Here is a 195,927-nt window from a genome sequence, read left to right as displayed (position 1 = left end):
GTACGGCCTGGGCCCGCTCTATTCCGAGAAGGCCGTGCAGTCCGGCATGACCACGGCCAAGGCCGACCTGATCTTCGCCTCCCTGCCCTACCGGATCCTTCATCGGTTCCAGAAGCCGATCTACGACAAGATCCGCGAGGTCGACGCCGACTTCTACCGCGACCTCGAGAAGGCGGGCTTCAGGCTCGACTTCGGCGCCGACGAATCCGGCCTGTTCATGAAGTACCTGCGCCGGGGGTCCGGCTACTACATCGACATCGGCGCCTCGCAGCTGATCATCGACGGCAAGATCAAGCTGGAGTCCGGCCAGGTCGAGGAGATCACCGAGACCGGGGTCGTGCTGGACAGCGGAAAGGAGATCCCGGCCGAGGTGATCGTCTATGCGACGGGCTACGGCTCCATGAACGGTTGGGTCGCCGACCTCGTGAGCCAGGAGGTCGCGGACAAGGTCGGCAAGTGCTGGGGCCTGGGCTCCGACACGCCCAAGGACCCCGGCCCCTGGGAGGGCGAGCAGCGCAACATGTGGAAGCCGACCCAGCAGGAGGCGCTGTGGTTCCACGGCGGGAACCTGCACCAGTCCCGCCACTACTCCCAGTTCCTGGCGCTGCAGCTCAAGGCGCGCATGGAGGGCATCCCGACGCCGGTCTACGGGCTCCAGCCCGTGCACCACAGGGCCTGAGAAATCCTGGGCCTTAGAAATCCTGGGCCTGAGTCACGCTGCGGGGGAGCTGGCGCTTCCCCGCAGCCGGCCCCCATCTCCTAGGCCAGCCAGCCGAGGGCCAGCACCACCAGGACGAGGATCGCCGCGGCGAGCGCCAGCAGCGGCATCAGCAGGGAACGGCTGCGGTGCTCGGCCGCGGGTGGCGCGGACGACTGCATGGCGGCGCGGGGCATCGGGCGGGCGGCCCCCGACGCGTGGCGCGACGCGCCCGCGCCCATGGGCGGGATCTCGGTCTCGTCCGGCGGTAGGACGTCGGCGGGCGGGGAAGCTGCCGCATCGGGAGCGCGGCGGCTCTCGACCCACTCGTCGTCCAGCTCGACCGCAATGCCGGACTGCTCCAGCCGCTCGATCGCGCGCGCGATGTCGGCCTCCGACATGCTGGCGACCGGCAGCGTCTCGGTGATTTGGTCGACGGTTACGTATCCCTGGCGCCGACCCATCTCCAGGAGACGGTCGAGCGCCGGTTGCTGGTCCGCCATGGCCGGCCTCCCGCTGCCTTTCGCCGAGGTCAACACCGCACCGCAACGTGCCGTTCCCACGGTACCGGCGCGCCTCTGCGCCGCGATCCGCAAATCCGGCGCTGTGATCTTTTGCACACATGTGATGCCGACAGACCACGCCTGGCGCATCCCTGGCGCGTGAAAAGCGCACGGCGCGGCCTGGCCGGCGCGTTGTATTATCTCGCATCTGCGAAACCTTTTTCGATTGTTCCCGCCATGCTTGGGGAGTTGTTCGGCGCCGCCGGCGTGATCGCCGGTTCTTCCTGGGGCCTTCTGCGCAATCGCTACGCGATGCTGATGGTCCAGGGGCTCGGCACCGCCTTTTTCGGCCTGCACTACCTCGTGCTCGGCGCCCATAGCGGCGCGGCCATGTGCCTCACGACGCTGATGCAGAACGCCACGGCGATCCCGCGCGAGCGCACCCCGCTGCTGAAGGTCCTGTTCTGGCTGACGGTCCCGGTCATGGCGGCCCTGACGGCGCTGACCTGGAACGGCCTCGCCTCCGCCGGGGCGGCCCTGGGCCTGTCCATGGCGACGCTGGGCCGCTGGCAGACCGACGTCGTGCGGCTGCGCGTCTTCTTCATCTTCTGCGCCTTCGGATGGGCGCTGCACAACATCACCGTGGGCTCGCCCTTCGGCCTCGCCTCGGACACGATGACGCTGACCACGAATCTGTGGCGCCTGTGGCAGCTCCGCGCCAAGCCCCTTTCGGCTTCGGCTGCGCCGGTCCCCGCCGCGCCGGCCCCCGCCGCCGGCTGAGCCCCGCCACGGCGGCGTGCCGCCGTGGCCCGCTTCCCTTCATCCCCGCCACGGCGGCGTGCCGCCGTGGCCCGCTTCCCTTCATCCCCGCCACGGCGGCGTGCCGCCGTGGCCCGTTTCCCTTCATCCCCGCCACGGCGGCGTGCCGCCGTGGCCCGTTTCCCTTCATCCCCGCCACGGCGACGTGCCGCCGTGGCCCTGACCTCGCGGCGCCTACCGGAAGCGGACCGAGACCTGCGGGGTCCCCGGCAGCCCTTCGTAGCGGACGGTCACCGCCTGCCCGGCCTTCGGCGGCATCATGGGCGAGAAGGACCCGACGCTGACCATGTCGCCGGCCTTCAGCCGGCGCCCCTCGGCCGCCAGGCTGCGCGCGACCCACAGCACAGCGTTCAGCGGGTTGCCGAGCACAGCCTCGCCTTTGCCCTCGGCCAGCCTGGCGCCCGTTCCGTCGGTCACCACCACGGTCATGGCGGCGAGGTCCCGCACCGCCTCGGGCGTAGGCGCGAGCGGCATCTCGGGGCCCATCACCCCCGCCCGCGCCCCGACGTTGATGGCGGTCAGCACCGCCCCGTCCATGGGCTCGCCCTCGCGCAGCGCCAAATCGGGCAGCTCGATGAAGGGCCGGATGGCCGAGACGTGCCGGATCGCCTCCTCGGCCGTAGTCGCCTGGTTGATGCCCTCGTCCGCGACGATCACCAGCAGGTCGGCCTCGTAGAGCGGGCGAGCGCCGAAACCCGCGGGCACCTCGGCCCCGTCCTTGAGCAGCATGCCCGCCAGAAGCTGGCCGCGCACGGGCTCGGACACGCCGAAGCGCTGCTGCACGGCCTTGTTGGTCAGCCCCGCCTTGTAGCCCACGACCTCGCCGAGCCCGGGCCTCAGGCGCCGGACGAGCCCGTCCTGGGCGCACAGCGCATCCTGCAGGCCGGCGCCCGCGGCGAGGGCGCGGGTCGGCGTCCCGGCCTTCCAGTCCCGCACCAGACCGTCGATCTGCTCGTCCGTGGGGCATGCGGCCCGCGCCGCCCCGGCCCCCAGCAGCCCCGCCGCCGACAGGACCGCCAGTGCGGCCGCAAGCCCGGGCAACCCAGGAAATCTCATGGCATCCTCCCCGCCGCACCGGGGCGGCGCCCGGTTCCGTCAAGGCAGGGTGGCCCGGCTGCGGCCGCTTGGCAACGTCCCGGGCGATCAGGGCGGGGCGGGAGGCCGGGATCCCTTCAGGCCTCGGCGACGCGCTCGTCGACGATCTCGAAGGCGTGGGTGATCTCGGCCGTGGCGCCGAGCATCACCGAGGCCGAGCAGTACTTCTCGGCCGAGAGCTTGATGGCGCGCTCGACCTTCGCGGGGTCGAGGCCGAGCCCCGAGACGACATAGCGGACATGGATGCGGGTGAAGACCTTGGGATCGGTCTCGGCCCGCTCTGCGTCGAGCTCGACCACGCAATCGGTCACGGGCTCGCGCCCCTTCCTCAGGATCAGGACCACGTCGAAGGCGGTGCAGCCGCCCATGCCGAGCAGCAGCATCTCCATGGGCCGCACGCCCAGGTTCCGGCCGCCGAACTCCGGCGACCCGTCCATCACCACGGCATGGCCGCTGCCGCTTTCGCCGACGAACGCCATACCCTCGACCCACTTCACGCGCGCCTTCATCGAATCCTCCAGTCATCGCGGCAGCGAACGGTAGACACCGTGCCCCGGCGCCGGCAAGGGCCGGGAGCGGACAGGGCCAGGAGCAGACAGGGCCAGGAGCAGACAGGGCCAGGAGCAGACAGGGCCAGGAGCAGACAGGGCCAGGAGCAGATACGGAAAGGGGCGCGGGACGGCCTGCGCCCCGCGCCTCTGTTCGGCGGACGCCGCTCAGGCGGCCCGCCGAGTGCCTCACCAGGCGGTGACGACGGCGCCCTTGAACTTCTCGGCGACGAACTGCTTCACCGGGGCGCTGTGGTAGCTCTCGACCAGCGCCTTGACCCAGGGCTTGCCGGCATCGGCGCCGCGCACGGCGATCAGGTTGGCATAGGGGCTCTCGGCGCTCTCGCGGGCGATGGCGTCCTTGTTGGGGTCGAGGCCCGATTCCATCGCGTAGTTGGTGTTGACCACCGCCGCGTCGACGTCGTCCAGCGAGCGCGGGAGCTGGGCCGCGTCCAGCTCGACGATGCGCAGCTTCTTCGGGTTCTTCGCGATGTCGATGGGGGTCGCCTTCAGCCCGGCGTCCTTGCGCAGCTCCAGCAGCCCCTGGGCCTGGAGCAGCAGCAGCGCGCGCCCGCCGTTGGTGGGGTCGTTGGGGACCGCGACGCGGGCGCCCTCGGGCAGCTCGCCGAGGCTCTTCACCTTCTTCGAGTAGACGCCCATGGGGAAGATCACGGTCTTGGCGACCGAGACGATGTCGTATCCGCGATCGGCCTTCTGGTTGTCCAGGTACGGCTCGTGCTGGAACGAGTTCGCCTGGATGTCGCCCGAGGCCAGCGCCGCGTTCGGCACCACGTAGTCGCTGAACTCGACGATCTCGAGCTCGACGCCGTTCCGGGCGGCGATCGGCTTCACCTGCTCCATGATCTGGGCGTGCGGGCCGGGGGTGACGCCGATCTTCACGCGCTCGGCGGCGTGGAGCGGCCCCGCCAGGGCCAGGGTGGCGGCAAGGGTGGCGGCGGCGAGGGCGGGAAGCTTGCGCTGGAGCGACATGGAACTTTCCTTCTTGCTCTTCAGGTCTTGAGGTTGCGCTTGTTCACCCGGCGGGCGAGCGCCTCGCCCCCGGTCTGGATCAGCTGGACGAGGACGATCAGCACCAGCACGACCGCCGCCATCACCTCGGGCAGAAAGCGCTGGTAACCGTAGCGGATGCCGAGATCGCCGAGCCCGCCGCCGCCGACCGCCCCGACCATGGCCGAGTAGCCGATCAGGCTGACCGCGGCGAGCGTCAGGCCCAGCAGGATGCCGGACAGCGCCTCGGGCAGGAGGACCTTGGCGACGATCTGCCAGGGCGTCGCGCCCATGGCCTCGGCCGCCTCGATCAGGCCGCGGTCGACCTCGCGCACGGCGCCTTCGACGATGCGCGCGATGAAGGGCACGGCGGCGACGGTCAGCGGCACGATGGCCGCCGTGGTGCCGATCGAGGTGCCGGTGACCAGCCGCGTGAAGGGGATGATCGCCACCACCAGGATGATGAAGGGCGTGGAGCGCGCGGCGTTGACCACCACGCCCGCCACCCGGTTAAAGATCGGGTGCGGCAGCAGGTCGCCGCGCCCCGTGACGGCCAGGAGGACGCCCAGCGGAAGGCCGCCCAGCGTGCCGAGCAGGCCGGCCGCGCCCACCATCCAGAGCGTCTGGAGGGTGGCGTCAGCCAGCAGCGACAAGAGTTGCGGGGACATGGCCCAGGACCTCGACACCGAGTTCGTTTGAGGACAGGAAGGAGAGCGCGGAGCGGACCGCCTCGGCGGGGCCGCCGGCCTCGACCACCAGCGTGCCGTAGGGCGCGCCGCGGATCTGGTCGATGCGCCCGTGCAGGATGTTCAGATCCAGCCCGTAGCTCCGCGAGAGATGGCTGATCACCGGCGTGTTGGCATTGGCGCCGCGGAAGGTGATGCGCAGCACGGGCGAGCCCTGCCCCTCCCAGCCTGGGGCGATGCGCGCGGAGACCGTCTCGGGCAGGTCGCCGCCGGTGACCCCGGCGACGAAGCGGCGCGTCGTCTCGTGGCGGGGATGGACGAAGACGTCGAAGACGTCGCCCTCCTCGACCATCCGGCCGCCCTCCAGCACCGCGACGCGGTGGCAGATCTCCTTGATCACGGCCATCTCGTGGGTGATCAGGACGATTGTCAGTCCCAGCCGCTCGTTGATGTCGGCGAGAAGGCGCAGGATCGAGCCCGTGGTCTCGGGATCGAGCGCCGAGGTCGCCTCGTCGCACAGCAGCACCTTGGGCTCGGCGGCGAGCGCCCGTGCGATGCCGACGCGCTGCTTCTGACCGCCCGAGAGCTCGGCCGGGTAGCGGTCCCGCTTGTCGGAAAGCCCAACCAGGTCGAGCAGCGGATCGACCGCGGCGCGGATGCGTGCCTTGTCCCAGCCCGCGAGCTCCAGCGGGAAGGCCACGTTGCCGTAGACCGTGCGCGAGGACAGCAGGTTGAAGTGCTGGAAGATCATGCCGACCTTGCGGCGCGCCTCGCGCAGGGCGGCGGCATCCAGCGCGCCCATGTCGGTGCCGTCCAGCAGCACCCGGCCGCCGGTCGGCCGCTCCAGCATGTTGATGGTGCGCAGCAGCGTGCTCTTGCCGGCGCCGCTGCGCCCGATGACGCCGAAGATCTCGCCGCGGCGGACCTCCGCGGTGATGCCGTCGAGCGCCCTGACCGGGGCCCCGCCCCGCCCGGGATACTGCTTCTCGACGCCCTCGAACCGGATCATGTCCCTGTGCCTTCGAAAACAAAGAACCCGCCACGGCGGGGCGGCCGGGCGGGTTGTGGACCCTTCCGCTTTAGCCGCATTTGTTACGCGCCCGCAAGCTGGTGCTCAAATCGGCGCGGTGTGGTTCTTTTATATTCAACCCTGGTGCGGTGCACAATAGGTCATTTTTGACGGGTCTGCCATGTTCTTCGCCGATGGCGCGCCGGGTGGACCAGCTCCCGCCCGACGCGGCGCCGATCGCCATGGATCGGCGGGACGCCCCGCAGTCCCTGTCAACAGCCCGCCGGACCCAACGGCGCGCGCCGTTGGGTCCGGCTGAATCAGCAGCCCGTCAGGCGCGGCGTGCGCTCGACTGCCAGACCGAAGGCCGGGCGCAGGCCGGTGCCGATCCAGTTGCCGGCCAGGGCCGCGACGATCCAGACCCAGCCGTGCAGGCTGCCCGAGGCGATGCCGCTGAAATAGGCCCCGATGTTGCAGCCGAAGGCGAGGCGCGAGCCATAGCCCAGCAGCAGACCGCCGACAATGGCCGCGGCAAGGGACCGCAGGGGCAGCCGCCAGCCCGGGGCGAACCGGCCGGCCAGGCCGGCGGCCAGCAGGGCGCCGAGGATAATCCCGAAATCCATGACCGAGGTCACGTCCTCGAGCACGCCGGCCTGCAGCGCCTTGGCATTGGCGGGCGCCTGCCAGAACGGCCAGGACGCGACGTCCACCCCCGTCGCCATCAGGGCCTTGCTGCCCCAGAGCGCGAAGGCCGAGGTGATGCCCCAGGGCCGGCCGGCCAGGGCCAGCGTCGCGAAGTTCAGCAGCGCCAGCGCGACGGCGCCCCAGACCAGCGGCCAGGGCCCGCGCAGCAGCCGGCTGGCCAGCCCGCCGGACCGCGCCCCGGCTCCACCTGCGGCCCCACCCGCGGCTCCATCGGTCACCAGGCGGCCGTGGTAGCGCTTCTCGATCAGGACGCTGAGCCCGGCGACGGCGGCGAAGACGGCGAGGTTCAGGGCGAGCGCCGCCGGCCAGCCGAGCCCGTCGATCAGCGACACGGGGCCCAGCGAGGGCAGCGCCTGCCACCACGGCAGGTGGAAGGCGCCGAGCACCGAGCCCACGATGAAGGCGGCGAGCGTCACCAGCATGCGCGTGTTGCCGCCGCCCACGGTGAACAGGGTGCCCGAGGCGCAGCCGCCGCCGAGCTGCATGCCGATGCCGAACAGGAAGGCGCCGGCCACCACAGACACGCCGGCCGGCGAGACCAGCCCCTTGACCGGCACGCCGAACAGGGTGCCGGCGGCCAGTACCGGGAAGAACAGGACCGAGGCGACGGCCAGCATCACCATCTGGGCCCGCAGCCCCGCGCCGCGCCGGTCGGCGATCAGCACCCGGAAGGCCGAGGTGAAGCCGAAGGACGCGTGGTAGAGCACCAGCCCCAGCGCGCCGCCGACCAGGAACAGCGCGGCCTGCCGGCCGGTCACCGTGTCGGCCAGCCACAGCGCGCCGAGCGCCAGCAGCAACGCGGCGATCCCCGCCGCGCCGAGGTTCCGCCCGCGCGCCAGCCCGGCCCCGGGCTGCGAGAGTGCGATGTCGGTCATGTCCTGCCCCCGAATTCACATGGTCGCGGAAATATCACCACTCGTTCCGCCATTCCAAGATGTGAATTCAGCGAAAACCCCGATGTCGTGGCGGATCAGCCATGCATTTCCGATCCCATCAGGCAGATCATCATGTGATTTCCACACCACGGGCACCAGCGGCCCTGCACCGAATCCGGCCGCGCACTTGGTTGCGCACCGGAACGCCCATGCCACCGCACCTTCCCCGAACGGACCATTTGCCTCGCCCGGATCCATGCGCTATGGTCCGCCTCCTCCGGCGAGGACCCGTAGCTCAGCTGGATAGAGCGCTGCCCTCCGAAGGCAGAGGTCGATGGTTCGAATCCATTCGGGTCCGCCAGTTTTCAGGTACTGAGCGATAACCTCATGTGCGAGCCCATGCTTCGCGGAAGCACGGTGCATCGCATTGGCCTGCCGGATCGGATACCCCACCTCCGCAGGTAAATGATCGGCACGTCAGGGATGGTCCCCGATGCGCCCGTCGCTTCCTTGAGACCATTTCCGCCGGCCGTGCGGTCCCCTCGCCCGCTTGGGCATCAAAGCTCCGTGCCGCCGAGCGGCCTCCCGGATCTTCTGCCCGCCGGCGTCCTGCGATGCCAGCGGCCATCCCCGAGAAGTCAGCTCATCCGCCGACAAGCACCGTTGGGTGCCCCATGACGATCGTCCCGCCATGGAGGGTCAGGTCGCCGATGCGGGCCTGGGGCATTCCCGCGACGATCACCGTCGTGCTGCCCTGAACGATCATGTCCGGCGGACCGACGCAGATGCAGGCGTCGCCGATGCGGGCGGCGGGCAGCGCCCCGATCAGGACGGTCGGCGCGCAGGGCCCCGTGACGGGCCCGCCGACATGCGGGACCGGAACCGGCGCGGGCGTCGCCATGGGGCAGACATGCATGTCCGTGATGCGCGCGGCAGGGCGGGTCATGGCAGCCTCCTATGGTCTCCTCATGCGGGCTCGGACTCGCGCTCAGGCCCTGGCGCGAGCTCAGGCCCGGCCTCGGCCAGGATGACGGTCACGTTGTCGGGGGCGCCGGCCTCCAGCGCCGCCGCGACGAGCCGGCCGGGCACCTCGGCGACGGGAAGCTCCGCCGCCAGGGCCAGGATCGCCTCGGGCGCCAAGGCCTTCGTCAGCCCGTCGCTGCACAGCAGGAAGCGATCGCCGGGCGCGACCGCCCCCTGGATCACGTCCAGCATCAGGTCCTCGCCCGCGCCCAGGGCCCGCGTCACCACGTTGGACCGCGGGTGCGAGGCCGCCTCGGCCGCGGCGAGGATCCCTTCATCGACCATGTCCTGGACCTCGCTGTGGTCGCGGCTGAGCTGCTCCAGCCGCCCGCCGCGAAGCCGGTAGAGGCGGCTGTCTCCGGCCCAGAGGCAGGCGAAGTGCCGGCCGAAGGCCAGCAGCACCACGGCCGTCGTGGCCATGGTTCGGCCCTCGCCGGCCGCCCCGCGCAGGCACGCGTCGGCATCGCGCAGCAGGCGGGTGACCTCGGCCAGGAAGGCCTGCGCGCTCCGCTGCGGCTCCAGCGCGCCCAGCCGCTCCATGGTCAGCCGGCTCGCGACGTCCCCGGCATCGAGGCCGCCCAGCCCGTCGGCCACGGCCCAGAGGCCGAGATCCGGCCGCTCGAGGAAGGCGTCCTCGTTGACGCCGCGCACCGTTCCCGCATGGCTGGCGGCGGCCGAGGACCAGCGCATGCCGCCCTCGCGCGGCCGCCCGCGCACGAGATCGGCGAGCTCGGGCCCCACGGGCATGCCGCGCCGGCACAGGATCCGCTCGCACCCCACCCTCCACCAGGCCGACCAGCCCGCGGCCGGGATCAGCCCCCGTTCCGGCGCGAAGCCCGGCGGCGGCGCCTGCCAGCCCTCCGCCGCGACCGGCAGGGGCGGCGGGGCTGGGCGGGACAGGGCCGCGAGCGCCACGAGGACCTCGTCGGGGCCGGCGCCGGCGTCGAGCGCCGCCAGCACCGCGGCCTCCGCCCGGCCGAACCATCCCTCCGGCCCGTCGGGGGACGGGTCCGGGCCTGAGCCTGCTTCTGGGTCCGGGCCCGGCTCCGCCGGGCAGATCACGGCCAGGGGGAACTGGCGGCCGACCCGGTCCACGCTGGGGATCAGCAGCCCGCCGATGGCGCCGTCGGTGAGCAGCCCGGGGCCCAGGGCGAAGCGCCAGACCGGCGCGTCGGCGAAGGCATCGGGCCAGCCCGGGCCGACGAGGCCGCTCGCCTCGACGAGGAGCGGCCCGATCCAGCCATCCCAGGCCTCCACCAGGTCCGGCGGGAGCCCGCGCGCGACGAAGTCGCCGAGCAGCGGCATCTTGCCGTGGAAGCCCGCGCCGTCCGGCGGCCGCAGCCCCGGCGGAAAGGTCACAGGGACGGTGGGCACCGGAAGGCCTCGAGCTCGGTCAGGGCGAAGGGGTTCACGATGCCGGAGGCGCGCAGCTCGAACTTCGCCTCAAGCCCGCCGGGCCGGAAGGTGGCGAGCACCCGCTCGCCATCCGGCCGGCGCTCGATCCGCGCCGCGCGCAGCAGCTTGAACGGGGACCAGGCGCCCTCGGCCTGCAGGACGACCGGCTGGCCGCCGGCGGGCTGGACCATGAGGCTGGAGCGGTTGGTCGCCGCCGGCGACGGCCATTGCAGGATCGCCGGCCGGTTCGCCCCGGGGCCGAAGCTGGCGAGCTGGCCGTCGATCTCGAGCTCCGCCCTTTCGATCCGCGGATCCAGCTGGACCGCGGCGACGCTGAAGCGGATGTCGGGCCTGCGCTGGCCCGTCGGGAAGAAGGCCTCGCGGATCGTCGCGGCGTTCTGGAAAGGCGCGAGCGCCGCATCGGGGATGCCGATGTCGAGCCCGCCGGCGCGCTGCCAGCGCCAGGCCTCCTGGCTGGTGTCGACATAGGCCTTCAGACGCTCGACGAAGAAGCTGTCGAGCAGCCCGCCCGGCGCGAAGAGGCGCGAGAAGTCGTCCACGGCCATGTCGGCGCGGGCGGTCCCCTGCACGGGAAACCGCCCCGGCAGCGCACGCTCGCAGGACGGCAGCACGGCGCTCCGCCATTCCGCGTTCACGCGCGTGCGCAGCCCGTCCAGCGCCGCCGCCGAGGCCTGGTCGCCCAGCCCGCCGATCCAGCCCTTCACGGGGTCCGGCAGGCGCGCGGCCGTCGCCGCGAGCTGCTGGGCCAGCCGCGCGGCGCCGGCATCGTCCGGGCCGCCCTGGCCGGGAAGCCCCGCGGCCCGGCCGACCTGCTGGTACAGGGCATCGAGGCTTGCCACCGTTTGGTCGATGCCCGCCGGCCCGCCGGCGCGGCCGAGCGCGAAGGCGCGGAACTCGGCGTAGCGGTCGCTGACAGGCTGGCCGGGCGGAGGACCCGTCCGGCCGGCCAGCAGCCCGGCCACCTGTTCGATCCGCCGGGCGGCCGCCGCGAGGGCCGGCGCTCCGGATGTGGCGGATGCGGCGGATGCCGCGGCGGGGGCCACCGTCTCCGCGGCCGGTGTCGGCGGGCGGGCGAGGTCGGTCTCCCGGGCCGCGGCCTGCACGAGCAGGCGGAGCGGCGAGAGCGGGCCCGACGCCGCGTTCAGCACGGCGGCCGCCTCCTCGACCGTCCGGAACCGGACCAGCGTCAGGTCGCCGAGCAGCCCGTCCCACCGGCGCGAGAAGTCGTTGTAGTAGAGCGCCAGGATTTCCTGCTGCAGGCGCGCGGGATCGCCCGCGGCGGCGCCGGTGACCCAGCTCTCGGCCGCGGCGGCCCGCGCGATCCCGGGGAGCGCCGGCAGGATCGCCCCGTGGAACCCGGCATGCGTGAAGAGCCCCGGCAGCCCGGCGCCGAGCGGCTGGCCCGAGCGGCGCGCGAAGACCTGGCCCGCCGCCGGGCCCGCATGGTCCTGGATGCGCCATTCCGGCGGCGCGGCCTCCCCCGCCGCTTCGAGCAGCAGGACATAGGCCCGCTCGGCCGGGCTGTGCCGGGACAGCGTGGCGCGCGCCTGCCGCACCAGCCCCTCGTCCGCGGGGACGGGCGCAAGGGGCCGCTCCAGCAGCGAGTCCAGATGCGCCTCCAGGCTGCGGCGGATCCCCTCGCCCTCGGCCCCGGGAAGCGCCGAGGCCCAGTCGGCCTGCATCCAGCGGCGCACAGCCGCCTGGTCCAGCGGCCCGGCGCCGGTCAGCATCAGGTAGACCTTGAACCCCTCGTACAGCAGGTCAGGCCGGGTCGCGACCGCGCGGAGCTGGGCTTCGAGCCGGAGCACGAGCTGCGGCAGCAGCAGGTGGGACAGCCCGCGCCGGTACGCCGATTCCGCCGCGGGGGCGAGCTTGTCGCCCTGGTAGAGGCCGAGGCCCATGCCGACCGGCACCGGCGCGTCCCGCTCTCCCACCCCGGTGGGCAGCGCCCGCAGCCGGTCCAGCAGGAGAAGGGCGGGGCCGAGATCCCCGTTCGTGCGCGGGCTCGCCGGCGTCGCGGCGGCGAGCGCCCTGTAGTCGTCGGCTGCCGCCTCGGCCCGCTCGATCAGGGCGGCGTTGCCGGTATAGCCGAGCCACCAGGCGCCGGTCCCGAACACCACGACGAGCGCCGCGGCGGCCCAGGCGGCGCGGCGCGTCCAGGCGGTCCTGCGCTCCAGGCGGGGATCGCGGCCGACCAGCCCCGCCTCCGCGAAGACGACCTCTCTCAGCAGCCGCGCGAGGAAATAGCTGCGGCCGCCGCCGGGCTCCTCCTGGACCGGGACCTTCGGGACGCCGAAGAGCTGACCCAGCCCCATGACGAGGCGGTCGATGGGCGATCCCTGCTGCGTCGCGCTGGTGAGATAGACGCCGCGCAGGAGCAGCGGCTGCTCGAAGCTGGAGGGCTGGAAGACCGTGCCGACGAAATCGGCCATGGTGTCGCGCAGCGATGCGACCTGGGCCGGGAAGCCGAAGATGCGCGCCCTCCGGTCGGCCGAGGTCTCGGCCTCCAGCCGGCCGAGCAGCCTCTCGTGCAGGCGCGCCAGCAGCGCGTCGAACTCCCGGCGCAGCCGGTCCTCGACGGGCTCGCCGGGCTCGCCGGGCTCGTGGGACTCGCCGGGCTCACCGGATCCGGACAGGGGCAGCGTGACGCCCCAGACCTGCTCTCGCTGCTCCTTGCCGAGATCGGCGAAGAACTCGGAGAAGCCCGCCACCAGGTCGGCCTTGGTGAAGACCACGTAGATCGGAAGGCGGAGGCCCAGACGCTCGTTGAGCTGGGCGAGGCGCGCGCGGATCGCCGCCGCATGGGCGTCGATGGTGGCCGCGTCCTGCCCGGCGAGCTCGGCGAGGCTGATCGCGACGATCGCCCCGTTCAGCGGCTGGCGCGGCCGCACGCGCTTGAGCATGTCGAGGAAGCCCAGCCAGGCGCCGGCATCCACCGCCGCGTTGCTGTCCTGGGTCGTGTACCGGCCGGCGGTGTCCAGGAGCACGGCCTCGTCCGTGAACCACCAGTCGCAGTTGCGGGTGCCGCCGACGCCGCGCAGCGAGGCCCTGCCCGTCTTCTCGGCCAGGGGGAAGCGCAGGCCCGCATTGAGCAGCGCCGTGGTCTTGCCCGACCCCGGCGGCCCGATCAGCACGTACCAGGGCAGGTCGTAGGGCGCGCCGCGCCTGCGGCGCGCGAGCTTCTGCAGGGCGGCGTCCATGTCGCGGCGCAGGACCGCGATCTCGGCCGCGCTGGCGGCAGCGTCCCCCGCACCATCCGCGAGCCTGGGCGCTTCGTCGGCGGCCGTCATCCCGGCCGCAAGCGCGCGCGCGTTCCGGCGGCGGCGCAGCCGGGACAGCACCAGCGCCGCCACCCAGGCGCCCAGGATCGCGGCCGCCGCGGCGCTGCGGGCAACGACGCTCTCGAGCGGCCTGACATCGGCCACCGCCACCAGCGGCCCCACGAGCCAGAGCACCACCGCCAGGAGGACGCAGCCCAGCAGGGAGGCTGCCCACCGCACGCCCGGGACCTGAAGCCGGCGCATCACGGCGCCCTCCCGGCTACCGGGCCCGGGCCCGGGCCCGCGCGCAGGACGATCTCGGTGCGCCTGTTCAGCTCGCGCCCCAGGGGATCGCCGTTGGAGGCGACGGGATCCATCTCGCCGCGTCCCTCGGCCGAAAGCCGGCCGCCATCCGACAGGATCCGCGCGAGCTGGTCGCGCACGGTCTCGGCGCGCGCCTTGGAAAGGTGCCAGTTGGACGGGAAGCGCACGGTCCGGATCGGGGTCGCGTCCGTATAGCCGATGACCCGCACCTGCCCGGGCTCGTCCTCCAGCGCCCTGCCGACCCGGTCCAGCACGGGGCGGTAGCGCGGGTCCAGGCTGGCGCTGCCGGACCCGAACATGCCGCGGGCGCGCAGGCGCACCGTCGTGCCCTCGGGCGTCTCCAGCACGTCGACCAGCCCTTCGGCGATCTCGGCTTCGAGGAAACGGCGCAGGCGCTGCTCGCGCAGGGCCTCGGGCCGCGGCGGCGCCGGAACGGTGGCGGCGGGCAAGGCCGCCGGAAGCGGCGGGTCCCGCTCGATCCCCGGGGCGGAGAGGGGGGGCAGCGCGGCCATCAGGGCGAGCGTCCCGTCCGAGCGGACGTTGAGCCGGTAGGAGAAAGCCATGAAGACGGCCAGCAGCAGGAACGCCGCCAGAGCCCCCGCGACCCAGGCGGGCACGCCGGCCCTGCCGGTGCGGAACGGCGCCGGCACGCCGCGCCAGGACACGGAGATCTCCGGTTCCGGCGGGCCCCTGAGCCCGGCGATCGCCTGATGCACCTGCTCGCGCAGGCGCGCGAGCTCGGCGGGGCCGCGCCGCATCGGCCGGTAGCGGCCCTCGAAGCCCAGGGCGAGGCACAGATACATCAGCTCCAGCACCTCGCGGTTTGGTGCCGGGTTGCGCAGCAGCCGGTCGAGCAGCTCGAAGAATCGCTCGCCGCCGGTGACCTCGTTGTGGAAGCGGCTGGTCATGGTCCCGGCCGCCCAGGCGCTGCCATTCCCCCAGGGGGTGTTGAGGACGATGTCGTCGACGGTCGCACACAGCGCGTAATGGGCCGCCCGCACCGCATCGCGCGACAGCCCCAGGTTCGACGCCCTGTCCTCGAAATCCCGGAGAAACTCGATCACCTGCTCGCGCAGCGCCTCGACGGGAACGCTCGGGCTTGCCGTCCGCAGCCGGGCCGCGAGGGTCAGGAGCGGCGCCGCGGCGGCAGCCACCGGATTGACGCCGACCCGCGGGACCGACACGCCGGGCCCCTGCGGCGCCGGACGCCGCCCGGCCGAGGCGCGAAGCGCGTCGCGCAGGCCGGTCCACCGCGGCGCGGCCGCGTGGGAGCCAGACGCGCCGGGGACCGGCGTTTCGGGCATGCCCGCGCCCTGGGCGGCGACGGGGCGGGGCGTCACGGGCTTGATCACGGTCCTGTCGGCGTCACCGATCCCGAAGGGGTCGTCCTCGTTCATGGCGCGCTAGCTCCTGATGGCCCACAGCTCGAGCACGGCCTGCGGGAAATCGCCGCCGACATGGATCGCAATGCCGCCCGACTGCGCGAGCTGCTTCCAGTGGGACCCGCCCCGGTCCAGGCGGAAATAGACGGTGCCGGCCGTGAAGGGGATCTGCCGCGGGGCGACGGGCAGGGGATCGAGCGTGATGCCGGGCAGGGCGCTCATGACGAGGTCCCGGATCAGCTCGACGGGGCCGATCTTCACCTGGGCGGGGAAGCTGCGGCGAAGCTGCTCCGCCGGCAGGTCGGCGCGCACGGTGAGGACGAAGGACGCCGTGTCCACCAGCGTGCGGTCGGGGATCACGCCGACCCGCACGCCGTAGCGCCGCTCCTGGAGCGGGATCGCGATGGCGTTCTTCTCGAGGACCGCGCTCAGGGCCATCCGCAGGGCCCGCATCACGGGCGCGAAGGTGAGCTCCAGGTCGTGGTGTCGGTAGGGCTCGAAACGGCCTGGGCGGCGGTCCTGGGCGGTGAAGGTCGCGAGCTCGCCCGCGATCTGCAGGAAGAGGCCGAACAGCTCCTCGGGATGCAGCAGCGCCCGCTCGGCGTGGTGGGCGAGCAGCGGCTGGTAGCGGTTGCAGAGCTGCAGCAGGAGGAAGTCGGCGATCTCGGCCGCGCCGCCGGTCCCCGCGCCTGCCAGGCGTGGAGCCAGGGCGCCGGCCCGCTGGCTCACGAGCCCCAGGATCTCGTCGATGAAGCCGCGCAGCCGGGCCGAGGCCGCGCAGCCGAGGCTGGGCGGGATGAAGTCCGGGTCCAGCACGATCTGGGGGCCGGGCTTCACCTCGGCGATGCGCGCCAGCCCCAGGCAGGAATAGCCCGCCCTGTCCTCGCCCTCCAGCATCAGCCGCAATCTCAGGCGCCCGACCTGCACCGTGTTCACGGTGTCGGACCCGGCGACCGCGTCCGGAGCCTCGTAGGCGGCGGCCGCGTAGCGCGTCGTCGCATCGCCGGTCCCGTGCAGCGTGAAGCCTGCGCGCCCGGGCTGCTGCAGCGGGACGGCGAGGTAGACCAGCGTGTCGCGCGTCCCCTCCGGCGGATCCAGGGGCGGGGGATGGTCGGCTTCGCCCGGAAGGGAGAAGGGCGTGCCGTCCTGGAACACGCCGCTGGCGGAGGCGAGCGCGAACTTGCCGGTGCCGAGCAGGTCACGGCCGAGTTGCAGCTCGGACAGGCCCCAGCCATGGGGACGCAGGCCTTCCGTCCTGGCCCTGACGAGCCGCTCCACGTAGCGGTCCTGCTGCTGGAGATGCTGGGCGCGGAGGAACATGCCCTCCGACCAGACGACCTTGTTGTCCCATGCCATCTGCCCTGGCTCCTCCCTGTACGCTCCGCCCGGACCGCTTCCGGGCCGATTGCGTCCGGCGCTCGGGCGGCCTGCCGGGCGACCCCGTGCGGGGTCCGGATGCGCGGCGGATCCCGCGCCTCAGCGCTTGCGGGACCGTCGGGTCTGCGCCTCGTAGGCGGTGCCGAAGGCGCGTCCGAAGCGCCCCATCAGGTCCTCTTCCAGCTCGGCGGCGATCTGCTGGTAATGCTCCTCGTAGAGCTCCCAGGTGCGCGCCTTGCGCGCGGCGGGCAGCAGGCTCGCCAGGGGCCCGCCACCCTCGAGCCGGCGGGCCAGCCGTTCGGGATCGAACTCCTGCAGCAGGGCGCCGACCGCCTCGCGCATGGCGGCGAGGACCGCCATCTCGTGCGCCTTCACGTCCTCGAAGCCCTCCCGGACCGCCCGGTCGGCCGGCAGGAAGCCGGCCCGGGCCGGCAGCGTCATGGCGCGCACGGCCTCGTCCGGGTCGGGGGTGAACTTCAGCGGGTTGTTGTCCAGGGCCTGGACATGGGTCTGGTCCAGCCGGAAGGCCGCCTTCGTCGCGGCCCGGCTGCGCAGCACCTGGGTCAGCCCCAGCACGGCGGCCCGGTAGGCGGCGCCGACCATCCGCATGCTCGCCGCCCGGCGCTCCGGCGGCAGGTCTTCCAGCCCCGAGAGGCCGGCCCCGGCGACGAAGGCGTCCCAGACGGCATCGGTCCCCGCGGCATCCGCACCCATTACGTCCGCCCTGGCCGGCTCCATCCGCCCTGGCGCCGTGGCGCCGCGACCCCGGGCCTGGGCGCGGGCGACAGCCTGGGCGGGAGCGGGAGGCACGGGCGGCACCGGCGTCCCAGCGGGCTCCAGCCAATCCTCTGGCCAGTCCTCCCGCCAGTTCTCGGGTCCGGCGCCGGCGAGGCCCGGCGGCCGGAAGCTCTCCGTCTCCGGGGGCGCATGGTCCGGCATCGTCCAGCGATCCTCGGCATCGGCCGCCGGCGGCCCGGGGCCGTGCTCGAGCACGGCCCGCGGCCCGGGTGCGAAGGGGTCGTCGAGGAAGCCCGGCAGACCGTCCCCGATCCCGCCCGCCTCGCCGGCGAGCGCGCCGCCCGCTTCGACGGAGACGCGGATCTCGTAGCGGCCGAGGCCCAGGACGTCGCCGTCCGTCAGCAACTGGGTCCTGTTCGCCCCGAGCGGCCGGCTCGACTGGTTGATGTAGAGCCCGTTGGTGCTGGTGTCGGTGACCACCCAGCCGCCGCCGGACCGCTCGATGACGCAGTGGCATTTGGAGAGATGGCGGTCGGGGTCCGGAAGCACCCAGGTGCAGGCGGCCGAGCGGCCGATGCTGAGCGCGCCCGTGTCGTGCCGCAGGACCGCCGGCAGGTCGGCGCCCGAGGGCGGGTGCCCGATGATCCGGAGCGTCAGAGCCGTCATCGCGCCGGTTCCCGTATCGGTTCGGCGGCCCGCAGCTTTCCGTTGCCGCCGCGGGCGATGTCGAGCCCGCTCTCGAGGAAGAGGGCGAGCCGCTCTTCGGCCCGCTCCGGCGCCCGCGCGACGGCCGCGAGGATGACCGCCGACGCGATCGCCATCCCGGCCAGGCCGGCCCTGGGCTCGACCGCGGGAAGTCCCGGCGGGGCCATGCTGCCGCCGGACCAGAACGCCGCCATGGCCGCCCAGCTCGCGGGCGAGCGGAAATCCGTCGCCTGGGCGCGCTCGAGGCCGGCGCGGCGGTTGGACTCGACGGGTTGGTAGACCCAGGCCTGGGCCGCCTCCAGGGCCGCGCGGTCCTGGGCCGGCGCGTCCTCGGGCAGGGCGGCGCGGGCGCACACGCAGGCCCACCAGACGCCTTCGCGCATGGGCAGGACCTGGGCGAGGAACTGCACGGCGTCCCGGACCAGGCCCCGCGCCTTAAGGGCGTGGAGGAACTCTGCCGAGGATGCATGGGTTTCAAGAAGTGCGCGCGCCTCGCTGCCGAGATCGCATAGCGCAGCCGCCTGGACGGCGCCGGCATGCGCGGCTTTCCTGAGATCCTCGGCTGGCGCGGGCATTGCCTCGGCTCCGGCATCCTGTCGCGCCAGTATTCATAATCCATCCAGTACTTGCCATTGCCGCACAGAATTACGCCGGCCGAACCTTTCCACCCGAAATATTAGGTTAACACCTCGCGGAACTTTCCGTCGGGTGATGGCGCGGCTTAGGATCTCAGGAAGCAAACAAAGAAAACTGGGACGGTATTGGCGAAAAACCTAGTTTTCCCCAATACATGATCTCATCGAGGCGGGCGGTATTTCGACAAATCGGATGCCGGAGGGAGGACTTCATGGAGAGCGTCCACGACAAGCTCGCGCGCGTCCGCAAACCGCGGGTTCACATCACCTACCAAGTCGAGACGGAAGGCGCCGAGATCGAACGCGAGCTGCCCTTCGTCGTCGGCGTCCTCGGCGATTTCTCCGGCGATCCCACCCAGCCGCTCAAGCCCCTGAGCGAGAGGAAGTTCACGCTGATCGACCGCGACAACTTCGACGAGGTGATGGGGCGCATGGCGCCGGGCCTCGCCATGCGGGTCGAGAACGCGCTCCGGGACGACGGCACCGAGCTGCCGGTCCAGCTCGCCTTCCGGTCGATGCAGGATTTCGAGCCGGCCAGGGTCGCCGACCAGGTCCCGGCGCTGAAATCGCTCCTGGAAACCCGGGACAAGCTGCGCGACCTGCTGTCCAAGGCGGACCGGTCCGAGAACCTCGAAGGGCTGCTGGAGCAGATCCTGCGCGACGGAGACGAGCTGAAGCGCCTGGCCTCGGAGCTCGGCGCCCAGCCTTCCGAGCAGCCCCAGCCAGAAGGCGACCGGCCATGACCGCGACCCAGCCGACGACGGGCGGCGCCCCCGATGCGGCGCGCACCGGGACGCTCGAAGGCCCGAGCCTGCTGGAGCAGGCGATCAGCGCGACGAAGCAGACCGAGCGGAACCGGGCGGAGGAGCTTCTCCGGACCCTGACGGAGGAGGCGCTGAGCGGCACCGTCGTCTACGACCGCAATCTCACCGCGACGCTGAACAAGGCCATCGCGGCCATCGACGCCAAGGTCTCGCGGCAGCTCGCCGCCATCATGCACCACCCCTCCTTCACGAAGCTGGAGGGCAGCTGGCGCGGCCTCCATCATCTGGTGATGAACAGCGAGACCGGGACGACGCTCAGGATCAAGGTCCTGAACGTTTCCAAGCGCGATCTCTTCAAGGACCTCGACCGCGCCGTCGAGTTCGACCAGAGCCAAGTCTACAAGAAGATCTACGAGAACGAGTTCGGCCTCTCCGGAGGCGAGCCCTACGGGGCGCTGATCGGGGACTACGAGTTCACCAACCACCCCGAGGACATCCAGCTCCTCTCCAACATGTCGAGCGTCGCGGCCTCGGCCTTCGCGCCCTTCATCACCGCGGCAGCGCCGGGCATGCTGGGGCTCGACGACTATCGCGAACTCGCCAAGCCGCGCGACCTCGCCAAGATCTTCGACACCGTCGAATACGCGAAGTGGCGGAGCTTCCGCGAGAGCGAGGACTCCCGCTTCGTGGTCCTGACGATGCCGCGCGTCCTGGCCCGCCTTCCCTATGGCGCCGCCACCAAGCCGGTCGAGGAGTTCGCCTACGAGGAGGCGCCGTCCGATGCCGACGGACGTCCCCTGCCCATGGAGCACGCGGACTACTGCTGGATGAACGCGGCCTACGTCATGGGGTCGCGGCTCACCGCCGCCTTCGCCAAAAGTGGCTTCTGCACCGCGATCCGGGGCAGGGACAATGGCGGTAAGGTCGAGGGCCTGCCCGGGCATATCTTCGTCAGCGACGACGGGGACATGGACCAGAAGTGCCCGACCGAGATCGCGATCACCGACCGCCGCGAGGCCGAGCTGTCCAAGCTCGGCTTCCTGCCGCTGTGCCACTACAAGAACAACGACTACGCCGTGTTCTTCGGGGCGCAGAGCGTTCAGAAGCCGAAGCAGTATGACCGCCCCGAGGCGACCGCCAACGCCGAGATCTCGGCCCGCCTGCCCTACGTGATGGCAACCTCGCGCTTCGCGCATTACCTGAAGGTGATGGCGCGGGACAAGATCGGGTCCTTCATGGAAGCCTCGGAGTGCGAGGACTGGCTGAACCGCTGGATCATGAACTACGTGAACAGCGCCGAGGGGGCCAGCGCCGAGTCCAAGATGAAGTATCCGCTCCGCGACGCCCGGGTCGAGGTCCGGGAGATCCCCGGAAAGCCCGGCTCCTACAACGCCGTCGCGTGGCTGCGCCCCTGGCTCCAGATGGAGGAGCTCAACGCGTCCCTCCGGCTCGTGGCCCGGGTGCCCGAGCGCGGCTGAGCCGCCGATGGACGGGCTGTCGCAGGCGGCGGCGCTCCCGGGCGGCGGTGCCGGACCGTCCTCGAACGCGGATCCCGGCGCCGGCGCGCCGGATCCGCGTCGGCGCGCGGCCCTGGAGGCCGAGATCGACCGGCTGATCGCGGCCATCGACCGGGCGGTGTCGGACCAGGTCGACGCGATCCTGCGCCATCCGCGGTTCCGGCGGATGGAGGCGAGCTGGCGCAGCCTGCGCCTGCTGGTCGAGGCGGCCGACGGCATCTCCAACGTCAGGGTCCGCGTGCTCCATGCGACCTGGGGGGAGATCTGCCGCGATTTCGAGCGCGCGTCCGACTTCGACCAGAGCGCCCTGTTCGCCCGGGTCTATTCGGACGAGTTCGGCATGCCGGGCGGCGAACCCTTCGGCATGCTGGTCGGCGACTACGAGATCCGCCACCTGCGCGGCGCCGACGACCGGACGGACGTGGCCGCCCTGGCCGGCCTCGCTGCGGTGGCGGCCGCAGCCTTCGCCCCGGTGGTCATGGGATGCGCGCCGGAGCTTCTGGAGCTCGAGCGCTTCTCGGCGGTCACGCCGACCCTCGACTTCTCGACGGCCTTCCAGGGCGAGCGCCACCGGCGCTGGCGCGCCCTGCAGGAGCAGGAAGACTCGCGCTTTCTCGGGCTCGCGCTGCCCCGGGTCCTCGTCCGCCCACCCTACGCCGACGACGGGAGCCGCCGAGATGGCTTCCGCTTCCGCGACGAGGAGGGCGGACCCGAGGGGCGCGGGGGCGTCTGGGGAAACCCCGGCTACGCCCTCGCCGCCGTCGTCCTGCGCGCCTTCGCGAACCATGGCTGGCTCGCCGACATCCGCGGCGCGCGGGCCGATGCCGCCTCGGGGGGCGTGGTCACCCATCTTCCCCGCGCGGACTTCCCGACCGACCGGCCCGGTGTCGCGCCCCGCGTCCCGGTCGAGGTGGCCCTGACCGAACGGCAGGAGCACGCCCTCTGCGAGCTGGGCCTGATCCCGCTGGTGCGGGCACGCGAGACTCCCTACTGCGTCTTCAACACGGTCCAGTCCGTGCAGCGCCCGCGCAGCTACGTCAGCCCCGCGGCCAGCACCAATGCCCGGCTCTCGGCCATGCTGTCGGCGATCCTCTGCGTCAGCCGCTTCGCCCATTACGTCAAGGTGCTCGCCCGGGACCGCGTCGGCTCGTTCTCGACCGCCGAGGAGTGCCGGGCCTGGCTCGAGGACTGGCTGCGCGGCTACGTCGTCGGGAACGACGAGGCCTCGGTCGAGACGAAGGCCCGCTATCCCCTGCGGGCTGCGGCCGTCGAGGTCACCGAGCCGCCCGGACGGCCCGGCGTCTTCGACTGCGCGATCCACCTGCAGCCGCACTTCCAGTTCGAGCACGCCGTCTCGTCCTTCAGGCTCACAACCAGGATCGCATCGAGGGCATCGCGATGACCGGAGCCCCACACCCCGACACCGACGCGTCCGCCCTGTTCCGGGCCGGGCGCCTGCACGACGCCGTCGAGGTGCAGACCACCCTCGTCAGGCGGCATCCCGGCGACGTGGCGGCCCGCCTGCTGCTGGCCGAGCTGCTGTGCTTCACCGGCGCCCTTGAGCGCGCCGATGCGCTGCTCGACCTAATCGGGCATCAGGACCCGTCGCAGGCGCTCGGCCTCGCCCCGTTCCGCCAGGCCCTCCGGGGCGAGACGGCGCGGCGCCAGCACCATGGCGAGGGGCGCCTTCCGGGCTTCCCGGTCCCGCCGACCCCGTCCATGCGCCACCTGCTGGAGGCCGGGGTGGAGCTGCGCCGCGGCGCGCTGCCGGAGGCGGCGGCCGCGGCATCCGCGGCCGAGGCGGCGCGGCCCGCAGCAAGGGGCAGCGCCGACGGCGCGGCCTTCGACGATTTCCGGGACCTCGACGATCTCTGCGGCGGCACCCTCGAGGCGATCACGGGCGCCGGCGAATTCGTCTGGATTCCCGTGGAGGCGATCCGGCGCATCGCGTTCCGCCCACCCCGGTCGCTCCGCGACCTCTGCTGGAGGCGCGCCCAGGTCAGCCTCGTCGATGGAGAGGAGGGCGAGGTGTTCCTGCCGGTTCTCTATGCCGGCGAGCGCCCCGACGACGAGGCGCTGGCGATCGGCCACCGTTCCGACTGGCGCGAGCTGGCGCCGGGACTGGTGCGCGGCGTCGGCCAGCGCTGCTTCCTCGCGGGCGAGGAGGTGCGCCCGATCATGTCCCTCTCCGAGGTCGCCTTTGGGGGCGGGACGTGAGCGACGGCCTCCGCCCTCTCCAGGGGACGGTGCTGGACCGGCTCCTGGATCCCGTCCCGGAGCGCGAGCGCAGCCGGAAGGAGAGCCTCGCCAGGCTCCGGGCGGCGGTCCGGCGCGACCTGGAGGCGCTGCTGAACACACGCCGGCGGTGCCTGGACTGGCCCGCCGACGCCGCCGAGCTGGACTCCTCGCTGCTGGCCTACGGGGTGCCCGAATTCACGGGGACGGGCCTTGCCGCCCGCGAGGCCCAGGAGGCCTATTGCCGGATGCTGGAGCGCACGATCCGGCGCCTGGAGCCGCGGCTCCTGCAGGTGGAGGTGCGGCGCACCGAAAGCGCCGACCCGCTGGACCCGACGCTGCGCTTCAGGATCTCGGCCCTGATGCACGCCGAGCCCGCGCCCGAGCCGCTCGTCCTGGATTCGGCGCTGGATCCCGCCACGCAGAGCCTGGCCGTCCGGAGCCGCGATGACTGACCGGCTCGTCGCCTTCTACGACCAGGAGCTCGTGCATCTGCGCCGCGCGGCGGCGGAGTTCGCGAAGGCGCACCCGGCCCAGGCGGGGCGGCTCCGCCTGACCGGCGACGCCGTCGAGGACCCGCACGTGGCCCGCCTGATGGAGGCCTTCGCCTATCTCACGGCACGCGTGCGGCTGAAGCTCGACGACGACTTCCCCGAGCTGACCGAGGCGCTGCTGGGCATCCTGTACCCCCATTACCTCGCGCCGCTTCCCTCGGTGACCGTTGTCCAGTTCTCGCCCAGGCCCGGGCTGCCGGGGCCCGTCGAGCTGCCGGCCGGAACGGAGCTCGACAGCGAGGCCCTGGACGAGGGGCGCTGCCGCTTCCGCACCTGCTATCCCGTGATGCTCCTGCCGGTCGCGCTGGCCTCCGCCACCCTCAGAGCGCGGCCGGTCGCGGCACCCGCCAACCCGTCGGCGCAGGGTGTGGCGGCCGTCCTGCGCCTGGTGTTCGAGACCGCTGCGCCGGGCGGCTTCGCGGCGCTGGCACCCGGGACCCTGCGTCTTTTCCTGCGCGGCGCCCCGCAGCAGGCCCATGGGCTCTACGACCTGCTGGCGGGGCATGTCGTGTCCGTCGCGGCCGCCGCCTCGGCAACCGACCGCGATCCGGTGATCCTCGGGCCGGAGGCCGTGCGGCCGGTCGGCTTCGAGCCAGGCGAGGCGGTGCTCCCCGCGGACCCGCGCGTGGCGCCGGGCTACCGGCTGCTGACGGAGTATTTCGCCTGGCCCGAGAAGTTCCTGTTCTTCGACCTGGCGGGCCTGGAGCGCGCCTGCGCGGGCCGAGCGGGGCGGCTGGAGCTGTTCCTCTATCTCGACCGCACGTCCCAGCAGCTCGAGCGCGAGGTCGGCACGGAGAGCTTCGCGCTCGGCTGCACGCCGGCGGTCAACCTGTTCCGGCTGCGCGCGGAACCCATCGCGCTCGACCACCGGCAGCGCGAATACCGCGTGGTGCCCGATGCCCGGCGCCCGCGTGGCCTTGAGATCCACGCCATCGACCGCGTCGCGGCCTCATCCCCGGACGGGCGGCAGGCGGAGTACGCGCCCTTCTACGGGCGCCGCGGCAGCGCCGGGGAGCAGCCGCGCTACTGGCACGCCGTGCGCCGCCCGGGCCCGCCCACCAATCCCGGGACGGAGGTGTTCCTGTCCGTCGTGGATCCCGGCTTCGATCCCGACGCTCCCGCGGGGCATGTGCTGTCGGTGGAGGTCACCTGCCTGAACCGCGACCTGCCGGCGCGCCTGCCCTTCGGCGGCGGGCATCCGCGGCTGAGCCCGGTGCTCGGCGCGGCCGCGGTCGCCACAGTGTCCTGCCTGACGCCGCCGAGCCGCACGCTGCGGCCCGCGACCTTCGGGCAGGACCGCTGGCGCCTGATCTCCCATCTGAGCCTGAACCACCTGTCGCTGCTGGACGGACAGGACGGGCCCGAGCCGCTGCGCCGGCTGCTCCGGCTCTACGACCTGCGCGACGCGCCCGAGACGCGCATGCTGATCGACGGGCTGACCGGCGTCCAGGTCCGGCCCGGCACCGCCCGCGCGCCCCAGCCGGGCACCGGCGCGCTGTGCCGCGGGCTGGACGTGACGCTGGAACTGGACCCGCAGCGGTTCGCCGGCACCTCCATGCTGCTCTTCGCCGGCGTGCTGGAGCGCTTCCTGGCGCTCCACGCCGGGATCAACGCCTTCACGCGGCTTGCGGTGCGCGCAAGGGGCCGCACGGAGATCATGAAGCGATGGCCGGCACGCGCGGGCGAACGGATCCTCCTGTAGGCGCGCTCCTGGACGAGGAGCCCTGGCGCTTCGACTTCGCCCAGGCGCTCCGCCTCCTGGAGGCGCGGGCACGCCGCAGGCATGCGGCCGCGGGCGGGGCTTCGAATGAGGCCGGCGCCGTGGATCCCCCCGTGCGCCTGCGCGCCGCCGACACGCTGGCCTATCCCGCCACGGAGGTGGTGGCGCTGGAGCACGACGGTGCTGGCCGGGGAGCGGGACCGCCGGCGGCGCTGGTCACCTCGCTGTTCGGCCTGACGGGACCGCTGGGCGTGCTGCCGCAACACTACACCGAGCTTCTCCACGCCGCGCGGCGCGAGCAGAACCCCGCCTTTCGCGACTTCCTGGACATCTTCAACCACCGCCTGCTGACGCTCTTCGCCCAGGCGGCGGCCAAGTACCGCCTGGACCTCTCCTTCGAGCGGAGCGCCGCCGGCGCGCCCGACCCCGTCACCGCGGCGCTGCAGGCGCTGGTCGGCATCCATGGCGCCGGCCTGCCCCCCACCTTGCCCCCTGCCCTGCCAGCGCCGCTGCCCCCAAACCTGCCCGCGGCCGTAGGCCAGGCCCCCGCCCTCGATGCCGCGACGCTGGTCCACTATGCCGGCCACCTGTCCCAGCGGCGCCCCTCGGCGGCGGCGCTGCAGGCGATCCTTTCCGACGACCTCGGCGTGCCGGTGCGCATCGAGCCGTTCCGCACCGCCTGGCTGGCCGTTCCGCCGGATGAGCAGTCGCGCCTGGGCACCGCGTTCTGCACCTTCGACGACGACCTCCTCCTGGGCGAGCGCTCGCAGTCCGTGCAGGGCAGCTTCCGCATCGTCCTGGGGCCGCTGGACTACGCGGCCTTCCGGGACTTCCTGCCCGGCGGTCCGGGCATGGCGCGGCTGGCCGCGCTGGCCCGCTTCCAGGTGGGCCCGGACCTCGATTTCGACGTGCAGCTCGTGCTCCGCCGAGCCGAGGTGCCGGAGTGCGAACTGGCAGCCGGCGGCGCGGCGGAGCCCCGGCTGGGCTGGAACGCCTGGCTCGGGCCCCAGGGTGCGCCGGGGGATGCGGCGGACGCGGTCTTCGGTTCCGCCCTGTAACGGCACATCGGGGTGACAGCGCGTTGGGCGAGATGCGGGATCCCACAGGCAATCAGGGAGCACGGCCATGGGCAATGACGACGTCATCGACCGGATCGACGATGCCTTGAAGACGATGCCGGCGGTCGGCAACGGATCGCCGGCCTACGCACCCCTTCTCGACCGCTACGCGCGCACCCTCCGGAGGAAGGGCCATGCCGAGGCGCTCGACGAGCTGCGGGCTGGCGTGGTCGACCTCGCCAGCTGGGAGTACGGGGCGGTGGTCGCGAACTGCGAACTCATGGAGTTCGAAGACCGCGGGGTCTGGTTCCTGTTCGATGGCCGGAAGGAGCGCACCGTGCTCATCCACGGCATCACCCAGGCCGTGGCCCCGAACACCCGCGACAGCTCCTACCACGCGGGCTATCCCCGCCGGGAAGGCTACGACAAGGGGCATGGCTGGTCGCACGCCCAGGGTGGCTTCGAGGGCGGCCCCAACTACTTCTACCAGCGGGCGGCCGTCAACCGGCGCCTGTCCGCCGTCGGCCACCTGTGGCGCGACATCGAAACCCACCTGGCGAGCAACGCCGGGATGTTCGCCTTCGTCCGGCTGATCTATCGCCGCAGCGACAAGGACACCCCCAGCAGTGTCGAATACGGGATCCTGAACGGTCCGCAGCAGTTCCGGGCAGTCATCTTCCCAAACCGGTAATGCCGCGCGCCCATGCATCGGCGCGCGGACTGGAATGCACCCTCAAGCCGCACGCATCTCACGGCGTTTCATCACGCGATGGTTCCGTTAGGCGCTTTAAGCCCCCACGAGGCCTAACGCCTCTTGCGTCCCGGGCTTCGCAGGCCCCTGGGGCCAGCTGCTCACGGCACCGAGCCCTGCTCACTCGCCTAGCCATCCGCTCAGCCATCCGGGTGGTTAATTAGCTCTTAATTTCGGGTGGATATGCGGCCGGAATCGGACTATCCCAAATCGCATCGCCGAACGAGGGGGCCCCACATGACGATTGTTCCGACCGTGCTCATCGACCCGAACAAGCTGTTCCGCGAGGGCTTGAAGGCTCTGTTCAGAGAGGGAGGCTTCGAGATCGTCGCCGAGGTCGCCCGCCTGAACGATGCCGCCGGATTGCATGGCATGATCGAGATCGGGATGGTCCTGTGCGATCCGCTGGGCAGCCCATTGGGAGTCGGCGAGACCGTGATTGAATTGCGGCGCCTGTTCCCGGATGCGCGTGTCGTCATGTTGATGCCGACCCAGGATCCGCAGCCCATGGTGGCCGCCATCCAGGCTGGTGTCGACGGCTGCCTCCTCAAGGACATCTCGCCGGAGGCGCTCCAGGAGTCGTTGAGGCTGGTGCGGATGGGCGAAACCGTTTTCCCGAGCCATCTGGCGGCCATGCTGGTAGCCGGGCGCTTCAATGCAGAGCCCACGGTCCGACGCAACGGGCTGTCGCCCCGCGAAGCCGAGATCCTGCGTCATCTCGTCGAGGGCGAGAGCAACAAGGTCATCGCGAACCGGATCGGGATCACCGAGGCGACGGTGAAGGTCCACCTCAAGAGCCTGCTGCGCAAGATCGGCGCATCCAATCGGACACAGGCCGCCATATGGGCGCACAACAACGGCCTGGCCGAGGAAATGCCCAAGGCTGCTCTCGGCTGATCGCCAGAGGCCCCTCGGGGGCTTGACCGGTCGCGTTCGCGGTGACTTCGTCGGCGCGACCGGTCAGCCGGGGCACAAGGCCGATCCCCATGGCCGCGAGCACCGCGTCGCGTGTCTGAAACGGCCGATACACACATTCGCGCGCGTAAACCCTCATCCGCGGCGCAGCGCCTTCCAGTAGCTATCGAGCGACTCATTAACGGCCGATTCGTGGAAAATCGGAGTGCCGGCAATCTGGAGATCGGTGTACACCCATGGCTCGATCCCCGAGAGCAGCGCTTTCAGATGAAGGGCCGCGAGTGCCTTGATGGTGGGGCCCTGCGGGTCGATCCGGCCGTCCACGACCTTCGTCTTGGCTTTCTGAAAGGCGAGGATTGCAGCTTCGGTCTTCGGGCCCGCGATGCCATCGACCTTGAGAAGCGTCTTGTGTTCGCCTCCAAGCCAGTCGTTCAGGAGCAGTTGCACGACGCGCACGTCACCCTTGCTGTTGCTGCCTTCCTTCCCGACCGATTTCTCGATTACGTCCATCGGAGTTCCCCAGAGTTCAGGCGATTGCGGGCACCGGAGCGGGCCCCGGCAGCGGGATTCGTCCGCGGCCTATTATGATGAGGATAATCGCTGCAATGATGGCCGCGATCACGGCCAGGTCATCGAGCAACTCCCCTTCCAGACAGATCTCGTAAACGATCAGCCCGGGCCGCAGGCGGAAGAAGTGGAAATACGCCTCAACTTTCCGGCCGAAGACGGAGCCCGAGAAAATGCGGAAGCGTTCGTTCGGATTCCAGGTCGTGCCCAGGTCGTAGGGCAGCCCGAAGATCCCGTAGAAAGCCTCCAGAGCGACGATCTTTGTGAAACCCGCGCCCACGCCTGAAATCGAGAACGGCTTGATCTCATAGAATTCCGTCGCGACGGCATCATGCCGCATCAAGTCGGGGATCTTGAGCAACGCATCTGCCTGGATCGCAACAAGCTGTGCGAAGGTCAGCTTCGGGTTGTGCAGCTTGATGAATGCCATGTAAAGCCGCACATTTCCGAATCCCAGGGATATGTCCTGGAAATCCTCGATGCTGGCGGGGAAGAAGCTCGCTCGTTTCACGAAGCGCAGATACTGCTTTCCGATGAAATTCTCCGCGATCAGGCCGAAAGTCGAGGCCACCTGGGGCAGAACGATCTCGCTTGGCGCTACGCAGGGCATATCGCAGCTCCGAATCATTATGTGCCGCGGCAAGCGACATTCGCCGCCCAGGGTCGGATCGGATAGGACCGGGCGGAACCTGACGTTTTTATCCGGCCTTCTTTATCCGGCCTTCGTGGTCGCGAGGTCGTAGGAGCTGACCACGGGCGCCTGCGGCTTGTGGTTGGCGTCGTGGGGCGTGTACTTCAGCTCGATCTTCGAGAAGTTCAGGCTGATGGATTCCTGGGGCTGTCCCGAGCCGTTGGCCGAGACGCTGTAGCTGCTGACCAGCGCGTCGGTCAGCGTATAGGTCATGTAGGTGTCGCCGGGATCGCCCGTGGTCACCAGGTCGATCTGCACGGTCTTGCCGCTCTTGCCGGACACCGCCTCCTTGAAGAATAGGGGCGAGGACTTGTCCATCTCGCGGGTCATGGTGATCTCGCTGACAGACGGTTCCGAGGCCTCGCGGTTCGCCGCCCGTCCGGTCGGCGTGCTGATGGCGCGGCCGACGCCGAACTGCATGCTCGATACATCCACCCAGTTCTTGTGGTTCTGCTGGGTCGCGTCGCCCTGGATGCCGTCGAACTTCACGTAGATGGCCATGGACGTTGTCTCCCTTCACCGATGTCGCGTCGCAGTCCGGCCTCCGGCCGGTCCTTCGGGGCCGTTCGGGCAGGCCCCGAACCGGCGTTCACTGGATCTCGAAGGCGAAGCGCCCGTCCGCATCCAGCGCCGCATGCACCCGTCCGACCGGCTCGTCGCGGGCGAGCCGCTCCAGAAGCCGCGCCGAGAGGTCCGGCAGCATGCCGCGCGTCAGGATGTGCTCGACATTGCGCGCGCCGGTGCTGACCTCGCGGCACCGGGCGCCGACCGCCGCCACCAGCTCGGGCGTCCAGCTCAACTCGGCGCGGTAGCCCTCCCGCAGGCGCCGCCGGATGCGCTCCAGGTTCAGCTCGACGATGCGGCCGAGCGTCCCGGGCGCAAGCGGCAGGTAGGGCACGATGGTGCAGCGCCCGAGAAAGGCCGGCTTGAAGTGGCGCAGCAGCTCGGGCTGCAGGGCCTCGGCCAGGGCGTCCCCCTCCGGCATGGTCTCGGGATCGGCGGCCAGCCGGGTCAGCGTCTCCGTGCCGGCGTTCGAGGTCATGATGACCAGCGTGTTCCGGAAATCGATGTCCCGGCCCTCGCCGTCGCGCAGCATGCCCTTGTCGAAGACCTGGTAGAAGACGTCCTGCACCCCGGGATGGGCCTTCTCCATCTCGTCCAGCAGGAGCACGCTGTAGGGCCGCCGGCGGATCGCCTCGGTCAGGACGCCGCCCTCGCCGTAGCCGACATAGCCCGGGGGCGAGCCGACCAGCATCGAGACCTTATGCTCCTCCTTGAACTCCGACATGTTGATGACGGTCATGGTCTGCTCGCCGCCGTACAGCGCGTCGGCGAGCGCCAGCGCCGTCTCGGTCTTGCCGACCCCGCTGGTACCGCACATCAGGAACACCCCGATGGGCTTGCGCGGGTCCGTCAGCTTCGCCCGCGAGGTCCGCACCGCCTGGGCCACCGCCTCCAGGGCGTGGTCCTGTCCGATGACGCGCTCGGCCAGCCGCTCGCGCAGGGCCAGGACGGCGTCGATCTCGCGGGTGACCATGCGGCCCAGCGGGATCCCGGTCCAGGCCGAGACCACAGCCGCCACGGCCTGCGCGTCCACGAAGACGCTGGCGAGCGGCGCCTCGCCCTGGATCTCGGCCAGCGCGTCGAGCCGGCGCGAGAGGTCCCGGCGCGCCTCCTCGGCCTCCTCGGCGGCGGGATCGAGGCCCTCGATCCGTTCGCGCAGGCGCGAGATCTCGGCGATGGCGCCCAGCTCGTCGCGCCAGCGCGCCTCGATCGCCGCCAGATCCTCCACGGCCGCAACGCGCCTTTCCTCCAGCAGCGCCAGCGCCTCGGCATGGTCGGTGCCCAGGGCGGCCTCGCGCTTCAGCGTCGTGATCCGGGTCTCCAGCGCCGCGATCTCGCGCCGCGTGTCCTCCACCGCCGCCGGCGTGGCGCTCTGGCTCATTGCAACGCGGGCACAGGCTGTGTCCAGCAGGCTGACCCCCTTGTCCGGCAGCTGCCGGCCGGGGATGTAGCGGTGCGAGAGGCGCACGGCCTCGGTCACCGCCTCGTCCAGGATGCGCACGCCGTGATGGCGCTCCAGCGTCGCGACGAGGCCGTGCAGCATCTGGGCTGCGGCCTCCTCGGAGGGCTCCTCCACCTTGACGACCTGGAAGCGCCGGGTCAGCGCCGCGTCCCGCTCGAAATACTTCTTGTACTCGGCCCAGGTGGTGGCGGCGATCGTGCGCAACTCGCCCCGGGCGAGGGCGGGCTTCAGCAGGTTGGCCGCGTCGTTCTGCCCGGCCTGCCCGCCGGCGCCGACCAGTGTGTGGGCCTCGTCGATGAACAGTATGATCGGCTTCGGCGAGGCTTTCACCTCGTCGATCACTCCGCGCAGCCGGTTCTCGAACTCGCCGCGCACGCTGGCGCCGGCCTGGAGCAGGCCGAGGTCCAGGTTCAGCACCGACACCTCGCGCAGGGCCGGCGGCACGTCCCCGCGGGCGACCCGCAGGGCGAAGCCCTCGACAACCGCGGTCTTGCCGACGCCGGCCTCGCCGGTGAGGATCGGGTTGTTCTGGCGCCGGCGCGTCAGCACGTCGATGATCTGCCGGATCTCGGGATCGCGGCCGAGGACCGGGTCGATGGCGCCGGCCCGCGCCCGCTCGGTCAGGTCGATGGTGAACTGGGCCAGCGCCTTCTGCGTGCCGGGGCCGGCGGCCGCGGTGGCCATTTCGGCAGCTCCGTCCGCCCCGGGTGCGCCGGAGGGGGGCGCCTCCCGCGTGCCGGCGACGAGCCGCGGCCATTCGCGGGCGAGCTGGTCGGCCGGGATCGAGGACAGCGGCCCCAGCGCTGCGCGGGCCAGCTGGGCCAGGGTCTCGCCGCCCAGCAGCGCGACGAGCAGATGGGCCGAGCGGACCCGCCCGGCGCCGTCGTTGATCGAGGCGATCAGCCACGCCTCGCGCGCGAGGTCGACGAGATGCGGCGAGAGCGTCGGCGCGCGCGTGTTCCCGGCGCGCAGGCCGGTCAGGCTGCCCGCCAGCGCTTCCTGCACCCGCGCGAGGTCGACGCCGTAATGGCGCGCCAGCGCGTGCAGGTCTGTGTCGGGCTGGTCAATCAGGCGCGAGAGCCAGTGCTCGATCTCGACGGCATAGTGACCGCGGGACAGCGCGAATCCCGGAGCCGCCTCGAGCGCTGAACGGCAGGGATCGTTCAGCTTGCCAACAAGGGCAGCCAGGTTTATGGCGGCCATGGCGCAAAGCCTCCCATGTGCGCCGCGGCGAATTTACTTTCGCTCTGTAAGCGCTTTGCGAATGCTCACACCGTTTCCACGCAGCACGCAACGGCTCGATTGCTCATGATCGGCAGGGTTAACTCCCTTGTGATTTCACCGCGACTGTGACCGGAATCGTTTTGATAAAAGGAGGTGCGCGCGGCCCGCCGCCTGACTGCCGCCGGGATTCAATTGATCATCACGAGCCCGCCCCGGACGGTGAGCATGGCATCGCCCTTCACCTGGGTCATGGGAGCCTTCATCTCGGCCATGGCCGTCCCCTCGACCTTGATGACCATGCCTTTGATCGTCACGCCGGTCTGGTCGATGGTGATGGAGCTCTGCCCCACCCGGAGCTCGATGGACTGCATGGCCTCGCAGGAGTCCTTGCCGAGGTCGAGCTTCGTGGTCCGGTTCCCCGTGGCGATGGTGAGCGCGTCGTTCCCCATCTCGATCTCGACCCTCCGGTTCCCCGTCTTCAGCGTCTCGGTGAGGTCGCGCTCGATCACGACCGTCCGGTCGCGGCCGACCTCCAGGGAATCGTCGTTCTCGACGAGGCGGCGGAAGTCCTTCTGGGCGTGGAAATAAACCTCCTCCTCGCCCATCCGGTCCTCGAAGCGCAGTTCGTTGAAATCTTCCGTGCCGCCGCCCTTGGTGCTGCGGGTCCTGATGCCGCTTCGGGTCTTCTCGTCGGGAACCGGAAACGGCGGCGTCTCGTCGGCGTTGTAGACCGTGCCCGTGATCAGCGGCCGGTCCGGATCGCCGTCCAGGAAGTCGACCACCACCTCGGTGCCGATGCGCGGGATGAACTGGTGGCCCCAGCCCCTGCCCGCCGAAGGCTGGGCGACGCGGATCCAGCACGAGCTGTTCTCGTCGTTCCGGCCGCGGCGGTCCCAGTGGAACTGGACCCGCACCCTGCCGTGGTGGTCGCAGTCGATCTCCTCGCCGGCGGCTCCGACCACCATGGCGGTCTGCGGGCCGCGCATCACGGGGCGAGGGGTATGCCGCGGCGGCCGGAACAGCCCCGCGGCGGGGATGCAGGCGAAGCTGTTCGAATAGCGCGGCGGCCCTCCGGCGACCGAGCGAAGCTTGTGGTCCGCGGCCATGTGGGCGACCTGCGTGACCACGTATTTCAGGCCGTTCTCCTCGGGTGCAGGGTGATGGCCCAGCGCGAAGCGGCCGCAGGGCGCCATGTGGCGGCATCCGCCCGTGCCCACCGCGGTGGCGAAGCCGGCCTCGATCTCCTCGGTCCGGATGCGCGCGCGCTCCTCGCCGGCGGCGCGGTCGGCGTGGCCGCCGGGATACTCGAAGATCTCCCGGGCGCCGCCGCCGGTCTCCGGAAGGCGCGCCTGAGATTCCGCGATCAGATCGGTCCGGGGCGTCTCGAAGTTGTAGTCCTGCTGAACCCAGCGCGAAGGCCGGAACCCGAAGCTCCGGGCCCAGTCGGCGATCCCGCCCGACTGGCCCGGGCCATCGAGCTCGACCGTCGGCTCCGCCAGGTCGAAATAGGCCGAGGTCGCATCGGCCATGACGAGGACGTGCCGTCCGGCCTCGTGGCGGAAATGGTAGAAGACGCCCTCGTCCTCGGCCAGGCGCGACACGAAATCCCAGTCGCTTTCGCCGTACTGCACGCAGTATTCCCGCTCGGCTGCCGCGCCCGACAGGTGCGAGAGGTCGAAATGCACCCAGGGCGTCCGGTTCTCCTCGAGCACGGCCTGGATCACGTCGCGCGCCGACATCCGCTGGAAGATGCGGCAGTCCGTCGTCTGGGTCAGGAACCAGGCCCAGGGCACGACCTCCAGGCGGTAGGCGCGCATCCCGTCTTCCAGCGGCGCGCCCAGGGAGAAGCCGCGGACGATGCCGTGGAAGTTCCGCGGCGCCCCTTCATCCTGAGCCACGGTCCAGGAGATCGGCGTGCCGATCAGGTCCTCCGCGCCGACCGTCCCGCGCGGGCTGACCACGTCCAGTGTGAAGCGGAAGAGCTGGGAGATCGCCTCCTCGCCCTCGAACCCGGTCAGCAGCATGGCCCCCTTTCCGAGCGCACTCTCGACCTTCAGCAGGCGCCTCTCCGATGCCGCCGCGATGGCCCCCGTCCGGTCCATGTCCCTTCCCTCCCGCTGGTTCTGCCTTGCTGCCGGGTCCTTCCCGCCCAGTCCGGGCTCCTCTCCCCCGTGTGAGCGTGAAGCATCGGCTTCCCGGGCGCAAAGCGGTGAAATGGAAGGGCAAGGACCCGGGAATTACTCCGTAAGGCGCGGCATCTTCCAATTATTCAGGGAGTTCTCCTGACATAAGAGAGTATGGCCCCGGCCCCATGACAGGTCCATGCTCGCCGGATCGGCCTTGCCGTCTCCTCCTCGCCGGACCGTGGCGCATGGACAGCTCGATCGATCTCTCCGTTCTTTTGGCACCGGCCGCGGGGGAGCGGAGCTGCGGCCCGGATCTCCGGCTCGACTACGCACCCACGGCGCTCTACGGACGCCTCAAGGATCTGCGCATGGCGGCGCGCGCCGCCGAGCGACGGCAGGAGACCGACGGGGAGACGGACAAGCTTCTGCCGGAATGGTCGCAGATCCTGGTGCTGGCCCCCGAGGCGCTGTCGCTGAGCAAGGACCTGGAGATCGGCTGCTGGCTGGCGGAGGCCCTGCTGCGCGCGCGCGGGATCGACGGGCTGGGCGAGGGGTTCGAGCTCCTGGCCGGACTGGTGGAGACCTACTGGCCCGCGCTGTATCCGGCGCCGGACGAGGAGGGTTTGCGCACGACGCTGGCGCCCATCGCGGGGCTCAACGGCATCGGCGGCGAGGGAACGCTGCTCGCGCCGCTGCGCCGGGTGCGGGTGACGCGTGGCCGAGACGGGACCTCCTTCGCCTACTGGCAGGTGGAGCAGTCGGCCGCTCTGTCCTCCATCGCGGATCCCGAGCGGCGGCAGAGGCGGATCGATGCCGGCGTCCCGGCGCCGGAGGCGCTGCAGGCCAGCGCCCGCGCGACGCCCGATGCGTTCTTCGCCTCGCTCCTGGCGGCGCTCGACCGCTGTGCCGACGCCTTCGGCCGCCTGCATGCCGCGCTGGACCAGCGGGCGCGGGACGATGCGCCGCCCGCCTCCGCCGTCCGCGACCTGCTCTCGGCCATGCGCGCCGCGGTCCTGGGCCTCGGCGGGCCGGCGCTTGCCGCGGCGGAGGCGGACGACGCGCCCGGCGATCCTGGCGATGCCGGCGATCCTGATGGGGCCGGCGATCCCGGCGGGGCCGCCCGGCCCGCCGCGGCGGAGCGGAGGCGGGCAGGCCCCGGCGGCTTCGCATCGCGCGAGGAGGCGCTCCAGGCGCTCGACCAGGTCGCGCGCTATTTCCGGCAGGCCGAACCCCACTCGCCGATCTCATACACGCTCGACGAGCTGGTCCGGCGTGCCCGCATGCCCTTCCCCGACTTGCTTGCCGAGCTGGTGCCGGACGAGGGGACCCGGCGTGCGCTCCTGATCACGGCCGGGATCAACGGCGCCCTCGCCGAAAGACCGCTCGAATGACCCGGCCGCACAGCCGGTCTCGTCAAGAATCGTATATCGTCCGGCGCAGAATCATGGTTAACATCAAGTAAAGACTAAAGAACCGGGCAGCGCATCGGCGTGAACGCTCCGTCCAGCGGGAGGATCTGCAGTGGTCGGGAAGTCTGCCCTGGGTAATGGTCGGCGCCCGGACCCTGACGACGAGGGCACCGTATTCTTTCCGCACTCCAGCCGGGACGACGCCGCGCCAGACCTCCCGAACGCGGCCGGTCCCGGCGTCGCGGGCGGGCGGACCGCGCAGTCCGGGGCGGGGGCCGGGGACGACGACACGATCCGGATCGGGGACACGCTGAAGGACCGGTTCGTGATCGAGAGCCTGCTGGGCAGCGGCGGCATGGGCAAGGTGTTCATGGCCGTGGACCTGCGCAAGAAGGAGGCCTCGGACCGGAACCCTTATGTCGCGATCAAGATCCTGAAGGAGAACCTGAAGGAGCATCCGAGCAGCGCCATTGCCCTACAGCGCGAGGCGCGCAAGGCGCAGGACCTGTCCCATCCTAACATCATCAAGGTCTACGACTTCGACCGGGACGGCGAGCGCTTCTTCATCACCATGGAGTACCTGACCGGCCGCTCGCTGGACAAGATCATCCGCGCTCCGAACTTCCGGCAGATGCCCCAGGCGGAGGCCGGGCGCATCGTGAACGCGGTCGGCGCGGCGCTGTCCTTCGCCCACGCCAACGGCATCGTCCACTCCGACCTCAAGCCCGGCAACATCTTCATCACCGATGCCGGAAAGGTGAAGGTGATCGATTTCGGTCTGGCGCGGGTGATCAAGCACAACATGCAGGCCGAGGAGGATGCGACGGCCTTCGACGTCCGCAGCCTGGGGGCGATGACCCCGGCCTATGCCAGCCCGGAGATGCTGGAGCTCCAACCCACGCAACCCCGCGACGACGTCTACGCGCTCGCCTGCATCACCTACGAGCTGCTGGCGGGCCGCCATCCCTTCGGGCGCATGCCGGCGACACATGCCCGCGACGCTGGCATGCGGCCCGCACGCATCAAATCCCTGCGCTCGGACCAGTGGCACGCGCTGGAGCGCGCCCTCGATTTCGACGCCGACCGGCGCTTGGCGACGGTCGATGCCCTGATCGAGGGCCTGGCGCTCGGGGCCCCGCGGAAGCGCAGCGCCGCGCGGGCGATCAGCGTTGGCGCCGGCTTCCTCGGCCTGGCCGCCGCCGCGGCATTGGCGGTCTGGACCCTGACGGGGGGCAGCCCCGCGGACGACGCGGCGGAGCAGCCCATGGCGCAGTCCGGGGCGCAGTCCGGGGCGCAGCCCGTGCCGCAGCGCCCAGGCCCGCCGCAGGCAGCCGAGGTCCCGGCGCAGCCCCCGCGGAGCCCGCCGACGCCGGCGCCCCGGGCTGCCGCCCCCACTCCCGGCTCCGCCCCGGTGGGCGCCCCAACCGGCGTCCCAACCGGCGCCCCCACCGGCGGCGCGGCCAGCGTCCAGGGCGCCGCGCCGCCGCCCGCGCCCCGGCCCACCCAGCCGGAGGCGCGCAGGACCCAGGAGGCGGCGCTTCCTCCGCCACCGCCGGCGCCGCAGGGGACGGCGCAGGGGGCGACAGCCCTCCCTCCATCGCTGTCGGTTCCGGTGCCCCCGGCGCTGCCGGCGGCCGCACCGGTGCCCAGGGGCGTGGAACGCGTGCCCGCGGCCGTCTTCCGCTCGTGGTGCGGGGCGCCTTTCCGCCTCGACGCGCGACCGGACCGCTGGTCCTTCGCCCTGCCGGGCGGGGAGCAGCAGGTCTTCGCCGTCGAGCGCTACGAGTTCGCCGAAGGCCGCCTGGCGGTCCATGCCATGGGCCCCCGCGGGCGCCGCACCGTCACCGAGTTCGGCGGCTTCTCCCCGGACTTCGCCTCGATGGTGCATCTGCGCATGCGGACCGAAGGCGAGGCCGGATGGCGCGACTACAACCGTCCGTTCCGAACCTGCTGACGGAGAGCGGCATGAGCGATCTTGGCCTTCTCGACGATCGCAGCCCGACCCGGGTCTTCTGGTTCCGGACCGCGGCCGCCAGCCACCCCGGCACCGTGCGGCGGGTCAACGAGGACGCCTGGCTCGACCGCGGCGATGTCGGCCTGTGGGCGGTCGCGGACGGGATGGGCGGGCACGACGCCGGCGACGTGGCCAGCCGCAGGGTCGTCGCCGCGGTCGAGGCCGCGCTGGACGCCGAGGCGGGATCCGCGACGCTGGCCGGGATCCGCCGCGCGCTGGAGGCGTGCAACGCCGAGCTCCAGGACTATGCGGCGGCGCGGAGCCTTCCGATCGTCGGCAGCACCGTCGTGGTGCTGGTCGTGGACGGCCGGCGCTTCGAATGCGCCTGGGCCGGCGACAGCCGGCTCTACCTTCTGCGCGCCGGGCAGCTCGCCCAGGTCACGCGGGATCACAGCCGCGTCCAGGAGCTGGTCGATCGCGGCGAGCTCGACCCGCGCCAGGCCGAGAACCATGCCCATGCCAACGTGATCACCCGGGCGGTCGGTGCCCTGCCGCAGCTCGAGCTGGACGCCGTCGCGGGCGAGATCGAGGGCGGCGACGTCTTCCTTCTGTGCAGCGACGGGCTGACGCGGGCGGTGGGTGATACGGCGCTGCAGGAGGTGCTGGCCGGCTGCGATCCGGGGAGCGCGGCGGAGCGCCTGCTCGCGCTGGCCCTCGCGCAGGGGGCCCGCGACAACGTCACGCTCGTGATCGTCGGCTGCGAACCTGTGGCACGCCGGACCTGAGGACGGGCCGAGGAAGGACGGGGATCGAGCATGGAACGGGGACGGCTTCCTGGCGCGTGCTTCGCGGTGATCCTGCTCTGCTGTCTCGTCCCGGGGGCGCAGGCCGCCGAGCGGCGCGCCGCCCTCGTCGTGGCCAATTCCACCTATGCCGGTGCCCCGGCGGCCGCGGCCGAGGCCAACGGCGCGGCCGTGGCGGCGGCTCTGACCGCCTCGGGGTTCGGCGTCACCGTGGCCCGCAACCTCGGCTTCCGGGAGCTGTCCTCGACCCTGCAGGGGTTCCAGAACCGCCTGGCGGCCGCGGATGTCGGGCTCGTCTACTTCACGGGCTACACGGTCGCGATCGGCAGCAACAGTTTCCTCGTCCCCGTGGATGCTGACATCGCCACCGATTTCGACGCCCTGTTCGGAATGGTGGAGCTGGAGCGCATGCTGCGCCTCGTCCAGGACGCCTCGCACCGCGCCATCGTGATCGTGGACTCCGTCATCCCGAACCCGCCCGCGGAGAAGCTGGCCGCGGCGCTGGGCGCGGGAGCGGCAGTGAAGCCCGCCGCCGAGACGCCCCCGTCCATGCCGGGCCTCCTGGTGGCCTACAGCCACCAGCCCGGCGTCGCAGCCGGCCCCTCCACAGCCGGCCAGCCCGGCGGCGCGGGGCCGGGGCCCTATGCCGAAGCCCTGGCCCGCGAGATCGTCAGGCCCGGGATCGAGCTGCGCAAGGCGCTCGATGCCGTGGAACGCACCGTCGCGGCGCGCACGGGCAATGCGCAGCGCCCGTGGTTCCGGGACCAGATGACCGGCGACTTCGTCGCCGTGACGCCGCCGCCGGCGCCGCCCGTGGTCGCGGCCGCTCCCCCTCCGCCGGCCCCGCCGTCACAGGCGGTCGGCGTGGCACCGCACACACCGCCGGCAACGCCGCCCTTGGCCTCCGACCCTGCCGGCGCGCCGCGCACGGAGCCTCCGGTGGAGGTGACGGCGCTGGACGAGGCCATGGTCGTCGAGAGCGACGTGAATTTCCGCCGGTCGCCCGGCACGGATGCCGCCGTGATCCGCGTGCTGCCCGCCAAGCGGAAGGTGACCGCCACCGGGCGGGTGAAGGGCGGCGACTGGTTGCGGGTCCGGGACGGCGCGGAGGAGGGTTTCGTCTCGGCCCGCTTCCTGCGCCCCGCATCGGAGGTCGAGGCGGAGATCGCGCTGGCGGCGCCGGCAGGGCCGCCGGACAGGCGGCAGGCCGCAGTGGGCGACGGGCTGCAGGCCCAGGGCCTTCGCCCGGGAAGCTATGCCGTCCGGACCGCGCAGACGGTATTCGCGCAGCCCCAGATCGGGGCGGCCGGCATCGGCAGGGTCGTGCCCGGAGACCAGGTACAGGTGCTGGACCAGGCCTCGCCATCCAGCTTCGCGCGGATCCGCCTCGGCGCGTCCGAGGGCTACGTTCCGGCAAGCGTGCTGGAGACGGCGGAGGCCAGGGCGCCGGAACCGCAGGCGATCAAGGCCTCGGCTCCCGGACCTGCGGGTCCTGCCGTGGGGACGAGCGGATCTTCGGGCGCAGCGAAGGAAGGCTCCGGAAGTGCCGCGGGCCAGCAGCTGGCGATGCGTCCCTCTGCCGCCCCGGAGGAGGCCGACGGCGCGGACGGGCTGGCGCCCGAGGTGCGGAACGCCGTCGCTTCCGCGCGGGGCGCGGCGGGCCGTGCCGCTCAGGAGGTCGGCAAGGCGCAGGAGGCCGCCAGGCGGGCGAACGAGGCGCGCGAGCGGGCCCTGGCCGCATCGGACGCGGCAAGAAGGCAGCGGACCGTCATGATTCTCCCGAACGGCGACGAGTATGCGGGCGATCTGCAGAATGGAAAGCGCCACGGCTACGGCGTCTACCGCTACGGGAACGGCGACCGCTACGAGGGCGAATGGGGCCAGGACGCCATCGTCGGCCATGGCGTGATGTCCTTCGCCAAGGCGCTCCGCTACGAGGGCAGCTTCATGAACCAGCGGCAGAACGGCTACGGCATCGTCACCTTCGCCAACGGCGATCGCTACACCGGCGCAGTCCGGGATGGCCGGGGCGAGGGGCTGGGCGAGATGCGCTTCGCCAACGGGGACCGGTACCGTGGCCCCTTCGTCCGGGGACGTCCGCAGGGTCATGGCGAACTCGTCTATGCGGATGGCGGGCAGCATCTGGGCCTGTTCCAGGATGGCCGGCAGGACGGGGCCGGAATCCAGATCTATCCCGACGGCCGCCAGCGATCGGGGATCTGGAACGGCAGCAACATGGCGCGGAACTGACGGAGAAGGACCGCACATCCGGAGCTGCCACGGGCAGAAGGCCGAGGACGCATCTTAGCCGCAGCCTCCCGCCGCCGCTGCACCGCCTTATCGCGTCACCACGCGCACCAGGGCCGTCACCGGCTTGCCGTCGACGAGCACGGGGCGGTGCTGGTCATCGGCCAGCAGGATTCCGATCACGTGGGGACCCGTCGCGGTGCCGCAATGACCGAAGCGAGCCTTGATCACCTCGCCGCCGAGGTCGCTGTTCATGCTGTTGTACGGCCGGCCGGGGATGTTGCAGCTGTCGCCCTGCGGGTCGATCTTCAGGTGCAGGTGCCCGCACTGCAGGTCGGTCCCGCATTGCCCCGCGGGCTTGAGCGCGAAGCTGCTCTTCACCACGACGCCGATTGCGCGCTCCGGATCGTCGCCGAGGATCACCTCCGTTCCGTCCTTCGGCCAGGAGACCGTGAGGCTTGGCAGGTCCCCGGCCCGGGCGGGACTGATGGCGAGCAGGGCAGGCAAGGCGAGCGCGAGGGGCAATCTGATGTCCATGATCCAGTCTCCCAGAGCGAAGTAAGCAATGCTTACATCACCCTGGGGCACCCCGGCCAGCGAAATGTAATCGGCGATTACATATGGTGCCGGCCGGTGGTATGATCGGTCCCATGCGATCCCGACCAGATCCCGCGGCCGGCGACCCGAACGCCCGCTATCACCACGGCAATCTGCGCGACGCGCTGATCGCGGCGACGATTGCCATCATCGAGGAGCGCGGCGTGGAGCATGTCTCCATCCGCGAAGCCGCCAAACGGGCCGGAGTCTCGCCCGGGGCGCCGTTCAGGCATTTCCCGACCAAGGCGGCTCTCATGACGGCCGTTGCCGAACAGGCGATGGCACGGCTCAGCGGCATGGTCGCCGCCGCCGTGGCGGCCGCTCCCGATGATCCCATGGCACGCTTCTCGGCACTGGGGCATGCCTACCTGGACTGGGCGCTGGGCAACCCGACCCACTTCCAGATCATCAGCTCGCGCACCCTGATCGATTTCCCCGCGTCCGGAGCCCTGCGCGAGCAGAACGACGCGATCCGCGTCCTGATGGAGGACCTGCTGGCCGAAGCCGCACGGCGTGGAATGCTGTCCTCGCCGGCAGAGGTGCCGCAGCTCGTCCTTTCCGCGCGCGCCTTCGGCTATGGGTTGGCCCGCATGGCCGTCGACGGGCATTTCCCGGAATGGAACGTCACCGGCGAAGCCCCCCCTGTCGCGGTGCATAGGGCCCTGGACCTCTTCATCGGGCGCCTGATCCGGGGTGCCTGATCCGGCGTGGAAGTGTCGATGTCGATGGCGTACCGTCGGCGAGGCTTGCCTTCGGCACCTCTACAGGCATCAGGCGGACTGGGCCGGGCGGCTGGGTCACGCGAACACCCGCCGCGATCACCCGGGATCGGTCAGCATCGCCCGGACGGCATGCCTGAAGGGCGTCATGCTCTGCGCGGCCCTGAGGGCGACCCGCCGGGCGATGCGCGCGGCCGGCCCCTCGTCGGTGAAGAGGCGCGCCACGATGTTGGTGCCGAGATAGAGCGGAAGGGCATCGCGGCGATGTCCCGCCTCATAGCCCGCCAGAAGCGCGTAGGCGCCGATCCCCCGCCCCAAGGCGGCGGCCTGGCGGATCAGGCCGGCCAGCCGGTCCTGCCCCTTCAGGCCCAGGTTGAAGCCGTGGGCCGTGACCGGGTTCATGCCCACCGCGGCATCGCCGATCAGGGCGAAGCCCTCGCCGGCGAAGCGGCGGCTCCAGGTGACGGCCAGGGGATAGAGATGGCGCGACCCGGCCAGGCGCACCGTGCCGAGCCGGCCCTTCATGCGCCGGTCAAGCTCGCGCTCGAACTCCGCGTCCGGCAGGGCCGCCAGTTCCTCCGCCTGGCGCGTGGGCAGGGTCAGGACCGCCGACGAGGTCCGCGCGTCCCGCTCCATCCCGTTCAGGGGCAACAGCGCCAGCGTCTGCCCGTAGTCGAACCACTCGGTCGCGACGTGGTCATGGACGTGATCGTGACGCACGCGGCAGAGGATCATCGACCGGCCCAGGCGATTGATGTCGGCGCCGACGCCGAGCTGGTTCCGCACGGAGGAGAAGCGCGAATCCGCCGCCACCAGCAGCCGCGCGGCGATCTCCGTGCCGTCGTCGAGCTCGAGGCGCCCCCGGAAAGGGGCATGGCCGCTCCGTGCCACCCGCGCGCGAACGATCCGGCGCCCCGGCACGAAGTCCACGCCCTGCTGCGCGCCGACGAGATGGAAAAGGGCCTCGCGTATGCGGTGGTTCGGAATCAGCACGCCCAGGCGCCCTGCCTCGTCGGCAACGAAGCTGAGAGCGTAGGGATCGCCGCCGTCCATCACGCGCGCGGCCCGCAGGTCGGACACATCCTCGGGATCGATGCAGTCCCAGACCCCCATCCGCTTCAAAAGGGACATGGAGCGGTGGGTCAGGGCAATCTCGCGCCCGTCGAAGGCAGGCCTCTCCAACGCATCCCAATGCTGGCCGTCGACGACCGCGATCCGCAGCCCCGTACCGGCGAGCGACCGGACGAAGGCGAGGCCTGCCGGTCCGCCGCCCGCGACGGCGATGTCATACTGGGGGTGCTGACCCATGCGGATCTCCCGGGAGGCCGTCGGCGGCCAGGATCAAGGGCAAGGACGTTCAGGGACATGTAAATCTAGCGCCCGCCATGCAGGTGCCAAGCCGGCGCTTGACACCCGCGACGACATGAAGCTGCCCGGGGGCGGGTACGGCCCGTCAGGCGGCCGGGCGGCCGATCTCCCGCTGCAACCCTTCGGCCAGCACGACCAGCGAGATGCCGAGCAGGGCGACGTCCTTGATCAGGAACGCGCCCAGGGCGTTCAGCCAGGGAAAGCCGCCGGACGCCTCCTCCCAGACGGGAAGCGCGAAGAGGATCGAGGTCGTCAGCGTGAAGGTCACGGTCCCGAGCGCACCGGCCAGGATGCCCGACCGGGCCGACCAGGGAGACGCGAGCAGCAGCAGCGCCGTCGCGATCTCGACGACGCCGAGGAAGTAGGAGGCGCCGGCCTCCCCGAAGACGGCATACAGCCAGGCCAGCCAAGGCGTGCCGCCGACCAGCGGCTTCAGCGCGTCGATCTCCACCTGCGTGAACTTCAGCACGCCGATCATGAGCAGCGGCAGGACCACCCCCGCAAGCGCGATTGCGCGCCCGGCCCTCAGGACGGCGGGAGTTCTGCCCGCGAGGACGGCATGGCCTGCAAACCGATGGACGGCCGGGCCGGAAAGGAACGAGAGCTGCATTGCAACCTCCATCTAATATATGCGTGACGCATACAATAGGCCGTTCCAGCCTTGATGTCCATGCGTCGCGCATATATCTTTGGGGGATGAGGGATCCCAGAATCGAGAACATCGCCGGCGCCCTGTCGCTGGCCATCGCCGACGAGCTTCTGCGCGCAGCGGAGAGCCGGGCCCCGGAGGCGGGATCGGCCGCGGCCGCGCTGACGCTGCTCGGGCATGTGCCCGGCCTGCCGATCGAGCGGCTCAGGCGCGCGCTCGGCCTGTCCCATCCCGGCGCGGTACGGCTGGTCGACCGGCTGCAGGCCGACGGGCTCGTCGCGCGCCAACCGTCCGAGCGCGACCGCCGGGCCGTCGCCCTGGTCCTGACACCCGAGGGAGAGAAGGCCTGCGCCGCGATCCTCGCCGCGCGGCAGGGCACGCTTGCGCGGGCGCTGGCCGCCCTGTCGCCGGAGGAGCGGGCGGTCTTCGGACGGCTTGCCGAGAAGATGCTGCGGGCGGCCCTGCAGAGCGAGGAGCACGCCTACACGGTGTGCCGGCTCTGCGATCCCGGCGCCTGCACGGACTGCCCCGTGGATGCGGAGCTGGAGGCCCGCGGCTGACGCCCCGGCGGACAGCCGGGGCGCGCCAAGGACCGCCCGGATCGGCCGCGGGACGCCCCCGCGGCGCTCAGCCGATCGGGGGCCTGGCGAGGAAGCCCTGGAGCTGGCCGGTCACCTCCTCCGGTGCCTCCAGGGTCGGGATGTGGGCGGCGCCCGGGATCTCCGCGAAGGCGCATCCCATGACTTCAGCCATCGCCCGTCCCTCGGCCACGGGGCGGGAGAGGTCGTGCTGGCCGGTCATCACGAGGGTCGGCACCCGGATCGTCCTGAGGTCCTGCAGCGCATCGCGCCGTCCGAAGATCATCCGGCCGAGCGGGACAATGGTGTCCACCAGCCTGTCGGGCGCCACGCCGGCCAGCGCGCTCTGGAAGAGGCCGACGATCTCTGGACGGTTCTCGATGGTCGCGGGGGCCAGGAACATCGGCAGGATGGCCTGCCCGATGGCCTCCGGGATGGCGCCCGCGGCCTCCACGGCCGAAAGCATCCCGAAATACCTCGCCCGCGTCTCCGGGGGCTCCTCGCCCAGGAAGGTGTCCATCAGGACCAGCGCCCTCACCCGCTCGGGGACCGCCAGCGCCATCTCGGCCGCCCACATGCCGCCGACGGACAGCCCCACCAGCGCGAAGCGCTCCACCCCGAGCTTGTCGAGAAGCGCCAGATGGTGGCGCGCGACGTCCTGCAGGCCGGTCGTGCCCTCCGGCAGCCGGCCGCTCCGCCCATGGCCCCAGAGCTCGGGCACGATGACCCGGTGCGTCCGGGAAAGCGCCTCGACCTGCGGCAGCCACATCCGGGAATCCCAGAGATAGCTGTGGCCGAGCACCACGGGCTCGCCGGAGCCGATGTCGAGATAGCTCATCTCGGACCCTGCGACTTCGGTCGTGAGGGTCGTTGGGGCTGCAGTGGTCATGCCTGCCTTGCTCCAGTGTCGTTCTCGTCGTCCCGCCACCCGCGGGTGGCGAGACCGGCGTTATCGCCTCCGCGTGTTACGCGACGATTTCAGGATCGCGGAGGACGGCGGCATCCTCAGTGGATCTCGACGGCAACGGCCATCATGTAGCCGACGCCGCGCTCGGTCCGGATGATCCTGGGCTCGCACGGGTCGGCCTCGAGCTTCCGGCGCAGGCGCAGGATCAGCACGTCGATGCTGCGGTCGTAGACCTCGTCCGGGTGCACGCGGCTGGCGGCGATCAGCTGCTCGCGCGTCAGCACCCGCTGGGGGGCGCGCAGGAGCGCGACCAGCAGGTTGAACTCCGCGGCCGTGAGCTTGATGACCTGCTGGTCGGGCGCGACGAGGGTGCGGGCATGGCTGTCCAGCTCCCATCCCGCGAACCGGTAGCGCAGGCGCCTCTCCCGCGCGCGGGACGACCGCTCCGCCGCCTCGACGCGGCGCAGCACCGTGCGGACCCTGGCCAGGAGCTCGCGCAGGCTCAGCGGCTTGGTCATGTAGTCGTCGGCCCCGAGCTCGAGCCCCAGGACCCTGTCCGCCTCGCAGACCCGCCGCCCGGTGATGATGATGACCGGGGCGCTGGAGCGTGCGACGACACTGCGCATCAGGTCGAGCCCGTCCTCGCGCCCGAGCTGGAGGTCCAGCACCACCAGGTCGACGGGCTTCGCCTCCAGGATCCGGGCCATGGCGGTGCCGTCGGCGGCGGAGCTGACCTCGAAGCTGTGGCTGGAGAGGAAATCGGCGATCAGATCCCGCATCGCGTGATCGTCGTCGACGACAAGGACATGCTTCTGGTTCATGCGTTCACTCGGGGATCGCTCATGGCCGGCCCTGGTCGGGGCCGTCATGGCTGGGTACGAGGGTGCCCCGGCACGGCGCAGGGGACGGGCGGCGGCAATGCGCATCACCCCGCCCGCCGGCCGCCCCGCGGGCCGCCGCGGCGATCGGTTCAGAAGCCGTGCTCCGCCCGGATGGCGCGGGCCGCCTTCTCTCCAATTACGACGCAGGGGGCCATGGTGTTACCCGTGGCGATCCGCGGCATCACCGAACCGTCGGCGATGCGGAGCCGATCGATGCCGTAGACCCGGAGCTTGCCGTCGACGACGGACATCTCGTCGCGTCCCATCCTGGCCGTGCCGGTCGGGTGCCAGTAGGTCACCGCGGCGTCGCGAACGAACTGCTCCATCTCGGCCGGGCCGAGCTCGCCTGGCAGCGATTCCCGCACGACCAGCGGGTCGAAGGCGCGGGTGCTGCCGAGCCTGCGGCAGAGATCGACGGCTGCGATGGCCGCGCGCACGTCCTCGGGGTCCGAAAGGGCGCTGTGCTCGATCCGGGGCGCAGCCAGGGGGTCGGCGCTTCTGAGCCTCACGCGGCCGCGGCTCTTCGGCTGCGCGAGTCCCGCGAACATGGTCCAGCCATGCGCCGGCACGCCCCGGAGCGCCGTCTCGGGGCTCGGCACCGGGAACTCGACCTGGCAGAAGAGCAGGTCGGGGCTCGGCAGCGAGGGATCCGTCTTCCAGTACAGCGTCGCCGCGCTGCCGGTGTTCCGCGGCGCGATGGGCTCGCGGTACTCCCAGATGCAGCAGAAGGCGACGTGGTCCTGCAGGTTCGCGCCCACACCGGGCAGGGGCAGGATCGCGGGGATTTCATGCTGGCGGAGCTCCCCCTCGTCGCCGATGCCGGACCGCATCAGCAGCGCGGGCGTCTGGATCGCCCCCAGGGAGAGCACGACCTCCCTGTCGGCTGCGAACCGCAGCCTGCGCCCTTCGCGCACCGCCTCGACGCCGACGGCCTTTCCGCGCTCCACGATGACGCGGGTCACCTGCGTGCCGGTCAGCAGCGTGATGTTGGGCTGGTCGAGGACCGGGTAGGTGAAGGCCCGGAAGATCGAATTGCGCCTGCCGTTGCGGATCAGGACATCCTCGAAGGCGCAGCCACCGTCGCCTTCCATCATCTCACCGTTCGCGCTCGCAAAGGTCGGAATCCCGATCTCCCGCGCCGCATCGACCATCGCCACTGCTGCGGGCCCGGGATCGGGCACCGGCTGCACGTAGAGGGGCCCGCCCGTGCCGCGGCGGCGGGGATCGGGCCGGCCCTGCCAGTCCTCGATGTCGCGATAGATCCCCAGGACCGAGTCATAGCCCCAGGATTCGTCGCCGGTTTCCTTGGCGAAATGGTCCCAGTCGCTGCGGTGCCCGCGCGCCCAGACCATCACGTTGATGCTCGACCCGCCGCCCACGACCTTGCCCGCGTTCAGGGGGAGGGCACGGCCGTTCAGGTGGGGGTTGGGCTCGGTCACGTAGCCCCAGTCGTTGGCGCTGCCCAGGTTGGCGGCCCAGGCCATGGGGTCCATGACGGTCGGCATGTCGTCGCTGCCGCCGGCCTCGATCAGCAGGACCCGGACCGAGGGGTTCTCCGCCAAGCGGCGCGCGACCACCGAGCCCGAGCTGCCGGCCCCGCAGACGATGAAGTCGTAGCTGCCGTGGAGATCCGCGGTCAGCCGGCGCTGGTTGGCGGCGACCCGATCCGCGAACTCAGGACGGTCGAAGGGAAGAATGTCGCTCATGGGATGCTCCTGAAAAAATTGTGGGCGCCTGGGCTGCGCTCCCGGCGATGTCGGACTGAGTTATCAAATTTATCAGATCCATCAAAAAAATCATTTTGCGCCCCTTGTCAAGTGGGCAAACTGGGACGAACTTCATCGGCGCGGTGGGCGGCATGGCGGCCTGGACGAGGATGCGATGTACGGTTCGGACAAGGAGATCCTGACGACGACGGATGCGGCCAGGATCCTGGGTGTCTCGGTGCGGACGGCTCAGCTTCTGATCGAGAGCGGCTCCGTCCCGTCGTGGAAGACGCCGGGCGGTCATCGCCGGGTGTACCGCCGGGACGTCCTGGCGCTGGTGCCGGGTGCGGATGGGGAGACGGAGTCCGCCCCGGAACGGGTCGCGCCGGCTTTCGCCTCGGCACGGGTCGTCCTGATCGCCCGGCCGGAACGCATCGCCGATTATGAAAGAGCGCTGGTCAAGGCGGGCTGTGGCGCCCTCGATAGCTATTCGGACACCCATGCGGCGCTGCTCGCGATCGGCTACCGGCTGCCGGCCGTCGTGGTGATCGAGGCCGAGCAGCCGGACAGCGGCCGGCAGGCGATCCTGGACAGCCTGCGGTCCAACCCGGCGCTCGGCCACACCCGCGTGCTGGTCGTCGGCCGCGCGGCCGCCCGGAACGGCACAGGCGGTCATGATACGGGGTCCACGCGGTTCATCGATGGGCTGCCCACCCTGCCCGAGGCGCTGGAAGCCACCCTTCGCGGCACCGGCGGGCCAATCGTTCCATTCGAGGGGACGCCGCCCTTTCCCGTTCCCGGGAACGAGGGCCAGCGGCTTCTCGCGGTCGAGCGCCTGGGGCTCGTCGACACGCCGCCCGAGGACTGCTTCGACCGCCTGACCTGGCTGGCGACGCGCACCCTCGATGTGCCTGTCGCCCTGCTCACACTGCTCACCCCGACGCGGCAGTGGTTCAAGTCGCGCCAGGGGCTCGACATGATCGAGACGCCGCGAAGCTGGGCCTTCTGCAATCACACGATCCTGCAGGAGGGGGTCTTCGTCGCCGAAGACCTCACGGCGGACGAGCGCTTCGCGGACAATCCCGCCGTCATAGGCGGGCCGGGCTTCCGGTTCTATGCCGGGTGCCCGGTGATCGATGCCGACGGCTTCGCCGTCGCCTCGCTCTGCGTGATCGACGTACGGCCGCGCAGCTTCGACGAGACGCAGAAGCAGATCCTTGCGAATCTCGCGGCCCTGACCGCGGACGAGATCAAGCTGCGCGCCGCCGACCGGCAGCTGCGATGGGCTCTCGAGGCGCTCGACCACAAGGGCCGTTAGCCCTCCGGGCCCGCGGCGTCAGGGGAACATCGCCGCGAGCCCGCCGTGATGCCCTGCGCCCTCCACGCGGAGCAGCGTGAGCTCCACCGTCGGCGGGAATCCGCGCTCGCGGCGCCAGGTCCGCATGAGCGTCTCCGCGCGCCCGACGCTGGCAAGCCTGACGGCGATGATCGTCCTGCCGCCCGCATCGCCGTCCGGCCCGCGGCCGACGAAGCCGAGCGTGCCGGCGCCCTCGGTCTCCAGCAGGGTCACGCAGTCGAGGATCATCTTCTGGATCCCCGCCTCGGCGGCGGGAACCCCGCAAAGAATGACGGCTTCCATCGCATCACCCGTTCCGGAAGGTGTAGCCGTAGCCGTTCAACGCGGGCGCGCCGCCGAGATGGGCGTAGAGAACCCGGGAGCCGGCAGGAAAGTAGCCCTTTTGCACGAGGTCGATCAGGCCCTGCATGGATTTCCCCTCGTAGACCGGGTCCGTGATCATTCCTTCAAGGCGCGCGCACAGGCGGATCGCGTTCTTCGTTTCCTCCGAAGGCACGCCGTAGACGGGGTAGGCGTAGTCTTCGAGAAGGACCACGTCCTCCTCCGACAGGTCTCGCCCGAGATTGACCAGGGCGGCCGTGCTGCACGCGATCTCCAGGACCTGGGCCCTGGTCCGCGCCGGCGTGGCGGACGCGTCGATCCCGATCACCCGGCGCTGGCGTCCGTCGGCGGCGAAGCCGACGGTCATCCCCGCATGGGTCGACCCCGTGACGGTGCAGACGACGATGTAGTCGAAGGCGAAGCCGAGATCGCGCTCCTGGGCGCGGACCTCCTCCGCGAAGCCGACATAGCCGAGGCCGCCGTATTTGTGCACCGAGGCCCCGGCCGGGATGGCATAGGGCCGGCCGCCCGTGGCCCTGACCTCGTCGATGGCATTCTGCCAGCTCCCGCGGATGCCGATGTCGAAGCCCTCCTCGACAAGCCTGACATCGGCACCCATGATGCGGCTGAGCATGATGTTGCCGACCCGGTCGTAGACGGCGTCCTCGTGCGGCACCCAGGCCTCCTGCACGAGCCGGCATTTCATGCCGATCTTCGCTGCGACCGCCGCCACCATCCGCGTGTGGTTGGACTGCACGCCGCCGATCGAGACCAGCGTGTCGGCCCCCAAGGCGATGGCATCGGGAATGATGTATTCGAGCTTGCGCAGCTTGTTGCCGCCATAGGCAAGTCCCGAATTGCAGTCCTCCCGCTTCGCGTATACTTCTACGCTGCCGCCGAGATATGCGGAAAGCCGCCCGAGCCTTTCGATGGGCGTGGGCCCGAACGTGAGGGGATAGCGTTCGAAGCTTTCCAGCATCCTTCCATCTCCTTGGCAGCGAGGTGATGGGGAAAGACTAGCTCCTGCCCTGGGAAAGGTGCTCTCTGATTGCGCTGCATATTTGAGCAGTCATCTGAGAGAATGACCTGACGACTGCCCATGGCTTCCGTCAGGGCTGACCTTTTCGGAAGGAGCTTCCATGGACGATGGGCTGGACCGCATCGATCTGAAAATGCTGCGCCTGCTCCAGCAGGACGGGCGCCTGACAAACGCCGAGCTCGCGCAGCGCGTCAGCGTCAGTGCCGCCACGGGCCACAGGCGCCTGCAGCGGCTGTTCCGCGACGGCTTCGTCGCTGGCGTGCGGGCGATCATCGCGCCGCAAAAGGTCGAGCGGGGCACGCTGGTGATGGTCGGAATCGTCCTCGACCGGTCGACGCCCGAGAGCTTCGGCGCCTTCGAAGCGGCCGTCGCGAAGCTTGCCTTCGTCCTGGACTGCCACCTGGTGGCAGGGGACTTCGACTACTTCCTGAAGATCCGGGTCGCGGGCATCGCCGACTTCAACCGCCTCCACGGCGAAAAGCTGATCGCCCTTCCCGGCGTGCGGCAGACACGCTCCTTCTTCGTGATGAAGGAGGTCGTCGACAACGCGCCGCTGGACTTCTAGGCGCCCTGGCCACCGCGAGCCCTGCCGGACCGGCCTCTCTCCGGCGCGCCGGGCTCTGTTCGAGATGTAGCCGGGTTCACGCCCGCTGAAATCGTCGCGCAACCTGCGCCCGAGATCCTCGCAGCCTCGGCTCGCGGGACCCGATGGTCCCGCCGCACGCACCGGGGCGTCGGGGCACCCGCCGTCCCTCGGGGCCTCCCTTTGGGGCCCTGGCGCGCGCGCCGGCATCAACCGGCTCCACTGCAGCGCAGGGCGAAAATGAGATCCTTGCCGTCGCGACAGACATCGGATCCCCATGACACCACCGGGCGCCGGCCCGGCGCGCATGGGACCGTCACCCATGGCATAGGGGCCATCGGGACGGGAGCCGTCGGGACCGGAGCCATCGGGACAGGAGTCATCGAGACGGAGGCCGGGCTCCCCGGCCGGCTCGCGGCCCTGACCCGGATCCCGTCGGCGCTGATCCGCGCAATGCGGATCCGCCGCACGGTGCCGGCGGCGGAGGTGCCGCCGTTCCCGATCTGGCCGTACTGACGCGGACCGGACGGGCCCGGCCCGCCCCGACCTGGCGCCGCGAACCGAAGCCGCGGCCATCGCCGCAACACGGCAAGCAGCCTGAGCGGACTGCCGGCGTGACCGCGCGGCGCCCGATACGCAACGCCACAGCAATCCTCGAAAGGTGTCCATCATGAAGACCATCGCCTATGCCCTTGCCCTATCCGCCGTGCTGGCGACGGGCGCCGCCCTCGCCGGGGAGGGATCTCCGAACCCGCTGTTCCCCGGCAGCGCGGCCGAGATGCCGCGGCACCCCGGGCACGCGGCTTCCGGAAACGCGGAAATGGGGCATGCCGCCGCCAGGCCGTTCGGGACCGGCGCCCTGTCGGCAGCGCCGGAGCCGGGGTCGGGACCGACGCGCCTCGATCCCCGAACGGCCACAGATGCGCCCGCGGCGGCACAGCATCGGCCGGATTTCGACCAGTCGGTGGGCGGGCCCTACTCGCGCATGTGAGGTCCGCCGAGGGCTGGCGTGAGAGCGCCAGCCCTCGCTCTTCGGCTCAGTCGCGCCCCAGAGCCTTGAGATAGGCGCAGAACATGTCAGCCATGGCGTCAGCATAGGCATCGATCTCCGCCGCGGTCCGGGGAGACTCCGAGAAACTCTTCGCCACCCGGCTCATGGTCGTCATGATCAGGTCCACCGCCAGTTCGCGGGTCTCCTGCGCGGATCCGGGCAGAGCCTCATGGATGAAAAGGCGAAGGATGCGGTAGCCCGCGGCTTGTGCCTCCCGCGTCTCGGGCGCGTCCCGATAGAGCGGGGCGGTGTCGTTGAGCGCCACGCGCATCTCGGCCTCCTCGCACTCGGAGCGGACGAAGGCATGGACCAGAGCACGCAGCCTTTCCAGGGGCGGCCTGCCGGCATCCTCGAGAATGGTGCGTAGAAGGACGGCCATCCGCTGCCATTCATCGCTTTGGAGGCGGAAGAGGATCGCGGCCTTGTTCGGGAAGTACTGATAGAGCGACCCGATGCTGACGCCGGCCTTCTCGGCGACCCGCGCCGTGGTGAAGCGCTGCGCGCCTTCCTTCGCGAGAACCTGAACGGCAGCCTCAAGGATCGCGGCGACGAGCTCGGTCGAGCGGGCCTGCTGCGGCTGCTTCTTCAAGGATATCCGGACGCTTCGCCCCTTGGTCACAGCGCCTCGCGCAAACGCGAACGGGCAACGTGAACGATTAGTCGCATTTTAAGCCTCATGCAACGACCCGATTTTTGCGGGACCGAATGTTCGGAGGTGCCGCAACCTCGTTCATAGACGACAGGGACCCGCGGGCTGCATTGCGCACACGCTCGATGGCGCGCTCCGGATCCGGCCGCCGGCTGCCAGCACAGCCGCGCCGCCCGCGAAAGCTAAACCCCCGAAACCGCCCCCCGAAACCTGAACAGTGGCTGGAAAACGACCGGCCCCGCCCGGCCCCCGGGCGCCTCGCCCCGAACTCCTTTAGCGAGGAGAATCAACAACTTGTGCGGGAGGCCTCGGAGCTGCGGGCCAACGCGATTAGCGAACGCGAATGAATAGTCGTATCCAAGACAGGGGCGAGGACGCATTCACCAACGCATTGGAGCGACATATGAGCACGCTGACGACCGGGCCGCTTGCGCCCCTGCTGGACCGGTTGCTCGGGCAGACCGATGTGGATCCCGACCCCGCCATGGCTTTGAAGTCGGGCGGGAACGGAGCACGCCTGTTGCAGAGCAAGACCGGATACTGCGACCTTTACGGGCGCCTGAAGGACCACTGGCTTGCCGTCTCGCGGGAGACCGGCATGCTGGTTTACATGCTGGCGCGGACCACAAGGGCGCGGTCGATCGTGGAGTTCGGGACCTCGTTCGGCATCTCGACCCTGCATCTCGCCGCGGCGCTGCGCGACAATGGCGGGGGCCACCTCATCACCACCGAGTTCGAGCCCTCGAAGGCGGCGCGGGCGCGCGAGAATATCGCGGCGGGCGGTCTCGCCGACCTGGTCGAGATCCGCGAGGGCGATGCCCTCAAGACGCTTCGCGCCGACCTGCCCGAGACGATCGATCTGCTCCTGCTCGACGGAACCAAGGCGCTCTATCTCGAGATCCTGAGCTTGGTGGAAAGCCGCCTCAGGCCGGGCGCGATCATCGTCGCGGACGACGCCAATTTCTGCCCCGAGTATCTCGAGCGCGTGCGCTCGCCGATGGCGGGATATCTGTCGATCCCCTTCACCGACGACGTCGAGCTGACCGTGCGCATCGGCTGAAGCCGGGAACGGCGCCTGCGCCCTCGCCGGCGGCCCGAGGGTGGATGCTCGCGATCCCCGACAAAGGCCGCTGCATCCCGCCCTCGGATAGACCGGCGGGATGCAGCGCTGCCCATCCGCCTCAGGCGATCGGACTGTAGTCGGCTTGGGAAACAGGGAGCGTCAACAGAGCGGCCATATGCTCCGGGAGCTCCGAGATGCTCAGCAGGACGTCACCGCGATCACCGCCATTGTCCGCCAGGGCCTCGCTCCAACGGGCGAGATCCGATGCCTCCGGCGGCGCATCGAACGTGTTCTCCAGCACGGTGGACAGGAAATCGGCATCGTCCAGCCCTGCCCACAGGCCCGCAAAGCGGTCGGCCAAGCCGTCCAGCCCGCCCTCCGGGAGCTGCGCCACCAGGTTGCGCACCGTGTTCACTGCCGGGATGCTGCCGAAGACGCTGTCGAACAGGCTGGTGACCGCGATGCGGTCGGCACCGCCATCCTGCTGGTCTGGGGGCAGCGGCAGACCCAAGGCATCGGCGACGTGCTGCCCGACGCTCGAATTCGCCTGCACGCCGGCGAACAGCTCGGCACCCGGGCCGATGGCGTAGATCGGAACGTCGACGCCGGTGTGGCCGGTGGTGGTGAACGCCACGCCGCCCTTTGCGCTCAGCAGCTCCGCTAGGCCAAGCGCGACATCCTCGCTGCCCTGCAGGGCCGCGATCTCCTCGTCGCTCAGCGTCAGCGCGGTATGCTCGGCGACGGTAGCGCGGATGGAGTCGGCGTCGGCGGGATCGAACCGCTCCGCCATCTCGGCCGCCGCCGTTGCGGTGAAGTCGCGGAACACCGCGGGCGTCGCCCCTGGGCCCGGCTGCACCGACATCCCGCCGGTGTCATGATCGGCGACCATGACGACCAGCGTGTCCGGGTTTTCTTTCTGGAAATCCAGCACCTTCTGCATGCTGGCCTCGAAGGACGCCATGGCGTGCATCGCCGTGGCGGCGTCATGGGCATGGCCGAAGGTGTCGGTGTTCTCCTCCTCGAGGAACAGCACGAAGCCGTCCTCGTCCCTGGACAGCGTGTCGAGCGCGACCTCGGTCATCTGCGCCAGGGACGGCTGCCCGGCCGGACGCTCGCCGATGGGGTCGAGATACTCCTCGTCGCTGAACAGGCCGAGGACCCGGCCGCCATCGAAGTCGGCCAGGTCTCGGGCGCTGTCGACATAGGCCATGCCCTGCCGTTCGGCGAGGCCGATCAGATCGGTGCCGTCGGGCTGAACTCCGCCTTCCCCTTCGTCGGTGAACTGAGCGCGGCCGGCTCCGAGGATCACGTCGAGCTCGTTGTCGCCGACGTACTGCTGGGCTATGTCGGCCTGATCGCCGCGCTGCGGATTGCTGGCGGCGAACGCCGCGGGCGAGGCGTCGGTGATGGCCGCGGTGGAGACGATCCCGGTCGCCTTGCCGGCATCGGAGGCGAGGTCCATGACCGAGGTCAGCTCGTTCCCGAAGAAGTCGACGCCGACCGAGCCGTTGCGGGTTCCGACACCGGTGGCATAGGCGGTGGCGCCGGCCGCCGAGTCAGTCACGGGGTTGTTGAACGATCCCGTCTGCACCATCCCCTTCAGCAGGGGTTCCCAGACCGGGGCACCGGCCCCTTCCTTGAAATAGTGGTAGTTCGCCATGTAGGACGCAGAAGCGCCGTCTGGCAGCATGAAGATGACGTTCTTCGCCGAGACGGGGGTCTGTACGTCGGCCATGAGCTCACTCCTTCCGGGCGACAGCGTGCTGCTGACGCGCGGGAAGCTATGGGCACCATGCGGCAGTCCCGTGATGCCTAGGTTAAATAAATATTGTAGCCTGTTTCACGTTATTGGATTATTGTTCTCCAGTTTACGGCAATAAATCTCCAGAAATAGTTCACTGCGAACCTCAACACTCGGATGTTGATCGGCGCGCTCCATCAGGCACCGTCTTTCATTCCAACGCACGAGGCGTGGGAGCGGCTGTGCGTCCCGGCTTCTACCGTCCGGGCATCTCGCCCGTGGCGGACCGATCGCCCATCATCCGCGCCGTGACAGCCGCACTGGCCGGAGGCCGCCCATGCCGAACCTGCCCCCGACACATGAAGCCGTCAGGCTGACCTTCCTGGAGGCCGTGACCCGCGGCGCAGACCGCGAGGACGCGCTCGGCGGCGCGGTCTCGCAGTTCCGGCGCCTCCATCCCGACATTCCCGATGGCGAAGCCCGCCTCGCGGTCTCCGCGCTGGTCGCCCAGCCGGTCCGGTCCGAGGCGGCGCCCGGAGGCTGAGGCCATGGCGCCCGACACCGCCGAAACGGCCAAGCGGATCCTGGACGCTTACCGGCACGGCCTCGACGGCTGCGATGATCCCGACCTGGCCTTCTCCCGGGCGCTGGCGACCTACCAGCGCATGCATCCGGGGGCGTCCTGCCTGGAGGCCATGGGCCGCGTGCGCGCGACCCTCAGCAACGCGGCCTACAGCAACAGGCCCCGCAAGGCCGGCCCGTCCGCCCGCACGGCCCGCCCGGAAGGGCGTGGTCCGGAAAGACCGCCGCTGCTGTGGCGCTGACGCGGTGCTGGCGTGGTGCCGGCTAGCGGCGCGGCTCCGCGCCCATGAGGCCGGCCAGCAGTTCCTCCGCCCGGCGAAGGGTCTCGGCATCGCCTGTGAACAGCGTCTCCTGCACGGCCGCGCCGCGAGGCCCGCGGAACCGCACATGGCAGTGGTGGTCCGCCAGGGTCGGCGTCCCGTCTATGGCGCAGCGTATGGTGACCTGCCCTTCCTTCCGCTTCCAGGACGGGCATTCTGCGCAGGTAGGACGGCTGCGGGGCATGACGTTCCGGCTCGAGGGGGGGCCGCGGCGCGGCTGGGGATCGGCAAGCTAGCGCCCGATCCTTACCGCAAGCTTGATGAAAGCGCGAGCCGATGGCTGCGCCCTTCTCCCGAGGGGCATGCCGCGCGCCGGGCCGGGCTAGGCCGGGCGACGCGCGGCGCCTCACTTGGCGGCGCGCCGGCGCCCGCCCGCGGCGCCGCGCTGTCCGCCCGAGCGCGGCCGGCGGCCGAGCCCGCTGGACTTGGCCAGGGCCGACCGGCTCTCCGAGTAGTTCGGCGCCGTCATGGGATAGTTGGGCGGCAGGTTCCACTTCGCACGGTAGGTCTGCGGATCAAGGTCGTGCTCCGCCGCGAGGTGCCGGCGCAGCATCTTCTGTCGCTTGCCGCATTCCAGGCAGGCGATGCTGTCGGGCTGGACCGAGCGCTTGATGGGCACAGCGGGTTCCTGCACCGTCTCGACCGTCTCGGTCCGGCCCAGGCTCCTGAGGGAATCGAACACGGTGCCAATCACGCCCGGCAGCTCCTCGACCGGGAGGGGGTTTCCGCGCAGATAGGCGGCCGTGATCTCCGCCGTGATGGCGACAAGATCGTGCCGGGTCTCAGAAGTATCGTCGATGGTCATCGGACGAACGTCTCCAACTGGCTGTTCCCTGCGAAGGTGAAACCATGTTTCCGGCTGCGCAAGGACTTTTGCCCCGCACGGCCCGCCTTGCGCTGCACCAAAGCCGGGGGCAGCGACGCGCATGAAGGGGACTACCCCCTTTCCCCAATTCGGATTCCTTTACAGTCGGGAACCGGTGCGGCGAAGCGAACGAGGCGCAGGGCGGCATCTCGACAATGGCATGGAGCTTGCTTTTCGACCCTCCGGGCAGTGGAGGGGGCTCCCATGCACATGGCGCAACTGACGCCGGCGAAAGCCGGGTTCGCACCGCTCAAGGCGGCGGCTTACTACGCGCAACGCTGCGTCTGCCATCCGGCGCGTCGGCGCCGGATCGGCAGTCTGATCGGCCGGCTCGCCGGCGCCGCCCTGAGGGGCGATACGCCAAACGATGTGCCGGCAGGATCGCCTGTCGGCGCCGAGGCGGCGGTGCTGTCCGCGCTCCGCCGTGACGGCGTGCGGGAACTCGGCCGCGTCCTCGACGACGGCCAGGTCGGGGCGATCCGCGCCCATTTCGAGAGCCGCGAGCCGGAAACCCGGAGCCGGGACGGCTCGGTCGAGGAGTTCGCGACGGGCGACGTGCTCGGCTGCCCGCACCTCCTGGCCCTGGCGGCCTCGCCCGCGATGCTGCGCATCGCCGCGGCCTATCTGGGATGCCGGCCGACGATCTCGAGTATCGGAGTGCGGCGCTCGCATCCCGGGCGGGAAGACCCGAGCTGGGGCCAGACCTTCCACCGCGACGTCGACGACTGGATCTCGCTGAAGCTGTTCGTGTATCTCGGCGCCGTCGAGGAGGGCGGCGGGCCCCATGTCTACGTGGAGGGCTCGCACAGGACGCCGGGCGGCATCCGCCTGCGCGACCTGAGCGCAGACGAGGCCGCAGCGCATGGCCGGCCAAGGATGCTGCTGGGCCCCGCGGGCACAGCCTTCCTCGCGGACACCTTCGGCCTGCATCGCGGCGAGCCTCCGCGGCGCGCCAGCCGCCTGATGATGCAGGTCCAGTATTCGGTGCTGCCGGTCGGCCTGTACCGCTATGACGTGAAGCTGCCGGCCGAGGCGCTGCCCCCCGGCCTGGCGGCGAGCCTGGATGCGCGCGCCTGCCGCCTGTTCGTCGCCCCGCCCGGGCGGACGAAGGGCTAGGAGCCGCGCAAAAGGTCCCGCGGGCCCCCTTGGGCCCGCGGGGTCAGTTCCGTACGATCAGGGAGTCTCTTCTACAACCGCCGCGAAGCCATGGCGTTCCCGCGGCCCCGTGCCGCGCGATCACGGGCGGGCACGTGCCAGCATCGCGGCATAGGCCTCCTCGAGGCTGCGCGTGAAGGCGGCGGCATCGCACAGGCGCGAAGCCGCCATGCGCGGCCGCAGACCGGCGCGCAACGCCTGCAGGGCCGGCAGGTCGCAGGCCAGCGACACCGCAAGGCCGCGGTAGGCGGCGGCATCCGGCGCCACCAGCCGCTCCAGCCCCAGAGCCGCGTTCAGGCTGGCGCCGACCCGGGCGACATGCGTCCCGCCCAGCAGCGTCACGGTCGGGACACCCATCCAGGCGGCCTCACAGGTCGTGGTGGTGCCGTTGTAGGGAAAGGGATCGAGCGCCACGTCCACCGCGCCGTAAAGGCCCAGATGCTCGCGGGCGGAAGCGATGGTCGTCAGCAGGTCCACCCGATCCGCTGCGATGCCGCGCACCGCGAGCCAGCCGAGCACGCGCGCCCGCGTCCCGGCATTCGCCAGCGCCGCGGCCTTCAGCAGCAGGCGCGATTCCGGGACGGCGTGGAGGATCTCCGCCCAGGTCGCCGCCACATTCTCGTTCAGCTTGGCGAGATTGTTGAAACTGCCAAAGGTCACGAAGCCGCGCTCCAGGGAAGGCAGCGGCGCCACGGCCGGCGCATCGGCGGGCGGGCCGAAGCACAGGAAGCAGCCGGGCATGCGCCACAGCGTCTCGGCGTGCCGGGCATCTGCCAGGCCGGGCGGGTCGGCCACCGCGTCCGTCAGGCGGTAGTCCATGGCGCGCAGGCCCGTGGTGTCGGGATAGCCCAGCCAGTTCACCTGAACCGGCGCCGGGCGGCGGGCGAAGACCGGCAGCCGGTTGCCGCCGGTATGGCCGGCGAGGTCCACCAGGACGTCGATCCCGTCCTCCGCGATGCGCTGCGCGACCTCCGCGTCCGGGAGGTCGCGGATCTCGCGCCAGACATCCGCCCGCCCGCGCAGCCTTTCGGTCACGGCATCGTCCCGCGCCCCGGTGCTGTAGCAGAACACCTGGAACCGGCCGCGGTCGTGATGGGCCAGCACGGGCTCGAGGAAGGCGACCACGGGATGGGCGTAGAAATCGGGCGACAGATAGCCGACGCGCAGGCGCCCGCCGCGATCCCGCGCGCGGCGCGCGGGCCGCTCGGGGATCTCCGGGGCGCCGTGCCTGCGCCCCCATTCCATGTGCAGCGCGGCCTTCTCGTCCGGCGCGATGGCGGCCGAATACTGCAGCGTGAGCAGCAGGTTGCTGTGCACCTGCGGGTCCGAGGGATCGGCCCGAACCGCGCGCCGCAGCGCGGTGACGGCCCGCTCGGCCTCGCAGGTCAGAGAGCGGCCGAGGCCGATCGCGTTCAACGCCAGCGCATTGGCGGGGTCGCGGATCAGCGCCGCCTCCAGCGCCGCCCGCGCGCCGTCGTGATCCCCGATGGCGCGGACCGTCCCGAGCAGCACCAGCAGGCGCGGCTCCTCCGGCAAGGCCGCGATGCCCGTCAGCGCCACCGCCGTGGCCAGTTCGGGCTTGCCGGCCCGGCGCAGCGTCTCGCCGAGGACCACGCAGAGCCGGGACGACAGCGCTCCTGGCGCCAGACGCGCCAGCCGCAGGAAATGCCGCGCGGCCTGTTCCGGCTCCCCACGCCGCAGGGCGAGCTGGACGAGCTGGAAGAACGCGGCCGGCAGGGCGGGATCGCAAACCAGCGCGCCGCGCGCCGCAGCCGCCGCGGCATCCGCCTGTCCCCCGGAATCCAGCACGAAGGACAGGCGCAGCCGCGCCGGGGCGCTATCGGGGTCGATCAGCACCGCGCGCCGGCAGTAGGCCAGCGCCCGGCTCTGATCGGCCGCCGCCGGCAGGCCGCCGAGGGCACCCCACAGCTCGGGATCCGCCGGGCTGAAGGCCAGGGCCTCCCGGCCGGCCTGCTGCGCGCCGGCCATGTCGCCGAGCCCCTCGAGCGCGTCCATCAGCGCCCTGGCCGCCGTCCCGTGGCCGGGATCGAGCCTCAGCGCTTGGCGCAGCATCGGGACAGCCGCATCGGCGGCGCCGCTCTCCTTCAGCAGCACGCCGCCCAGGGCCAGGGTCTCGGCGGCGCGCGGCGCGCGGCGGCGCAGCTCGGCCCAGATGGCCATGGCGCCGTCCCCGTCACCGCGCGCGAGAGCCTGCCATGCCTGAAGCGGCAGCGTTCCCGTTCCCGCTTCAGTCCCTTGCCCCGTCATGACATCCCGGAAATAGGCACCGGCCCTCCTGCGGCCCTTCGGTCTGCGCCTGGCGATCTTGCGGCCTCCGCGGGCCCGCGTCGACCATCGGAGCTGCCGGCCGCGCCATGTCGCGGGCAGCGGTCCCGGCATGCCCACGAACGGGCCACAACATACCCCTTCTGAGAGGATTACGGCCAGGGAACCGGAAGGGCCCGCGTCCGTTCCTGTCCCGTGTCTTCGATGGCACGCCTCCCTGTTCAACTCGGGCCGCCCTCGGGCGGCCCCTTTTTTCGGGAAGCCATGACCGTTCCAGCCTCCCTTCCGCCCAACGCTACCGTCAGCAGGATGATCGCCGTCTGGGGCCGCGCTGCCGGCGCCGTCGCGGCCTACAAAGCCCGCACGGCCGCGGCCGAGGGCAATGCCGACGCCGCGGCGCGCTGGGATGCCGTGCGGGCCGCCGTCGCGCCCTTGGGCACCACACCAGCCTGAGCATCACCCGCGCTTGAGCACCGCAGCCGCCTGAACCCTGCGCCCGGCTGCCCTCGGCCCTTGCGCCTGGGTTTCTTCCGCCGCCTGTTTCGGCCTTGGGCGAAAGCCGTCGCGACCGCGATTTGGCGCAGATGCGCCTCCTCCTATCTGATAGAAAGGAACGTCCCGCGAGTGCGGGACAAGGACCGATTGCAGGAGTTCGATCGATGACGGGTCTTCGGCGGCAGGCGATGGCGTCCCTGCTGAGGAGCGTCGTGATGGCTGGCGGGCTGACCTTGGCTGCGGCAACGCCGGCCGCGGCCCAGGAGGCCAGCAAGGCCGACATCCAGTGGGCCCAGACCGTGCTGAAGGAGCGCGGCCTTTATTCCGGGCGCGAGAACGGCGATCTGAACGACCCGACGCGGGCGGCGTTGCGCGAGTTCCAGCGCAAGGCCGGCATCCCGGTCACCGGTCGCCTGGACCCCGCGACCACTGCCAAGCTGATGGAAGGCCGCCAAGCCCAGGGCACCGTGGGCAATCTGGCCGCACCCAAGAATTCCGGTACCCGCCCGCGCAGCCAGGCCGAGACGGCGCCGTCCCGTCCCAGCGCGGCCCCGACGACGCGCATCGACGGGCAGGAGGGCGGCGAGACCGGCGGCGGCTTCTTGAGCCGCGGCGGGGCCGTCGGCAGCGCCGGAGCCCAGGGCAGCGACGCCGGCGCCGCACCCCAGGCCGCCCCGCGCAGCGCCGTCTCGGGCGAGAGCCTGCCGGGCGCCGGCACGGCGGCGGTCCCCGATGCCCCTCCCCCTGGCCTCTTCGTGCCCGAATGGGTGCGCACGGGCATCGCCGCGCTGCTGGTCCTCGTCTTCGCGGTCGCAGCCTATCTCTGGTGGGCCAGCGGACGGCGCAAGCCGCAGCGCCCCCTGCGCGAGGCGCCCGCCGAGGAGCGGCGCGAGCCGACGCTTGGCTCCGCGCGCAGCGAGCTGCGCGCCGATCCGCCGCTCAGGGTCGTGGGCGACCGGCGGCGCTGAGCGCCGCCGGCATCCGCGCAGCCACCCGAAGCATCGAGCGGCCGCCGCGGGTCAGCCCCGCCGGATCGTGAAGGTGAAGTGCTCGGGCCCGCGCTCGAAGGCCAGCAGCTCGTGCTCGGTGGTGTTGCAGAAGTGCCTGAAGTCGATCTCTGATGCGGGATCGGTCGTCAGCACCACCAGCTCGGCGCCAGGCGCCAGCGCGTCCAGCCGGCGCCGCGTGCGTAGGATCGGCAGCGGGCAGGCAAGCCCACGCGCGTCGAGAATCTCGGCTGTCATGGCCGTCATCCGCTCCCGCTCACTCCTCGGGGAGCATGTGGTCCATGGAGAGCGCCGGGGCGCCCGGACAGCACCGCGAGACCACCTGGGCCGGCACGCCCACCACGGTGCAATGGGCCGGCACGTCGTGCAGCACGACGCTGCCGGCACCGACCTTGGCCGCCTCGCCGATCACGATATTGCCGAGGATCTTGGCGCCGGCGCCGATCAGCACGCCGTCCCGCACCTTGGGGTGGCGGTCTCCACGCACCTTGCCCGTGCCGCCGAGCGTGACCTCCTGAAGCATCGAGACGTTGTCGCCGACCACCGCCGTCTCGCCGATCACGACGCCGGTCCCGTGGTCGATCATTACGCCGCGCCCGATGCGGGCCGCAGGATGGATGTCCATGCCGAAGCGCTCGTTCACGCGGCTCTGCAGGTAGAGCGCCGCATGGACCCGTCCGTGGGCCCAGAGCCAGTTTGCGACGCGCTGCGTCTGCAGGCCCTGGTAGCCCTTGTAATAGAGGAAGGGCGTGATCAGGCATCCGGCGGCGGGATCGCGCTCGAGCACCGCGCGCAGGTCGGCCAGGGCCGCCTCGACGATCTCGGGCCGGTCCGCCGCGGCCTCGCGGACGAGGTCGCGCAGCGCCCCTTCCTCGAGCGTGTCATCGAACAGCTTGTGCGCGACCAGCCCCGCCAGCGCCTCGTCGAAGGTGGCGTGGCCGAGCAGGACCACGTCCAGGTGCCGCGCCAGGAAGGGCTCGCGCCGGGCGATGGTCTCGGCCTCGCGCCTGAGGTCGAGCCAGGTCTCCAGCGTCCGGGAGGTCGTGTCGAGCGTGTCCATTCCTGATTCCTCCCCGCGGGGCCGGTGCGAAGACTTTCCGCGAATTCCGCCAGCGGGACAATTGAAGTTTTGACAGCCGTGCCCGGCTGCGCCCGGGCTCCTCCCGGCAGTCCGCCCTCAGCCGTAGCGCAGCTTGAACACCAAGATGGTGCCTGCGATCGCCAAGGTCACCAGGTTGGAAACGATCACCGGCACTGCGCCGATCATCAGCCCGTAGGCGAGCCACAGGGCGACGCCCACGCACAGGCACAGGAACATCACGAGCGAGATGTCCTTCGCCGACCGCGTGCGCCAGGTCTTGAGCGCCTGCGGCAGGAAGGACAGCGTCGTGAGCGTGCCGGCCACGAGCCCGGTCAGCTCCGATACCGGAATTCCGAAGAGGGCAAGGTCCTGCATGATCGTCCCTGCTGGGGGCGGGCCGGGTTGGGGGCGGGCCGGCGACCCTAACGCCGCCGCGCAGGCGCCGCCACCGGATTCGCGCTTGCCACTTGCCTCGCGATCGTTCATGGAATGTACTCATGACCGACACGACCATCGCGCGGCCCGAGGCGACCGCGCGCATCACCCGCGGCGTCCGGCGCGCGCTCGTCGGGCTCGGCTATGCCAGTGTGGTCGAGTTCCCGCTGGCCTGCGGTCGGCGAGCCGACGTGCTGGCGGTGAACGACGGCGGCGAGATCCTGATCGTCGAGGTGAAGTCCTCGATCGAGGATTTCCGCGCCGATCAGAAATGGCCGGAATACCAAGCCTGGTGCGACGCCTTCTGGTTTGCGGTCGGCCCCGACTTCCCGGCCGAGCTGATCCCCGAGGATTGCGGGCTGCTGGTGGCAGACGCCTACGGCGCGGTGGTGCGGCGCGACGCGCCGGTCAGCCGGCTGAATGCCGCCCGACGCAAGAGCCTGCTGACCGCGCTGGCCCTGTGCGCGGCGGGACGCCTGCACCGCATCGAGGATCCCTCGGCTGCGCTGGACGGCCCGGGCGCGGGCGGACTGTAGCGGCGGCGCACGGGCCGCGCACCGGCCGCGCATCGGCGCATAGGCCGCGCATCGGGAGCCGACCCGCACGGCCGTACGCCCCGTGGCAGGCGGCGAACGGGCTTGACGGCATCGGCCGGACTGGCGCAACTGTGCCCCCATGGTCAAGGGGCGGTCAGCGGACGGGATGGAGGCGGGCACGACATCCCGGGGTTCGGGCGCCACGGCCGGGGGCGAGACGATCGCCGTCCTCCTGCCCTATGCCGAGGCCTTCGCCCGAGGCAAGGCGGGGGCGGTTGCGCTGTCGGTGAACGACGAGCTCGGTCACAGCCGCTACCGCGACGCGATCGCGGTCTACGGGCGCCCCGTCGAGCAGCCCCTGCAATCCCGGCACTTCCACGCGATCGAGCCGCTGGGCCGCTGGTTCCGGGGCCGCAACATCGGCCTCGCCGAGGCGTTCCGGCGCGCGGCGCAACGGTCCCGCCCCGCCCTGGTCGAGCTGCACAACCGCCCGCTGGTGTTCCGACACCTGGCCCGGCGGCTCGGCCAGACGATCGTGACCCTGCACCTTCACAACGATCCGCAGGACATGAAGGGCGCCCGGTCGGCCGCCGAGCGCCGGGCCATCCTGGACCGGGCCGGAGCCGTCTACTGCGTCAGCGACTTCGTCCGCCGCCGCTTCCTGGAAGGGCTGTCGGGGGGCGAGGACAAGGTCCACGTCCTCTACTACGGGATCCCGCGCCCCTGGCCCGCGCCTCCGGCCAAGGAGGACCTGATCCTCTTCGTCGGCCGGATCATCCCCGACAAGGGCGTGCTGGAGCTGGTCCGGGCGCTTGCCCGCGTGCTGCCCGGCCACCCCGGATGGCGCGCCGCCTTCGTCGGCGGCCTCAAGGCCGGCCAGGAGAGCGGCGCGGATCTCTATGGCGCGGCTGTCCGCCGCGAAATCGAGGCCATCGGCCCCGCCGCGCGGTTCCTGGGCGTACGCCCCCACGAGGAGGTGATGGAGCTGTTCGCCCGGGCCGCCATCGTCGCCGTCCCCTCCGTCTGGGAGGAGCCCTTCGGCCGTACGGCGGCCGAGGCGGTGGCCGCGGGCTGCGCGCTGGTCTGCTCCGGACGGGGCGGCCTGCCCGAGATCGCCTCGGGCCGAGGCATGGTCGCCGAGCCGACCGTCGAGGACCTGTCCAGGGCGCTGTCCGAGCTGGTCTCCGACGCGCCGCGGCGCCAGGCGCTGCAGGACAGCGCCTGGCGCGGCTTTCCATTCGACGGCGCGGCCATGACCGCGCGCCACGACGACATCCGCGCCGCCCTCCTGGGCGCCGGCTAGGTCCGCCCGACCCCGAGGAAGAAAGCGATGCCGACCGCCGCCGAAGGCATGCCCAGGAGATCGCTCGAGAACGCGCTGCACCACGGCGCGCTGGGCCTTACGGCCCTGCTGCCCTGGCTGCTGATCCTGGGCCGGGCCGCCGCCGATGCGGGGCTCAGCGCGGCCGCGCTGCTGTTCCTGCTGCGCAGCGCCGCCACCGGGGACTGGTCGTGGACGGCGCGCCCCTGGGTGCGCGTGGCCGCGGCGGCATGGCTCTACCTGCTCGCCGCCAGCCTCTTCACCGAGGAGCCGGGGGCGGGCTTCCTGCGCGCCCTGCCCTGGGCGAGATTCTGGATCTTCGCCGCGGCCGTCCAGCACTGGGTCCTTGCCGACGCCGGGGCGCGGCGGACGGCCTTGGCCTCCCTGGCGGCGGCCGTGGCCTTCGTCGCCGTCAACGTCCTCATGCAGTGGAGCGTCGGCTTCGACATGCTGGGGCGCCCGCCGGTCCAGAGCGACCGGTTCAACGGGCCCTTCTCCTCCCTGGTCAGCGGATCCTATCTCGCGATCTTCGGGATCCCCTGCCTGGCGGCGCTCCTGGGCTGGGCGGTGACGTCCCGGCGGCCCGGGAGGCTGGCCCTGGCGGTGCTCGCCATCGCGCTCTACGCCGGGCTCGTCGTCGTGGTCGGCTCGCGCATGCCCATGCTGCTGTTCGCGCTGGGCCTCGTCCTGCTGGTGCTGGCCGCGCCGGGCATTCGCGGGATCATGGCGGCGGGTGTCGTGGCCGGCGCCGTCGTGGTGCTCGCGGTGCTGGCATACGACCCCAGCGTCACCTACCGCATGGTGAGCTTCTTCTGGTACCAGCTCTCGAATTTCGGCGAGAGCGACTGGGGCAAGCTGTTCCGCAGCGGCCTTGCCGTGTGGACGGACCATCCCTGGACAGGGGTCGGGCTGCGGAACTTCCGGATCGAGTGCCAGGACGAGGCCTACGCCTACATCGGCACCATCGCCCAGCGCTGCAACCTGCATCCCCACAACTTCTACATCGAGTGGCTGGCCGAGGCCGGCGTCCTGGGCCTGACGGCGTTCCTGGCCCTGCTCGGCGCGCTCGGCCGCGAGGTGGCGCGGTTCCGCAGGCAGACCGGCCCCGCGCGGTTCGTCGCGGCGGGCGCGGTCGTCTCGCTCGTGATGTTCGTCTGGCCGGCCGCGTCGACGTCGAGTTTCTTCAGCAACTTCAACGCCGCGTTCTTCTGGTTCGTGACGGGCTTCGCGCTGGCCTGGGCCGCGCCGGGCCCGCTCGGGGCGGAGCGCCGCCCCGCCCGCGATGCCGGCGCGGCTCAGCGCGAGGGCGCTGCGACGGTCTCGTAGATCGCCCGAAGCCGCGACAGCGCGACATCCAGGGTGAACTCGGCGGCATAGCGCGCCCGGGCGGTGGCGACCAGCCGCTCGCGCAGGGCGGCATCGCCGAGCACGCGGCGGATCGCCCCTTCCAGCGCGTCCGCGTCGTCGATCGGCACCAGGATGCCGTCCTCGCCGTCGCGCACCGTCTCGGCCGGTCCGGCGGCGGTGGCGGCGACCAGCGGCACGCCCGCCTCCCAGGCCTCGATGATCACGGTGCCGAAGGGCTCGTAGCGGGAGGGCAGCAGGCACAGGTCCGCGGCGCGCAGCAGGGCGCCGCGGTCGTTCCGCCAGCCGAGAAAGCGCACGCGGTCCGCGACGCCGAGCCGGGCCGCCTGCGCCGCGAGCTCGCCCTGCAGGGGGCCGTCGCCGGCGATCCAGAGATGGCAGTCCGGGATCCGCGCCGCCGCCGCGATGGCGACGTCCAGCCCCTTCTTGGGATGCAGGCGGGACAGGGTCAGCAGCACGGGCGCGCCCGCGGGCGTGCCGAACTCCGCGCGGGGGACGGGCTCCGTTCCCGTCGCCGTCGAGTAGGTGTTCACGTAGAAGGCGCGGTCCGCTGGAACGCCCCGGGCCACCATGTGCTTCACGATGCCCGGCGTCACGCCGATGAACCAGCCGCAGGAGCGGAAGCGGTCGGGGTCGTAGTAGCCCCCGAACCAGCCGATCGTGGGCACCCCGGTCCGCGGCACGACCGTCGCGGCGCGGCGCATCCAGCACTGGACGATGTCGGGGCGCTCGGCCCGGATCAGGCGCCCCATGCGCCAGCGCGCCAGGACCGTCATGCGCTGGGCCCAGGGGCCCATGGGAACGAGCTTCAGCCCCGCCCGCTCGAGGTCGCGGTAGCGGGCCGAGGCGGGGTTCGCGACCACGACCTGGTCCAGCCCGGCGCGGTGCAGCGCCGTCACCGTGTCCGCGAACTGCAGCTCGGCGCCGCCGTTCCCGCGGCTGAGCATGATCTGCATCACCTTCATGGGGCCGGCTTTCGCTTCCACCGGTGCGGGATGCCCTGCCGGGCGGCCTGCATTAGCCCGCGCGCTCCGGCCAAGTCAAGCGCATGGCCCCCGCAGGTGCCGCGCTGCCATAGGCGCGGGCTCAGGGCCGTCCGCCCCGCGCCAGGAGCGCCCGGGCCGCCTCGAAGACCGTGTCGACCCCGACCCGCTCGATGACGCCGGTCTCGCCCGGGGCGCCCACCCCGACCGATGCGACGCGGGGGCCGAAGGGGCCGTAGACCTGCGAGTCAGTGGGCCCGAAGATGCCCAGCGTCGGCACGCCCAGCGATGCCGCCACGTGCATGTGTCCGGAATCGTTGCCGACGTAGAAGTCCGCGCGCGCGATGCAGGCCGCCTGGAATTCGATGCGCGGCGCGATCGCGGGCAGGTCGATGCGCCGGTTCTCGGGGACGCTGGCCAGGAAGGCGCGGGACATCTCGGCTTCGGCGGCGCTGCCCACCGTCATGAACCAGGGATCGCCGCCCAGCAGCGGCCGCAGGCGTGACGCCAGCTCGACGTACCGATCCACGGGCCAGAACTTGATGGGCTTGGACGCACCCAGACCGACCGTCACGATGGGGTGCTTGCCGTCCAGCAGCTCGGCCGCGCGGCGCTCCTCGGCCGGGTCCAGCCAGACCTGGGGCCAGGGCAGGTCGGTTCCCGCGATCTCGCCGAGCTCCCGCAGGATCGGGCCGGGAACCCTGGCCCGGTGCTTGATCATCTTCCGGGGGGCGCGGACGATCCGGCTCAGCAGCGTGTCCCTGAGATCGACCACGAGGTCCCAGCGCGTGCCCGCGAATTCGCGCAGGAGCGAGAGCCAGTGCCGCTTCATGGGCTGCTTGACCACGACGATGCCACGCTCGAGGTTTGGCGTCGGCTGCAGGATCGGCCAGGCGACGGGGCCGGACAGCAGCGTGATCCGCGCGTCGGGATGCTCGTCGAGGATATGGCGGAGCAGGGCGGTCGACATCACCGCGTCGCCGAGCCGGTTCCAGCCGATGAACAGCACCTTCATGCGCGGGGTCTCTCGGGCGTTGCGGGCCGTTCGTGCGGGTCGAATAGGGGAAGGTCCCGTGCGCGTCAAGCCGAGGGCCCGTTCGCCCGACCGACCGGCGGTGCCGGGCTCACGCGACGTGGCGGATCACGCGGTCGGCCGGCAGGCGTACGATCGCCACCGTTCCCCTGCCGAGCTCGCTGTCGAGCTGCAGGGTGCCGCCATGCAGGCCGACCAGCGCCTTGACCAGCGGCAGGCCGAGCCCCGTTCCCTGGGTCTTGCCCGAAAGCGAGCTCTCGATCTGTCCGAAGGGCGCCATGGCCTTCTCCATGTCGCCGGGCGCGATGCCGATCCCGGTGTCCTCCACCGTGATCGCCAGCGAGCCGTCGCCCTCGAGCTCGGCCGAGAGCACGACCTTGCCGCCCTCGGCGGTGAACTTCACGGCATTGGACAGCAGGTTCACCAGGATCTGCTTCAGCGCCCGCTCCTCGGCCCGCACGAAGGGCAGGTCGGCCGGCACCCGCGTGCCCAGCTCCAGCCCGCCCTCCTCGGCGCGCGGCTTGATCAGCCGGTGGCAGCTCAGCAGGACGCGGCCGAGATCGACGACGGAATCGCGCAGCTCCATCTTGCCGGCCTCGATCTTGGACATGTCCAGGATGTCGTTGATCAGGGCCAGCAGCAGCCTGCCGCTCTCGTTGATGTCGCGGGCGTATTCCACGTATTCCGGGCGGCCGGCATCGCCGAACATCTGGTCCGCGATGATCTCCGAGAAGCCGATGATCGCGTTCAGCGGCGTGCGCAGCTCGTGGCTCATATTCGCCAGGAATTCCGTCTTGGCGCGGCTCGCCATGTCGGACTGCTCCTTGGCGTCACGCAGGACCGCCTCGGCGCGCTTGCGCTCGGTGATGTCCTCGACCCGCCCCTCGTAGTAGAGGATGCCGCCGACCTCGTCGCGAACGGCCCGGGCGCTCTCGCTGATCCAGATCACCTCGCCGTCCCTGCGGCGGACCTGGGATTCGAAGCCGTGGACCTCCTCGCGCTCGATCAGCTGCACGAACTCGCCGCGCCGCCGCGGCTCCACATAGAGCTGGCGGGCGACGTCCCGCAGCTCGTCGATCATCTGGAAGGGATCGGAATAGCCGTAGATCCTGGCCAGCGCCGGGTTGGCGCTGAGCATCCGCCCGTCGGGGGAGGTCTGGAAGATGCCCTCGACCGCGTTCTCGTAGATCTCGCGGTACTTGGCCTCGCTCGTCCGCAGCTCGGTATTGGCGCCCTCCAGCGAACGGGCCAGCGCCGCGACCTCGCGCGCCCGATGCCGGGCGAGCACGAGATAGGCCGTGATGGCAGAGGTCACCACCAGCCCGAAGGCGAGGGTGAGCAGCGGGGAGAGCGCCAGCGCCAGGGGAAGCCGGATCCGGGGCTCCGGCCAGTGCAGGCGCCAGACTGCTCCGGCGATCACCACGCCGCCCTCGGCGCTGCGGCTGGCGGCCAGCACGGGCAGCCCCTCGCTCTGGCCCATGCGGACCAGCACCTTTCCGGCCGTGTCGGTCACGACCACCGGCCCGAGCGCCACCATGCCGTCTCCGCCATGGTCGTCGAACAGCAGGGTGCTCGGCGCGAGCCCGACCGCGACGCCGGCGGTCGGAGGGTCGGATTCCTGGGCGGCCGGGATCGCGATGGCGATCAGCGGGCTGCCGGGCAGGCCCAGCGCCGCCCCGTCGACCACGCCGGCGCGGGAGCCTTGCTTCGCCTCCTGCGCGAGGCCGTCGATCGTGCTGTCGGCGGCATCGGACCTGACCAGGCCGGGCACGCCCGAAAAGTGGAAGGCGAAGCGCCCGCCGTCCCTGCCGATCCAGTCGATCCGCTCGACCGCCTCGTCGAAGGGGGCAAGGCGGGCCGCGAAGCGCCCGAACTCCTCGCGCGAGACTTCGGACGAGGCCACGAAGAAGGCGGCGACGGCGCCGGTCGCCTGCTCGACCGCGGCCAGCCGACGCTGCACGGCCTCGGTGATGCGCGCCGCGCGCCAGGCGAGCTGGTCGCCAATCTGCCGGTCGACCTGCTCGCGCACGAACAGGAACAGCAGGAGCGAGAGCAGCACGCCGATCATGGCCGTCGCGCCCGCGGCGCCGCGGCTGACCGCGGCTTGCCACGTCTCCTTGCCGCCATCGGGATCGCGAACGACCATGTCTTCTCGAAGGAGTTAACCAGGTCGTATAAGCATACTCGCCGCGCCCGGTGATTCCGAAGGGAAAATCACGGACTTGCCGTGCGTTTGCGGCGCCCTATCTCAGCGCGGGCGGCATGGGAGGACATCTGCGAATGGCGGGCTCGGCGGCTGCATCGGGCGGTTCCGTGGCGGTGGTCGGCGCCGGCATCGCGGGCTTGGCCTGTGCGGGGCTCCTGGCCGGAGCCGGCCACCATGTCGTCGTCTTCGACAAGGGCCGCGGCCCCGGCGGCCGCATGGCGACCCGGCGCATGGGCGAGGTGCGCTTCGACCACGGCGCCCAGTACTTCACGGCGCGCGACCCGCGCTTTGCCGCGGCGGTCCAGGAATGGATCCGGGAAGGAGCCGCGGCGCCGTGGCAGGGACGCGTGGTGCGCCTGGCTGCCCGGCCGGGGCCGGCGGGAGAACCGGGCGTCGCGCCGGCCGAGGAGCCCGGCGAGCACTTCGCCGGCGTGCCCGGCGAGCACTTCGCCGGCGTGCCCGGCGAGCACTTCGCCGGCGTGCCCGGCGAACGCTTCGTAGGGGTACCCGGCATGACCGCCCCTGCGCGCCGCATGGCCGAGGGACTGGACCTGCGATCCGGCGTGCGTGTCAAGGCCGCGCGGCACGGGGCCGGAGGCTGGACTCTGCTGGGCGAACACGGCCCGCTCGGCGCCTTCGCGGCGCTCGTCGTCGCCGTGCCCGCGCCGCAGGCGGTGCCGCTGCTGGCGGATTCGCCGCGCCTGCGGGAGGCTGCGGCAGGGGTCGCCATGGCTCCCTGCTGGTCGGCCATGGTCCGGCTGGACCGCCGCCTCGCACCGGGTTTCGATGCGGCGCTCATTGAGAGCCCGGACCCGGCCTTCCCCCTGTCCTGGGTGGCGCGCGACGGATCGAAGCCGGGGCGGCCGGAGGACGGTGGGGGCGATGCCTGGGTCCTCCACGCCACGCCGGCCTGGTCGGAAGCCAATCTGGAGCGCGAGGCGGGCGAGGTGTTGCCGCTGCTGGCCGAGGCGTTCCGCACCCTGCTCGGCACCGGTGGCGCCGGCTTCGCCGTCGTCGAGGGCCAGGCGCATCGCTGGCGCTATGCGAGACCCGTGGCGCCACACGGTCCCGGCCTGCTGCTGGATGGGGAACTCGGCCTGGGCGCCTGCGGGGACTGGTGCGCCGAGGCCCGCGTGGAAGCGGCCTGGCTGTCGGGCCGCGCCCTGGCCGAGGCGATGCTGCGATGAGCGCCCCCCTCTTGCCGCCGGATCCGGAGAATGCCTACGTCCCCTCTCCCTGCACCCGCGTCTGCACCATCGACCGGGTGACGGGACTGTGCCGGGGTTGCAAACGCTCGATCGAGGAGATCAGGGCCTGGGGCGGCCTTCCGGCGGAGCGCAAGCGCGCGCTGCTTGCCGCCCTGCGCGAGCGCTGACAGCCCCCCGGGGGCCGCCGGCCGCGTCAGCGCTCGGGCGGGATATCGAAGGCCGCGTTCGGATCCGCCTCGACCAGCTCGGCCACGACCTCGTAGGCCTTGGCATTGCTGTTCATCTGCTCGCGGATAGGGTCGTTCTGCTCGGCGACGTGACGAAAGAAGCTTGCGGCATCGCGCAGCAGCTTGGCTGCGATTTCGGCGTTGGTCGCCATGGCGACTGTCCTTCCCGGTGAACCGTACCGGGGACCAACAGGGTGCCGGCGGATTGCTCTCGCCGGTCCCTGTCGGTCGGCCCCGGCGTCAGCGGGCCTGCAGAGCGATGCCCTGCTCGGCCAGGCTGGCCGCGATATCCTGGAACTTGCGGATGTAGCGGCTGCGGTAGGACTCGAAGTCGCGCAGGATCAGGGTGTCGGCATCCTCGTCCTTGCGGAACTCGGCGATCCGGTGCCCCTGCTCCGCCCGGTACAGCGCGAATGCGCCCGCGCTCACAAGCTGGTCTCGGCTCATCGTCGCAACTCCCGTTCTTCTGAAGGCCTACGGCCCTGGAGGGAACCACGAAGCCGCCGCCATGCTGCACTGCAACATGGTGGTACTCCCAATCCCGGGAGGCCGCGCGGGAGAACGGCGCTCAGCCCTCGTCGACGGGCTGCACGACCAGCAGCATGTCGCGGGTCCCGACGACGCGGATCGCCGTCCCCGCCGGACGGTCCGGCCCCGTGACCTGCCACAGCGTGTCGCCGAAGAAGACGCGCCCGCGCCCGTTCACGATGGGCTCGGCGAGCGTGGCCCGGCGGCCGACGAGCTGGGCGGCGCGGTCGTTGATCTCGGCGGCGCGCGCCGAATCGTCATGGCGGCGTAGGCCCTGGCGGTAGATCGTCATCCCGATCAGCGCGCCGGAGACGAGGACGAAGACGCCGATCTCCCCGGTCAGGCCGATGCCGCCCAGGATCGAGGTGGCAAGCGCCGCGGCCACCGCGCCGATGCCGAACCAGACCAGGAAGAGGCCGGGCACCAGCATCTCGACCCCGAGCAGGGCAAGCCCCGCCGCGGCCCAGATCCAGGGCGTCATGGTCAGCCCTCCCCGTGGCCGGGCGGCGACCAGGGCCCGCGCCGGGCCGTTTCCCCACTTGGTCCGGTCCCGGCCGCGGCGCCCGGCGGCGTGCCCAGGGTGCCCGGCACCGCCGCGCGCAGCACCTCGCCCAGCCCTGCCAGCGTCCCGGCGAGCCCGGAGAGCTCGACCGGCAGCAGCATGGTCTTCTGATTGGGGGAATCCGCGAAGGCCTTCAGCGCCTCCACGTATTTCTGGCCGAGGAAATACCCCAGCGCCTGGGCCGACCCCTGGGCGACCGCCTCCGAGACCATGCGGGTCGCCTGCGCCTCGGCCTGGGCCAGGCGCTCGCGCGCCTCAGCCTCCAGCTTCGCGGCCTCGAGCCGGCCCTGGGCGATCCGGATCTGGCTCTCCTTGTCGGCGTCGGCCTCCAGGATCTGCGCGCGCCTGTCCCGCTCGGCCTTGAGCTGGCGCGCCATGGCCTGGATGATGTCGTCGGGCGGGGTGATGTCCCGCAGCTCGATCCGGGTGACGCGCACGCCCCAGGCGGAAGTCGCGTCGTCGACCGCGCGCAGCAGCGCCGCGCTGATCGCCTCGCGCTGGCTCAGAAGCTCGTCCAGGTCCATGGAGCCCATGACCGTGCGCAGCGTGGTCATGGACAGCGTCCGGATCGCGAGGTGCAGGTCCGTGACCTCGTATGTGGCGCGCCGGGGATCGATGACCTGGTAGAACAGGACGCCGTCGGCGGTCACGGCCGCGTTGTCCTTGGTGATCACGCTCTGCGACGGGACGTCCACAACCGTCTCGCGCATGTCGACCCGGGCGCGCACCGTGCTGATGACCGGGACGATCACGTTCAGCCCCGGCGCCAGCGTCTCCTGGTAGCGGCCCAGCCGCTCGACGATGAAGGTGAAGCCCTGCGGCACGATGCGCACGCTGGTGAGCGCCGCCAGGACAACCAGGATCAGGCCCGCGCCGACCACGTACTCCATGTCCGCTCCCCGAGGCCGGATCCAGCCCGGGCGGGGCCCGGACCGCCCCGATGCTACCAGGGGCCCAGGCGCTCCACCACCCTGGCGAGCAGCCGCGCGGCCTGGTCCAGCCGGGCCGGCGGGAAGCCGCTGTAGCCGAGGATCAGGCCGTTGTGCCGGGGCGGCCCGACATGGCAGGCGGACAGACCCAGGGTCGAGATGTTCGCCGCCGCCGCCGCCTCCACCACCCGCGCATCGGCAAGGCGCTCGGGCAGCCGGGCGACGGTCTGCATTCCCGCGGGCGCCTGCTGGGCCGACAGCACCCCGCCGAGATGGCGCCCCAGCGAGTCCAGCAGCGCATCCTGCCGCTCCGCATAGAGCAGGCGCGTGCGGCGCAGATGGGCGGCGAAATGCCCTTCGTCCAGGAAGTCGTGAAGCACCATCTGGGCCGGAAGCGGCGAGAAATCGTCGACCGTGCGCCGGAGCACCACGAGCGGCTCGACCAGTTCGGGCGGCAGCACCGCATAGGCCAGCCGCAGCCCCGGGAACAGGACCTTGCTGAAGGTGCCGAGATAGATCACGCGCTCGGCCCCGGGCACGTCGAGCCCCTGGAGGGCTGCCAGCGGACGCCCGGCATAGCGGTACTCGCTGTCGTAGTCGTCCTCGACGATCCAGGCCCCGGCCTCGCGTGCCCAGGCGAGCAGCGCCAAGCGCCGCGGCAGGGACAGGGTGACGTTCAGCGGGTACTGGCAGCTCGGCGTCACGTAGGCGACCCGCGCGTCGGGCGCAGTCGCGCGCCCTGCCGCGACGTCCAGCCCCTCGGCATCGACGGGGACCGGCACGACCATGCCGCCGGCCCGGGCGAAGGCCTTGCGCGCGCCGCCGTAGCCGGGCTCCTCCATCCAGAAGCGGTCGCCGGGCAGGAGCAGCAGCCGCGCCAGCATGTCGAAGGCGGCCTGCGTCGAGGACAGCACGACCACCTGGTCGGGCTCGCAGCGCACGCCGCGCGCGGTCCGCAGATAGGCCGCAAGCACGCGGCGCAGCGGGCCCCATCCGGCTGCGGGTCCGTAATGCAGCTCGGCCGCCCCGATGGTGCGCCAGCGCCGCGCCTGTAACCGGCGCCACAGCGCGAAGGGGAAGACGTCGTAGGCCGGCACGCCGTGGCGGAAGGGCACGACCGGTGGCAGCATGTCCGGCACGGCCCCGCGGGCCACCGCGCGCGGGGCCGCGGGTCCGGCAGGATGCGCGGCCGCGGGCCGGCCGGCGTTCCGGCCGGCGCTCAGCAGCTCCTCCGGCAGGGCGGAGGCCACGAAGGTGCCGGCGCCGACCCGCGCCTCCACATAGCCCTCGGCCGCCAGCTCCTCGATGGCGGCCACCACCGTGTTGCGCGAGACGCCGAGCTCCTGCGCGAGGGTGCGGGTAGACGGCAGGCGCGCCCCGGGCGCAAGCGCCCCGCTCAGCACGGCATCGCGCAGGCGGCGGTAGATCTGGCGGAACAGCGGCGCATCGCCGCCCTCCGCCTCGGCGAAGATCGGGAGCAGTGCGCCTTCGGGCTTCTTGGACATCGTCGTCGGGGGACTGTTGGTCTCGGCGTGCTGGCGGCACGATACGGCGCGGTCCCGCGCGCGGACAGCCCCCCGTGCGAAGGCGCCGCCCCGGTGGCCCGAGGGGCACTTTGGTGATGGGCGCGTGTTTCACCTGACACCTGCGCATCCTTTCATCTTCGCACCCCCCTGGAGCCCTGGATGGCCGCCTACGTCAACCGCATCGGGACGGCGGTACCGCCTTTCGACGTGCATCGGAGATTTGTCGCCTACGCCCCTTCCCTGCTGCCGGATCCGCGGGTCCGCAAGCTCTTTGGGCGGATGGCGGATCGCTGCCAGATCGAGCACCGCTACTCGTTCTTCCGTCCCGCCGAGGCGGGCGAGGCCGTGGACGCGGACGGCTTCTTCCGGCCCGGCGCCTTCCCGGGAACCGCCGAGCGCATGGCCTTCTACGAACGCCACGCCCCGGGCCTCGCCTTCTCCGCGATCGAGGCGCTTGGCCTCGGCGACGATGCACGGCGGATCACCCATGTGATCGTGACCACCTGCACGGGCTTCTACGCCCCTGGCCTGGACATGCAGATCGTCGACCGCTTCGGGCTGGATACCACGGTGGAGCGGACGATCATCGGCTTCATGGGCTGCTTCGCAGCCATCAACGGGCTGAAGCTCGCGCACCACATCGTCCGCTCGGAGCCCCGCGCCAAGGTGCTGATGGTGAACCTGGAGCTCTGCACCGCGCATCTGCAGGAATCCGCCGACCTCGAGACCGTGCTGAGCTTCCTGATCTTCGCCGACGGCTGCGCCGCCTGCCTGGTCAGCGCGGAGCCGCAGGGCATCGCGCTCGACGGGTTCAGGGCCGTCGTGATCCCCGACAGTGCTGGCCACATCACCTGGCACATCGGGCAGAGCGGCTTCGACATGCATCTCTCGGGAGCGGTTCCCAGCGTGCTCGCGGCCGGTCTGCCAGCTGCCCTGCCCGAGATCCTGGGCGGGCGCAGCCGGGACGAGGTGCCGCTCTGGGCGGTCCATCCGGGCGGGCGCAGCGTGCTCGACGCGGTCGAGCAGGCGGCGGGGCTCGAGCCGGAGCGGCTCTCCGACAGCCGGGCCGTGCTGCGCGACTTCGGCAACATGTCCTCGGCGACGGTGATGTTCGTGCTGGAGCGCATGCTGCGGCGGTTCCGCGCCAGCGGGATGGGCGGGAACGCTCCCGGATGCGCCATGGCCTTCGGCCCCGGCATGACGGCCGAGACCATGAACTTCCGGCTCGCCGCCTGAGTCGCGCCATGGGCCCGCTCGACCTGTCGCGCCGCGCGCACACGCCCGAGCTGATGGACACCCAGGCGGTGGACTACGCTGCGTTCCGCCGGTGCCTGCGGCATCTCTCGGCGCTGAACCTGACGACCTTCGCCTATCATCCGACGCTCGCCTGGCTGGACCGACTGGCCGAGCGGCGGAGTGCCGCCGGGCAGCATGCGCCGCTGCACATCGTCGACGCCGGCTGCGGCTACGGCGACGGGCTCCGGCGCATCGCCGCCTGGGCCCGGCGGCGCGGCGTCGCCGTCCACCTGACCGGCGTCGACCTGAACCCCTGGTCGGCCCGCGCTGCGGCCGAGGCGACGCCGCCCGGGATGGGAATCCGGTGGGAGACCGCCGACATCTTCGCCTTCCGGCCGGACCGCCCCATCGACGTGGTGGTCAGCGCGCTCTTCGCCCATCACCTGGACGAGGCGCGCCTGCCCCGCTTCCTGCGCTGGATGGAGGAGACGGCGCGGGCCGGCTGGTTCGTGAACGACCTGCACCGCCACGCGGTGCCGCTGGCCTTCACCCGCGCCGTCGGCCTGCTTCCGGGCATCGACCCGATGGTCGCCCATGACGGGCCGGTCTCGGTGACGCGCGCCTTCACCCGCGCCGACTGGGCGGCCGTCCTGGCCGAGGCCGGCATCCCACCCGACGCCGTGACCGTCCGCTGGTTCCTGTTCCGCTGGGGCGTGGGGCGCCTGCGGTGACGGGGACGAATCCATCCTGGGCCGATGCCGAGATCGCCGTCGTGGGCGGAGGGCCGGCCGGCGCCGCGGCCGCGGCCTGGCTGGCGGAAGCCGGCCGCCGCGTCCTGGTGATCGAGCGGACGACGGGCCCCCACGAGACTGTTTGCGGCGAGTTCGTGAGCGTCGAGGCGGTCGCGCTGCTGCGCCGGCTGGGCCTGGACCTCGGGGCGCTGGGCGCCGTGCCCGTGGAGCGCACCCGCATCGTGGCCGGCCGCCAGGACGCCGCGGTCGCCCTGCCCTTCCCGGCGCTGAGCCTGCCGCGCCGCGTGATGGACGAGGCGCTGCTGGCCGCCGCCGCCGCCCGTGGGGCCGCCGTGCTGCGTGGGGCGACCGTCCGCAGCCTGGAGCCGGGGACGGAAGGCGTGGTGCTGCGCCTCTCGGGGGGGCGGGAGATCGGCGCGGCCGCGGCCATGCTGGCGACCGGCAAGCACGACCTCGGCGGACGCCGCCGCCTGGCGCCCGGCGGCGGGCGGCTCATCGGCCTCAAGCAGCACTGGCGGCTCGCCCCGTCGCAGGCACGCAACCTCGAGGGCCATGTGGAGGTCCATCTGTTCCCCGGGGGCTATGCGGGGCTGCAGCCCTCGACCGGGGGACGTGCCAACCTGTGCCTGGTCGTGGAGCGGGGCGTCTACCTGGCGCTCGGCCGTTCCTGGCCGGGGCTGCTGGCCGGGATCGGACGGGCCGTGCCGCTCTTCGCGGAGCGGCTGGCGGGCGCCGAGCCCTGCACGGAGCGGCCGGCCGCCATCGCCGAGATCCCCTACGGATTCGTGCAGCGGGGCCCGGCCTTCGAAAGAACCGCCTGCCTGGGCGACCAGCTCGCCGTGATCCCGAGCCTCAGCGGCGACGGCATGGCCATTGCGCTCGATTCCGCCTGGCGGGCGGCGGGTGCCCACCTGGCCGGGCTCGCCCCGCCCGATGGAGCGCGCTATCGCGGCCAGGTCGCCCGCGCGCGGCTGGCCGCGGCGGCCCTGCGGAATCCCTGGACGGCCATGGCGGTGCTCGGCCTCTCGCGCCGGATGCCGGGCCTGATCCGGGCGGCCGCCCGCGGCACGCGCGTGCCCGGCGCCGCCGGCACGCCGACGCCCGGGGCGGCAGGCACGCCGGCGCCTGCCGCCTGAGCGGCACGCGCCGGGACCCCTCACGCCGCGGATGCGGCGCCCCAGCCCGGAGCCGCGCCCATGGACGGCCTATCGAAAGAGGCTGATCAGGGACCTACAACAACATCACGCTCATCGGGAGCGGCGCCTCCAACCTTAAGGGGTGGCGTGCCGCATCGTCCTCCAAGCCGAGACCGCGGCATACCACAGTGATCCCGCGACCCAGGCGGCCAGGGCCCATCCCGACCGCTCGGGATGGGTCAGCACCAGCGCGGTGCTGCCCAGCAGCCACAGCGCCGCTGCCGCGATGTTCAGGGTCATCAGCCGCCGCACCCGGAAGGGATGCAGGAACTTCACGTCCGTGAAGGTCAGCACGCCGAGCACCAGCGCGATCGCCGCATTGGCCCAGGGATCCCAGCCCAGCAGCCATAGATGCAGCGCGACCACGTTCCAGATCGCCGGGAAGCCCACGAAGAAGGCGTCGCCGCTCTTCATGTCGGTGCGCGAGAAGCAGTAGAGCGAGGTCAGCAGCACCCAGGCGGCACCCACCAGGCCGAAACCCTCGGGAAAGAGGCCGAAGCGGTAGAGGAAGACCGCCGGCACGACCACGTAGTTCAGATAGTCGATCACGAGGTCGAGCGTCGCGCCGTCGACCTGTGGCAGCACGTCGCCGACCGAAGCCTTGCGCGCCAGGGTTCCGTCGATGCCGTCGACCACCAGCGCAAGCCCGAGCCAGCCCAGGCAGGCCGCCGCATAGCCGTCGATCGCCGCGAACAGCGCCAGGAAGCCGAGCACCGCGCCGCTGCCGGTGAAGGCATGCACGGCCCAGGCCGATACCCGCCGCCCGATGCCGTAGCCGATCTCCACGCCGTCTCCTTCCGCAAGCCGTCCATCGGCCGCGCCGCAGCCTAGAGCAGGGCCACGCCCGATGGAATCATCCGAAGCGGGAATTCCGTCCGAATTCCGTCTTCGCCCCGGGCAGCCCGGCCGTCGCCGCACGCAGCGCGGCCACGAAGGCCCCGACCTCCTCCCAAGGGCGAATGTCCCAGTGGTTGCGTGCCCGGCCCGAGGGCGAGGGCAGCACGTAGAGGCGCGTCGGCCCGATGCGCTCGGGCTGCAGGCCGTACTCGACCCTGCGGCCGAGGACGGCGCGCGCCGCGTTCTTGCTGTCCAGCGCCAGCGCAGCCGGTTGAAAGACCTCGATCTTGCGCACGAGCCCGGCGGGGTCGTAGCCGGCAGCGCTCAGCTCGGCATCCGAGCCCCATTCCGTCTTGTTCACGTCCGTCAGCCCGATTCCCCATTCCAGCACGCGGGGATACTCGGCCGGGCGCAGCAGAACGGGCGTCAGCCCGACGCGATGCAGCGTCGGCCAGAACAGGTTGCCGGGACGGGCATAGTAGGCGCCGGCCTCTTTGGAGGTGCGGCTGGGCGCGGTGCCGCAGAGCACCAGATGCAGGCCGGGCGTGAGCACGTCGGGAAGGATCATCGCAGGCTCAACCGGTCGTTAACCATATCGGGGCATCCTTGGGGCGGAAAAGAGACCGAAGGACCCACTCATGGACACCCGTCCCGCCTCGAAGCCCTTCAACCAGCCCTCGGCCGACATGGCGCCGGTGCCCGCGATCGACGGCCGCGCGCTTTTGGGGATCGCCATCGGCCCGGCCGTGATCGCCGTGTTGATGTCGGCCCTGGCACAGTCGGCCGGCGCCTGGTTCGGCCGGGACGTCGTCACCGAATCCGGCGGGCCGGTCACGCTGCTGCTGGGCACGGGCGTCCTCCTCTACGCGGTCTTCGCGCTGATGCACGGGCTGCATGCCCTGGGCGACGCGCTGCTGAGCGAGCGCACGCCGCTGTGGTGGCAGCCCGACCTCGTGACCGAGGAATCGGACGTGCTGCTGGCCCCGCCCGCCTTCCCCACCCATGTCGACGGCGCGGTCCTGTCGGGCGGCCTGGCGCTGGCCTCGTGGCTGGTGCTCTGCCTGGTCGCGTGAGCGCGTTCACGCGACCCGTGAACGAAGCCGCGGGATCCGCTCACACGATCCCCGCAAACCAGGCGGCGGCATAGAGCGAGGCTGCGGCAAGCGCACCGCCGACCAGCCATCCGGCGGCCCGCTCGACGCCCCGCCGCCCCTCTGCGGAGAGGGGCAGAACGGCCGGCAGCAGGAACAGCAGCAGCGCCAGGCTGGCGACAAGCCCGAAGAGACGGTCCAGGTCCATGAACCCCAGATGGGGTCGCGCGGTGCGGGCATCCATGTCCCGTCCCGACGCCGCGAGGAATCCGCCTGCGAGATAAATCGCGCGCGTCTCTGTTCCGTCCAGCATGCGCACCGAAATCCTCGACACCCAGGCATCGCCGTGGCCGACCGTCGCCCTGGTGGTCTCGCGCTTCGCCGACGGGACCATGGCGGCCGGAAGCGGGGTGGTCGCCGGACCCAACGACGTCCTGACCGCCGCCCATCTCGTCTACAGCGGCACGCTGGGCCCTGCCGTCGCCGTGACGGTGATGCCGGGCTATTCCGAGGGCGCCGCGCCATTCGGCATGCATGCCGCAGCCTCCCTGGACCTCTTCGCCATCGATCCCGACGGAGATCGCCGCATCGACGCCCAGGAATCCGCCCACGACGTGGCGGTGCTCGGTTTCGACGCGCCGATCGCCGCGACGACCGGGGCCATGGGGCTCGATCCGGGCTTTCAGGGCGGACCCGCGGCCGCGGCCGGCTATCCCGTCAATGCGGATGGCGCGCTGATCCTCACCGACGGGGTCACGGGCGATCTCGGCGTGGGCGCGCTCGGGATCTCCGGCTTCGACCTGTCCCCGGGCTTCAGCGGCGGGCCCATCTGGCACGACCAGGGCCTGGGTCCCCAGGTGGTCGGGCTGGTCTCCACGGGCGGGACCGCCTTCGATCTCGGCAATGCCGCCTACGCCCAGGTGGAAGGCTGGATGGCCGCCAACGACGCGCTGATGGCTCCGCAGGTGGCCGCAGTGATGGCCGCAGAGGTCCCCATGGTGGCGCCCCTGGAGACCCCCTTGGAGACCCCCTTGGAGACCACGGTGCCGGCCGAGGACACGGCTTGGCCGGACGGGACCGTCTCCGTCGCCCTCGGCGACGGCTTCGGATGGGCCTGACGCGCGGGAACCGGGACGCAGCGCTAAAGAGAGCCTCGGGCTCAGCCCTCCGCCTCCCAGGGCGGCGTCTGCAGCCGCATGCCGTGCCGGCCGCCATAGGCCGCCACGGGCGGCGGCGTCCAGCCCTTCAGCAGCGCGGGATCGACCTTGTGAACCTCGACGCCCAGGGGGCGGCAGACATCGATGGGATCGCGCGCCTCGGGACCCCAGAGCGGCACGCTGAGATCGCCGCCCGGGCATGTGGACAGCGCGCAGAGCAGGTCGATCTCGGCGAAGAACTCCAGGAAGTCGCCCTTCTTCGCGGGACAGGCCTTCATGAAATACCTGTCCTCGGCGTTCAGCCCCGTGACCTGGAAGACGTTCAGCACGTCGTGCACGTCGAACTCGGTCAGGCCGTAGGGCGCCACGGCCCGCACCAGGTTCGAGTGGCAGTGGAAGTCGAAGTCCTCGCCGGTCAGCAGCCGGTTCACGTAGGGATCGCAGCGCGTGCCCAGCAGGTCGTGGACCCGGCCGCCATGCTCGTCGATGCCGTAATCGGCCAGGCTGTCCGCGGTGATGGTGACCAGCGGGCGCAGGAAGGGCAGGTTCGACCACAGCCGGTCGAAGGTGCTGACATGGGCCTGCTGGAGCTGCCGGGTCCGCGAGGCCCACATCCGCTCGCGCGGGTTGTGGCGGTTCCAGATGTTCAGGTCCGCCACCTGCGGCCCCTCGATGGTGACGATCCGGAAGACATGCCCCGCCGGCACCGTCCAGGCCCGCCCGGAGCGGATCGGGACCGTCAGGGACTCGACGGGCTCGCGCGGGCCCTCGGCGATCCGGCGGTAGAAGTCCCGGTCCACGTCCAGGGCGGATCCCTGGGTGGCCTGGTAGGCGGCGGGATAGCTCGGCATGGATAGGCTCCGGCTGCATCGGCTGGGACCAGCACCCTGCCCCGGCCCCGGCGGTCTCGTCCAGCCCCAGCGGACCCGGACTTGTAGCGCCGCCGCAACGTGGATTTGTCTTGAATCAAGGAAGGCCCCCTTCGAACGCCGGTAGGGTCGCGCCCGGGGGGTGCGCCATGGCAGGGCGGCTGCGGTCACGGATTCGGAAGGTGCTGGTCAGGTGGTGTTCGCGTATGGCGATTCGACGGCCGGCAGCCGCGGGAACTCGACCGGCAGCATGGCGCTGGACTGCCTGCGCATGGCGGTTCGCGCCCGCGACCCGCTGACGCCGGGCCGCGGCCTCGCCGCCCACGAGGAGGGCGTCGCGCGTCTTTCCATGCTGCTGGCCGAGGCCCGCGGGCTGCCCTCTGAGCGGGTCGAGCTGATCGGCCGGGCGGCCGGAGTCCACGACATCGGCAAGCTGGCGATCCCGGACGCCGTGCTTCTGAACCCCGGCGAGCCGACGCGGGGCGAATGGGGCGTGCTCCGCGCCCACACGATCCTGGGGGCGCGGATCCTCGGCGGATCCGGCGACGCGACGCTGGACCTCGCCGCCCGGATCGCGGCCGAGCACCACGAGGCCTTCGACGGCAGCGGCTATCCGCGCGGGCTGCGCGGCGACGGGATCTCGCCGGAAGCCCGCCTCGTCGCGCTCTGCGACGTATACGACGCACTGCGCCACGTCCGTCCCTACAAGCGGGCGCTGTCCCATGCGGAGGCGATGGATGTCATGCGCGACGGCGACCACAGGATGTCGCCCGCCCGGTTCGATCCCGGCATGCTCCGCTCGTTCCTGGATCTCGACCGCCACGTCGAGGCGACCTGGGAGGAGGGCGAGGCCGCCGCGCGGTCGGGCGCGATCCAGGCCAGTCCCTGAGCCGCCGCGCCGCCCCGTCAGGCCCCCGTCACGCGGTCCGGCCGGTGGCGCCGCGCGGCGCGCTCAGCCGGACGGCCAGCGCGAAGCAGCCCGCGAAGACCACCGGCGCCAGCAGGCTTCCCTCCTCGACCAGGAGATACCAGCCGGCGAGGGCGGCAATGCCGAGATGGAACGCGCGGCCCATCGCCGCGCCCGGAAGCGCGGTCCGCAGCCAGGCCACGCCCAGCACGGTCGCCAGCACCGCATTCCCCAGGATCCACCAGGGCGAGAACGCGTCCAGCGAGCCCGCCAGCGGCACCTGGACCAGCGCGAAGCCCGTCCATTCCTCGGGGAACAGGTCGGCCGAGAGGTGGATGCCCGTGCCGACGCCGAGCCCGCCGGCCGCTGGCCTGCCACCGAGGCGCGCCAGCACGAGCGCGGGCAGAATGCTGTGGGTCAGGATGCTGCGGTGGTCCAGGGGCAGCAGAAGGTCGAGATCGGGGAAGTAGACCCCTGCGGCCGTCCACAGCGCCGCGACCACCGGGGCGCCGGCCACGCCCAGGGCGGGATGGACGCGCCGCAGCGCCGCGACCGCGGCCAAAGCCATGACCGCCCGGACGACCAGCGCTGAAAGCCCCATTCCCGCGGCCCCGAGACCGTTGTGCCGGCTGTCCCTTCCGGCGGCCCGCCCCTCGCGGCGCCGGCGCGCCCGACGCGGCGAAGGATAGCCCGAAGGCGTGCCGCCGTGAAAGGGCGGGCCGGCGCCGGAATCCGGCCCTTCCCGTCCGTGGACGCTCCGTGCAAAAGTGCGCAGGGATTGGAGTTCCGGGGCCGAGCATGAGCGTCACGATGCCCGAAGGGGACCTCGCGTTCCTGTCGGGCGGCGGATCGATGGGCGAGCGGATCCGCGCGCATGACTGGTCGGCGAGCGCGCTCGGCCCGCCCGGGAAGTGGCCAGCCGCCCTGCGCACTGCCATCGGGCTGATGCTCGGGTCGCGCTTTCCGATGTTCGTGACTTGGCTTCCCGACCTGCCCTATCTCTACAACGACGCCTGCGTGCCCATCGTCGGCGCCAAGCACCCCGGGGCCCTTGGCCGGCCGATCCGCGAGGTCTGGCCCGAGATCTGGGACCAGCTCTCCCCGCTGATCGGCCGTACCCTCGAGGGCGAGACCATCTACCACGAGAACCTGCCTTTCCGGCTCGAGCGCAACGGCCGGCCCGAGGAGGCGTGGTTCACCTTCTCCTACTCGCCGCTGCGCGACGAGGCCGGACAGATCCGCGGCATGCTCTCCGTCGCGGTCGAGACGACCGGCGCCGTGACCGCCGAGCAGTGGCAACGGTTCCGCCTGGAACTCGCCGAGCGCCTGGGCGACCTGGTGGAGCCGCGCGCCGTGATGGCTGCCGCCGCGGAAATGCTGGGGCGGCACCTGAGGGCCGCGCAGGTCGCCTATGTCGAGGTGGACCCCGCCGGTACCGGGACGGCTGGCGGGAACGACGAGTTCGTCACCATCGAGGGGGACTGGAACGACGGGTCGATCCCGAGCAATGCCGGGCGGCACCGCCTCCACGATTTCGGGGGCCCGCTGATCGGCGCGCTGAGGGTGGGATCGCCGGTCGTCATCGACGACGTGACGGACGACCCGCGAACGGCGGGCGCCGGGGTCCTGGCGAGCTTCCAGCGCGTGTCCGTGCGGGCGCTCCTGACCCTGCCCCTGGTGAAGGCCGGACGGCTGGCGGCGATCCTGGCGGTCCATGACCGCCGGCCGCGGGCCTGGTCGGAGGCCGAGGTGGAACTGGCCGCCGACGTCGCCGAGCGGACCTGGTCGGCGGTCCTCCGGGCTCGGGCCGAACGGGGTCTGCGCGAAAGCGAGGAGCGGCTGCGCCTCGCCGCCCAGGCCGCGGAGATCGGCACCTGGGACCTGGACCTCGTGGCCGGCCGAGGCCATTGGGACGCCGCAGCCCTGCGGATCGGCGGGATGGAGTCCTTCGGCGCCACCTATACGCGCGATGACTGGATCGAGCTGGTCCACCCCGAGGACCGCCTCCGTGTCCGCGCGGCCTTCGAGGCGTCGCTGGCACCCGGCGGGCCGCCCTACGAAGTCGAGTTCCGCGGCGCCCGGCCGGCGTCTGACGGCGGCGAGCGCTGGCTGGTCTCCCATGGCGCGGTCCATCGCGACGGTCGCGACGGACGGCCGGTGCGTGCCACCGGGATCGTGCGCGACGTGACGCGCGCCAAGCGCGACGAGGCCGCCCTGCGCACCAGCGAGGCGCGGCTGGCAACGTTGATCCGCAGCGCGCCGGTCGGCATCGTCGTGGCCGAGGCGCCGTCGGGCCGCATCACCCTGTCCAACGACAGGGTCGCACAGGTCTGGGGGCGCACGCCGCCGCCGACGGAATCCATTGCGGACTACGACGACTACAAGGGCTTCCATCCCGACGACGGCCGGCCGTACAGGCCTGAGGAATGGCCGCTCGCCCGCGCCATCGCCGCCGGCGAGACCGTCGAGGCCGAGGAGATCGCCTTCGAGCGCGCGGACGGCAGCCGCGGGATCATGTCGGTGAACGCGGCGCCCATCCGCGACGGCGAGGGCCGGATCACCTCGGCCGTGGTGGTCTTCGAGGACATCACCGCCCAGAAGCGGACCGAAGCGGCCCTGCGCGATCTGAACGCGACGCTGGAGCGCCGGGTCGAGGAGCGCACGCGCGAGCGGGACCGCGTCTGGCACGCAGCGCGGGACCTGATGTGCGTGGCGCGTGGCGACAGCACGCTGCTGAGCGTGAACCCAGCCTGGGAAAGGCTGCTGGGTTGGCGTGCCGAGGACCTGGTCGGGCGGCGGGCCGTCGAGTTCAAGCATCCCGACGACGACCTGCGCACCAGGGCCGAGCTGGAGCACCTGGCCGCGGGCCACCCGACCCTGAACTTCGAGGACCGCTACCGCCACAGGGACGGAAGCTGGCGCTGGATCTCCTGGGCCTGCGAGCCCGAGGGCGACCTGCTCTACTGCGTCGGGCGCGACGTCACCGCCGAGAAGGCGGCGGCCGAGGCGCTGCGCGCCAGCGAGGAGCAGCTGCGCCAGGCCCAGAAGATGGAGGCGGTCGGCCAGCTCACCGGCGGGGTCGCCCACGACTTCAACAACCTCCTGCAGGCGCTGGCGGGCTGCCTGCGGATGATCGAGCGGCGCGCGCCGGCACCCGAGGTCCGCTCGCTGGTGGATGCCGGGCGGCAGGCCGTGGACCGCGGCGCCAAGCTGGTCCAGCAGCTCATGGCCTTCGCCCGGCGCCAGGCCCTGCGGCCGGAACCCGTGGACCTGCGCGATCGCGTGCTCGGCATGTCGGAGCTGCTGTCCCGGGCCCTGCGCGGCAACATCGAGGTCGAGACCGAGTTCGCCCCGGGCCTGTGGCCAGTGCTGGTGGACCCGACGCAGTTCGAGCTGGCGGTGATCAACCTGGCGGTGAATGCGCGCGACGCCATGCCCAAGGGCGGCCGCCTGCGCGTCGAGGCCGCGAACCGCCCGGCAGCACCGGACGCGGCGGGCGGGCCGGAGCGGGCCGGCGAAATGGGGGCGAGCGAAATGGGGGCGGGCGACATGGTGGCGGTCACCGTCTCCGACACCGGCATCGGCATGACGCCAGAGGTGCTGGCCCGCGCCTTCGAGCCCTTCTTCACGACCAAGGGCGTCGGCGAGGGTTCGGGGCTGGGCCTCGCCCAGGTCTACGGCTTCGCCCGGCAGGCCGGCGGCTCGGTGATCCTCGACAGCGTGCCGGGGGCCGGGACGCGGGTGACCCTGCTGCTGCCGCGCAGCCTCGAGGCCGTGACCAGCCCGGCGCCGGACGGGCCGCCCTTGCCGGACCGCACGAGCCCCGGGGCACGCGTGCTGCTGGTGGAGGACGACCCGGTCGTGGCGAGCACCGTGGCCGCGGCGCTCGAGGATGCCGGCTACGAGGTCGCCCGGGTGGCCACGGCCGACGAGGCGGTGCCGCTACTGTCCAGCCGGGCGCGCATCGACGTGCTGTTCAGCGACGTGGTGATGCCGGGCCGGCTGAGCGGCGTCGATCTCATGCGCGAGGCCCGGCGCCTGCGCCCGGGGCTGCCGACGGTGCTGACCACCGGCTACAGCGAGGAGGTCGCGAAGGCCACCGGCGTGCGCGTGCTGACCAAGCCCTACCGCGTCGGCGACCTGATCCGCACGCTCGAGGCCGCGATGGCGGCGGCGCGGGCCGCGGCCGAGGGGCCGCGCTGACATCCGCGGCGAGGTCCGGAGCCGAACCCCGAAAAGCGAAAGGGCGCCCAAGGGGCGCCCGTCATCGCATTCAGGTCTGCTTTTAGGAAGGTGGCGCGCCCGAAGAGATTCGAACTCCTGACCCCCAGATTCGTAGTCTGGTGCTCTATCCAGCTGAGCTACGGGCGCTTCGCCTTGGTCCCGCCGGCGACCGGCGAGGACCGGGAAACTAGCGGCTGCGACAGCGGCGCGCAACCCCCAAAATCGGCCCCGCATTGCCGGGCCGGGCGGCGCGTGGTAAATGCGCGCCCAGGCTCGCAGTTTGGCTCTCCAGAGGGTTAGGGACCATGGTCGAAGGCATGTCGCCGAAGCATTTCCCCGTGTCGTGGGAGGAGTTGCACCGCAACGCCAAGGCGCTGGCCTGGCGGCTGGCCGATACCGGCCCCTGGAAGGGCATCGTCGCGGTCACCCGCGGCGGGCTGGTGCCGGCGGCGATCATCGCCCGCGAGCTGGAGATCCGGCTGATCGACACCGCCTGCGTCAGCAGCTACGACCACATGAACCAGCGCCAGGCGCGCGTGCTGAAGGACGTCTCGCCCGAGGTCGGCGAGGGCGAGGGCTGGCTGGTCATCGACGACCTCGTCGATACCGGGAAGACCGCCGTGATCCTGCGCAAGATGATGCCCAAGGCCCATTTCGCGACGATCTACGCCAAGCCCGCCGGGCGCCCGCTGGTCGACACCTTCATCACCGAGGTCAGCCAGGACACCTGGATCTTCTTCCCCTGGGACATCGAGCTGCAATACGCCCAGCCGATCTCGGAGCGCCGGAAGAGCTGAACTTCGGCTGCGCGAGCGGCGCCCCCGGCGTCAGCGCGAGCGGCGCAGCCGGGGGTCCAGCAGGTCGCGCAGGCCGTCGCCGAGCAGGTTCAGCCCCAGCACGGCCAGCGCGATGGCAAGGCCGGGGATGATGGCGAGGCTGGGGCGCAGCAGCATGAAGGTCTGCGCGTCGTGCAGCATCTTGCCCCAGCTCGGCGCGGGCGGCTGTATGCCGAGGCCGAGATAGCTCAGGCTCGCCTCGGCCAGGATGGCGGCCGCGAACGAGATCGTCGCCTGCACCGTCAGCACCCCCAGCACGTTGGGCAGCACATGCACCAGGGTCACCGCCACCGGGCCGCGGCCCAGCGCCAGGGCCGCGCGCACGAACTCGCGCCGCCACACGGCCTGGGCGGCGCCGCGGGTCACGCGGGCGAAGACGCCCATGTTGAAGATCCCGATGGCGAGAATCGCGTTCACGACCCCCGGCCCCAGCAGCGCCGTGATCAGGAAGGCCGAGAGGATCGCCGGGAAGGCGAAGACCAGGTCGGTCGCGCGGCTCAGCCATTCGTCGGCCCAGCCGCCGCGCGCCGCTGCGGCCAGCCCCACCGGCACGCCCACCAGCATGCCGAGCCCGATCACCACCGCCCCCACCGCGATGGAATTGCGCGCGCCCACCATCAGCAGCGAGACGATGTCGCGCCCGAAATGATCGGTCCCCAGCCAGTTCGCCCCACCCGGCGGGCGGAAGCGGGCGGCGATCCGCACCTCGTCCACGGGAAACGGCGTCCAGAAGAACGAGACCAGCGCCATCGCCGCCAGCAGCCCCGTCAGGCAAAGCCCCAGGATCAGGCCCGCATTGCGCATCAGCCACCCGTCCCTGCCCGCGGGCGCGGGTCGATCGCGGCGTAGAGCAGGTCGACTGCCAGGTTCACCAGCAGCACCACGCCCACCAGCATCATCACCACGTCGCGCACCACGATCAGGTCGCGCTGGGTGATCGCCTGGTAGAGCAGCCGCCCCATGCCCGGCAGGTAGAAGACGTTCTCGATGACCAGGGTCCCGGCCGCCCAGAGGAAGGAGAACTGCAGGCCGAGGATCGTGACCACCGGCGCCAGCGCGTTGCGCAGCACGTGCCGCCACAGCACCGCCCGCCAGCCCAGCCCCTTGGCCCGGGCCGTGCGCACGTAGTCCTCGCGCAGCGTGTCCAGCACGGCCGAGCGCGTGACCCTGGCGAAGATCGCGGCCTCGTAAAAGGCCAGCGAGACCGCGGGCAGCACCAGCGCGGCGAAGGCGGCGCCAGGGTTTCCCCAGCCGGGGAAGCCGCCCGAGGGCAGCCAGCCGAGCTGCCCCGAGAACAGCAGGACCAGCAGCATGCCTGTCCAGAAGCCCGGCACCGAGATGCCGAGCTGTGAGAACACCATCACGCCCCAGTCCCCGGCGCCGCCGTGCCGGGCCGCGGCGAGGATGCCGAGCGGCAGCGCCACCGCCACCGAGAGCACCAGCGCCATCAGTGCGAGCGGCACCGTCACCGCCAGCCGCTCGGCCACCAGCTCGCCCACCGGCCGGCCATAGGTGTAGGAGACGCCGAATTGGCCCGAGGCCATGTCGCCGAGCCAGGCCGCGTAGCGCAGCGGCGCCGGCTGGTCGAGGCCCATCTGCCCGCGCAGGGCCGCCAGCGTGTCCGGCCGCGCCTCGGTCCCGAGCATCAGCAGGGCGGGGTCGCCCGGCAGCACCTCGAGCACGAGGAAGACGACGACCGAGGCCGCCAGCAGCGTCGCCAGCGTCGCGACGAGGCGGCGGGCCAGGAAGGCGATCATGGGGGATGCCGCGCGCCGGCGGGTCCGCTCAGCGGGTCCAGAACGCCGCCGTCACGTCGTTGGCGGGCACCGGCGCGTTCTTCCAGAGCCCCGCGACCCCCGCCTTGCGGATGCCGATCTTGGGAAGCTGGAACAGGAAGCCGGCCGCGGCATCCTCGGTCAGGATACGCTGGGCGCGCTCGTAGAGCGCCTTGCGCCCGGCCGGGTCCACGGTCCCGTTCAGCTCGGCCATCACGGCGGCGAACTGCGGGTTCCTGTAGCCGAGATAGTAGGGGTCGCGGTCGAAGATGCCGATGTCCAGCGGCTCCACATGCGAGACGATGGTCAGGTCGAAGTCGTTACCGCGGAACACCTGCTCCAGCCACTGCGCCCATTCCATGGGAATGATCTCGACCTGGATGCCGACCTTGGCAAGCTGGGCCGCCACGATCTCGCCGCCGCGGCGGGCATAGGGCGGCGGCGGCAGCTTCAGCGTCAGGCGCAGCCCCGAGGCGTGCCCGGCCTCGGCCAGCAGGGCCTTGGCCTTGGCGACGTCGTGGGGATAGACGCCGGTCAGGTCCACATAGCCCTCGCGGTGGGGCGGGAAGAAGCTGCCGATGGGCACGCCGTAGCCGAACTGGGCGCCCTCGATGATCTCCCGCCGGTCGAGCGCGTGGCTGATCGCCCGGCGCACCCGGAGATCGTCCAGCGGCTTGCGCCGGTGGTTGAAGGACAGGATCGTCTCGCCCTCGGTCGAGCCCTCGTCCACCGCGAACTGGGAATCCGCCTGGAACAGCGGCACGCTCTCATAGGCGCCGAACAGGGGGAAGGCGTCGATGTCGCCGCCGCGCAGGGCGTTCATCTGGGCCGCCGGGTCCGCGATGAAGCGGAAGGTCACCTTGTCCAGCTTCGGCGTCGACGCGTCCCGGAACTCCGGGTTGCGCACGAGCTCGATCCGGTCGCCCGGCGTCCAGCGCGAGAACCGGAAGGGCCCGGTGCCCACGGGCGCCTGCCGGTTGCCGCCGGCGCTCTCGGGCGCGACGATCACCGCATCGCCCGATCCCATGTTGGACAGGAACTGCCCGTCGACCTTGGAAAGCCGGATCACCACCGTCGCCGGGTCGGGCGTCTCGATGCTCTCGATCGGCGTGAAGTATCCCTTCTGGGCGTTCACCGAATCGGCCCCGCGGGCGCGGTCGAAGGCGAACTTCACGTCGGCGCTGTCGAAGCCGGTGCCGTCGTGGAACTTCACGCCCTTGCGCAGGTGGAAGGTGTAGGTCCTGCCGTCCTCCGAGACGTCCCAGCGCTCGGCGAGGCCGGGAACGATCTGACCCTCCCCGTCGATGCGGGTCAGCCCCTCGAAGACGTTCTGGTAGGTGATCTCGTCGATGGCCGCCGCCGCCCCGGCGGTCGGGTCCAGGTGCGGCGGCTCCAGAGCCATGCCGATCACGAGGTCCCTGCGCTGAGCCTGCGCGGGCCCTGCGAGGGACAGGGCCGCGACCGCCGCGCCGGCGACCAAAAGCGAGATCTTTCGCATCCCCATGCCCCCGCTGTTCCTTCGAAACAGCCGGCATGATGCGTGCGGGGTGCCCGGGGATCAAGGCTCCGGCAGGGGGGCCCGTCCCGGCGCGGCCCCGAAGGCGCCGGCATGCCGCTCGCGATAGGCCGGCCAGGGGCCCAGCGTCCCGGCCGCGAAGACGCCGCGCGCCACGGCGCGGGCCGCGCAGTCGGCCGCCAGCGTACCCAATCGGTAGAGGGCCGCCGCACGGTCCCCGGTCGGCTCCGTGGGCAGCTCCGCGGTGCCGGTCGCGAGCGCGAAGATCGTGTCGCCGTCGAACGGCGTGTGCACCGGCCGGATCGCCCGGGCCAGCCCGTCCTGCGCCATGATGGCGAGGCGCTGCGCCTCGGCCTTGCTCAGCCGGGCGTTGGTGGCGACGACGCCGATCGTCGTGTTGCCGCCGAGGCGGGCGCCCTGCGGCCGCTCGATCCCGGCCGCCATGGGGATCGGCCCCGCGGGCGGGCGCTGGAAGCCCATCTCGCCGTCCTGCTCCAGCATCCAGGCCCAGAAGGTCCCGGTCCCCGGCACCACGACCGAGCCCACGGGGTTCGCCGCGATCAGGGCGCCCACCTGCAGCCCGTCCGGGCAGACGGCCGAGGCGCTGCCGAGGCCCCCCTTCAGCGCGCCCGCCTTCGCGCCCAGCCCCGCGCCCTGGTTGCCGAGGTCGAAGGCGGGCCCCGCCGCCTCGCAGGCACGGCGCGCCAGCGCATCGTAGGGCCGTGCGTCGCCCCAGTCCTTGTCGCCGCCGTTCAGGAGGTCGAAGAGGATCGCCGCCGGCACGATGGGCACCCGGACGCTGCCCACCGGAAAGCCGCGCCCGCGGGCGGCGAGCCAGGCCATGGCGCCCTGGGCCGCGTCGAGCCCGAAGGCCGAGCCGCCCGAGAGCACCAGCGCGTCCACGCGATCGACCCAGCAGGCCGGGTCCAGCGCATCGGTCTCGCGCGTGCCGGGCGCCCCGCCCCGCACGTCCACCGCGGCCACGCAGGGACGCTCGGGCAGCACGACGGTGACGCCCGAGCGCAGGGCCGCGTCGCCGGCATTGCCGACCAGGAGCCCGTCGACATCGGTCAGCAGGTTGCGCGCGCCGGGTGCTGTCATGCCTGGTCCGAAGGAAGGGAAAGGCCGAAGGCCTCAGCTTCCTTCGGCGATGGCGGAAAGGCCGTCCGGGTCCGCGATGCGGATCCGGCTGCCCGGCTCGATCCGTATGGTGCCCGAGGTCTTGAGCTGGGTGAAGGTCCGGCTGACGGTCTCGATGGTCAGGCCGAGATAGTCCGCGATGTCGCCGCGGCCCATGGGCAGGTGGACGGGATTGGGCCCCAGCCCCTGCAGCACGGCCCGGCGCGACAGCGACAGCAGGAACGAGCAGATCTTCTCGCGCGCGGTCTTGCGGCCCAGCAGCAGCATCTGGTCCTGGGCCGCGGCCAGCTCGTTGGACGCCATGGAGAACAGGCGCCGCTGCATTTTCGGGAACTCGTCCAGCAGCGCCTCGAGCTTGCGGCGCGGGAAGCGGCACAGCAGCGTCGGCGTCACCGCCTCGGCCGTGTAGGCATAGCTCTCGTTCAGCGCGAGGCCGATGAAGTCGCCGGTCACCAGGAAGCCGGTGATCTGGCGCCGCCCGTCGGGCAGCAGCTTGTAGAGCTTCACCGTGCCGCCGGTCACGTTGAACAGCGCGTCGGCCGGCTGGCCCTCCTCGAAGATCGTGGCGTGCTGCTCGACCCGGATGCTGTGGGCGATCTCGTTCAGGCGGCGGATCTCGTCGGGGCCGAGCGCCGCGCAGACCGACAGGGCCCGCGCGCCGCAATGGCGGCAGGGATCGCGGCCGGCGCCGCCGTGCGGCTCGGCATGGGCGACGCCATCGGCGTCCATGACCTGGGACAGCATGCTCATGGCTCAGGGCCGACGCGCGGGGCCGCCGGGGCGCGCCGGCGTTCCGCGCGGCGCGACCTCGTCCTCCTCGAACAGGATGCGGTGGGCCGCCCCGTCGAGATCCTCAAACTGGCCGGACCTCAGCGCCCAGAGGAAGGCGCCCAGGCCCATGAGGCCGAGCGACAGGGCGACCGGGATCAGATAGAGCAGCACGTCCATGGGCGTCGTCCTTGGGATTCCCGCGCCGTGCGAGGCGCAGGGCGTTGCCGATCACCACCAGCGAGGAGCCGGACATGGCGAGCGCGGCGATCAGCGGCGTCACCAGGCCGGCCATGGCCAGGGGCACCGTGAAGACGTTGTAGGCCAGCGCGAGGCCGAAGTTCTGCCGCACCAGCCGGTCGGCCCGGCGGGCGGTCTCCAGCGTCTCGGCGACGGGGCCGAGCAGCCGGCCCTGGAAGACCACGTCGGCCGCCGTCTGGCTGACGTCCACCGCCGTCGCCGGCGACATGGAGACGTCGGCAGCGGCCAGGGCGGGGGCGTCGTTCAGCCCGTCGCCGACCATCAGGACCTGCCGCCCCTCGGCGCGCAGCGCCTCGAGGAAGGCCGCCTTGTCGGCGGGCTTGCAGGCCGCGCGCCAATCCTCGATGCCCAGCGCCCCCGCGGCCGCGGCCACCGCGGCCGGACGGTCGCCCGACAGCAGGTGGATGCGCAGGCCGCGCGCCTTCAGGGCCGCGACGACCGCCCCGGCATCCGGGCGCAGCACGTCGGTGAAGCCGAAGCGGACCGGGGCGGCGCCCGGCCGGGCGAGCCAGAGCTCGGGGCCCGCGGCGTCGGATGCGAGCTCCGCGGGCACGCCGGTGAAGGCGGCGCTGCCCAGGCGGATCTCGCCCGCGGGCGTGTCCAGCGACAGGCCGGCGCCGGGGGTCTCGCGCACGCCGGCGGCGACCGGCACCGGCCCCGCGGCGCGCGCCAGGGCGCGGGCCAGCGGGTGGCGGCTGGCGCCGGCGAGGCTGGCGGCCTCGCGCAGCGCCCCGGCACCGGGCGGGGCGCCGGCCAGCTCGGGCCGGCCCTCGGTCAGGGTCCCGGTCTTGTCGAAGACGACGGTATCGATGCGGGCCAGGCGCTCCAGGGCGGTCGCGGTCTTCAGCAGGACGCCGCGGCGCATCAGCCGGCCCGAGGCCACGACCTGGACCACCGGCACGGCCAGCGCCAGGGCGCAGGGGCAGGTGATGATCAGCACGGTGACCGCGATCAGCAGCGCCGGCTGCCATGCGAGCCCGGCGCCGAGCACCCAGGCCAGGAAGGTGCCGAGCGCCGCCAGGTGCACCACCGGCGCATAGGCGCGCGAGACGCGGTCGGCCAGCGCCACATAGCGCGCCCGCCCCTGCTCCGAGACCTCCATCATGCGGACGATCTCGGCCAGAAGCGTGCCCTCGCCGACCGCCGTCACGGTCAGGCGCAGGGCGGCGGTCAGGTTGGTCATGCCGGCGAAGACGGCATCGCCCGGGCGGACCGCGGCGGGCACGGTCTCGCCGGTGATCAGTCCCGCGTCCAGGTCCGAGACGCCGTCGGCGATGCGTCCGTCGACGGGCACGCGCTGCCCGGCCGCGACCAGCACGGTCATTCCGGGGGCGACTCGGTCGGGCGGCAGGACGCGCAGCGTGCCGTCGGCCTCGACCACCGTCACCGCGGCGGCGTTCAGCGACAGGAGGTGCTCGGCCGCCGAGCGCGCCCGCCCGCGGGCCCGCAGGTCCAGGTAGCGCCCGATCAGCAGGAAGAACAGCAGCATCACGGCGCCGTCGAAATAGGCGTGCTCGCCGCTGCGGATGGTCTCGGCCAGGCTCATGGCCGTCGCCAGCGTGACGCCGATGGTGATCGGCACGTCCATGTTGGAGCGGCCCCGGCGCAGCGCCGCCCAGGCGGACTTGGCGAAGGGCAGCGCGGCGAAGAGGATTGCCGGCATGGTGATCAGCGCCGAGACCCAGTGCATGAGGTCGCGCGTTGCGGGGCCCATGCCCTGGGCATGGCCGGCCCAGACGGCGACCGACAGCAGCATCACGTTGGCCGACCCGAAGCCCGCGACCGCCATGGCGCGCAACAGCCTGCGCTCCTCCTGCGCCTCGGCCTGGCCGAGCTTCTCGGGATCGAACGGCACCAGCCGGTAGCCCAGGCGCAGCACGGCGGCCACGGCCGCGTTGCCGTCGCCCTGCGCGGGGTTCCAGGCCAGGTGCAGGCGCCGCGTCGTCATGTTCAGCCGCGCATGGACCACGCCCGGCTGCCTGCGCAAGACCGTCTCGATCAGCCAGACGCAGGCCGCGCATTGCAGCCCGTCCACCATCAGGTGGAGCTCGGTCATGCCGTCGGCGCGCGGCCGCGCATGGGCGGAGAAGTCGGCCGCGCCGGCCTCCTCGTCCGGGCGCGGAGGCCGCGCCTCGGGGTCCAGCGAGCGGCGCTCGTAATAGGTCCCGAGCCCCAGCCCCTGCAGCATCTCGTAGGCGGCGGCGCAGCCCGCGCAGCAGAAGGAGCCGCCAGAGGGATCGCCAGCCGCGGCATCAGGCCGGGCGGCGGCGCCCGCAGCCTCGCCGACGGGCTGCCCGCAATGAAGGCAATCGGCCATGGCTCAGTCCCGGACGATCAGGCGCGTGCGCTGCGGCTGCTGCCAGCCGCCGCGGGGATGCTCGGCGACCACGCGCAGATCCCACTGCCCCGGCAGCGGCGTCTTCACGTCGGCGGCGTACCGGCCGGGCGCGGTCTCGGCCAGCATGGCCGTGAAATCGTATCCCTGCGAGGTCGGGCGCATCATCTCGACGCGCACCGCAGCCCCGGTCAGGGGCGCGCCGGCGGCATCGGCCAGCGAGAAGACGACGCGCGCGATCCCGCCGCCCGGCGCCTCGGAGCGGAACTCGACGTGCCAGCCGCGGCGCTCCTGCTCGTGCACGCCCTCGAGCGCGCGGTTGAAGGCGACGCCCTTGAGGTAGTGGTTCTCGGTCTCGAGCCCGCCCCAGGTCTTCAGGGCGATGGTGATCATCGCCGCGTTCACCGCGATCACCAGCAGGAAGCCGCCCACGAAAACGTAGGGAATCCACCAGCCTCGCGGGCGCGCCTGCTTCGCCGTACCGATCGTCTGCTCGAAGGCCATGCCGCTGCTCATCTGCCGGGGCCGAGGAATACGCTGTCGTGGCTAACTTGTTCTCCCGTGTCCGCGCTCACAATACGGAATACTACGGGGGTCGAGGCGGCGCGCAGGGCGGCGCGCGGCACGGTCAGGGTGACCCGGCTGGTCGAGACCGCGTCAGGCCGCGCCGCCAGGACCAGCACGTCCCGGGCTTCCTCGCGCCCGGCCAGGGACAGGCGGGCGCCCGGCAGCCCCTCGACCTGCACGGAATACTCCCGCGGCTCGCGCGCCATGTTCAGGATCTTCAGCGTGTAGGCGTTGCGCACGGATCCGTCCGAGAGCTCGACGAAAAGCGGCGCGCGGTCGCGCAGCACGTTGACCTCGATCCGGGGGCGCAGGGCCAGCGTGCCCAGCATCACGCTGGCGACGACCAGCAGGACCAGCGCGTAGACGATCGTGCGCGGCCGCACCAGCCGGTAGCGCGGCGCCGCCCCGCAGGAGCGCGCGACCTGGTTCTCGTACGTGTCGAAGCGGACGAGGCCGAGGGGCCGGCCGATGCGCCCCATGATGTCGTCGCAGGCGTCTGCGCACAGGCCGCAGCCGATGCATTCGAGCTGCTGGCCGTCCCGGATGTCGATGCCGGTGGGGAGACATGAACGCAGGCCCTGCAGTCGATGCAGTCGCCACCGCTGCGTGCGCGCCGGTCGTCCCAGCCCTCGTTCTTGCGCACGGGGCCGCGACCCTCGCCGCGCCAGGCCTCGTAGGTCACGACCAGGCTGTGCTCGTCCAGCATGGCGGCCTGGAAGCGCGGCCACGGGCACATGTAGGTGCAGACCTGCTCGCGCGCCCAGCCGGCCAGCAGGTAGGTGCTGAGGGTGAAGAGGCCGATGAAGAAGGCGACGCCGGCCGAGAGCTCCAGCCGCGCCGCATCGCGCAGCAGGGTCGGCGCGTCGTTGAAGTACATGATCCAGGCGCCGCCGGTGGCGAGCGCGATCAGCAGCCAGGCGGCGTGCTTGGCGAGCTTGCGCCCGGCCTTCCCGAGGCTCGGTCCCGAGCGGTCGCGGCGGATGCGCTCGGCCCGGTCGCCCTCGATCAGGCGCTCGACCCACATGTAGAGGTCGGTCCACACCGTCTGCGGGCAGGCGTAGCCGCACCACAGCCGGCCGAACAGCGCGGTCACCAGGAACAGGCCGACGGCGCCCAGGACCAGCAGCCCCGTGAGGTAGGAGACCTCCTGAGGCCAGATCTCGATGGAGAAGAAATAGGCCCGCCGGCCCGCCATGTCGATCAGGACGGCCTGGTCCGGCGCGCCCGGTCCGCGGTCCCATCGGATCCAGGGAACCACGTAGTAGAGGCCGAGCAGGACCAGCAGCGCCGCCCATTTCAGGCGCCGGAAGCGCCCCGAGACCGCCTTCGGATAGACCTTCTCGCGGGTCTTGAAGAGGGATCGCCGCTCCGGCGGTCCCGCCTTGTCGCCGATCGTGGTGCTCATGACGTCGCCGCTTCGCTCGCTGGCGGGTGGCCTCAGCCTCGCCCCACCGGAAGCAGGATACCTTGAGCCAGATCAAGTTCCGGATGTGTCAGCCTGCCGCTGCGGCAGGCCGCCGCGCCTGACCTTCTGCCTGGCGCGACGCTGTCGGCGACTCAGGGCCGGCCCGGGTCCGATGCGGACCCGGGCCGGCCCTGACGCTCACTTCTCGCCGCCGCCCAGGGTGTGGACGTAGACCGCGAGCTGCTTGATCGCCACCGGGTCCAGACGGCCGGCCCAGGTCGGCATCACGCCGGCGCGGCCACCGTTCACGGTCTCCACCAGCGTCGCCTTGCTGGCGCCGTAGAGCCAGATGTTGTCGGCCAGGCGCGGGGCGCCGAGCTCGCGGTTCCCCTCGCCCTTCTCGCCGTGGCAGGACGCGCAGTTCTCGGCGAAGACCGTCTCGCCGCGCCCGGCCGCCGCAGCGTCCGTCGCGCGGTTGCCGAGGCCCATGACGTATTCGACCACGTCGTTGATCTGCGCCCGGGTCAGCATGCCGTCGACGCCGAAGCGCGGCATGTCGCCCATCCGCGTGTCCGGCGAGGTCGAGCGGATGCCGTGCTGGATCGTGAAGGCGATCTCCTCGGCCTTGCCGCCCCACAGCCAGTCGTCGTCCGCCAGCGCCGGGTAGCCCTTCTGGCCCGCGCCGCCCGCGGCATGGCACGCCGCGCAGTTCTCCGCGAAGGCGAAGCGGCCGCCGGTGATGGCGAAGTTCAGCAGGTCGGGATCGTCCATGATCTCCGTATAGGAGGCGTTCTCGATCCGCGCCCGGTAGGCCGACTGCGCCTCGCGCGCCCGGCTGATGTCGCGGGCGACGTCCTCGCGGGAGTTGTAGGCCAGCAGGCCGTCCGTATGGCCCTTCCCCGTCGGGATCGACGGGTAGAGCACCCAGTAGCCCAGCGACCAGACGATGGTCGCGTAGAACACGTAGAGCCACCATTTCGGGAGCGGATTGTTCAGCTCCCGGATCCCGTCCCACTCGTGGCCGGTGGTTTCGACGCCGGTGATGGCGTCCTTTTCGATCTTGGTCGGCATGACCTCGTCACTCCTCGTCCCTGAGGGGGATCGCGGCGGCGGTCTCGAAGCGGCTCCGGTTGGCCGGGCGCAGAGCCCAGAACAGGATCCCGGTGAAGAGCGCCATCATCCAGAGCACCCAGAGCGAGCGCAGGACGGGCAGGATCATATCGGCTTCCATGGCTGTGCCCCTATTGCCGGAGGTCGGAGGGCTGGAAGCGGGTGAAGTCCACCAGCGTGCCCATCATCTGCAGGTAGGCGACCAGAGCGTCCATCTCGGTCACGACCTTGGGGTTGCCGTCGAAGTTGGCGACAACCGCCTTCGGGTAGCGCGCCGCGACGTCGGCCGCGCCGGCCGAGTCCGGATTGGCCTGCGCCTCCAGGTCCTTCATGGCATTGGCGATCTGCTCGTCGGTGTAGGGCACGCCCACCACCCTGAGCGTCTTCAGGTGCTCGCCGATATCCGCGGCCTTCAGGGGCCGGTTCAGGAAGGCGTAGGAGGGCATGATCGATTCCGGGACGAGCGCGCGCGGCTCGTTCAGATGGGCGACGTGCCAGTCGTTGGAGTACTTGCCGCCCACCCGCGCGAGGTCCGGGCCGGTGCGCTTGGAGCTCCACTGGAACGGCCGGTCGAACATGCTCTCGGCGGCGAGGCTGTAGTGCCCGTAGCGCTCGACCTCGTCCCGGAAGGGACGGACCTGCTGGCTGTGGCAGTTGTAGCAGCCCTCGCGGACATAGATGTTTCGGCCAGCCTGCTCGAGCGGCGTGTAGGGCCGCATGCCCTCCACGCGCTCGATCGTGGATTCGATCGTGAAGAGCGGGATGATCTGCACCAGCCCGCCGATCGAGACCGTCAGCAGCGTCAGCACCGCCAGCAGGATGACGTTGCGCTCGATCCGCGCGTGACTGAACAGGGGTGTCTTCTCGGTAGCCATCTTGCTCACTCCGGGTTCAGCGTGCGGCCGCGACGGCGGTGCGGACGGCGGTGTAGGGCTGCTCGACCCGGAGATCGCCCCGTATGGTGCGAACCAGGTTGTAGGCCATCACCAGCGCGCCGATCAGGAACAGCAGGCCGCCCATCGCGCGGATCACGTAGAAGGGATGCATGGCTTCGACCGTCTCGACGAAGGAGTACTGGAGGAAGCCGAGGTTGTCGTAGGCGCGCCACATCAGGCCCTGCATCACGCCGGAGATCCACATCGCGGTGATGTAGAGGACGATGCCGAGCGTCGAGATCCAGAAGTGGACTGAGACGAGGCGCAGCGAGTAGAGCCGCTCGCGCTTCCACAGCGTCGGGACCAGGAAGTAGACGGCGCCGAAGGTGACGAAGGCGACCCAGCCCAGCGCGCCCGAATGGACGTGGCCGATGGTCCAGTCCGTGTAGTGTGACAGGGCGTTCACCGCCTTGATCGACATCACGGGGCCCTCGAAGGTGCTCATGCCGTAGAAGGCGACGGAGGTGACGAGGAAGCGCAGGACCGGGTCGGTGCGCAGCTTGTCCCAGGCCCCCGACAGGGTCATGATCCCGTTGATCATCCCGCCCCAGGACGGCATCCACAGCATCACCGAGAAGGTCATGCCGAGCGTCTGCGCCCAGTCCGGCAGCGACGTGTAGTGCAGGTGGTGCGGGCCCGCCCAGATGTAGAGGAAGATCAGCGCCCAGAAGTGGATGATCGACAGCCGGTACGAATAGACCGGCCGGCCGGCCTGCTTGGGCACGAAGTAGTACATGATGCCCAGGAAGCCCGCGGTCAGGAAGAAGCCCACCGCGTTGTGCCCGTACCACCACTGGACCATCGCGCCCTGCACGCCGGCGAAGACCGGGTAGCTGTGCGCGCCGAAGAGCGAGACCGGGACGTTCAGGTTGTTGACGATGTGGAGCATCGCCACGGTCAGGATCATGGCGAGGAAGAACCAGTTCGCCACGTAGATGTGCGGCTCGTGGCGGCGCATGATCGTGCCGACATAGACCACGAGGTAGCCGACCCAGACCACCGTCAGCCAAAGGTCCACGTACCACTCGGGCTCGGCGTATTCCTTGCCCTGGGTGATGCCGAAGACGTAGCCGGTCGCCGCCAGCACGATGAAGATCTGGTAGCCCCAGAACAGGAAGGCGCCCATGGCCTCGCCGCCGAAGAGCGGGGCGCGGCAGGTCCGCTGCACCACGTAGAGCGAGGTTGCGAACAGCGCGTTTCCGCCGAAGGCGAAGATCACCGCCGAGGTGTGCAGCGGGCGCAGGCGCCCGAAGCCGAAATACTCGATCCCGAGGTTCAGCGCCGGGAAGGCGAGTTGGAGGGCGATGAAGAGGCCGGCCGCGAAGCCGACGATGCCCCAGAAGACCGTGGCGAGCGTGAAGTGCCGCACCACCGCCTCGTGATAGGCGATTTCAGTGGTTCCGAGCGCCTGGCCGGCGCTCTGTCCGGCGCCTGCGCCGCCGTGGGACAGGGTCGCTGCTGTCATGTCCTTCTCCCGTTGGCGCGGGCGGTCCAGGCCACCGATCAATCCCGCGCAGTCCAATCGCTGCCGGCCAGGACCGTCAGCACGAGCGGACTCATGCCGCGTCGTGCGCGGAGTGGCATTGATCTGCGTCAAGGCCCTCGGGGCCCGGACCGGTTCAAGGTCCCGCAATGCTCTTGGGAGGGGAGGACCCGATGGCCGGCACCATGATCGGCGCCCAGTTCCGTGCCTACGTCGCGAAGACCCTGAAGCCAGCGCAGGTCGACCAGGCCTTCCCGGTGATCAGGACGATCGCGCCGGATCTCGGCCTGGACAGCTGGCGCGGCTTCGCTGCGGCGACGCTGGACGACGACGCCTGCTCGGGGGACGAGGCGGGTCGGGGGATCATGACGGTCCAGAACGGCCGCGGCTACATCCACGGCCTCTTCACCTATCGCTGCGCCGCGACGCTCCTCAACGGCCGGACCCTGCACGCCGAGAACCTCGTCGTGCTCGACCTCTTCGATCCCGCCGCGGCGGCCGAGGAGCTGCTGCGCGCGATGGAGCGGACGGCGCGCCGGCTCAACTGCAGCACCATCGAGACGCTGCTGCCCGAGGCCTGCGCCGCGGTCCCGGGCGTCGGAAGCTGGCTGATCCCGTGCCTGCACGCCGCCGGGCACGAGCGGGAACGGCTCCGTTTCTCGAGGCGTCTGGATCCCTGATCCCGCCATTCGGACCGGAGATCCGACGGCGCGAATCTCCGGTCCGGACGCCGGCGTCCGTTCCCCTTAGGCCGCGGAAGGATCAACCCCGGGACGCCCGGTCCATCAGGGCCTGGAGCTCGCCGTCGGGCACCACCACGGACGAATTGTGCTCGCGCACGATCCTCCAGCCCTCGCCGGTGCAGCGCCAGGCCAGCGACGAGAGGGTGCGGATCCCGGTCACGGTTCCGTCCCCGCCTTCGAGGCGCGCCGCGAACTGCAGGGTCGAGTGCGCGAGGCCGCCCTCCTGGATCACCTCGGGCCCGAAGACGACGCCGTGGCGGGCGCTGCGCATGGCCGAGAAGGGCGGCTCCCAGATGGCGCCGTACTCGGCTGCGCTGCGCGTGATGCGGTGCTGGGGGTCGAAATCGTCGTAGAGGATCACCTCGGGCGAGGACCAGTCGTAGTACTTGCCGAGCTTGTCGCGGAAGCTGAAGGGCCCGTCGCCCTCCTGGCGCTCCCATCCCACCAGGATCCATTCCCGGTGGAGCGCGCCCGCCGAGGCCGCGCCCTCCGCGGGGCAGGCCGGCCCTGCGGCGACGGCCGGCGAAGCGACGCCCGCCGCCAGCACGGCGAGGGCGCCGAGCGCTGCGGCGCGAGGCGCGGACGTGTCGAATGCAACCTTCATGAGGGGTCTCCTTGCTGTCCCGTTGCGTGGGGGCCAGGGCCCCCGCGGGGCTTCAGCGCTCGCGGTAGAACACCATGCCGCCGTGATGCAGCGTGTTCGGGTCCACGAAGGTCCCGTCGGCGGTGAAGCCGGTGTCGTCCCAGTACAGGATCTCGTTCCCGCGGACCTCGTAGCGGCCCTGATAGGCGCTCTTCCTCTCGCCGCGGGCCTCGTCGTACCGGCCGTTCGGCAGGAGTTCCTGCCGGATCTGTCCGTCGCCGGTGACCCACATGCCGACATAGGGGTGCTGCCTCGTCATATCCGTTCCTCCATTCGAAATCTGGGCGCTGCCCGTGGATGCCCCGGCCGCCGCGAGGGACAGGAGCGCGGCCGAGACCAGCCGCGCCGTCCAGCGGCTCCGCATGGTTCCGGCGGTCATCGCGGCGCCCCCGCCCCGGCGGACCCGGCGGCGCGTTCGGCGAAAAGCTCGCTGAGGGTCTGCGCGGCCTCGATGGCGCGCGGGAAGCCCGCATGGACCGTCGTCAGGTAGACGATCTCCTTCAGCTCGGCCTCGCTCACGCCGATGTTCAGCGCGTAGCCGGCATGGATCTTCATGTAGTCCGGGAGGCCGAGCGCCGCGAAGGCCGAGACCGCGGCGATCTGCCGGGTCCGGTTGTCGAGCTGCGGGCGGTCCCAGACCTCGCCAAGCGCGTAGCCCGCGATGGCGTCTGCCAGGAAGGGGAATTCCTGCCGGAGCTGCTCGAGCGTCTGCTGGGGCTGGCCCCGGTTCAGCTCCAGGATCACCCCTTCGCCGCGCCGGATCCTGTCCTCGCCCGCGCCCTGCGCAAAGGCCGGCGCCGAGAGGGCGATCGCCGATGCCATGGCCGCGGCAAGCCAGGGCAGGGCGGGCGGCAGGGCGGGCGGCCAAGCGGCCCGATTGCGGATCTCCGTCATGTCAGCGTTCCTCCTGTGGCGGACCGTTCCCGCGGACTCTCGGAGCCCGCACGCCGCCGCTTCCCGGCGACGGCCCCGAGCATGAGGCGAGGCCCGCGCGGGGCGGTAGAACGCTCCTCCTCGCTCATTGCACGATATTCCCGACCGGCAGGCCGGCAGGACATCCGCCCGCGGATGCAAGTTCGGAGAGGCGTGCCCGGCGGCCGTTGCGCCCGCGGCAGCAGCCGCTATGCTGCCGGCCCATGACCGAACAGAGCGACACCCGACCGAGCGACCGGACCGGCCGCCCCACCGTGCGCATGCTGCCGTCCCGGCACAAGCGGGCCGCCCAGGGCCATCCCTGGATCTACTCCAACGAGATCCACATGGATCAGGAGACCCGGGCGATCCCGCCGGGCAGCCTCGTCCGCGTGGTGACCGAGGGCGGCGCCGCGCTGGGGGCTGCGACCTTCAACCCGCGCACGCTGATCGCCTGCCGCCTGGTGGCCACCGGTCCCGACACGGCGATCGACCGGCGTTTCCTGGCCGGCCGGCTGCGCCGCGCCCTGACTCTCCGGGAGCGGCTCTTCGAGCGGCCCTACTACCGCCTGATCCATGCCGAGGCCGACGGGCTGCCGGCGCTGATCGTCGACCGCTTCGGCGGCACGGTGGTGGTACAGGCCAACTCGGCCGGCATGGACCGGCTGGAGCCCGAGCTGCTGGCCGCGCTCGACGAGGTGCTGGCGCCCGACTGCGTCCTGATGCGCAACGACAGCTCCGCCCGGGCGCTGGAAGGGCTCGCGCAGGAGACGCGGGTCGCGAAGGGCAGCCTCGACGGGCCCCTGCGGGTCGAGGAGAACGGCGCCGTCTTCTTCGGCGACCCCGCCGGGGGGCAGAAGACCGGCTGGTTCTTCGACCAGCGCGAGAACCGCGCCTTCATGGCCGGGCTGGCGCAGGGCGCGCGGGTGCTCGATGCCTACTGCTACAACGGCGGCTTCGGCGTGCTGGCGGCCGCCCGCGGCGCGGCCGAGGTGGTCCTGGTGGACCGCAGCGAGGGGGCGCTCGCCAATGCCGGGCGCGCGGCCGAGGCCAACGGCGTCGCCGGGCGCTGCGAGTTCCGCCGCGCCGAGGTCTTCGCCGAGCTGGAGCGCCTGGGCGCCGCGGGCGAGCGTTTCGACGTCGTGATCGCCGATCCGCCGGCCTTCGTGAAGTCGCGCAAGGACGTCCAGGTCGGCGCCCGCGGCTACCGCAAGCTCGCGCGCCTGTCGGCCGCGCTGGTCGCACCCGGCGGCTTCCTGTTCATCGCCTCGTGCAGCCACAACATGGAGACGGCGCTGTTCGCCGAGCAGATCGCGGCGGGCCTGCGGGACACCGGGCGTACCGGGCGCATCCTGCGCAGCGCCGGCGCGGCCCCCGATCATCCCGTCCATCCACTCCTGCCGGAGAGTGCCTATCTGAAGGCCCAGGTGCTGCAGCTCGATTGAGGGGCACCCCTTCCTCGGAAGGGATCTCCCGGCGCCGGCTGCTGTATCCTTGAACGGGCGACGGAGGACTCGATGGACCTCAGGATCTGCTTCGAGAACCAGGAAAGCGTCAACGTCAACGACTCGGCCATGATGCGGCACTACGCCGAGAGTTATCTCGCGGACTACAGGCCGGAATGGGCGGGCTTCGTGATGCTGCCCCATGACGAGACCCGGCGGGCCACCATGGAGCCGGTCTGGCAGGTGCTGGTCCGCGACGCCACCGCGCGGACCGAGGCGGACCTGCTGGACTACATCGCGCGCAATCCCATGGCGGCCTATCACGTGCACGTCTACCGCAAGGACGGCGTGCACGAGGCCAAGCTGGTCTGAGGCGGGCATGGCCGAGGTCGCGTTCCTGTGGCCGATCCATGCCCCGGAGGCCCAGGGCCTTCGGGTGCTGGCCGAGATTGGGCTGGTCGAGGGGGTGGATTTCGTCCGCGACGGCGGCGGCGGCGGCGGCGAGGATGTCGTCTTCCGCTTCGCCACCACCGAGCAGGCCATGCAGTTCAACCGCGCCGTCTCGGTGGAGCCCGGCCGGGCGCCCTGACGGCGAGGGGCGCGGCGGGGCCACGTCCCCGCCCGTGCAGGCGCGACTTCAGGTCTCGTCGGGCGGATTGATCCAGTGCTGAATCAGGGTCGAGGGCACCGCCCTGTAGCCCAGCCGCTCGTAGAGGCCGATCATCGCGCTGCTGGTCGAGCGCACCAGGAGCTGCGCCTTGCGCATGCCCTGCCGGCGCAGCCACGCCTCGCCGGCCGCCACCGGCCGCCATCCAATTCCCTCGCCCCGCGCCGGGATCGGCCGCGAGGTAGGAAAGCTGGTCCCTGAGCCCGTCATGGCCGACCATGACGCTTCCGAGGATCCGCCCGTCCCGCAGCAGGACGAGCACGTCGGAGTTCGGCCGCCCGAGGGCGAGGCGGAACTCCTCGACGGGGTCGCTGTAGGGCATGACCAGCCCGCAGGCGCGCCAGAGACCGACGATCGCGGCCTCCTCCTCCGCATGGGCGGCGCGGATCACCTCGTCTGCGGCCATGGCTCGCTCCTGCCCTCTCGCCTGTGGACCTGCATGGGGCTGCGGGGGCTAAAGCCGGGTTGACGCAGATTCCGCCCGGGGACCCGCGGCCAGATCATCAGCACCAAAAGCAGAATCGCTTTATATTTAAATCGCGCCTTTTCCGTGATAAACGCATCGAAGGAGTGCATGCCCTGCCCTGCCGGCGCCGACTGTTTACGCACCGGCTCCGGGCTGACGCACGCAGGACGAGGCAGGCAATCCCGGGCGCGCCATGCGGCCTTCGGGGACGCATGCCGCAGAACTTCCCGGACTCAGGAGCCTGTCCCATGGTCCTATCCCGCGCCTTCATCCTGGCACTGACGGCCCTCGCCTGCCTGCAGGGCGTCGCCGCGCAGGCGCAGTCCTTCACGCCGCCGACGCGCCAGGAGCTCGACAGCAAGGGCATCAAGCCGCTGACCGGGGACGAGCTCAGGACGCTCCTGACCGAGAACACGCTGTTCCACATCAATCCCGCAAACGGCGTGCGGGTGCCTCTGCTCTACCGCGCCGACGGTACGCGCTATGTGAAGATCCGTGACAAGGTCCTGAAATCCAACTGGCGGATCGAGCGCGACATGGTGTGCGAGTACAGCGTGGTCCTGAACCGCGACGTTTGCCGCACGCTGTTTCGGTCAAACGGCTACAACGCCGTCTGCGAAGAGGGTGAGGCCGCCTGCAGCTTCGGGCTGGACTGGGCCGCCGGCAATCCCGCGGGTCTGGGCCAGTAGGCATCGCATCGACGGCGCCGGGCTGCGGCGCGCAGCGGCTTGTCCGGGGGGCCCCGGCCGGACGCGGGAACTTCACCTCCCAGGGGACTACAATCCCTGCAAAGAGCCGGCGGCCGCCTCCGTGGCCGCCGGCAGGAGGGAAAGCCCCCATGGACTTCAAGCCGCGCCACCTCGCCGTCCTGGACGCCATCAATGCCGGCCACGTGGTCCCCCGCGACATCGCCGAGGCCAGCGGCCGGACCATCGCCACGGTCTCGCGGCTCCTGGTCGACCTGGCCCGCATCGGCGCCGTGATCTACATCGGGCCGGAGGGGCAGCGCCGCTACGCGGTCTCCGACGACGGCCAGAAGCTGCTGGCCGAAAGGCGCGGCGCGCCTTCCCCCGCGCCCGCCCTGCGGCCGCGCATGGACGTGGTGGAGCGGATCGCGCGGATGCTGGCGACGGCCCACTGGAACCACGGCCTCTCTGAGGCCGAGCGCCGGGCCATCGCGCGGCTGGACGGCTATGTGGACGTGACCTGGCGCAGCCACGAGCCCCTGGCGCGCGACATCGTCGCCGCCGTCCGCGAGCACGACCGCGAGCGCAAGGCGTGAGCCGCGGCCGCGTCCAGGCGCAATCGGTCCGGCTTCGACCGGCCCGACTTCGACCGATCCGGCCGTGCCCTGCCCTCACCCCCGCCGGAAGACGCCGACGAGCTCCACATGGGGCGACCACAGGAACTGGTCGACCGGCGTGACCCGTTCCAGCCTGTAGCCGCCGTCGACCAGCACGCGGGCATCGCGCCCGAAGGTCGCGGGGTTGCACGACACCCCGACCACCACCGGCACGTTCGAGCGCGCGATCTCCTCGGCCTGGCGGGCGGCGCCCGCGCGGGGCGGGTCGAAGAGAACGCCGTCGAACCGGTTCAGCGCCTGGGCCGGCACCGGCTCGCGCACGAGATCGCGACGCTCGACGGTGATGCCGGGAATGCCGCGGGCGCCCGCGGCCAGCGCGTCGAGCGCTGCGCCGTCGCCCTCCACCGCATGCACGCGCGCCTTGCGGGCCAGCGGGAAGGTGAAGGTGCCGGCCCCCGAGAAGAGATCGATGATCCGCGCCGCCCCCGCCAGGGCCGCGCCTGCCGCCGCGACCAGCGCCGCCTCGCCCTCCGGACTGGCCTGCAGAAAGGCGCCGGGCGCCACCGGGACGGCCACGTCGCCGAAACGCGCGAAGACGGGGCGCCGGTGGGCCAGCGGCTCGACCGGCGCGCGCTCCTCGGCACGCCAGGAGAGCCGGGCCAGGTCGGCGCCCTCCGCCAGCGCCGCCCATGCCTCGCGTGCCGCGAGGTCGGGCGCGGGGCCGCCGGTGACGAGCACGTCGAGCCCGCCGTCCAGGACCGCGACCGAGACGTCGGCCGGCGGACCGTCGGGGAGAACGGCGTCGAGCGTCGTGCGCAGGGCGGGCAGGACGGCTTCGATCGCGGGGTCGATCACCAAGCAGCGCTCCACCGGAACGATCCAGTGGCTCATGCGCTCGTTAAAGCCCAGGACGACCTTGCCGCCCGCGCGCTTGGCCGCGAAGGTCGCGCGCCGCCGCACGCCCTCGGGCGTGCGGATCGCCGCCTCGACCGGGGCTTCGACCCCGGCGCGGCGCAGCGCCGTCTCGACCTGGTCGCGCTTCCAGGCGGCATAGCCGGCGTCGTCGACATGCTGCAGCGCGCAGCCGCCGCAGCGGCCGAACAGGGCGCAGCCCGGCTCGGCGCGCAGGGGTCCGGGCTCCACCAGCTCCAGCACCTCGGCGGTGATCCCGCCGGCGCGCTCGCCGAGCAGCTTCACGCGGACGCGGTCGCCGGGAACGGTCTGGGGCACGAAGACGGGATGCCCCTCGTAGGTCGCGAGCCCGTCGCCGCGGCCGCCGATCCGCTCGACGGTCAGCTCGACCTGGCGGTGGCCGGAATGGGCCTTCTTCGGGGGAGCGGGACGATTGCGCCGCATCTCAGCCCGCCACTTCGGTCAGGCGCGCGCGCAGCTCGTCCGGCAGCACCGTGGGCCGGCGCGTGGCAAGGTCGAACAGCACGCAGACGCCCTCGCTGGCCGCAGCGCAGCGCCCGTCGGCGAAGACCGCCGCGCCCAGGGTCACCGAGGTCCGCCCCATGGCCAGAACCCGCGTTCCGACGCGCAGCGCGGCGCCGTAGCGCAGCTCGGCCAGGAAATCGATGGCGATCCGGGCCAGGACGACGGAAGTGCCGGGCGAGGTGCCCGCGGCGCTCCCGCCCCCGCTCCCGCCGCCGAGAGGCTTGCCGGCGGCGCCGAAGAGGGCCACCCGCGAGGCCTCGAAATAGGCGCCGATCGCGTTGTTGTTGGCGTGGCCCAGCGGGTCCAGATCGGCGAAGCGGACATGCTCGTCGATCCAGTACCGGTAGGTCCGCGCGTCCCTGAGATCACTCAAATTCTTGTCCTCATGCGTGATTTGCAGCGGTCTCGCCGGTTCGGGATGCTATAGCTCAGCCTCCCCATGCACGACAGGCGAGACCGGGATCAATGACCGACGAAAGCAACAGCGCGGCTTCCGCCCTTTTCGAGAAGGCGCTCGAGGTCGCCGAGAAGCACCTGGACATGGCGGTTTCGGAGGGCGGCCCGCTCGGCCCCTACGTGGCGATCGCCATGATCGAGGCCGCGGTCAACCGGGCCGTCGAGGAGACCAGCCATGACGACGTGATCGGCATGCTGCGCGATCTCGCCCAGCAGATCGAGGCCGACGCGGAAGAGAGCGAGGACGACTGAGCCGGTCCCGACAGCCCAGGGGCTGCCCTCGGCGGCCCTGCTCCGGCGGCTGAGCGCCGGCGCTCAGCCGCCGGTGGGCTTCTTGCGGTCCTTGCGCACCCCGTAGAGCTCGAGCCGGTGACCGATCAGGTCGTAGCCGAGCTCGCGGGCGATGCGCTCCTTCAGCGCCTCCAGCTCGGCATTCGCGAACTCCAGAACCTCGCCGCTGTCCAGGTCGATCAGGTGGTGGTGGTGCTCGTCCCGCGTCTCCTCGTAGCGGGCCCGGCCGTCGCCGAAATCCAGCCGTTCGATCACGCTCGCCTCCTCGAAGAGGCGCATGGTCCGGTACACGGTTGCGATGCTGATCCGCGGGTCGATCTCGGACGCGCGGCGGTAGACCTGCTCGACGTCGGGATGGTCCGTCGATTCCGAGAGCACGCGCGAGATCACGCGCCGCTGCTCGGTCATCTTGAGGCCCTTCTGGATGCAGAGATCCTCTAGGCGCGACGGCATAGCACCCTCCCCGTCCGATCCTGGTAGAAGCAGAATAGATGGGCTCGCCGACGGGTTCGACAACAAATTCCGTCGCGCGCCTCGCCCGTCACCGACGCATGCCCGGTGCCCGGCCGGAGCTGGGCGGCTGCAGCATCTGCATGGCCTGGAACCATGGCCGCCAGACGAGCCTGGTCGCCTCGATCCAGAGGGCGAAGGGATTGGCCCAGGCCGCCGGCGACGCCGCCCAGGGGCCGGCGCCCGCGGCGCCGCTCATGAGGGCCAGCGGCAATGCCGGGCCGGCCAGGAGGCCGGCAGCCGACTCGAAATCCGGCGTCGCGCGCAGGCTGAGCGTCACCGTCTCGGACCGGCCGTCGGGATCGCGCGAAAGGCGCATCTCGAAGTCCAGGTTCGGCAGGGACGCGGTCACGCGGGTCTCGTCGGGCTGCACGGGCATGGGATCCTCCGTCTGGGGGCCCATCCTAGTTCCCCCGGGCGGCCGTGAACAGCCGCGCGACGGCGGAAGCCCTTATCGGAAGGCCGGGTCGGAAAGCCGGGCCGAAAGGCCGGACCCCGCGCGGCCGGAGGCTTGCGCCGATGCGCGGGTCCGGTTAGACAGGTCCCTGCATCCAGAGCTGGGCTGACGCCCACGCCAACCTGCCGACCCGGGCAAGGTGGTGGCCTCCGCAAGGGGGCGATGCGGCCGACCGGCAATCGTACGGGCCCTGCCGCTGCGTCAGCCCTCCTGGGCAGTCCGCCTCGGAGGGTTACAGACGATGACCGATCCCATTCTCTTTCCTCGTCCCTTTCCCCACCGCTGTCCAGACCAGCGGCCCGTCGCCTTGCGGCTGGTGACCGGCCCGGACGACAGCCTGCTGGTTCTCGGAACCCGGCCCGCCCCGGTCCGCCGGGATCCCGCACGGCGCGAAACCTGCGTTGCCGTCCTGCATCGCAGCCACGGGTGGTGGACGCATATCTACGCCGTCGTCGAATCAACGGGCCCGGAACGCTGCCCCGTGCGGCTGCTGCGTGTGCTCGCAGGGGACCGCCTGGCCGAGGCCGTGGCCTGGGCCGCGCAATGGACTCATCCGGTTCCGGAGGCCGCCGCCGAATGAGCCACCGGGACGGCCGCCGTGTTGGGATGGGCATGAAGCCGCCCAGTCCCGGCATCGCCGATCCCGATTCCCGCCGCCTGCTGCGCCGGAACCGCGCGCTCGCCACCGGCCTGCTCCTGCTGATGGCGACGCTGTTCCTTGGCACCACGCTGGTGCCGGCGCCGGGCTTCTGGTGGCAGCTCCTCCATGCGACGGCCGAGGCTGCGGTGGTCGGCGCGCTGGCCGACTGGTTCGCGGTGACCGCCCTGTTCCGGCACCCGCTCGGCCTGCCGATCCCCCATACCGCCATCGTGCCGCGCAGCAAGGACCGCATCGGCGAAGGGCTCGGCGCCTTCGTCGAGCGCAATTTCCTCGACCCCGACCTGGTGGCGGCCCGGCTGCGCGCGGCCGAGCCGTCGCGCCGGCTGCTCGTCTGGCTGCGCGCGCCGGGGGTCGCCGCCATGCTGGCGGACCGGATCACGGCCGCACTGCCGGCCCTGGCCCGGTCGGCCGGGGACGATGAGCTGCGCCAGTGGCTCGGCACGGCCCTGGGCGACCGGCTGCGCGGCGTCGCGGTGGCGCCCCTGCTGGGCCGGGTGCTGGAGGCGGTGCTGCAGAGCGGCCAGCACCAGGGCGTGGTCGAGCGGCTGGTGGCGGCCGCCCTCGACTATGTCGAGCGCAACGAGGGCCGCTTCCAGATGCTGGTGGGCGAGCGGACGAGCTGGTGGGTGCCGCGGGCGGTGGACCGCAGGGTCGCCCAGGCGGTCTCGTCCGGTCTGCGCGAGCTGCTGGCCGACCTGCTGGACCCGGCCAGCCTGCCGCGCATCCGGCTGGAGATGGCGGTCGAGGAGCTGGCCCGGGACCTGCGCGAGGACCCCGACACCCGCGCCCGGGTCGAGGCCGCCAAGCTCGGCGTGCTCGACCACCCCGAGATCCAGGCCTGGCTGGGAACCCTCTGGGATTCCCTGCGCGATGCGGCGCTGCGCGATGCCACCGACCCCGAAGGCCGCATCCGCGCCGGCGTCACGGCGGCGCTGCGCGCCTCGACCCGCGCCCTGGCCGAGGATCCGGCCCTGCGGCGGCGCCTCGACCATGCGGTGGAGGCGGCCGCGCTGCGCCTCGTCGTACCCTGGCGCCGGGCCATCGGACGGTTCATCGCCGACGTGGTCAGGGGCTGGGACGCGCGCACGGTCACCGAGCGGCTCGAGGAGGCCGTGGGCAGCGACCTGCAATATGTCCGGATCTCCGGCACCTGCGTGGCCGCGCTCGTGGGCGCGGCGCTGTTCCTGGTGACCTGGGCGCTCGGCTGAGCCCCGAGGCGGGAACGCGCAGCCCGACGTCTACTGGCCGGAAGACGCCTGCTCGGAAGGCGCCTGCTCGGAAGACGCTTGGTCCGGGGATGCCTCGTCCGCCGGCGCCACGATCCTGGCGAAGTTCGCGAAGAACTCGTCGGCGTACCGCTTGGCGACGCCGTTGACGAGCCGGCTTCCGAGCTGGGCGATCTTGCCCCCGATCTGGGCGTTCACGTCGTAGCTCAGCCGCGTCCCCTCCGCGACCTCGTCGAGGCGCACGTTGGCGCCGCCCTTCGCGAAGCCCGCGATGCCGCCCTGCCCTTCGCCGGAGATCGTGTAGCCGTTCGGCGGGTCTAGGTCGGACAGCGCGACCGCGCCCTTGAAGGTCGCCTTGACGGGTCCGATGCTGAGCTTGGCCGTGGCGCGGAACTCCGTATCGCCGGTCTTCTCGAGCTCCTGGACGCCTGGGATGCACATCCGCAGCACCTCGGGATCGTTCAGCGCCGCCCAGACCCGCTCGCGGGGCGCAGGCAGCATCACTTCACCCTCCATCGTCATCGCCATGGCCGGATTCCTTTCGATCAGATGAGGGCGAGGCTTAGAACCGGGAACGCCGCGATCAGGACGAGCGCCGCGACCATCACCAGGATATAGGGCATGGCGCCCGCGAAGATCGCCTCGACGGATGTGTTCGGGTCGCCCAGCGTCGCCTTGACCGTGAAGACCGACAACCCGAACGGCGGCGTCAACAGCCCGACCTCCACCGCGATCACGGTGATGATGCCGAAATGGATGAGGTCGAAGCCGAGGGCCTGGGCGATTGGCACGGCGATCGGCGTCATGATCAGCAGGATCGAGCTGGAATCCAGGATCATGCCGAGGAACAGCAGGATCGCGACATAGACCATCAGGAAGCCGTAGGCGCCGAGGCCGGTGGACTGCACGAGGTCGCCGATCGCCGTGGGAACGCCGGCCATGGACAGCATGCGGCTGTAGAAGGCCGCTGCGATCAGGAGGATCAGGATCCCGACCGAGACGGTGCCGGTTTCCTTGAGCACGCGCCACATCCGCCCGCCGCCGAGGCTTCGCCGCGCGAGCGCGATGATCAGCGCGCCGAAGGCGCCCATGCCGCCCGCCTCGGTCGGCGTGAAGAACCCGGTGTAGAGGCCGCCGAGGATCAGCGCCACCAGGCACAGGATCGGAAGGAGCTTGGCCAGGATCTCGGGGACGGGCATCGCCGGGGCGACATGATGCCCGCGAAGCCGCCTGCGCTCGGCATCGTAGACGTAGGACGGCGCGAAGGTCGCGAGCGCCACGATCATCAGCACGAAGCAGACGGCGATCAGGATCCCCGGGATCACGCCTGCGATGAACATCTTGCCGATCGACTGCTCGGCCAGCACACCGTAGATGATCATCAGCAGGCTCGGCGGGATCAGCATGCCGAGGATCGAGCTGCCCGCGACCGTGCCGGCGGCGAAGGCCCTGCGGTAGCCGTGCCGCGTCATCTCCGGGACGGCCACCTTCGTGAAGACGGCGGCCGAGGCGATGGAGACACCGGTGACCGCGGCGAAGACCGCGTTCGCGGCCACGGTCGCGACCCCGAGCCCGCCGCGGATGCGGCGCAGCAGGGCCTCGGCCACCTCGAAGGTGTCCCGCCCGACATTGGAGATGCTGACCAGCAGGCCCATCAAGACGAAGAGCGGGATCGTCGCGAAGAGGTAGTCGGCGATGCTGTTGTAGGCCGAGACCGAGAGCAGCCGCAGGGCGAGGGAGGGATCCTCGCGGATCAGCCAGACCCCGACGAAGGCGACGCCGAACAGCGCTGTCGCGATGTGCACGCCGAGGATCACGAGAACGATGAGCGCCCCGATCAGCGCCAGGCCCAGCCCGAGTTCCATGACAGTCCCTTAGTCCAGGGTTTGCGCGGGGGTTTGCGCCGGCGGGCGCCCCACGCCCGCGATGGACAGGAGATACGCGATCGCGGCGGCGACGGCGCCGACGACGACGATGGCCCGGAAGGGCCAGGTCGGGATGGTGAAGATGCCCTGCACGCCGAAGAAGTCGTTCGTCGTCCAGGAGCTCACGAGATCGGGCCAGGACGCGTAGGCGATCAGCGCGAAGACGACCGCGCCGCACAGCGCGAACAGCTTCTCCAGGAACGCGGCGAATGCCGGGGCCCTGTCCCCGATGATCCGGATCAGGAAGTCGGCGCGCGTCATGCGGTCGGACGCGATCGCGGAGGCGATCTGCAGGAAGACGATGGCGACGACCAAGCGCCCGGCGATCTCCGCGACGCCCGTGATCGGGCTGTTCAGGAAGTTCCGCCCGAGCACGTCGGCCACGATCATGACCATGGTGGCGAAGATCAGGATGGTGCCGATCGACGCCATCACGCCGGTGATGCGCTGCATGGCGCCTTCCGGGGCCGGGGGAGAGAAGTCGATCTCGGTGTTCTCGGTCTGGCTGGCCACGCGGCGGTCCCTCCCTGCCCTGGCTTCGATCGGCGTCGTGTCGGCGGGGACGGGCCAGGGCGCCCGTCCCCGCCGGGCGGCGTCAGAGCCCCTCGTCCCAGGAGCGCAGCGGCTTCACGCCGCGGCTGCGCAGCTCGGCGAAATAGGCCTTCAGGACCTTCCTGGCGGGCTCGCCATTGGCCTGGATCCAGGGCCCCACGATGTTCGGCAGGCTCTTGACCCAGCGCGCCTTCTCGGCCTCCGGAAGCTCGGCGACCTTCAACCCGGCCGCCTTCATCTCGGCAAGGGCCGCCGTCGCGCGCTCGCTGACGTACTGGCCGTGCCGCTTGGAGGTCGTCCGGCCGGCCTCGCGGATCACGTCCTGCACATCCTTGGGAAGCTTGGCGAAGAAGGCCTTGTTCGCGGCGACGCCGCCGAAATACATCGCGCCGATGCCGACGCGGGTCAGGTTCGGCGCGACCTCGTAGACGCGGGTCGGCTGGATGCCGCTGGCAAAGGACAGTGCGCCCTGCGTGACGCCAGTCTGGATGTTGGTGTAGTAGGTCGTCAGCGCGCCGTCGACCGGGGTCGCGCCGGTCCCCTGCAGCCAGTTGGCCGAGGTGCCGGGCGCGTTGATGCGGCGGTTCTGCAGGTCCTCGAGCTTCGAGACCGGGAAGTTCGCGTAGATGTCGTAGCTGTCGGTGATCAGCGACGACAGGTAGACCATGTTCTGGGAATCCCAGGACTTCTGGAGCTCGGGCAGCTCGGCCGTCAGCTTGTCGAAGACCTCGACCAGCAGCTCGTGGTCCTCGGTCGCGAAGGGCGCGAAGTAGGTGACGTTCTGGAGCGGCATGGCCGCCCCCTCCCAGACGGTGCCGACCATGCCGATGTCCGCAATGCCGTCGCTGACCGCCGCCCTGGTGTCCGTGAACTTGTAGAGCGTCCCACCATAGGCCTCGCGCCAGTTGATGGCGTACTTGTTGCCGCGCTCGCGCAGCAGCCGGTCGACCTCGGGCTGGAAGACGTTCTTCATCGCCCAGACCCAGATGTTGGCCGTGGGATGGCTCGAGGCGATGTTGATGCTGATGCGCTGCTGCGCCTGGGCGCCGGCCCCGAAGCCGACCAGCCCCAGTCCGAGCGCGAGCAGCCCGATCGCCCCATACCTGCCGAGTTTCATGGTTGTCTCCTCCGTCTGCGGTGGTCTGGCGCCACCATTGTTCAGGGGTCCGCCGGGTGTCCGTCGGGGTCCTGGATCAGAAGCGCCGCTCCGGGATGCGGCCGAGCGCGGCGAGGATGCGCTCGGGCGTGAACGGCATCGCCGTCACGCGCGCCCGGAATGGCCTCAGGGCATCGTTGATGGCGTTCATGACCGCGGCCGGCGCGCCCGCGGTGCCGGCCTCGCCGGCGCCCTTGGCGCCGAGCAGCGACTCCTTCGTCGGCGTCTCCACATGGGCGACGACCATGTCCGGCATCTCCGCCGCCATGGGCACGAGATAGTCCGCCATGTTGGCAGTCAGGAGCTGGCCGTCCTCGCTGTACACGCAGTGCTCGTACAGCGCGCCGCCGAGCCCCTGTACGATGCCGCCGCGGATCTGCTCGTCGACGAGCAGCGGATTGATCACCCGTCCGCAATCCTCGACGCACCAGTGCTTCAGGAGCCTCACCATCCCGGTCTCGACATCGACCTCCACCAGCGAGGCCTGGATCCCGTTGGTGAAGGCGAAGGGATAGTCGCTGGTGATGTAGTGGCGCGTCGCCACCATCTCGCGCGGCAGGCCCTTGGGCAGGGTGTCCCCGCGGAAATAGACGATGCGGCCGAGCTCGCCGAGCGGCATGCGGGCGCGCCCGGTGGCCTTCTCCACGACCTCGCCGTCGATCACGTCGAGCGTCTCGGGCGCGGCCTGCAGCATCGCGCCGGCGACCTCCAGGATGTTCGCGCGCAGGGCGAGGCCCGCCTGCAACGCCGCCTCGCCGCCGATCCCGGCCCCGCGCGAGGCCCAGGTCCCGCCGCCATAGGGCGTCACCTGCGTGTCGCCGGTGATGATGCGGACGCGCTCGACCGGCACGCCGACGCCTTCCGCGACGACCTGGGCCAGCATGGCCTCGGTGCCCTGCCCCTGTTCGGTGACGCCGGACAGGGCGACGACCGAGCCGTCGGGATCCAGGCGGACCGTGCAGCCGTCCTGGGCCGAGATGCGGGCGCCCCCGATCCCGTACATGAAGGGGCTGGGATTGGTGAGCTCGATGAAGCTGGCGATCCCGATGCCCCGGTAGATCCCGGCTTCGCGCAGCCGCGCCTGCTCGGCCCGGAGCGCGTCGTAGTCCATCATCTCGACGAGCTTGGCGAGGCTCTGGTGATGGGAGAGCCCCTCGAAGCGCATGTTGGCGGCCGAGGTGTAGGGATACGCGTCGTCGCGCACGAGGTTGCGGCGGCGGAACTCGACGGGGTCCATGCCGATCGCCTCGGCCGCGAGGTCCACCAGCCCCTCGGTCACGGCGCAGGCGATGGGATGCCCGACGGCCCGGTACTGGCAGGTCGGCGTCTTGTTCTGCAGGACGACCGTGGTGCGCGCCCGGTAGTTCGCGAAGTCGTAGGGGCCGCCGCAGAGGTTGACGACCTGGTTGCCCTCGATCGCGCTGGTCCGCGGATAGACCGAGTAGGGCCCGATGCCGGTCAGATCGTCGATCTCCAGCGCGACGATCCGCCCCTCGGCATCGACGCCGAGCCGGCCCTTGATCCTGTGGTCGCGGGCATGGATGTCGGAGGAGAAGGATTCGATCCGGTCGGCGACGAACTTCACCGGCCGGCCCATGATCTTGGCGATGGCGGCGGTCGCCATCTCGTCGGGATAGACATGGACCTTGATGCCGTAGGAGCCGCCGACGTCCCCGCAGATCACCCGCACGTTGCCCTCCGGCATGTCCAGGTGCTTGGCCAGCACCGTCTGGATCATGTGCGGGGCCTGGGTGGAGTGATGCACCGTGAGCTGGTTCTCGGCCCTGTTGTAGGCCGCCAGGATCGAGCGCGGCTCCAGGCAGACGCCGGTATGGCGGCCGGTGTGGAACGTCGCCTCCACGACGGCCGCGGCCGAGGCCATGGCCCCGTCGGGATCGCCGGCCTCGTGCACCCGGCGGAAGGCCAGGTTGTCGCCGAGCTCAGGATGGATCAGCGGCGTCTCAGGGTCGAGCGCCGTCTCCATCTCGGCGACGACGGGCAGCGGCTCGAACTCGACCTCGAGCACGGCCAGGCCGTCCTCCGCGGCAGCGCGACTCTCGGCGACCACGGCCGCGACCGGCTCGCCGGCCCAGGTCGCGCGGTCGACGGCGATCGCGTGCTGGGGCGCCGACTTCAGCCCCTTGAGATGGGCAAGCACCGCAACCCAGGGCGAGCAGACGGCGGCGATGTCGCGGCCGGTGAAGACCCGCAGCACGCCGGGCACGGCGAGCGCGGCCTCGGCATCGATCCGCCCGATCCGCGCATGGGCGTGCGGGCTGCGGTAGAAGGCGACATGGACCATGCGCGGCAGGGTGATGTCGTCGACATAGGTGCCGCGCCCCTCGGCGAGCCGCGGCGCGTTCGGCCGCGGGACCGTGCGCCCGATATAGGAGTTGGGCCGGTCGAGGGCGCTGAGATTGATGCTCATTCGGCCGTCTCCCCAATCGTGGCTTGGCCGATCGCGACTTGGCCGGTCGCGGCGCGGCGTGCGGCGGCCACGGTCTCGACCGCGTCGATGATCGCCTCGTAGCCGGTACACCGGCAGTAGTTCCCGGAGATGTGCTCGCGGATCTCCGCGCGGCTGGGCGCGGGCGAGCGCTCCAGCAGGTCCGCGCAGGTCGCCAGCATCCCGGGCGTGCAGTAGCCGCATTGCAGCGCGTTGCGCGCGACGAAGGCCTGCTGCAGGTCCCGGACCTCGCCGGTGTCCGACAGGCCTTCGATGGTCCAGACATCGGCCCCGTCGAGCTGGGCCGCGAGGGTCAGGCAGCCGCGCACGATCTCGCCGTCGACGCGTACGGTGCAGGCGCCGCAGACGCCGTGCTCGCATCCCGCATGCGAGCCCGTCAGCCCGAGATCGAGCCGCAGGAAGTCGATCAGGTGGCGGCGCGCCTCGACGCGCCGGCTGACCCGTTCGCCGTTCACCCGCAGCGAGACCTCGACCAGCGTGGAGAATTCAGCCTCGGCCATGATTGCCTCCGGAGACGGGGGAGTGGCCGAGAAGGCCGGCGACGGCGCGGTGCAGGAGAACGCCCGCGAGATGGCGCTTCATCTCCGGCCCGCCCTGGAGATCCGCGACCGGGTCCAGGTCGGTGCCGAGGGCGGCGCAGGCGGCCTCCACCCCCTCGTCCGAATCGAGCGCGGCCATGGCGCCGCGGGCCAGGACCGGCGCCGGGCCCATGCTGAAATAGCTCAGCCGCACGTCGTGCAGGCGCCCGCCCGCGACATCCGCCGCGAGGACGAGGCCGGCCATCGCGTAGTCGCCGCTGCGGCGCGCGAGCTCCAGCACGGCATGGCGGCGGTTCGGGCCGATCTTCGGGACCTCGACCGCCACGATCATCTCGAAGGGCCGGAGCGCCGTCTCGAAGAGGCCCAGGAAGAAATTCTCGGCCGCGACGCGGCGCTCGCCGGCCTCGGCGCGCAGGACGATCTCCGCGTCGAGCGCCAGGACGCAGGCCGGCAGCTCCGCGGCGGGATCGGCATAGGCCAGCGACCCGCCGATGGTTCCGCGGGTCCGGATCGCGGCATGGGCGATCAGCGGGGCGGCCTGGGCGAAGGCGGGCGCATGCGCGGCGACCAGCGGGTCGGCCTGCAGGTCGGCATGCCGGGTCAGCGCGCCGATGCGCAGCCGGTCCCCCAGATCGGCGACGCCGCGAAGCTCCCCGATGCGGCTGATGTCGATCAGGCCAGGGATCTCGTTGAGCCGGAGGTTGATCCCGGCAAGCAGGCTCTGTCCGCCGGCGAGGAGCCGCGCGTCCGGTCCCGCCCGCCGCCACAGCTCGAGAGCATGCGAAACGTCGTTCGCACGCGCATAGGCGAGCGATGCGCCCTTCATCTGGTTTCCTCTTGTGAGCGTCGCCGCTTCCGGGCGATCCTTTTTAGTGATCAAATGATCTATTCGTTCCGCAAACCGTGCAAGCGGAAATTTTCCGCTCTGCTGACGATCCCGCGCTGGTAGACATCGACATGCCGCGTTCACAGCCTTCAGCCATCAACCCGGGAGCCCCGGCGGAGCCCGCAATCGCGGAAGTCCCCGCCACGCCCCCCGCAGCAACGCAGCCCGCCGCCGCGGAGCCGCGGCGGGCGCGGCAACGCAAGCGCCTGCCGCCGGAGGAGCGGCGGCTGCAGATCGTGCAGGCGGCCGTGGCCTTCTTCGCCGAGGTGGGGCTGGAGGGAAGGACGCGGGATCTCTCGAGCCGTCTCGGGATCACGCAGTCGCTGCTCTACAAGTACTTCGACAGCAAGGAGAGCCTCCTCGACGCCGTGTTCGAGCACGTCTATCTCGGCCGGCTCTCGCCCGAATGGCCGGCGCTGCTGAGGGACAGGAGCCTGCCGCTCAAGGAGCGCATCTTCCGATTCTACTGCGAGTATACGGACGCGATATTCCGGTACGAATGGCTGCGAATCTTCATGTTCTCGGGCCTCACGGGCGAGAAGCTCAACGCGCGCTACTTCACGCACCTGCAGCAGTTCGCGCTGGCGCCGCTGATGGACGAGATCCAGGCCGCCGCCCAAGGCGAGCGCAGGCCCGACATGGAGGACATCTGGAACCTCCACGGCAGCATCGTCTATCTCGGCATCAGGAAGCACATCTATCAGACGCCGACGCCGGACGACGTCCGGCCCGTGATCGAACGGGCCATCGACCGGCTGCTGCGTGACTTCGGGATCGAGACCGGCCCGCCCATGGCCGGCCCCTGACGAGCACGGCCGCGGCGGACGGCAGGGATCCATGGAGGGCCGGAAGGCCGCGTGGAGGCGGAGGGATGCCGATGACGATTTCCGAGGAAAGCCTGGCCCATCACGACGCCGTGGCGGCGCTGAACCGCGCCGCCTTCGGCGGCGAGCACGAGGCGGAGCTCGTCCGGCGCCTGCGCGCCGACGGGCTGGTGGCGTCTTCCCTCGTCGCGCTCGAAGGGGGCGACGTGGTCGGGCACATCCTCTACAGCGAATTGGCCGTCACGGTGGACGGCACCCCGGTGCGCGCCGTGTCCCTGGCCCCAATGGCCGTCCGGCCCGACCGGCAGCGCCGGGGCATCGGCTCCCGCCTCGTCGCCGAGTCCCTGCCGCTGCTGCGCGCGCGAGGCTGGGGCGCCGTGGTCGTGCTCGGCCATCCCGGCTTCTATCCGCGGTTCGGCTTCTCGGCGGCGCTCGCGGCGAAGCTGGCCTCGCCCTTCACCGGGCCGGCCTTCATGGCGCTGGAGCTGTCGCCGGGCGCGCTGGCCGGCCGGGCCGGCCAGGTGCTCTACCCGCCTGCGTTCGGGATCGGACACTAGCGTCCGTCGCCCGGCGACCCGGGCGCGGGCAGGTGATAGTGGCCGATCACCCGCCCGACGGTGAGCCCCTGGACCACGATCGAGAAGATCACCACCGCATAGGTCGCGGTCAGCAGCAGCGGCTGTCCCGGCCCCTGGGGCAGCGACAGCGCCAGGGCGATGGAGATGCCGCCGCGCAACCCGCCCCAGGTCATCACCGGGACCGCCTTCATCAGGACCGGGCGCAACCTGGCGAAGAGGGCCAGCGGCAGGGCGACGCTGACGAAGCGGGCCGCCAGCGCGAGCGGGATCGCCAGCAGCGCGGGTACCAGCGCGCCCGAATCCAGCGGGATCGCCAGCACCTCGATGCCGATCAGCAGGAACAGAACGGCGTTCAGCAGCTCGTCCAGCAGGTGCCAGAAGACCAGGAGGTTCTCGCGCGTGTGCGCGCTCATGCCGAGACGGACGCCGGGGTTCCCGATGATCAGCCCGGCGACCACCACGGCGATCGGTCCGCTGGTCCCGAGAGCGGGCGCGAGCGCATAGGTGCCCATCACCACCGCCAGCGTGATCAGGGTCTCCAGTGTGTACTCGTCGACCGCGCGCAGGGCGCGGTAGCCGATCCAGCCCGTGACGAGGCCGAGCAGGCAGCCGCCCAGCGCCTCGACCGCGAAGAGGCGCGCGACATCGCCGAAGCCGGGCGCCGCCGCCCCAGGCGCGCCGCCATCGTGGCCGGCGCCGCCGAAGGCCACGGCCGAGGCGATCAGGAAGACCACGACTCCGACGCCGTCGTTGAACAGGCTCTCGCCGGCGATCCGCACCTCGAGCGATTTCGGCACCCTGACCGTCTTCAGGATGCCGAGGACGGCCACCGGATCGGTGGGGCTGATCAGCGCCCCGAAGACGAGCGCGAGCGCCAGCGGCATGCCCACCAGCAGGTGGAAGCCCAGGCCGATCACCAGGGTCGAGACGACCACCCCCGCGGTGGCAAGGGCGAGGATGGGCCAGCGCTCGCGGCGCAGGGCCTCCAGGTCCACGTGCAGCGCCCCCGCGAAGAGCAGGAAACTCAGCATCCCCTCCATCAGCGCCTCGTGGAAGTCGAGGCCGCGAATCGCCGTGCGGACCGCCGCGCTGAAGGACCAGCCCGGCAGCAGCGCGTCCAGCCCCAGCACCGCGAGCGAGGCGAACAGCGCCACCACCACGAGGCCGATGGTCGGCGGGAGACGGAGCCAGAGATAGTTGAAGACGCCAAACAGCGCGGTCAGGACCACGAGCACGGCGGCAAGGTCTATCGGAGACATGGCCCGGCCAACAGACCGCCGCGGCAAACGTCCTGTTCCGGATCACCCGGGCGGCATCAGCATCGGCGCCGGCGTTCGGCGACCCCAATTCGGTTCTGTCTGATGGATTTTCTGCGGGCGGATCCTCTTCCGGGCTTCGGCCGGACCCGGTCGGTCCGGGCCGAAGCCCCGAAGGGAAAGTGGCGCGAGTGACGGGACTTGAACCCGCGGCCTCCGGCGTGACAGGCCGGCGCTCTAACCAGCTGAGCTACACCCGCGTCGCAGAGGCCGCGTAGTTACCGGGTCCGCCACCCGATGTCCACCGCTTTTTCTCGTGCCTGCGGCAGGTCGTTCCACCATGCCGCACGGCCTTGACACCCCTTGCGAAGGAGAGCACCATCGGCTCGCAAGCAAATAGGGCGAGGTGGTCCGATAAAGCATCCAGCCATCGCCTTAAAGGCGATGAAGAACCGGAGAAGTTTCCCGATACGCAGCCCAGGAGGGTGATTAAACTCCATGACTCCACCGGCGCAGGTTTGATGCACCACTTGTGGTTGGTGCAAGACAATCAGGAAAACTTACCGGCATTCTAGCCGGATACATGGATCATCGATCCGACCGAATTCTCGCGATGCGAGTCGGGCCCCGTGCGCTGCTGCGCCGGGGCCTTCGCGTTTCGGGAAAGTCCCGATGCCGCGCCGACGCGAAGCGATCAGGCCCCCGTCTCACGCGGCCTGGCGCAGGCTGCGGGCGGCCTCGCGCTCGATGTCCTTGATGCGCGAGAGGCCGGGCAGGACCTCGGAGCGGAAGAACTCCACGCGCTTCAGCGGCCCGCCCTTCCCTTCGGGAAAGCGCTCCCTCCACAGGTCCATCTTCAGCACCAGCCCGCACAGCACGCCTCCGATCGTCGCGTGATGCGCCTGGATCAACTCGCGGAGCTGGCGGAACGTCTCGGCGTTGATGTCGGCCCAGAAGTCCCGCGAGCGGCGGTCGAAGCTCTCGAAGCGCCCGGTCAGGGATCCCGTGATGTCGCCGATGTCGCGGTTCGCCTCGCCGATCTGGCGCACCACGCCGATATCGGCCGCGATCTGCTGGACCTTCAGCGCCTCGCCGACCCAGGCCTGGAAGCGGTGGATCTCGGGCACGACCTGGTCCAGGCACTGGCGAAAATAGGCCAGGGAGAGGAACACGTCCCCGTAGTCCTCGAGAAAGCGGGGAATCTCCGCCAGCTCGATCTGGAGCCGCTCCGACAGGCGCCTCAGGTTGCGCAGCGCCTCCTCACGGTCTGGATGGGCGAACATGCGCAGGATGTCGCCGACATCCGTGATCTCGCGATCATCGCTTCCGTAGACCTGGAGGATCAGGGGCCGCGTGAAGTCGCGCATGGCCTCGGTGAGCTCGGCGCGCTTGCGCTTGGACAGCGTCAGCATCTCGTGGTCCTCGACCGCGATCCCGCGCGAGCGCAGTTCGACCCGCAGGGTGAAGACGTCGAAGCTGTTGATGGATGCGAGCTGGCGCAGGATCGGCATGTCGGCGCCGAGGCCGTCGGCATCGCCGGGGAAGAGGTTGGGGACCTGCTCGATCTCCACCTGGCCGCTTCCGGGCCCGTCCGCCCGGAAGATCTCGACCACGGTCTGCAGGCGCGAGTTCTTGATCAGGTGCGCGCGCCGGAGCCCGGGCGTCGCCAGCGGCACCGTCACCAGAGGCAGCATATGGAGCGAATCACGGGCGGCCTCCTCGTCGCGCCGTCCTCCGCCGCTCGCTTTCCCCTCCGCCGCCATGTCGTCCGCACGATCCCGGTTCGATTCCCGTCATGCGATCATATCCCTACAGGTTTACATACTCCTTCAATGTTCGGTGCCGGTTGTGCGGCAAAAGCGCCTCCCGGACCCGGACTCCCCCCGGATCCAGGCCGTGACCGGCCTGCCCCCCCCCCCCGGCCGCCCCGATCCCGGCGTTCATCGCCAGCAACTCGGTGGGGGCGGGTGATCTCCTCGATCGCCGTTACCGTCCGGGATGCGATGTCCAGCACCTCGGGCGAAAGGTTCACAGGCGGCTTATGCTGCGCAGCCATCCCCGACCCCTTCCGCGGCTCTTCCAAAGCGAAGGGGCCTGCAAGTGGCGAGCCATCGGATCCTTTGAGGATTCGCGGAAGATGCGCCGGATTTAGCCGGCGGCCAATCCGTGTGCTCAAGCACGGTTCGACGCAACTGTCCGAGAATCAGGCAGCGGCCGGCCGGGTCTCCGCGTCGGAGGGCACCGCCTCGGCGCCGGACGCCGGGAGCGGGCAGGCGATCAGCACGGCCCCGGGATGGACGGTGAAGCGCGCCGGGGTGAAGGTCGTGATCTCGCCGTCGGTGTTCACGGGCATGGAGCGGCGCGTCACGATCTCGACCTCGGTGCAGTCCCAGGTGTGGACGGCGTCCCAGCGCCCGTGGGTGCCCTTGCGGAAGGCAGGATAGAGCGCCGGCAGCTCCCACCAGCCCTGGACGTCGATGCTGTAGACGTCGAGCCGGCCATCGTCCGGCGCGGCGTTCTCCTCGACCGTCAGCCCCCCGCCATAGTGCCGTCCGTTGCCGACGCCGACCTGGACGGATTTGACCCGGTGGACCTCGCCGTTGACGTTGATCCAGGCCGTGAAGGGGTTCATGCGGCGCAGGACTCGCAGAGCCGCGATCCCGTAGCCGAGCACGCCCCACCGCCGCTTCATCTCCCGCGTCAGCTCGCGGGCGAGCTCCACGCTGAGGCCGATGCTGGCGACGTTGAAGAACGGCACCCCGTTGACCTCGCCCACGTCGATCCGGCGCAGCCGCCCCGTCGCCGCGACCTCGGCCGCCTGGAGCGGGTCGAGCGGGATGCCCAGGGTGCGCGCCAGGTCGTTGGCGGTCCCCAGCGGCAGGATCCCGAGCGGCAGTCCCGTCTCCATCAGGGCGGGGGCCGCCGCGTTGATGGTGCCGTCGCCGCCGCCGACGATCAGCAGGTCGGTGTCTGCCGCATGGGCGCGGATCACGTCGCCCATCTCGTCGCGCCCGCCGGTCGCGGCGACGCGGACGCTGAGCCCATGCTCCTGCAGGACGTTCCGGATCGCCTCCACGTCGCACCGCCCGCTGCGGGCCTTGGCATTGACCATCAGCAGGCACCTGCGCGGGGAGATCCCGGCATCAGCCATGTTCGCTTCGCTCACGCCATCCTCGTCTTCAGCTCACCTGCGGGGGCGTGGGGCCCACCGCCCTCCGCGCCCCAGACATGGGGATGCGGCGCGCCAGGGCCAGGGCTAGGGCCCGGACGAAGGTGGGGGATGTGGCGCCCGTCACAGCGCGCCGCTGCCAGGGGCAATAGAACTTTGAGGAACAGGCGACCGGACTTACGGAGGTATATCGGGTGGACAGGTCCTGTCGTTGGTGGTACTAACCTTTTTCAGCGAACACCCGGTTTGGCGGGGGCGAGCTTGCTCCGGCGGGACTGTGACCCGTCGTCTCTCGTTCGAGGCCCCCGCCAAAATCTCCCCTCGCCGCCTCAGCCCGCTCTCGGCCACTCCACATGGTGCCCGTCGATGACCAGCGCATGGGTGTGGCGCAACGCCCCATGCCGATGGGGATGGGCGTGCGGCTCCGGTCCTTCCCAGCCCTCGTGCTCGTGCTGGTGATGCTCGTCATGCACGTGAAGGTGCTCGTGCGAGAACGGGGCGTGGACATGCGCCACCTCGACAGGATCGCCGGTCGGCCAAGTCCGCGCCGCCAGCACCGTCGATGCGGCGGCCAGCGCGCCCAGGACGGCAAAGGCGGTGCCGAGCCCCGCCCCCGATCCCAGCCACCCGGCGAGCGGATACGCCACCAGCCAGCATGCGTGGCTCAGGGCGAACTGGGCCGCAAAGACCGCCGGACGGTCCTCGGCATGGGCGGACCGCCGAAGCAGCCGCCCCGACGGCGTCAGGACAGCCGAGTTCGCCGCACCCAGCGCGAACCACACGGGCAGCAGCAACGGCAGGGCCGCCGTCAGGCCCTTGGGCAGGCCGCCGCCAAGAATGGCTGCCATGACCAGCGTACCGGCAGCCAGCAGCCATGCACCAGCCAGCATGACCGGGCGGTCTGACAGGCGCCCGAGCAGGCGGGGGAGCAGGAGCGCCACCGTCATGGATCCGGCCCCGTAGGCGGCCAGGACCACGGCGACATCGGAGTCCGTTCCGCCCAGGACGCCCCGGACCAGCACGACCGTATTGACGATGACCATGGCGCCGGCCGCCGCCACCGCGCCATTGAGCGCCAGGAGGCCGCGCAGGCGTGGCGTCTTCAGGTAGATCCGGATGCCGCGGGTCGTCCGGTCGTAGATGCCGCCGCGGAGGTCGGAGGGCTTCGGGGCGGGGAGCCCGACACCCGCCACCAGGAGCGCCGAGCCCAGGAAGCCGAGCACCGTCCCCGCGAAGAGGTCGTGGTAGCTGACGAAGGCGAGCAGGGCCGCCGCCAGGGTCGGGCTGGCGAGGCTCTCCAGGTCATAGGCCAGCCGGGCCAGGGAGAGCGCCTTGGTATACTCCGCCTCGTCCGGCAGCACGTCCGGGATCGTGGCCTGGAAGGTCGGCGTGAAGGCGGCGGAGGCGGACTGGAGCATGAAGATCAGGATGTAGACCTGCCAGACCTCGGTCACGAACGGCAGGCACAGCGCGATGACCGCTCGGACGAGGTCCATGGCGACCAGGAACGCGCGCCGGGGCAGCCGGTCGGCAAAGGCGCCGAGGACCGGCGCGACCCCGACATAGACGACCATCTTGATCGCCAGAGCGGTGCCCAGGACGGCACCCGCATCGGCCCCGGCCAGATCGTAGGCGAGCAGGCCCAGGGCCACCGTGAGCAGGCCCGTCCCGACCAGGGCAATCAGCTGCGCGCCGAAGAGATGCCGGTATGTCCGGTTCGACAAAGGAGAGAGCATGACGGCCCCTCGGGATAGGCGGAGCGCCCTGTCGGGGCGGCTCGGACATGCCTGCTGATCTCCTTCAACACCTGCGGCTCACCCTTCGCCTCGCGATAAGGCGCGTCTTCAGGTGAGGGCGGCGCGGTCCCCGGGCGGCCAGCTGTGCGTCTCGCCCTGGCATTCCCGGCACCAGGCGTAGAGGGCATCGTACATGACCATGCCGTGGCCGAGCATCTCGTGGTCGTCGAGGAAATTGGCCGAAAGCCCGAGCGAGATCGCGAAGAGCCCTGCCGACTGTGGCGCCAGGTCCATCCGGGCGGTGTCGGCGCCGCGCACGATGACGGCCACCTGGCGAAGGGCCGGGTCGTCCAGCCCGTATTTCGCAAGGAAGGCGTCGAAGCTGCAGAGTTCGCCGACGTGGCTGAGCTCCACGCCGGGGATGTCGTAGGGGATGGCGCCGGTCTCCTCGGCCACGGCCAGCACGCGCTCGCTGGGCACGTAGAGGAATTCAGGCCGCTCGTCGACGAAGCGGGCGATCAGCCAGGGGCAGGCGATCCGGTCGATCTTGGGGCGTTCGCGGGTGACCCACTTCATGGCGGGGCTCCTTGCGGGGGTTCAGGCCTTGGGCACGGTGGGCGCGCCCATGGCGCGCCATGTCGAGATGCCGCCGGAGAGGACGCGGACGTCGAAGCCCCGGCGCCGGAGCGCGACTCCGGCATCGTGGCCGATGTCGAAGCCGTAGGCGCAGTGCACGACGATGCTGCGGTCCCTCGGGATTCCGTCCACCCACTGGTCCAGAAGGCGGGCGTCGTGGTGCACGGCTCCTGGCAGCATGTCCGGCCATGCATCGAAGTCCTCCTGATGGCGCACGTCGAGGACGAGGACGTCTCCATTCTCGACGGCCCGCCGCGCCTCGGCGACGGTGATCGCCGGGACCTCGGAGGCAGCCGGAGCCTGATGGCCAGGGACCGCCGCGACCCTGACGGCCCGCCGGTGCCGGTCGGCCACGCGGCCCCAATGGACGTTGCGCATGAAGGCGTCGACATAGGCCCCGGCATTGGCGCCGAAGTCGATGTGATAGGCGTGCTCGTACATGTCGAGCGCAAGGACGACATGCCCATCGGCCGGGGTGTGCGTGTGGTCGGCGGCCCAGTGGTTGCGGAGCCGGCCTTCCCTTTCGGACAGGGTCAGCAGCACCCAGCCCGAGCCGCCGCCGAGCGCCTTGCCCATGGCGGTGAATTCCTGGCGCCACAGCTGCACCGAGCCGAAGTCGCGCTCGAGGGCGACCGCCAGATCGCCGCCGGCATCGCCGCTGCCGCCGAGGGCGTCGAAATACGCCTCGTGCAGCGCCATCGAATTGAACGCGATCAACTCCTCGCGCTTGAGTCCGTTGACGACGAAGCCTGGGACGGAAGCCCATTCGATGCGGGCGAGCTCGTCTTCGATGGCATTCAGGCGCCGGACGGCGCCGCCGTAGTTGTTCTCGTAGTGGCTGGCGAGCAGGCGCTCGGACAGGCCGTCCAGCCGAGGCGGCTTGAACGGCAGCGGCAGGACTTCGTGGCGCATGGCGCGTCTCCCGGTCCGCGACCCGCCGGCGCTTTTCGACACCGTCAGGCCTCGCCATTATGTTTGATACACCTGTTGCACAGAGTCAATTACGAAGATACAGTTATCAGATGACGAGATCCGAGGATCCCGGGGACCGCCCGACATGGCTCCTGCTGGCGCATCAGCTGCCACCCAAGCCCGCCTATCTCCGCGTGAAGGTCTGGCGCCGTCTGCAGGATCTCGGCGCGGTGGCGATCAAGGCGTCGCTCTACGCCCTGCCGTCGAATCCTGACACCCGGGAGGACTTCCAATGGCTCCTGCGCGAGATCCGGGAGGGCGGAGGGGACGCGACGATCTTCGAGGCCAGGCTCGTGGACGGCCTCACCGACCAGCAGGTCAGGGCCCTGTTCGACAGGGCCCGCGATGCCGACTACGCGGCCCTGGCAGCGGAGGCGCGCTCCGTCGCGGAGGCGGTCGCGCCCGATCCGGAGCTATGGCGGGCCCGCGTCCCCGAGATGCGGGCCCAGTTGGCCCGGCTCCGGCGGCGCCTGGCCGAGATCGTCGGGATCGATTTCTTCGGGGCCAACGGCCGGGAAACCGTGGAAGGGCTTCTCTCGGGGACGGAGCGCCGGCTCGCCGACGCGGAGGAGAGACAGGACACGGAGGTAAGGATGCCCGTCGAGCAGGAGAAGCCGCGCGGCCGGACCTGGGTGACCCGAAGGGGCGTCCATGTCGACCGGATCGCATCGGCCTGGCTGATCCGCCGCTTCATCGATCCGGACGCACGCTTCAAGTTCGTCCCCGACAAGGGCTACGCCCCCGAGCCGGGCGAAATCCGCTTCGACATGTTCGAGGCCGAGTACACGCACGAGGGCGACCACTGCACCTTCGAGGTCCTGCTGGCGAGGCTTTGCGAGCCCGACCGCGCTCTCCAGGCGATCGGCGAGATCGTCCACGACATCGACCTGAAGGACGGTAAGTTCGGGCGCGAGGAGGCCGCGGGAATCAGGACGCTGGTCGCGGGAATCGCTGCGGCGACGGAGGACGACGCCCGGCGGCTCGAGCGCGGGGCGTCGGCCCTCGACGACCTCTACGAGTACTTCCGTAGGAAGCGCGACTGAGGAGAGGCCGGATGAGCTCGGCGGACACCACTACTGCTACAGCTGTATCTAGGGCGAAGGACGGCACGCACGGAGTGAGCCTCGGCGAGGCGTTTCGCGTGTGGGCGCGGGTTGCGGCGCTCAGCTTCGGCGGCCCGGCCGGGCAGATCGCGGTCATGCACCGCATCGTCGTCGAGGAGAAGCGATGGATCGGCGAGGAGCGATTCCTGCACGCCCTGAACTACTGCATGCTGCTGCCGGGACCGGAGGCTCAGCAGCTGGCCGTCTACATCGGGTGGCTGATGCACCGGACACGTGGCGGGCTGATCGCTGGCATCCTGTTCGTCCTGCCCGGCCTCGTCGCCATCATGGCGCTCAGCTGGATCTACGCCGCACTCGGCAATGTCGGCATCGTCCAGGGCCTCTTCTTCGGGCTGAAGGCCGCGGTCCTCGCGATCGTTCTGGAGGCCGTGTTCCGCATCGGCAGACGCGCGCTGAAGAACCGGATCATGATCGGGCTCGCGGCGGCCGCCTTCGTTGCGATCTTCGCCTTCGCCGTGCCGTTCCCGCTGATCATCCTGACGGCGGGCGCGATCGGCTTCGCCGGCGGGCGCATGGGGCTCCGGTCCTTCATGGTCGGCGGCGGCCACGCAAAGGCGAGCGGGCACGTGGTGGCGGACGCCGACAGCCTGCTCGGAGAGGCGCCTCCCGCGCATGCGCGGCCGACGCTCGCATGGTCGCTCGGGATCGGGGGCTTCCTCCTGGTCCTGTGGCTCGGCCCGGTCGCCGCGCTGCTGCTGATGCTGGGCACGGGCAACGTGTTCAGCCAGATCGCCGTCTTCTTCTCGAAGATGGCCGTCGTCACCTTCGGCGGCGCCTATGCCGTGCTGGCCTATGTCGCGCAGCAGGCGGTCGAGCACTATGGCTGGCTCCGGCCCGGCGAGATGCTGGACGGCCTGGGCATGGCCGAGACCACGCCCGGCCCGCTGATCATGGTGACCCAGTTCGTCGGCTTCATGGGCGCATTCCGCGACCCCGGCATGATGCCGCCGCTGCTGGCGGGTACGCTCGGCGGCCTGCTGACGACCTGGGTGACGTTCGTGCCGTGCTTCCTGTGGATCTTCCTTGGCGCGCCCTTCGTCGAGGCCCTTCGAGGCAACCGCGCCCTGGGCGGCGCGCTGACGGCGATCACCGCGGCCGTGGTCGGCGTCATCCTGAACCTGGCGATCTGGTTCGCGCTGCACGTCCTCTTCCGCGAGGTGGTCGAGCTGCGTGCGCTCGGCATGGCGCTGGACGTTCCCGTCCCGTGGTCGGTGAATGTTCCCGCCCTCGCCTTGACCGCCATCGCCGTGCTGGCGGTCTTCCGGTTCAGGCTCGGGATGGTGCCGACGCTCGCCCTTTGCGCCGGGCTCGGCATGGCCTGGTGGCTGGCGGCCACGGCCGCCTGAGTTGACCGCGGCCTTCTGCGGGCCCATTTCCGCTCCGCAGGATTCCACCGTCCGCGCCGTGACAAGCTTGGAGCGGGCCGGAACCGCAGGAACCGCTCGGGCGTCCCGCTGTTCTCGCCCGCGAGACCCGACCGGGACGAATCCCCCAAGACGAGACGAATTCGAGGATATCATGAAGAAGCCTGTCATCGCCCTGGCCCTGATCGCGAGCCTGTCCGCCTGCGCCCAGCAGGGCGGCGGCTACGGTTCGACGGGCAGCGGCACGGGGCTGGGCACCAGCCAGACCACCGGCGCCGTCGGCGGCGCGATCCTGGGCGGTCTCGCCGGGTCGCGTTTCGGCGGCGGCACGGGCAAGCTGGTCGCGGTTGGCGCCGGCACGCTGCTGGGCGCCTTCCTGGGCAGCGAGGTCGGCAAGTCGCTCGAGCGGACCGACGTGGCCCGCGCCGAGACTGCGACCCAGCAGGCCTATGCGGCCCCGATCGGCCAGACCATCCAGTGGAACAACCCGGAGACCGGCGCCGCGGGAACGGTGACCCCCACGCGCGAGGGGCGCACCCAGACCGGCGAGTACTGCCGCGAGTTCGCTCAGACGATCAACGTGGGCGGCCGGATCGAGCAGGCCACCGGCACCGCCTGCCAGCAGCCCGACGGAACCTGGCGCATCGTGAGCTGACCCGCGGGGCGCGCGGGCGGCCATCATCCAGGGCCTCTATCCAGGACGGCTCAGGACGGGCGCCCGCGCGCCGACGCAAGGCCTTCGCGCAGGGCGCCGATCAGCACCCTGTAGCCTTCGGCCGTGAGATGGATCCCATCGTGCTGGCGGAACCGCGGCGCGAGATTGCCCGCTGCGTCCGCGAGCTGCGGCCCCGGATCCACGAAAACGCAGTCCGGGCGCCGCGCGCAATGCGCGCGTATCGCCGCATTCAGACGCCGGATGTCGGCATTGCGCGGCCAGGCCGCGGCCTCGTCGACCGGCAGGACGGCCCCGGCGACCAAGGGCACTGGCGGCAGCCGCTCCAGGATCCGGCCGAACAGCTCTCCCGCCTCCTCGGGCGTGCGGTAGGTCAGGTCGTTCAGCCCGACCAGCAGGACCACCGCAGAGGCCGTCGGAAGAGACCGGTAGTCGCCCAGGCGCGTCAGCAACCGCAGCGTCGTGTCGCCGCCGATGGCGAGGTTCAGGGCGTCCGGCGCCACCGCCGCCGCATCCAGCCCGTGCAGCGTGCTCGCCCCGAGAAAGACCACCCGGCCGGGACCCGCGACCGAATCCACGCGGCGCAGCATGGCCCTCATGCTCGCATGGAACCGGTCGAACTCGGGCGCCGGGATGGGGCGAAGGCCGGCGCGGCGCAGCAGGGGGTTCAGGTCCTGGCGATCGAAGCTCAGCACCAGCGCCGCATGCAGCGCGAGGAGATAGGCGGCCCCGATCCCGAGCAGCCAGCGCCGGCCGGTTTTCGTCATGCCGGCCACGCGTCTTGGCCCGGCCACGCGCCGTGGCCCGGCCGTACTCCGTGGCCCGGCTGCGCTATGCTGGCCGCCCACCGGACAGGGGAGCGGGGCGGAGCATGGATCCAGCCATGGGCAAGGACGTGGCCGAGGGCATGGTCGAGGGGGCGGCCGAGAACACGGTCGAGGGGCTGAGCCATTTGACCTTCGTGGTGCGGGACCTCGACCGCATGGAGCGGATCCTGGTCGCGGTGCTCGGCGCCCGGAAGGTCTTCGACAGCGGCGATGCCACCTTCTCGCTGTCCCGGGAGCGCTTCTATCTCGCGGGCGGCGTGTGGATCGCGGCCATGGAGGGCGAGCCCCTGCCGAGCCGGACCTACAACCACGTCGCCTTCAAGATCGCCGAGGCGGACTACGAGCGCTGCCGCGCCCGGATCGCCGCGCTCGGCCTGGACTTCCGGGAGGGCCGTGCGCGCGTCGCCGGCGAAGGCCGCTCGATCTACTTCCACGATCACGACAACCACCTGTTCGAGCTGCACACGGGGACGCTCGCCGAGCGCCTGGCGCGCTACGCCCAAGGCCGGTAGCGGCCGCCCGCGCCGGCCCCCGGCAGCGGTGGTGCCGCTCCGGGCCCTACTGGACCATGCCGTCGCCGATCAGCGCGCGCTCGACCCCGCGAATGCTGTTCCCGGCCAGAACAGCCTCGGTCGCGGTCATGTTCACGATGAAGCCGGCCGCGCGGCCAGCCCCGTCGAACCGGCTGCCGCGGACGGTGATCTCGCGCGTCGGCTGGGTCACGCCCTCCGCGCCGATCATCACGGCGGCGCGCCGGTTGCTGGTCTTCGGCCCCTTCTGCAGCGTGCTGTCGGCGATCACGAGCGAGCCGCCGTTGGGGATGTCGACGAGATAGCTGGAGGTGCCGGCGTCGCCGTCCTCGATGGTGGTGCCCAGGATCTCGGTCCGCAGGGCGCGCGACTTCACGTGGTGCGCCGTCTTGGTCTCGCGGAAGGTGGAATCCTCGATGCGCAGCAGCCGCGCGGTGTTCACGTAGATGCCGTGGGCGCAGTCCTTCTCGCAGCTTCCGTTGCGCGCGAACTCGCTGCGCCGGATCACGACCGTGCTTTCGGGATCGGCGGAGGTCAGGATCCCGTTTTCGTTGTTCACGAAGCGCGACTCCTCGACGGTCAGGTTCCGTCCCTCCGCGCGGATCCCGGCGCCGTTGCCGTCCGGCACCCGCGCCCGGGTGAAGGTGATGCCCTGGATGCGCGCGTCCGTCCCGCGGATCACGAAGATCGCCTTGCCCTCGCAGGTCCGGTCGGTCAGGACGACGCCGGGGCCTGTCCCCACGATCTGCAAGCGGTTCTGGGTCCAGACCGCGCAGTCGAAGTACTCGCCGGGCTCGATCTCGACACGGTCGCCGTCCCTGGCGACGCGCGCCGCCTCGCTCGGTGCCTTCAGCGGCCGGTCGGGCCCGACGCGCAGGGTTTCCGCCCTGGCCGTCCCCGCCGATCCCATGGCGGCGCCCAGGATGGCCGCCAGGGCCGCGGCGCAGGCGAGCCCCCGCATTCCCATTCCCAGCAGCACCGGCATCGCGGACCCTCCTCCTTTCGCGCGGATGGGACGATCATGGCCGCTCGGCAGGACTTGCGGGGAGGCGGGAAAGCTGGGTGCCCCGCCCGGACAGGCCGAGGCGCGTCAGAAGCACCCAGAGGAGCAGCGCCGCCACCCCGCCCGCGACGTCCCAGGCCTGGATCGCGCGGCCGGGCAGGAAGGCCTGGGCCACCAGCACAGCCGGCACGGCCAGCAGGCAGAACCGGCGCGGCAACCCCAGCGCCTCGGCCGCCCAGAGCGTCGCAAGGAAGCCGGCCGCGGCCAGGCCCAGCTCCGTCGCCGAGAGGTCCGGGCGGAACAGGACGCGGCCGATATTGGCGCGGATCTCCGAGATCTCGGAGGTCGGGGCGAAGGGCGCCAGCCGCGCGGCCGGCCAGGCGAGGGCGGCCGCGAGAAGGGCGGCCCGGCGCCGGTCGAGCCACCTGCGCCACCAATCGATGTCGATCCAGGCCGGCGGCCCGGTCCGACGGGCCGCGGACGCGCCGGCGAGAAGCCCCAGCGCGTTCCAGACGATGTCGCCCAGGCTCGGCACCCGGTCGGGCAAGAGGAACTGCACGCCCTGAAGGGCCACTGCCCAGCCCAGCGCCACGAGCAGGAGGCGTGCCGCCCGCGGTGCCGACGGCCCCTCCCCGTTGCGCCGCGCGAGCCAGACGGCCAGCATTCCCGCCGGCACGAACAGCGCAATGTTGGCCAGGATGTCGGTCTTGGACTGCGCGAAGGGAACGAAGCCCTGGACCTGCACCGCGGCAATGCATTCGGCGGAAACGCAGAAATCGAAGGGATAGAAGGACCCGTAGGCCGTGAAGGCGAGATAGAGCCACCAGAGGGGAAGCATCGCCGCTCCGTTCCGTACGCCTGCCCAATGTCCCCGGCCCCGGGCCGGGATCAATCGTGGCGAAAGGATCGCCGCTTCGCCCTGGCGGGGCACTCATATCCCGTGGGCCGGCGCAGGACGGTTGCGCGGGGCCGGCGGGCACGGCGGTTTCCAGGGATGCGCCCGCTCGGAGGCGCTCGGTCCGAATGGGTCGGGAGGGTGGTGCCGGCTGTCAGATTTGAACTGACGACCTGCCGCTTACGAAGCGGATGCTCTACCACTGAGCTAAGCCGGCGCCCTGGTCCCTGGACGGCCGAGGACGCCCGGGAGGCCGGAAGCTACAGCGCTTCGGCAGCGGGATCAAGCGCCGGCGATGCTCCACGGCTCGGTTCGGACCCCGTCCAGGGCCCAGAGCGGCCCCTCAGGACGGCGGCACGTCCCGCGCCGCCCGCTCGTAGCGGGGCCAGGTCCCGTAGGCCAGCGCCCACACGCCCGCGATCTCGAGCAGCGGGAACACCAGCACCAGCGCCCAGAGCGGGCTGCGGCCGGTCCGGGCGATCACGAAGCCGGCAAGACCGACCTTCGCCATCACGTAAAGGCCCACGATCAGCAGCGCGACCCATTCGGGAAGCTGCAGGATCGGCGCGAGCCAGGGCGCGGCGGAGGAGGACGGCTCCATCTCAGACCACCCTCTGCTTGGGCTGGCGGACGGGCGGAGCCGGCGGCATGGTCGGCCAGCGCTTGGCGACCAGGACAACCAGCGCCAGCAGGATGCCGATCTGCGGGATCAGGACGAGCGCGCCATAGCCGCCGGGCAGCCCGGCGCGCAGGAAGATCCGCCGCGCCGGCCAGAAGGTCAGGATCCCGGGCAGCACCCAGGAGAGGCTCAGGAGAAGGGTATCGCTCACGTCGCACCGTCGCGGGCCATCCGTCGGATGGGCAGGAAACAGGATCGGCGCGATTCCGTCGAGCGGCATTTGGCCGGGCGCCGCGGAGGCCGAAGCCCCCGCCTTGGGGAAGGGCTTGGGCGAAGAACAGATGACATGGCCCCGACGGGATGGGTCGGCCGGGGCGGATGTCGGGTCCGCCCCGGCCGGATCTCAGAGTGCGGCCACCGCGCGGCGCGGTCCGGCCACCAGCCAGATGATGAAGCCGAGGATCGGCATGATCACGATCAGCAGCGCCCACAGGATCTTGGCGCCCGTCGTGGCCGGGCTCGAGACGATGTTCATGATCGCCCAGATGTCGAGGGCGAGAACCACGAGCCCGAGGATCACTTCCATGGTCCGCTCCGTCAGCGGGTCTCGTCGCGGGCGGCATCGCCCGCATCCTCGAGCGCCTCGCCGGCCCGTTCGGCCATGTCGTCGGCCGCGTCGCCCGCGTCCTCCATGGCTTCGCCCGCGCCCTCGGCCAGGCCCTCGGCGTCGCGCTCGATCGCGGTGTCGTTGTCGGCCAGGTCGTCGTCCCCGCAGGCCGTCAGCGCGATCGCCGAGACGCCCAGGGCGCCGGCAAGGGCAAGACGGCGGAAGAGAGTAGAACCGGTCATTGAAAAGCTCCGTTTCCGTTCACGTCATCGTGCTTCCGCAAGAACAACACGCCGCGGACGAAACGGGTTCCACCGGTCAAGAAAGCGAATGAAGTAGAGCTAAAGAGCTAAAGCGGTGGGCTTGCCTGGCAAGCCCACCACCTCAGAGCGCCTGGGCGGCTTCCTTTTCAGCAATGACCGCAGCCATTGCCGCGCGCTCGGCTGCCGAGAGGCGCATGCTGTCCGACTTCAGCTGACCGCAGGCCGCCATGATGTCCTCGCCGCGCGGCGTGCGGACCGGGCTCGCATAGCCGGCGGCATTCACGAGGTCGGCGAAGCGCTCGATCTGCTTCCAGTCCGAGCGCTCGAACGGCGCGCCGGGCCAGGGATTGAAGGGGATCAGGTTGATCTTGGCAGGGATCCCGCGCAGCAGGCGGACCAGTTCCCGGGCGTCCGCCGCGCTGTCGTTCACGCCCTTCAGCATCACGTACTCGAAGGTGATGCGGCGGGCGTTCGAGAGGCCGGGATAGGTCCGGCAGGCCTCCAGCAGCTCGGCCAGGGGGTACTTGCGGTTGATCGGCACGATGCGGTCGCGCAGCTCGTCGGTGACGGCATGCAGGCTGACCGCGAGGTTGACGCCGAGCTCTTCGCCGCAGCGCTTCATCATCGGGACGACGCCCGAGGTCGAGAGCGTGATGCGGCGCTTTGAGATCGCGATCCCCTCGCCGTCCATCACGATGCGCAGCGCCTTGGCCACGTTCTCGTAATTGTAGAGCGGCTCGCCCATGCCCATCATCACGATGTTGGACAGCAGGCGGCCGTCCTTCGGCGCCGGCCACTCCCCGATGGCGTCGCGCGCCATCATGACCTGGCCCACGATCTCGCCGGCCTCCAGGTTCCGCACCAGGCGCTGCGTGCCGGTGTGGCAGAAGCGGCAGGTCAGCGTGCAGCCGACCTGGGAGGACACGCAGAGCGTCCCGCGGTCCTCCTCGGGGATGTGGACGGTTTCGAACTCCTGGCCGTCGCGCATGCGCAGCAGCCATTTCCGCGTGCCGTCCTCGGACTGGAGGTCGCGGCTGACGCCCGGACGGCCGATGGTCAGGCTCTCGGCCAGGCGCTGGCGCACGGGCCTGGCCAGCGTCGTCATGGTCTCGAAGTCGGTCGCGCCGCGATGGTAGATCCAGTGCCAGACTTGGCGCGCGCGGAAGGCTTCGAGGCCGAGCTCGACGAGAAGGTCGGTCAGTTCGGTGCGGTCGAGGCCGACGATGTCGCGGCGGCCGTCCGCGTCGTTGGCGGGCGGCGCGAAGACGCCGGCATGGCTGAGGGCTCCCATGCGCGCAGAAATGGGAGCCCGCCCCGGCGCTGTCAAAGGGATTCTGCGAGCGCTAGCGCTTCACGCCGCAGGCCTGGTTTATCGCCTGGTAGGACGCGCTGAAGCCGGCGAGGCTGTAGGTGTCCGTCGTCTTCGTCCCGCGGCTCGAGGTGCCGCGCACCACGGCCGTCTGGCCGCCGCGCATGGCCTGGACGAGCTGGCGGTCGGTGCTGTCGTCGCGGGCCCAGGCGCTGTCGCCGTCGGTGAAGAGACGGAAGTTCTGGTTACCGACCTGGATCGTCACCTCGCTCCCGGGCTGGAAGCTGTAGCCCGCGAGGACGCTGACCACGTCCAGGCTCTTCTCCGAAGGCCGGTGCGTGACCATCAGGAAGGGCTGGCCGCGGCGCGTGAAGTTGCCCTCCTGGTTCTTGGGCTGCGAGACGATGTAGCAGGTCTTCCTGCTGCCCTCGTCGAGCGCCAGGGCGGCCCAGTCGCGGGAGGTGCCGAGCGACTTGGGCTCCTGGGCAGCCGCCGGGCCCGCAGCGGCCAGGAAGGTCGCGAGGAGCGCCGCCGCGAAGGGCGCGGCGAGCGGACGGAGGCGAAGGGCCGGACGGGCGGCCGGTCGGTTGGCGGGCTGGCGCGGGCTCATCTTCCGGAGGGGGCGGCGTGATCGGACGGCGCACACTATATCGACCGGCCGGGGATTTCCAGACCGCGGCAGGCTGGCCTTCGCGCTCGGGATCGGGCAAACATGCGCCGGGGATCCGCCCGCGGGCCGGATGCTGCAGCGTGGCCGGAACGATGTCAGACACCCGATCGGACGAAGGCCGGGCGCCCAACGATCTGCTGCTCGCGGTCGCGCGCGGGGGTGACCGCGCGGCCTTCTCGGCCCTGTTCCGCCATTTCGCGCCACGCCTGAAGGCCTATCTGACGCGCCTGGGCGCCGAAGGGGCGCTGGCCGACGAGCTGGTCCAGGAGGTGATGCTGACGGTCTGGCGGCGGGCCGGGGACTTCGACCCTGCCCAGGCCTCGGCGGCCACCTGGATCTTCACCATCGCGCGCAACCGGCGCATCGACGGTCTGCGGCGCGAGGCCCGGCCCGAGATCGACCCATCGGACCCGGCGCTGGTACCCGGCGCGCCCGAAGCGGCCGACCGGGCGATCGAGACTTCCCAGGACACCGCCCGGCTCCATGCCGCGATCGCAGGGCTGCCCGGCGAGCAATCCGAGCTGCTGCGCTTGGCGTATTACGAGGACCAGCCGCACAGCGCCATCGCCGAGCGGACGGGGCTGCCCCTGGGTACGGTGAAGTCCCGCCTGCGCCTTGCCCTGGGGCGGCTGCGCAGGACGCTGGTCGACGAATAGCCGCATTGGACTAGATCGCTATCGAAGGTCGGAGAAAGGCACAGATGCCGAGCCATCACCCTAGCGAGGAGATGCTGATGGACTATGCCGCCGGCAGCCTGGCCGAGGCGCCGGCCCTGCTTGTTGCGACCCATCTCGCCCTCTGCCCGGAATGCCGGCACCGCGTCAGCGCCTTCGAGGCGCTGGGCGGCGTGCTGCTTGAGGAGCTCTCGCCCGCGCCGCTGGGGGCCGAGGCGCTTGACGCGGTGCTCGCCCGCCTGGACGACCCGGCGGCGCTGGAACCGCCGCCCCGCACCCCCCGGGCGACCGTGACGGCCGCGCCGGCCACACCGCCGCGGCCCGCGCCCCTGTTGCCGGAGCCGCTGCGCAGCTATGCCGGCGGCGATCCCGATACGATCGCCTGGCGCCGCGTCATCGGCGGGATCGAGGAGCACGTTCTGCCGGTCGCGCGCACGGACTTCAAGGCCTGCCTCTACCGCATCGCCCCGGGCGTCGTGGTTCCGCGCCACACCCATGGCCGGTCCGAGATGCTGCTGGTCCTGGAGGGCGCCGTCCGCGACCGCGGCATGCGCTTCGGGCGCGGCGACGTCTCCTTTGCCGATGGCGGGATCGACCATTCCCCCGCGGCCGAGCCGGAGCGGCCCTGCATCTGCCTGGCCGTGCTGGATGGGCCGTTGCGCCTGACCGGCCCCATCGGCCGCTGGCTGAACCGCTTCGTGAAGCTCTGAGCGCCAGCCTGCCGATCCAGCCGCCGGCTCAGCGGAGCGCGAGCCCGCCGCCCGTGCGCAGCGCCCGCTCGAACGCCGCCTTCCCCGGCCCGGCAAGCCACGCGTCCATGCTCAGCATGCCCGGGAACTCCCGCCGCAGGGCGGGGATGTCGGCTGCACCTGCGAGACGCCCCCCGTCCAGCAGCCTCGCGAGCCCGCCGAGGAGGGGGTCGTCCTCCAGGAGCGCATCGGGGAACCTCTCGTAGACGATGGGGCACCCCGCCGCACGGCTGAACTTCTCGGCCAGCATATTGCCGGACACGCTGTCCCCGGCGATCTCGAACGTCCTGCCGCGGAAACGCTCGCGGTCCGCCAGGATGCCGGCGACGATCCGGCCGATATCCGCCACCGCGATGACCTGCATGGCCTGGTCAGGTCGCATCAGGAAGCGGTGGCGCCCCTCGTTGAGGCCGAGGCCGGGCAGCAGCAGGATCTCCATGAATGCGCTCGGCCGCACGATCGTGCTCGCCACGGCCAGGCCGCGGATATGGGCCTCGATCTCGCTCTTGGTGTCGAAATGCGCGATGCCGGTCCTCTCCGCCCCCGCGGCATTGGCCGAGCTGTAGACGAGATGTCCAACCCCCGCCTCGGCCGCAGCATCGGCCACGGCCCTGCCGTAGCGGACCTCGTCCGCGTCGCTGACGCCATGGGCCGCCCCCTGCCCCGAGCTCGGCTGGACGCTGAAGACCCCGTAGGCGCCCTTCATCGCCGCGCGCAGCGACGCGGCGTCGCCGAGATCGCCCGGGACCACCTCGATCCGATTGGGCGCCAGCGTGGCTGCCAGCGCACGCACCTTGGCGGATGCGGGATCGCGCACCAGCGCCCGCACCCGCCACCCCTCGGCCGCGAGGGCCGCCGCGACCGATCCCCCCTGCTGGCCCGTCGCCCCCAGCACCAGCACGACCCCATCCTGAACGGACATCGTAGGTATCCATTAGTAACCATTGACGGTTACGAAACTAGCCCATTAGGAATCGCCCGCAAGACGGCACAAATCCGTGCCCCAGGCACAGGAGGGTAACCTTGGCCGAGATCCATGGACGGCCCTACGCGATGACCGGCCGCGGCCCGGTCCTGACGCCGTGCGCGCCCCACGACGTGCTGGCGCGTCTGGGGGACAAGTGGACGATCCTGGTCATGTCCCTCCTGTCGCTGGCGCCGGGCAACCAGCTGCGCTTCTCCGACCTCCGGCGCGGGATCCGGGGCATCTCGCAGCGCATGCTGACCCTGACGCTGCGCAACCTCGAGCGGGACGGGCTGCTGACGCGCCACTACTTTCCCGAGGTGCCGCCCCGCGTCGAATACGCGCTGACGGAGATGGGCCGGAGCATGCTGCCGGCCCTCGAAGGCTTCACGGCCTGGATCCGGTCCAACTGGCCGTCGATCGAGGCCGCGCGCGCGGCCTATGATTCCCGCGGGGAGCCCGGGGCGGACGGAACCTAGAATCGCCCCCTTGCGCGGATCACGGAGCCGAGCGGCATGAACGACGTGCTCAAGGGATATGAGGCCGCAGCCACGCCCGATCTCATCGATCGTTACGAGGCGATCTCGCCGCTGCAGCTCTATGAGCCTGTTCTCGATCTCTTGCCCGACGCCCCATCCCGCGTCGCCGACATCGGTGCCGGGACCGGCAGGGACGCGGCATGGATGGCGAGCAAGGGGCACGTCGTCGTGGCGGTCGAGCCGGTTCGCGCATTTCGACGGGCCGGCCTGGCCCTGCACGGTTCCACCGCGATCGAGTGGGTGGACGACAGCCTTCCGGGCCTGGGAAAGCTGTCCCGCCACGGACGGTTCGACTGCGTCCTGCTATCGGCCGTCTGGCACCATCTGGACCACGCGCGACGGCCCGAGGCCATCCAGGCGCTCGCCGGCCTGACGGCGCCGGGCGGGCTCCTGGTGATGTCGCTTCGACATGGGCCAGCCACCCCGGATCGCCGCGTCTTCGATGCGGCGCCCGACGAGACGATCGGAGCTGCGAGGGAGCGCGGCTTCTCGCTGGTACGCCGGCGCGAAGCGGGGTCCGTTCAGGCAGCCAACCGCTCAGGCGGCGTCCGTTGGACCTGGCTCGCATTCGCGATGTCGTGACCGTCGGTCACGCCCTCAGGCCGGGCCGGCGCCTTCGGGCCCGGCCGCGCCCTTGCGCAGGCGCATGCGCTGGCGGCTGCGGCTGTAGGTGCGGCCGCGCTCGGGTCCGGGATGCGGGCCGCCCGGGCGCACCGGGCGCTCGGCGAAGCGGCCGAGGCTGATCATGCGGTCGTACATCACGAGCGCGCCGGCGACGCCGAGGTTCACGCAGAAGCGCGTCGGGATCTTCACGACGAAGTCGCAGCGCTCGACCAGGGCGGGCGACAGGCTGCCCTGCTCGGGCCCCAGGACATAGGCCGCGCGCAGCGGATGCCGGAAGCTCGGCAGCTCCACCGCCTCGTCCAGCAGCTCGACGCCGACCAGCGCGCAACCCTCGGGAAGGCGCAGCGCGCCCGGGTCGTCGAAGGCGTAGACCGGCAGATGCAGCGCCGCCTCGGAGGTGTCCGAGACGCGGAGCTGCCGCAGGTCGAGGCCGCTGCCGACGGTGAAGGCGAAGCTGGCCCCGAAGGCATGCGCCGAGCGCACGAGGTTCCCGAGGTTCAGCATCTTGCTGGTGCCCTCGGCGCCAATGGCGAAATAGCCGCGAATCATCGGCGGACCTTGCACCGCCGCGGACGACAGGGCAAGTATCCCCGATCTCACTCAGGAGCTGCCCGGGGCTGCCCGGAGCCAGCGGGGGCATGATGCCGCACGATCACGGGCGCGACGCGGGCCACGGGCACAATCACCACGGCCATGGTCATGACCATGACCACCAGCACGGTCATGGGCATGACCATGATCACGGGCACGGCGGCTGCTGCGGCCACGACCATGGGCACGACCATGGCCACGGCCACCATCACCATGGCCACGCCCATGTCGGCGAGGACGCCGCCCCCGTCCTGGTCGAGGTGACGCGCGGCGAGATGGTGGAATCGCGCCACCGCGCCGCTGCCTGCATCGTCGACACCCAAGGCCGGGTGCTGCGCGCCTGGGGCGATTTCGAGCAGCTCGTCTACCCGCGCTCGGCCATCAAGTCGATCCAGGCGATCCCGCTGGTCGAGACCGGCGCCGCCGATACCTTCGGCCTCGGCGAGGAGGAGCTGGCCCTGGCCTGCGCCTCGCACAGCGGCGAGCCCGTGCATGTGCGCACCGTGGGCGCCTGGCTGCACCGCATCGGCTGCTCGCCCGACGACCTCGAATGCGGCCGGCACCTGCCCTACAACCCCGAAGAGGAGCGGCGCATGCTGCGCGCGGGCGAGGAGCCCTCGACGCTGCACAACAACTGCTCGGGCAAACATGCGGGCATGCTGACCACGGCGCGCCACATGGGCGAGCCGATCCAGGGCTACATCCGGCGCGAGCACGCCGTTCAGCAGCGGATCCTGGGCGTGATGGAGCAGATGGCCGGGCTCGGCCTGGGCGAGGCGCCCTGGGGCGTCGACGGCTGCGGCATCCCGACGGTGGCCATGCCGCTGGGCAACCTCGCCTTCTCCATGGCGCGCGTCGCCGATCCCAGCGGCCTGCCGGACCATCGCGCCGAGGCCGTGACGCGCCTGCGCACGGCCTGGGGCCGGCACCCCCTGCTGGTCGGCGGGACCGAGAGCTTCGACACCCGCTTCATGCAGGCGCTGGACGGCCGGCTGCTGGTCAAGGGCGGGGCCGAAGGCGTGATGTGCGTCGTGGTCCCCGAGCACGGGCTGGGCCTCGCCCTGAAGGTCGAGGACGGCGCCAGCCGCGCGCCCGGCATCGCGGCCGCGGGCGTGCTGCGCGCCGTCGGCCTGATCTCGGATGCCGAGTGGGAGCGGCTGGACGCCGTCGTGCGCACGCCGCTGAAGAACCGCGCCGGCCTGCAGGTCGGCGAGGTGCGCCCGGCGCTGGCCTGACGCCGGCGCGGGAGCGGGCTGTGGCACGCGGAGCAGAGTCACGCGGGACAGAGTCACGCGGGGCAGAAGCACTTGGCATGGGGCGCGGATCGTGAGGGGCGAGGACCTGCGCGCCCAGTACGAGGCCTATCCCTACCCCGCGCGCGATCCCGCCGACGAGCGGCGGCGCCTGGTCACGGGCTCACCGAGCCATCTGGACGAGCTGAACCATTTCGGATTCGGCGGCCGCCTGGACTTCTCGCGCCCCTTCCGCGTCCTGGTGGCCGGCGGCGGCACCGGCGACGCCACCATCATGCTGGCCCAGCAGGCGCGCGACGCCGGCATCCCGGCCGAGATCCTGCACCTGGACCTCTCGGACGCCTCGCGCGCCATCGCCGAGGCGCGAGCGCGCGTGCGCGGCCTGGACAGCGTGAGTTTCGAACGCGGCTCCCTGCTGGAGCTCGGCGGCCGCGGCCCCTTCGACTACATCGACTGCTGCGGGGTGCTCCACCACCTCGAGGATCCCGCGGCCGGGCTGCGCTCGCTGGCCGGTGCGCTCGCGCCCGGCGGCGCCATGGGCGTCATGGTCTACGGCACCTACGGGCGCAGCGGGCTCTATCCGCTGCAGGAGGCGCTGCGCCAGCTCGGCGCGGAGCTTGCGCCCGCGGCGCGGGTCGCCCAGGCCCGGCGCCTCCTGGAGCGGCTGCCGCCGACCAACGGCTTCCGCCGCAATCCGTTCCTGGGCGACCACAGGCAGTCGGATGCCGGGCTCTACGACCTGCTGCTGCATTCGCGCGACCGCGCCTACACGGTGCCCGAGCTGGCCGCGCTGGTGGAGGAGTGCGGCCTTGCCGTCGCGGCCCTGGTCGAGCCCATGCGCTATGCGCCCGAGACGTGGATCAAGGATCCCGCCCTGCTGGCTCCCCTGCGAGAGCGCCCCTGGCTGGAGCGCGCCGCCTTCGCCGAGCGCGTCGCGGGATCGCTGACCAAGCACGTGGCCTATCTGACGCGTCCCGGGGATGCCGCCGGCGCGGTCGCGCGGCCCGACGGGCCGGACACCGTCCCGGTGCTGCGTGACCTCGACGGCCCGGCCCTGGCCAAGGGCCTGAGGCCCGGGGCCAGCCTGGACGCCGACCTGGCCGGCCTGACCCTGAGCCTGGCCCTGCCCCGCCTCGCCGGCCCGATCCTGGCACGCATCGATGGCCGGACTCCGCTGGGCGCGATCCACGAGCAGCTCCGCGCCCTCGACGGCGCGCTGGGCTGGGACGCCTTCAAGGCCCAGTTCGACGCCCTCTACGCCCCGCTGAACGGCCTCGCGAAGCTGCTGCTGCGCAATCCCTGAGGGCGGGAGCTGTTCCGGGCCGCCCCCTCAGGCCCCCAGCGCCGCCGCGATCGCGCGGCCGATCTCCGCCATGCCGGCGTTGCGCTCGGCCAGGGGGGCGCGGGTTCCGGTGATGTAGACTGCCGCGACCACCGGTCCACGCCCCGGCGGCCAGATCACGGCGATGTCGTTGGTCGTGCCGTGGTCGCCCGTACCTGTCTTGTCGCCGATACGCCAGCCCTTCGGGAGGCCTGCGCGCAGCCGGTCGTCACCAGTCCTGTTCGCGACGAGCCATGCGGCCAGCTGCTCGCGCGAGGTCGCGGAAAGCCGGTCGCCGAGGACGAGCGCGCGCAGGCTGGCCGCCATGGCGCCAGGTGTCGTCGTGTCGCGCGCATCGCCGGGCAGCGCCTCGTTGAGGTCGGTCTCCCACCGGTCGAGCCGCGTCTTGACGTCGCCGAGCGAACGCGCGAATTCCGTCAGGCCGGGGGGCCCGCCGATCCGGCGCAGGATCAGGTTGGCCGCCGTGTTGTCGCTCTGGGTGATAGCGGCCTCGCAGAGCTCGGCCAGCGTCATCCCGTCGCCGCCGGCCCTGGCCTTCGTCGCAGGCGAGTGGCTCACAAGGTCCGCGGCCGTGAAGCGGATCTTCCGGCCCAGCGCTTCCTGGCCAGCATCGACCCGCGCCAGCACGGCCCCTGCCGCCATGGCCTTGAAGGTGCTGCACATCGGGAAGCGCTCGCCCGAGCGGTGGGACCAGCTTCGTCCCGACCCGGTGTCGAGGATGGCTGCGCCCAGCTTCGCGCCCAGCCTCGATTCGACGTCGGCCAGCGTTCCCGCCAGGATATCTCCGCCCGCGAGCGCCAGGCGCGGGGGCGCCAGCGCGCAGGTGGCCGCCAAGCCGAGCATTGCCGAAAATCCACGCCGCGTCAGTGCTCCCCGCACGTCGTCCTCCATCCTCGTCTGCCGCGCGATCCGTTCTGCGGCCCCGATCTGGTATGGACCCGGCAGGCGGGACCCGCCAAACCACGTTATTTGTGGCCTGTCCCAAGCTGGATTTGGGCTTCGTGACGCACGCACGGCCGATCAGGCGCCCTGGGCTCGTCAGGGCGCGCCGCCGGTTCGGATGGATCGGAGAGAGCCCTCTCGGGCGCGACCTTCAGACGTCGGGGAACAGGTCGCGGTAGAGGTCCCGGTAGTGCCGGGCTGAGGCCGTCCAGGAGAAGTCCTGGGCCATGGCATTGCGCTGGACGCGGCGCCAGGCCTCGGGATCCCGGTAGAGCTCCAGGGCCGCGGCGAAGCCCCAGGACAGGCCCTGGACGTCGGCATCGTCGAAGACGAAGCCGGTCGCCGCGCCCAGCATGCCGGGAGCGGCATGGACGACGGTGTCGGCGAGGCCCCCGGTCCGCCGGACCAGCGGCAGGGACCCGTATTTCAGCGCGTACATCTGGACGAGGCCGCAGGGCTCCGAGCGCGACGGCATCACGATCACGTCGGCGCCGCCCTGCACGCGGTGGGAGAGCGCCTCGTCATAGCCGATGAAGGTGCCGACCTGGCCGGGATGGCGCTGGGCCAGCGCCTGGAAGCCTTCCTCCAGCGCCGCCTCGCCCGAGCCCAGCACGGCGAGCTGCGCGCCCTGCGCCAGCAGCCGCGGCGCTGCGTGAAGCAGCAGGTCGAAGCCCTTCTGCTGGGTCAGCCGGCTGATCACGCCGAAGAGCGGCGCGGCCGGATCGGCGTCCAGCGCGAACTCGGCCTGCAGCGCGGCCTTGCACGCCGCCTTCCCGGCCATGTCCTCGGCCGTGTAGCGGGCGGGCAGGCGCGCGTCGGTCGCGGGGCTCCAGACGCCGTAGTCGACGCCGTTCAGGATGCCCGAGAGGTCGCCCGCGCGCCCCTGGAGCAGCCCTTCCATGCCCATGCCGCCTTCGGGCGTCTGGATCTCCAGCGCATAGGTCGGGCTGACGGTCGTGATGCGGTCGGCGTACCAGAGCGCCGCCTTCAGGAAGCCGATCTGGCCGTGGTACTCGAGCCCGTCGATGCTGTAGGCCTCGGGCGGGATCGCGAGCTCGTTCAGCACGGTGGGCGGGAAGACGCCCTGGTAGGCGATGTTGTGGATCGTCGAGACCGTCGCCGGCCGCGGCCACTGGCGCAGGCCGATATAGGCCGGCGCCAGACCGGCCTGCCAGTCATGGGCATGGACGATGTCCGGCCGCCAGCGCCAGCCGCCGCCCTCGCCGGCCAGCCAGGCCGCCGCCCAGCCGAGCAGCGCGAAGCGCCGGTGGTTGTCGGCCCAGTCGCGGCCCTGGGGATCCAGGTAGGGGTTGCCCGGCCGGTCGTAGAGCCGCGGCGAATCGACGGCGTAGCAGGCGACGCCCTCGGCCGTCCTTCCCACCAGCAGACGCGCCGGGGCGCCGCCCCAGGGATTGGGCAGCTCGCCGACGACCCTGATGCCCGAGAGTCCGTCCAGGATCCGCGGGTAGCCCGGCAGCAGCAGCCGGGCATCGACGCCGATGCCCAGCAGCGCGCCGGGCAGCGCCCCCACCACGTCGGCGAGGCCGCCGGTCTTGACGAGCGGGTAGAATTCCGAGGCGACGTGAAGGACGCGCATGCCCGGGTCAGGCCTTCAGCCGTTCGAGCATCTCGCGCGTGATCAGGGTCACCCCCGCATCGGTGCGGTGGAACCGCCGGGCGTCCTCCTCGGGGTCCTCGCCGACCACCAGCCCGTCGGGGATCCGGCAGCCGCGGTCGACCACCACCCGGGACAGTCGCGCATGCCGGCCGATTTCGACCTCCGGCAGGATCACCGACCGCTCGAGCCGGCAGTAGCTGTTGACGCGCACGCGGTTGAACAGCAGCGAGCCGCGGACCGAGGCGCCCGACACGATGCATCCCGCCGAGACCAGGCTGTCCACCGCGGTCCCGCGCCGGCTGTCGTCGTCGAAGACGAACTTCGCGGGGGGGAGCTGCTCCTGGTAGGTGAAGATCGGCCAGTCCTGGTCGTAGAGGTTCAGGGCCGGCGTCACCGCCGTCAGGTCGAGATTGGCCTCCCAGTACGCATCGATGGTGCCGACGTCGCGCCAGTAGGGCTCCGTCGCCCCGGGATTGACGATGCAGGAATCCTCGAAGCGGTGGGCGATGGCGTTGGCCCGCGGAACGATGTACGGGATCAGGTCCTTGCCGAAGTCCCGGCTCGAGGTCGGGTCGGCCGCATCGCGCATGAGCTGGTCGTAGAGGAAGCCGGCGCTGAAGACGTAGATGCCCATGCTGGCGAGCGCGCGGTCGGGCTTTCCGGGGATCGGGGGCGGATCGGCGGGCTTCTCCAGGAAGCCCACGATGCGCCCGCCCTCGTCCACATGCATCACGCCGAAGGCGCGGGCCTGCTCGCGAGGAACCTCGATGCAGCCGACCGTCAGGTCGGCGCCGGTCTCGATGTGCTGGCGCAGCATCACCGAGTAGTCCTGCTTGTAGATGTGGTCGCCCGCGAGGATCAGGACGTAGTCGGCGCTGCGCGCGCGCAGGATATCGAGGTTCTGGTACACGGCATCGGCCGTGCCCTGGTACCAGCTCGTCTCGTCGATGCGCTGCTGCGCGGGCAGGAAGTCGACGTATTCGCCCATCTCGCCGCGCATCCAGTTCCAGCCGCGCTGGAGGTGCACCAGCAGCGAGTGGGACTTGTACTGGGTGATGACGCTGATGCGCCGGATCCCGGAGTTGATGCAGTTCGACAGCGCGAAATCGATGATCCGGAACTTGCCGCCGAAATGCACGGCGGGCTTGGCCCGTCGGTCGGTAAGCTGCTTCAGGCGGCTGCCCCGCCCCCCGGCCAGCACCAGGGCGATCGCGCGCTTCGGCGCAAGACGGATTTCGCGTTCGACGGGCACGGCGACCTCTCGGGTGTTTTCCCTTGGCGTCCTTGGCTGCCCGCCGCGGGCTGCGGAGGACGGCGGGCGCAACCTGACACATTTCCCAGGGACGAACCACACGGCCGGATTGGGGAGGCCAAAGGCCATGGATGCACAACTCTTGGGCAGATTGGCGCCTAGAATCCGATGTCGCCGTCGGCCCAGCCTATGGCGGACCGGCTAAGCCCCTCTCCCACTTTCGATTTTGCATAGCGGCAACGTGATTCTGCCCAATAAAAAGGCAGAGCGACGGGGCACGGACCGGGCCGGAACCGCGGCATTGGCGGAAAGGGCCGGCTGAATCGGCTGAATCCCCTGGGCAAATCTTCGGCATGGTTCTTGAAAGAAGCGGTCGGCCCGCTGGCCACCGCCCGGCGCCGGATGCGTCCCGGCCGGGGGACGCTCCGGCGGGCGGGCCGATACGAACCCAGTGAAGAGGATTTGCTGATGACCCGTCTTCTTGCCCTCGCCGCGCCGCTCCTGGCTGCGCTCGTGGCGGCGGTCGCGCTGCCGGGCGGTGCGCTGGCCCAGGACGCGGCCGCCCCGACCACGGACACGGGCGACACTGCCTGGATGCTGACCTCCACCGCGCTCGTCCTGATGATGACGATCCCCGGCCTCGCCCTCTTCTACGGGGGCATGGTCCGCAAGATGAACGTGCTCGCCACGGTCATGCAGAGCTTCGCGATCTGCTGCCTGGTCGCGGTGCTCTGGGTGCTGGTCGGCTACAGCCTCGCGTTCTCGAGCGGCTCCGCCTATGTGGGCGGGCTGGACCGGATCCTTCTCTCGGGCATGGCCGATCTGTCGACGCCGCTGTCCCTCGGCGAGGGTGACGGCGCGGTCGCGTTCACGATCCACGAGACCGTGTTCGTGATGTTCCAGATGACCTTCGCGATCATCACGCCGGCGCTGATCGCCGGCGCCTTCGCGGACCGCATGAAGTTCTCGGCCATGCTGGTCTTCATGGGTCTGTGGTCGCTGATCGTCTACGCGCCGATCGCCCACTGGGTCTGGCACCCGAACGGCTTCCTGTTCGGCGACGGCGTGCTCGACTTCGCCGGCGGCACGGTCGTCCACATCAACGCGGGCGTCGCGGGCCTGGTCGCCGCCATCGTGATCGGCAAGCGCACGGGCTACCCGACCGAGCACTTCACCCCGCACAACCTGGTGCTGAGCCTGATCGGCGCCTCGCTGCTGTGGGTGGGCTGGTTCGGCTTCAACGCGGGCTCCGCCGCCGCCGCCAACGGCCGCGCCGGCATGGCCATGCTGGTCACCATGGCCGCCGCCGCCGCCGCGGGCCTCGTGTGGATGTTCGTGGAGTGGGCCGCCAAGGGCAAGCCCAGCGTCCTCGGCATCATCTCGGGCGCGGTCGCCGGTCTCGTCGCGATCACCCCGGCCTCCGGCTTCGTCGGCCCGGGCGACGCGATCGTCATCGGCGGCGTCGCGGGCGTCGTCTGCTACTGGGGCGCCACCGGCCTGAAGCGGATGCTCGGCTACGACGACAGCCTGGACGCCTTCGGCGTGCACGGGCTCGGCGGCATCGTCGGCGCGGTGCTGACGGGCGTCTTCGCCCGCAGCGCCATCGGCGGCGAGGCGGCGACCGGCCTGCTCGAGGGCAATGCCGGCCAGGTCGTGACGCAGGTCTGGGGCATCGTCGCCACCATCGTGTGGAGCGCCGTCGCCAGCTTCGTGATCCTGAAGGTCGTCGACCTGGTGATCGGCCTGCGCGTCAGCACCGACATCGAGCGCGAGGGCCTGGACCTGAACCTGCATGGCGAAGCGGTCCACTGATCGCCGGTCCATCGGTCGCGGGAAGGCCGCCGGGGTTCGCCCCGGTGGCCTTTTCCCTTTTCAGGCCCCTCGTTTCATGCCTTGTTTCACGCCTCGGCGAGGAAGTCCAGCAGCGCCCGCGCGAGCGCCTCGGGCGCCTCCTCGGCCATGTGGTGGCCGCAGTCCAGGCCCCATCCGCGCAGATCGGGCGCCCAGCGCCGCCAGACCGCCAGCGGGTCACCGTAGAGCGCTTCGAGGTCGTCCCGGCGCGACCACAGGTGCAGCACGGGGCAGGCCAGCACCCGGCCGGCCTGCCGGTCGGCGAGGTCGTGCTCCCGGTCGATGCCGAGCCCGGCGCGGTAGTCCTCGATCATGCCGTGCACCGTCGCGGGGTCGTGGATCGCCGCCCGGAAGTCCTCGTAGGCCTCGGCCCCCATGGCATCGGGCGAGCCGCCGTACCAGGCGTCGGGATCGGCGAGGATCGCGCGCTCGGGCTTGTCGGGGACGGCGAAGAAGAACCAGTGCCACCAGGCCTGGGCGAAGCGCGCATCGCAGCGCTCCAGCGCCTCGAGGATCGGCACCCCGTCCAGGACCGCGAGGTGCGCGACCGCGCCGGGATGGTCCATGGCGGTGCGGAAGGCCGTGTAGCAGCCGCGGTCATGCCCGACGACCGCGAAACGGGGAAAGCCCAGCCGCTCCATCAGCGCGATGCAGTCGCGCGCCTTGGCCCGCTTGGACGAGCCCGCGTGGTCTGGTGCGTCGGCCGGCTTCGAGGACCGGCCGAAACCGCGCAGGTCCGGACAGACCACCGTGTGCGAGGCCGCCAGCAGCGGCGCCACCCGGTGCCAGGTGGCATGGGTGCGGGGATGACCGTGCAGCAGCAGGACAGGCGGCCCCGCGCCTCCGTGCCGCACGCGGAGCGTCGCCTCCGGCAGCTCGACCATGTCGAGCGCGAAGCCCTCGAACATCGCAGCCCCCTTTCCCACCCTTCCGTTCCCCCGATGCCGGGGCAACCGGGCGGCGGCCAGGGGCGTTCCCGCCATCGCGCCGGGCCCCCGCGCCGCTGCGACAATCGCGCGTCTGTCCGCCCGGCCGCGAGATCCCCGTTCATCTTTCATTGACTCTGTGCCACATACATAGACCTTGCGATTCCGCTCCGGACAGACCGCTAGAACTTGAGCCAAGCACTCCTCTTCGCCGAACAGGACCCGGCCGTCGACGTGCTGCGGCGCGTCTTCGGCTATCCCCAGTTCCGCGGGCCCCAGGCCGAGATCGTGGACCATGTGATCCGCGGCGGCGACGCGCTGGTCCTGATGCCCACGGGCGGCGGAAAGTCGCTGTGCTACCAGGTTCCGGCCCTGGTCCGGCCGGGCATGGCGGTGGTGGTCTCGCCGCTGATCGCGCTGATGCGCGACCAGGTGGACGCGCTGCGCCAGCTCGGCGTCAGCGCGGCCTACCTGAACTCGTCCCTGGACTGGCGCGAGGCGCAGGAGGTCGAGCGGCAGATCGCGGCGGGGGCGCTCGACCTCGTCTACGTGGCGCCCGAGCGGCTGGTCACGCCGCGCTTCCTCGAGCTGCTGGCGCGCACCGAGGTCTGTCTCTTCGCCCTGGACGAGGCCCATTGCGTCAGCCAGTGGGGCCACGACTTCCGCCCCGAGTACCTGCAGCTCTCGATCCTCGCCGAGCGCTTCCCCGAGGTCCCTCGGATCGCGCTGACCGCCACGGCCGACAACCAGACCCGCGCCGACATCGTCCAGCGCCTCCGGCTGCAGGACGCCGAGGTCTTCATCTCCAGCTTCGACCGGCCCAACATCACCTACCGGGTGGTGCCGAAGCGCGAGCCCAAGCGCCAGCTCCTGGAGTTCATCCAGACCAACCACCCCGAGGACGCCGGCATCGTCTACTGCCTGTCCCGCGCCAAGGTCGAGGACACGGCCGAATGGCTGGCGCGCGAGACCGGGCGCGAGGTGCTGCCCTACCACGCCGGGCTGGAGCCCGGCCTGCGCGAGGCGAACCAGGACCGCTTCACCAAGGGCGAGGGCGTGATCGTCTGCGCCACGGTCGCCTTCGGCATGGGGATCGACAAGCCCAACGTGCGCTTCGTCGCCCATCTCGACCTGCCCAAGAGCCTGGAGGCCTATTACCAGGAGACCGGACGCGCCGGCCGCGACGGGCTGCCCGCCACTGCCTGGATGACCTATGGCGTCCAGGACGTCGTCACCCTGCGCCAGATGCTGGAGCAGAGCGAGGCGCCGGAGGAGATCAAGCGCGTCGAGCGCGCCAAGCTGGAGGCCCTGGTCGGCTATTGCGAGTGCGCGGCCTGCCGGCGCCAGGTGCTGCTGAACTATTTCGGCGAGACGCTGGCGGAGCCGTGCGGCAACTGCGACACCTGCTTCGAGCCCGTCGAGACCTTCGACGGCACGGTCCTGGCCCAGAAGGCGCTGTCGGCGGCATACCGCACGGGCCAGCGCTTCGGGGCCGGCCATCTGATCGACGTGCTGCGCGGCTCGGCCACGGAGAAGGTCGGCAAGTTCGGCCACGACAAGCTGAAGACCTTCGGCTGCGGAACCGAGCTGTCCAAGCAGGAGTGGCAGGCGGTGTTCCGCCAGCTCATCGCGTCGGGCCTGCTGGAGGTCGACCATGAGAGCTACGGCGGGCTGCGCCTGACGCCCGGAGCGGTCGCCGTGGTCAAGGGCGGCCAGTCCGTGCGCCTGCGCCGCGATCCCGCGGCCGGCACGAAGAAGAGCCTGCGCGAAGCGCGCGCCCGGCGCGACAGCGGCGCCCCGGCCGCCCTGTCCGAGGCCGACGACCGGCTGTGGCACGCGCTGAAGGCGCGGCGCCTGGAGCTCGCCAAGGCCCAGGGCGTCCCGCCCTACGTGATCTTCCACGACAGCACGCTGCTCGAGATGGTGCGGGAGAAGCCGCGCGACGCCGGCCATTTCGCGGGGCTGCCGGGCGTCGGCTCACGCAAGGTCGAGCGCTACGGCGACGCCTTCCTGGCGGTGATCCGCGCGCACGTGCAGCATTGAGGCCAAGCGCCCCGCGGCGCAGCGGGCGGCGCATCGGGAACAAATCCCGATGAGATCGGGAAATCCGGCCATGGGACGCCGGGCGCCCTCCATGCACACTGGTGGTCCTCGTCGGCAGCCAGGCGGGACCGATGCCTGATCCCGCGCCATGCGTCCGGTCTTGCCCGAGAAATCCTCGGATGGATTCCAAGGATCATCTTTTCCTTTCCAGTCATGCTACAGACCAAATCACGCCATCCTTAATATTCGGCATAGCGACCTGGTATTCTACCAATAGACAATTCCACAACCCCTCGAAAACAGGTCTGATTTCGAGAATTGCGACGCCCGGACACTCGTAGGCGGCGCAAGGAGATCGGAAGGACCGATGTTCCGGGGCGGCACCCCGCGGCTTCTCGGCCGAAGGGTGCGCCGGGCCAGAACACCAATCGTCGAGGGGGAATTCCAATGGGGCGTTTGCCGACAGGGCATTTGATCGAGAGGACGCGCAGCGGGGCGGTTCGGCTCGCCGCGGCTGTGATGCTGCTGGCGGGCATGGGCGGGACGGCCTTGGCCCAGGACCGCGCCCAATGCGAGGCGGGGATCGCGACGCTGCGCGGCCGGCTGGCCCAGGCAACGGATTCCGGGCAGCAGGCCCAGCTCGCGCGCGCCCTCAGGATCGCCGAGCGCGAGCTCGGCGAGGGCGAGTACGACGAATGCCTGGAAGCCCTGGAGAATGTGGGGATCGGGACCTCCGGCGCGCCGGGCTCGGCGCCGCCGCGCGTAGCCGAGGGGGATGAGCGCACCGGGGCCGACGACGGCCTCCCCGTCAGCGTCGAGGATGCCTTCGTGCCCAGCCCCGGCGAGGTCGAGGCCAAGATCGGGTTCGTCTTCGACCGCGCCCGCAAGCGGGGCTCGGTGCTGGAGGCGATCGAGGACGACGATGATGACGATGATGACGACGACGACGATGGTGACGAGGGTCGGCGCCGCGGCCGAAACCTCTACACCCCGGCTGTCGAGGTCGAGATCGGGCTCGCCCGCGGGCTTGCCGCGACCCTCGGCGTCAGCTACGGCCTCGGCAATGCCGAGGAGGCCAAGAGCGGCGAGGCGGAGCTCGGCGCCAAGTGGAACTTCCTGCCGCTCCGCGGCCTGGGGCCGGCCCTGGCGGTCAGCGGCTCGTTCGCCGTGCCCTTCGGCTACGACAGCGGCGATGCGCGCGAGACCGAGCTGACCCTGCTGGCCAGCCAGCCTCTCGGCAGCGGCGGGGACGCGCCCTTCCTGCACGCCAATCTGAGCTGGAGCCGCATCATCAACGGCGAGGACGAGAGCCGGAAGAACGCCTTCGGCGGCGTCCTCGGCATCGCCTATCCGGTCGCAGCGACCACTGCCGTCCTCGCCGATGTCGCGCACCGCCAGCTCGAGGAGCGGGGGGAGGTCGACACGCTGATCGAGATCGGCGTGCGCCACCTACTGCCTGGCGACGTCGTGCTGGGGGTCGGCGTCGGCGCGGGCGTCGGCGACAGCGAGACCAAGCTGCGGGCGCTGGTCGGCCTGCAGAAGGAGTTCTGACGGGGGGCGGTGCCGGCAGGCCGCCCGTGGGGTGGCCTACCGGTCCTGCTCGTATTCGCGTACGGCGAAGCCGGGTGCCGCCCAGGAGGGCCGGCCCCGGGTCCAGATATGGGCTTCCGGCCGTGCGGCCTCGGGCTCGTCCAGGGTGCCGGCGGCGATCTCGACATTGCCGGGCTCATCGTCCTCCAGCAGGAAGAGCTGGCTGCCGCAGCGGCGGCAGTGCCGCCGCTCGGCATGGTCCGAGGACCGGAAGGTGCCGAGCTCGCCGCGCACGACCAGCGTGTCGCGGTCCGCAACGACCCAGGCCACCGCCCCGGCGCCGGAGGCGCGCCGGCAGGTCTCGCACGAGCAGAGCGCCGCGTCGCGCAGTCCCGATGCCTCGTAGCTGACCGCCCCGCAGGCGCATCGGCCCCGGTGCCGGATCGGATCGCCGCCCATTCTTCCCTCCCCGTGTCTTGACCCGTCCTCAATCCTCGTCGATGAGCAGCCCGCCGCGCGACATGCGCACCGGGCGCGCGTTCCCGATCGTCTCTCCCGCCTCGCCGAAGCCCAGCGCCGCGTGCAGCACGCGGAAGGTTCCGGAATGCCCGACCACCAGCGCCGGCCAGGGCGGCGCGATGGCGGCGAGCGCCGCCAGCACGCGGTCCCGGAACTCCTCGGGCCCCTCGCCGCCGGCGGGCCTGCGCCCGCGCACCAGCACGGCGCGCGGCTGGCCTTCCCACTCGCCCCAGTTCCGCTCGCCGAGCCCCGGAACCAGGACAACCGGCAGCGCCAGCCGCTCGGCCACGATGCGCGCGGACTCGCGGGCGCGGAGCTGCGGGCTCGACCATATGGCGGCGATGCCGGCACCGGTCAGGCGCAGGGCCGCGGCCTCGGCCTGCCGCAGCCCGGCCCCGGTCAGCGGCGCATCGATGGTCCCGGCGACGATGCCGTCGCGGTTGGCGGTGGTCTCGCCATGGCGCAGGAACCAGAACTCTGTCTCCAGCAGCGGCACGGATCCCGGGCGCGTCACAGGAGCACCTCGGGACCGAAGGTCACCTCGGCCGGTGCGAAGGCCTCGGCCCAGGCGGGGCCATGCACCGTGGCCCCGAAGGCCGGGATCACGCGGCGCGCGCCCACCGCGCGCACCAGCGCCACGTTGTCGGACAGTCTCGGGTGCACGTTCCAGCGCCGGAACTCGGCGCGGCCGCAGGCCATCAACTCCGCCGCGGGGCTGCCCTCGGCCACATGGCCGGTGAAGAGGATCGGCGGGCGCCCCGGCCGGGCGGCCCAGTCGCGTGCCAGCGCCGCCGCGGCGCCGCCATCGGCGTTCGGCTTGGCGGCGAAGGTTGGGCGGCCGGGATCGCCCGGCGCGGTCAAGCCAGCATGGAGCCGTGCCAGGGCCTGGGCGGCAGCGGGGCGCAGATAGGCGGATTCTGGTCCCGCGAGGCGGCGCGCCATGTCCTCCACCGCCGCGTCGATCGCCACCCCGAGCCCGAGCCCTGCAGCCCAGGCGGCCATCTCGGGCCCGCGCCCGCCGGCGGGCACCGGGAAGAGCGCGCCGGCGGCCAGGAACGGCTCGATCTCGGCACGGCACCGGGCCTGCGGCTCGTCATAGGTCCCGTAGGAGGCATCCAGCACCAGCGTCGCCGCCGGGGGCGGGTCGTCGAAGGCGTAGAGATCCGATTCGACCGAGTGGTCGCCCATGTAGAGCAGCCCCCCGCCAACGCCGAGATGGATCCAGACCCCGCCGGGCGCGTGGCCGGCACGCCCGGTCCGCACCGGGATGCCCGCGATCTCGGCCTCGCCCGTGGGCGACAGCACCGCCGAAGACGGCCGTCCCCGGGATTGCTGCCCCGGATATGGCTTCACCAGGTCCAGCACCAGCGCCGTCGCATGGACCGGCGGGTCGCCCAGCGCCGCAAGCAGGTCCATGCCGCCGGCGTGGTCGACATGGGCGTGGCTCAGCACCACCGCGTCGACCGGCCCCACGCCCGAGACGTCCGGCCGCCGGCCCGGATCCGGCCCGACGCCGAGATCGAGGACGATGCGCCGCCCTTCCGCCTCAACCAGGAAGCAGGCCGGCCGCTTCGGCCCGATGCCCGAGATGCAGAGAAGGCGCGCGCCGGCTCCGCGGGCCCCGGCGCTGGACGTGCCGGCACCGAGGCGCATCAGGCGGCCTCGGAGGCCCGGGCGGCGACCGCGCCGGGGATCACCCAGCCGTCGCGCGCAGACAGGCCGACGCGGGCCCCCATGGCCGGCGCCGGCTCGGCGCGCCCGAGCTCGACCTCGATCTCCTGCCCGTCCGGCAAGGCCAGCACGGCGATCTCGCCGCCGCCCTGGTAGCGGAGATCCGCCACCCGGGCCTCGATCAGGCCGGGCTCCCATGTCCTGTGCAGCGCAACGTCGCGGCGCTTCAGGCAGAGCATTCCGGAGCCCGTCGGCATGTCCCCGGCGCAGCGCACGACGGCCTGGTGCCCGAGGACGCGCACGAGCATGCGGCCCTCGCTGGTGCGGGCCAGCAGCTCGGCGGGCAGCAGCGCGCCGCTTCCCACGAAGCGCGCGACCCCGGCGGTCCGGGGCTCCTCGAAGATCTCCCGCGGCGGAGCGAACTGGATCACGCGCCCGGCATCCATGATCGCGATCCGGTCGGCCAGGGCGAAGGCCTCGGCCTGATCGTGGGTCACGTAGACGAAGGTCGAGCGCAGCTCCCTGTGCATCTGCCGGAACTCGCGCAGGACGGCGCCGCGCAGGTTCGGGTCCAGATTCGCCAGCGGCTCGTCCAGCAGGATGATCGGCGGGGACATGGCGAGGCAGCGCGCCACCGCGACCCGCTGGCGCTGCCCGCCCGAGAGCTGGAAGGGAAAGCGCCGCCCGTGGTCCTGCAGCCCGACCTGGGCCAGGGCGCGCGCGATCCGCGCCTCCCGCTCGGCCCGCGGCAGCCCGCGCACCTTCAGCGCGAAGCCGACATTGCCGGCGACCGTCATGTGCGGCCACAGCGCGTAGGACTGGAAGACGATGCCGATGTTGCGCTCGCCGGGGCCGACGAAGGGCCCCTGCCCGGCCACCGGCCGCCCGTCGAGCCGGATGGCGCCGCCATCGGGCTCCTCGAGCCCGGCGATCAGGCGCAGCAGCGTGGTCTTGCCGCAGCCAGACGGGCCGAGCAGCACGACGAACTCGCCCGAGCCCACGGTCAGGCTGACCCCGTCCACCGCGGCGTGCCCGCCGAAGACGCGGCTGACGCTGTCGATCTCGATGCGCATGGGCTTCAGCACTCCGGGCACGGACGGGGCATCTCAGCGGCCCCAGGGAAGCACGCGCCGGGCCGGCGCGGGAAGCAGCCAGGTGGCCAGCGCCGCCAGCGCGAAGACGAAGGCCACGCAGATCATGGAAACGGCGGCGGCGCCGGGCGTGTCTCCGCCCTCCTCCAGGAAGTAGATCACGATGCCCACGGTCTCGTTGCCGCGCGACCACAGCAGCGCCGAGACGGTGAGCTCGTTGAAGGCCGTCAGGAACACCACCAGCGCGCCGGCCATGGCCGAGGGCAGCACCAGCGGCGCCGCCACGGAGACCAGCCGGTGCCGGTAACGTGCGCCCGCGGCCTGGGCGGCCTCGTCCAGCACGCGGTCGACCTGCAGCAGGGCGACCTGCACGGGGCGCAGGGCCAGCGGCATGAACCGGGCGAGATAGGCGATCACGATCAGCCCCGCGGTGCCGTAGAGCGTCACGTTCACCACCGGCAGCGGCCGCAGGTAGAGAAGGATCGCCGCGATGCCCAGGATCACGCCCGGCAGCGCGTAGGGCAGCTCGGCCACGAAGCCCAGCAGGCCGAACAGCCGCCGGACCGGGCGCCGCCGGGCCCAGAGCCCCGCGACCGCGCAGGGGATCGCGAGCGCCGCCAGCAGCAGCGCCGACAGCCCCGACATCCACAGCGAGTTCCAGAGCGCCCGCGCGGTCTGCGGCACCGCCAGCGCCCGGGCGTAGTGGTCCAGCGTGAAGGTCGCCGACGACAGCGCGAGCCCGTAGGCGCGCGTCACCGAGGTGGCAGCCAGCGCCGCCATGGGGATGGCGGTCATCAGCAGCGCCGCCGCGAGGAGCAGCGCGCCCAGCGGCATCGCCCAGCGGCCGAGGTCGAAACGCAGCGGGTCGGCGCCGCTGGCCGACCCGATCACGGCCGAGTCCCTGCGCCGGCTGATCCAGGTGACGCCGAGCACGCCCAGGCCCGCCACCAGCGCCAGGGCCACCGCCATCACGGCGGCCTCGGCCAGGATCGAGGTGCCGAAGCCGGAGAGGCGCTGGAAGATCAGGACCGGCAGCGTCGCATAGCGGGCCGGGATGCCGAGCAGGGCGGCGATGCCGAAATTTCCGAGGCAGGCCACGAAGGCGAGGCCGAAGCCCGCCCCCAGGGCGGGCAGCGTCAGCGGCAGCACGATTTGCCCGAGGATCCGGCCGCCGCCGGCGCCGGCGCAGCGGGCGGCCTCCACCAGGTCGCGCGGCGTGGCCAGCAGCGCGGCCCGCACCGCAAGGAAGACGATGGGCGCCTGCTCCACCCCGAGCAGCAGCATGATGCCCTGCGCGGAATAGAGCGGGTTCGTCGTCCCCGCCTCGACGCCCAGGCCGAGCAGCGAGAGGAGCCGCGTCGCGGGTCCGAACAGCTCGATCCAGGCCAGGACGATGATCTGGGACGGGATCAGAAGGGGCAGCATCACGGCCAGCGCCAGCATGCGGCGCGCCGGCAGGTTCGTGAGGCCGACCGCCAGTGCGAAGCCGGCCCCGAGCAGCAGCGCGATCACGCTTCCGCCGAGGCTCGTCTCCAGCGACCGGCCCAGCGCGCGCCAGACCGCCGGCGAGGACAGGGTCTTGCGCACGAGTTCGGGATCCACGGCCTCGACGGCGAGGCGGAGCAACGGCAGCAGCGACAGCGCCGCGACCAGCGCCGCCGCCGCCAGGCCGATCCAGAGCTCCGCCCCGGCCCGCCGCAAGTCAGCCCCCGAACAGGTCGGCGAAGCGCCGCTTATTGGCCTCGTCGTTCCTCAGGATCTCGGCGATGGGCGGGGCCATCATCCTGATCCCGTCGCGCGCCGGGAAGGTCGCCGGGGGCTGGACGTCGAAGCGGATCGGCAGGTAGCCCTGGCTGGCGGCGAAGCGCTGCCCCTCGGCCGAGACCAGGAAATTCACGAAGGCCTTGGCAGCCACGGGATTCCTGGCGGTGGTCAGGATGCCCACGGGCTCGGTCACGGGGACGGCGCCCTCGCTGGGGAAGACGAAGTCCACCGGCGAGCCGTCGCGCTTGGCGTTCAGCGCCATGAAGTCGACGATGATGCCGTAGAGCTTCTGGCCGCCGGCGACCTGGGTGCGGACCTGCCCGTTGCCCTGGACCGCGACGGCGCCGTTCGCGGCGAGGTCCTCGAGGAAGCGGGGCCCGAATTCCGGCTGCGCGGCGAGCGTGCCCGTGAAGATCGCGGCGGCCCCGCTGTAGAGCGGGCTCGGCATCACCACCTGGCCCTTGGCCTCCGGCGCCAGCAGGTCCTTGAAGCTCTCGGGCCGCTTGGCCGCCTTCGTGTTGTAGATGATTCCGGTGGTGATGTACTTGGTGCCGAAATAGGTGCGGTCGCGGTCGTAGGAGCTCTCGGGGACGCCATCCAGCGCCGCGTCCTGGAACGCCGCCAGCCGCTTCTGCGCCTTGAGCTGCTCCATGGCCATGGCGTCGGCGATCAGCAGCAGGTCGGGCTGCGGCGCGCCCGCCTGGAACTCGGCCTGCAGCCGGCTCAGGAGCTGGGTGGTGCCGTCGCGAACGAAGTCGACCTCGACGCCGGGATGCGCCTTGCGGAAGGCGTCGATCGTGGCCTGGGCGTCGGCCTGGGGCTGCGAGGTGTAGAGGACGAGCCGGCCAGTAGCCGCCTGGGTGGCCGCCTGGGTGGCCGCCTGGGTGGCCGCCTGGGCGGAGGCGGGCGCCGCGGCCAGGACGGAAGCCGCGGCCGCGACCAGGAGAGCCGCGCCGACGGCCAGGAATCGCTTCATCACTGTCTCCTCACTCGATGCGATGGTCCGACCGCCCGGGCCGGCGCCGCCGACTTGCACTTCCCCGGTTCGGAGCCCGGAGCCGAATCCCTGTGAGATCCGATCCCCGCGACGTCAAGGCACCTCTTGGGCTCTTCTGGCGATCGACTGGATTGCGGGCCGTAACAAAAGTTTAATATTTATTCCGACAAGCAAAAGGCAAGTCTGCGGCGCGCGAATGCATAGCCGTTTCTCGCAGCTTGTGAAATGGTTTTGTGTCGAAGCTCGCCCTCCGCCGCGCAGGGGCATGGAGGCCGGTCGCGGGGGCCGACCCTGGCGGGCACCGCCGCCCACGCCAAGCTTGGCGCTTTTTGAACCCTCGGCATGGTATAAGCTCGGGCAGGACCGACCTTCACGACCCTGGCCACCATGGAACGCATCCCGCTCGATCCGCCGATTCCCGGCCGCAAACCCACCGTCCCGGCGCGCAAGGCCGAGGCGGCCCAGGGCGCGACGGGGTCCAAGGCGGCCACGGGCGAGGCGATCCGCCTGGCCGCAGGCGCTGCGGGTCACAGCTTCTCGACCCTGCTCGCCCAGGCGACGCAGGAGAGCGGCCTGAATCCGAAGGCGCGCAATCCCAAGAGCACGGCCACCGGCGCCTTCCAGTTCGTCGAGCGGACCTGGCTCGACATGGTCCGCCGGCACGGCGCCGCCCATGGGCTGGGCGAGCTCGCCGCGGCGATCACCGTGAAGGACGGCGCGCCGGTGGTGAAGGACGCGTCGCTGCGTTCCAGGATCCTGGCCCTGCGCGAGGACCCGCAGCTCTCCGCGAGCATGGCCGGCCGCTATCTCTCCGAGAGCCGCGCCGCGCTGTCGCGCCGCCTGGGCCGCGAGGTCAGCGAGACCGAGGGACGCATCGCCTATGTGCTGGGGCCGACGGGCGCGGCGAAGCTCTTGCAGGCGGCGGTCCGCACGCCCGACCGGCCGGCGGCCGAGATCCTGCCCGCCGCCGCCAGGGCCAACCGGCCGCTCTTCCACGACAGGGGGCGCGTCCTGGGGGCGGCCGAGACGGTGGCCCGGCTGAAGCAGCGCATGGAGGCGGACGCGACGCGCGTTGCCGACCTGGTGCCGGCGGAGCCCGAGTCGGCCGGGGACGGCGCGGGACCGGCGGGCGGAAATCCGCTGCTGCTGGCCCAGGAGAACGGGACCGCGCTGGGCTGAGCCGCGCACCGGCCTATCGGCCGGAGCGCAGCAGCATGATGGCCTCGGCCGCCTCCTGCGGGCGCAGGATGGACTTGACCACCAGGGCGCCCGCGGTGCTGCGGATCAGCAGGTGCCCGCGCTCCGGTCCCGGGCCACGGCCGGCCTCGCGGCCCAGCAGGTCGGTCGCCAGGACGTCCTCGATCTCCGAGAGGGGCAGCGTGGTCATGGGCGCGATGGCGTTGGGCCGGTAGCGCAGATGACGGCGTGTGAGCTCGAAGCGGAAGGTGCGCCGGCAGATCCACAGCGCCATCAGGGACACGCCCACGCCCGGGAAGAAGCTGTCGGGAATGGCGAGCCCGAAGGGCAGCATGAACACGAAGACCATCAGCCAGGCCCCGTAGAGCACCTTGGGATCCCGTTCGGCATAGAAGAGCACGGGCTCGCGCGTGCCCTGCCAGGCGCGGGCGAGCGCCGCCGCCAGCGCCGGGATCGCCGGCCTCGGGGCGCCCGCGGCCGGAACGCTGCCGCGCCGGATCGGGGTCCTGTCCTCCATGAAGCCCTCCTCGCCTGCCGGGCCGTCCGGCCCAGCCCATGACGGCCCCGGGTGCCACCCGCGGGGCGCCCCCTCAGTCCTCGTCGCGGTCTGCCGGCCGCGGCGGCCACTCGCCGGGCGCGTCGTCGTAGCCCCGCCGCGCGCTGAAGAAGACCAGGAACATCAGCCCGCCGCCGACCACCAGCGATCCGAGCGCACCCAGGGCCAGGGCGACGTAGCCATGGCCGCTGACCTGGCGCCCGCCCGCATCGGGACCGCCGGGTACCCAGTCCCAGAGCATCCATCCCGCGAGCGCCGCCAGCAACAGGCATGGGAGCAAGACCGCGAGGACCGTCCTCATCCGCACCTCCAGCCCGCCTCCAGCCCATATGCGCGGGGTGCCGCCCGGCCCGCGGCCGCGCACCATCCCGGTCCCCTGGCAACCCGCCGCGGCGGCAGGCGTTCCGTGCGCTGCTGTCCCGCGGTCGGGTGCCGCGCTTGCCCCGCCCGGCGATTCGCCGTAGCTTCCGCCGCGCTTTTCCATCTTCGACGCGGACATCCATCATGAGCGGCGACATCAAGAAGATCGTCCTGGCCTATTCGGGCGGGCTCGACACCTCCGTCATCCTGCGCTGGCTGCAGGAGACCTATCGCTGCGAGGTCGTCACCTTCACCGCCGACATCGGCCAGGGCGAGGAGCTGGAGCCCGCCCGCAAGAAGGCCGAGATGATGGGCGTGAAGGAGATCTTCATCGACGACCTCCGCGAGGAGTTCGTCCGCGACTTCGTCTTCCCGATGTTCCGGGCCAACACCCTGTACGAGGGGACCTACCTGCTCGGCACCTCGATCGCGCGGCCGCTGATTGCCAAGCGCCAGATCGAGATCGCCAAGATGGTCGGGGCCGACGCGGTCGCCCACGGCGCCACCGGCAAGGGCAACGACCAGGTGCGCTTCGAGCTCGGCTACTACGCGCTGAAGCCCGACATCAAGGTGATCGCGCCCTGGCGCCAGTGGGACCTGACGAGCCGCACGCGCCTGCTGGACTACGCCGAGAAGCACCAGATCCCGATCGCCAAGGACAAGCGCGGCGAGGCGCCCTACAGCACCGACGCCAACCTGCTGCACATCTCCTACGAGGGCAAGGCGCTGGAGGACCCCTGGGTCGAGCCCGACGAGGACATGTTCACCCGCTCGGTCTCGCCCCAGGCGGCGCCCGACCAGCCGACCTATGTGGAGATCGAGTTCGCGCGCGGCGACGCGGTGGCGGTGGACGGGCAGAAGCTGTCTCCCGCGGCCCTTCTGACCCGGCTCAACGAGCTCGGCGGCGCCAACGGCATCGGCCGGCTCGACCTCGTGGAGAACCGCTTCGTCGGCATGAAGAGCCGCGGCGTCTACGAGACGCCGGGCGGCACGATCCTGCTGGCGGCCCACCGCGCCATGGAGAGCCTGACGCTGGACCGCGAGGCCATGCATCTGCGGGACGAGCTGATGCCCCGCTACGCCAAGCTGATCTACAACGGCTTCTGGTTCAGCCCCGAGCGCCTGGCCCTGCAGGCGCTGATCGACGGCACCCAGGAGACCGTGAACGGCATCGTCCGGCTGAAGCTCTACAAGGGCAACGTGACGGTCGTCGGGCGCAAGTCGCCCAACAGCCTGTACCGTCTCGACTACGTCACTTTCGAGGAGGACAGCGTCTATGACCAGAAGGACGCCCAGGGCTTCATCAAGCTGAACGCCCTGCGCCTGCGCCTGGGCGCGATGGCGAAGAACCGCTGATCCTCGCCCGCTGACCGGCGCGCGGGGACCGCTTCAGCGGCCCCCGCGCCCGCGTCCGGAGTCGCACCCGTTCTCCCGCCTTCACTGGCCGGAAGGACCGGCGCCGCGGCGCAGCCGCCGCATTTTTCCGCAGTCTGCCGCCCGGTTGGGCCGCCGGCATTGCATCCGCGCAACAGAATCGCCGCCCTCCGGCGCCTGATCGGCATTCGGCCGGGCAGCCGCGCGATTCGCTTTTGTGCGCTGCGCTGGCACGAAGATAGCATCCGCTCCTTCGAAACTTTCGCAGCCGGGAACGTCACGGCGCGCGCGACGGGGGGCGGACATGGAGCAGGCGGCGGCGGGGCGGGTCAGGCCTCTGTTCTGGACCTTGCGGCGGATCCTGCTGCTGGTCGGCGTCCTTGTCGGCGTCGCATCGGTCGGGATCCAGGTCTGGGTATCGCGACTCTATGCCGAGTTCTCGGTCTCGGCGCTGAACGCGCAGGCCGAGGTCACCGTGGTTTCGCTGGTGCGCAGCCGGATCCTGAGCGGCTATGTCGAGATCATGCGCCCCCTGGCCGACAACTGGGCCCGCAGCTCGGTCTTCATGGATGCCATCGCCGCGAACACCGAGGAGAAGGCGCGGCTCGCCGCCGACGGCATGTTCACCCTGCAGCCGGTGGTCGACCGGGTGGTCCTTCTGGAGGGCGTGCACGTCTACCGCCCGGACCTGACGCGCCTGGGCTCGTCCCAGGGCCGCCGCGACAGCGCCCTGGACCGCCCCGAGATCCGCGAGGCGCTGGCGGCGCGCGATCCGCAGGCGCGGCGCACGCTGGCGGCCTTCGCCTGGGCCGCGCCCGACGGCGCCGCCCTGCACAGCATCGTGATGCCGATCGGCGGCTTCCGGGTCGCCGGCTTCGTCGAGTTCGTGACCAACCCGCTGCCGCGCCTCGGCGGGCTGGCCGAGGCGCTCGGCGGCGACCTGCGCATTCTGGCGCCCGACGGCTCAGTGGTCTTCGAGGACCTGGTACCGCCCGAGGCGGCCGGCGGTCCGTCCGGCGTTCAGGCCGCGCCGGGCCAGCGTGCCGTCGCCACGGTCGAGATCCCGGACGGGCGCGGCGGCACCTGGGCCCGTGCCGCGCTTGAGCGCGATATCGGGGAGATCCAGGCCCGGGCCGCGGACCTGCGCGACCGCACCATCTCGGCTGCAGCCCTGGTGATGGCGGCGGGCTTCGGCCTCGGCTTCCTGCTGCTGCGCTTCGCCCTGCTGAACCGGCTGAAGTCCTTCGCCGGTGCCATGCGGGCCATCGCGGGAGGCGACACCGCGGTGGGGATCCCGCGCACCGGCCGCGACGAGATGGCGGGCATGGCCGTGGCGCTGGGCACGCTGCGCGGCGCCGTGCAGCAGGTCATGCTGCTGAAGACCATGGTCGAGACGAGCCCGACGCCCACGGCCCTGCTGCTGGCCGGCGGCTCCGTGTCCTTCGTGAACGCGGCGGGGCGGGAGTTCCTGCAGTCGCGCGGACAGGCCACCGAAACCGCCGACCTGTTCGGCCAGGGCGAGGATTTCGCCCGCGCCTGCATGACGCCCGAGCGGCTGCCCCTGCGCGACCATCGGATCTCCGTGGGCGGAAGCACGGTCCGCCTCGACCTCGAGCCCGTGCGCGACGGAAGCGGCGCCTATGTCGGCACCATGGCGGCCTGGAGCGACGTCACCGAGCTGGAGGCCCAGGCGCGCCTGACCGAGACGATGATGGGCGACGTGCGCGCCATCGCTGCGCTGGTGGCTCGCCAGTCGCGCCAGCTCACCGAGCTGTCGGACCGCCTGGACGACCGGTCGCGCGCCACCATCGAGCGTTCGGAGACCGCATCGGAGAGCGTCAGCGGAAGCCGCTCGCACGCCCAGATGGTCGCGGCCGCGACCGAGGAGCTCACCGCCTCGCTGCGCTCGGTGAACCAGCAGGCCGAGGAGGCCGCGCGCCGGGCGGGCGACGCCGCGCGCCAGCTCGAGCAGGCGGATTCGCGGATGCGGCACTTGCAGACCGCCGCGGACGAGATCGGCGCCATCGTCGACCTGATCACCCGCATCGCGGGCCAGACGCACCTGCTGGCGCTGAACGCCACCATCGAGGCCGCCCGCGCCGGCGAGGCCGGCAAGGGCTTCGCGGTCGTCGCGGCCGAGGTCAAGACGCTGGCCTCCGGGACGGCCGAGGCGACCGAGCGGATCGGCGCCGCGGTCGGCCGGATCCGCGAGAGCCTCGAATCGACGGTCGGCAGCTTCGGCGCGATCCGCGGATCCGTCGACGAGGTGAACGGAATCCAGGCGTCCATCGCCAGCGCGGTCGAGCAGCAGAACGCCTCCTCGGCCGACATCGCGCGCAGCATCGGCGAGATCGTCTCGACCGCGGGCGCGCTGGGCCAGGTGATCGATACCGTGCGCGGCAACGCCCGCACCACGGGCGAGATCGCGGCGGACCTGCTGTCCACGGCCCGGCACCTCGCCGAGGAGGCGCAGCAGCTCGAGGACCGGCTGGCCGCCGTCCAGCAGCGGGCCTCCTAGGCTCGGGCGGTCGCCGCGCCCTCAGTCCCGGGTCTCGCCCGACAGGGGCGTGGCGCGCATGGAAGGTCGATCGCGGAAAGCCTCGAACCACTTCGCAAGGCGCGGGCGGCCTTCCCTGAAATCGGGCAGACCGCGGAACGCCAGCCAGTCCAGCGCGGAGGCCAAGGCGATCTGGCCGATGTCCGGCGGCCCGTCGAGGGCTGCCGAGCGCTCGGCGAAATCGTAGCCGGCCAGGAGCTTGGCGGCCTGCCCCTCGGCCAGGGGCGGCCAGCGCACGGCCGCGGGACGGCGCTCGGTCTCCCAGCGCAGCGCGATCCCCGCATCGGCAAGCCCCTGGGCCAGGGCCTGCAGGCGCAACGCCTGCCAGCGCGCGGTGCCCTGCTCCGGGATCATCCGGGGGCCATCGTGCAGCCCGTCGAGATATTCGCAGATCACCACGGAATCGAAGAGCGCGAAGCCGTCCTCCGTCACCAGGACGGGCACCTTGCCCAGCGGGTTCAGTGCCGAGACCTCGGCGTTCCCGCGCGTCGGGCTGGTCTCGTGGTGCACGACCTCCAGCCGCGGGGCGAGGCCGACCTCGTGCGCCAAGACCAGCACCTTGCGCGCATAGGGCGAATGGGTCTGGTAGAGAAGCTTCACGGCACGGCCGTCCCGGCCGGGACAAGCCAGTCCCGGACCTGCTGGGGGGTCAGGTTTCCGCCGCACAGGATCGTCGCGACGCGCTGGCCGCCGAAGCGCCCGGGATCGGCCAGCATGGCCGCGATCCCGACGGCCCCGGAGGGCTCGACCACCAGGCCCAGCGTCTCGTGCAGCAACCGCATGGCGCGCAGGATCCCCTCCTCCTCCACGGCCAGGATCCCGTCGACGCGACCGCGCAGCATCTCCAGCGCCTCGGGAACGGGGACACGGACGGCGATGCCGTCGGCAATGGTCGCGGCCTCGGCCGTCTCGACGGCCCGCCCCTGCTCCAGCGAGAGCTTCATGGAGGGCGCCCGCGCGGCGACGACGCCCAGGACCTCGGCCCCGGGAGCGGCATGGCGCAGCGCCGCGGCGACGCCGGCCAGCAGCGCCCCGTTGCCGAGCGGCACGAGCACCGTCCCGATGCCGGGCGCCTGGGACGCGATCTCCAGGCCGATGGTTCCGGCCCCCTCGGCGATGGCGGGCTCGCGGCCGTCCTCGACGAAGCGCAGGCCCGATTCGGCGGCGAAGAGCCGCGCGGCGGCCTTCGCGGCATCGAAGTCGTGGCCCTCCAGCCGGACGGTGGCGCCCAGCCGGCGCATGGCCTCGACCTTCAGGGGATTGGCCGTCAGGGCGGCAAAGACCACGCATTCGGCGCCGCGCCGGACCGCGGCACGCGCGAGGCCCTGGCCGAAATTCCCGGCCGAGGCGCAGACCAGCCGGTCGCCGGCGCGCAGCTCCTGCGCGGCGAAGAGCTCCGTGCCGCGCCCCTTGAAGGAGCGGATCGGGTTCAGCGTCTCGACCTTGGCAAGGACCTCGCAGCCGAGGGCCGCGTCCAGGGCCGCATGGCCCACCAACGGGCTGTCCAGGAAGACGGGATCGATGAGCCCTTTGGCGGCCTCGATGCGCGCGATGTCGATGGAGCGGGTCATGCCTGGTCCTGTCACTGGTCCAGTCGCTGGTCCTGTCATGGGCTGGCCTCCGGGTTCCGGGGAACCCTAGCACCCGGCGCGTGCAGGGTGGCCGCGCGGAACGCACGGAATGCGCGCTGCGGCCGCGCGCACAGGCGCTATGCTGCGGCCATGCAGCCCGAGCTCGATGCCCTCGATCGCCGGATCCTGGCTTTGGTCCAGGAGGACGCCCGCCAGCCGGCCGAACGGATCGGACAGGCCGTCGGACTCTCGGCCTCGGCCGTGCAGCGGCGCCTCGCGCGGCTGCGCGAGACCGGGGTGATCGCGGCCGAGGTCGCGGTGCTGGACCCGCGGAGCCTCGGCAGGCCGCTGGTGATGATCGTCGACGTGGAGCTGGAGCGCGAGAGGCCCGAGCTGCTGGCCGCCTTCCGCCGCTGGCTTGCCGCCGAGCCCGCGGTGCAGCAGGCCTGGTACGTGACCGGCGAGAGCGACTACGTGCTGGTGGTGACCGCCGCCGCCATGGAGGCCTATGACGCGCTGATGCAGCGCCTGGTCGCGGAGAACGCCAATGTGCGGCGCTTCCGCACGCGCGTCGCCCTGGGCGCCGTGAAGCGCGGCCTGGCCCTGCCGGTGGACGGCGCCTGAGACCCCGCGGAAGGGCGGGCCGCTCAGCCCTTCGCGGGCCGCACCTCGACCGAGGCGGCGGAGCGCTCCGCCGGACCATGATGGACGGCCTCGATGTTGTTGCCGTCGGGATCCAGCACGAAGGCGGCGTAGTAGCCGGGATGGTAGCTGCGCTCGCCGGGGCCGCCGTTGTCCCGCCCGCCGGCGGCGACGGCAGCCGCGTGGAAGGCCGCGACCTGCTCGCGCGAGGCCGCCTGGAAGGCGAGGTGGACGCGGCTGACCGGCCCGTCCGCCCGATCGATCCACAGCTCGTCCGCGGCGAAATGGTCGGCGCTCTCGCGGAACTCGGTGATCCCGACCGCCTGCAGGGCAGCCTTGTAGAACCGCCGGCTCGCCTCCAGATCGGAGACGCGCAGGTGCAGATGGTCGATCAGCCGTCCCCTGTGCAGCAGCATCGCATCCCCTCGTCAGGCACGGCCGAGCGCCCCCTGGCGGAGCGCCCCTGGCGGACGCCCGGGCCGGTCAGCCCTCGAGCATCCGGCGCAGCAGCTCGACATCCTCGGCGAAGCCGGGATCGTCCAGCACGAGCTCCTCGACCTTCTTGACCGCGTGCATCACGGTGGTGTGGTCGCGCCCGCCGAACTTGCGGCCGATCTCCGGCAGCGAGCGCTGGGTGAGCTGCTTGGCCAGGTACATGGCGACCTGGCGCGGCCGGGCGACGGCCCTGGCCCGCCGGGCCGAGCTCATGTCCGACAGGCGGATGTTGTAGTGCTCCGCCACCTTCTTCTGGATCTCGTCGATGGTCACGCGGCGGTCGTTCGCCCGCAGCAGGTCGTGCAGGACCTCCTGGGTCGATTCGAGGGTGATCGAGCGCCCGACCAGCTCGGCATGGGCGACGATGCGGTTCAGCGCGCCCTCGAGCTCGCGCACGTTGGACGAGATCTTGTGGGCCAGGAACTCCATCACCTTCTGCGGGATCTGGATGTTCATGCCGTCGGCCTTGGCCTGCAGGATGCCCAGGCGCAGCTCGTAGGTCGTGGGATGGATGTCGGCCACCAGCCCCCATCCCAGGCGCGAGCGCAGCCGCTCCTCCATGCCCTCGAGGTCGGAGGGCGACTTGTCCGCCGAGATGATCACCTGGCGGTTCTGGTCCACCAGCGCGTTGAAGGTGTGGAAGAACTCCTCCTGGGTGCTGTCCTTCCCGCTGATGAACTGCACGTCGTCGATCATCAGCACGTCGACCGAGCGGAACTGCTCCTTGAAGGCCATGGTGTCCTTGAAGCGCAGCGCCCGGATGAACTGGTACATGAACTTCTCGGCCGAGAGGTACAGCACCCGGCGGTTCGGGTCGCGCTTGCGGATCGCCCAGGCGATCGCGTGCATCAGGTGGGTCTTGCCGAGACCGACCCCGCCGTACAGGAACAGCGGGTTGAAGGTGACGGCCTGCGCCTCGGCGACGCGCCGCGCCGCGGCATGGGCGAGCTCGTTGGGCTTGCCGACGACGAAATTCTCGAAGGTGAAGCGGGGGTCCAGATGGGCGAAGGCGTCGCGGTCCTCGATGCTGAGGACCGAGGAGCCGCGGGCCGCATCGGGATCCAGGTCGGAGCTGGAGCCGCCGCCCATGCCCTCGGGAACCTGGGAACGCGCGCCCGCGTCCTCGGCCACGGCGGGGGATAGGGCGGGCGAGGCGGCAGGCGCCGCCGCAGGCGGCACGGCTGGGCCGCCCCCCGGAACCGGGGCGGCGGCGCCGTTGGCTGCGGCGCGCTGGCTCGCGACCACGATCTCGATGGACTGGACCGAGGGATTCTCGCCGGACCACAGGGCGCGGATGCGGTCGGCATAATGGGTCTGCACCCAGTCGCGCATGAAGCGGGTCGGCACCGCGATCCGCAGCTCGGACCCGCGCAGCTCGCTGACCGCGAGTGGCTTCAACCAGCGTCCGTAGGCGATCTCGCCGACCTCGTCGCGAAGCCGGCCGCACACCCGTGCCCACTGCTGATCCAGCGAACTGCCGCTCACAGACATGCCAAGCCTCAGTTGATCCGCGTCCGCAGCCGTATCGCCCGCCGCGGGCCGGACTCTCTAACCGTTTCCGCGCCCAGATTCCATGATTCGCCTCGCCGCCTCTTCGTTCCAGATCCCGGGCGGACAGCGACGTGGGACTCATGACAGGGCGCTGGCATTACCTCGCAATCGGCACAGACGCGTTGCCGATAATTCGATCCGAATTGTCGATTGTCAGGTGGAGACCAGGAGCCCTGTCGCAGGTGGGTCCGGCACCACTCTTATGAGTCTTGGTGTCTGAGGCCATACGCCTCCGGACATGCAGACACGCCATATCCGAAAGGCGAAGGGACAAAGAACTTTAGTCGGCGCCAAATGGGCTGACAACAGGACCGAAAAGGGAACAAGCGAAAAAGCAAAAAATGATCCCGGACCGCGGAACAAGTCGCGAAGCGAGGCGAAGACAACGCAAAAGCGAAGGGCCGCGCCGGATGACCGGCGCGGCCCTTGGTTCGCGGACGCCCGGGGGCGTCTTCGGGTCTCAGAGCGCCTTGATGCGGGCGGTGAGACGCGAAAGCTTGCGCGAGACCGTGTTCTTGTGGAGCACGCCCTTGGTCACGCCGCGCATCATCTCGGGCTGCGCGGCCTTGAAGGCCTCGGCCGCGGCGGTCTTGTCGCCGGTGGCGATCGCGAGCTCGACCTTCTTCACGAAGGTGCGGATGCGGCTGACGCGGGAGCGGTTGATGGCGGTGCGCCGCTCGGTCGTGCGGATTCTCTTCTCAGCGGACTTCGTATTGGCCATGACGATACCTTGTGCGGACACACCGTGCCGAAAGCGAGGGCGCCTTATAGCGCCGCGCCCCCAACCCGTCAAGACCGGAAGGCGCAGTGACTGCGCAGTGGGGCCGCGCAGTGGGACGGCGCAGTGGGACGGCGCAGTGGCAACGCAGCGGCGCCCTGCCGCTCAGCGGTTCTTGAAGTCGGGCTGGCGCTTCTCGACGAATGCGGCCATGCCCTCCTTCTGGTCCTGGGTCGCGAAGGTGGAGTGGAACAGGCGCCGCTCGAACAGCACGCCTTCGGCCAGGGTGGTCTCGTAGGCGCGGCTCACGGCCTCCTTGGCCATCATGACCGCGGGGCGCGACATGGAGGCGATCCGCTCGGCGACCTTCACGGCCTCCTCCAGCAGGTCGGCGACGGGAACGATGCGGCTGACGAGGCCCGAGCGCTCGGCCTCCTGGGCGTCCATCATCCGGCCGGTCAGGCACATCTCCATGGCCTTGGACTTGCCGACGAAGCGCGTCAGACGCTGGGTGCCGCCGGAGCCCGGTATGGTGCCGATGGTGATCTCGGGCTGACCGAACTTGGCGTTGTCGGCCGCGATGATGAAGTCGCACATCATGGCGAGCTCGCAGCCGCCGCCCAGGGCATAGCCGGCCACCGCGGCGATTACGGGCTTGCGGCACTTGGTGACGCGCTCCCACTTCTTCGTGATGAAGTCGCCGAGATAGGCGTCCATGTAGGACTGCGAGGCCATCTCCTTGATGTCGGCGCCGGCCGCGAAGGCCTTCTCGCCGCCCGTGATCACGATGCAGCCGATCTCGTCCTTGGCCTCGAAGGCGTCCAGCGCCTCGCCGATCTCGGTCACCAGCCGGTCCGACAGGGCGTTCAGCGCCTTGGGTCGGTTCAGCGTGATCAGGCCGACTCGGCCGCGCGTCTCGACAAGGATGTTCTCGTAGGGCATCGGATCGGCTCCAGATTGGGGCGCGCGTATCGCGGCCGTCGTTTTCTGCGTCAGAGAGGGTTCAGGCGGAAGCGCACCGTCAGGCGGCAGCACTCCGCCGCGGCGCTCCGGGCGGCAGCGGGCGTCGGGGCGGGGAATTCCAGGGCCAGCGCCTCGCCGTCGCGGGCCCAGCGATCGGGCCCGGCGGCGCGCCAGCCGAGCTGGGGCAGCGTCTGGGCGTAGAAGGAGCGGACGGATTCGGCCTCGATCGGGCCCACCGCGACGGCCTCGACGATGCGGCCCTCGGGGTTGTCGAACTTCAGCGCCTGGCGCTGGTCGAGCGCCAGGCCCGCCATCAGCAGCAGGTCCCCGATCCCCGGTACGAAGCCGCCCTCCCCTGCCTGCGCCGGAACGGCGGGGCAGAAGGCGAGCAGCGCTGCGAGGACCCGGATTGTCCGCGGGGGCATGGCCATGCCCCGTCCTACATCAGCGCTGGCGTCGCGGACAATAGAAAGTGGATCGGTTGGACTGGATGATGCGCCGGATCCCGCCCGTGCGCGCGATGTCGCAGGTGCAGCCGGGACAGGCCGCCCCCTCGCGGTCGTAGACGGCGAAGCGGTGCTGGAAGTAGCCGAGCTCGCCCGAGGCCTGGACGTAGTCCCGCAGGCTCGATCCGCCGGCCTCGATCGCCTCGGCCAGGACGGCGCGCACCGCCGCGGCGAGATCCTCGGCCCGCTTGCCGACGACCGTCGCGGCGAGGCGCGTAGGGCTCAGCCGCGCGCGGAACAGGGCCTCGCAGGCATAGATGTTGCCGACGCCGGCGACGACCTGCTGGTCCAGCAGCGCCGCCTTGATCGGGCACAGCTTGCCGCGCAGCCGCTCGGCCAGCACGGCCCCGTTGAAGCCGTTGCCCAGCGGCTCGGGTCCCAGTCCGGCGAGCAGCGGGTGGCGGTCCGCCTCGCCGGGCTCGGCCAGCGTCACCAGCCCGAAGCGCCGCGCGTCGTTGAAACGCAGCTCGGCGCCGTCGTCGAAGCCGAGGATCAGGTGATCGTGGGCCAGCACCGGGCCCAGGTCCCGGCCGACCGTCATGCGGCCGGACATGCCGAGGTGCCAGATCACGGTCGTGCCGTCGTCGAGGTCCATCAGCGCGTACTTGGCGCGCCGGCGCACCCGCTCGACGCGGCGGCCGGTCAGGCGGGTGACGAGGCCCTCGGGGAAGGGGATGCGCAGGTCGGGGCGGCGCTGCTCGACGCGCGTCACGGTCCGCCCCTCGATCCAGGGGGCAAGGCCGCGGCAGACCGTCTCGACCTCGGGAAGCTCGGGCATGCGCCAGATATGGCAGGCGCCGGCCTCCGCGCCAATGGGCCTCGGCGCGGCTGCCGCCCGAGACGAGCGGCGTCCATCCGGTCGCACGCCCATGGCGCGTCTGGCACGCCCGCGGCGATGCCGCTATGGTGCCGGCCATGGCCCAAGAGACCAAGACACCGGCGGCGCCAGCGGCCGAGGCGAACGCCGAGACCGCGGAATCCCGCTGGTTCGGATTCCGACCCGTCGACCCCGCGGAGAAGGCGACGCTGGTGCGCGGCGTCTTCGACAGCGTCGCCGGCAGCTACGACCTCATGAACGACCTGATGTCGGGCGGCGTGCACCGGCTGTGGAAGTCCACGCTGATCGACATGGTGCGCCCGCGGCCGGGCATGGTGCTGCTGGACGTGGCCGGCGGCACCGGGGACGTGGCGTTCCGCTTCCTGGACCGCGCGGGACCCGGGGCCCGGGTCCATGTCTGCGACATCAACGAGCGCATGCTGCGCGTCGGGCGCGACCGCGCGGTGGACCGCGGCACGCTGGAGGGGATCTCCTGGGTGGTCGGCGACGCCGAGCGCCTGCCCATCGCGAGCCGCTCGGTCGATGCCTATACGATCGCCTTCGGGCTGCGGAACGTCACCCGCATCGACGAGGCGTTGCGCGAGGCCTGGCGCGTGCTGCGGCCGGGAGGGCGCCTGTTCGTGCTGGAGTTCAGCCATGTGGTCGTGCCTGGGCTGAAGGCGGCCTACGACCGCTACTCCTTCGCCGTGCTGCCGCGCATCGGCCAGCTCGTCGCCGGGGACCGCGAGTCCTACCGGTACCTGGTGGAGAGCATCCGCCGCTTCCCCGAGCAGGAGGATCTGGCCCGGCGCATCGGGGCAGCCGGCTTTGGCCGGCCGGCGTGGCGGAACCTGACCGGGGGCATCGCCGCGATCCATACGGGCTGGCGTCTCTGAACCAAGCATGATCCGGATCCTCCGCAACCTCGCCCGGCTCGTGGTGATCCTGCGCACGCTGGGGCGGCACGACGCCCTGTTCGCGCGCGAGCTGATGGACGTCGCCCCCGGCCTCGGCATGCTGGCGCGCCTGCTCAGCCGCCGCGACGTGCCCGGCCGCCCGGGCCAGCGCCTGGCCGCCGCCCTGACCGAGCTTGGGCCCAGCTTCATCAAGCTCGGCCAGGTGATGTCGACCCGCTCGGACGTGGTGGGCGATCAGATCGCCGCCGACCTGGCGCAGCTCCAGGACCGCCTTCCGCCCTTCCCGGCCGAGGAGGTCAGGCGGATCATCGAGAGCGAGTTCGGCGTCCCCGTCGAGGAGCTGTTCGAGAGCTTCGATCCCACCCCCACCGCCGCCGCCTCCATCGCCCAGGTCCATTTCGCGGTGCTGCCGCGGGACGCCTGGCCCGCCGCGCCCGGCGAGGCCGGCGGCTCCGGCGAAGGCGTCCGCCATGGCGCACCGGGCTACGGCCTCGTGAGCGAGGCCGAGGACGACATCCACCGGCGCGAGGTCGCGGTCAAGGTCCTGCGCCCGCGCATCGAGGAGGCCTTCCGCAAGGACCTGGACCTGTTCCGCTGGCTGTCATCGCTCGCGCTGTGGCTGCAGCCGCGGCTGCGGCGGCTCAAGCCCGCCCAGGTGGTCGAGACCTTCGCCGACACCGTGAAACTGGAGATGGACCTGCGCATGGAGGCCGCCGCGGCCTCGGAGCTGCGCGCCAACTTCGCGGGCGACGACACCTTCAAGGTGCCGCAGGTCGACTGGGACCGCACCAGCCGCCGGGTGCTGACGCTGCAGCGCATCCGCGGCTTCAAGATCGACGAGACCGAAAGCATGCGCGGTGCGGGCATCGACCCCGACCTGGTGCTGGCCCGGGCCTCGGCCGCCTTTTTCAACCAGGTGTTTCGGGACGGCTTCTTCCATGCCGACCTGCATCCCGGGAACTCCTTCATCGACCTGCAGGGCAACATCGTCGCCATCGACTTCGGCATCATGGGCCGCGTCGACCGCGCGACGCGCACCTATCTCGCGGACATGCTGCTGGGCTTCCTGAACGGCGACTACCGCCGGGTCGCCGAGGTGCACTTCCAGGCCGGCTACGTGCCGCCGCACCAGTCCATGGAGACCTTCACGCAGGCCTGCCGCGCGATCGGCGAGCCGCTGCTGAACAAGCCCCTGCACGAGATCTCCATCGGGCGGCTGCTGGCCCAGCTCTTCGAGGTCACCGAGCGCTTCGAGATGGAGACCCAGCCGCAGCTCCTGCTGCTGCAGAAGAGCATGATCACGGCCGAGGGTGTGGGGCGCATCCTGAACCCCGACATCAACATGTGGGAGCTCGCGCGTCCGCTGATCGAGGAGTGGATGCGCGAGAACCGCGGCCCCGAGGCGCGGCTGGCCGAGGACCTGGCGGGCGCCCTGCGGACGCTGCGCGCCCTGCCCGGGGCCGTGCGCCAGACAGAGCACGCGGCGCGCACCATCAACGAGGCCGGCCTGCGCCTGCACCCCGAGACCATCGCCCTGTTCCTGGAGGCCTACGGTGCCAAGCGCCAGCGCATGATCTGGCGGCTGTGGATCGCCACCATGGCCGTGCTGGCCCTGCTCGCCTGGGCGCTCGGCTGAGCGCCCTTCTGCAGCCCGGCGGGATCGCCTATCTATTGGTCGGGGCCGGAGCCCCGACCAGGACCGATATCCGAACCGCCATCTGAACCGCCCAGGACACGACCCGTGACCGATCTCGGCGCGCTTGCCGGCAAGCGAATCCTGCTGGTGATCTCCGGCGGCATCGCCGCCTACAAATGCCTGGAGCTGATCCGGCGGCTGAAGGAGCGCGGCGCCGCGGTGCGCTGCATCCTGACCCGGGGCGGCGCCCAGTTCGTGACGCCGCTGGCGGTCTCCGCCCTGTCCGAGGAGAAGGTGTACCAGGAGCTCTGGTCCCTGACCGACGAGGCCGAGATGGGCCATATCCGCCTATCGCGCGAGGCCGACCTGGTGGTGGTCGCGCCGGCCTCGGCCGACCTGCTCGCCCGGATGGCGGCGGGCATGGCGGACGATCTCGCGAGCACCACCCTGCTGGCCACGGACAAGCCGGTGATGGTCGCCCCGGCCATGAACGTGATGATGTGGCAGCACCCCGCCACCCAGGCGAACATGGCGACCCTGCGCTCCCGCGGCGTGCGCCAGATCGGGCCCAACAGCGGCGACATGGCCTGCGGCGAGGTCGGCTCCGGCCGCATGAGCGAGCCGCACGAGATCCTTGCGGCCATCGCCGGCTTCTTCGCCGAGGCCAGCGGCCCGCGCCCGCTGGCCGGCCGCAGGGCGCTGGTGACCAGCGGCCCGACCCACGAGCCCATCGACCCCGTGCGCTACATCGCCAACCGCTCCTCGGGCAAGCAGGGGCACGCCATCGCGGCGGCGCTCTCCGCGCTGGGCGCCGAAGTCACGCTGGTGTCCGGCCCGACCGCCGAGCCCGACCCGGCCGGCTGCCGGGTCGTGCGGGTGGAGACCGCGCGCGAGATGCTGGCGGCCTGCGAGGCGGCGCTGCCCTCGGACATGGCGGTCTGCGCCGCGGCGGTGGCGGACTGGAGGGTCGACGTCGCCGCGGGCCAGAAGCTGAAGAAGGAGGGCGCCGGCCCGCCCGCCCTGCATCTGGCCGAGAACCCCGACATCCTGGCGGCCCTGGCGCGCCGCGATGCCGGACGCCCAGCCCTGGTCGTGGGCTTCGCGGCCGAGACCGAATCGGTCGTCGAGCACGCGCGGGCCAAGCTCGCGCGCAAGGGCTGCGACTGGATCGTCGCCAACGACGTCTCGGCGGGGACCGGCACCTTCGGCGGCGAATCCAACGCCGTCCACCTGATCCGCCGGGATGGCGCGCCCGAATCCTGGCCGCGCATGGGCAAGGACGAGGTGGCCCGGCGCCTCGCCCAAGAGATCGCCGCGGCCCTGGGCGGCGCAGCCGCGCGGTAGTAGTTTCGGCCGGGCCGACCGGGCGGCTCTCAGACGATTGCGGCCATGGCGTAGGCGTCCTGCTTCAGCGTCGCCGCGATCCTGTGCAGGGCGGCGCCCAGGACGGCGCGGTCCGCGGCGGCCCCGAGCGAGATCCGCAGCGCCTCCACCGGGGTGGCGCCCACCGCGAAGGCCCCGCTTGGCACGACCGCCAGCCCCGCGCGGCGCACGTGGTCGGCGAAGGCCGGGGCGCTCCAGGACGGCGGCAGACGCAGCCAGAGGTGATGGCCGTCCGGGTGGCCAGCGGCGAGCCCGGCCGGCAGGGCGGCCCGTGCGAGCTTCTGGCGCTCGCGGCTCTCGGCCCGGATCGCCTGCAGGATCGACTGGGCGGTGCCGTCCTGGATCCAACGGGTGGCGACCGCGGCGGACAGGGGCGGCGCCATCTGGATCGTCGCCCGCAGCGCGGCCTGCGCCCTTTCGGCCTGGAGCTCGTCGGGGGCCGCGACATAGGCGATGCGCAGCCCGGGGGACAGGCATTTCGAGAGGGTGGAGACGTACCAGGTCAGCTCGGGCGCGAAGCTGGCGAGGGGCGGCAGCGGCTGCGTGGGAAGCATCCCATAGGCGTCGTCCTCGACGATGCGCAGGCCGTGGCGCCGCGCGACCTCCGCCACCGCCTCGCGGCGCGCGGCCGGCATAGTGGCCGTCGTCGGGTTCTGGATCGTCGGGATGCAGTAGAGCGCGCTGGGGCTCAGGCGCCGGCACGCCTCCTCCAGGGCATCGGGCAGCAGGCCCTCCGCATCCATGGGCAGCGCCTCGAGCCGGATGCCGAGCTGCGCCGCCGCGGCCCGCAGGCCGGGATAGGTGAAGGCCTCGGTCAGGACCACCTCGCCCGCCCGGGCCAGCATGGTCAGCAGCGCCATGACGGCCGCCTGGGCGCCGCCGGACACCAGAACCCTCTCGGCCTGCAGGCCTGGGATCAGCGGGGCCAGCCAGGCCGCCCCGACCCTGCGGTCGGCCAGGCTGCCGCCGCTGGGATGGTAGCTCAGGAGCTGCGCGGGATCCGTGCGCCGCAGGACCGCCGCGGTCGCCTGGGCCAAGCGCGTCGGGATCGCCGCGCCCGGCGGCTGCGGCGGCATGTTCATGGACAGGTCGATCTCGGCCTTGGCGGGCGCCCGCCGGGGCACCGCGCGGACGAAGGTGCCGCGCCCGACTGCCGCATCGACCAGGCCGCGGCGCCGGGCTTCGGCGTAGGCGCGCGTGATGGTGGTCAGGTCCACGCGCAGCGCCGCGGCCAGCGACCGGTGCGTCGGCAGCCGCCGGCCTGGCGGTAGCGACCCGGCCGCGATGTCGGCCTCCAGCGCGTCCACGACGGCGAGGTAGATCGGGCCGGGCGCGGCCGCAAGTTCCGGAACCCAGTCCGGGGGCGTGCTGCTCCTCCTCATTCCGGTCGCGTCGCCCTCTCGCATCGCCACGCGCGCAGCATCGGCGCGCGGGTCAAATTGTATGAACTGTAGGCACCTGCCTGCATCCGAAGCAAGCTAGGCTTGGGGCGGGGCTTTGTCCTCGGGACGGGTGAGCCGCCCCTCCTCGGCCTTGTTGATGTACTGGGCGCAGACGAGCCAGCCCTTGAGTGGCCGCAGCAGGGCGCAGCAGCCGCCGACCACCAGCGTGAGCGTGATCAGCAGGTTCAGCCACAGCGGTATGCCGACCGAGATCTCCAGCCAGGCGGCCAGGCCGACCAGCGGGAAGCTGACGATGGACATCGCGAAGAAGGCGGGGCCGTCGGCGGGATCCGCGAAGGCGAAGTCGAGCCCGCAGACCTCGCATTTCGGGGCGATCGTGAGAAACCCCTTGAAGATGTGGCCCTTCTGGCAGCGCGGGCAGAGCCCCCGGACCCCGAGCCAGAACGGGCTCGCGGCGTTTCCTTCCCTGGTCATGACGGGCCTCTTGTAGGGATTCAGCGTGCCTTAATGTGTGGTTTTGCCAGCAGCTCCCGATACGCACAATCCGCATGGCTGGATCGCCACGGCATGCCGGCGCCGCGGGCGTGTCTGCTGGTGTCGCATGGCGCGAAGCTCTAGGGGCGATTTCGCTTTTAAGCTTGCCGTCCGTTTTCCGCACGGTAGATTGTGAATGCCCCCACAATCACCCCTGCGAAGCGGATTTTGCATGCTGCGCATTTCCAAGAAGACGATGTTCGCCATCGAGGCGGTTCTGGACATCGCCTACAACGCGGGCTCCGAACCCGTGCAGAGCGGCGAGATCACGCGGCGCCAGGGGATTCCCAAGCGCTATCTCGAGCAGGTCCTGCAGCAGCTCGTGCGGGCGGGCATCCTGTCGGGCGTGCGCGGCCCGCGGGGCGGCTATCGCCTGGCGCGCGAGCGGCGCCGGATCAGCGTCGGCGACGTGGTCCGCGTGGTGCGTGGCATGGAGACGGCGCCCGATCCGCTGGAGGAGCCCACCGGCTCGGAACTCGGCCACAAGGTCGTACGCCCCATGTGGCTGCGCCTGCAGGACCACATGATGGCCGAGCTGGACCGCACCAGCATCGAGGATCTCTGCCTGCGCGCCAATGAGGCCGGCATCGAGAGCGAGTCCCACAGCCGCATCGACTTCAGCATTTGACGCGCCGCGGAATTGGCGTAGATTGCGCCAGCTGTAGAATACACGCTATTAACACAATCTATTGGGGGAACCCATGGCCGGCCCGGAGTTCCGCGGCAAGATCTATGACAGCATCCTCGACACGATCGGTGCGACGCCGCTGGTCCGGTTCCGTCGCCTGGCCGCGGAGAACGGCGCCAAGGCGGACGTGGTCGGCAAGCTGGAGTTCTTCAACCCGCTCGCCAGCGTGAAGGACCGCATCGGCTTCGCCATGATCGAGTCTGCCGAGCGCGAGGGCAGGATCGAACCCGGGCGCACCGTGCTGGTCGAGCCGACCTCGGGCAACACCGGCATCGCTCTTGCCTTCGTGGCGGCTGCCAAGGGCTACCGCCTGATCCTGTGCATGCCCGAGAGCATGTCGGTCGAGCGGCGCAAGATGCTGAAGCTGCTGGGGGCCGAGCTGGTGCTGACCCCTGCCGCCGAGGGCATGAAGGGCGCCATCCGCCGGGCCGAGGAGATCGTGTCCGGCGACGGCAACGCCTACATGCTGCAGCAGTTCAAGAACCTCGCGAATCCCGAGATCCACCGCCGCACCACGGCCGAGGAGATCTGGCGCGACACCGACGGCAAGGTCGACGCGCTGATCTCGGGCGTCGGCACCGGAGGCACGCTGACCGGGGTCGCGGAGGTGATCAAGGCCCGCAAGCCCTCGTTCCGGGCGATCGCGGTCGAGCCCGAGGACAGCCCCGTCCTGTCGGGCGGCCTGCCCGGTCCCCACAAGATCCAGGGGATCGGTGCGGGCTTCGTGCCGGACATCCTGAAGCGCGAGCTGATCGACGAGGTCGTGCGCATCTCCAACCAGCGCGCCTTCGAGACCGCCCGCGCCGCGGCCCGGCTCGAGGGGCTGCCGGTCGGCATCTCGGGCGGTGCCGCGCTGGCCGCGGCCTTCGAGGTCGCGGCGCGGCCCGCGATGGAAGGCAAGCAGATCGTCGTGATCCTACCGAGCTTCGCCGAGCGCTACCTGTCCACCGCGCTGTTCGAAGGCCTGGAGTAAGCCCGGTCCCGGCGGGCGGCCCGGCAGGGCGACGCGCGGATCCCCGTCCGCGCGTCGCCCTCTCTACCGTCGATGGGTTGGAGCGGTTTGAGGTTCAAAGCGGACCTCGAATCACTCTAGGGTCGGGACCATGGATTTCACCGAAGACCAGATCCAGCGCTATGCGCGCCACATCCTGCTGCCCGAGGTCGGCGGCACCGGCCAGGCGCGGCTGCTGGGATCGCGCGTCCTCGTCGTCGGCGCCGGCGGCCTGGGCTCGCCCCTGCTCCTCTACCTCGCGGCGGCGGGCGTCGGCACGATCGGCATCGTCGACCACGACGCGGTGGACCTGTCGAACCTGCAGCGGCAGGTCATCCACGACCAGGCCTCCATCGGGCGGCCCAAGGTCGAGAGCGCGGCGGCCCGGATCGCCGCCATAAACCCGGACGTCCGGGTCGAGCCCTGGCCCCTGCGCCTGGATGCCGGGAACGTGCTCGACCTCGTCTCGCGCTACGACATCGTGGCCGACGGCACCGACAACTTCGCGACGCGCTACCTGCTGAACGACGCCTGCTACCTGGCCGGGCGGCCGCTGGTCTCGGCCGCCATGCTACGCTTCGACGGGCAGGTCTCGACCTTCAAGGCGCATCTGGGGCCTCCCCATCCCTGCTACCGCTGCATCTTCCGCGAGCCGCCGCCGCCGGGCCTGATCCCGAGCTGCTCGGAAGCAGGCGTGCTGGGCGCACTTCCTGGGCTGGTGGGCTCGCTGCAGGCGGGCGAGGTGCTGAAGGAGCTGCTGGGCATCGGCGAGAGCCTCTCGGGGCGCCTGCTGCTGATCGACGCGCTGGGCAGCGGCTTCCAGCGCATCGCGGTGCCCCGGGACCCGGACTGCCCGCTCTGCGGGACGGCGCCGCAGTACCGCGACCTCTCGCACCATGGCGGCCCCGGGCACGCGGCGGCCGCGGCCGCCTGCGGCCTGGAGGGGACCTGACATGCCCGGACCCGACAAGCTGAGCCTGGTCGTCTTCTCGGGCGGCTTCGAGCGCGTGCACTACGCCCTTGTGATGGCGAGCGCCGCCGCAGCCAGCAACCGCAAGGCGACGCTGTTCTTCACGGGCCCGGCGCTTCGTGCCCTGGTCGCCGAGGACGACGGCGCCCCGGGCTGGCACCGGCTGGCCCCCGCGGAGGACGGCACGAGCCCCGCCCTGAAGGACGCGGCCTTCCGCGAGCTCGGCGTCGCCGGCTTCGAGGAGCTGCTGGAGGCCTGCGTCGCGCTGGGCGTCACGGTGATGGTCTGCGAGATGGGCCTGCGCGCCCAGGGCCTGGAAGCGGCCCGGCTGCGCCCGGACGTGCCCGTCCAGTCCGGCGGCGTGGTGACGCTGCTGAACGATGCCTCGGACCGGGGCGGGCTGACCTTCATCTAGGATCGCCGCGGAACCGCGCCCGCACCGCGGCCCGCATCGCCGCGCTTGACGGCCGCGCGCCGTCTCTGTACTGATCGGTCAGGACTTTACCGAACGGTACACTCGCACATGTCCTTCGCAGGAGGCCCCGATGACCGCACGCCCGCCGCTGCCGCCCTTCACCGAGGAGACCGCGGCCCGGAAGGTCCGCATGGCCGAGGACGCCTGGAACACGCGCGATCCCGAGCGCGTCTCGCTGGCCTATACCGAGGACAGCCGCTGGCGGAACCGGGCGGAGTTCCTGGCCGGCCGCCCCGCCATCCAGGCCTTCCTGCAGCGCAAATGGGCGCGCGAGCTGGAATACCGGCTGATCAAGGAGCTCTGGGCCTGGCACGGCGAGCGCATCGCCGTGCGCTTCGCCTATGAATGGCGCGACGATTCGGGCTCTTGGTTCCGGTCCTACGGGAACGAGCAGTGGGAGTTCGACGAACACGGCCTGATGCGCCGGCGCGAGGCCAGCATCAACGACCTGCCGATCCGCGAGGCCGACCGGCTGTTCCGCTGGCCGCAGGGGCCACGGCCGGCGGATCATCCCGGCCTTTCCGCGCTCGGTCTCTGAGGCCGGCCGCCGATGGCGCGGGTGGTGGCCGGGCGTGAGGACGTGCTGCAGCACCTCGGCGAGGTGTTCCGCACCCAAGGCTTCGAGGGGGCGAGCCTTGCCGCGATCACGGCCGCGACGGGCCTCGGCAAGGGCAGCCTCTATCACTTCTTCCCCGGCGGGAAGGACGAGATGGCCGAGGCCGTGCTGGACGCGATCGAGGCCTGGTTCCGCGACCGGGTCTTCGCGCCCCTGCGGGACGGGACGGACCCAGCCGCGGGCATCGCCTGCATGCTGGACGAGACCGACCGCTACTTCCGCTCGGGCCGGCGCGTCTGCCTCGTGGGCGCCTTCGCCCTGGGCGAGGTGCGGGACCGCTTCGCATCCCGCATCCGGCGCTATTTCGCGGAATGGCGCGATGCCCTGGCCGAGGCGCTGGCGAGAGCCGGCCATCCGCCCGCCGAGGCGCAGGACATGGCCGAGGAGGCGGTCGCCGCCATCCAGGGCGCGCTGGTGCTGGCGCGGGCGACGGACGATGCCGCCGTCTTCGCCAGGGCCCTCTCCCGCCTCCGGACGCGCCTGCTGCCGCGGTGAGGCTCCCGGCTGGGCGCCCCCATCAGGTGGCCTTGGTTCAGCTGGTTTGGTTCAGGTGGTCTTGGTATCGAGGGCGTAGCCGGCCGAGCGCACGGTGCGGATCAGGTCCGCCTCGCTGTCCTCGTTCAGCGCCTTGCGCAGGCGCCGGATGTGCACGTCGACTGTGCGCGGCTCCACATAGACGTCGTGGCCCCAGACCACGTCCAGGAGCTGCTCGCGCGAGAAGACGCGCCCGGGATGCTGCATGAAGTGGCGCAGCAGCCGGAACTCGGTGGGGCCCAGATGGATGTCGCGGCCCTGGCGCCGGACGCGGTGCGCCGCCAGGTCCATGGTGACGTCCTCGAAGCGCAGGACCTCCTCGGTCAGGCCGGGGCTGGCGCGGCGCAGCACCGCGCGCATGCGCGCGACCAGCTCGGATGGCGAGAAGGGCTTCGCGAGATAGTCGTCGGCGCCCGAGTTCAGCCCGCGGATCTTGTCGGATTCCTCGCCGCGCGCCGTCAGCATGATGATGGGGATGTCGCGCGTGCGCGGGTTCCGGCGGAGCTGGCGGCACACCTCGATGCCGGACATCAGCGGCAGCATCCAGTCGAGCAGGACCAGGCTGGGGTTCTGCTCGGTCGCGAGCAGGAGCGCTTCCTCCCCGTCGGCCGCGGACAGGGTCCGGAAGCCGTCGCGCTCCAGGTTGTATTTCAGCAGGGTCACGAGGTCGACTTCGTCCTCGACGACCAGGACCAGGGGCTTGGTGCCGGCCCCGAGGCGCGCCGCGGTCTCGCTCATGGCTCTCAGCCCTCGGCCTGGCTCTTCGCGTCGTCGGGCGCCGCCGCCATGTCGGCCCCCAGGACGGTGAAGCTCGTCTCGTCGCTCTTGGGCCGCTCCCCGGCAGGCGGCTGCCCGACCACCAGGAAGTGCACGGTCTCGGCGATGTTGGTCGCGTGGTCGCCGATGCGCTCCAGGTTCTTCGCGATGAAGAGCAGGTGGGTGCACGGCGTGATGTTGCGCGGATCCTCCATCATGTAGGTCAGGACCTCGCGGAACAGGCTCGTGTAGAGATCGTCCAGGTCGTTGTCCCGCTGGCGCGCGGCGATGGCCTTCTCGACGTCGCGCTCGATGAAGGCGTCCAGCACCTCCTTCATGATCTCCTGGACCATCCGGCCCATGCGCGGCACGCCGGCCGCGGGCCGGACCGCCTGGACTTGGGCGAGCGCGATGGAGCGCTTGGCGATATTCGCGGCGTAGTCGCCGATGCGCTCCAGGTCGGCCGCGATCTTCAGCGCCGACAGGATCTCGCGCAGGTCGATCGCCATGGGCTGGCGAAGGGCCAGCAGGCGCAGCGTCTCGGCGTCGATCGCCCGCTCGTACTCGTCGATGCGGTGGTCGGACTGCATCACCTGGGCAGCGAGTTCGACGTCGCGCCGCACGACGGCCTGGATCGCCGATTCCACCTGGGCCTCGGCGACGCCGCCCATCTGCGTCACGAGATTCGTGAGGCGATGCAGTTCCTGGGCGAAGGACTTGACGGTATGCGTGTCCGGAGCGGGCATGGCTGGGTTCGCTTCTGAAAGGGCCGGAGGGGATGCCGACGCGCTGGACCGGTCAGCCGTAGCGCCCGGTGATGTACCCCTGGGTGCGCTCGTCGTGCGGGTTCGTGAAGATCTCCTCGGTATCGCCGACCTCCACCATCTCGCCGAGATGGAAGAAGGCGGTGCGCTGGGAGACGCGGGCGGCCTGCTGCATGTTGTGCGTCACGATCACGATCGTGTAGTTCGCCCGCAGCTCGTCGATGAGCTCCTCGATATGGGCCGTCGCGATGGGATCGAGGGCCGAGCAGGGCTCGTCCATCAGGATCACCTCGGGGCTGACCGCGATTGCGCGGGCAATGCACAGCCGCTGCTGCTGTCCGCCCGAAAGGCCGGTGCCGGGCTCGCGCAGCCGGTCCTTCACCTCGTTCCAGAGGCCCGCGCGCTGCAGGCTCTTCTCGACGACCTCGTCCATCTCGTCCTTGCCGGCGGCAAGTCCGTGGATCTTGGGACCGTAGGAGACGTTGTCGTAGATCGACTTGGGGAAGGGGTTCGGCTTCTGGAAGACCATCCCCACCCGGGCGCGCAGCTGCACCACGTCGATCGAGCGGTCGTAGATGTCCTGCCCGTCGAGCGTCATCAGCCCTTCGACCCGAGCGATGTCGATCGTGTCGTTCATCCGGTTCAGGCAGCGCAGGAAGGTCGACTTCCCGCAGCCCGACGGCCCGATGAGAGCGGTGACCTGGCGGTCCCGGACGTCGAGGTCGATGCCCTTCAGCGCCTGCTTGGCGCCGTAGAACACCTTGACCCCGCGGGCCTCCATCTTGACCGCGGGCGCGACGCCGCCCTGCGGGCGGGCATCAGCCCGCGCCTGGATTTGGGTCTGTGCGACCATGGTTCTACCAGCGCCTTTCGAATCGCTTGCGGAGGATGACGGCGAGGGCGTTCATCGCGATCAGGAAGCCCAGAAGGACCATGATCGCGGCCGAGGTGCGCTCGGTGAAGGCGCGCTCCGGGCTGTCGGCCCACATGAAGATCTGCACCGGCAGCATGGTGGCGGCGTCGGTGAAGCCCGACGGCGCGTCGACGATGAAGGCGACCATGCCGATCATCAGGAGCGGCGCGGTCTCGCCGAGCGCGTGGGCCATGCCGATGATGACGCCGGTCATGATGCCCGGCATGGCCAGCGGCAGGACGTGGTGGGTCACGACCTGCAGCCGCGAGGCGCCGATGCCGAGCGCCGCCTCCCGGATCGAGGGCGGGACCGCCTTCAGCGAGGCGCGCCCGGCGATGATGATCGTCGGCAGCACCAGCAGGGCCAGCACCACGCCACCGACCAGCGGAGCCGAACGCGGCATGCCGAAGAAGTTCAGGAAGACCGCGAGGCCGAGCAGGCCGAAGACGATGGAGGGCACCGCCGCGAGGTTGTTGATGTTCACCTCGATCAAGTCGGTCAGCCGGTTCTTGGGCGCGAACTCCTCGAGATAGACGGCGGCGGCGATGCCTACGGGTACCGCGAGCACCAGCGTCACGAAGAGCGTCAGCATGGATCCCAGGAGGCCCGCCTTGAGGCCGGCCAGCTCCGGCTCGCGCGAGTCGCCGTTGGTGAAGAGCCGCGTGTTGAAGCGGCTGACCAGGTCACCCTTGGCCTCGAGCTGCTCGATCCAGGCGAGCTGGCGGTCGGTGATCTGCCGATCGGCCTCGGGCAGCGCGCGCGACACGTTGCCCTTCAGGAGCTGGTCGACCTCGTCCGAGACCGGCAGCGACACGACGCGCCGCGTCCCGATCAGGCTGGGATCGTCCATCACCATGCGCCCGAGTTCGAAGGCGGCGCCGACGCTGAGCAGGTCGCCCGCGGCGCGGCGCGCATCGCGACTTCCGGCATCGGTCAGGACCGACTGGAGCGCGTTGCGCGCCAGGGTGTTGTAGTTCGCCTGGGCGAGCACGGCAGGGTCCCGCGTGCCCTGCGGGTCGATCTCCGCGGGGTCGAAGAAGACCTCGAGCCGCAGCTCGTGCTGCCAGAAGGCGGTGTAGCCCTTGGCGACGACGCTGCCCAGCAGCACCGCGAGCATGCCGAGGGCCAGCCCGATGGCGGCGATGCCGTACAGGCGGAACCGCTTCTCGGCCGCGTAGCGGCGCCGCAGCCGGCGCTCGAACTCGGCGGTCTGGTAGACCGGTACGGCCCGGTCGCTCACCACGGCGTCAGTCATACTTTTCCCGGTATTTCTGGACCACCCGCAGGGCGATCACGTTGAGGCACAGCGTGACGGTGAAGAGCACCAGCCCAAGCCCGAAGGCCGACAACGTCTTGGCGCTGTCGAATTCCTGGTCGCCGACCAGCAGCGTCGCGATCTGGACGGTCACGGTGGTGACTGCGGCCAGAGGGTTCGCCGTCAGGTTCGCGGCGAGGCCCGCGGCCATCACGACGATCATGGTCTCGCCGATCGCGCGGCTCACCGCCAGCAGCACGGCACCCACGATGCCTGGAAGCGCCGCCGGCAGGACGACCTGCTTGATCGTCTCGGACCGGGTCGCCCCGAGCCCGTACGCCCCGTCCCGCAGGGACTGCGGCACCGCGTTGATGACGTCGTCCGAGAGCGAGCTGACGAAGGGGATGATCATGATCCCCATGACGACGCCGGCCGCCAGGGCGGATTCCGAGGCGACGTTCAGGCCCACGGCCTGTCCCGCGTCGCGGATCAGCGGCGCCATGGTCAGCGCCGCGAAGAAGCCGTAGACCACAGTGGGGATGCCCGCCAGGATCTCGAGCACGGGCTTCACCGTGGCGCGCACCCGGGGCGGCGCGTATTCCGCCATGTAGACCGCCGCGAGCAGCCCGACCGGCACCGCGACCAGCATGGCGATCAGGCTGATCAGGATCGTGCCGGCGAAGAGCGGCACCGCGCCGAAGGCGCCACTGGAGCCGACCTGGTCGGCGCGGATCGCGGTCTGCGGCGACCAGTGCAGGCCGAACAGGAATTCCACCGGCGAGACGCGGCCGAAGAAGCGGATCGCCTCGAAGAGCAGCGACATCACGATCCCGACCGTCGTCAGGATGGCGACCAGCGAGCACATGATCAGCAGCGCCTGCACGACGCGCTCGACCTGGTTGCGAGCCCGCAGGCTTGGCGTGATGCGGCTTCGGGCATACCAGAGGCCACCGACCGCCAGCGAGAAGGCAAGCGCCGCCAGCGCCCAGCGGCCGATCCCGCGCAGATGCTGGTGGTATTCGGCCGCCGCGCGCACGACCGGGCTGGTCTCGGCCGCACCGGCATTGCCGCCCGCGACATTCAGGATGTTGGTCATCAGCAGCGACTGCTGCGACGGGGAAAGCCCCTGGACGGCGTCGGCAGGCAGGCTCGACCAGACCAGGGCGTTCACGACCGCGCCGCCGAAGGCCGACCAGACGACGATCACGAGCAGGGCCGGCAGCCCCGCCCAGATGGCCGCGTAGAACCCGTAATAGCCGGGAACCGAATGGAGGTTGGCCATGCGGCCGCCGGCGGCGTCCAGGGCCCGGCTGCGGCCCATGTAGAAGCCGGCCAGGGACAAGGCGACCAGGACGGCCACGAGGACGGACATGGGCATGGGAGGGGCACCGGGATCGAAATTGCGGCCGGCCCCCTCCGGACGGAGGGGGCCGGCCTCGGGGTTTACATCTGCAGCGCGGTCAGGTTGACGGCCGCGTTGCGGGCCTTCTCGCGGTCCGCCTTGGGCTCGGGGATCAGACCCTTGTCGACGAGGTAGCCGTCGTCGCCCATGGCACGCTCGGAGGTGTACTCGGAGATGAACTCGCGGATGCCGGGGATCACGCCGACATGGGCGTTCTTGGCATAGACGTACAGCGAGCGCGAGACCGGGTACTTGCCGGCCTGGACGTTCTCGACCGACACCTCGACGCCCTCGATCTTGGCGGCCTGGAGCTTGTCGCGGTTCTGGTCGAGGTAGCTGTAGCCGAAGGCGCCGAAGGCGTTCGGGTTGGCCGTCAGCTTCTGCACGACCAGGTTGTCGTTCTCGCCGGCCTCGACATAGGCGCCGTCCTCGCGGATCGTCACGCAGGCCTTCTCATGCGCCTTGGCATCCGGCAGCGCCTGCTTGACCTCGGCGACCTTGTTGCAGCCCGCCAGCATCACGAGCTCGTTGAAGGAGTCGCGCGTGCCGGAGGTCGGCGGCGGGCCCATCAGCTCGATCGGGGCGTTCGGCAGGCTGGGATCGATCTCGGACCAGCGCTTGTAGGGGTTCGCGACCATCTTGCCGTCGACCGGAACCTCCTTCGCCATGGCCTTCCAGATCTGGGCCAGGGTGAAGTTCACGGGCTTGGCCGAGCGGGCCGAGGCGATCACGAGGCCGTCATAGCCGATGTTCAGCTCGGTGATCGCGGTGACGCCGTTCTTGGCGCACTCCTCGACCTCGGACTTCTTGATGCGGCGCGACGCGTTGGTCAGGTCCGGATGCTGCGGGCCGACGCCCGCGCAGAACAGCTTCATGCCGCCGCCCGTGCCGGTCGACTCGACGATCGGGGTCTTGAACTTGCCGCCGCGGCCGAAATTCTCGGCGGTCGCGGTGGTGAAGGGGAACACCGTCGAGGAACCGACGATACGGATCTGGTCACGGGCCTGGGCGTTGGCCGCGCCCGAGAGGGCGAGCGTGGCGGCCGCGGCGGCAAGGCCGGCCAGGGCGATTTTCTTGGTCAGCATGTCGATGCCTCCGGTCTGATCTTTTGCGGCGCGGCGTCGGGCCGAGAGGCCCTCAGATGACATTCCCGCCGGCTCCGGGGCGGAACCTAGCGACCGACTGCGATAGCAATACTACGGTTCGATGACAGTTCGATGACACTGCCCCCTCTGCGCGGAGGAACGCGCAGGGGGCCGGCCGCGCGGCGGTCATGCCGCGCGGATCCCGTCCAGGAAACGCTCGACCTCCTGGCGCAGCCGCTCGGATTGCTGGCCGAGATCTCCCGCGGCGGCCAGCACCTGGCGGGCGGCCGTCCCGGTGTCGGACGCGGCCTCGGTCACTGCGGAGAGGTCGTCGGCGACGCCCTGCGTGCCGACGGCGGCCTGCTGGACGTTCCGCGCGATCTCCGCCGTGGCGGCGTTCTGCTCCTCCACGGCGCCCGAGATGGTGGTCGCGATCTCGTTGACCTGGAGGATCGTCGAGCCGATCTCGCCGATCGCAGCGACGGCGCCGCCGGTCGCCGCCTGCATGGCCGCGACCTGGGCGGCGATCTCCTCCGTGGCCCGGGCGGTCTGGCCGGCCAGCGCCTTCACCTCGCCCGCGACCACGGCGAAGCCGCGCCCGGCCTCGCCGGCCCGCGCCGCCTCGATGGAGGCGTTCAGGGCCAGCAGGCCGGTCTGCGCGGCCACTTGGCCGATCAGGTCCACGATGGCGCCGATCCGGCGGGCGGCATCCGTCAGCGCGGCGACCTGCGAATCGGCCCGGCGCGACACGGCGACGGCCTCGGCGGCGATTCGGTTGGCATCGCCGGCCCGGCGCCCGATCTCCCCGATGGAGGCCGCGAGCTGCTCGGCCGCCGTGGCGACGGTCTGGACATTCGCCGAGGTCCGCCGTGTCGCGGCCGTCATGGCGGCGGTGAGGCCGCCTGCGCGCTCGGCGGCGCCAGCCATGCCGCGGGCCTGCCGCTCCATCTCGGCAGCCTCGTCGGTCACGGCGCGCAGGACGCCGCCCACCGCGGCCTCGAACCGCTCCGCCACCGCGGCGACGGCGGCCCGCTTCTCGGCCTCGGCGCGCCGCGCCGTCTCGGCGGCCTCGGCCTCCAGCCGCGCCTTCTCGATCGCGTTGGCGCGGAAGACCTGCACCACCTGGGCCATTGCCCCGATCTCGTCCCGGCGCCCCATGTCGGTGACCTCGGCGTCCAGCCGCCCGCGGGCCAGCGCGTCCATGGTGGCGCGCAGGCGCCGCAGCGGCGACAGGATGCTGCCCGCCAGGGCCCAGCCGAGAGCCACGCCGACGGCCACGGCCGCCGCGCCGACCAGCATGATCCAAGTCCTCGCCGAGGTGGCGGCCTCCCGCATGCCGTCGGCCAGCGTGCCCGCGCGGCGCTGCTCGCCCTCGGCGATCTCGATGGCGGCGGCGAGCGCCTGGGCGATCAGCGTGTCGAGCCCGGAGAGCGCCTCGGCATAGCCCTTGCCGGCCCCTTCGAACTGCGCGAGCCCGTTCCGGAACAGGTCGAGGTCACGGTCGAGCAGGCGCAGGGGCTGGCGCTGGTCCCGCGGCAGCCCGGACAGGGCGGGCCGCGCCTCCTCGAGCGCCGTGCGCACGGCCGCGATCCCCTGCCGGGCGCGCTCCAAATCCGCCTCCGCGCCCGTGAGCGCATAGCGCGACCCCGCCCCGAGCAGGGGCATGAAGGCTGCCTCCAGCGCCTCGGCGGACTGCTGTCCCGCAGGGCCGAGGCCGGCAAGCAATTCGCGCGCCGGACGGAGATTCGTGCCGAGGCTGTCGATCCCCAGCAGCACCACCTCCACCGCCTCCTTGCGGACCATCAGCCGGTCGAGGGTCTGCGCGATCTGCGATTCGATGGCCGACACGGCCGCCGAAAGCGTCCGGACCGTCTCCTCGGGCAGGCCCCGTCCCCCGGCCCCCTCCAGCCCGGCCCCCTCCAGCCCGGCCATGGCC

At 71.5% G+C, this 195,927-nt stretch carries 202 protein-coding genes, 4 tRNA genes, 1 pseudogene and 2 riboswitches (1 of these 209 cut by a window edge); of the genes and pseudogenes, 79 read left to right on the top strand and 128 right to left on the bottom strand.

Features of this window, described 5'->3' with window-relative positions; genetic code table 11:
• Positions 1-679, top strand: a 679-nt coding sequence (locus JUB13_RS16885; protein WP_207481009.1) for a flavin-binding monooxygenase-like family protein, incomplete at its 5' end; no start/stop codon positions are given.
• An 80-nt stretch (positions 680-759) separates the two neighbouring features.
• Here the strand turns inward: JUB13_RS16885 and JUB13_RS16880 are convergent.
• Entirely contained in the window at positions 760-1,200 is a 441-nt protein-coding gene (locus JUB13_RS16880) for an RNA polymerase sigma factor region1.1 domain-containing protein (RefSeq protein ID WP_207481007.1), read from the bottom strand.
• A gap of 237 nt (positions 1,201-1,437) precedes the next feature.
• On the opposite strand from JUB13_RS16880, the gene JUB13_RS16875 reads away from it, so the two are divergent.
• The gene (locus JUB13_RS16875) at positions 1,438-1,980 is read left to right on the top strand and encodes a YgjV family protein (RefSeq protein ID WP_207481005.1); all 543 of its coding nucleotides are present in this window, start codon (positions 1,438-1,440) and stop codon (positions 1,978-1,980) included.
• A 213-nt stretch (positions 1,981-2,193) separates the two neighbouring features.
• Here JUB13_RS16875 and JUB13_RS16870 read toward each other — a convergent pair whose 3' ends face one another.
• The 7 genes from JUB13_RS16870 to JUB13_RS16840 all read right to left on the bottom strand — a co-directional run bounded on the left by JUB13_RS16870 (position 2,194) and on the right by JUB13_RS16840 (position 8,203).
• Positions 2,194-3,075, bottom strand: coding sequence for a 2-keto-4-pentenoate hydratase (locus JUB13_RS16870; RefSeq protein ID WP_207481003.1), 882 nt, complete (start codon positions 3,073-3,075; stop codon positions 2,194-2,196).
• A 116-nt stretch (positions 3,076-3,191) separates the two neighbouring features.
• Positions 3,192-3,623, bottom strand: coding sequence for an OsmC family protein (locus JUB13_RS16865; RefSeq protein WP_207481001.1), 432 nt, complete (start codon positions 3,621-3,623; stop codon positions 3,192-3,194).
• A 228-nt stretch (positions 3,624-3,851) separates the two neighbouring features.
• Positions 3,852-4,652, bottom strand: a complete 801-nt coding sequence (locus JUB13_RS16860; RefSeq protein ID WP_207480999.1) for a MetQ/NlpA family ABC transporter substrate-binding protein — start codon at positions 4,650-4,652, stop codon at positions 3,852-3,854.
• A gap of 20 nt (positions 4,653-4,672) precedes the next feature.
• Positions 4,673-5,338, bottom strand: coding sequence for a methionine ABC transporter permease (locus JUB13_RS16855; RefSeq protein ID WP_207480997.1), 666 nt, complete (start codon positions 5,336-5,338; stop codon positions 4,673-4,675).
• Positions 5,307-6,365: a methionine ABC transporter ATP-binding protein gene (locus JUB13_RS16850; RefSeq protein WP_207480995.1), complete on the bottom strand. Its 1,059-nt coding sequence runs from the start codon at positions 6,363-6,365 to the stop codon at positions 5,307-5,309. Before JUB13_RS16850 ends, JUB13_RS16855 begins: the two co-directional genes overlap by 32 nt.
• 49 nt (positions 6,366-6,414) lie before the next feature.
• A riboswitch (SAM riboswitch) is annotated at positions 6,415-6,492 on the bottom strand.
• A gap of 193 nt (positions 6,493-6,685) precedes the next feature.
• The gene (locus tag JUB13_RS16845; RefSeq protein ID WP_207480993.1) at positions 6,686-7,945 is read right to left on the bottom strand and encodes a YeeE/YedE family protein; all 1,260 of its coding nucleotides are present in this window, start codon (positions 7,943-7,945) and stop codon (positions 6,686-6,688) included.
• 15 nt (positions 7,946-7,960) lie between these two features.
• Entirely contained in the window at positions 7,961-8,203 is a 243-nt protein-coding gene (locus JUB13_RS16840) for a hypothetical protein (protein ID WP_207480991.1), read from the bottom strand.
• A gap of 26 nt (positions 8,204-8,229) precedes the next feature.
• On the opposite strand from JUB13_RS16840, the gene JUB13_RS16835 reads away from it, so the two are divergent.
• Positions 8,230-8,306 (top strand) — tRNA-Arg (locus JUB13_RS16835).
• Between the two features lie 282 nt (positions 8,307-8,588).
• Here the strand turns inward: JUB13_RS16835 and JUB13_RS16830 are convergent.
• From JUB13_RS16830 to JUB13_RS16800, 7 genes are all read right to left on the bottom strand, one after another.
• Complete coding sequence (locus tag JUB13_RS16830) at positions 8,589-8,891, bottom strand: PAAR domain-containing protein (protein WP_207480989.1); 303 nt, start codon at positions 8,889-8,891, stop codon at positions 8,589-8,591.
• 20 nt (positions 8,892-8,911) lie between these two features.
• Positions 8,912-10,342, bottom strand: a complete 1,431-nt coding sequence (gene tagF, locus JUB13_RS16825) for a type VI secretion system-associated protein TagF (RefSeq protein WP_207480987.1) — start codon at positions 10,340-10,342, stop codon at positions 8,912-8,914.
• Positions 10,324-13,908: a type VI secretion system membrane subunit TssM gene (tssM, locus tag JUB13_RS16820; RefSeq protein ID WP_207480985.1), complete on the bottom strand. Its 3,585-nt coding sequence runs from the start codon at positions 13,906-13,908 to the stop codon at positions 10,324-10,326. Before tssM ends, tagF begins: the two co-directional genes overlap by 19 nt.
• Complete coding sequence (gene tssL / locus JUB13_RS16815) at positions 13,908-15,365, bottom strand: type VI secretion system protein TssL, long form (protein WP_207480983.1); 1,458 nt, start codon at positions 15,363-15,365, stop codon at positions 13,908-13,910. Before tssL ends, tssM begins: the two co-directional genes overlap by 1 nt.
• A 6-nt stretch (positions 15,366-15,371) precedes the next feature.
• Entirely contained in the window at positions 15,372-16,706 is a 1,335-nt protein-coding gene (tssK, locus tag JUB13_RS16810; protein WP_207480980.1) for a type VI secretion system baseplate subunit TssK, read from the bottom strand.
• 120 nt (positions 16,707-16,826) lie between these two features.
• Positions 16,827-18,131, bottom strand: a complete 1,305-nt coding sequence (tagH, locus tag JUB13_RS16805) for a type VI secretion system-associated FHA domain protein TagH (protein ID WP_207480978.1) — start codon at positions 18,129-18,131, stop codon at positions 16,827-16,829.
• The gene (locus JUB13_RS16800; protein WP_207480976.1) at positions 18,128-18,745 is read right to left on the bottom strand and encodes a DUF6931 family protein; all 618 of its coding nucleotides are present in this window, start codon (positions 18,743-18,745) and stop codon (positions 18,128-18,130) included. Before JUB13_RS16800 ends, tagH begins: the two co-directional genes overlap by 4 nt.
• Positions 18,746-19,017: 272 nt before the next feature.
• Here JUB13_RS16800 and tssB point away from each other — a divergent pair, with 272 nt between their 5' ends.
• From tssB to JUB13_RS16755, 9 genes are all read left to right on the top strand, one after another.
• On the top strand, positions 19,018-19,548 hold the full coding sequence (tssB, locus tag JUB13_RS16795) for a type VI secretion system contractile sheath small subunit (protein WP_207480974.1): 531 nt from the start codon (positions 19,018-19,020) through the stop codon (positions 19,546-19,548).
• Positions 19,545-21,047 carry a type VI secretion system contractile sheath large subunit gene (gene tssC, locus JUB13_RS16790; RefSeq protein WP_207480972.1) on the top strand — a complete coding sequence of 501 codons (1,503 nt, stop codon included), beginning with the start codon at positions 19,545-19,547 and terminating at the stop codon, positions 21,045-21,047. Before tssB ends, tssC (JUB13_RS16790) begins: the two co-directional genes overlap by 4 nt.
• 7 nt (positions 21,048-21,054) lie before the next feature.
• The gene (gene tssC, locus JUB13_RS16785; protein WP_207480971.1) at positions 21,055-22,488 is read left to right on the top strand and encodes a type VI secretion system contractile sheath large subunit; all 1,434 of its coding nucleotides are present in this window, start codon (positions 21,055-21,057) and stop codon (positions 22,486-22,488) included.
• Entirely contained in the window at positions 22,485-23,303 is an 819-nt protein-coding gene (locus JUB13_RS16780) for a type VI secretion system accessory protein TagJ (protein ID WP_207480970.1), read from the top strand. Before tssC (JUB13_RS16785) ends, JUB13_RS16780 begins: the two co-directional genes overlap by 4 nt.
• On the top strand, positions 23,300-23,776 hold the full coding sequence (gene tssE, locus JUB13_RS16775) for a type VI secretion system baseplate subunit TssE (RefSeq protein WP_207480969.1): 477 nt from the start codon (positions 23,300-23,302) through the stop codon (positions 23,774-23,776). The genes JUB13_RS16780 and tssE overlap by 4 nt, the downstream gene beginning before the upstream one ends.
• The gene (gene tssF, locus JUB13_RS16770; RefSeq protein WP_207480968.1) at positions 23,769-25,577 is read left to right on the top strand and encodes a type VI secretion system baseplate subunit TssF; all 1,809 of its coding nucleotides are present in this window, start codon (positions 23,769-23,771) and stop codon (positions 25,575-25,577) included. Before tssE ends, tssF begins: the two co-directional genes overlap by 8 nt.
• Positions 25,541-26,653 carry a type VI secretion system baseplate subunit TssG gene (gene tssG, locus JUB13_RS16765; protein ID WP_207480967.1) on the top strand — a complete coding sequence of 371 codons (1,113 nt, stop codon included), beginning with the start codon at positions 25,541-25,543 and terminating at the stop codon, positions 26,651-26,653. The genes tssF and tssG overlap by 37 nt, the downstream gene beginning before the upstream one ends.
• A gap of 67 nt (positions 26,654-26,720) precedes the next feature.
• A complete protein-coding gene (locus JUB13_RS16760) occupies positions 26,721-27,344 on the top strand; it encodes a hypothetical protein (RefSeq protein ID WP_207480965.1) in 624 nt (207 codons plus the stop codon).
• A gap of 315 nt (positions 27,345-27,659) precedes the next feature.
• Positions 27,660-28,301 (top strand): response regulator transcription factor, encoded by a 642-nt coding sequence (locus tag JUB13_RS16755; protein WP_328702950.1) that lies wholly within the window; start codon positions 27,660-27,662, stop codon positions 28,299-28,301.
• A gap of 153 nt (positions 28,302-28,454) precedes the next feature.
• Here JUB13_RS16755 and JUB13_RS16750 read toward each other — a convergent pair whose 3' ends face one another.
• The 5 genes from JUB13_RS16750 to JUB13_RS16730 all read right to left on the bottom strand — a co-directional run bounded on the left by JUB13_RS16750 (position 28,455) and on the right by JUB13_RS16730 (position 34,929).
• Entirely contained in the window at positions 28,455-28,829 is a 375-nt protein-coding gene (locus JUB13_RS16750) for a peptidoglycan-binding domain-containing protein (RefSeq protein WP_207480963.1), read from the bottom strand.
• A gap of 16 nt (positions 28,830-28,845) precedes the next feature.
• The gene (locus tag JUB13_RS16745; RefSeq protein ID WP_207480961.1) at positions 28,846-29,496 is read right to left on the bottom strand and encodes a hypothetical protein; all 651 of its coding nucleotides are present in this window, start codon (positions 29,494-29,496) and stop codon (positions 28,846-28,848) included.
• Between the two features lie 102 nt (positions 29,497-29,598).
• Positions 29,599-30,078 carry an Hcp family type VI secretion system effector gene (locus JUB13_RS16740; RefSeq protein WP_207480959.1) on the bottom strand — a complete coding sequence of 160 codons (480 nt, stop codon included), beginning with the start codon at positions 30,076-30,078 and terminating at the stop codon, positions 29,599-29,601.
• Between the two features lie 88 nt (positions 30,079-30,166).
• On the bottom strand, positions 30,167-32,806 hold the full coding sequence (tssH, locus tag JUB13_RS16735; RefSeq protein WP_207480956.1) for a type VI secretion system ATPase TssH: 2,640 nt from the start codon (positions 32,804-32,806) through the stop codon (positions 30,167-30,169).
• 209 nt (positions 32,807-33,015) lie between these two features.
• Entirely contained in the window at positions 33,016-34,929 is a 1,914-nt protein-coding gene (locus JUB13_RS16730; RefSeq protein ID WP_207480954.1) for a type VI secretion system Vgr family protein, read from the bottom strand.
• Between the two features lie 269 nt (positions 34,930-35,198).
• On the opposite strand from JUB13_RS16730, the gene tssA reads away from it, so the two are divergent.
• From tssA to JUB13_RS16710, 4 genes are all read left to right on the top strand, one after another.
• Complete coding sequence (gene tssA, locus JUB13_RS16725) at positions 35,199-36,344, top strand: type VI secretion system protein TssA (protein ID WP_207480952.1); 1,146 nt, start codon at positions 35,199-35,201, stop codon at positions 36,342-36,344.
• A 130-nt stretch (positions 36,345-36,474) separates the two neighbouring features.
• The gene (locus JUB13_RS16720) at positions 36,475-38,316 is read left to right on the top strand and encodes a serine/threonine-protein kinase (protein WP_207480950.1); all 1,842 of its coding nucleotides are present in this window, start codon (positions 36,475-36,477) and stop codon (positions 38,314-38,316) included.
• An 11-nt stretch (positions 38,317-38,327) separates the two neighbouring features.
• Positions 38,328-39,101 carry a PP2C family protein-serine/threonine phosphatase gene (locus tag JUB13_RS16715; RefSeq protein ID WP_207480948.1) on the top strand — a complete coding sequence of 258 codons (774 nt, stop codon included), beginning with the start codon at positions 38,328-38,330 and terminating at the stop codon, positions 39,099-39,101.
• A gap of 30 nt (positions 39,102-39,131) precedes the next feature.
• Entirely contained in the window at positions 39,132-41,369 is a 2,238-nt protein-coding gene (locus tag JUB13_RS16710) for a caspase family protein (RefSeq protein WP_207480946.1), read from the top strand.
• Between the two features lie 87 nt (positions 41,370-41,456).
• On the opposite strand, the gene JUB13_RS16705 is transcribed toward JUB13_RS16710, so the two are convergent.
• The gene (locus JUB13_RS16705) at positions 41,457-41,903 is read right to left on the bottom strand and encodes a hypothetical protein (protein ID WP_207480944.1); all 447 of its coding nucleotides are present in this window, start codon (positions 41,901-41,903) and stop codon (positions 41,457-41,459) included.
• Positions 41,904-42,016: 113 nt separating this feature from the next.
• Here JUB13_RS16705 and JUB13_RS16700 point away from each other — a divergent pair, with 113 nt between their 5' ends.
• Entirely contained in the window at positions 42,017-42,664 is a 648-nt protein-coding gene (locus JUB13_RS16700; RefSeq protein WP_207480942.1) for a TetR/AcrR family transcriptional regulator, read from the top strand.
• 117 nt (positions 42,665-42,781) lie between these two features.
• Here JUB13_RS16700 and ubiM read toward each other — a convergent pair whose 3' ends face one another.
• On the bottom strand, positions 42,782-43,990 hold the full coding sequence (gene ubiM, locus JUB13_RS16695; protein ID WP_207480940.1) for a 5-demethoxyubiquinol-8 5-hydroxylase UbiM: 1,209 nt from the start codon (positions 43,988-43,990) through the stop codon (positions 42,782-42,784).
• Between the two features lie 145 nt (positions 43,991-44,135).
• Positions 44,136-44,660, bottom strand: a complete 525-nt coding sequence (locus JUB13_RS16690) for a YkgB family protein (protein ID WP_207480938.1) — start codon at positions 44,658-44,660, stop codon at positions 44,136-44,138.
• A gap of 86 nt (positions 44,661-44,746) precedes the next feature.
• Between JUB13_RS16690 and JUB13_RS16685 the strand changes: the two genes are divergently transcribed.
• Positions 44,747-45,259 (top strand): MarR family winged helix-turn-helix transcriptional regulator, encoded by a 513-nt coding sequence (locus tag JUB13_RS16685; protein WP_207480936.1) that lies wholly within the window; start codon positions 44,747-44,749, stop codon positions 45,257-45,259.
• Positions 45,260-45,326: 67 nt separating this feature from the next.
• Here the strand turns inward: JUB13_RS16685 and JUB13_RS16680 are convergent, their stop codons facing one another.
• The 3 genes from JUB13_RS16680 to JUB13_RS16670 all read right to left on the bottom strand — a co-directional run bounded on the left by JUB13_RS16680 (position 45,327) and on the right by JUB13_RS16670 (position 48,771).
• Positions 45,327-46,166, bottom strand: coding sequence for an alpha/beta fold hydrolase (locus JUB13_RS16680; protein WP_207480934.1), 840 nt, complete (start codon positions 46,164-46,166; stop codon positions 45,327-45,329).
• Between the two features lie 116 nt (positions 46,167-46,282).
• The gene (locus JUB13_RS16675) at positions 46,283-47,005 is read right to left on the bottom strand and encodes a response regulator (protein WP_207480932.1); all 723 of its coding nucleotides are present in this window, start codon (positions 47,003-47,005) and stop codon (positions 46,283-46,285) included.
• 149 nt (positions 47,006-47,154) lie between these two features.
• Complete coding sequence (locus tag JUB13_RS16670; RefSeq protein WP_207480930.1) at positions 47,155-48,771, bottom strand: GMC family oxidoreductase; 1,617 nt, start codon at positions 48,769-48,771, stop codon at positions 47,155-47,157.
• A 175-nt stretch (positions 48,772-48,946) separates the two neighbouring features.
• Between JUB13_RS16670 and JUB13_RS16665 the strand changes: the two genes are divergently transcribed.
• Entirely contained in the window at positions 48,947-50,089 is a 1,143-nt protein-coding gene (locus tag JUB13_RS16665) for a GAF domain-containing protein (RefSeq protein WP_207480928.1), read from the top strand.
• A gap of 18 nt (positions 50,090-50,107) precedes the next feature.
• Here JUB13_RS16665 and JUB13_RS16660 read toward each other — a convergent pair whose 3' ends face one another.
• Positions 50,108-50,410, bottom strand: coding sequence for a hypothetical protein (locus tag JUB13_RS16660; RefSeq protein WP_207480926.1), 303 nt, complete (start codon positions 50,408-50,410; stop codon positions 50,108-50,110).
• A 4-nt stretch (positions 50,411-50,414) separates the two neighbouring features.
• Positions 50,415-51,428, bottom strand: coding sequence for a 1-aminocyclopropane-1-carboxylate deaminase (locus tag JUB13_RS16655; RefSeq protein WP_207480925.1), 1,014 nt, complete (start codon positions 51,426-51,428; stop codon positions 50,415-50,417).
• Between the two features lie 160 nt (positions 51,429-51,588).
• Here JUB13_RS16655 and JUB13_RS16650 point away from each other — a divergent pair, with 160 nt between their 5' ends.
• The 3 genes from JUB13_RS16650 to JUB13_RS16640 all read left to right on the top strand — a co-directional run bounded on the left by JUB13_RS16650 (position 51,589) and on the right by JUB13_RS16640 (position 53,062).
• Positions 51,589-52,053, top strand: coding sequence for an Lrp/AsnC family transcriptional regulator (locus JUB13_RS16650; protein ID WP_207480923.1), 465 nt, complete (start codon positions 51,589-51,591; stop codon positions 52,051-52,053).
• A gap of 258 nt (positions 52,054-52,311) precedes the next feature.
• Positions 52,312-52,587, top strand: a complete 276-nt coding sequence (locus JUB13_RS16645) for a hypothetical protein (protein WP_207480921.1) — start codon at positions 52,312-52,314, stop codon at positions 52,585-52,587.
• A gap of 154 nt (positions 52,588-52,741) precedes the next feature.
• Complete coding sequence (locus JUB13_RS16640; RefSeq protein ID WP_207480919.1) at positions 52,742-53,062, top strand: hypothetical protein; 321 nt, start codon at positions 52,742-52,744, stop codon at positions 53,060-53,062.
• Positions 53,063-53,108: 46 nt separating this feature from the next.
• Here the strand turns inward: JUB13_RS16640 and JUB13_RS16635 are convergent, their stop codons facing one another.
• Positions 53,109-53,711, bottom strand: a complete 603-nt coding sequence (locus tag JUB13_RS16635) for a TetR family transcriptional regulator (protein ID WP_211115575.1) — start codon at positions 53,709-53,711, stop codon at positions 53,109-53,111.
• A gap of 463 nt (positions 53,712-54,174) precedes the next feature.
• On the opposite strand from JUB13_RS16635, the gene JUB13_RS16630 reads away from it, so the two are divergent.
• Positions 54,175-54,831, top strand: a complete 657-nt coding sequence (locus JUB13_RS16630) for an O-methyltransferase (RefSeq protein WP_207480915.1) — start codon at positions 54,175-54,177, stop codon at positions 54,829-54,831.
• A gap of 121 nt (positions 54,832-54,952) precedes the next feature.
• Here JUB13_RS16630 and JUB13_RS16625 read toward each other — a convergent pair whose 3' ends face one another.
• Entirely contained in the window at positions 54,953-56,569 is a 1,617-nt protein-coding gene (locus JUB13_RS16625) for an alkaline phosphatase (RefSeq protein WP_207480912.1), read from the bottom strand.
• Positions 56,570-56,912: 343 nt separating this feature from the next.
• Between JUB13_RS16625 and JUB13_RS16620 the strand changes: the two genes are divergently transcribed.
• Entirely contained in the window at positions 56,913-57,119 is a 207-nt protein-coding gene (locus JUB13_RS16620) for a hypothetical protein (protein WP_207480910.1), read from the top strand.
• 4 nt (positions 57,120-57,123) lie between these two features.
• Positions 57,124-57,399 carry a hypothetical protein gene (locus JUB13_RS16615; RefSeq protein WP_207480908.1) on the top strand — a complete coding sequence of 92 codons (276 nt, stop codon included), beginning with the start codon at positions 57,124-57,126 and terminating at the stop codon, positions 57,397-57,399.
• Positions 57,400-57,421: 22 nt separating this feature from the next.
• On the opposite strand, the gene JUB13_RS16610 is transcribed toward JUB13_RS16615, so the two are convergent.
• Positions 57,422-57,661 (bottom strand): hypothetical protein, encoded by a 240-nt coding sequence (locus JUB13_RS16610; protein WP_207480906.1) that lies wholly within the window; start codon positions 57,659-57,661, stop codon positions 57,422-57,424.
• A 162-nt stretch (positions 57,662-57,823) separates the two neighbouring features.
• Positions 57,824-58,282 (bottom strand): MucR family transcriptional regulator, encoded by a 459-nt coding sequence (locus JUB13_RS16605; protein WP_207480904.1) that lies wholly within the window; start codon positions 58,280-58,282, stop codon positions 57,824-57,826.
• 264 nt (positions 58,283-58,546) lie between these two features.
• On the opposite strand from JUB13_RS16605, the gene JUB13_RS16600 reads away from it, so the two are divergent.
• Positions 58,547-59,458: a phytanoyl-CoA dioxygenase family protein gene (locus JUB13_RS16600; protein WP_207480903.1), complete on the top strand. Its 912-nt coding sequence runs from the start codon at positions 58,547-58,549 to the stop codon at positions 59,456-59,458.
• A gap of 120 nt (positions 59,459-59,578) precedes the next feature.
• Here the strand turns inward: JUB13_RS16600 and JUB13_RS16595 are convergent, their stop codons facing one another.
• Positions 59,579-61,678, bottom strand: coding sequence for an O-linked N-acetylglucosamine transferase, SPINDLY family protein (locus JUB13_RS16595; protein ID WP_207480900.1), 2,100 nt, complete (start codon positions 61,676-61,678; stop codon positions 59,579-59,581).
• Positions 61,679-62,047: 369 nt separating this feature from the next.
• Here JUB13_RS16595 and JUB13_RS16590 point away from each other — a divergent pair, with 369 nt between their 5' ends.
• Together JUB13_RS16590 and JUB13_RS16585 are read left to right on the top strand one after the other, a co-directional pair.
• Complete coding sequence (locus tag JUB13_RS16590) at positions 62,048-62,236, top strand: hypothetical protein (RefSeq protein ID WP_207480898.1); 189 nt, start codon at positions 62,048-62,050, stop codon at positions 62,234-62,236.
• Between the two features lie 206 nt (positions 62,237-62,442).
• Complete coding sequence (locus JUB13_RS16585; protein WP_207480896.1) at positions 62,443-63,246, top strand: peptidoglycan-binding domain-containing protein; 804 nt, start codon at positions 62,443-62,445, stop codon at positions 63,244-63,246.
• A gap of 51 nt (positions 63,247-63,297) precedes the next feature.
• Here JUB13_RS16585 and JUB13_RS16580 read toward each other — a convergent pair whose 3' ends face one another.
• The 3 genes from JUB13_RS16580 to JUB13_RS16570 form a co-directional block, all read right to left on the bottom strand.
• A complete protein-coding gene (locus JUB13_RS16580) occupies positions 63,298-63,522 on the bottom strand; it encodes a sulfurtransferase TusA family protein (protein ID WP_207480894.1) in 225 nt (74 codons plus the stop codon).
• A gap of 19 nt (positions 63,523-63,541) precedes the next feature.
• Complete coding sequence (gene cysE, locus JUB13_RS16575) at positions 63,542-64,345, bottom strand: serine O-acetyltransferase (RefSeq protein WP_207480892.1); 804 nt, start codon at positions 64,343-64,345, stop codon at positions 63,542-63,544.
• A 117-nt stretch (positions 64,346-64,462) separates the two neighbouring features.
• Positions 64,463-64,741 (bottom strand): SemiSWEET transporter, encoded by a 279-nt coding sequence (locus JUB13_RS16570; RefSeq protein ID WP_207480890.1) that lies wholly within the window; start codon positions 64,739-64,741, stop codon positions 64,463-64,465.
• Positions 64,742-64,863: 122 nt separating this feature from the next.
• Here JUB13_RS16570 and JUB13_RS16565 point away from each other — a divergent pair, with 122 nt between their 5' ends.
• The 3 genes from JUB13_RS16565 (at position 64,864) to JUB13_RS16555 (ending at position 67,984) form a co-directional block, all read left to right on the top strand.
• On the top strand, positions 64,864-65,337 hold the full coding sequence (locus tag JUB13_RS16565) for an MmcB family DNA repair protein (protein ID WP_207480888.1): 474 nt from the start codon (positions 64,864-64,866) through the stop codon (positions 65,335-65,337).
• A gap of 139 nt (positions 65,338-65,476) precedes the next feature.
• Entirely contained in the window at positions 65,477-66,640 is a 1,164-nt protein-coding gene (locus tag JUB13_RS16560) for a glycosyltransferase family 4 protein (protein ID WP_207480886.1), read from the top strand.
• Positions 66,641-66,667: 27 nt separating this feature from the next.
• Complete coding sequence (locus JUB13_RS16555) at positions 66,668-67,984, top strand: O-antigen ligase family protein (protein WP_207480884.1); 1,317 nt, start codon at positions 66,668-66,670, stop codon at positions 67,982-67,984.
• Here the strand turns inward: JUB13_RS16555 and JUB13_RS16550 are convergent.
• The 3 genes from JUB13_RS16550 to JUB13_RS16540 form a co-directional block, all read right to left on the bottom strand.
• Positions 67,954-68,988, bottom strand: coding sequence for a glycosyltransferase (locus JUB13_RS16550; RefSeq protein ID WP_236024996.1), 1,035 nt, complete (start codon positions 68,986-68,988; stop codon positions 67,954-67,956). The two genes, JUB13_RS16555 and JUB13_RS16550, sit on opposite strands and share 31 nt — an antisense overlap.
• A gap of 121 nt (positions 68,989-69,109) precedes the next feature.
• Entirely contained in the window at positions 69,110-70,021 is a 912-nt protein-coding gene (locus JUB13_RS16545) for a glycosyltransferase family 9 protein (RefSeq protein ID WP_207480882.1), read from the bottom strand.
• Between the two features lie 109 nt (positions 70,022-70,130).
• Complete coding sequence (locus JUB13_RS16540) at positions 70,131-72,185, bottom strand: PAS domain S-box protein (RefSeq protein ID WP_207480880.1); 2,055 nt, start codon at positions 72,183-72,185, stop codon at positions 70,131-70,133.
• Between the two features lie 134 nt (positions 72,186-72,319).
• On the opposite strand from JUB13_RS16540, the gene JUB13_RS16535 reads away from it, so the two are divergent.
• The gene (locus tag JUB13_RS16535) at positions 72,320-73,432 is read left to right on the top strand and encodes an NAD(P)/FAD-dependent oxidoreductase (protein ID WP_236024995.1); all 1,113 of its coding nucleotides are present in this window, start codon (positions 72,320-72,322) and stop codon (positions 73,430-73,432) included.
• Complete coding sequence (locus JUB13_RS16530; protein WP_207480876.1) at positions 73,429-73,620, top strand: DUF1289 domain-containing protein; 192 nt, start codon at positions 73,429-73,431, stop codon at positions 73,618-73,620. Before JUB13_RS16535 ends, JUB13_RS16530 begins: the two co-directional genes overlap by 4 nt.
• A 26-nt stretch (positions 73,621-73,646) precedes the next feature.
• Here the strand turns inward: JUB13_RS16530 and JUB13_RS16525 are convergent, their stop codons facing one another.
• The 5 genes from JUB13_RS16525 to pdxR form a co-directional block, all read right to left on the bottom strand.
• A complete protein-coding gene (locus JUB13_RS16525) occupies positions 73,647-73,832 on the bottom strand; it encodes a hypothetical protein (RefSeq protein WP_207480873.1) in 186 nt (61 codons plus the stop codon).
• A gap of 88 nt (positions 73,833-73,920) precedes the next feature.
• A complete protein-coding gene (locus JUB13_RS16520) occupies positions 73,921-74,127 on the bottom strand; it encodes a hypothetical protein (RefSeq protein WP_207480871.1) in 207 nt (68 codons plus the stop codon).
• A gap of 121 nt (positions 74,128-74,248) precedes the next feature.
• Positions 74,249-74,689: an NfeD family protein gene (locus JUB13_RS16515; protein ID WP_236024994.1), complete on the bottom strand. Its 441-nt coding sequence runs from the start codon at positions 74,687-74,689 to the stop codon at positions 74,249-74,251.
• A 2-nt stretch (positions 74,690-74,691) separates the two neighbouring features.
• Positions 74,692-75,660, bottom strand: a complete 969-nt coding sequence (locus tag JUB13_RS16510) for an SPFH domain-containing protein (protein WP_207480869.1) — start codon at positions 75,658-75,660, stop codon at positions 74,692-74,694.
• 53 nt (positions 75,661-75,713) lie between these two features.
• Positions 75,714-77,204 carry a MocR-like pyridoxine biosynthesis transcription factor PdxR gene (gene pdxR / locus JUB13_RS16505; protein WP_207480867.1) on the bottom strand — a complete coding sequence of 497 codons (1,491 nt, stop codon included), beginning with the start codon at positions 77,202-77,204 and terminating at the stop codon, positions 75,714-75,716.
• Between the two features lie 180 nt (positions 77,205-77,384).
• Here pdxR and JUB13_RS16500 point away from each other — a divergent pair, with 180 nt between their 5' ends.
• Genes JUB13_RS16500 through JUB13_RS16490 form a run of 3 tightly spaced genes read left to right on the top strand, consistent with a single transcriptional unit; the run spans position 77,385 to position 80,349 of the window.
• The gene (locus JUB13_RS16500; protein WP_207480865.1) at positions 77,385-78,461 is read left to right on the top strand and encodes a type III polyketide synthase; all 1,077 of its coding nucleotides are present in this window, start codon (positions 77,385-77,387) and stop codon (positions 78,459-78,461) included.
• 8 nt (positions 78,462-78,469) lie between these two features.
• Entirely contained in the window at positions 78,470-79,192 is a 723-nt protein-coding gene (locus tag JUB13_RS16495; RefSeq protein WP_207480863.1) for a methyltransferase domain-containing protein, read from the top strand.
• On the top strand, positions 79,189-80,349 hold the full coding sequence (locus tag JUB13_RS16490) for an NAD(P)/FAD-dependent oxidoreductase (RefSeq protein ID WP_207480861.1): 1,161 nt from the start codon (positions 79,189-79,191) through the stop codon (positions 80,347-80,349). Before JUB13_RS16495 ends, JUB13_RS16490 begins: the two co-directional genes overlap by 4 nt.
• 135 nt (positions 80,350-80,484) lie before the next feature.
• On the opposite strand, the gene JUB13_RS16485 is transcribed toward JUB13_RS16490, so the two are convergent.
• Entirely contained in the window at positions 80,485-81,195 is a 711-nt protein-coding gene (locus JUB13_RS16485) for a CDP-alcohol phosphatidyltransferase family protein (protein ID WP_207480859.1), read from the bottom strand.
• A gap of 67 nt (positions 81,196-81,262) precedes the next feature.
• Positions 81,263-81,814 carry a mismatch-specific DNA-glycosylase gene (locus JUB13_RS16480; protein ID WP_207480857.1) on the bottom strand — a complete coding sequence of 184 codons (552 nt, stop codon included), beginning with the start codon at positions 81,812-81,814 and terminating at the stop codon, positions 81,263-81,265.
• Between the two features lie 70 nt (positions 81,815-81,884).
• Between JUB13_RS16480 and JUB13_RS16475 the strand changes: the two genes are divergently transcribed.
• A complete protein-coding gene (locus JUB13_RS16475) occupies positions 81,885-82,319 on the top strand; it encodes a hypothetical protein (RefSeq protein WP_207480855.1) in 435 nt (144 codons plus the stop codon).
• A gap of 40 nt (positions 82,320-82,359) precedes the next feature.
• Here JUB13_RS16475 and JUB13_RS16470 read toward each other — a convergent pair whose 3' ends face one another.
• The gene (locus tag JUB13_RS16470; RefSeq protein WP_207480854.1) at positions 82,360-82,650 is read right to left on the bottom strand and encodes a hypothetical protein; all 291 of its coding nucleotides are present in this window, start codon (positions 82,648-82,650) and stop codon (positions 82,360-82,362) included.
• On the opposite strand from JUB13_RS16470, the gene JUB13_RS16465 reads away from it, so the two are divergent.
• The gene (locus JUB13_RS16465; RefSeq protein WP_207480852.1) at positions 82,649-83,455 is read left to right on the top strand and encodes a trypsin-like serine peptidase; all 807 of its coding nucleotides are present in this window, start codon (positions 82,649-82,651) and stop codon (positions 83,453-83,455) included. The two genes, JUB13_RS16470 and JUB13_RS16465, sit on opposite strands and share 2 nt — an antisense overlap.
• Positions 83,456-83,496: 41 nt before the next feature.
• Here JUB13_RS16465 and JUB13_RS16460 read toward each other — a convergent pair whose 3' ends face one another.
• Complete coding sequence (locus JUB13_RS16460; protein ID WP_207480850.1) at positions 83,497-84,345, bottom strand: urea carboxylase-associated family protein; 849 nt, start codon at positions 84,343-84,345, stop codon at positions 83,497-83,499.
• A 211-nt stretch (positions 84,346-84,556) separates the two neighbouring features.
• Between JUB13_RS16460 and JUB13_RS16455 the strand changes: the two genes are divergently transcribed.
• Complete coding sequence (locus JUB13_RS16455; RefSeq protein WP_207480848.1) at positions 84,557-85,252, top strand: HD-GYP domain-containing protein; 696 nt, start codon at positions 84,557-84,559, stop codon at positions 85,250-85,252.
• Between the two features lie 28 nt (positions 85,253-85,280).
• Here the strand turns inward: JUB13_RS16455 and JUB13_RS16450 are convergent, their stop codons facing one another.
• A complete protein-coding gene (locus JUB13_RS16450) occupies positions 85,281-85,871 on the bottom strand; it encodes a hypothetical protein (RefSeq protein ID WP_207480846.1) in 591 nt (196 codons plus the stop codon).
• A 197-nt stretch (positions 85,872-86,068) separates the two neighbouring features.
• On the opposite strand from JUB13_RS16450, the gene JUB13_RS16445 reads away from it, so the two are divergent.
• On the top strand, positions 86,069-89,473 hold the full coding sequence (locus tag JUB13_RS16445; protein WP_207480844.1) for a PAS domain S-box protein: 3,405 nt from the start codon (positions 86,069-86,071) through the stop codon (positions 89,471-89,473).
• Between the two features lie 91 nt (positions 89,474-89,564).
• Here JUB13_RS16445 and JUB13_RS16440 read toward each other — a convergent pair.
• A tRNA-Arg gene (locus tag JUB13_RS16440) sits at positions 89,565-89,641 on the bottom strand.
• Between the two features lie 170 nt (positions 89,642-89,811).
• Here JUB13_RS16440 and gpt point away from each other — a divergent pair.
• Positions 89,812-90,291 (top strand): xanthine phosphoribosyltransferase, encoded by a 480-nt coding sequence (gene gpt / locus JUB13_RS16435; protein WP_207480842.1) that lies wholly within the window; start codon positions 89,812-89,814, stop codon positions 90,289-90,291.
• Positions 90,292-90,321: 30 nt separating this feature from the next.
• On the opposite strand, the gene JUB13_RS16430 is transcribed toward gpt, so the two are convergent.
• The 14 genes and pseudogenes from JUB13_RS16430 to ccoN all read right to left on the bottom strand — a co-directional run bounded on the left by JUB13_RS16430 (position 90,322) and on the right by ccoN (position 103,607).
• On the bottom strand, positions 90,322-91,134 hold the full coding sequence (locus JUB13_RS16430) for an ABC transporter permease (protein ID WP_207480841.1): 813 nt from the start codon (positions 91,132-91,134) through the stop codon (positions 90,322-90,324).
• Positions 91,134-92,087, bottom strand: coding sequence for an ABC transporter permease (locus JUB13_RS16425; protein WP_207480839.1), 954 nt, complete (start codon positions 92,085-92,087; stop codon positions 91,134-91,136). Before JUB13_RS16425 ends, JUB13_RS16430 begins: the two co-directional genes overlap by 1 nt.
• Positions 92,088-92,115: 28 nt before the next feature.
• Positions 92,116-93,609 (bottom strand): ABC transporter substrate-binding protein, encoded by a 1,494-nt coding sequence (locus tag JUB13_RS16420; RefSeq protein WP_207480837.1) that lies wholly within the window; start codon positions 93,607-93,609, stop codon positions 92,116-92,118.
• Positions 93,610-93,663: 54 nt separating this feature from the next.
• Positions 93,664-94,722, bottom strand: coding sequence for a P1 family peptidase (locus JUB13_RS16415; protein ID WP_207480835.1), 1,059 nt, complete (start codon positions 94,720-94,722; stop codon positions 93,664-93,666).
• Positions 94,723-94,755: 33 nt separating this feature from the next.
• Positions 94,756-95,505 (bottom strand): Crp/Fnr family transcriptional regulator, encoded by a 750-nt coding sequence (locus JUB13_RS16410; protein WP_236024993.1) that lies wholly within the window; start codon positions 95,503-95,505, stop codon positions 94,756-94,758.
• 9 nt (positions 95,506-95,514) lie between these two features.
• Complete coding sequence (gene ccoS / locus JUB13_RS31405) at positions 95,515-95,709, bottom strand: cbb3-type cytochrome oxidase assembly protein CcoS (protein WP_236024992.1); 195 nt, start codon at positions 95,707-95,709, stop codon at positions 95,515-95,517.
• Entirely contained in the window at positions 95,615-98,107 is a 2,493-nt protein-coding gene (locus JUB13_RS16405; RefSeq protein WP_207480833.1) for a heavy metal translocating P-type ATPase, read from the bottom strand. Before JUB13_RS16405 ends, ccoS begins: the two co-directional genes overlap by 95 nt.
• A gap of 3 nt (positions 98,108-98,110) precedes the next feature.
• Positions 98,111-98,629: a FixH family protein gene (locus JUB13_RS16400; protein WP_207480831.1), complete on the bottom strand. Its 519-nt coding sequence runs from the start codon at positions 98,627-98,629 to the stop codon at positions 98,111-98,113.
• A gap of 8 nt (positions 98,630-98,637) precedes the next feature.
• On the bottom strand, positions 98,638-99,075 hold the full coding sequence (locus tag JUB13_RS32070) for a FixG Ig-like domain-containing protein (protein ID WP_328702951.1): 438 nt from the start codon (positions 99,073-99,075) through the stop codon (positions 98,638-98,640).
• A 111-nt stretch (positions 99,076-99,186) separates the two neighbouring features.
• Positions 99,187-100,097, bottom strand: a pseudogene (ccoG, locus tag JUB13_RS32065) (cytochrome c oxidase accessory protein CcoG); the annotation flags it as partial.
• Between the two features lie 198 nt (positions 100,098-100,295).
• Positions 100,296-101,168 (bottom strand): cytochrome-c oxidase, cbb3-type subunit III, encoded by an 873-nt coding sequence (gene ccoP / locus JUB13_RS16390; RefSeq protein WP_207480829.1) that lies wholly within the window; start codon positions 101,166-101,168, stop codon positions 100,296-100,298.
• Between the two features lie 7 nt (positions 101,169-101,175).
• On the bottom strand, positions 101,176-101,328 hold the full coding sequence (locus JUB13_RS16385) for a cbb3-type cytochrome oxidase subunit 3 (RefSeq protein ID WP_207480827.1): 153 nt from the start codon (positions 101,326-101,328) through the stop codon (positions 101,176-101,178).
• A 10-nt stretch (positions 101,329-101,338) separates the two neighbouring features.
• A complete protein-coding gene (ccoO, locus tag JUB13_RS16380; protein ID WP_207480825.1) occupies positions 101,339-102,082 on the bottom strand; it encodes a cytochrome-c oxidase, cbb3-type subunit II in 744 nt (247 codons plus the stop codon).
• A 16-nt stretch (positions 102,083-102,098) separates the two neighbouring features.
• Positions 102,099-103,607 carry a cytochrome-c oxidase, cbb3-type subunit I gene (gene ccoN, locus JUB13_RS16375; RefSeq protein WP_207480823.1) on the bottom strand — a complete coding sequence of 503 codons (1,509 nt, stop codon included), beginning with the start codon at positions 103,605-103,607 and terminating at the stop codon, positions 102,099-102,101.
• 191 nt (positions 103,608-103,798) lie between these two features.
• Here ccoN and JUB13_RS16370 point away from each other — a divergent pair, with 191 nt between their 5' ends.
• Positions 103,799-104,305, top strand: a complete 507-nt coding sequence (locus tag JUB13_RS16370) for a hypothetical protein (protein ID WP_207480821.1) — start codon at positions 103,799-103,801, stop codon at positions 104,303-104,305.
• An 82-nt stretch (positions 104,306-104,387) separates the two neighbouring features.
• On the opposite strand, the gene JUB13_RS16365 is transcribed toward JUB13_RS16370, so the two are convergent.
• From JUB13_RS16365 to JUB13_RS16355, 3 genes are all read right to left on the bottom strand, one after another.
• Positions 104,388-104,972 carry a Cif family virulence factor gene (locus JUB13_RS16365; RefSeq protein WP_207480818.1) on the bottom strand — a complete coding sequence of 195 codons (585 nt, stop codon included), beginning with the start codon at positions 104,970-104,972 and terminating at the stop codon, positions 104,388-104,390.
• A gap of 52 nt (positions 104,973-105,024) precedes the next feature.
• Positions 105,025-105,270, bottom strand: coding sequence for an Atu4866 domain-containing protein (locus JUB13_RS16360; RefSeq protein WP_236024991.1), 246 nt, complete (start codon positions 105,268-105,270; stop codon positions 105,025-105,027).
• A 116-nt stretch (positions 105,271-105,386) separates the two neighbouring features.
• Positions 105,387-105,905 carry a carboxymuconolactone decarboxylase family protein gene (locus JUB13_RS16355; protein WP_207480816.1) on the bottom strand — a complete coding sequence of 173 codons (519 nt, stop codon included), beginning with the start codon at positions 105,903-105,905 and terminating at the stop codon, positions 105,387-105,389.
• Between the two features lie 242 nt (positions 105,906-106,147).
• On the opposite strand from JUB13_RS16355, the gene JUB13_RS16350 reads away from it, so the two are divergent.
• The 3 genes from JUB13_RS16350 (at position 106,148) to JUB13_RS16340 (ending at position 107,957) form a co-directional block, all read left to right on the top strand.
• Positions 106,148-107,368 (top strand): class I SAM-dependent rRNA methyltransferase, encoded by a 1,221-nt coding sequence (locus JUB13_RS16350; RefSeq protein ID WP_207480814.1) that lies wholly within the window; start codon positions 106,148-106,150, stop codon positions 107,366-107,368.
• 72 nt (positions 107,369-107,440) lie between these two features.
• A complete protein-coding gene (locus JUB13_RS16345; protein ID WP_207480812.1) occupies positions 107,441-107,740 on the top strand; it encodes a hypothetical protein in 300 nt (99 codons plus the stop codon).
• 7 nt (positions 107,741-107,747) lie between these two features.
• Complete coding sequence (locus JUB13_RS16340) at positions 107,748-107,957, top strand: hypothetical protein (RefSeq protein ID WP_207480810.1); 210 nt, start codon at positions 107,748-107,750, stop codon at positions 107,955-107,957.
• 48 nt (positions 107,958-108,005) lie between these two features.
• On the opposite strand, the gene JUB13_RS31400 is transcribed toward JUB13_RS16340, so the two are convergent.
• Complete coding sequence (locus tag JUB13_RS31400; protein WP_236024990.1) at positions 108,006-108,245, bottom strand: GNAT family N-acetyltransferase; 240 nt, start codon at positions 108,243-108,245, stop codon at positions 108,006-108,008.
• Between JUB13_RS31400 and JUB13_RS31395 the strand changes: the two genes are divergently transcribed.
• The 3 genes from JUB13_RS31395 (at position 108,244) to JUB13_RS16325 (ending at position 109,783) form a co-directional block, all read left to right on the top strand.
• Positions 108,244-108,504 carry a hypothetical protein gene (locus tag JUB13_RS31395; protein ID WP_236024989.1) on the top strand — a complete coding sequence of 87 codons (261 nt, stop codon included), beginning with the start codon at positions 108,244-108,246 and terminating at the stop codon, positions 108,502-108,504. The genes JUB13_RS31400 and JUB13_RS31395 overlap by 2 nt on opposite strands.
• 245 nt (positions 108,505-108,749) lie before the next feature.
• On the top strand, positions 108,750-109,190 hold the full coding sequence (locus JUB13_RS16330; protein ID WP_207480808.1) for a hypothetical protein: 441 nt from the start codon (positions 108,750-108,752) through the stop codon (positions 109,188-109,190).
• A 149-nt stretch (positions 109,191-109,339) separates the two neighbouring features.
• Positions 109,340-109,783, top strand: coding sequence for a hypothetical protein (locus tag JUB13_RS16325; RefSeq protein ID WP_207480806.1), 444 nt, complete (start codon positions 109,340-109,342; stop codon positions 109,781-109,783).
• Between the two features lie 75 nt (positions 109,784-109,858).
• Here JUB13_RS16325 and JUB13_RS16320 read toward each other — a convergent pair whose 3' ends face one another.
• Together JUB13_RS16320 and JUB13_RS16315 are read right to left on the bottom strand one after the other, a co-directional pair.
• The gene (locus JUB13_RS16320; RefSeq protein ID WP_207480804.1) at positions 109,859-111,160 is read right to left on the bottom strand and encodes a class I SAM-dependent RNA methyltransferase; all 1,302 of its coding nucleotides are present in this window, start codon (positions 111,158-111,160) and stop codon (positions 109,859-109,861) included.
• 1 nt (position 111,161) lies between these two features.
• Positions 111,162-111,614, bottom strand: a complete 453-nt coding sequence (locus JUB13_RS16315) for an acyl-CoA thioesterase (protein ID WP_207480802.1) — start codon at positions 111,612-111,614, stop codon at positions 111,162-111,164.
• Between the two features lie 92 nt (positions 111,615-111,706).
• On the opposite strand from JUB13_RS16315, the gene JUB13_RS16310 reads away from it, so the two are divergent.
• Complete coding sequence (locus tag JUB13_RS16310) at positions 111,707-111,949, top strand: hypothetical protein (RefSeq protein ID WP_207480800.1); 243 nt, start codon at positions 111,707-111,709, stop codon at positions 111,947-111,949.
• Positions 111,950-112,012: 63 nt separating this feature from the next.
• On the opposite strand, the gene JUB13_RS16305 is transcribed toward JUB13_RS16310, so the two are convergent.
• Positions 112,013-112,441: a Fur family transcriptional regulator gene (locus tag JUB13_RS16305; protein ID WP_207480799.1), complete on the bottom strand. Its 429-nt coding sequence runs from the start codon at positions 112,439-112,441 to the stop codon at positions 112,013-112,015.
• Between the two features lie 88 nt (positions 112,442-112,529).
• The gene (locus JUB13_RS16300; protein ID WP_207480798.1) at positions 112,530-112,877 is read right to left on the bottom strand and encodes a hypothetical protein; all 348 of its coding nucleotides are present in this window, start codon (positions 112,875-112,877) and stop codon (positions 112,530-112,532) included.
• Positions 112,878-113,040: 163 nt separating this feature from the next.
• Positions 113,041-113,148: riboswitch (SAM-I-IV-variant riboswitch) on the top strand.
• Positions 113,149-113,196: 48 nt separating this feature from the next.
• Here JUB13_RS16300 and JUB13_RS16295 point away from each other — a divergent pair.
• A complete protein-coding gene (locus JUB13_RS16295) occupies positions 113,197-113,535 on the top strand; it encodes a hypothetical protein (protein ID WP_207480797.1) in 339 nt (112 codons plus the stop codon).
• A 32-nt stretch (positions 113,536-113,567) separates the two neighbouring features.
• A complete protein-coding gene (locus JUB13_RS16290) occupies positions 113,568-114,824 on the top strand; it encodes a DUF445 domain-containing protein (protein WP_207480796.1) in 1,257 nt (418 codons plus the stop codon).
• 30 nt (positions 114,825-114,854) lie between these two features.
• On the opposite strand, the gene JUB13_RS16285 is transcribed toward JUB13_RS16290, so the two are convergent.
• From JUB13_RS16285 to JUB13_RS16255, 7 genes are all read right to left on the bottom strand, one after another.
• Complete coding sequence (locus tag JUB13_RS16285) at positions 114,855-115,370, bottom strand: CoxG family protein (RefSeq protein ID WP_236024988.1); 516 nt, start codon at positions 115,368-115,370, stop codon at positions 114,855-114,857.
• A gap of 17 nt (positions 115,371-115,387) precedes the next feature.
• Positions 115,388-116,707, bottom strand: coding sequence for a TRAP transporter large permease (locus JUB13_RS16280; protein WP_207480795.1), 1,320 nt, complete (start codon positions 116,705-116,707; stop codon positions 115,388-115,390).
• Positions 116,708-116,716: 9 nt separating this feature from the next.
• Positions 116,717-117,280: a TRAP transporter small permease subunit gene (locus tag JUB13_RS16275; protein ID WP_207480794.1), complete on the bottom strand. Its 564-nt coding sequence runs from the start codon at positions 117,278-117,280 to the stop codon at positions 116,717-116,719.
• Positions 117,281-117,362: 82 nt separating this feature from the next.
• The gene (locus JUB13_RS16270) at positions 117,363-118,436 is read right to left on the bottom strand and encodes a C4-dicarboxylate TRAP transporter substrate-binding protein (RefSeq protein WP_207480792.1); all 1,074 of its coding nucleotides are present in this window, start codon (positions 118,434-118,436) and stop codon (positions 117,363-117,365) included.
• A gap of 76 nt (positions 118,437-118,512) precedes the next feature.
• A complete protein-coding gene (locus JUB13_RS16265) occupies positions 118,513-120,903 on the bottom strand; it encodes a xanthine dehydrogenase family protein molybdopterin-binding subunit (RefSeq protein ID WP_207480790.1) in 2,391 nt (796 codons plus the stop codon).
• Positions 120,900-121,442: a (2Fe-2S)-binding protein gene (locus JUB13_RS16260; RefSeq protein WP_207480788.1), complete on the bottom strand. Its 543-nt coding sequence runs from the start codon at positions 121,440-121,442 to the stop codon at positions 120,900-120,902. The genes JUB13_RS16265 and JUB13_RS16260 overlap by 4 nt, the downstream gene beginning before the upstream one ends.
• Entirely contained in the window at positions 121,429-122,307 is an 879-nt protein-coding gene (locus tag JUB13_RS16255) for an FAD binding domain-containing protein (RefSeq protein ID WP_207480786.1), read from the bottom strand. The genes JUB13_RS16260 and JUB13_RS16255 overlap by 14 nt, the downstream gene beginning before the upstream one ends.
• A 131-nt stretch (positions 122,308-122,438) precedes the next feature.
• Here JUB13_RS16255 and JUB13_RS16250 point away from each other — a divergent pair, with 131 nt between their 5' ends.
• Together JUB13_RS16250 and JUB13_RS16245 are read left to right on the top strand one after the other, a co-directional pair.
• The gene (locus tag JUB13_RS16250) at positions 122,439-123,173 is read left to right on the top strand and encodes a TetR/AcrR family transcriptional regulator (protein ID WP_207480784.1); all 735 of its coding nucleotides are present in this window, start codon (positions 122,439-122,441) and stop codon (positions 123,171-123,173) included.
• A 71-nt stretch (positions 123,174-123,244) separates the two neighbouring features.
• Complete coding sequence (locus JUB13_RS16245; RefSeq protein ID WP_207480782.1) at positions 123,245-123,748, top strand: GNAT family N-acetyltransferase; 504 nt, start codon at positions 123,245-123,247, stop codon at positions 123,746-123,748.
• Here the strand turns inward: JUB13_RS16245 and JUB13_RS16240 are convergent.
• The 7 genes from JUB13_RS16240 to JUB13_RS16210 all read right to left on the bottom strand — a co-directional run bounded on the left by JUB13_RS16240 (position 123,745) and on the right by JUB13_RS16210 (position 131,478).
• Positions 123,745-125,028 carry a cation:proton antiporter gene (locus JUB13_RS16240; protein WP_207480780.1) on the bottom strand — a complete coding sequence of 428 codons (1,284 nt, stop codon included), beginning with the start codon at positions 125,026-125,028 and terminating at the stop codon, positions 123,745-123,747. The genes JUB13_RS16245 and JUB13_RS16240 overlap by 4 nt on opposite strands.
• A 180-nt stretch (positions 125,029-125,208) precedes the next feature.
• Positions 125,209-125,285, bottom strand: a tRNA-Asp gene (locus tag JUB13_RS16235).
• 447 nt (positions 125,286-125,732) lie between these two features.
• Entirely contained in the window at positions 125,733-126,719 is a 987-nt protein-coding gene (locus JUB13_RS16230) for a hypothetical protein (RefSeq protein WP_236024987.1), read from the bottom strand.
• A 509-nt stretch (positions 126,720-127,228) separates the two neighbouring features.
• Positions 127,229-128,191, bottom strand: a complete 963-nt coding sequence (locus tag JUB13_RS16225; RefSeq protein ID WP_328702948.1) for a lipid kinase — start codon at positions 128,189-128,191, stop codon at positions 127,229-127,231.
• A 332-nt stretch (positions 128,192-128,523) separates the two neighbouring features.
• Positions 128,524-129,930, bottom strand: a complete 1,407-nt coding sequence (locus JUB13_RS16220; protein ID WP_207480776.1) for an MFS transporter — start codon at positions 129,928-129,930, stop codon at positions 128,524-128,526.
• 108 nt (positions 129,931-130,038) lie between these two features.
• A complete protein-coding gene (locus JUB13_RS16215; protein ID WP_207480774.1) occupies positions 130,039-130,506 on the bottom strand; it encodes a chromate resistance protein ChrB domain-containing protein in 468 nt (155 codons plus the stop codon).
• A 21-nt stretch (positions 130,507-130,527) separates the two neighbouring features.
• Positions 130,528-131,478 (bottom strand): Fe-Mn family superoxide dismutase, encoded by a 951-nt coding sequence (locus tag JUB13_RS16210; protein WP_207480772.1) that lies wholly within the window; start codon positions 131,476-131,478, stop codon positions 130,528-130,530.
• Positions 131,479-131,588: 110 nt separating this feature from the next.
• Between JUB13_RS16210 and JUB13_RS16205 the strand changes: the two genes are divergently transcribed.
• The 3 genes from JUB13_RS16205 (at position 131,589) to JUB13_RS16195 (ending at position 134,681) form a co-directional block, all read left to right on the top strand.
• Positions 131,589-132,581: a chromate resistance protein ChrB domain-containing protein gene (locus JUB13_RS16205; RefSeq protein ID WP_207480770.1), complete on the top strand. Its 993-nt coding sequence runs from the start codon at positions 131,589-131,591 to the stop codon at positions 132,579-132,581.
• A 98-nt stretch (positions 132,582-132,679) separates the two neighbouring features.
• Positions 132,680-134,008: a chromate efflux transporter gene (gene chrA, locus JUB13_RS16200; protein WP_456237113.1), complete on the top strand. Its 1,329-nt coding sequence runs from the start codon at positions 132,680-132,682 to the stop codon at positions 134,006-134,008.
• A 172-nt stretch (positions 134,009-134,180) separates the two neighbouring features.
• Positions 134,181-134,681 (top strand): RT0821/Lpp0805 family surface protein, encoded by a 501-nt coding sequence (locus JUB13_RS16195; protein ID WP_207480765.1) that lies wholly within the window; start codon positions 134,181-134,183, stop codon positions 134,679-134,681.
• A gap of 50 nt (positions 134,682-134,731) precedes the next feature.
• On the opposite strand, the gene JUB13_RS16190 is transcribed toward JUB13_RS16195, so the two are convergent.
• Positions 134,732-135,466 carry a GDSL-type esterase/lipase family protein gene (locus tag JUB13_RS16190; protein ID WP_207480763.1) on the bottom strand — a complete coding sequence of 245 codons (735 nt, stop codon included), beginning with the start codon at positions 135,464-135,466 and terminating at the stop codon, positions 134,732-134,734.
• Positions 135,467-135,606: 140 nt separating this feature from the next.
• On the opposite strand from JUB13_RS16190, the gene fosX reads away from it, so the two are divergent.
• Positions 135,607-136,038, top strand: coding sequence for a FosX/FosE/FosI family fosfomycin resistance hydrolase (fosX, locus tag JUB13_RS16185; protein WP_207481031.1), 432 nt, complete (start codon positions 135,607-135,609; stop codon positions 136,036-136,038).
• Between the two features lie 46 nt (positions 136,039-136,084).
• Here fosX and JUB13_RS16180 read toward each other — a convergent pair whose 3' ends face one another.
• The 9 genes from JUB13_RS16180 to JUB13_RS16140 form a co-directional block, all read right to left on the bottom strand.
• Complete coding sequence (locus JUB13_RS16180; protein WP_207480761.1) at positions 136,085-137,041, bottom strand: right-handed parallel beta-helix repeat-containing protein; 957 nt, start codon at positions 137,039-137,041, stop codon at positions 136,085-136,087.
• 34 nt (positions 137,042-137,075) lie between these two features.
• Entirely contained in the window at positions 137,076-137,897 is an 822-nt protein-coding gene (locus tag JUB13_RS16175; RefSeq protein WP_207480759.1) for a VanZ family protein, read from the bottom strand.
• Between the two features lie 199 nt (positions 137,898-138,096).
• Positions 138,097-138,171 (bottom strand) — tRNA-Thr (locus JUB13_RS16170).
• A 126-nt stretch (positions 138,172-138,297) separates the two neighbouring features.
• Positions 138,298-138,555, bottom strand: coding sequence for a hypothetical protein (locus JUB13_RS16165; protein WP_207480757.1), 258 nt, complete (start codon positions 138,553-138,555; stop codon positions 138,298-138,300).
• Position 138,556: 1 nt separating this feature from the next.
• Positions 138,557-138,784: a hypothetical protein gene (locus JUB13_RS16160; RefSeq protein WP_207480755.1), complete on the bottom strand. Its 228-nt coding sequence runs from the start codon at positions 138,782-138,784 to the stop codon at positions 138,557-138,559.
• Between the two features lie 192 nt (positions 138,785-138,976).
• Positions 138,977-139,159 (bottom strand): PLD nuclease N-terminal domain-containing protein, encoded by a 183-nt coding sequence (locus tag JUB13_RS16155; RefSeq protein WP_207480753.1) that lies wholly within the window; start codon positions 139,157-139,159, stop codon positions 138,977-138,979.
• Between the two features lie 11 nt (positions 139,160-139,170).
• A complete protein-coding gene (locus JUB13_RS16150) occupies positions 139,171-139,422 on the bottom strand; it encodes a hypothetical protein (RefSeq protein ID WP_207480751.1) in 252 nt (83 codons plus the stop codon).
• A gap of 142 nt (positions 139,423-139,564) precedes the next feature.
• Positions 139,565-140,734 (bottom strand): 23S rRNA (adenine(2503)-C(2))-methyltransferase RlmN, encoded by a 1,170-nt coding sequence (gene rlmN, locus JUB13_RS16145; protein WP_207480749.1) that lies wholly within the window; start codon positions 140,732-140,734, stop codon positions 139,565-139,567.
• A 52-nt stretch (positions 140,735-140,786) separates the two neighbouring features.
• Positions 140,787-141,362 carry an invasion associated locus B family protein gene (locus JUB13_RS16140; RefSeq protein ID WP_207480747.1) on the bottom strand — a complete coding sequence of 192 codons (576 nt, stop codon included), beginning with the start codon at positions 141,360-141,362 and terminating at the stop codon, positions 140,787-140,789.
• Positions 141,363-141,514: 152 nt separating this feature from the next.
• Between JUB13_RS16140 and JUB13_RS16135 the strand changes: the two genes are divergently transcribed.
• The gene (locus JUB13_RS16135) at positions 141,515-142,078 is read left to right on the top strand and encodes a sigma-70 family RNA polymerase sigma factor (RefSeq protein ID WP_207480745.1); all 564 of its coding nucleotides are present in this window, start codon (positions 141,515-141,517) and stop codon (positions 142,076-142,078) included.
• Between the two features lie 44 nt (positions 142,079-142,122).
• Positions 142,123-142,806 (top strand): ChrR family anti-sigma-E factor, encoded by a 684-nt coding sequence (locus JUB13_RS16130; protein WP_207480743.1) that lies wholly within the window; start codon positions 142,123-142,125, stop codon positions 142,804-142,806.
• A gap of 28 nt (positions 142,807-142,834) precedes the next feature.
• On the opposite strand, the gene JUB13_RS16125 is transcribed toward JUB13_RS16130, so the two are convergent.
• The gene (locus JUB13_RS16125; protein ID WP_207480741.1) at positions 142,835-143,767 is read right to left on the bottom strand and encodes an NmrA/HSCARG family protein; all 933 of its coding nucleotides are present in this window, start codon (positions 143,765-143,767) and stop codon (positions 142,835-142,837) included.
• A 101-nt stretch (positions 143,768-143,868) separates the two neighbouring features.
• Here JUB13_RS16125 and JUB13_RS16120 point away from each other — a divergent pair, with 101 nt between their 5' ends.
• Both JUB13_RS16120 and JUB13_RS16115 read left to right on the top strand, forming a co-directional pair.
• On the top strand, positions 143,869-144,288 hold the full coding sequence (locus JUB13_RS16120) for a winged helix-turn-helix transcriptional regulator (protein ID WP_236024986.1): 420 nt from the start codon (positions 143,869-143,871) through the stop codon (positions 144,286-144,288).
• Between the two features lie 36 nt (positions 144,289-144,324).
• Positions 144,325-144,930, top strand: coding sequence for a class I SAM-dependent methyltransferase (locus JUB13_RS16115; RefSeq protein WP_207480739.1), 606 nt, complete (start codon positions 144,325-144,327; stop codon positions 144,928-144,930).
• 15 nt (positions 144,931-144,945) lie between these two features.
• On the opposite strand, the gene JUB13_RS16110 is transcribed toward JUB13_RS16115, so the two are convergent.
• Together JUB13_RS16110 and JUB13_RS31390 are read right to left on the bottom strand one after the other, a co-directional pair.
• The gene (locus JUB13_RS16110; RefSeq protein ID WP_211115574.1) at positions 144,946-145,521 is read right to left on the bottom strand and encodes an RNA methyltransferase; all 576 of its coding nucleotides are present in this window, start codon (positions 145,519-145,521) and stop codon (positions 144,946-144,948) included.
• A gap of 47 nt (positions 145,522-145,568) precedes the next feature.
• Complete coding sequence (locus JUB13_RS31390; RefSeq protein ID WP_236024985.1) at positions 145,569-145,856, bottom strand: hypothetical protein; 288 nt, start codon at positions 145,854-145,856, stop codon at positions 145,569-145,571.
• Here JUB13_RS31390 and JUB13_RS16105 point away from each other — a divergent pair.
• Both JUB13_RS16105 and JUB13_RS16100 read left to right on the top strand, forming a co-directional pair.
• Positions 145,839-146,798 carry an asparaginase gene (locus tag JUB13_RS16105; RefSeq protein WP_236024984.1) on the top strand — a complete coding sequence of 320 codons (960 nt, stop codon included), beginning with the start codon at positions 145,839-145,841 and terminating at the stop codon, positions 146,796-146,798. The genes JUB13_RS31390 and JUB13_RS16105 overlap by 18 nt on opposite strands.
• A 91-nt stretch (positions 146,799-146,889) precedes the next feature.
• Positions 146,890-148,119: a methyltransferase gene (locus tag JUB13_RS16100; protein WP_207480737.1), complete on the top strand. Its 1,230-nt coding sequence runs from the start codon at positions 146,890-146,892 to the stop codon at positions 148,117-148,119.
• Between the two features lie 27 nt (positions 148,120-148,146).
• On the opposite strand, the gene bla is transcribed toward JUB13_RS16100, so the two are convergent.
• From bla to glgC, 3 genes are all read right to left on the bottom strand, one after another.
• Positions 148,147-149,001, bottom strand: coding sequence for a class A beta-lactamase (gene bla / locus JUB13_RS16095; RefSeq protein ID WP_236024983.1), 855 nt, complete (start codon positions 148,999-149,001; stop codon positions 148,147-148,149).
• A 250-nt stretch (positions 149,002-149,251) separates the two neighbouring features.
• Positions 149,252-150,697, bottom strand: a complete 1,446-nt coding sequence (gene glgA / locus JUB13_RS16090) for a glycogen synthase GlgA (RefSeq protein ID WP_207480732.1) — start codon at positions 150,695-150,697, stop codon at positions 149,252-149,254.
• A 7-nt stretch (positions 150,698-150,704) separates the two neighbouring features.
• On the bottom strand, positions 150,705-151,970 hold the full coding sequence (gene glgC, locus JUB13_RS16085) for a glucose-1-phosphate adenylyltransferase (RefSeq protein ID WP_328702946.1): 1,266 nt from the start codon (positions 151,968-151,970) through the stop codon (positions 150,705-150,707).
• Between the two features lie 468 nt (positions 151,971-152,438).
• Between glgC and JUB13_RS16080 the strand changes: the two genes are divergently transcribed.
• A complete protein-coding gene (locus tag JUB13_RS16080; RefSeq protein WP_207480728.1) occupies positions 152,439-153,782 on the top strand; it encodes an ammonium transporter in 1,344 nt (447 codons plus the stop codon).
• A gap of 86 nt (positions 153,783-153,868) precedes the next feature.
• Here JUB13_RS16080 and JUB13_RS16075 read toward each other — a convergent pair whose 3' ends face one another.
• Positions 153,869-154,729, bottom strand: coding sequence for an alpha/beta fold hydrolase (locus JUB13_RS16075; protein WP_207480726.1), 861 nt, complete (start codon positions 154,727-154,729; stop codon positions 153,869-153,871).
• A 207-nt stretch (positions 154,730-154,936) separates the two neighbouring features.
• Between JUB13_RS16075 and recQ the strand changes: the two genes are divergently transcribed.
• Complete coding sequence (gene recQ / locus JUB13_RS16070) at positions 154,937-156,790, top strand: DNA helicase RecQ (protein WP_207480724.1); 1,854 nt, start codon at positions 154,937-154,939, stop codon at positions 156,788-156,790.
• A gap of 471 nt (positions 156,791-157,261) precedes the next feature.
• Complete coding sequence (locus tag JUB13_RS16065; RefSeq protein ID WP_207480722.1) at positions 157,262-158,341, top strand: hypothetical protein; 1,080 nt, start codon at positions 157,262-157,264, stop codon at positions 158,339-158,341.
• A gap of 36 nt (positions 158,342-158,377) precedes the next feature.
• On the opposite strand, the gene JUB13_RS16060 is transcribed toward JUB13_RS16065, so the two are convergent.
• Genes JUB13_RS16060 through JUB13_RS16035 form a run of 6 tightly spaced genes read right to left on the bottom strand, consistent with a single transcriptional unit; the run spans position 158,378 to position 164,341 of the window.
• Positions 158,378-158,779, bottom strand: a complete 402-nt coding sequence (locus tag JUB13_RS16060; protein ID WP_207480720.1) for a GFA family protein — start codon at positions 158,777-158,779, stop codon at positions 158,378-158,380.
• A 28-nt stretch (positions 158,780-158,807) separates the two neighbouring features.
• On the bottom strand, positions 158,808-159,353 hold the full coding sequence (locus JUB13_RS16055) for a histidine phosphatase family protein (protein WP_207480719.1): 546 nt from the start codon (positions 159,351-159,353) through the stop codon (positions 158,808-158,810).
• Positions 159,350-160,492: an MBL fold metallo-hydrolase gene (locus JUB13_RS16050; protein ID WP_207480717.1), complete on the bottom strand. Its 1,143-nt coding sequence runs from the start codon at positions 160,490-160,492 to the stop codon at positions 159,350-159,352. The genes JUB13_RS16055 and JUB13_RS16050 overlap by 4 nt, the downstream gene beginning before the upstream one ends.
• Entirely contained in the window at positions 160,492-161,583 is a 1,092-nt protein-coding gene (locus tag JUB13_RS16045) for an ABC transporter ATP-binding protein (protein WP_207480715.1), read from the bottom strand. The genes JUB13_RS16050 and JUB13_RS16045 overlap by 1 nt, the downstream gene beginning before the upstream one ends.
• A gap of 33 nt (positions 161,584-161,616) precedes the next feature.
• On the bottom strand, positions 161,617-163,302 hold the full coding sequence (locus JUB13_RS16040) for an ABC transporter permease (protein WP_207480714.1): 1,686 nt from the start codon (positions 163,300-163,302) through the stop codon (positions 161,617-161,619).
• 1 nt (position 163,303) lies between these two features.
• A complete protein-coding gene (locus tag JUB13_RS16035; RefSeq protein ID WP_207480712.1) occupies positions 163,304-164,341 on the bottom strand; it encodes an ABC transporter substrate-binding protein in 1,038 nt (345 codons plus the stop codon).
• Between the two features lie 408 nt (positions 164,342-164,749).
• Between JUB13_RS16035 and JUB13_RS16030 the strand changes: the two genes are divergently transcribed.
• Positions 164,750-165,541, top strand: a complete 792-nt coding sequence (locus JUB13_RS16030) for a transglycosylase SLT domain-containing protein (RefSeq protein ID WP_207480709.1) — start codon at positions 164,750-164,752, stop codon at positions 165,539-165,541.
• A 13-nt stretch (positions 165,542-165,554) separates the two neighbouring features.
• Here the strand turns inward: JUB13_RS16030 and JUB13_RS16025 are convergent, their stop codons facing one another.
• Both JUB13_RS16025 and JUB13_RS16020 read right to left on the bottom strand, forming a co-directional pair.
• A complete protein-coding gene (locus JUB13_RS16025) occupies positions 165,555-166,076 on the bottom strand; it encodes a hypothetical protein (protein ID WP_207480707.1) in 522 nt (173 codons plus the stop codon).
• Positions 166,077-166,149: 73 nt separating this feature from the next.
• Positions 166,150-166,416, bottom strand: coding sequence for a hypothetical protein (locus tag JUB13_RS16020; protein WP_207480705.1), 267 nt, complete (start codon positions 166,414-166,416; stop codon positions 166,150-166,152).
• Positions 166,417-166,619: 203 nt separating this feature from the next.
• On the opposite strand from JUB13_RS16020, the gene JUB13_RS16015 reads away from it, so the two are divergent.
• Positions 166,620-167,831, top strand: a complete 1,212-nt coding sequence (locus JUB13_RS16015; protein ID WP_207480704.1) for an argininosuccinate synthase — start codon at positions 166,620-166,622, stop codon at positions 167,829-167,831.
• Positions 167,832-168,153: 322 nt separating this feature from the next.
• Positions 168,154-170,367 (top strand): methyl-accepting chemotaxis protein, encoded by a 2,214-nt coding sequence (locus JUB13_RS32060; RefSeq protein WP_207480702.1) that lies wholly within the window; start codon positions 168,154-168,156, stop codon positions 170,365-170,367.
• Between the two features lie 21 nt (positions 170,368-170,388).
• On the opposite strand, the gene JUB13_RS16005 is transcribed toward JUB13_RS32060, so the two are convergent.
• Both JUB13_RS16005 and JUB13_RS16000 read right to left on the bottom strand, forming a co-directional pair.
• Positions 170,389-171,006 (bottom strand): glutathione S-transferase family protein, encoded by a 618-nt coding sequence (locus JUB13_RS16005; RefSeq protein WP_207480700.1) that lies wholly within the window; start codon positions 171,004-171,006, stop codon positions 170,389-170,391.
• The gene (locus JUB13_RS16000) at positions 171,003-171,977 is read right to left on the bottom strand and encodes a threonine ammonia-lyase (RefSeq protein WP_207480698.1); all 975 of its coding nucleotides are present in this window, start codon (positions 171,975-171,977) and stop codon (positions 171,003-171,005) included. Before JUB13_RS16000 ends, JUB13_RS16005 begins: the two co-directional genes overlap by 4 nt.
• Before the next feature lie 150 nt (positions 171,978-172,127).
• Between JUB13_RS16000 and JUB13_RS15995 the strand changes: the two genes are divergently transcribed.
• Entirely contained in the window at positions 172,128-172,601 is a 474-nt protein-coding gene (locus JUB13_RS15995) for an Lrp/AsnC family transcriptional regulator (protein ID WP_207480696.1), read from the top strand.
• A 23-nt stretch (positions 172,602-172,624) separates the two neighbouring features.
• On the opposite strand, the gene JUB13_RS15990 is transcribed toward JUB13_RS15995, so the two are convergent.
• The 6 genes from JUB13_RS15990 to mutM form a co-directional block, all read right to left on the bottom strand.
• On the bottom strand, positions 172,625-173,035 hold the full coding sequence (locus JUB13_RS15990) for a VOC family protein (protein ID WP_207480694.1): 411 nt from the start codon (positions 173,033-173,035) through the stop codon (positions 172,625-172,627).
• Between the two features lie 67 nt (positions 173,036-173,102).
• Complete coding sequence (gene dnaA, locus JUB13_RS15985; protein WP_207480692.1) at positions 173,103-174,605, bottom strand: chromosomal replication initiator protein DnaA; 1,503 nt, start codon at positions 174,603-174,605, stop codon at positions 173,103-173,105.
• Between the two features lie 520 nt (positions 174,606-175,125).
• Complete coding sequence (rpsT, locus tag JUB13_RS15980) at positions 175,126-175,386, bottom strand: 30S ribosomal protein S20 (RefSeq protein WP_207480689.1); 261 nt, start codon at positions 175,384-175,386, stop codon at positions 175,126-175,128.
• Between the two features lie 162 nt (positions 175,387-175,548).
• A complete protein-coding gene (locus JUB13_RS15975) occupies positions 175,549-176,325 on the bottom strand; it encodes an enoyl-CoA hydratase (RefSeq protein WP_207480687.1) in 777 nt (258 codons plus the stop codon).
• A 50-nt stretch (positions 176,326-176,375) separates the two neighbouring features.
• Positions 176,376-176,771: a hypothetical protein gene (locus JUB13_RS15970; RefSeq protein WP_207480685.1), complete on the bottom strand. Its 396-nt coding sequence runs from the start codon at positions 176,769-176,771 to the stop codon at positions 176,376-176,378.
• A gap of 19 nt (positions 176,772-176,790) precedes the next feature.
• Positions 176,791-177,630 (bottom strand): bifunctional DNA-formamidopyrimidine glycosylase/DNA-(apurinic or apyrimidinic site) lyase, encoded by an 840-nt coding sequence (gene mutM / locus JUB13_RS15965; RefSeq protein WP_207480683.1) that lies wholly within the window; start codon positions 177,628-177,630, stop codon positions 176,791-176,793.
• A 137-nt stretch (positions 177,631-177,767) separates the two neighbouring features.
• Between mutM and JUB13_RS15960 the strand changes: the two genes are divergently transcribed.
• The 3 genes from JUB13_RS15960 (at position 177,768) to coaBC (ending at position 181,566) form a co-directional block, all read left to right on the top strand.
• The gene (locus JUB13_RS15960; protein ID WP_207480681.1) at positions 177,768-178,565 is read left to right on the top strand and encodes a class I SAM-dependent methyltransferase; all 798 of its coding nucleotides are present in this window, start codon (positions 177,768-177,770) and stop codon (positions 178,563-178,565) included.
• 7 nt (positions 178,566-178,572) lie between these two features.
• A complete protein-coding gene (locus JUB13_RS15955; RefSeq protein WP_207480679.1) occupies positions 178,573-180,222 on the top strand; it encodes an AarF/UbiB family protein in 1,650 nt (549 codons plus the stop codon).
• 105 nt (positions 180,223-180,327) lie between these two features.
• On the top strand, positions 180,328-181,566 hold the full coding sequence (gene coaBC, locus JUB13_RS15950) for a bifunctional phosphopantothenoylcysteine decarboxylase/phosphopantothenate--cysteine ligase CoaBC (protein ID WP_207480677.1): 1,239 nt from the start codon (positions 180,328-180,330) through the stop codon (positions 181,564-181,566).
• 29 nt (positions 181,567-181,595) lie between these two features.
• On the opposite strand, the gene JUB13_RS15945 is transcribed toward coaBC, so the two are convergent.
• Together JUB13_RS15945 and JUB13_RS15940 are read right to left on the bottom strand one after the other, a co-directional pair.
• On the bottom strand, positions 181,596-182,987 hold the full coding sequence (locus JUB13_RS15945; protein WP_207480675.1) for an aminotransferase-like domain-containing protein: 1,392 nt from the start codon (positions 182,985-182,987) through the stop codon (positions 181,596-181,598).
• 96 nt (positions 182,988-183,083) lie between these two features.
• Complete coding sequence (locus tag JUB13_RS15940) at positions 183,084-183,482, bottom strand: DUF983 domain-containing protein (protein ID WP_207480673.1); 399 nt, start codon at positions 183,480-183,482, stop codon at positions 183,084-183,086.
• Positions 183,483-183,714: 232 nt separating this feature from the next.
• Between JUB13_RS15940 and JUB13_RS15935 the strand changes: the two genes are divergently transcribed.
• The 6 genes from JUB13_RS15935 to JUB13_RS15910 all read left to right on the top strand — a co-directional run bounded on the left by JUB13_RS15935 (position 183,715) and on the right by JUB13_RS15910 (position 187,777).
• Positions 183,715-184,170, top strand: coding sequence for an RrF2 family transcriptional regulator (locus JUB13_RS15935; protein WP_207480671.1), 456 nt, complete (start codon positions 183,715-183,717; stop codon positions 184,168-184,170).
• Between the two features lie 73 nt (positions 184,171-184,243).
• The gene (gene cysK / locus JUB13_RS15930; protein WP_207480669.1) at positions 184,244-185,203 is read left to right on the top strand and encodes a cysteine synthase A; all 960 of its coding nucleotides are present in this window, start codon (positions 184,244-184,246) and stop codon (positions 185,201-185,203) included.
• Positions 185,204-185,333: 130 nt separating this feature from the next.
• Complete coding sequence (locus JUB13_RS15925; protein WP_207480666.1) at positions 185,334-186,173, top strand: HesA/MoeB/ThiF family protein; 840 nt, start codon at positions 185,334-185,336, stop codon at positions 186,171-186,173.
• A 1-nt stretch (position 186,174) separates the two neighbouring features.
• Positions 186,175-186,606: a DsrE family protein gene (locus JUB13_RS15920; RefSeq protein ID WP_207480664.1), complete on the top strand. Its 432-nt coding sequence runs from the start codon at positions 186,175-186,177 to the stop codon at positions 186,604-186,606.
• Positions 186,607-186,736: 130 nt separating this feature from the next.
• Positions 186,737-187,204, top strand: a complete 468-nt coding sequence (locus JUB13_RS15915) for a nuclear transport factor 2 family protein (protein WP_207480662.1) — start codon at positions 186,737-186,739, stop codon at positions 187,202-187,204.
• A 12-nt stretch (positions 187,205-187,216) separates the two neighbouring features.
• Positions 187,217-187,777: a TetR/AcrR family transcriptional regulator gene (locus JUB13_RS15910; protein ID WP_207480660.1), complete on the top strand. Its 561-nt coding sequence runs from the start codon at positions 187,217-187,219 to the stop codon at positions 187,775-187,777.
• A 51-nt stretch (positions 187,778-187,828) separates the two neighbouring features.
• On the opposite strand, the gene phoB is transcribed toward JUB13_RS15910, so the two are convergent.
• From phoB to JUB13_RS15875, 7 genes are all read right to left on the bottom strand, one after another.
• Positions 187,829-188,554: a phosphate regulon transcriptional regulator PhoB gene (gene phoB, locus JUB13_RS15905; protein ID WP_207480658.1), complete on the bottom strand. Its 726-nt coding sequence runs from the start codon at positions 188,552-188,554 to the stop codon at positions 187,829-187,831.
• Between the two features lie 5 nt (positions 188,555-188,559).
• Positions 188,560-189,318, bottom strand: coding sequence for a phosphate signaling complex protein PhoU (gene phoU / locus JUB13_RS15900; protein ID WP_207480656.1), 759 nt, complete (start codon positions 189,316-189,318; stop codon positions 188,560-188,562).
• A gap of 52 nt (positions 189,319-189,370) precedes the next feature.
• Complete coding sequence (pstB, locus tag JUB13_RS15895) at positions 189,371-190,117, bottom strand: phosphate ABC transporter ATP-binding protein PstB (RefSeq protein WP_236025001.1); 747 nt, start codon at positions 190,115-190,117, stop codon at positions 189,371-189,373.
• Positions 190,118-190,193: 76 nt separating this feature from the next.
• Positions 190,194-191,504, bottom strand: a complete 1,311-nt coding sequence (gene pstA, locus JUB13_RS15890) for a phosphate ABC transporter permease PstA (protein ID WP_207480652.1) — start codon at positions 191,502-191,504, stop codon at positions 190,194-190,196.
• Positions 191,497-192,882 carry a phosphate ABC transporter permease subunit PstC gene (pstC, locus tag JUB13_RS15885; RefSeq protein WP_207480650.1) on the bottom strand — a complete coding sequence of 462 codons (1,386 nt, stop codon included), beginning with the start codon at positions 192,880-192,882 and terminating at the stop codon, positions 191,497-191,499. The genes pstA and pstC overlap by 8 nt, the downstream gene beginning before the upstream one ends.
• A gap of 65 nt (positions 192,883-192,947) precedes the next feature.
• The gene (locus JUB13_RS15880; protein WP_207480648.1) at positions 192,948-193,991 is read right to left on the bottom strand and encodes a PstS family phosphate ABC transporter substrate-binding protein; all 1,044 of its coding nucleotides are present in this window, start codon (positions 193,989-193,991) and stop codon (positions 192,948-192,950) included.
• 186 nt (positions 193,992-194,177) lie between these two features.
• Positions 194,178-195,927, bottom strand: partial view of a methyl-accepting chemotaxis protein gene (locus JUB13_RS15875; protein WP_207480646.1) — the 3' portion only. Its footprint extends 260 nt past the window's final position; 1,750 of the gene's 2,010 nt are visible here — the last part of the coding sequence; the start codon falls outside the window, past its right edge — the gene reads right to left on this strand; the stop codon is at positions 194,178-194,180.

It is taken from the genome of Arenibaculum pallidiluteum, from assembly GCF_017355985.1.
GTDB lineage: Bacteria > Pseudomonadota > Alphaproteobacteria > Azospirillales > Azospirillaceae > Arenibaculum > Arenibaculum pallidiluteum.
The sequence above is the reverse complement of the archived record's forward strand: the minus strand, read 5'-3'. Positions and strand labels throughout refer to the sequence as shown.

What these genes read in the sequence shown, in the direction of transcription:
- JUB13_RS16880 (WP_207481007.1), bottom strand. Translation starts at nt 1,200, where the DNA reads ATGGCGGACCAGCAACCGGCGCTCGACCGTCTCCTGGAGATGGGTCGG.
- JUB13_RS16875 (WP_207481005.1), top strand. Translation starts at nt 1,438, where the DNA reads ATGCTTGGGGAGTTGTTCGGCGCCGCCGGCGTGATCGCCGGTTCTTCC.
- JUB13_RS16870 (WP_207481003.1), bottom strand. Translation starts at nt 3,075, where the DNA reads ATGAGATTTCCTGGGTTGCCCGGGCTTGCGGCCGCACTGGCGGTCCTG.
- JUB13_RS16865 (WP_207481001.1), bottom strand. Translation starts at nt 3,623, where the DNA reads ATGAAGGCGCGCGTGAAGTGGGTCGAGGGTATGGCGTTCGTCGGCGAA.
- JUB13_RS16860 (WP_207480999.1), bottom strand. Translation starts at nt 4,652, where the DNA reads ATGTCGCTCCAGCGCAAGCTTCCCGCCCTCGCCGCCGCCACCCTTGCC.
- JUB13_RS16855 (WP_207480997.1), bottom strand. Translation starts at nt 5,338, where the DNA reads ATGTCCCCGCAACTCTTGTCGCTGCTGGCTGACGCCACCCTCCAGACG.
- JUB13_RS16850 (WP_207480995.1), bottom strand. Translation starts at nt 6,365, where the DNA reads ATGATCCGGTTCGAGGGCGTCGAGAAGCAGTATCCCGGGCGGGGCGGG.
- JUB13_RS16845 (WP_207480993.1), bottom strand. Translation starts at nt 7,945, where the DNA reads ATGACCGACATCGCACTCTCGCAGCCCGGGGCCGGGCTGGCGCGCGGG.
- JUB13_RS16840 (WP_207480991.1), bottom strand. Translation starts at nt 8,203, where the DNA reads ATGGATCCGGGCGAGGCAAATGGTCCGTTCGGGGAAGGTGCGGTGGCA.
- JUB13_RS16830 (WP_207480989.1), bottom strand. Translation starts at nt 8,891, where the DNA reads ATGACCCGCCCTGCCGCGCGCATCACGGACATGCATGTCTGCCCCATG.
- tssM (WP_207480985.1), bottom strand. Translation starts at nt 13,908, where the DNA reads ATGCGCCGGCTTCAGGTCCCGGGCGTGCGGTGGGCAGCCTCCCTGCTG.
- tssL (WP_207480983.1), bottom strand. Translation starts at nt 15,365, where the DNA reads ATGAACGAGGACGACCCCTTCGGGATCGGTGACGCCGACAGGACCGTG.
- tssK (WP_207480980.1), bottom strand. Translation starts at nt 16,706, where the DNA reads ATGGCATGGGACAACAAGGTCGTCTGGTCGGAGGGCATGTTCCTCCGC.
- tagH (WP_207480978.1), bottom strand. Translation starts at nt 18,131, where the DNA reads ATGACGGCTCTGACGCTCCGGATCATCGGGCACCCGCCCTCGGGCGCC.
- JUB13_RS16800 (WP_207480976.1), bottom strand. Translation starts at nt 18,745, where the DNA reads ATGCCCGCGCCAGCCGAGGATCTCAGGAAAGCCGCGCATGCCGGCGCC.
- tssB (WP_207480974.1), top strand. Translation starts at nt 19,018, where the DNA reads ATGGAGAGCGTCCACGACAAGCTCGCGCGCGTCCGCAAACCGCGGGTT.
- tssC (WP_207480972.1), top strand. Translation starts at nt 19,545, where the DNA reads ATGACCGCGACCCAGCCGACGACGGGCGGCGCCCCCGATGCGGCGCGC.
- tssC (WP_207480971.1), top strand. Translation starts at nt 21,055, where the DNA reads ATGGACGGGCTGTCGCAGGCGGCGGCGCTCCCGGGCGGCGGTGCCGGA.
- JUB13_RS16780 (WP_207480970.1), top strand. Translation starts at nt 22,485, where the DNA reads ATGACCGGAGCCCCACACCCCGACACCGACGCGTCCGCCCTGTTCCGG.
- tssF (WP_207480968.1), top strand. Translation starts at nt 23,769, where the DNA reads ATGACTGACCGGCTCGTCGCCTTCTACGACCAGGAGCTCGTGCATCTG.
- tssG (WP_207480967.1), top strand. Translation starts at nt 25,541, where the DNA reads ATGGCCGGCACGCGCGGGCGAACGGATCCTCCTGTAGGCGCGCTCCTG.
- JUB13_RS16760 (WP_207480965.1), top strand. Translation starts at nt 26,721, where the DNA reads ATGGGCAATGACGACGTCATCGACCGGATCGACGATGCCTTGAAGACG.
- JUB13_RS16750 (WP_207480963.1), bottom strand. Translation starts at nt 28,829, where the DNA reads ATGGACGTAATCGAGAAATCGGTCGGGAAGGAAGGCAGCAACAGCAAG.
- JUB13_RS16745 (WP_207480961.1), bottom strand. Translation starts at nt 29,496, where the DNA reads ATGCCCTGCGTAGCGCCAAGCGAGATCGTTCTGCCCCAGGTGGCCTCG.
- JUB13_RS16740 (WP_207480959.1), bottom strand. Translation starts at nt 30,078, where the DNA reads ATGGCCATCTACGTGAAGTTCGACGGCATCCAGGGCGACGCGACCCAG.
- tssH (WP_207480956.1), bottom strand. Translation starts at nt 32,806, where the DNA reads ATGGCCGCCATAAACCTGGCTGCCCTTGTTGGCAAGCTGAACGATCCC.
- JUB13_RS16730 (WP_207480954.1), bottom strand. Translation starts at nt 34,929, where the DNA reads ATGGACCGGACGGGGGCCATCGCGGCGGCATCGGAGAGGCGCCTGCTG.
- tssA (WP_207480952.1), top strand. Translation starts at nt 35,199, where the DNA reads ATGGACAGCTCGATCGATCTCTCCGTTCTTTTGGCACCGGCCGCGGGG.
- JUB13_RS16715 (WP_207480948.1), top strand. Translation starts at nt 38,328, where the DNA reads ATGAGCGATCTTGGCCTTCTCGACGATCGCAGCCCGACCCGGGTCTTC.
- JUB13_RS16710 (WP_207480946.1), top strand. Translation starts at nt 39,132, where the DNA reads ATGGAACGGGGACGGCTTCCTGGCGCGTGCTTCGCGGTGATCCTGCTC.
- JUB13_RS16705 (WP_207480944.1), bottom strand. Translation starts at nt 41,903, where the DNA reads ATGGACATCAGATTGCCCCTCGCGCTCGCCTTGCCTGCCCTGCTCGCC.
- JUB13_RS16700 (WP_207480942.1), top strand. Translation starts at nt 42,017, where the DNA reads ATGCGATCCCGACCAGATCCCGCGGCCGGCGACCCGAACGCCCGCTAT.
- ubiM (WP_207480940.1), bottom strand. Translation starts at nt 43,990, where the DNA reads ATGGGTCAGCACCCCCAGTATGACATCGCCGTCGCGGGCGGCGGACCG.
- JUB13_RS16690 (WP_207480938.1), bottom strand. Translation starts at nt 44,660, where the DNA reads ATGCAGCTCTCGTTCCTTTCCGGCCCGGCCGTCCATCGGTTTGCAGGC.
- JUB13_RS16685 (WP_207480936.1), top strand. Translation starts at nt 44,747, where the DNA reads ATGAGGGATCCCAGAATCGAGAACATCGCCGGCGCCCTGTCGCTGGCC.
- JUB13_RS16680 (WP_207480934.1), bottom strand. Translation starts at nt 46,166, where the DNA reads ATGACCACTGCAGCCCCAACGACCCTCACGACCGAAGTCGCAGGGTCC.
- JUB13_RS16675 (WP_207480932.1), bottom strand. Translation starts at nt 47,005, where the DNA reads ATGAACCAGAAGCATGTCCTTGTCGTCGACGACGATCACGCGATGCGG.
- JUB13_RS16670 (WP_207480930.1), bottom strand. Translation starts at nt 48,771, where the DNA reads ATGAGCGACATTCTTCCCTTCGACCGTCCTGAGTTCGCGGATCGGGTC.
- JUB13_RS16665 (WP_207480928.1), top strand. Translation starts at nt 48,947, where the DNA reads ATGTACGGTTCGGACAAGGAGATCCTGACGACGACGGATGCGGCCAGG.
- JUB13_RS16660 (WP_207480926.1), bottom strand. Translation starts at nt 50,410, where the DNA reads ATGGAAGCCGTCATTCTTTGCGGGGTTCCCGCCGCCGAGGCGGGGATC.
- JUB13_RS16655 (WP_207480925.1), bottom strand. Translation starts at nt 51,428, where the DNA reads ATGCTGGAAAGCTTCGAACGCTATCCCCTCACGTTCGGGCCCACGCCC.
- JUB13_RS16650 (WP_207480923.1), top strand. Translation starts at nt 51,589, where the DNA reads ATGGACGATGGGCTGGACCGCATCGATCTGAAAATGCTGCGCCTGCTC.
- JUB13_RS16645 (WP_207480921.1), top strand. Translation starts at nt 52,312, where the DNA reads ATGAGATCCTTGCCGTCGCGACAGACATCGGATCCCCATGACACCACC.
- JUB13_RS16640 (WP_207480919.1), top strand. Translation starts at nt 52,742, where the DNA reads ATGAAGACCATCGCCTATGCCCTTGCCCTATCCGCCGTGCTGGCGACG.
- JUB13_RS16630 (WP_207480915.1), top strand. Translation starts at nt 54,175, where the DNA reads ATGAGCACGCTGACGACCGGGCCGCTTGCGCCCCTGCTGGACCGGTTG.
- JUB13_RS16625 (WP_207480912.1), bottom strand. Translation starts at nt 56,569, where the DNA reads ATGGCCGACGTACAGACCCCCGTCTCGGCGAAGAACGTCATCTTCATG.
- JUB13_RS16620 (WP_207480910.1), top strand. Translation starts at nt 56,913, where the DNA reads ATGCCGAACCTGCCCCCGACACATGAAGCCGTCAGGCTGACCTTCCTG.
- JUB13_RS16615 (WP_207480908.1), top strand. Translation starts at nt 57,124, where the DNA reads ATGGCGCCCGACACCGCCGAAACGGCCAAGCGGATCCTGGACGCTTAC.
- JUB13_RS16610 (WP_207480906.1), bottom strand. Translation starts at nt 57,661, where the DNA reads ATGCCCCGCAGCCGTCCTACCTGCGCAGAATGCCCGTCCTGGAAGCGG.
- JUB13_RS16605 (WP_207480904.1), bottom strand. Translation starts at nt 58,282, where the DNA reads ATGACCATCGACGATACTTCTGAGACCCGGCACGATCTTGTCGCCATC.
- JUB13_RS16600 (WP_207480903.1), top strand. Translation starts at nt 58,547, where the DNA reads ATGCACATGGCGCAACTGACGCCGGCGAAAGCCGGGTTCGCACCGCTC.
- JUB13_RS16595 (WP_207480900.1), bottom strand. Translation starts at nt 61,678, where the DNA reads ATGGCCATCTGGGCCGAGCTGCGCCGCCGCGCGCCGCGCGCCGCCGAG.
- JUB13_RS16590 (WP_207480898.1), top strand. Translation starts at nt 62,048, where the DNA reads ATGACCGTTCCAGCCTCCCTTCCGCCCAACGCTACCGTCAGCAGGATG.
- JUB13_RS16585 (WP_207480896.1), top strand. Translation starts at nt 62,443, where the DNA reads ATGACGGGTCTTCGGCGGCAGGCGATGGCGTCCCTGCTGAGGAGCGTC.
- JUB13_RS16580 (WP_207480894.1), bottom strand. Translation starts at nt 63,522, where the DNA reads ATGACAGCCGAGATTCTCGACGCGCGTGGGCTTGCCTGCCCGCTGCCG.
- cysE (WP_207480892.1), bottom strand. Translation starts at nt 64,345, where the DNA reads ATGGACACGCTCGACACGACCTCCCGGACGCTGGAGACCTGGCTCGAC.
- JUB13_RS16570 (WP_207480890.1), bottom strand. Translation starts at nt 64,741, where the DNA reads ATGCAGGACCTTGCCCTCTTCGGAATTCCGGTATCGGAGCTGACCGGG.
- JUB13_RS16565 (WP_207480888.1), top strand. Translation starts at nt 64,864, where the DNA reads ATGACCGACACGACCATCGCGCGGCCCGAGGCGACCGCGCGCATCACC.
- JUB13_RS16560 (WP_207480886.1), top strand. Translation starts at nt 65,477, where the DNA reads ATGGTCAAGGGGCGGTCAGCGGACGGGATGGAGGCGGGCACGACATCC.
- JUB13_RS16555 (WP_207480884.1), top strand. Translation starts at nt 66,668, where the DNA reads ATGCCGACCGCCGCCGAAGGCATGCCCAGGAGATCGCTCGAGAACGCG.
- JUB13_RS16550 (WP_236024996.1), bottom strand. Translation starts at nt 68,988, where the DNA reads ATGAAGGTGATGCAGATCATGCTCAGCCGCGGGAACGGCGGCGCCGAG.
- JUB13_RS16545 (WP_207480882.1), bottom strand. Translation starts at nt 70,021, where the DNA reads ATGAAGGTGCTGTTCATCGGCTGGAACCGGCTCGGCGACGCGGTGATG.
- JUB13_RS16540 (WP_207480880.1), bottom strand. Translation starts at nt 72,185, where the DNA reads ATGGTCGTTCGCGATCCCGATGGCGGCAAGGAGACGTGGCAAGCCGCG.
- JUB13_RS16535 (WP_236024995.1), top strand. Translation starts at nt 72,320, where the DNA reads ATGGCGGGCTCGGCGGCTGCATCGGGCGGTTCCGTGGCGGTGGTCGGC.
- JUB13_RS16530 (WP_207480876.1), top strand. Translation starts at nt 73,429, where the DNA reads ATGAGCGCCCCCCTCTTGCCGCCGGATCCGGAGAATGCCTACGTCCCC.
- JUB13_RS16525 (WP_207480873.1), bottom strand. Translation starts at nt 73,832, where the DNA reads ATGGCGACCAACGCCGAAATCGCAGCCAAGCTGCTGCGCGATGCCGCA.
- JUB13_RS16520 (WP_207480871.1), bottom strand. Translation starts at nt 74,127, where the DNA reads ATGAGCCGAGACCAGCTTGTGAGCGCGGGCGCATTCGCGCTGTACCGG.
- JUB13_RS16515 (WP_236024994.1), bottom strand. Translation starts at nt 74,689, where the DNA reads ATGACGCCCTGGATCTGGGCCGCGGCGGGGCTTGCCCTGCTCGGGGTC.
- JUB13_RS16510 (WP_207480869.1), bottom strand. Translation starts at nt 75,660, where the DNA reads ATGGAGTACGTGGTCGGCGCGGGCCTGATCCTGGTTGTCCTGGCGGCG.
- pdxR (WP_207480867.1), bottom strand. Translation starts at nt 77,204, where the DNA reads ATGTCCAAGAAGCCCGAAGGCGCACTGCTCCCGATCTTCGCCGAGGCG.
- JUB13_RS16500 (WP_207480865.1), top strand. Translation starts at nt 77,385, where the DNA reads ATGGCCGCCTACGTCAACCGCATCGGGACGGCGGTACCGCCTTTCGAC.
- JUB13_RS16495 (WP_207480863.1), top strand. Translation starts at nt 78,470, where the DNA reads ATGGGCCCGCTCGACCTGTCGCGCCGCGCGCACACGCCCGAGCTGATG.
- JUB13_RS16480 (WP_207480857.1), bottom strand. Translation starts at nt 81,814, where the DNA reads ATGATCCTTCCCGACGTGCTCACGCCCGGCCTGCATCTGGTGCTCTGC.
- JUB13_RS16475 (WP_207480855.1), top strand. Translation starts at nt 81,885, where the DNA reads ATGGACACCCGTCCCGCCTCGAAGCCCTTCAACCAGCCCTCGGCCGAC.
- JUB13_RS16465 (WP_207480852.1), top strand. Translation starts at nt 82,649, where the DNA reads ATGCGCACCGAAATCCTCGACACCCAGGCATCGCCGTGGCCGACCGTC.
- JUB13_RS16470 (WP_207480854.1), bottom strand. Translation starts at nt 82,650, where the DNA reads ATGCTGGACGGAACAGAGACGCGCGCGATTTATCTCGCAGGCGGATTC.
- JUB13_RS16460 (WP_207480850.1), bottom strand. Translation starts at nt 84,345, where the DNA reads ATGCCGAGCTATCCCGCCGCCTACCAGGCCACCCAGGGATCCGCCCTG.
- JUB13_RS16450 (WP_207480846.1), bottom strand. Translation starts at nt 85,871, where the DNA reads ATGGGGCTTTCAGCGCTGGTCGTCCGGGCGGTCATGGCTTTGGCCGCG.
- JUB13_RS16445 (WP_207480844.1), top strand. Translation starts at nt 86,069, where the DNA reads ATGAGCGTCACGATGCCCGAAGGGGACCTCGCGTTCCTGTCGGGCGGC.
- gpt (WP_207480842.1), top strand. Translation starts at nt 89,812, where the DNA reads ATGTCGCCGAAGCATTTCCCCGTGTCGTGGGAGGAGTTGCACCGCAAC.
- JUB13_RS16430 (WP_207480841.1), bottom strand. Translation starts at nt 91,134, where the DNA reads ATGCGCAATGCGGGCCTGATCCTGGGGCTTTGCCTGACGGGGCTGCTG.
- JUB13_RS16425 (WP_207480839.1), bottom strand. Translation starts at nt 92,087, where the DNA reads ATGATCGCCTTCCTGGCCCGCCGCCTCGTCGCGACGCTGGCGACGCTG.
- JUB13_RS16420 (WP_207480837.1), bottom strand. Translation starts at nt 93,609, where the DNA reads ATGGGGATGCGAAAGATCTCGCTTTTGGTCGCCGGCGCGGCGGTCGCG.
- JUB13_RS16415 (WP_207480835.1), bottom strand. Translation starts at nt 94,722, where the DNA reads ATGACAGCACCCGGCGCGCGCAACCTGCTGACCGATGTCGACGGGCTC.
- JUB13_RS16410 (WP_236024993.1), bottom strand. Translation starts at nt 95,505, where the DNA reads ATGCTGTCCCAGGTCATGGACGCCGATGGCGTCGCCCATGCCGAGCCG.
- ccoS (WP_236024992.1), bottom strand. Translation starts at nt 95,709, where the DNA reads ATGGACGTGCTGCTCTATCTGATCCCGGTCGCCCTGTCGCTCGGCCTC.
- JUB13_RS16405 (WP_207480833.1), bottom strand. Translation starts at nt 98,107, where the DNA reads ATGGCCGATTGCCTTCATTGCGGGCAGCCCGTCGGCGAGGCTGCGGGC.
- JUB13_RS16400 (WP_207480831.1), bottom strand. Translation starts at nt 98,629, where the DNA reads ATGGCCTTCGAGCAGACGATCGGTACGGCGAAGCAGGCGCGCCCGCGA.
- ccoP (WP_207480829.1), bottom strand. Translation starts at nt 101,168, where the DNA reads ATGCCGACCAAGATCGAAAAGGACGCCATCACCGGCGTCGAAACCACC.
- JUB13_RS16385 (WP_207480827.1), bottom strand. Translation starts at nt 101,328, where the DNA reads ATGGAAGCCGATATGATCCTGCCCGTCCTGCGCTCGCTCTGGGTGCTC.
- ccoO (WP_207480825.1), bottom strand. Translation starts at nt 102,082, where the DNA reads ATGGCTACCGAGAAGACACCCCTGTTCAGTCACGCGCGGATCGAGCGC.
- ccoN (WP_207480823.1), bottom strand. Translation starts at nt 103,607, where the DNA reads ATGACAGCAGCGACCCTGTCCCACGGCGGCGCAGGCGCCGGACAGAGC.
- JUB13_RS16370 (WP_207480821.1), top strand. Translation starts at nt 103,799, where the DNA reads ATGGCCGGCACCATGATCGGCGCCCAGTTCCGTGCCTACGTCGCGAAG.
- JUB13_RS16365 (WP_207480818.1), bottom strand. Translation starts at nt 104,972, where the DNA reads ATGAAGGTTGCATTCGACACGTCCGCGCCTCGCGCCGCAGCGCTCGGC.
- JUB13_RS16360 (WP_236024991.1), bottom strand. Translation starts at nt 105,270, where the DNA reads ATGACGAGGCAGCACCCCTATGTCGGCATGTGGGTCACCGGCGACGGA.
- JUB13_RS16355 (WP_207480816.1), bottom strand. Translation starts at nt 105,905, where the DNA reads ATGACGGAGATCCGCAATCGGGCCGCTTGGCCGCCCGCCCTGCCGCCC.
- JUB13_RS16350 (WP_207480814.1), top strand. Translation starts at nt 106,148, where the DNA reads ATGACCGAACAGAGCGACACCCGACCGAGCGACCGGACCGGCCGCCCC.
- JUB13_RS16345 (WP_207480812.1), top strand. Translation starts at nt 107,441, where the DNA reads ATGGACCTCAGGATCTGCTTCGAGAACCAGGAAAGCGTCAACGTCAAC.
- JUB13_RS16340 (WP_207480810.1), top strand. Translation starts at nt 107,748, where the DNA reads ATGGCCGAGGTCGCGTTCCTGTGGCCGATCCATGCCCCGGAGGCCCAG.
- JUB13_RS31395 (WP_236024989.1), top strand. Translation starts at nt 108,244, where the DNA reads ATGGCCGACCATGACGCTTCCGAGGATCCGCCCGTCCCGCAGCAGGAC.
- JUB13_RS31400 (WP_236024990.1), bottom strand. Translation starts at nt 108,245, where the DNA reads ATGACGGGCTCAGGGACCAGCTTTCCTACCTCGCGGCCGATCCCGGCG.
- JUB13_RS16330 (WP_207480808.1), top strand. Translation starts at nt 108,750, where the DNA reads ATGGTCCTATCCCGCGCCTTCATCCTGGCACTGACGGCCCTCGCCTGC.
- JUB13_RS16325 (WP_207480806.1), top strand. Translation starts at nt 109,340, where the DNA reads ATGGACTTCAAGCCGCGCCACCTCGCCGTCCTGGACGCCATCAATGCC.
- JUB13_RS16320 (WP_207480804.1), bottom strand. Translation starts at nt 111,160, where the DNA reads ATGCGGCGCAATCGTCCCGCTCCCCCGAAGAAGGCCCATTCCGGCCAC.
- JUB13_RS16310 (WP_207480800.1), top strand. Translation starts at nt 111,707, where the DNA reads ATGACCGACGAAAGCAACAGCGCGGCTTCCGCCCTTTTCGAGAAGGCG.
- JUB13_RS16305 (WP_207480799.1), bottom strand. Translation starts at nt 112,441, where the DNA reads ATGCCGTCGCGCCTAGAGGATCTCTGCATCCAGAAGGGCCTCAAGATG.
- JUB13_RS16300 (WP_207480798.1), bottom strand. Translation starts at nt 112,877, where the DNA reads ATGCCCGTGCAGCCCGACGAGACCCGCGTGACCGCGTCCCTGCCGAAC.
- JUB13_RS16295 (WP_207480797.1), top strand. Translation starts at nt 113,197, where the DNA reads ATGACCGATCCCATTCTCTTTCCTCGTCCCTTTCCCCACCGCTGTCCA.
- JUB13_RS16290 (WP_207480796.1), top strand. Translation starts at nt 113,568, where the DNA reads ATGAAGCCGCCCAGTCCCGGCATCGCCGATCCCGATTCCCGCCGCCTG.
- JUB13_RS16285 (WP_236024988.1), bottom strand. Translation starts at nt 115,370, where the DNA reads ATGGCGATGACGATGGAGGGTGAAGTGATGCTGCCTGCGCCCCGCGAG.
- JUB13_RS16280 (WP_207480795.1), bottom strand. Translation starts at nt 116,707, where the DNA reads ATGGAACTCGGGCTGGGCCTGGCGCTGATCGGGGCGCTCATCGTTCTC.
- JUB13_RS16270 (WP_207480792.1), bottom strand. Translation starts at nt 118,436, where the DNA reads ATGAAACTCGGCAGGTATGGGGCGATCGGGCTGCTCGCGCTCGGACTG.
- JUB13_RS16265 (WP_207480790.1), bottom strand. Translation starts at nt 120,903, where the DNA reads ATGAGCATCAATCTCAGCGCCCTCGACCGGCCCAACTCCTATATCGGG.
- JUB13_RS16260 (WP_207480788.1), bottom strand. Translation starts at nt 121,442, where the DNA reads ATGGCCGAGGCTGAATTCTCCACGCTGGTCGAGGTCTCGCTGCGGGTG.
- JUB13_RS16255 (WP_207480786.1), bottom strand. Translation starts at nt 122,307, where the DNA reads ATGAAGGGCGCATCGCTCGCCTATGCGCGTGCGAACGACGTTTCGCAT.
- JUB13_RS16250 (WP_207480784.1), top strand. Translation starts at nt 122,439, where the DNA reads ATGCCGCGTTCACAGCCTTCAGCCATCAACCCGGGAGCCCCGGCGGAG.
- JUB13_RS16245 (WP_207480782.1), top strand. Translation starts at nt 123,245, where the DNA reads ATGACGATTTCCGAGGAAAGCCTGGCCCATCACGACGCCGTGGCGGCG.
- JUB13_RS16240 (WP_207480780.1), bottom strand. Translation starts at nt 125,028, where the DNA reads ATGTCTCCGATAGACCTTGCCGCCGTGCTCGTGGTCCTGACCGCGCTG.
- JUB13_RS16230 (WP_236024987.1), bottom strand. Translation starts at nt 126,719, where the DNA reads ATGCTGCCTCTGGTGACGGTGCCGCTGGCGACGCCCGGGCTCCGGCGC.
- JUB13_RS16220 (WP_207480776.1), bottom strand. Translation starts at nt 129,930, where the DNA reads ATGCTCTCTCCTTTGTCGAACCGGACATACCGGCATCTCTTCGGCGCG.
- JUB13_RS16215 (WP_207480774.1), bottom strand. Translation starts at nt 130,506, where the DNA reads ATGAAGTGGGTCACCCGCGAACGCCCCAAGATCGACCGGATCGCCTGC.
- JUB13_RS16210 (WP_207480772.1), bottom strand. Translation starts at nt 131,478, where the DNA reads ATGCGCCACGAAGTCCTGCCGCTGCCGTTCAAGCCGCCTCGGCTGGAC.
- JUB13_RS16205 (WP_207480770.1), top strand. Translation starts at nt 131,589, where the DNA reads ATGACGAGATCCGAGGATCCCGGGGACCGCCCGACATGGCTCCTGCTG.
- JUB13_RS16195 (WP_207480765.1), top strand. Translation starts at nt 134,181, where the DNA reads ATGAAGAAGCCTGTCATCGCCCTGGCCCTGATCGCGAGCCTGTCCGCC.
- JUB13_RS16190 (WP_207480763.1), bottom strand. Translation starts at nt 135,466, where the DNA reads ATGACGAAAACCGGCCGGCGCTGGCTGCTCGGGATCGGGGCCGCCTAT.
- fosX (WP_207481031.1), top strand. Translation starts at nt 135,607, where the DNA reads ATGGTCGAGGGGGCGGCCGAGAACACGGTCGAGGGGCTGAGCCATTTG.
- JUB13_RS16180 (WP_207480761.1), bottom strand. Translation starts at nt 137,041, where the DNA reads ATGCCGGTGCTGCTGGGAATGGGAATGCGGGGGCTCGCCTGCGCCGCG.
- JUB13_RS16175 (WP_207480759.1), bottom strand. Translation starts at nt 137,897, where the DNA reads ATGCTTCCCCTCTGGTGGCTCTATCTCGCCTTCACGGCCTACGGGTCC.
- JUB13_RS16165 (WP_207480757.1), bottom strand. Translation starts at nt 138,555, where the DNA reads ATGGAGCCGTCCTCCTCCGCCGCGCCCTGGCTCGCGCCGATCCTGCAG.
- JUB13_RS16155 (WP_207480753.1), bottom strand. Translation starts at nt 139,159, where the DNA reads ATGGAAGTGATCCTCGGGCTCGTGGTTCTCGCCCTCGACATCTGGGCG.
- JUB13_RS16150 (WP_207480751.1), bottom strand. Translation starts at nt 139,422, where the DNA reads ATGACCGGTTCTACTCTCTTCCGCCGTCTTGCCCTTGCCGGCGCCCTG.
- rlmN (WP_207480749.1), bottom strand. Translation starts at nt 140,734, where the DNA reads ATGGGAGCCCTCAGCCATGCCGGCGTCTTCGCGCCGCCCGCCAACGAC.
- JUB13_RS16140 (WP_207480747.1), bottom strand. Translation starts at nt 141,362, where the DNA reads ATGAGCCCGCGCCAGCCCGCCAACCGACCGGCCGCCCGTCCGGCCCTT.
- JUB13_RS16135 (WP_207480745.1), top strand. Translation starts at nt 141,515, where the DNA reads ATGTCAGACACCCGATCGGACGAAGGCCGGGCGCCCAACGATCTGCTG.
- JUB13_RS16130 (WP_207480743.1), top strand. Translation starts at nt 142,123, where the DNA reads ATGCCGAGCCATCACCCTAGCGAGGAGATGCTGATGGACTATGCCGCC.
- JUB13_RS16125 (WP_207480741.1), bottom strand. Translation starts at nt 143,767, where the DNA reads ATGTCCGTTCAGGATGGGGTCGTGCTGGTGCTGGGGGCGACGGGCCAG.
- JUB13_RS16115 (WP_207480739.1), top strand. Translation starts at nt 144,325, where the DNA reads ATGAACGACGTGCTCAAGGGATATGAGGCCGCAGCCACGCCCGATCTC.
- JUB13_RS16110 (WP_211115574.1), bottom strand. Translation starts at nt 145,521, where the DNA reads ATGATTCGCGGCTATTTCGCCATTGGCGCCGAGGGCACCAGCAAGATG.
- JUB13_RS16105 (WP_236024984.1), top strand. Translation starts at nt 145,839, where the DNA reads ATGGTGGAATCGCGCCACCGCGCCGCTGCCTGCATCGTCGACACCCAA.
- bla (WP_236024983.1), bottom strand. Translation starts at nt 149,001, where the DNA reads ATGCTCGGCTTGGCGGCCACCTGCGCGCTGGCGCCCCCGCGCCTGGCG.
- glgA (WP_207480732.1), bottom strand. Translation starts at nt 150,697, where the DNA reads ATGCGCGTCCTTCACGTCGCCTCGGAATTCTACCCGCTCGTCAAGACC.
- JUB13_RS16080 (WP_207480728.1), top strand. Translation starts at nt 152,439, where the DNA reads ATGACCCGTCTTCTTGCCCTCGCCGCGCCGCTCCTGGCTGCGCTCGTG.
- JUB13_RS16075 (WP_207480726.1), bottom strand. Translation starts at nt 154,729, where the DNA reads ATGTTCGAGGGCTTCGCGCTCGACATGGTCGAGCTGCCGGAGGCGACG.
- JUB13_RS16060 (WP_207480720.1), bottom strand. Translation starts at nt 158,779, where the DNA reads ATGGGCGGCGATCCGATCCGGCACCGGGGCCGATGCGCCTGCGGGGCG.
- JUB13_RS16050 (WP_207480717.1), bottom strand. Translation starts at nt 160,492, where the DNA reads ATGCGCCTCGGTGCCGGCACGTCCAGCGCCGGGGCCCGCGGAGCCGGC.
- JUB13_RS16045 (WP_207480715.1), bottom strand. Translation starts at nt 161,583, where the DNA reads ATGCGCATCGAGATCGACAGCGTCAGCCGCGTCTTCGGCGGGCACGCC.
- JUB13_RS16035 (WP_207480712.1), bottom strand. Translation starts at nt 164,341, where the DNA reads ATGAAGCGATTCCTGGCCGTCGGCGCGGCTCTCCTGGTCGCGGCCGCG.
- JUB13_RS16030 (WP_207480709.1), top strand. Translation starts at nt 164,750, where the DNA reads ATGGAACGCATCCCGCTCGATCCGCCGATTCCCGGCCGCAAACCCACC.
- JUB13_RS16025 (WP_207480707.1), bottom strand. Translation starts at nt 166,076, where the DNA reads ATGGAGGACAGGACCCCGATCCGGCGCGGCAGCGTTCCGGCCGCGGGC.
- JUB13_RS16020 (WP_207480705.1), bottom strand. Translation starts at nt 166,416, where the DNA reads ATGAGGACGGTCCTCGCGGTCTTGCTCCCATGCCTGTTGCTGGCGGCG.
- JUB13_RS16015 (WP_207480704.1), top strand. Translation starts at nt 166,620, where the DNA reads ATGAGCGGCGACATCAAGAAGATCGTCCTGGCCTATTCGGGCGGGCTC.
- JUB13_RS32060 (WP_207480702.1), top strand. Translation starts at nt 168,154, where the DNA reads ATGGAGCAGGCGGCGGCGGGGCGGGTCAGGCCTCTGTTCTGGACCTTG.
- JUB13_RS16000 (WP_207480698.1), bottom strand. Translation starts at nt 171,977, where the DNA reads ATGACCCGCTCCATCGACATCGCGCGCATCGAGGCCGCCAAAGGGCTC.
- JUB13_RS15995 (WP_207480696.1), top strand. Translation starts at nt 172,128, where the DNA reads ATGCAGCCCGAGCTCGATGCCCTCGATCGCCGGATCCTGGCTTTGGTC.
- JUB13_RS15990 (WP_207480694.1), bottom strand. Translation starts at nt 173,035, where the DNA reads ATGCTGCTGCACAGGGGACGGCTGATCGACCATCTGCACCTGCGCGTC.
- dnaA (WP_207480692.1), bottom strand. Translation starts at nt 174,605, where the DNA reads ATGTCTGTGAGCGGCAGTTCGCTGGATCAGCAGTGGGCACGGGTGTGC.
- rpsT (WP_207480689.1), bottom strand. Translation starts at nt 175,386, where the DNA reads ATGGCCAATACGAAGTCCGCTGAGAAGAGAATCCGCACGACCGAGCGG.
- JUB13_RS15975 (WP_207480687.1), bottom strand. Translation starts at nt 176,325, where the DNA reads ATGCCCTACGAGAACATCCTTGTCGAGACGCGCGGCCGAGTCGGCCTG.
- JUB13_RS15970 (WP_207480685.1), bottom strand. Translation starts at nt 176,771, where the DNA reads ATGCCCCCGCGGACAATCCGGGTCCTCGCAGCGCTGCTCGCCTTCTGC.
- mutM (WP_207480683.1), bottom strand. Translation starts at nt 177,630, where the DNA reads ATGCCCGAGCTTCCCGAGGTCGAGACGGTCTGCCGCGGCCTTGCCCCC.
- JUB13_RS15960 (WP_207480681.1), top strand. Translation starts at nt 177,768, where the DNA reads ATGGCCCAAGAGACCAAGACACCGGCGGCGCCAGCGGCCGAGGCGAAC.
- JUB13_RS15955 (WP_207480679.1), top strand. Translation starts at nt 178,573, where the DNA reads ATGATCCGGATCCTCCGCAACCTCGCCCGGCTCGTGGTGATCCTGCGC.
- JUB13_RS15945 (WP_207480675.1), bottom strand. Translation starts at nt 182,987, where the DNA reads ATGAGGAGGAGCAGCACGCCCCCGGACTGGGTTCCGGAACTTGCGGCC.
- JUB13_RS15940 (WP_207480673.1), bottom strand. Translation starts at nt 183,482, where the DNA reads ATGACCAGGGAAGGAAACGCCGCGAGCCCGTTCTGGCTCGGGGTCCGG.
- JUB13_RS15935 (WP_207480671.1), top strand. Translation starts at nt 183,715, where the DNA reads ATGCTGCGCATTTCCAAGAAGACGATGTTCGCCATCGAGGCGGTTCTG.
- cysK (WP_207480669.1), top strand. Translation starts at nt 184,244, where the DNA reads ATGGCCGGCCCGGAGTTCCGCGGCAAGATCTATGACAGCATCCTCGAC.
- JUB13_RS15925 (WP_207480666.1), top strand. Translation starts at nt 185,334, where the DNA reads ATGGATTTCACCGAAGACCAGATCCAGCGCTATGCGCGCCACATCCTG.
- JUB13_RS15920 (WP_207480664.1), top strand. Translation starts at nt 186,175, where the DNA reads ATGCCCGGACCCGACAAGCTGAGCCTGGTCGTCTTCTCGGGCGGCTTC.
- JUB13_RS15915 (WP_207480662.1), top strand. Translation starts at nt 186,737, where the DNA reads ATGACCGCACGCCCGCCGCTGCCGCCCTTCACCGAGGAGACCGCGGCC.
- JUB13_RS15910 (WP_207480660.1), top strand. Translation starts at nt 187,217, where the DNA reads ATGGCGCGGGTGGTGGCCGGGCGTGAGGACGTGCTGCAGCACCTCGGC.
- phoB (WP_207480658.1), bottom strand. Translation starts at nt 188,554, where the DNA reads ATGAGCGAGACCGCGGCGCGCCTCGGGGCCGGCACCAAGCCCCTGGTC.
- phoU (WP_207480656.1), bottom strand. Translation starts at nt 189,318, where the DNA reads ATGCCCGCTCCGGACACGCATACCGTCAAGTCCTTCGCCCAGGAACTG.
- pstB (WP_236025001.1), bottom strand. Translation starts at nt 190,117, where the DNA reads ATGGAGGCCCGCGGGGTCAAGGTGTTCTACGGCGCCAAGCAGGCGCTG.
- pstA (WP_207480652.1), bottom strand. Translation starts at nt 191,504, where the DNA reads ATGACTGACGCCGTGGTGAGCGACCGGGCCGTACCGGTCTACCAGACC.
- pstC (WP_207480650.1), bottom strand. Translation starts at nt 192,882, where the DNA reads ATGCCCATGTCCGTCCTCGTGGCCGTCCTGGTCGCCTTGTCCCTGGCC.
- JUB13_RS15880 (WP_207480648.1), bottom strand. Translation starts at nt 193,991, where the DNA reads ATGCTGACCAAGAAAATCGCCCTGGCCGGCCTTGCCGCCGCGGCCGCC.